Source organism: Aliiglaciecola litoralis (assembly GCF_039523355.1).
GTDB lineage: Bacteria > Pseudomonadota > Gammaproteobacteria > Enterobacterales > Alteromonadaceae > Aliiglaciecola > Aliiglaciecola litoralis.
Genome location: NZ_BAAAFD010000002.1, coordinates 57,672 through 288,357, shown reverse-complemented (window position 1 = coordinate 288,357; position 230,686 = coordinate 57,672). Strand labels below are relative to the sequence as shown.

Below are 230,686 nucleotides of genomic sequence, written 5' to 3'. Positions count from 1 at the left end.
ACCAGACATTTTTATGTCTCCTTTGTATCAGCAATTACAATCTCAATTGCATTTGGTAGACCTACCAAACTCAAATCGCAGAGAGTCCCTAGTTTGCATCGATTCGGCTAAAAACCGTAAGTTGATCCAACTATTCAATAAATATATCGATAAGTTACGATCTGCGGGAGAATTAGGAGACTACATTGACTATAAACCACACTTGTCATTATCAAATTAAGCCTTTGTCATACCAATTAACAAGACACTCATCCTCATGCGCGCCAATTTTCAAATTTTGAGTTTGAGAAATTAAATAAAAATAAACAAGACACCCATCAATAACATCAATCTTCAAATTTTGTGATAAGCATGGGTGTCCTGCTTATTTTCTCTGCTTATTATGAAAAATCGTCGGCAATTTTTGTCAGACTCAGGTATGAGCAATTTCGTTCAAACGTGCCTATTACAAATTACCAAATTTTGTGCATATACTAGTTTTTTGTGAGTTTCACTTAAGTTCGATGGAGAACATTATGTCTGTCAGTATGTTACAGCTTTGGCTGCCTATTTTATTGGGCGGTGTTTTTGCTTGGGTTGCCAGCAGTATTATTCATATGGTGCTTAAGTATCATAATCATGACTACAAACAATTGGAAAACGAAAGTGAGGTATCTGCCGCTTTAGGGAAAAGTCATCCTGCGCCGGGAATTTATACCTTGCCCCATTGTTCCGATATGAAGCAAATGGGGGATCCAAGCGTTCAGCAAAAATTTAATGATGGTCCAGTGGCTATGATCAGCGTTTTTCCAAATGGCTTACCGCCAATGGGGAAGTTGTTGATTTTGCAGTTTATTTACTTTGTGTTAGGTTGCGCTTTGGTTGGCTATATGGCGAGTTTAGTCATGCCAGAGGGGGCCCTGTACATGCAGGTATTTGAGTATGTCGCTAAAATCGGCTTTTTAGCTTTTGGTTTTGCTACTCTCCCTTACAGCATTTGGTATGGCCACCCTTGGGCGGTCACCGCGAGGTTTTTACTCGATGCCCTCATTTACGCCCTAGTGATTGCAGGTACCTTTGCCTGGTTATGGCCAACGGCCGCTTAAATTTAGGTGAATTAGGCTTCTTGTATCCGCGGGATTTTAGCTTACCTTACAGACACAGCATCTCAGCAGCACAAGCTAATTAATTAACCATTATAACAATAAAAAACGGCGCCCCGTGGCGCCGTTACTATTTTATAAACTCGTGAAGTCTTTTTAAACCTTGGTTTACACCCGTTCAAAAACGGTAGCAATACCTTGACCTAAACCAATACACATGGTCGCAAGTCCCACTGACTTATCATTGGCTTCCATCAAATTCAGTAGGGTGGTAGAGATCCGAGCACCTGAACAACCAAGTGGGTGTCCTAGGGCAATCGCGCCACCATTAAGATTGACTTTATCTTCAAAGGAATCAATCCAACCCAATTGCTTAATACAAGACAAGGCTTGTGCAGCAAAGGCTTCATTGAATTCAGCGAGTTCAATATCATCCATCGTCATGCCTGCGCGCTTCAAGGCTTTTTGCGTGGCAGGCACAGGTCCAAAGCCCATGATGGCAGCATCACAACCAGCCACCGCCATTGAGCGTATTTTCGCACGAGGTGTTAGACCTAAAGCCTTGGCGCGATCCGCTGACATTAACAACATAGCTGCAGCGCCATCGGATATTGCCGATGAAGTACCCGCGGTAACAGTACCATTGACCGGATCAAACACTGGGCGTAAAGCCGCCATGGTTTCAATAGTTGAATCAGGACGAATGACCTCATCTGAGGTAATGAGTTTTAATACACCGTCTGCATCATGACCTTCTACTGGCACTATCTCATTCCATCGACCTTCTACATGAGCCTTATGAGCGCGCTGATGCGAGCGGGCCGCAAACGCATCTTGCATTTCGCGAGTAATGCCGTTTTGACGACCAAGTAATTCGGCGGTTAATCCCATATTTCCTGACGCTTTAGCAGTGTACTTTGCCAAGCCAGGATGGAAATCCAGATTGAAGTTCATCGGCACGTGGCCCATGTGTTCAACACCACCAATCATGTATACATCGCCTTGTCCGGTCATTATCCCTTTCGCGGCGTCATGTAACGCCTGCATCGAGGAACCGCAAAGACGGTTAACAGTAACAGCTGCCGTAGAACGAGGGATATCAGTCAACAGCTGTGCGTTACGGGCAATGTTAAAACCTTGCTCTTTGGTTTGTTGCACACAGCCCCAGATAATGTCCTCAATTTCGGCAGGGTCGAGATTAGGGTTGCGCTCTAGCAACTTACTCATTAAATGCGCTGATAATGTTTCAGCGCGCACATTGCGGAATACACCGCCTTTTGATCGACCCATTGGGGTACGAATACAATCGATAACGACTACGTCTTTCATAATTAGTCTCCTTGGGTCTGATTAGGCTGAGTGTGAAAAATACGATTTACCTGAAGCGGCCATCTCGCGTACGCCATCAGAAAGCTCATAAATCGGACCTAAATGTGCGTATTTGTCTGCCAGCGCAACAAAATTACTCAGTCCCATGGTTTCAATGTATCTAAATATTCCGCCTCTAAAGGGAGGGAATCCTAAGCCGTATAACAACGCCATATCCGCTTCTGCGGCACTGCCAACAATGCCTTCTTCTAGACAACGAATGGCTTCATTAGCCATCGGTACCATCAAGCGAGCAATGATCTCGTCTTTGTCGAAGTCTTGTTGTTGGGCACAATGGGGTTTAAACAACTCATAGGCTTCAGATGCCGGTGTTTTGCTCGGACGACCGCGCTTATCTACCCCAAAGTTATAGAAACCTTTGCCGTTCTTCTGCCCAAGGCGTTCAGCTCGGTATAGACAGGTGACAGGATCGTTATCAATCTTTTGCATCCGTTGTGGAATGCCTTCTGCCATCACACCAGAAGCATGATCGGCGGTGTCCATGCCAACCACGTCAAGCAAATAAGCAGGACCCATTGGCCAACCAAAGACTTTTTCCATGACCTTATCAACGGCAACGAAGTCCGCCCCATCAAGCACTAACTTGCTGAAACCAGCAAAATAAGGAAAGAGTACGCGATTGACTAAAAAGCCAGGGCAGTCATTAACCACAATCGGTGTTTTACCCATTTTCAACGTGGCGGCCACTACCGCAGAGATAGTCGCATCAGAGGTTTTTTCACCGCGAATAATTTCAACCAACGGCATTTTGTGCACCGGGTTAAAGAAATGCATGCCGCAGAACCGCTCGGGCTTTTGCAAGCTCTTTGCCAGTTGATTGATCGAGATGGTTGAGGTGTTGGAGCAAATGATAGTGTCATCGGCGACCACTTCTTCGGTCTCTTTAAGCACGATCCCTTTTACGTTTGGATTTTCGACTACGGCTTCAATCACCAAGTCCGCGTCTTTCATCGCGGAATATTCAAGGGTAGGGACTATGTTGTTAAGGGTAGCCGCCATTTTAGCCGCGTCAACCTTGCCTCTTTGCATGCCTTTACCCAGTATCTTGGCTGCTTCTGCCAAGCCCAAATCCAGTGCAGGCTGCGCAATGTCTTTCATAATGACGGGGGTGCCTTTCACGGCTGACTGATAAGCTATGCCACCGCCCATAATACCAGCACCTAACACCGCCGTTTGCTTGATCTCTTTGCTGGCGGCTTTAGCTTGTTTTTTACCTTTACTTTTAACTAACTGATCTGCGAGGAAAATACCCACTTGGGCCTTGGCTGCATCCGATTTCGCCAAAGTAACAAAACCTTGGTTCTCTAATTTCAATGCTCCTTCACGGTCCATGCCTGCCGCTTTGGCAACGGTATCAACCATCATGTGTGGCGAGGGATAATGTTTTCCTGCTTGGGCTGCAACCATGGCTTTAGCGGTTGAGAAGCTCATAGTCGCTTCATTCTTGTTCAAGCTCAATGGGGCTTTTTTCTGCGCTCTGCGTGCTTGCCAGTCAAAATCGCCATTTATGGCGTCGGTCAGCATGCTAATCGCTGCATCTACTAATTTATCAGGGGCAACAACACTGTCTACTGCACCTTCAGCAAGCGCTTGAGCTGCTTTGCGATCTTTACCTGTGGTCATCCACTCTAACGCATTATCAGTACCGATTAGTCTGGGTAATCGTACTGTGCCACCAAAACCGGGCATTAATCCGAGTTTCACTTCGGGTAAACCAATGCTAGCGCTGGTGTCGGCAACGCGAAGATCGCAGGCCAGCGTCATTTCACAGCCGCCACCTAAGGCAAAACCGTTAACTGCCGCAATGGTTGGGAAAGGTAAGTCTTCAAAGCGATCAAAGACTTGCGAGGTTTTTGCTACCCAAGCTAATACTTCTTCATCCGCAAGGGCAAACAAACTGGTAAACTCGGTTATATCCGCTCCTACTATGAAGGTGGACTTAGCAGAGCGCACTACTACACCTTTAACATCGGCATTAGCAGCCAGTGCTTGTGTCGCTTGGTCGAGTTCACTGACCGTTTGTTGATCAAATTTGTTTACCGAACCTTGCGCATCGAATACCAGTTCGGCAATACCATTGTCGAGTAATTTTGCACAAAGGCTGTTGCCTTTAAATATCATTGTTAACTCCTTCATCTGAGTAAGGATATTGCAGTGCAGCACGATTAGGTGAGCACTTTTGTAGGGGATCTAAATATTGTTGAACAGATTTGAAAGTGCAACCTAATTTCAACCTTATCTGTAGATAAGGGCAAAAAGTAGGTATTCAAGCACATAGTCAATATTAGCTTACGGACTATTCAGTGCTATTTAGCGTAATTGGTTTCACGCTATTACTTGCATATTTGCACAGATATTTTAATGTTGATAGCAACAGAATGAGGATTTATTGCCAGTGATTAACCGCCGTCAGATTGTTTTTTTCGTGCTGCTGATTTTGCAATGCGTGCAAGTCACTTACGCACTGGCACCTGCTGGCAATACAGATACGCTTGAGCATCAACGAAATGTATTTAAAGCGTTGGAAAACATGGTTGTTAAGCCCAATTCCTCGGAATACCAGCGGTTGCGAGACCAGCTAGAAGGCTATCCACTGGAGCCTTACATCGAACAAATCACGCTCAAGGCCTATCCGTACTTAGCCAACAAAGACAAAATAGATCATTTCCTCAAGACCTATGAAGATACGCCATTGGATCGTCCGCTTCGGCATAAGTGGTTGTATTATCTAATGAAAAAAAATTATGCGGATTTATTCATTGAATATTATAAGCCCACATCGAATGTCGAGTTGACCTGTCAGTATCTGACCTACAAACTGGCAAAACAACACGATGTTGAGCAGATATTTGCGCAAACAAAGCAATTGTGGGTGGTAGGAAAGTCGCAACCCAATGAGTGTGATGCACTGTTCTCTGCGTGGGCGCGTGCTGGGCATCGAGATGAAGAGGCGATATTACAACGATTAGCATTAGCGGCCGATGGCGGCACTCACACGCTTATCCCCTACCTTAAATCGCTGCTACCAAAATCGAAACAATATCTTGCTGATCTATGGTTAAGTGTGAGGCGTTCACCAAGCAAAGTCAGTACCTTATCCCGCTTTCCTAAGCGTTTTCCCGAATTGGAGCTAGATATCATCCAGTATGGTGTTGGGCGACTAATTTGGCGCAATACCGATCTGGCGATAAAAACCTGGCAAGCAGCGTTAAACAAGTATTCCGTTTCCAATCAACGGCAACTAGCAACGGCCGGAAAATTTGCCGTTGCCCTGGCGTTAAGTGATCATGAAAAGGCCGGAGAGTGGTTAGAAAAAGCCAGTCATAAAAATGCTGATGAGCAGCTTTATCGTTGGCATTTAGCTCACCTACTGAAATCGGGCGACTGGCAGCAAGTGATTGAAGTCATCTCGCAAATGCCGTTGGATATCAGCGAAGGGCTCAGTGCTCAATATTGGTTGGCTCGTGCCTATGAGCAGGTGCAGGCATCGGATATTGCCAATCAATCTTATGAACTTATCTCTGGTCAACGGCATTACTATGGTTTTTTGGCAAGTGGCAAGCTCGCCAAAAAACCGACCATAGTTGATAAACCGTTGAGCTTTGATGAACAACTGTTGGCCCAAGTCGCTAATATGCCCGCAGCGAGAAGGGCCTACGAGCTGTTAAAGCTCGAAAAGTATACTGAAGCCAGAAGAGAGTGGTTTTATTTGCAATCTCAGCTCACTGAGCAACAAAAGCTCGTCAGCGCGGTTCTCGCCGACAGCTGGAGCTGGCACGATAGAGCCATTTATGGCTTCTCCACTACTGGTTATCTGGATGATATTAAAAGACGTTTTCCAATGGCTTACAGCGACGAAGTGTTAAGCAATTCCCAAGCAAATCAAGTTGATCCGGCGTGGACTTTTGCGATTGCACGACGTGAAAGCTCGTTCATGAGCGATGCCAACTCAAGTGCAGGCGCCAGAGGCCTAATGCAATTATTGCCGGGCACAGCGCGGTATTTGGCCAAGAAAAAAATTAATACCCGCGTGCTGTACGATCCCGATACCAATGCCGGATATGGTACCCAATACTTGCGTTATCTGTTGGACAAAATGGACAATAACCCGGTTTTGGCTACCGCGTCGTACAATGCCGGCTGGCGTCGAGTGCAACAGTGGATCCCAAAGGACAAACGCATTGCAATGGACGTATGGATTGAGACTATTCCTTATAAAGAAACCCGTAATTATGTGAAGGCAGTGCTGGCATATCGCCAAATTTATGCATCGCAACTGGGGCAGAACCCGCCGTTGTTTAGTGAGTTAGCCAATATGCAGTTAGGTGGCGATGTCTTGTAGCCTGAATACATATCGCGATGCTGTTTTTGGTTAAAAGCGACGAACCAGTCAAGGACTTCGCTGCCTTCTATTGACCTGTCCCCCTGCCTCTGTGTTAGCCTTGCGAGCAAGATTGATATTAAGGTTCTCCGACACTATGCAAACATTTTCAGCTCACTACGCTAGTCACATAGAAGAAATGCAAAAACGCACTAAAGAGGCGTTAGTTCGCGAAGGTATCGATGGTTTAGTTATTCATTCAGGGCAAAGTAAACGGATGTTTTTGGATGACAATAACTATCCATTTCATGTGAATCCACAATTCAAAGCGTGGTTGCCGGTCATTGACAACCCAAATTGTTGGTTGGTAGTGAATGGGGTCGATAAACCAAAATTAATTTTCTATCGCCCGAAAGACTTTTGGCACAAGGTGCCGCCAGAGCCAAATGATTATTGGGCGGCGTATTTTGACATCGTGTTGCTTACCCAAGCAGATGCTGTCGAAAAGCATCTTCCTTATGATAAAGCCCGTTATGCCTATATTGGTGAGTACCTAGAAGTTGCTCGCGCGTTAGGATTTGATTTAGTAAACCCAGATCGTGTGCTGCATTATTTGCATTATTATCGCGCCTATAAAACCGACTATGAAATGGCTTGTATGCGCCAATCAAGTGAAATTGCGGTGGCAGGACATCGTGCCGCAGAAGCGGCGTTTCGAGAGGGTTTGAGTGAATTTGATATTAATCAGGCTTATTTGCGTGCTACCCGTTTGGGTGACAACCAAGTACCGTACAACAACATAGTCGCGCTGAATGAAAATGCCGCTATTTTGCACAACATGGTCACCGACACCGATGCCCCTGAGCACGCGCGCTCCTTCTTAATTGACGCCGGAGCAACCTGTAACGGCTTTGCTTCTGACATAACGCGCACTTATAGTCGCGAGCAAGACCGTTTTGCTGAGCTAATTGCGGCTATGGATAAAGTCACTTTAGACTTGATAGAACAGCTAAAGCCTGGCGCCAAATACCTCGATATTCATTTGTCTGCTCATCAACACATTGGTCGATTACTGACAGAATTTGAGATCATCAACATGAGTCCACAAGATGCTGTAGAAAAAGAAATTACAAAAACCTTTTTCCCGCACGGCATTGGGCATTTTCTTGGCCTGCAAGTGCATGATGTGGGCGGGCACATTGCTGATGATCGCGGAACGCCCAACCCGCCGCCGCAAGAGCATCCTTTTTTACGAAACATGCGCACAGTTGAAGCCAGACAAGTGTTTACCATTGAGCCTGGACTGTACTTTATTGATAGCTTATTGGCAGATCTACGCAGCTCACCTGAGTCAAAATATGTGAATTGGAATATTGTTGACATGTTTAAACCATTTGGTGGAATTCGCATTGAGGACAATATCATTGTGCACCGTGATAGAAACGAAAATATGACTAGAGAGTTAGGTCTGCAATAGTAAATTAACTACGGCACTATTCGTATTACCAACTAAACTCAAAAATACTGACTTTATAAGTAATACGGATTGCGACCACGGTGCCCGAAAACAACCTAGCTCGAAATCTTTCTCACAAAGACAAGGATGTGGTGTTTTTAAATGTTTTGCGCATAGGCATTATCGTTATCCTTGTGCTGTGGATTGTAGAAAAACGCGCTGGGCTAACACATTATTTTGACGATATTGGCTATGGCCTCACCATAGTCATGACCACCTTTTTTTATATATTAAGTCGCTTTTTCAACCGCACAAGGTTGGCTAAAATCTTAGTCTTTATTTACGTTGCCTGCTATCTACTGATGTTGGCGATTGTTGGATTCATTCAAGCTGCGCAAAGTGGTGAGATTTATTCAATTGCTTCAACCCTGCAATGGGTGCCGATTATTTACATTCTGGCTTTTTTATTCCTGAATAAACGCTTAGCTATTGTTGGTGCACTTACCGTGTATTTGATTTTAGTGTGTATGCTGTTTATGACCTACACAGGGCTGTTTCCGGTGCACAACCCTGAATTGAGAGTACTCATGGTCAATATGGGCCTTGCGCATGGTCTTTATATTGTCTGTATGTATGCTGTAATGCGTTTACGCCAAGCCTCCGTGCGCCAGACTGTCAAAGCAATGGAAATGGAACAGGCAGCGAATCTGGACGCATTGTTAAACATCGCCAATCGTCGCTATTTGCAATCCTTGATGGACCGGCATGTAAAAGAAAGTAAAGCCGTGTCAATATTATTGCTTGATGTCGATCATTTTAAACAAATTAACGATACATATGGTCACACTGAAGGCGATGAAGTATTAAAAAAAGTCGTTTTATATATAAAACAATCGTTGCGTCCTGTAGATGTATTTGGGCGTTGGGGAGGGGAGGAGTTTTTGATCTTGGCTGATGTGCAAGAGGAAGAAAATGCGTTAAGTCTGGCTAACCGAATAAGGCACAATGTAGCGACGCAATTTGCAGCACATGAACCATCAGCTACTATCAGTATTGGCGTGGCGGAATATGATGGAAGCGGCGATATTGAAAACACCCTCAACTATGCTGATAAGGCGTTATATTTGGCGAAAGAGCGTGGACGAAATCAGGTAGTGATGCATCACAGTGGTGTGGGGCATTGACCTATAAATTTTGCTCATATCCTTTGCTTACTGGATCAGATACCGCTGTTGTTTTCGTAGCGGGTCAGTGCAAGCCCGCACTATGGATGGAAATTTGAATGACTATTTCACTGCATCAAACTGTTAGATTCGACTTTCATCAATTGGCGCATTTACGAACGTGGCTGAAAAATCTATGGGTTAATTGTTACGAGCTTTTTATCCCCTTGATCTTGGTTGCACTGTATTTTGGTTATTCCAATATTCAACATCAACACCGTATGAGCTTAATCGAACAGCCGCAAATCCATGATTTTTACTTTGTTGATTATCACCTTTTAGCGCCAACCACTGACGCGAAATTCCGATATTTACCGCTCAAGGTTAAGTCCATTGATGGCGACAATGTAGTCTTTAAAATTGGTAACATTGGTCATACTGAAAAGGTATCTGCTAATAATCACGTTAAATCAGACGCTGCAATGCACCGCAATTATTTTCGCAAAGAAGAATTAATCTTGCCTGTTTCTCAACTTCACTCACTAGCCGAACAAGGAGTGATTTACGATATTGCACGACCCAATAATATTTTTATCGAAGGTTGGATGGTGATGCATTTGAGTGAACTGAACACCGAAAATAGCGGCTCTTAAGCCGCTCTTTCAACCGAAATGTGCGCCAAGCTTATTAACGCTTGTTTAAATTCTGAATCAGGTAGAGGTGCTAACGCATCGATGGCCTGTTGCGCGGCGCCTAAGGCCTGTTTCTTGGTATAAACCAGCGAGCCAGTCTGCTCCATGGCCGCGAGTATATCCTCAAGGTGTTGCATACCCGAATTATGCTCGATGGCGTCACGGATCAATTGCTTCTGTGTCTCGTTGCCGTGCCACATCGCGTAAAGTAGTGGCAAGGTGGGCTTACCTTCAGCCAAATCATCACCGACGTTTTTCCCCATCTCATCACTATCGGCAGCATAGTCCATAATATCGTCAACCAATTGAAATGCGGTGCCCAGATAGCGACCATAGTCTTGCATAGCCTGTTCAATGTGTGCTGGTTGATCGGTCAATACGGCAGCAAGCAAGGTTGCCGCTTCGAACAAGCGCGCAGTTTTGCTATAAATAACTTCCATGTAACTTTCTTCACTGGTGTCAGGATCATTGCAATTCATCAACTGCAATACTTCACCTTCGGCAATCACATTGGTGGCATCCGATAAAATTTCCATCACGCGCATGCGCTTTAAACTGACCATCATTTGAAATGAACGGGTATATAAGAAATCGCCAACCAATACACTGGCCTGATTGCCGAACACCGCGTTCGCCGTTTCTCGTCCACGTCGCATGGTCGATTCGTCCACCACATCATCGTGTAACAGCGTTGCGGTGTGGATAAATTCAATAATGGCTGCCAAAGTGTGGTGCTGATCGTTGCTGATCCCCACGGCCCTTGCAGCGAGTACAGTGATTAACGGTCGGATGCGTTTACCACCGCTATTTACGATGTAAAAACCCAATTGGTTGATTAGGGCAACCTCAGAATTTACTTGGGATTGAATCAATGCGTTAACTGCTTGCATGTCTGGATCTGCAAGAACGCGGATCTGGTCTAATTCCATTGTGGGTAAATAGGCTCGTTGATAGTGTGATAAGATGCCGATAATTCTACATAAATTAGCCCATCTAGCCAATCAACGGGCAAATAAATATGTGCCAAATTAGGCCGATAATTATTAATATAAAAAAAACGCTTTTTGGGGTTGCTACGATAGGTCAGTTCACGTACAATTCGCGCCCTGTTTTTGAATTGTAGCGCCGTGGGCGCAGAGCGGAGTTTAATATGTACGCGGTTTTCCAAAGTGGTGGTAAACAACACCGTGTGGCCGAAGGCCAAACCGTTCGTCTTGAGAAAATCGAAATCGCACCGGGCGAAGCGGTAGAGTTCGATAATGTCTTGATGGTTAGTAATGGTGATGATGTAAAAATTGGTATGCCTTATGTTGATGGCGGCAAAGTAACTGCGGAAGTTGTTACTCATGGTCGTGGTGACAAGATTAAAATTGTCAAATTCCGTCGTCGTAAGCATTCTCGTAAGACCCAAGGTCACCGTCAGTGGTTCACGGAAGTGAAAATCACTGGCATTAGCGCTTAATAGGAGTACGAACTAATGGCACATAAAAAGGCGGGTGGTAGTACTCGTAACGGTCGTGACTCAGAAAGTAAACGTTTAGGTGTTAAACGTTTCGGTGGTGAGTCTGTCTTAGCAGGTAACATTATTGTTCGCCAACGTGGAACTCGCTTCCACCCTGGAGACAATATGGGTATTGGTAAAGACCACACTCTTTTTGCACTTTCCGATGGAAAAGTACAATTTGACGTGAAAGGCCCTAAAAACCGCAAATTTGTTAGTATCGTCGCTGAGTAAGACGATCTAGTAACGGATTCGAAAAGCCCCGCTCAAGCGGGGCTTTTTATTGCGACAAATAAATTTAGCTGGGTGTAAAACTAACCTTTATAAAGATTTAAACACTTTGCGAGTGATTAAATCTTTATGGGGATTGGTATAAACTGAATTAATTGGGGGCACAGCCAACTTTGGTCTAAAATGATGGATCACGGTGGGCTTCTGTCGAACCTTAGTTAGGTTAATTCTGATCTAAGTGTTCTCTCAACAACGTGTTTGCACAAGCATCCCCAAAATACAAGAGAGCTCAACGGTAGTTTACTATCTGTTATATTAATTTGAGGTAAGTGATGAAATTTGTAGATGAAGCTGAAATTCGCGTTGAAGCCGGTGATGGCGGCAACGGAGTAATTGGCTTTCGCCGAGAAAAATATGTGCCTAGGGGTGGACCCGACGGCGGAGATGGCGGCGATGGTGGCAGCGTTTATTTGGTAGCAGATGAAAACCTCAATACCCTAATTGATTTCCGCTTTGAGCGATTTCACCGTGCAGAGCGCGGTAAAAATGGTCAAGGCAGTGACTGTACTGGTCGAGCGGGCGCCGATTTAGAATTAAAAGTGCCCGTTGGTACACGTGCAACAGACAAAGACACTGGAGAAGTGTTGGGCGATCTGACTGAACATGGAATGAGAATGAAGGTCGCACAAGGCGGGTTTCACGGTCTTGGTAATGCTCGTTTTAAAAGCAGCACCAATCGCGCTCCACGACAAAAGTCGAATGGCACACCAGGCGAAATCCGCTGGTTGAGCTTAGAGCTAATGTTGCTTGCTGATGTGGGCCTACTCGGGCTACCTAATGCCGGCAAGTCAACGTTTATACGCTCAGTATCTTCGGCCAAACCCAAGGTGGCGGACTACCCATTCACTACCTTAGTGCCCAATCTGGGCGTAGTAAGACAAGATGCTCAACGTAGTTTCGTTATCGCTGATATTCCAGGGTTGATCGAAGGTGCGGCTGACGGTGCAGGTTTAGGGATTCAGTTCTTGAAGCACTTGGAACGCTGTCGCGTGCTATTGCATTTGGTCGATCTACTTCCAGCTGACCAATCTGATCCAGTGGAAAACGCCAAAGCAATTATTGCTGAGCTTGAAAAATATAACCCTAAACTGGCGGCTAAACCTCGTTGGTTGGTATTTAATAAAATCGACTTGCTTTTAGAAGAAGAAGCCGACGAGATTTGCCAAAAGATCATCGAAGCTCTTGATTGGCAAGATCGCAGCTTCCAGATTTCGGCTTTCCAAAAGAAAAATACAGACGACTTGTGTCGTGAAGTGATGAACTATTTAGATTCACTACCAGATGAATCTGAACAACAGAAAGACTTACAAGAAGAGGTCGCGTTCAAGTGGGACAGCTACGACAAAAAATCACTGCAAACTGACGATTTCGACGACGATGACTTCGATGATGACGATGACGACTACGATGTAGAGGTTATCTATACCAAAGAATGATTTTGGTTTGCAAATAGTGGTAGCAAAGGACCATTAGGTTAATGGCACTTCGCTGAGTGTGATTGGTGAGTCGCACGGATCTCATTTTGAGTATCTAGCAGAATTGACTCTTGTGGAAATCTTCTTAACGCCTTGGTTATTACAGCTAAGGCGTTTTGCTTACAGCCTATTAGGGCTAACGCATGGGCATAATTGTTCATATAAGCAAGCTCATACTGCCCCGTGTCATAGCCCTTAGCGAGCCATTCAACTGAAATTTCCGGCTGTGTTGGCAAATAATGATTGGCAATTAACAGATAAGGTAACCACTGCTTAGGCCATTGCTCGGTCGCGGCTTTGAGGTTTTTAATTGCTTCATGTTGTTTATTCACCTTCAGCATATCAAAGGCGGCGCTAATATATTTAAAAGGATCTAATAGGGCGTTAGTCTTGCCTGTTGGAAGTGGCGCCAGTAGCCAATAATTACCTCGTGACCACGTTCGTTCAAATAGCTCGAAGGACATTCTGTGGCGTTGTGTCACTCCCGTATGCAAGATCACTTCATCACTGCCAAGATCGTACCCAATCACTACGGCGTAGTGCCATTGAGGAAGTAGTGGTATCGACAGGTTTTGAAACACGATGACCGGAATATCTTGGTTAACTAAATATAATATTCGTTCCAGTGAACCTTTTTCTGAATAGGGTAAAAAGCCAAATTGGCGAGTGGCAGAAATCATTTCTAACTGCAAGGTCCCCTGCTTTTTCGGAATAAACATTGTTGGCGCGATCGCCTCTGCACTGGTATTTTCGCCGTAAAAATTAAACACTTCAGATAGCGTAGTGGGGCCACAGTAATACTGTTGTTGAGCGTAAAAAGGAACGTTTTCAATCACCTTTGTAAACGCGATATCTGTCGGCTTGTGTTTAGCCAGCGCATCCGCTTGCGGTGTTGATTGACAACCACTTAGCAAAAGTAAGCCTGCAATAATGCAGGCTATAGTAGTGTAGTGAAACTTCACTTTAGCTATTGATCGGACGAATAAACGGATACACGTCGGTCACACCGACTAAATCCAGTATCGCAATAATGGCTAAAACCGTTAATACGGCACCCACTACACCGCCGGCTGGCCCTTGTTCTAATTGCTGATTCAATTGCATTATCTCTGAATCTGTCATTGCGTTGATCCGTGCAATAGCATCTTGTTGATCCACACCTAAGCTCATCATGCGTGATTGAACATCCTCGCGATTGATCATACTGATAATCTGTTGTTTGTTATAAAACGAATGTTGCGCCTGCATAACGGAATTAGAACTGATGACCTCTGCATGTGTCATACCCGATAATGCGGTAAGTGCAAATATACCAGCGACTAAGATATTTTTAATTTTCATAGGTGTTTCCTTAGTTAAAAACTCACATAGACCAAGCAATTATCAAACCAGTTGTTTGAAAGTTCAGGTTAGCACCTACTGGCAACGGCTTTCATCATAAATGATGAAAATAAAAGTAAAAAATCATCGCGGAATCACTACATTTTTAAAGACTCTCCTGTAATATTTACATCGCATTATGGATCATCTACCTAACTTAACTATTTAGATTCTCTGGGGCTTTTCTAACGTATGAAAATTTCAATGATCGCTGCCATGGCTCACAATCGAGTCATCGGGGCAAACAATGGTATGCCGTGGCATTTACCCGCAGATTTAGCCCACTTCAAACGCATTACATTGGGTAAGCCGGTGGTAATGGGCAGAAAAACCTATCAATCAATTGGAAAAGCACTACCAGGTCGGCACAATATTGTCGTTACAACTGACCCTGATTATTCACTACCAGATGCTACTGTGGTCAATTCGTGTGAGCAAGCAGTAGAGGCAGTCGGCAAGGTGGATGAATTAATGGTGATTGGCGGTGGCACCATTTATCGTCATTTTTTACCATTATGTGACTGTTTGTATCTGACAGAGATTGATTTAACGGTTGAAGGTGACACTCACTTTCCTGACTATAACAGTGTGGCCAATTGGACACAGATCGCAACAGAAGCACATCAGCCTGATGAGAAAAATAAGCACGCCTATCGTTTTATTACGTTACACAAAGTAGGTTAGTTAGTGGTTTTATAAAACTCAGCTAGATTTTTGTGAATCTAAGGTTATTCTTAATTTGGTATTATAATAATAGACAAAAAGTACAAGTAACCTGTACTTCGTAAAACCGAGTTTACAAAATGTAAACTCGGACCTAAGGTCAAAGGGTGTTCAACCAATAAGGAACATCCATGAATAAATCCGTCCTCACCCTATTCATCTGCACTTTGTTCAGTGCCCATCATGTCAACGCCGGTAAAGCAATTGATCATTCATTGCAGGCAAGCAAACATTCCGTTCTTGCGGTGGCCGAGGGAGTGGGCTCTGCAGTGGTAGTCGCTAGTGCGGTAGTTGCTATACCTATTATTATCGTGGGAGGCACTGTGGCCCATAGCGCTCAGGCTATAGCTGAAACCATGCAGCACCAACATCACGCGCCCTTAACCGTGACTGACATTACGATTACAGTCGATCCAGCACCAAACAAAGCGATTAGATCTATTCACGTTAAACACTAATTGCGCAAAGGAGCCTATCTTATGAGAATCACATTTGCATTCATCGTCTGTATTACATACGCCAGTCAATTGTGGGCCGGTAGTCGCTCTAATGAACCCGCAAAGATTGAACCACAAAGAATCGTCACCTTTGCCAAACAAGTAGAGAAAATAGCTGCACAAAAAGGTGCTAGAGCGTTTATTTTGTCTCGTGTTGGTCGTCCAGAGGAAGATCTACCGAAAGGGATTTTTTATACTCATACCGCCATTGCGGTGTATTCCAGTATTGAGTTAGAAGATGGCTCTGTTGTTAATGGCTATGCTATCCACAATTTATATCAGGACGATAAGCGACCAAATCGAAGTATGTTGGTTACTGATTATCCGGTCGACTTTTTCTGGGGGGCGCAACGGCTGAAAACGGGGATTGTCATCCCTACGCCGGATCTGCAAAAACGTCTAATAGATATCATTGCGCAAGGTAAAAACAAGACCCTACACAACAGTCGTTATTCAGTGTTATCCAATCCATTTAACCAGCAATTCCAAAATTGCACCGAACATACCCTCGATGTCGTGAACGCCGCAGTCTATCAAACCACGGATTGGCAACGATTGAAGAATAATGCTCAAGCCTATTTTTCGCCACAAAGAGTCCACGTCAGCAAGTTTAAACTTGCACTAGGTTCAATGTTCAGTGACGACCTTACAACTGCTGATCATAAAGGCAAAGTGTATACCACTACATTTACCTCGATTATGCGTTATATGCGGGATTTCGAGTTATCCCAAGAGAGTTTTACGGTGTTTGAAGATGGTTCGATAGTCGCTATAAACTAGCAAGCTGAGTGTATCTGAAGGCTAAAGCATGCTTCTCCATAGCCAAAGTTCGTGTTAACTTAACGCAACTTTTATTGAGAGAATGAGTGATGCCAAAAGCAAGTGAAGTAAAGAAAAACGCCGCTATAGAACACAACGGTAAAGTGTATCTGGTTAAAGACATTAATAAACTCACTCCAAGTGGCAGGGCTGGGGCAAGTTTATATCGTATGCGCTTATACGAAGTTGCAACAGGCGCCAAAGCCGACGAAAGCTTTAAAGCAGATGAGATGATCAATACCGCCGAATTCTTCCGCAGAAAAGTCATGTTTTCTTACGTTGACGGCAATGAGTATGTGTTCATGGACAATGAAGATTACACGCCTTTTTCATTGGATAAAGAGACCATCGAAGATGAATTGTTGTTTATTAACGAAGAAACTGAAGGGTTGCAAATTCTTATCGTCGATGGAAAACCAGTTGGTATTGAACTGCCTCCTTCGGTGGATTTAGTCATCGCTGAAACTGACCCTTCTATTAAAGGTGCTTCTGCCAGTGCGCGCACCAAGCCTGCAACATTAACCACAGGCTTAGTCGTACAAGTACCTGAATATATATCAACCGGTGAAAAAATTCGGATAAACACTTCTGAACAAAAATTTACCAGTCGTGCCTAATACGACCGATTGAAAATTGAGTTTCAATACCTTGGTTTGAAATGCGCTGGATGCCCATGTTGGTTGTTTTTTAGCATGGGTGTCCACGTTATATCGAAGTAGGTTGCGATGCCTGTCCATGTAAATCCCGTCTAAACTTCTGTTCCGTTCTTGAAAACTTCGATGCCTGTCCACGTAAATTCGCGGTGCCGTTGCGCTTAAAAGTCTACTAGGTTGCTTAAAAAGAGCTGAAGTCTAACGGTGGGTGTCCCTATAGAAAAAGATGCCTGTCCACGTAAATAATTGATGCCTGTCCTTGTAACACTTGTCCTCGCTACAACGTGTTAATCCAAACAAGGTTACAGTGGGTGTCCATGTAAAATAGTGCACAATGGTTGGGACGTTGAATATAAAAAAAGGCCGTGGATATTGAGCCACGGCCCTTGGTGCATGGTGATTTTAACAGTCGCTTGGATTAATGAATATCGAAGCGATCCGCGTTCATTACTTTGGTCCACGCATTGACAAAATCTTTGACGAATTTAGGCTTGGCGTCGTCGCTAGCATACACTTCTGATAGCGCTCGTAACTGTGAGTTAGAGCCAAATACTAAGTCAACACGAGTGGCTGTCCACTTAGTCTTGCCAGTACGAGAGTCCTTTCCTATGAACTCATCCGCTTCATCTGTGTTAGCCGTCCAATTCGTTTGGTCGTCAAGAATATTGACGAAGAAGTCATTGCTTAATTTACCCGGTTGATTGGTTAATACACCATGTTTAGACCCTTGATGGTTGAGATCAAGCGAGCGCATGCCGCCAATCAAAACGGTCATTTCTGGTGCCGTTAACGTCAACAACTGTGCTTTATCTAACAAAAGCTCTTCGGCACTGACCGCATAAACTTGTTTAGCATAGTTTCTAAATCCGTCTGTTACTGGCTCTAGTACGTCGAATGAGTCGGCATCAGTTAACTCGTCGGTAGCGTCCACTCGGCCTGGTGTGAATGGCACCTCTACATCAATGCCTGTGTCATTAACTACTTGTTGTAATGCCGCGGTGCCGCCAAGCACAATTAGGTCTGCCATCGAAACTGCTTTGCCATTACTCTGCGCGCCATTGAACTTTGATTGAATTATTTCTAGCTCAGCAAGTACTTTGCTTAGCTGCTCAGGTTGATTCGCTTGCCAGTACAATTGTGGTGCAAGACGAATTCGCGCACCGTTTGCTCCTCCGCGCTTATCGGAGCCTCGATAAGTAGCCGCTGAGCTCCATGCTGTGTACATCAACTCTTGGATACTTAAACCTGATGCCATTATTAACTTGCTGAGCTTCTCGATATCGTCTTGCTCTAACGCTGGGGTATTAACCACAGGTAAAGGGTCTTGCCACAACAGATCTTCACTAGGCACTTCATCACCCAGATAGCGAGACTTGGGCCCCATGTCTCTATGGGTTAATTTAAACCACGTTCTTGAGAATGCATCTGCAAACTCTTCAGGGTTGTTGTGAAAGTGCTCCGCTATTTTGCGATACTCAGGGTCCACTTTCATGGCCATGTCAGCCGTGGTCATCAAAATTCCCACTTTGATGGATGGATCTTCAGCATCTGGCGCATGGTTTTTGTCAGCCAGATCTATCGCTCGCCACTGATGCGCACCGGCAGGACCTTTGTGTAATTCCCACTCATAGCCAAATAACATATCAAGATAGCTCATATCCCACTTCGTTGGAGTGGGTGTCCACGCTCCTTCGATACCACTGGTGATGGTGTCTTTGCCCTTTCCGCTACCGTAGTCACTTTTCCAACCTAATCCCATTTGTTCAATTGGAGCGGCTTCCGGCTCTGGACCTATGTGAGATTCAGGGGCTGCACCATGGCACTTACCAAAAGTGTGCCCTCCGGCAGTCAATGCAACGGTTTCATAGTCATTCATGGCCATTCGTGCAAAAGTTTCTCGAATGTCTTTGGCTGATGCCAAAGGATCTGGTTTGCCATCAGGTCCTTCTGGATTTACATAAATCAACCCCATCTGCACCGCTGCTAATGGCACTTCAAGCTCCCTATCGCCAGAATAACGTTTGTTGCCTAACCAAGTATCTTCAGTGCCCCAATAAATATCTTCCTCTGGTTCCCAAATATCCTCACGGCCGCCACCAAAACCAAAGGTATTTAAGCCCATCGATTCTAATGACACATTGCCGGTAAGGATAAATAAATCCGCCCAGGATATTTTGTTACCATACTTCTGTTTTATCGGCCACAACAAGCGTCTAGCTTTATCCAGATTTGCATTGTCAGGCCAACTATTTAGCGGCGCAAACCGCTGGTTACCGGTAGCTGAACCACCACGCCCATCACCTTCTCGATAGGTTCCAGCTGCATGCCAAGCCATTCGTATCATAAAAGGACCGTAGTGCCCGTAGTCTGCTGGCCACCACTCTTTAGAGTCGGTTAGTACATGCTCGATATCCTGTTTAACATGTTTGAGATCGAGTGAGTTGAATGCAGCTTTATAATCAAAGTCGTCCCCCATTGGATTCGATTTTTTGTCATTTTGGTGCAAAATTCGTAAATTTAATTGATTAGGCCACCAATCTATATTCTTTGTGCTATTTCCACCTAGACGTGTATTAGCGCCGTGCATGAACGGGCATTTGCCCGCCGCTTTATTATTCGAATTATCCATTGTTTCTCCTATCAAAGTTCGTTCTGAACTCGTTGTAATATCCATCATCTCCAGTAACTGTAGTCGTTAACTTTGATCTAAGTAATTGACTTTTTTAGACCAGGCTAATCGGGTAAATCTATTAAAACGTCAAAAAAGCATTGGCTAAATCAAGATTAACTCACTCAGGAGGTAGGCTAAATGGTGATACTCCACTGATTGGATTTGGTACGTTGGATGACGGTAGAAAGTGCAATCTAAGTGGTTTAAAGTACAAAAAAGATAGTAGTAAGCTGGTAAATAGTAGAATTAAGCCCGTTTATTCAGCAGGGTATAAGTGTAAATGTAGCCATATAGGCCGGTAAACAAAATGCTAGGCGCGACTGTAAGCCATAGGTTTGGCGTTTGATTAATCACGTTAACGCCAATGGCGATAGTGGCTTGCACCATTAAAGGTAACAAAGGTGCAAACAAGGTACCGGGTAAAACAGTGCCGCTGGCTTTTTTAGCGGACAAATCTAACGCAGCGTTAAACGTTTTATAGATGGCAATATTTTGCAAAGTCTTGGAATGCACTGAGCAAAGTATGGGAACAACAAATACCAATGATAGACTACGTTCGCCGAATCGTTCGACGGACTTTTCCAAGGCGAAGGTGAATAATAAGGTAATGGTTGCACTCAGTGTTCCTTGTACCACTGCCGAACGCAACACTAGGCCCATGTCATCTGAGACCATATTATTAGCCCAATACGTCCAACTAAAATAAAACACAAAAGAAACGGCTGCTGAGAGCAACAATCGGAGGTGAGATGACATAGCAATCCTCAAAATAAGCTTCCCTCATCATGACCTTATTAATGAGAATTTGCTTTCGATATAATTGATCTTTTCTGTTGGCTACTGACTATACTTAGGCTCTGGCGTAAACACTATCGGAACTCGATAATTAATTTAAAAGGAACAAAAAATGACAACAGTAACACTGCAAGGCAATGAAATCGAAACGGTCGGAACGCTACCTTCGGTGGGAACCAAAGCACCTGATTTTGAGTTAGTTAAAGTCGATCTTTCAACCACGAGTTTATCTGATTATGCTGGTAGTCGCGTGATCTTGAACATTTTCCCTTCCGTTGACACCGGAACCTGCGCCATGTCTGTTCGAACTTTCAATGAGAAGGCGACAGCCATGGAAAATACCAAAGTGGTCTGTGTTTCAGCTGATTTACCTTTTGCTCATAGCCGCTTTTGTGGCGCAGAAGGAATAGACAAAGTGACCACAGGTTCAAGCTTTCGTTCTTCCTTTGGAGATGATTACGGAGTGACTTTCAAAACCGGACCTCTCACCGGATTGTTGTCGCGAGCAGTCGTGGTTGTCGACACAGATGGCTCAGTAATTTATACACAACAAGTGGCAGAAACCGCTGATGAGCCAGATTATGATGCGGCATTAGCTGCACTATAAATAACCTGCTGGTCCTATTCGCTATTTCAGGGCTGTAACTCATTAGCAACAAAAAGCCTCTTTTGTCCAAGTGCGATCAATTTTGCGTCGACCGCACGTAACAATAAGAGGCTTTAGCTAATGTGATGTGTTAGAGCGCGTTGTTAAATAGCGCCTCTAAATTCAAGCCTTGATGACCTAACATATCTCTTAAACGACGCAGCGCTTCTACTTGGATCTGTCTAACGCGTTCACGAGTTAACCCGATTTCAGCGCCGACATCTTCTAATGTAGAGGGTTCGTAACCCATTAAACCGAATCGTCTTGCTAACACTTCTCGTTGCTTTGGATTCAACTCTTCCAGCCATCTGACAATACTGCATTTGATATCTTTATCCTGCAGGTCTTCTTCAGGGCCGCAGCCCTTTTCATCTGCGATGATATCAAGTAGAGCCTTGTCGTTCTCACTTCCAATAGGGGTGTCCACTGAGGTAATACGTTCATTCAAACGTAACATCTTAGTGACATCTTCAACGGGTTTGTCGAGTGATTTAGCGATCTCTTCCGCTGTGGGTTCATGGTCAAGTTTCTGTGCCAATTCGCGAGAAGCTCGTAAATAGACGTTTAATTCTTTTACCACGTGAATGGGCAGTCGGATCGTGCGAGTTTGATTCATAATTGCACGTTCTATGGTTTGTCTTATCCACCAAGTTGCATAGGTAGAAAAGCGAAAGCCTCGTTCGGGATCAAATTTCTCTACCGCACGGATAAGACCAAGGTTACCTTCTTCAATTAGATCAAGAAGTGCTAATCCACGGTTATTGTAGCGGCGGGCAATTTTAACAACTAGACGTAGGTTGCTAACAATCATTCGTTTTCTGGAGGCTTCGTCGCCTTTGAGGGCGCGACGGGCAAAATATACTTCTTCTTCTGCTGATAAAAGCGGTGAGAAACCTATTTCACCTAAATAGAGTTGTGTGGCATCAAGATTTTTTTGCAGTTCTTCCTGGCCGGCTAGAATTTCTTCCATGGGATCGATATCGACACTTTCAGTCTCATTGGTTTCAGCGTCGATAGCTTTGTCGTCAGTGGATTGCTTGTTTAGATCGACTACGACAGTATTTGTATCACCCATAATGCGTCTCCTGCATGGATCAGTTTTAGTTTTATCTCCTCGTTTTTTGTAATTATTATTTATTGTTATTATTTGCGTGGTAAATACTTCAACGGGTCAACAGACTTGCCCCTGTACCTAACTTCAAAACGAAGCTTTACTTGGTCGGTACCTGTACTTCCCATAGAGGCTATTTTTTGCCCCGCTTTAATCCACTGTTGCTCATTTACGAAAACAGCATTGTTATGCGCATAAGCACTTAAAAACGAATCTGAGTGCTTAATTATGATCAATTGACCATAACCTCTCAGTGCATTTCCGGTATAAACCACTTTGCCATCGGCGGCGGCTAGGACGTTATTTCCTAGGCTACCACTAATTTCAATGCCTTTATTGCCTTGCTCTGACAGTGAAAATGTAGAAATTAATTTACCCGTTGCAGGCCAAACCCATTTCGATATTCTTTTAGGGAATTCAATGGTTTCTGTCCGCTTGTTAGGTTTGTTAACAACTTTGTTACTTTCACCATACGCCTGCTTTGAAGGTCGGTCAACTGTCCTATTTGGTTTTGTTTTTGAGGTCCGACCAGGTGAGTCTTTTACTCTTGATTCCGCAGGTTGCTCCTGCCGTTGCAATTGCAACTCTTGTCCTGGGTAAATGGAGAAGGGCTCTTTTAGGTTATTAATTGAAGCGATGTCGCGGTAATCGTTACCCGAATACCAAGCAATAGAATATAAGGTATCGCCTTTTTGCACCGTATATCGGGTGCCTTGAAATCCTTCTTTTTCGAAGTCGCGATAGTCTTTGCCTTGGTAAAGTGAAACCACGGGAGCAGGTGTCGATCTGCTTGAACATGCCGACATAAAAATACAGCTAAAGCTACAAACGGCAATAATCCAACTTGTTCTGTAAGAGGCCGAAAACGCGATAATTTTTTCATTGCTCTTATCAGACATTGGATTAATTCCCTGTCTTATTGCCAAATTTTTCCAGCAAGTACACCATGAATACACCTAACAACATCAATGCTAGTGCTAACATTGCATAGGAGTGTTGCCCTGTGCTCGTCTCGAAGGTAGATGGTAATACATTGCTTTGAAGGAGTGGAATTTCCTTGCCATGCCTATTGATAATGGATTCGATAGTAACTTTCCACGGCCAAACCTTGTTTAGTGAGCCCAACATAAATCCCCCTAACAATGCTAGAGTCAGCGTTTTATGTTTTTCGAACATCCAGTTGAGCACGCGGGAGAAGGAGAGGAGGCCGATTACGCAGCCGCTGGCAAAGATCGCCAAGGTTGTAAATTGCAATGATTTAACGGCATTAAGCATGGGGGCATACATACCTAATAACAATAAAATAAAGCTGCCTGAAATTCCCGGCAAAATCATGGCACAAATCGCGATCATACCAGCAAGAAAGACCATTATTGGTGTTGCTTCGATAAAAGTGGGTGTCATGATAGTGACGTAAAAAGCCACTACTGTGCCTAATGCAAAGGACGCCATCACTGACACGCCCCATCGCTCTATGTGCCTGATGACAGACCACACGGCAGCGAGAATTAAACCAAAGAAAAACGACCACAGCAGCACCGGATATTGCTCTAGGGCAAACACCACCAAATGCGACAGAGTGATAAGACTGACAATTATGCCGCCAAAAACACTGAGTAAGAAGTTGCCATTAATGTGTCGCCATGCTGACGGAATTCCGTGCTTGAATAGAACTTTTACTGCTTCAGGTCCACATTGCTTGAGCGAGTATATTAATTCTGCATAAATACCCGTCATAAAAGCAATGGTGCCACCCGAAACGCCAGGAACAGCATCGGCAGCGCCCATTAGCATGCCTCTTAAACCTAATCCAACGTAGCCCTTTTTATCGCGTTTGACAGCTTTCATGTGTCTTCCCTGAGGTTAAATAATGTCACCGGGAACCAGTGGTACAAAGCGCACAGATTCTACTATAGTACTGGTAAATTCATCGCCATCTCGCACCACGCAATGTAGCTTTTGATCATCCGTACCCACAGGGATTACCAACAGACCACCTTGATTCAATTGTTGATATAAATCGGTTGGCATATGGCTGGCCGCAGCGGTCACAATGATACCGTCAAATGGACCTTTATTTGCCCAGCCTTGCCAACCATCACCGTGTTTCATTGAGACGTTGTGTAAGTCCAGTTGATTCATTCTGCGTTTCGCTTGAAATTGTAATGCTTTAATTCTCTCAACGCTAAACACCTTATCGAAAAGCTGTGCCAAGATCGCGGTTTGATATCCTGAGCCGGTACCAATTTCTAATACGGTTTTATTTGCTGCGCTAGATTCTAAAAGTAATTCTGTCATACGAGCGACAATATAGGGCTGGGAAATGGTTTGCCCTTGACCTATTGGCAGTGCGGTATTTTGGTATGCTTTATGGTGCAATGCATCAGGTAAAAATAGCTCGCGTGGTGTGGCCGCTACTGCCTGCAATACCTTTTGATTTCTAACTCCCTCGGTGTGAAGCAGTTGTGCAAGAGATTCCCCTTTTCGAGTCGCGCGTGTCATATGGTTCCTTGTACTCAATTTTACGTTGAGGATCGTTAGACCCTAACTATTATTATTCTTTTTATTCAGCCACTGCTTCATATTGTCTAAACTTTGATAGGCAGTCATGTCAACGCTCAACGGCGTCACTGAGCAGCGTTTTTTTGCAAGCGCATGAAAGTCGGTGCCTTCGCCAGCATCTTGCTCCTTGCCAACCGCTCCATACCAATAGAGATCTTTTCCAAACGGATCGACATCTTTTATCATGGTTTCCGCCCGATGGCGACGACCTTGTCGGGTTACTTCAATGCCTTGTAACTCGTCATAAGGTACATCAGGGACGTTTACATTTAAAATCTGATCTGCAGGAAGGGCATGATTTTGCAAATGTTGAACGATTTCAACAATGACGCGCGCAGCGGTTTCAAAATGATTTCCCTCGCCTAAATCGAGTGAAACCGCAATCGCTGGCAGCCCCATATATCGGCCTTCGGTGGCCGCTGCCACCGTGCCTGAATAGATCACATCATCACCCAGGTTGGGGCCGTGATTAATCCCTGAAATCACGAGGTCTGGATCTTCATCTAAAAACTGATTGATGCCCAAATGCACACAGTCTGAAGGCGTACCGTTGACCGCGTAAAAACCGTTATGCTGCTTCTCTACACGCAGAGGCTTGCGAATAGAAAGGGCATTGCTAGCAGCGCTGCAATTCGTATCAGGGGCAATCACAGTGACGTCGTAATATTGGCTCAGATGTTGGTACAAACAGCTTAAACCTTGGGCGAAAACGCCGTCGTCATTACTCAACAGTATGCGCATTAATGACCTCTCTTATCACTGATGTAGCAAAACAGCCGCTAGGCAATGAAAATGCGACCTCAAGCCTATTGCTTTGAATTTGCCAATGCAAGTTTTCTGGTACTATGCGTATCGCTCTGCGCTCTTGCTTTAAGCCTAACGAAGAGAGTAAATCGCATACCGCAGCTCTGCTAAGTGCACATTGCTGTTCAAATTCCTGTGCTGCACCTTGACTGTCTAAGTTTCCTTTGCCCCACATAGGCGCTGATAAGGATATATCATTTTTGTGTAAACGATCTTCGATTGCCACGTGATCATCATCTGCGATAAAAAAACTATTGCTACCTGTTAGGATCATCACATCGCCAGTGCAGACTTGCTGCCAGCGATTTTGCGCGATGCGTTCACTGACAAATTCGTTAAATAGCCATGAACGCAACGCGGAAATAGCCATTGAACGTTTATTACGGTTTTTAATGGGTTCATTCGCCAACATTTTTTGCGCTAAGGCCAAATTGCCGCCGTTGGCATGATAACGAGTTTCGCCAAAGCGCTGTGGTCCAAAATAATTGGGTACCCCTTGAGATGCAACTTGCATCAGACGTTGCTCTAATTCCTCGGTGGAGTCGATATCGCGTAGCGTAATCTCAAAGCGATTACCTTTGAGATTACCGACTCTAAGCTTCTTGTTGTGGCGTTTCACATCGAGTATCTGCAATCCTTCTAATTGCAGTTCATGCCAGTCAAATTGCTGCTTGCCTGGAACATGCACCCCAAACCATTGTTGAGTGAGAGCATGTTTATCTTTGCGTCCAGCGTAAGTTACCGCGCGCAATGGCAATTGGCAAAACTGCGCAATTTTCTCTGCAACGAAGGCGGTATTTAGCCCCACTTTTTGCACCCATAAATAAATATGCTCTCCCTCACCGCTAGGCTCGTAACCAAGCTCTTCACGAACGATGAAATCCTCAGGTTGCGCTTTAAGCACGCCCGTCGCTGTGGGTTTAGCAAACAGGTATTGCCATTTATTGGTGGCTAATTCAATCATGATTATGGTTGATAAGCAGTACAACCGCGTGGCAAGCGATGCCTTCCTTGCGGCCGGTGAATCCTAGTTTCTCGGTGGTCGTTGCTTTCACATTGACTTGATCGAGCTGCAAACAGAGGTCGTCACACAGATGGCGCCTCATGTTGACAATGTGAGGTGCCATTTTTGGGGCTTGGGCAATAATAGTTAGATCCAAGTTGCCTACATGGTAACCGCGCTGTGTGACTAACCGGTAAACATGTTTGAGCAGTTCACGGCTATCAGCTCCGCTATACGCTTGATCAGTATCAGGAAAGTGCTGACCAATATCACCTAAGGCGACAGCACCTAAAAGCGCATCGCAGAGCGCGTGTAACGCCACATCGCCATCAGAGTGAGCGATTAAGCCGTGTTCGTATTCAATCGATTCACCGCAAATCTTTATTGGGCCATCACCGCCAAATTTGTGTACGTCATAGCCATGACCAATTCGCATCATAGGTTTTCCAAAGAGAGGTAAAATGCCGCTAATGCTAAATCATCAGGGCGGGTTATTTTAATATTTTTGTCACTGCTTTCGACCAGCTGAACAGGGTGCCCCGCCCATTCCATCGCTGAGGCTTCGTCGGTAATTGCAATCTTGGCTTGCAGTGCGTTACTCAGTGCAGTTCGCAATGCGCTAAAGGGAAAAAATTGTGGGGTTAATGCATGCCATAGACCATCACGGTCCACGGTCTTGTCAATTAAACTTGGCTGGTCTTTGTTTGCTCGTTTCATCGTGTCCCGAACTGGGCAGGCAAGCAGACCGCCTTGTCCTTGGTGCTCGGCTAAGGCGAGCAACTGGCTAATTTCTGAATGTGAAACACATGGCCGTGCAGCATCATGCACCAGCACCCAATCGGGTTGTTGTTGTTGTGCCAGCATATTCAAACCCGCTAAAACCGAATCAGCCCTTTCATCACCGCCATCAACCCGGGTTAGCCAAGGTTGTTGCCGACAAGGCAGGCCGTCGAAATAAGGATCTTGGGGGTGCACAGCGACCACGATATGTTGAATATTAGGGTGGCTGATAAGCTTGTCCAAGGTGTGTTCTAATACAGTCTTGCCGTCGATAGTTAAGTATTGCTTTGGCCGGTCTGCAGCCATTCGCTTACCGACTCCGGCAGCAGGGACAACCACCGTAAATTGTAACTCTGTGGATAGCATCTTTTACTCTTGAGCTGGGAGAATTCGAAAAAATGTCTCGCCTTGCTTGATCAATCCAAGTTCGTTACGAGCTCTTTCTTCCATTGCTTGTACGCCTAATTTCAAATCTTTAATGTCAGCGATCAATAAACTGTTACGTTGTTTTAATCCGGAATTATGCTTTTTTTGTTCGGCAACTTGTTGTTGATAGGCGATGTAATCTGGAATGGAGTTTTTACCGAACCATAGTCGGTATTGGAGCAAAAATAGCAAGCTCACTAAAACTAAGGTGATCCACTTCATCTTGTTTTTGCCTCCGGTTATGATCTAAGGCGTTATTATGCAGAGAATCCCCCTTATGTGCCAGTAAATCCGAGCTTGATAGTCATCTCAATGGATTTCACTGGTTAAACAATTTGTCTTTTAGTTTGTCCTTGAGCTTGTTCTTGAGTTTGTCTTTTTGCTCATCCAAGGCATTGTTAAATTGCACGCTAAGCATTTCTTCGACACCCGTCAAATTTCCGTCCGCCAGTTTTTGCCAATCGAGCCATTGAGACAACTGGCCATTCTTCTCACCCAGAACGGCCTTAATTTTGTCATCGAGTTTGCCACGAAGTTCGACAAGTTTAGTTTGTTGATCGCCACTAAGATTAGCCACCAAGGCAGCCGCTAGTTGTTTGTCCAGATCTGAACGAAAAGACACTTTGGGCTTGGCGTAACTGCCACTAATGTCAGTCTTAATTTTCAGGCTATTTAATTGGCTGAGTGTCTCGGCAATCACTTTGGTCAAATTATTTTGGCCTGTGGCGGTCATTCTCAATTGACTAAAGTTCATATCACCAGAGCCATTCATGGTGCCGTTTTCGACGCTTAGTTTACCGATACTGCCAAATAGGGCTTGGTCTATTTTGGTGGTCAGTTTGTGATCTTTTAATAAGCTGATGTCAGACAATTTGATCCCTTCAAGATCCCATTGCTGATTGGCAGATAAACCCATTTGTGACAATCGGAAGTCACCGTTAACCAATAAAGATTGCCACAAAGCACTGGCCGATGAATTGATACTAAAAGTTGTTGGCTGTTTTATCCGCTCATGTTGATGGGTAATATTTTGCCAATGTGAGTGAATACGTTCTTGTTGCCAATGTAACGAAATATCGGCTTTCTTTATCCAGATATCGGGTAAGTTGGTGTCGTCTGCAAAGGTGATAAAGCGACCACTGTCTCGGCTTGTTTGTTGTTCAGTTGAGCCTTTTATTAGCGGTGCGACAATTTTATAAGCACTTAACAGGTAGTCGCTCCAAAGTGCGGCCTTGTCGCCTAAGATCATGCGGGTAACATCTTCAATTGCCCCTTGGTCGCCGGCAATTAGCAATTTTAGTTGATCATAATCTTGCCCCGGCGCCGCCTTTAAGTTAGCTAGTTTCGGCGCTAAATCGTTTTTTGCATCGCTGACTGACTGTTTAAAAGATTTGATTTTTTGTTGCTCTTGAATCAATTCCTCTCGCAATACCTCAAATTTCTTTTTGGCCGCGATGAGTTCGACAGGATCCTTGTAATCGGTTTTAGTAAGCGCACTAATTCGGTCTTTATACTCTTTGAGTTTGTCCTTGGCGGGTAAACTATCGTATTGAGTTTGGAGTTCGCTAGCGTGGCGCTGATAGGCTTGTTTGGCTTCATTGATGGCGTGGGTTGTTTTGAGATCTGCTCGTGCCAACAATTCATCTACTGATGGTAGTTTTTTCGGGTCAAGTAATTCGGGTTTGATCAACGGGCTGCCGGGTTGACGATAAACGCTACCTTTAGACGCTCTTGTTTGACTAAAGGCAACGCCAGAAACGGTCATCTCTTCAATGATCACTTTGTTGAGCAGTAAGGGACCAAGTTCAATTTGCGCGACAACTTTATCCGCTTGCACTTGGTTTTGAGTAGGATTGCTTGGATCAGTTAATTGGATATCTTCTAAGGTTACACCAAATGGGCTAAAGGTATGTGATACCGATTCAATATTTACCTCAGCACCGGTAGCGGTTTCTAAGGTTGATATCGCCGCAAGCCTGATCCAAGTGTCTAAAAATACAATTAAAATGGCACTGATAAAACCGACAAAAACAACAAATCCTACTAAGCCAGGCCAGCGAATGATGTTACTCATTTTAGCCTCCAAATCGTTGATAAGCTTGATAAATTCGACTGCCTTTGAGCACCTGCACAATATTCCATTGTTCAACCCAAGCCATGAAGTAGGAGCGATATTTAACCACCAGCACTTTGCTTAGAAACAGCACAAAAGGCGACAACAACAGAGTCACTGCTAGGCTGCCTATGATAAGCGTATTATAGAATTGACTAATACGTCCTATCGCGGTGTTGTAAAAGCTCGTCCACATTGCCTGTAACTGCTGATGGATAAGCAGTGCTTCGCCAACGTCGTTCATCAGTGGGTCGATTAACAAAGCGCATAATGAGAAAAGCCCCCAGGACAGCAGAAAGGTCGACAAGTTAACTCTAAAGAACAGGACGAAAAACAGCACAATAAGGTTGTGGAATGCAAGCACAGGGGTGAGTCCGAAAATCATTCCAAACATTATTCCAAACGCTAAAGACCAAGGACCCGCATCTGAATGCAGCGCTTTGAGTAGTTTGGCTAAAACGTACACGACTAACTCCTTATCGGCTTCCTATTTTGGCTATTAGGTTAGCTAGGATTGGGTTTATTGATGCAGCGAAACGCCGATGGAAGATCCAGTGAGATATCGAATTTCCAGTTTTGACATCCAACGGAATTGATGAAGTGCTCGGCCCTGGCTCTGCCATTCTCATTGCGAAGAATGATCACGACATGCAGGTTGTCTATGAAATTCGCTTCAATTTTCCCGATGGTGCCAAAGCTTTTCACTTCCTCTAGTGATAATTCAACTTCTTGCGCTGCAGAAAAGTCAAAGAGTGCAAAATTGACTTTGTGTAAATTCGGAAAAAATTGCTCATCACCGATAACCTTTACAACATGCAGGCCATTCACATGTCCGATAAACTGCAAATGTAAAATATCGTCTTTGATCGAGATCCTATAGCTCAAAATTTAAAGTCCATTGAGACGTGTTTGAGCACCGCAGTGTCGTAAATAACGTTAACACTTTGGTGCTGCAAACGGGTAATTGTTGTTACCTTTATATCCTAGCGCAAAATGATGAAATCGGTTTAGAATTTTTATCTACACACGCATTAATCATCAGATTCTTCCAAGGTCATCAATTTAGTATTGCCACCTGAAGCGGTTGTATCGATGCTGATGGTTTTTTCTGTCAGCAAGCGCTGGATCAGGTTGTCGGCATACTCCGCAGTAATTACCGGTAATATTGCTCCTTCTCGGGCGGCCAATTTTTTCGCCAAAAAGGACTGACTTTGACTTTGACTGTCAATAACAACGCCAGCCAGCGCAGGTGCATTTAATAGCGCAGGTAAATGGCTAAGTTTAGCCACCTGAAGTGCAGCATTGGGCGCGCCTAGCGCTCGCCATTTTTCGGCAAAGGCACAGGCCTCATCAAAAAATAGATCCGATACTACTGAGATAACCACGTTACCTGTCGCTAGTGCCGTGATCACCGATAATGTCCAATATTCAAAGGTGACCTGTTCATCGGCATAACACAACAAGATCCCTCGGGGCTCTAAATACAATGTATTAGACTCGCCTGTAGGTCCCGGCAACTGTTTGGGGTTTTTAAGTAACTTTTCGATTTTAGCTAACTGTATGCGACATACCGCCAAGGTTTGATCAAGGTCATCGGCGAGATCATCCAACATGTCAACGCGAGCAAGTTTTGCCAAAAGCTGTCTAACCCAAGAGATGCGACTTGTCAGATCTGACTCTCGCCACTGTTTCTCAATGCTCGAAGCCGCTTCAATCAGTTTAGCCGCGCCTGCATCGTCGTGTTGTTGATCTTCAAACACCTTATGGATTTGCAGGTTATCTTGAATCTCAATTTCAACTGGTGTGGCTTTTTCAATCATTAAGCGTGGCAAGTAATTGGGGCCGCCTGCTTTGGGGCCAGTTCCAGATAAACCGCGTCCACCGAAAGGTTGAACTCCGACAATGGCACCAATGATGTTGCGATTAATATAGACGTTGCCGGCGCGTGACAACTTGGCTAATTCGGTGGCTTTTTCATCAATCCGAGTATGGATACCCATGGTCAAACCATAACCGGTACTGTTGATCGCTTCTATGACATTAGACAAGTGTTTCTCTTTGTAGCGAACCACATGGATACAAGGCCCAAAGACTTCACGAGATAGCACACCGATATCATCAATTTCATACAATCTCGGCGCAAAATAAAAGCCATTTTCACAGCTGCCAGGCACTTCACAGGCGTGTAACAATGTGCCTTTATCTTGCATTTCTGCCACATGTTGATTGAGGCTATCTAAGGCTTTTTGATCGATAACAGGACCAACGTCCGTCGATAATAAAGCCGGATCGCCTATGCGCAGTTCTTTCATGGCACCAATCAACATGTCGATAATGCTATCGGCAATTTCCTCTTGTAAATACAACACGCGCAATGCTGAACAACGTTGTCCCGCACTTTGGAAGCCAGAAGCGATCACATCGTCAACCACTTGTTCAGGCAAGGCTGTGGAGTCGACAATCATACAGTTTTGGCCACCGGTTTCGGCGATTAGCGGGACTTGTTCTAAGTCACGTTTAGCTAATTCTCTGGCAATTAGGCTGCCGGTCTGTGTCGACCCAGTAAAAATGACGGCTTTGATGCGCGGATCAGGTAATAACGTATCTCCCACAACAGGTCCATGATTGACCACTGTGAGCAAGGTGTCTTTTGGCAAGCCTACGGTTTCCATCAGCTCAGTTGCGCGCAGTGCAATTAAACTGGTTTGTTCAGCTGGTTTAGCTAATACAGTGTTACCTGTGACCAAAGCCGCAACGACCTGACCAAGGAAAATCGCTAAGGGGAAATTCCAAGGGCTTATGCACAAGACAACGCCTCTTGGACTGAGTCTGTTGTCATCCGCAAGCTCTTCGGCTCGTGCGGCATAATAGCGACAAAAGTCGACCGCCTCACGGATCTCATCGATGGCATCTTGCGCAACTTTCCCGGCTTCTTTCATACACAGGGCGATCAATTCATCAGAATGACGCTCTAGAATATCCGCGGTCCGGCGCAGCACATCAGCGCGCTCGTTAACCGGTGTATTTGACCAACTTTGGAACGCTTTTTCAGAGCGAGCGAGCTTATCTTTTATTTGTTGTGGAGAGTCGTAATTGAGGACGCCCACAGACTCTTTTCGATTGGCAGGATTAAGCACATAATGTTGTCCTTCAGGCAGCTTATCTGCGTTTTCTAACGACATACATTGTTCTTGTTGCCAACGATCCAACGCCAGTTTGAGCGGAGAGATATGATTAACATCGGTCAAATCCAATCCCTTAGAATTGGCACGCTCTTGTGCGAACAAATCAATAGGCATTAATATTTGGTCGTTATATTTGAATTTGAGTCGTTGGGTTTTTTCGACTGGATCTTCGAGTAAGTCTTCCACTGGTTTGCTGTCATCGACGATGGCATTAACGAACGACGAGTTCGCGCCATTTTCGAGCAATCGCCTTACTAGGTAAGCCAGAAGGTCTTCATGTTCACCAACCGGGGCGTACACTCTGCACTGTACTTTTTCTTCAGTAACAATTTGATCATACAAACTGTCTCCCATGCCATGCAAACATTGGAATTCAAACCCTTCTTTGTCATCACCGGCTAATTCTAAAATGACCGACGCGGTGTATGCATTGTGGGTCGCGAATTGCGGATAAATACTATCGCGATAGGCCAGAAGTCGATTGGCACAAGCATGGTATGACACATCAGTTGAGGATTTGCGGGTAAAGACCGGGAAATGCTCCATTCCGTCGGTTTGAGCATTTTTAATTTCAGTATCCCAATAGGCTCCTTTAACCAGTCGCAACATCATCGGGCGGCTAACCTTTAAGGTAAGATCACGTACCCAGTCAATGACGTACAGGGCACGTTTTTGATATGCCTGTACAGCAATACCAAATCCCGTCCATTCACCTAAGTCCGGATCAGAAAAAACTTTCTCGATGATATCTAACGAAATATCCAGACGGTCGGCTTCTTCAGCATCTACGGTTAGACCAATGTCATAATCTTTACAAAGTAGACAAAGGTTTTTCAACATTGCCGGTATCTCTTCAAGCACTTCTTCGCGATTGGTAAATTCGTATCTCGGATGAATTGCCGATAACTTAACGGAAATGCCTGGGCTACGTTTAGGACCTTTTTTATTGGCGGCTTTACCTATGGAGTGGATCGCTGTTTCATAAGCGTCATAGTAGCGTTTGGCATCTTTTGCCGTTCTAGCGCCTTCGCCAAGCATGTCATAAGAATACACATAGCCTTGTTGTTCTTTTTCTTCGGCGCGAGCTAGAGCGTCGTCAATGTTTTCGCCCATCACGAATTGCTTGCCCATGACTTTCATAGCAATGTTCATGGCTTTACGAATCACCGGTTCGCCCATTTTGCCAAGGGTCTTTTTGAGTAAGCCAATGCTGTCGCGTTTACGATGGTCAGTGTAAGTAACCATGTTGCCAGTAAGTAATAAACCCCATGAAGAGGCGTTGACAAACATTGAGTCACTGGTGCCTAAATGTGAACTCCATACCCCTTTGGATAACTTGTCGCGGATCAAAGCGTCTTGGGATTTTTTGTCAGGCACACGCAACAATGCTTCAGCCAGACACATCAACACTACCCCTTCGGCGGAGGACAATGAATACTCACTTAACAGGGCATCGACACCACCATGACCTTCTTGTTCTCTGCGAATACGCAGGACCATTTTACGGGCTCTCTCCCAAGCGCGGCTGCGTGCACTGACTGACACTTCCGCATCAGGCAAAATATGATCAACAGCCAAATTTTCATCAATACGATAAAAATCTCTTATCTTTTGTCGAATGGGACAACTGGTGACCAGATTACCGTTAAAAAGCATGGAAAACCTCCTGAAACTAAGAGTAGTGTGTATGTTATTGCAAGGAGCGCTTGGTTAAAACTCAGGGCAATAGAATTTGCGCTATAGAGTAGCTAAAATATTTTGAAAAGCACGTAAAGATTGCCTGATCGGGTACGATTTTCGTTTGAGCATGGATCATGCGGGATGAATTCCATGAAATGCCATTGCCCAAGAGCGTAGATGAGTATCATCCCATCTACTTGCTAGGCAATAATCACTAGGGATAAAAGCCGCAATCACGGCTTACATCCATTGATCATTGCGTCGACGTTTCTTAGGTAAATAAGCAATAATAACACCCACAATGATACTGATTAAGGCGATGATACCACCGCGAGTAAACCACTTCATTTGGGTGCTTTGATCCTGTACATCTAATTCTCGCTGGATCCGTTGATTGTCTTTTTGGATATCTTCTAAATCCTTCACCAAGCGTGCATTACGAGAGGTGAGATCGGTTACTTGCTGATTCAATAGCTCAGTCGACTGAGTCATTTGCTCAAGTTGCGAGTTGGCTTGTTCAAGTTCGCTACGCAAATTCGGCACTACCACCCTAATGCTAGGTTGCGAGGTAATATATTGTGATTCAATCCAACCAGTTCGCTGGGTGTCATCTATCACTTCAACAAAGCCTTTTTCTTGATTCTCTTGAAGTACCGACACACGGGTCCCAGCAACAATGGAACCTAATATTCGATAATTTCTGCCCGGACCAGAATGCATAAAGGCCTGTAAATCATCGGTAACATAACGAATATCACCCGAGCCATCGTTTGGCTCTTGTTGCTGCTGCGCAGTAATTGACAGCGGAGTGAGGCTGACTAATGCAATCAGCAAAATTGAAAACTTTGTCATAGCGTACCGTTGTAGAGTAAACATTTGTACAAATGGTATGGCCTAGACACTGCAAAGGCAAGGTTTGATTCACACCAATCGAAGCGATGCGTCCTGTATCCAAATTGGTATAATTGCCTTGCAATACGCAACGGAGTATTGTTGCCCGACTGATTAATCTTCCTAGTTTGTAGAGTGTCTGAAGCTAATTATTATGGAAAAAGAAATAGAATTAAAAATATTATTACCTGAAGGCATCAATGAAGCGTCGTTGCTTTCGGTGCTGAAAGGGTTTGCAGCAAACATTGAAACGTCCGAGTTCACCCTTTTTAATCAGTATTTCGATACACCAGAATGGGCGCTCAGTGCACACAATATTGGTTTACGAGTAAGAAGCAGCGAAAAAGGCATTGAGCAAACAGTAAAGACTGCAGGCAGAACCGTTGGCGGTTTGCATCAACGCCCCGAATACAACGTCGCTATTGATTCGTTGGACCCTGATCTGGAATTGTTTCCTGCGGATATTTGGCCTGAATCATTGTCAGTGTCTGAACTACAAGAAAATATCGTACAAATTTTTCATACGGATTTTCGTCGTCTTGCGCATTTATTGCGGCTATCAGATGGCACTGATGTCGAATTAGTGTTTGATAAGGGCGATATCAGTACCGCTGATAACCAAACCGAAATTTGCGAATTAGAATTGGAGTTAAAGCGTGGTGATATTGCTGTGCTGTTTGAATTAGCGGAAAAGATAACGTCAATTGCGCCCACTCAATTATGCAATATCAGCAAAGCGGGACGCGGATTTTTATTAGCCAGAAAAGCACTGGCGCCCGCTTCCGAATCATTAGGTTATGTCTCGCTTGAGCGCGGTGACACATGCGAACAAGCCTTCGTGAAAGCGTTGGAGTATGGGTTGTCGTTTTGGCAAAAGGCCGAGTACCGCTACCGACATCGTCGAAAAATAGCTGATTTATTCGACATTCATATTGGCCTCAAGCTCACAGCCGCCTGCGTGAATCTTTACAGCGATGTGTTAAATGCCGAAGAATTACTCGATCTGCGCAACGCGCTCAAATTGAGGCTGCGAAAATGGGCATGGATAGAGCAACTTAGGAGCATTAAAAGCTTACGTTCTAAGCGCGGCATGTACAGCAAACGTTTGGTTCAGCACGCAGCTTTGATAAGTTACCTGCGCGGCTTACAAGATGGAACCTTAAATTTATCGCGCCCCGACTTTTTGATCACCCACAGTGACAATACCTTATTGCAGTTGCGATTATCTAAATTACTCATCACCAAGCCGTGGCGACAAAACAATCAGCGATCCAAACAAAATATTCGGGAACTCGCTAGCGACAAATTAGCCGAAATCTGGCAACGGGTGTTTGAATCAATAAACGGCGACAGCTTGACTTCACAATCTTATTTGCAATTCGAGCCGCTTCTCGATGAAGCCCTGTTAGTCGACCGATTAGTTGGCGATGCTTTTTCGAGCAGTAAACGAGAGGCTTTTTGTGCTCCTTGGCAAGATATTTACGAAGGCATGCAAGAGTTGCGCACCCTTAATGTCTTACAAAATAAGCTGCAAGATTCGGATATGGAGAACAAAACTGAACTTTTACAGTGGAGTGAGCTTAAGAAAAGTACACTTGTGTCCGTTATAAAACAAAGTACGTTGGTTGCGTGGGAAGTGGAGCCTTATTGGTGATGTACAATGGATGAAGCGAGTCTTTATCAAATTTCTATCAGCACTTTGCTGGTGGGATGGTTTATTGCCTTGATTTTGGTATGGGTGCGTTACGACAGGTTAAAGCACGGTAAACTACTGCTGACGGCTATCCTACTTTGGCCATTAATGCTAACGGATGAATGGCTAAAACTTTCGCAAATGCATGACGGCTTAAGTTTTTTAATTGGTACTACTCAATTTGTGCCTGTCATTATTGCTGCTACTTTATTGCTCAGTATTCGCCAACTCACTATTAAAAAATATGCCAATAATGGCATGTTGTTTTTCATTCCTGCACTGCTGCTGGCAGCTGGTCAGTGGCCTTTATTAATGCTGCCAGAAGAAACTAAAATCGCTTTTTTGTATAGCCCCCCTGCAGGTGATATTTTGACAAACTGGCCTTACATAGCGCCTTACTTGTTTGGGGCTTTTGTGATGTTAAGCTATGCCGTACATTCGGCTGAATACCTAAGTAGTTATCACTTTTATTTGTCCGACCAAGTAGTCGACATTGATATGTACCAGTTTCGAATTGCAAACAATGGCTGTTATGTCCTGATATTTGTCGCGATGTTAAACCTGTTGATACTCGGCTTAGTTATCTTTAATTGGCAACCTTTTAGTCAATGGCAGCAAGTACTTAATATTAGTAATGCCGGTGCTTTATTATTCTTGATGTTGATATTGTTGGAAAAACGACGGATTTCACCCACGCCTTTCACTGAAGCTGAATTTGACAAGAATGCCTTCACTGAAGAGCAGTTGCGGGCCACGCTTAAGCAAGCTGAACAGGCAATTATTAAATACAAAGCTTATAAACGAAAAGGATTGCGCATTGAGCAGGTGTGCCACGTGGCTGAGTTAAACCCAGCGGCACTGGCTCTTGCAACACGGTTTATTTTGAAACGCAACTTTCGTGCGTTTATTTATCATTACCGTCTGGAATATGCCAAAAAGGTGTTGATGCGCACTGATCAGAAAGTGACAAGTGTGGCTAAACGACTTGGCTTCAACTCAGAAAAATACCTAAGTAACATGTTCATTAAATATATCCATATGATGAGCAGAAAGGAGCAGCAAAAACCTAATCAGCCATAATGTTGATAGTTATAAACGATTCAACCAATCAGTTTTAATCATTTTAAATGCCCATCCTTAACCTTTAGCCTAGTTTCAGCTATCCGTCTTAATCGCTACAAATTATCTCAGGTAAGCTATCTTTATAGCTGCCAACTCGTTGAAAGTGATGGGTGTGAGAAATGAGTCTTGCGCTATGGCATAATCACTTTGTTATTGATTGATAACAATATTTAGGGGAAAACATGAAAGCATCCGATCTGTTTGTCAGTGCGTTAGAAGCTGAAGGCGTGGAATACATATTTGGCATTCCAGGAGAAGAAAATTTAGATCTGTTAGAGTCTCTGAGAAAATCTTCTATCAAGCTTATCTTAACTCGCCACGAACAGGGCGCCGGCTTTATGGCTGCTACTTATGGCAGGCTAACTGGCAAAGTTGGGGTGTGTTTATCCACATTAGGTCCAGGTGCGACTAACCTAGTTACCCCGGCAGCTTACGCGCAACTTGGTGCGATGCCGATGTTGATGATAACTGGCCAAAAACCCATCAAAACCAGCAAGCAAGGGCGTTTTCAGGTGATCGACGCAGTGGATATGATGAGGCCATTAACTAAGTATACCGCTCAGGTTGTGAGTGGTGATCGTATTCCCTCTATTGTTCGTGAAGCATTTCGTCTTGCCCACGAAGAGCGCCCAGGTGCGGTTCATATCGAATTGCCCGAAGATATTTCTGCGGAGCAAACGTCTGCTAAGTTACTCAACCCAAGTATAGTAAGACGGCCTATTGCAGAAGATAAGTCCATTGCGCGGGCGATTGAAATGATCGAGTCTGCCACCTCTCCGGTCCTAGTGATCGGAGCAGGAGCGAATCGCAAATTAACCGCCAAAATGCTTAAAGAATTTGTCGAGAAAACTGGCATTCCTTACATCACGACGCAAATGGGCAAGGGCGTGTTAGATGAAAGTGGCTCATTGTTTATGGGTAACACCGCCTTATCAGACGGTGACTTTGTCCATCGCGTTATCTCGCGGGCTGATTTGATTATCAATGTGGGTCATGACGTAGTAGAAAAACCGCCGTTCTTTATGAGCAATGATGGCAAAAAAGTGATTCATGTAAACTTTGATTCGGCCGCCGTTGACCCAGTGTATTTTCCGCAATTGGAAGTGGTCGGGGATATTGCCAATAGTATTTGGCAGTTTAAACAAAACATCACCCCGCAGAGCCATTGGAAACTGGACTTTTATTGTGACGTGCACGACGCCTACATTGCTCACCGAAAGGCCTCTGAAGATGACAGCCGGTTTCCCATTTTACCGGAGCGATTTGTTAGAGATATCCGTAAAGCCATGCCTAAAGACGGCATAGTGACGCTCGACAATGGTGTCTATAAGATTTGGTTTGCCCGCAATTATCCAGCATATCTGCCCAACACGTTGCTGCTTGATAATGCGCTAGCAACTATGGGAGCTGGATTGCCTTCGGCCATGGCTGCGAAAATTGTTTATCCAAACAAATCGGTCATCACCGTCTGTGGAGACGGTGGATTTATGATGAATAGTCAGGAAATGGAAACTGCCGTTCGCTTGAAATTGCATATCGTGGTGATCATTTTACGTGACGATGCCTATGGCATGATTAAATGGAAACAAGCTAATATGGAATTTGCAAATTTTGGCCTAGACTATGGCAATCCCGATTTCGTGAAATATGCCCAAAGCTATGGTGCCAAGGGGTGGCGCATTAGTTCAACAGAAGAATTGCTACCTCAAGTAGAAAAGTGTCTCAGCGAACCGGCGGTGCATTTGATTGATGTGCCAGTTGACTATTCACTCAACGACAAAACGCTTAACCATACTATTCGCGAACTCAGCGCAAAACTCTAGGAGCCCACATGTTGAACAAAGCGTATCCCTACTATTTAGCTAATAAAGCCGTGTATGCTAATCAAGATCTAGCGGTAACCAACAAATATACTGGTGAGACAGCAACAACAGTTGCTATGGCCAGTGCCGATGTGATTGACAAAGCCATAGCCGCAGCGGAAAAAAGCCAACCAGCCCTTACCGCAATGAAGCCTTATGAACGACAAAAGGTGTTAAATCATTGTGTAAAACGTTTTGAAGAACGCTTTGATGAGCTAGCGTATGCACTGTGCATTGAAGCGGGAAAACCGATTAAAGATGCCAGAGGCGAGGTCACTCGTCTAATTGATACCTTTAGGATTGCGGCTGAGGAATCCGTGCGTATCAAAGGTGAGGTGATGAATTTAGAAGTTACACCTCGCGCAAAAGGCTACCAAGGAATGTATAAAAAAGTGCCGATTGGCCCTTGTTCCTTCATATCGCCATTCAACTTCCCATTGAACCTAGCCGCGCACAAGGTAGCTCCAGCGTTAGCAGTAGGATGTGCGTTTGTACTCAAACCTGCTAGTCGTACACCACTAGGTGCTCTTATTATGGGGGAAGTGTTAGCAGAAACCGACTTGCCCGAAGGCGCATTTTCGATATTGCCTTGTAGTCGAGATGGTGCAGATTTGTTTACTACAGATGACAGATTCAAACTGTTAAGCTTTACCGGCTCACCAGATGTGGGTTGGGATCTCAAAGCTCGTGCTGGCAAGAAACCGGTAATTTTGGAGTTGGGTGGCAATGCGGGATGTATTGTTGACCATGATACTGATCTGGACGATGCCATCGAGCGCATCGTCTTTGGCGCATATTACCAGTCTGGGCAAAGCTGCATTAGTGTGCAGCGTATTTTGGTGCATGAGTCAATATATGCTGAATTCAAACAACGGTATATCGACAAGGTAGCGAATCTAGTACACGGCGACCCATTAGAGGAAAGTACCTTTATTGGCCCCATGATATCGGAGTCTGAAGCCAGCCGTTTGGAAAAATGGATAAATGAAGCTAAAGACAAGGGGGCTACAGTGTTATGTGGTGGCGAGCGTGATGGCGCTATGCTTCAAGCGACAATCTTAGAAAATGTGCCTCATGATGCCAAAATCAATGCAGACGAAGCATTTGGTCCAGTATCAGTGATCGCGCCTTTTAGCGATTTTGATGCGGCATTGGAAGAGGTGAATAATAGCCAATTTGGTTTGCAGGCTGGGGTGTTTACGCGAGATCTCTACAAAGCACACAAAGCCTGGGACGTGCTCGATGTAGGTGGCGTGGTGATCGGCGATGTGCCTAGTTGGCGAGTGGATAATATGCCTTATGGTGGTGTCAAAGAGTCCGGACTTGGGCGTGAAGGCATTCGATTTGCGATTGAAGATATGACTGAAATCCGTTTAATGGTGATCAGAACTCCCTAAGTCTTTACTTAATATGTCCCGCTGAACTAATAACGAATGGGTAGACGATTTGTTTACCCTTTTTTGTGGCTGACATTATTCTAATCTCAACAATAGCGGTTATGATTTCTCACAGGCTACTTCATTTCAGCATGGCAATATTGATCTTAAAAGTCACTTAATTAAGACTGGAGTCCTTCGTTGTGGGTTTTCAACCGGGGGGATTTTACGTTTGATATATGGATGCAGAAAATTCGATATCTGCGCTTCAGTATCATCGGGGAGGTGATGATTTTTCAAAACAAACACTTTGCGATTTTCTAAATTTAATTGATTGAGATGATCACCATAATATTGATCAAATAATTGCTGAAAACTGCCTTGGTTTGCTGCACAAGTCAGCCCCTCTAATATCCGTGTCGCAAGAATGTCATTGTCTTTGTTAACGTAAAAATAGACAGGCAGGGGGTAATAAATGACCGCGTATTGATCTACGATAAGATTAGAATGAACTTGTTGAAATCGCACCAGTTCAGGTAAAACTTCGTTTGCCCCTCGGGGAAAAGCAATAATGCGTTTGTTCGACAGCATAGCAAATAAACTATCATAGTTGACGGACGTATCGACACGAAGCTTCGCTTCTTGGAATATCAATGCGTCCACCCAACCCAAGCCAAAACCAAAGACAAGCTTTTGCATATCTTGAACCTTGCTAATCTGACTAAAGACGTGTTGATTGTCTTTATGCAACAGTGAAATTCTTACACCTTGGATCCCTCTTAATAACGGAAATGGAATGGCTCGCATAGAGTCATTGAGGTAGCCCGTGACCGGTGAACTCATAATGTTTATCAGTCGATTTTTCTTTATTAAAAGCGGGATGCGACTGGGGGGTAAATTCTCGTCGTATAGCTCTAGTTTATATTCTCCGTAGGATTCACGTGTGCACTCAAGTGCTAGATCTAACAAAGCGATAAAATAGGCTTGGCGCGGGTCTAGCTCACTCTGTGCTTTGGGGTATATGACGGTCAATTGACTAGCAGCAACAGGTGAAACAATGCCAAAGAGCACTATTATCGATAGCAAACTAACTATTCGAGATATAAGCTTTTTAAAGGACATTAACACTCTGGCAATCTTGAGTCTCAGAAACGCGTTAATTATTCTGATCTTACAAAGGCGGATGGCTTTAATATTGTAATACTGCAAAATAATTATCCACTAGTTTAGCAAATTAACCTGGCAGCAAAGAGTAGACGAATTATGGTTGTATTCTCCTTCGTTTCATCAAATTCATGTAGATGAATATTCACTATATTCCTAATTAGAATACATCAATTTAGTACTTTATATGCACAATTAATTTGCCCTGACCTAAAAAATGTTCAATTTTTTGTCGATTTGAGCCAATACCACTTTTTAACATGGACAGGCATCTTTGCTCACAATTTTTAAAATGGACAGGCACTCTTTCTAGACTTAAAACTGCACTAGGGCGGTCAGAATATTCAACTATGCTGTTTCAATATTACTTGTAAAAGGATTCATTAATGCCATTACCCAGGAACCGTCAAATAAGTTTGACAGATACACCTTATTATCATTGTGTATCTCGCTGTGTGCGTCGTGCATTTTTGTGTGGGGAAAACAAGGAGACAGGGCAAAATTACGAGCACAGGCGGCAATGGGTGGAAGACCGTTTATTATTTTTGGCTACCGTGTTTACCATAGATCTCTGTGCTTATGCTGTGATGAGTAATCATACACATGTGATACTGCATGTTGACCAAATCAAAGCGCAAAAACTAACCGACAAGGAGGTGGTACAACGATGGCAAAAAATGCACAAGCCGACCTTGCTGGTTCAAAGATTCATGGATTGCAGTTCGCCACAACTCACTGATGAAGAGTTCATTACCTTAAAATCAACTATATCGATATACCGTAAGCGATTGTTTGATATCAGCTGGTTTATGAAAGAGCTGAATGAATTTATTGCTAGGCAAGCCAACACTGAGGATGATTGTACCGGACATTTTTGGGAAGGTAGATTTAAGTCTCAGGCTTTATTGGATGAACACGCCCTCGCAGCATGTTTGGTGTATGTTGACTTAAATCCGATTCGCGCCCAAATGGCTGTATCACCCGAAACATCAAACCACACCAGTATTAAGCGACGGATAAATGATGCAAAGCGTGGTGCACAACCAAAAGAAATGATGCCATTTGTGGGTGATCCCAAGCTACACCAGCCCAAGGGACTGACATTCAATTTACAGGAATATATTCAATTAGTTGAATTAACTGCTCAGTCGATCCATCTAGGAAAACGAGCCAAAGCTAATATCATAGGTACCCCAATCCTTTCTAAACTTGGTTTTAATGAACATCAATGGAACGTCTTGAGCCAATGCTTCGAAATGACATTCAGCATATCAGCAGGAACAGTCGAATCATTGCGAAGATTCCAATCTCACACAAAACGCAAACGCATGACTGGAGCTTTAGTCAGGCTGTAACTAAACCAACGAAATTGAAATGCGTGTCATAGCTTAAGACTTTGCGTGTGCAAAAATCAGTGATGTTAGGGTTATGTGCGTCATTTATTACCCTTATTTGCCTGTTTTATCGAACAAAACCCATTCAAAGAACGAATCATTTTTTATTCTTAATATATTAATAATTTTCAAGCGTTGAATTTAGGAGTGCCTGTCCTTGCAAGTGTTTTTGCATGTGTATATATAAGTTGAAGCGTAAAGCGCCTATTTGAATTTTTACTCACTGCATCTCATCGAAGATGCGTAGTTTTTAGAAGGCCATTGTTGCCATTACTTTCATTTTCATTTTCATATTTATCGGTAGAGTAAAACCGTTAATCCAACGCAAGATATCCTCACTTAATCGTCAAAATCGAAGCGCTTCCTTGCCGAGGCTAGCTTTCTCTTCTAGTCTAAAGATCAATTGTGGAATTCAAAAGAGAGAACCTCATGACACCTTTCACTGTTAAGTTGATTGCTGCTGTTGCAGTCATAGTTTTGTCAAGCTGCTCAACGCAGTATCAGAATACATCGAAATCTTATGTCAATGAGATCAAAGCTGCGGTTGAAGCTAGGACACCGGAACAGCAGGCACGTGATAAGCATAGACATCCAATACAAACTTTGGCCTTATTTCAAGTCGAGCCAGGAATGACCGTCGCTGAAGCATTGCCCGGTGGAGGCTGGTACACTCAAATATTAGCTAACTATCTTGGACCTAAGGGGAAATTATACGGCATAAATTATGCCGATGATATGTGGCCTAGATTTGGATTTTTTGACCAAGCTACAATCGATAATTTTGTATCTAGAACGGCAGCTTTCAATACTATGGTGAATGGCTTTACTGATAATGGTATTGAAACTCAGGGGTTTACTTTTGCGACTCATCCCAAAGAGTTAGAAGGCACCGTTGACAGAGTGTTAGCAATTCGAGCTCTACACAACTTAAACCGTTTTGAATCTGAAGCCGGCACCATGACGCAGGCATTGAAAGTGATGTATGCTCTTCTCAAAAACGACGGTATGGTGGGCGTGGTGCAACATAGATTGCCTGAAAGTGCCTCAGATGAAGCTGCTGATGGAAGACGGGGGTATTTAAAAGAGTCTACCGTAATTCAAGCTTTTGAAAATGCGGGGTTTGTATTGGTAAGCAAGTCGGAAATAAATGCAAATCCCAATGACAATCCCGGACCAAGCGATATTGTCTGGCGATTACCACCTAGTCTCAATGGCGTTGGTGATGACGAAACCAAAAAATCTGCTATGCAGGCAATCGGCGAGTCAGACCGCATGACGTTGTTATTCAAGAAAAAATAAAATGGCGTTCGTTTTATCAGAGTAACTTTAATTATTCTGTTACATATTGACATTATTAAGCAAGCTTCTTAGGTAGCTTGTTTTGTTATTACTTGGTGAATCTAACAATAAGTCTTTCAATGTAACTCTGAATCTCGATTTAACCTTAGCCCTCAACTGTAACTATCTAGTGCATATGCAATTTAAGAAAATAAAACCCTCGTGGGCGAGTCTTGATCATTCCGCCATCTGCGCCGATGGCGTCGGTTAAGGCGCTTCCATCGGCTGCATTAAGACGAAACTGTAGTGCCTGTCCATGTTCTGCGCTTTAGGACTAAGTTTGGTGCCTGTCCATGAATTGATAGTAGTGCCTGTCCATGAATTGATAAGAAGGCAAAACTAGTCACTAAAAGCGTTTAAAAGAATTTGATGAGTAAACTGTTTGCGCAAATAGAACCCTCTTGGGCGAGTTTTGATCATTGAGCCATCTGCGCCGATGGCGTCGGTTAAGACGCTTCCATCGGCTGCTTTAGGACGAAGTTGTAGTGCCTGTCCATGTTTTGCAGTGATGTTTTCTATTTTACCCAATGCGATCATGTCCATGAGCTCTTCCCAATCGTTGCTCAGGGTGTTTAATTGAGTCTCGCTTGGATGCCACAGGCAGGCTGTAGCGACGCGTCTGTGTGCTGGTGCGATGGCTCGGTCTCCTTCGATAGGGACCCACAAAACACAGTTGAGCTTATTACGGACATTGCTGGCTTGCCAGGTGACTCCAGCAATATTGGTTAGCGGAGCGTAGCACACATAGGTGGTTTCCAGTGGCGCCCCAAAGCCGTCGATAGGTATGGTTTTTAATTCTACCCCTAAATGCGGAAAATCTTGCTGTGGTGACGATCCAGCGTCAGCCCCTAGGTACTTTTCTAGCAACTGACCAGTCCAGCCTTTTTCGCGCTTAAAGTTTATCGGCGTATGAATTCCTGCCGCTTCCGCTAACTCTCCCAACGTCAGCCCGGCCAGCGCCTGTGCGCGTTCGAGCAGTTGCGTAATACTTGTAGGGGGACTAGTCGCAGGTGAAATCAAGTGAATTCCTCTTGTTCCAAATTAAACCGACAATAACCAAGTGATTGTTAGGTCGATGATGATATTGCTTTGATTGGTTGTTAGTTTATGGAAGAATGGCAAAATATTAAAGAAATCAATCCCCCAGGAGTCAACGTGATTGATGCCGAAGGATTCCGCGCGAATGTCGGTATAGTGATTTGCAATAGGATGGGGCAAGTATTTTGGGCAAAGCGCTATGGGCAACATTCATGGCAGTTTCCACAAGGCGGAATAGATCAAGGTGAAACTGCTGAACAAGCAATGTATCGAGAGCTAAATGAGGAAGTTGGACTAAAACCAGAACACGTAAAGATATTAGGCGTAACTAAAAATTGGGTGCGGTATAAACTGCCCAAAAGGTTGATCCGTCAAGGCAGCAATCCAGTGTGTATTGGCCAAAAACAAAAGTGGTTTTTATTGCAGCTTGAATGCAATGAAGCCGACGTTGATGTATTGAGTTCAAGTCACCCTGAATTTGACGGCTGGCGTTGGGTGAGCTTTTGGTATCCGGTCCGTAACGTCGTGTCGTTCAAACGTGATGTATATCGCCGTGTGATGAAAGAATTTGTGCCTTTTGCTATGCCTACCTATGTCAAACAACACCAACCCCAACGGAGTCGTCGACGTAGAAGGCAATCTTAGGAAGCCATGCTTAGAACACTTAAACGTATTGTACAGGAAGTCAGTAAAATCCCTATTTTAGAGGATGCTCTGACGCACCTGACGCGTTGTATTACTGAGTCTATGAGCGTCGATTCCTGCACAATTTACTTAGCTGACCATGAACAACAACATTTTTTAATGATGGCTACAGACGGTCTTGATACGGCTGCGGTTGGCAAGGTTGCCGTCGGTTTCTCGGAAGGTTTGGTCGGTTTAATCGGTCAACGCGAAGAGCCGCTTAATATCGTAGATGCTCAGTCTCACCCGCGCTTTAAACATTACCCTGAAGTAAAAGAAGAAAAATACCACGCCTTCCTCGGTGCGCCTATTATTCATCAGCGTAAAGTGCTGGGCGTGCTTACTTTACAACAAAAGAAAAAGCGCAGATTCAGCGAAGATGAGGAGGCTTTCCTTGTTACCCTTGCCACTCAAATAGCACTAGAAATCGTACATGCTGAAACTCGCGGCTTTCTCTCTTTTGTCGACGAGAATAACCGTAATAAATGGCAACGAAAAATCTCTGGTGTACCCGGTTCATCGGGCTTGGCGATGGGTATCGGTTTTGTGCCCAACTTCAAGGTGACTCTTGACAGTCAGGTCGCCAAACGATCCAATCAACCTGATGCCGAAATTAGCAAATATCGTGACGCTGTGGGTATCACCAGAGGGCAAGTCGATGAGTTGTCTAAACGTGTTGAAGCCCAAGTGCCAAGTGACGTACAAGCGATATTTCAAATCTACAATCACTTGCTCGATGCAAATAGCTTAGGACACGAGGTTGAGGCTCGCATTAAAGACGGATGGGACGCCGCAAGTTCACTGAAATTTGTGGTGGAAAATTATATCCAACAATTTCGCAATATGAGCGATCCCTACATGCAAGAGCGTGCGGTGGATGTTGAAGATTTATCGAACCGGATTCTGGCCAATATTCTAGGCTCTGAAAGTCCATCACAGCGAAAAATAGGTTGTGATCAAGAAGCGATACTCGTTGCCGAAGAAGTTACAGCAACCATGCTTGCTGAGCATTCCACACTTAAACTTCGAGGCATAATTTCAGTGCGTGGCTCGAATAACTCGCACGCTGCAATTTTAGCCAGGGCCATGGGGCTACCTGCTGTTATGGGGCTTTCAAATGCGCCTTTGTCATTGCTTGATGGTAAAGAGCTGCTGGTGGATGGGTACTCAGGAGAAGTCATTGTTTCGCCTTCGACAAGCGTAAAGCGCGAGTTTGAGGCGCTGGTTAATGAAGAGCAAGAGCTATCCGACCGGATCTTAGAGCAAGCACATTTACCTTGTGTCACCAAAGACAACCACAGTATATCGCTGTTCATTAATGCTGGCTTGTCAGCGGAGATGGAAAATACCAATTTTACTTACGGTGAAGGCGTTGGTTTATATCGAACTGAAGTGCCCTTTATGCTCAGAGAGCGGTTTCCGTCTGAGCAAGAGCAGATGGTTCTTTATCGGCAAATGCTCGAATCAGCACCGGATAAACCGATAACAATGCGCACCTTGGATGTCGGTGGGGATAAACCCTTGCCGTATTTTCCTATTTCCGAAGAAAACCCGTTTTTGGGATGGCGCGGCATTCGTTTGACACTCGATCATCCCGAAATTTTTCTGGTGCAAATACGTGCCATGTTACGCGCTAATATTGGTTTGGGAAATTTGCAGATCATGTTACCTATGGTGACCTCAGTGTCGGAAGTGAGCGAGTCTAAAAGGCTCATTCGCCAAGCATTTCATGAGGTAAATGATGAAATTCGTGGCTCTGAATTACAACTGGTTATGCCTAAAATCGGCGTTATGTTGGAAGTTCCTGCTGTGCTTTATCAAATTCCACAATTAGCCAAGAAAGTCGATTTCTTTTCAGTTGGTAGCAATGACCTTACTCAGTATTTGCTCGCGGTAGATCGCAATAATTCGCGAGTTGCCGGATTATACGACAGTTATCATCCCGCAGTGCTAAGTGCGCTTAATAGTATTGTTGAGCAATCTCGGCGCTTCAATATTCCTATCACTGTCTGTGGTGAAATGGCGGGCGAGCCAGGTGGAGCAATCTTGTTAATGGCGATGGGGTACGACAAACTTAGCATGAATAGCCACAATTTATTAAAAGTGAAGTGGGTGATAAGAAGTGTCACTATGCAACATGCCACTCAGCTGTTGCACGACGTTTTAGAATGCGATAACCCCGAACAGGTCCGAGAGCAAGTTGATTTGTATTTAGAAATAATTGGTCTGGGTGGCCTTGTCAGAGCAGGTATTTAATTGTTAGATTTTCCCTTATTGTATCTCGTTTACTTGGCCCTTGGGGCCGTGGTCGGTGTTTTGGCAGGAATGTTAGGGATCGGTGGCGGCTTGATTATCGTGCCCGCGTTGCTTTATGTGTTTTTAAATGAGTTATCAATTCCACTGCAATTAGCGATGCCTATGGCTATCGCCACGTCATTATCGACCATTATCTTAACCAGTATGTCTTCCGCGTTAGCCCATTATAAACTGGGAAATATTCGCCGTTACTTGGTGGTGTGGTGCGCATTGGGTATTGGAGTCGGGGCGTTGCTCGGTCCTCAAATTGCAACAAGATTGGCGGCCGACGATTTGAAGAGCGTCTTCGCCGTGCTGGTTATCTTGATTGCGTTGCAAATGGTATTTATGAAACCCAAAAAATCTGACAAGCAGATTACCATCGCGACTTTGATAATTATTGGTATTGTCACAGGGATCATTTCAGCCTTTATGGGTATTGGTGGTGGTGCATTGATGGTGCCTGCCTTAATTTGGTTTAGAGTTGATATTCGACACGCCATTGGCTGTGCTGCTTTTTGTGGATTGATTATCGCTGTATTTGGTTCACTCAGCTTTATTCAGGCTGGCTGGTTTGTGGAAAATCTGCCAGCGGGGTCTTTTGGTTATATATATCTGCCGGCCGCATTAGGCATCGTTATCACGTCCATATTTACCGCACGACTGGGGGCTAAAATAAGTCACCACCTAGACACACAACGATTGAAACATATTTTTGCAGGCTTCTTAGTCATTGTAAGTCTGCGCATGCTATTAGGATAAACCCAACTATGTCACAAACTTATTACACCCTGCCACAAATTGACCCAGCGATATTCAATTGGGGAATACTCAGCCCTAAGTGGTACGGAATGATGTATTTAGTGGGGTTTGTGGCTGCTTGGTGGTTGGCAAATCGTCGACTCGAACGCACAGGTTGGAGTAAAGATCAGCTTAGTGATTTGCTTTTCTGGGGCTTCCTTGGCGTGATCATCGGTGGACGACTTGGCTACGTATTTTTTTATCAATTTGAACAATTTATCAATGATCCCATCTATTTGTTTAAGATCAACGAAGGTGGAATGTCGTTTCATGGCGGACTATTGGGCGTGATTGCTGCATTATGGTTATCAGCAAAACGATTAAAAGTGCCTTTCTTGGTGGTTGCCGATTTTGTCGCGCCTTTAGCGCCTATCGGATTGGGCGCTGGGAGGATTGGTAATTTTATTAACTCTGAACTTTGGGGGAGAACGACGGATGTACCTTGGGCGATAATCTTTCCTAATGCCGGTCCACAACCAAGACACCCATCACAATTATATGAGTTTGCGTTAGAAGGTGTGGTGCTATTTGCAATCTTATGGTTGTACTCTAAAAAGCCCCGACCGATAGGTGCGATCAGTGGCGTATTTTTGGTAGGATATGGGAGTTTTCGGTTCTTTATCGAATTCTTTAGACAGCCCGACGCGCATTTGATGGACTTGTACCTAGGCCTGTTCAGTCGCGGTCAAATGTTGTCGTTACCAATGATTATAGGTGGCATTGGGTTAATCATATGGGCATACAAATGCAATCAACCATTTGTGCCTGAACCAAAAAAATCTCCCAAGGGTAGGAAGGCTTAAATGCAACAATATCTCGATTTAATGCGCCACGTACTTGAGAATGGCACTAGAAAAGAAGACCGCACGGGCACGGGCACATTAAGTATTTTTGGTTATCAAATGCGCTTTGATTTGGCTGACGGCTTTCCGTTAATCACCACTAAAAAATGTCATTTACGTTCGATTATTCATGAATTGTTGTGGTTCATAAAAGGGCATACTAACATTGCCTATCTTAAAGAGAATGGTGTCAGTATTTGGGATGAATGGGCCACCCCAGAAGGTGAGTTAGGTCCTGTCTATGGTAAGCAATGGCGAAGTTGGGAAGGTGCCAATGGCGAGGTAGTCGATCAACTCAGTGATTTGTTGCAACAAATAAAAACCAATCCTGATTCTCGCAGACTGCTGCTCAGTGCCTGGAATCCGACCGTATTACCCGATACGTCAATGTCACCCAAAGAAAACGCCGCGGCAGGGAAACAAGCTTTGCCTCCGTGTCATACCATGTTTCAGTTCTATGTGATCGATAATAAATTGTCTTGCCAATTGTATCAGCGAAGTGGTGATATCTTTTTAGGTGTGCCCTTTAATATCGCAAGTTACGCGTTACTCACCATGATGATTGCACAAGTATGTGATCTTCAGCTTGGTGATTTCGTGCATACGTTTGGTGATGCTCATCTGTATACCAACCATCTAGAGCAAGCCAAGTTACAATTATCGCGACAGCCTTTTCCACTGCCAAAGATGCAGTTAAATCCGGACGTAAAAAGCTTGTTTGACTTCAGCATAGACGATTTCGAATTAGTCGGTTATCAAGCTCATCCGCATATCAAAGCAGCGGTCGCTATTTAAGCATGAAACTGTCAACGATCCCACTCTTTGACGTCAGATGAATTGTTAGCTGCTCATGTAAGTAAATATCAAAATGTGCCTCACAAAGATGACTTTTTGCTATTACAGTCTTACTATTACGTGAAGATTAAGTAAATTGATTGCAAGGTACTAATCAAATAACCGTTTTGTACCTGCAATGACGAGGTGCGTTGCTTTTTCGGCGATGTAAAAATACACACAAATGTCAGAGAAAATCTAATCATGACAACCAAAGTCCTTATTTGTGACGATTCAGGGTTTGCTAGAAAACAGATGGCTCGTTCGGTACCAGATGGCTGGGACGTTGAAATAAGTTTTGCCGAAAATGGTCAACAAGCTATCGAGCAAATAAAGCAGGGCAACGCAGATGTGATGTTCCTGGATCTAAACATGCCAGTAATGGACGGCTATCAAACCATGCAGGTCATCAAAGAACAAGACTTGCCGACTATGGTAGTCGTGGTGTCGGGAGATGTTCAGCCAGAAGCCCGCACGCGAATGATGAAAATGGGGGCGCTGGATTTCATCCGTAAGCCAGTGGACAATAAAAAGCTAACCACCATTTTAACGCAATATGGCATATATACTGGTGATGGCAAAGCGACCGAGCGTGCTAAAACAGCGCCACCTGCCGAGAAAACGACTGATCCACTGACTGAAAAGTTAGATGCTTATCGCGAAATGGCGAACGTGGCAATGGGGCAAGCAGGCGAAAAACTAGCGCAATTACTCAATCAATTTATCGACCTGCCTATTCCAAATGTCAATCTGATTGAAACCACTGAGTTGCACATGGCAATCGCCGAAATTAGCCGCAATGAAAGTGTATCAGCAATATCTCAGGGGTTTTTAAGTGCCGGGATCAGTGGCGAAGCACTATTAATTTTCAACGATTCTAATTTCGCTAACATGGTGAAACTGCTCAACTATAAGCACACTAAATTAAATAATCAGTTGGAGCTTGAAGCCTTAATGGATGTGACTAACATCATGGTCAGTGCTTGCTTAACGGCTCTGTCAGATCAATTAAATGTTAAATTCACCCACAACCATCCTATCGTACTAGGACAACACTGTGGCCTTGATGATTTGCTGAATACCAATGTGTCTCGTTGGAATAGAGTTCTGGCGATTGAGATTGGTTACGCCATTAAAAGTCAGTCAATCAACTTTGATTTGTTGTTGCTGTTCCCAGATAGGTCAATTGATTTAATGTTTGATAAACTTGTTAAGGTGGTTGAATAACGCATGGCGAATGATTTTAAAGATATTGATTCAATGCATTGGCAGTTTGATTTACTGGGTTCAATCGAAATCGGTTTAACTGTACTTGATCGAGACTTCAATGTGCTGGTTTGGAACCAGTTCATGGAGAACAATAGTGGGATTTTACCGAGCAAGATTAAAGGGAAATCGGTGTTTGATTTCTTTCCGGAAATCGATAAAGAATGGTTTACTATCAAGACAGAACCCGTGTTCAACCTCAAAAGCCCCGCGTTTATCATCTGGGAGCAGCGCTCCTTCTTATTTAAATTTGATACTAGTCGTCCGATCACATCTGCGTCAGATTTTATGTATCAAAACGTCACCGTATTTCCGTTAACGTCAGTAACTGGTGATGTGCAACAAATTTGTATTGTGGTTTACGACGTTACCGATGAAGCCCTCAATAAGAAGGGGATCCAGTCGCTCAACAAGCAACTTAAACAGATCAGTCGCGTAGACGGTCTTACTGGAGTTTTTAATCGACGCCACTGGGAAGAAACCTTTGCACTTGAACATAAACGGATAATGCGAAATAACTCGACAGGTTCAGTGATCATGCTCGACATTGATCACTTTAAAAAGGTCAATGATACTCACGGTCACCCCGCGGGCGATCACATTATCAAAACCTTGGCTCAGGTGATTAACAAGTCTGTGCGGGAAACTGACGTATGTGGACGCTATGGTGGTGAAGAGTTTGCAGTGCTATTAACCGAAACCAGTGCAGAAAATGCCTTGGTGGTCGCTGAGCGTATTCGTCGGTCATGCGAAAGCCTCACTCCCGAATACGAAGGTACTGTAATTCGATTTACCGTGAGTTTGGGGGTTGCTGAGGTGCATAAAACCTACAAAGATCACATGGTGTGGTTAGAAAAGGCTGATCAGGCACTATACAAGGCCAAAGAAGGCGGCAGAAATAAAGTCTGCTGTTTTTAAACGTTAAAGCTACAGGGTTTAGATCGTAATTCTGCCGAATTCTGCACCGACCGACTTCCTAAGCGTTTAGCTTGGGGGAGCGGGATGGTAGCGCTGCTCCAATTCAGCGATGTGGTCTTTAATGAAATACAACAAAACCAAACTGGGTATCACCATGACTGCGGTGAGAATGAAAAATGCAGCCCAATTGCCATTCATCCAATCAACAATAAACCCGCTGGCCGAGGCCATCATGGTTCGACTCAAGGTGCCCAACGAGGCCATCAAGGCGTATTGCGAAGCTGAAAATGCTTGATTGCACAATAGTGAAATAAAGGCTACAAGTGCCACTGAGCTCCATGCTGCAGTAAAACCATCGACAAAGATTGCGGCGGCAAATAACGCCTTGTTTGGTCCCACCACTGACATCAATGCAAACATAAGGTTACTTGCCGCCATCGCGATCCCGCCGGTCATCAGTCCACGATAGATTCCGTAGCGAATATTCACCATGCCACCAAGTACGGCAAACACTATAGTGACCCACCAATTCAACAGCTTGGAATAACTACCAATATCGCTGTTAGTAAAGCCTAATTCTTTGTAAAACACGATACTCATGCGGCCTAAAAATGCCTCGCCTATTTTGAATAGAAAAATAAATAACAAAATAGAAATGGCAATTTTAAAGGTATTACGGCTGAAAAAATCTCGGAACGGTTCAATCAAAGTTACCAGCAACCAATTAACCGCGCGCTCTAGGGAGTTCATGCTTTTATCACCTACCCATTGTTTCGCATACTTCACACTCGCGGCAGATTGTTGCGCTAGTCGGTCGGTAATGGGTTCATCACTGAAAAAAACCATGAGCATGAGCCCTGCCATCATGGCGGCCAAAACCAAATAAATCTCTGACCATTGCCAATTAGGCAGATCGGCAATAAAGAAAGGAATGGCGCCTAGCCCACCGAATCCGGTCCACCAACCTGCAGTGGCCATGGATGAGGCCGCAGCAAGTTTGTCTTTTTCATAGGGTTTAATGATATCAATGCGATAAGCATCGACGGCAATATCTTGAGTCGCTGAAAACACTGCGATAGAAAAGCCGACTAAGCCAATAATCAATAGATTATTTTCAACTGGGATCAGGGCCATGCCTAAACAGGCAAATACAATCATGAATTGTGAGGTGACTATCCAGCCGCGTCTTTGGCCCAACACGGGCGGTTTGATGCGATCTAGCAATGGCGACCAAAAGAAATTAATCGAGTAAGCAATGGTAATTGAGCCGAATAACCCAATAGAGGAACGGCTAAGTCCGGTTTCTTGTAACCACGCCGACAACGCCGAACCAATCATGACCCACGGGAATCCACTGGCGACGCCAAACAAAAAAACGAATAACAGGCGTTTGTCTTTGTAACATAACAACGTGGACTTCAGGGTTTCGCGCACAACAGCTCTACATCATGATGAAAACCGTATTGGATCATGTCTGCCCTTACAGTTCAATGTCTAATTTAAAGTCACAAGTGAAGTGCGCAAAAATAAGCTATTTATAATCGGGTGTGACTTGGAGGTTGAGTTGCAAAATAGTGGGATAGCGTTGATGGTGATTTTGATGATTGTGTTAGGGTCTAATACCAATGCAGTCGAGAGGGTACTGCCCGGCGCCCTCTAGGTAGCTAAGACAGGTTTCCATTTCTGAACGTAGATAGGGGTCTTGTAGCAATTTTTGTTCGGGCCAAAAATGTAGCTGATGAAGAAGGTGCCAAAACACTCTTTCTTTTTGGCTATAGGGCTCATTTTCACTTTTCTTAATATGCGCCCATTCCTCTAGGGTATCCCAGAAGTAAAGATCCACCTCTAAATAAGGTATTTTGTAAGACCAAAACCCTCTGACGAAATACGACAGCTGTTTGGCCTTTAAATCAATAAAATGTTGAATATTCACGAACCAATGGCTGAAAAAAGATTTATCGGATAGTGAAAGTATAGACGTCTATTACACCATTGCTGTGCCTTGGGCCTACAATTTTAATATCCATTTGAAATATGGGGAAATTTGGTGGCTTGAAATAGCCCAGTTACACACCCAGATGAGACCTTAACTGGCGCTACCAGCCCATATGCGTTAACCAACCGTATATCTCTTTTGCTAACCAAAGATACTGCTGTTGGTCCGGTTTCTGTCCCGTTAGCTCCCGTTGCCGATAGATCATTTTTAAAGCTTTATGTGCCGCGATTCTGCGGGCTTCAACGGTTTGCGTAGACCATGCTGGATCCCAAGGTGAATACACATCTAGTACTGGCATTTGAGTTGCCGCTAGCCACTGTGGGAACTGTTGATTGTAATGTCTATCTGGCCAGTAGGGACTGACTACAACCAATCCATCGGGGTTGCCTAACTTATTCTGGGCATATATTTTAGTTAACCAAGCGGCGCTGCTTCCTTGTGCAATGACAAGAAAAAAGCCAGGGTATTGTGCGGCTTTGGGTTCAATGGCGCGCATTTGTAAAATCAGCTGTTGCTCATGCTTTGCAAAGGCTTCGGAATCAATGTGACTATTGCCTTGATTCGGTAACTTTGGAATTGCAGCTTCTGAGCTATCAGTTTGCTCAGACTCTGTGAGAGATGTTTGCTCTTGCTGTGCCGTAGTTTGCTGTTGTTCTGCTTGATCTGCTTGAGCTTCTTGCTCGAGCGATGCCTCTGGCCAAAAGCCAACCAGTGGGGCGGGCATCACCATTGTCACCCAACCCACATCATTGAGTGTCTTGGTGAGCAGCTTGAGGCCATGTTGACTAAACGGGTTTCTGCCCGCTTCGCTTAGCAGTACCGCAACACCTCGAGTAATTGCAGTGTTGGACTCTTGAATGACTATCGCAATACTTTGTTCGCCAGCCAGTAGCATGTCATATTGATCAGCAAATTGGCCGTACTCTATGTCCTGTGCATCGACGTCGATGGATTGCTGCGCCAAAGCAGTCAAATTGACCGCTACGCTTAGCAGCAATGTACTCAGTTTAATCACAGTGCTCATAATCTAGGGAGTTTGCCATTTTTATATCGATATAAAAGGGTTATCGGTCTCAGCGCCGGCACACTTGAATGAAAACGGTGCGGGACAATCAAAATGCATGGGGGTTTGTGACTGAGGATGGGCAAATGCTAAGGATTTAGCATGTAATTGTAATCGTGATGCCGCCGCTAACGCAGCATCATTTGCGTACAATCGGTCACCTAAAATCGGATGACCTAAGCTTAGCATATGCACTCTTAATTGATGAGAGCGACCCGTAACAGGCGTGAGTTCGACTAAGGTTTCTGTGGTGTCGTACTCAAGCCGTTTAAAATGGGTTAATGCCGGTTTGCCCCGTTCATGATCGACCATTTGTTTAGGGCGGTTCGGCCAGTCACAAATTAAGGGTAATTCGACACTGCCTTGAGCGCTTTCAATTTGACCATACACCCTTGCTAGATACGACTTCTGCGTTTGTCTAAGTTCAAACGATTTAGACAATTTACGATGACTGTCCATGTTAAGCGCCATGACCATCAATCCGGATGTGGCCATGTCTAAACGATGGACAATGGTGGCCGTGGGGAATACCCGTTGAATGCGCAGTTGCAAGCTGTCTTTGTGCTCGGCGGCTTTACCTGGCACAGACAACAGCCCACTGGGTTTGTTTAATACCAAAATGTCATCATCTTGGTATTCGATCACAAAGCTCGGGCACTGCGAAGGAGCATAATGGATAATAGTCATATTTACCTAACCAAGCTCCTAATTAGTGATTGTTAACGATCAGTCGGACAGCTTCTAGATGCACTTCAGCATGACTTATCGCTTGGTGCAGTGCATCTTGCTGGATCCTTAGATAATCAATTTCTTCAGTTCGAATCGATGGGTTAATTTGACTTAACGCCAACATACGATTGAGCTCATCAGACAATTGCTCTTGCATGTCGTTAAGGCAATCCTGCTTGATCTGTTGCCCCTGTTTCGACGCGATATCACTAGCACGTTCAACGCTGGTGGTAATCTGTGTTTGCAGCGCATTGACCAGTTGGGTGGACATTTTAGGATTAACCGTTTCTAGTTGATAAAACACTTTGTCTGTTTGCAATCCTTTGGGGTCCACTATCACTTTAATCGGCGTTGGGGGCATAAAGCGGTCTATCTGCAGATGTTTTTCGGCTTTTGTTGATAATACAAATAAACACTCTAACCAGAAAAAGCCGGGTGGCAATGATTTATCGCGCTGCATGCCGATTGCGCTTTTACCATGTACATCTGTGGTAATGGTATCCATCGCATGCTGGACCATCGGGTGATCCCAGCTGAAAAAATGAACATGTTCCAGCGAGGTCGCGGTTTTTCTCTCATAGGTGATTGTCATGCCATCTTCTTCTAATCCCGGCAATTGGGTTAGCATCGATTCAGTTTGGCGCAGCAAATAGCAATCGTCGTCTTTTTCTTCTTGCAACACACCTATAGTATCGAGCAGTTGGGTCATGAACTTTTCTAAACGTGGCGAATCTTCCGCCTGTTGAATCGCTGCTAACAAGGGTTCAATTTTACCTTTACCTGATGAGTTTATTTCGAGTAGCTTGTCTCGCCCCTGCTCCAATTTACTGCGCAAGGCATGGTAGACAGTTTGGGTGTTCTCAATTAACTGCCGCTTGGCAATTTCATCATGGGGATTTTGCAAGGCTGTGAGTAATTGCTCTTCGAGCTCTTCATACACACTGGTGCCGACCGGGCAGGTTAGCTCAAGCGCATTGAGACCATCATGATACCAATCCAGCATGACATGCTGCGCCGAATTGATAAAAAACGGCACGTGGATTTTGACATCTTGGCGCTGACCGATGCGGTCTAAGCGTCCAATGCGTTGCTCCAATAGGTCAGGTACTTGCGGTAAATCAAATAGCACCAAATGATGGGCAAACTGGAAATTACGCCCTTCGCTACCAATCTCACTGCAAATGAGCACTTGTGCTCCTTCTTCTGATTGGGCGAAAAAGTTAGCAATGCGATCCCGCTCTACAATACTTTGGCCTTCGTGAAATAGGCCTGCGCGGATCCCCGTTTTACGTCTAATCGCCTCACTGAGCATTAGAGCGGTGGAAGCTTTTGCGCAGATAGTCAGTACTTTTTCGCCTTTTAGGCGCTGTAATTGGTCGATAAACCAATCAATCCGTGGGTCAAAATCAATCCAGGTATCTACAAACTCAGGGATCCGCTCTGGACTTAGCAATCGACTCGGATCTAACTCTAGATCCAGTGCTTGTTGATATTCTTCGGGCAAGGGTAACGGGTACGACAGTAGATGACGGCTCGGAAAACCCGCTACGCCAGCGCGGCTGTTTCGAAACAGTACGCGTCCGGTACCATGACGATCTAATAACTGTGAAATCAGTTTATCGCGCTGTTGCGAGGTCGCTTCATCGAGTTGCGCTAATAGCTCTTCTCCGGCGAATTGTGCAATCGCACGTTTTGCCTCGTCACTCAACTGCACCTTGTCTTTTGAGCTGGCCAACAAGGGTTCAATGGCTTGCGCAAGTTCAGCATAACGTTGCTCTTCAGCTACAAATTCGCTGTAACTGTGAAAGCGGTCCGGATCAAGCAGTCGAAGTCGAGCAAAGTGACTCTCATGACCTAATTGGTCGGGGGTGGCGGTAAGTAACAACACACCAGAGGTCACTTGAGCAAGCTGCTCTATCACTTGATATTCTTGTGATGGTTGACCAGCCGACCACGTCAGGTGGTGAGCTTCATCAACCACCATCAGGTCCCAATGAGCTTCGCATGCTTGTTGAAAGTAACGACTGTTGTGGGTCAGAAAATCAAGACTACAAAGCACCAACTGTTCTGCTTCAAAGGGATTGCCTTTATCTTCGGCCATGGCTTGGCAGCGCTCTTCGTCGAATATCGAAAAGGCCAGATTCACTCGCCGCAACATTTCTACTAACCATTGATGGACTAAGCTGTCTGGGACCACAATCAACACACGCTGGGCACGATTGGTCAGTAACTGCTGATGAATAATGAGCGCTGCCTCTATGGTTTTGCCCAAACCGACTTCATCGGCTAGCAGGACTCTAGGCGCATGACGTTGGCCTACTTCTGCAGCAATATGTAGCTGGTGCGGAATAATATCGACTCTAGCGCCAACAAAACCCAGTAGCTGTGACGTCGCGTGCTGAAATTGATGAGTGATACATTTCTCACGCAGATCAAACCATTTAGGATCATCAACCTGACCCGCTAACAATCTTTTTTGCGGTTGATTTAATTGGAAATGGTGGTCAATAAAGGTTTCTTTGAGTACCACGCTTTCTTGGTTGTCCAAACGCTTACCCGAATACGTCAACATGCCTTTGTCTTGAACAACTTTTTCAACCTGCATTTGCCATTGTTCATGGCTGGCAACCGTATCACCAATAGCAAAAGTAACCCGGGTCAATGGTGCACTGGCAGGCGCATAGGTACGGGTTTCACCTATGGCAGGAAATAATATTTCTACGGTGCGTTGATTGACGGCGACTATGGTGCCTAAACCCAGTTCGGATTCGGTATTGCTTAACCAACGTTGCCCTAAAGCAAAGTCGTTTGGATCTGACATAGTAACTATATCCAATAGGCTATTTAGCGTGATGTCACAAAAATAGTGAGTGCCGGTGCACGTACGACGCTAAAGTGATTTTAAACAGGAAGCAGATTATACCTGTTTCTGAATCAACATACAGTTGACTTGCTGCTCTTTGGTGGTTGCGATTGGTGCTTTTTACGTTATTTTCTATACACCGCGAGTTGGACCCACGCTTTTCAGTTTATCAATGTCGGATATTCAGACGCGGACGGCTCCAAAGTGGCAGTGCAGATAGCATTGCAAATCAGGCGGATTGGCAATGCGGCGGCTAACTCGACGGTTTTTATATGATGTGGAAGTGGTTTCACTTTAGGAATACCGCAATATTTATGCCGCACTAGCGAATTTTCGTACACTTTTTGCAGTTTGACAAAAGTAGGTGAAAGTCCCCAAAAAGTGGTTTATGGTTAATCTAACGGCTGCTATCTGGCTGTGAGCATATAAGTCCACTCGGACCGCACAATGGAGAACCGAATGCCGAAAAACCGTGATTCGCATACCAAGATCTATGTCCTAGACACCAATATTTTACTGCATGAACCGCTCGCCTTTTTATCGTTTAAAGAACACGATGTCATTGTTCCCATGACCGTTTTAGAAGAACTCGATTATATTAAAGACAGCAAAAAAGATGTCGCCCGTGACGCGAGAATGTCGATTCGAGCTATGGAAGACCTGCTCCATGACGCTACGCCAGAACAAATGATTGAAGGTGTTTCTATGCAAGGCTTGGGCTCGGGAGTTTCTGCGCCAACCGGTTACCTGTCAATTTTTGCCGATCACGGGCTAAATGTTGAGCATCAAGTTTTTACCAGCAACGAAAATGATAATCGCATTATCAATGCGGCATTGCACTTGCAGAAAATCCGCCATCCTCGGCAGGTCGTGTTAGTCACAAAAGATATCAATATGCGTCTTAAGGCCAAAGGTGCGGGTTTAGCGCAGGTACAAGACTATCGCACTGATCAATTGATCACCGATCTTAAATATTTATCCAAGGGCTATCATACCTTTGAGGGGAATTTTTGGGAGAGTGTGAAAACCGTGGACAGTCGTACAGAAGGCCGCGATACCATTCATACCATCGAGCGCAAGGTACTCCCAGAAGCCTACATCAACGAATTTCTAATCGATGAAGAGCAGCAATTTGCGGGGCTGGTAGAATCGATGACGAAGGACACGATTGAGGTATTAGATCTAGGTTACGATCGATTGATGGGACGCAATGCTTGGGGAATCTCACCTAAAAATATCGGTCAGGCAATGGCCTTACATGCATTGCTGGACCCGCACATTGATTTGGTCATACTTACCGGCCCGGCAGGCAGTGGTAAAACCCTTTTGGCTCTTGCCGCAGCGCTTGAAATGGTGGTCGAAAGAAACATGTATGACAAAATCATTGTCACTCGAAGTACTCCTGAAATTGCCGAGTCAATTGGGTTTTTACCGGGTACCGAAGAAGAGAAAATGGCCCCTTGGCTGGCGGCCATCACTGATTCATTGGAAGTGTTACATAAGCACGACGAAAATGTAAAAGGCTCTATGAGTTACATCATGGAAAAGGCCAATATACAGTTTAAATCGGTGAACTTCATGCGTGGCCGTAGTATTCAAAACGCCATTGTCATTTTAGATGAATCACAGAACCTGACGGCGTCGCAATTAAAAACCATTATTACCCGTTGTGGTGAAGGCACCAAATTAATCTGTGGCGGTAACTTAGCGCAAATTGATAGTAATTATTTGAGTGCAGTCACCTCTGGATTGACCTACTTGGTCGAAAAGTTCAAGAACTTCTCGGGCAGCGCAACCATGAATTTAGATGGAGTAGTAAGAAGCAGATTGGCGGAGTTTGCTGAAAAAGAGCTGTAATAGCGGACCGACTCTGCCTATTTAGTGGAACCGCGTCGAATAGGCCGAAGGTGTCGGCAAGTGCCCAATGGCGTTTAGCCGGTATAAGGGAATAACCACGGCCTCAAGGAATAACGACGCTCATGTAATTACCAATTGCAATTTGTCGTGCGGTTTCATCCGATACATCGCCAATACTCAGCAGCGCTGGACCAGTAGGCTCAATTAACACATGAGCGTTGCCGAGTATTTCAATGTCCCGTCCATCAGTGCGTTTGCCTAAATCAACCGCCAATAAAGCGTGGTTAGGGAGATACACAATTGCCATGCCTAGGTTGGGCAGCAATGAGCGGATCACTGCGGCAGTTAATACCGCTTTACTATCGCAATCCCCTCTATTGTTCACCAATACTTTAAGAGGTGAAAAAAATCCGGCGCCATTATTATCAATACGGCCCTCAAGCCGATCGTAGGGAATACTTTGAACCCAGCTGAGTAAGTGGTTGATAAACTCCTTGGTATTGCTGCCTTTCTCTAGTTGGCTATACAACGCCTGCGCAACAACCAGTACCTGCGCCTTGTTTTCCTCTATATAACGAAGATGATCAGGCAGTATACCGGTCTGCCCCATATGATCTGTAAATTCAATGTAATGATTGTCGCTGAGGTATTGCTGAAATGCAGTGCCTTGTGTTTCAGTCATGGTTTCAAGCCACTTTTGGCGCATTTGCGCAGAACGACTGGTTATCTTGAATTCAAGTCGATCTCCTCGTTGCACTATCTTTATCCGTGCTTCTTTAGGATTGATCTGCTGCGCTTGCTTCATTAATTCTACATAGATGTAGCGCTGCACAACTTGAGGCTTATATTCAGTTTGGGATTGTTGACTGGCATTAATCGCTTGTTTGTCGAGTGAAAATGTCAATTGTTGCGGTTGCTGTTGTTGATCAAGCCACTGATAGTTCATTGTCACTGTTGATGCATCGCTGGCTTTATTAAATTGGAGCTGTTGTGCGTTAGCCGTTAGGCTAAACATAGCGCTACAGAAGATAATGGCAATCCGATACAAAACGAATACTCAAGCAAACACACTCATTCAGTGCATGTTAGAGTCTACTTAGTTTTATCGCAAAAGTGTAATTAGGCTTTTAGACACGTTTTGGCCTTCTTACTGTGTATCGGATATTCGCGCATTGAGTGATACTTGTTGCTAGAGTTGATACCAGTTTAACGACTCTCTCAGCGACACCACAGTGCCCACAATAATCAGTGACGGTGGCTTTATTTGCGCCTGCTTTGCAATCGCTTGAATAGTACTGAGTGTGCCGGTCACAACACGCTGGTGGGGAAGGGTGGCAGATTCCACCATGGCAATCGGCATATCTGTCGACATACCGTGAGCAATCAGTTTTTCGCAAATAATCGGTAAACCCGTTAAGCCCATATAAAACACCACTGTTTGGTTCTTCTGTACCAGTGCAGGCCAGTCCAAATTAATACTGTCGTCTTTTAAATGGCCAGTCGCAAAAACTACAGATTGTGCGTGATCGCGATGGGTAAGGGGAATGCCTGCATAACTGGCGGCGCCGGTTGCAGCTGTGATACCAGGCACAACCTGAAAGCGAATATTGTGCTTCACTAAGGTTTCTAGCTCTTCTCCACCGCGACCGAAAATAAACGGATCGCCACCTTTAAGCCGGACTACTCTATTGCCTTTTAATGCCTCAGTGGCGAGCAATTGATTAATTTCCTGCTGTGGAACTGTGTGTTTGCTTTGCGCTTTTCCCACGTAGATTTTTTCGGCGTCACGGCGTACCAACTCCAAAATGTCTTTGGATACCAAACGGTCGTACACCACAACATCGGCTTTTTGCATTAAACGTAGGGCTTTAAACGTCAGTAAATCTGGATCGCCAGGACCGGCGCCAACTAAATAGACTTCTCCTTGTGCTTTTTGCTTATCGGGCGTGTTGAGTTTGTCAGCAAACATAGATTCGGCATCACTGAGATTGTCACTCAGAATTTGTTCCGCGATAGGACCATCCAACACCTCTTCCCAAAAATATCGACGGGCGGTAACCGATGAAAGTTTTTGTTTAACCGTGTCTCTAAAGCGTTCTGAGAACTCTCCCAGTTTGGCGATTTTTTGCGGGATCCAAGACTCCAATTTTTGACGCAAATAGCGCAGTAAAACAGGCGCGACCCCACCGCTACTAATGGCAATAATGATCGGTGAGCGGTCGATGATTGAAGGTGTGATGAATTTGCACAACGGCGTGTTGTCTACCACGTTGACGAGGATTCGATGGGCTGTTGCCAACGCATGAATATGGGCATTGGTGTCACTATTATCGGTTGCGACAAATATGAGATCACGCTGCGCAATGTCATCGTCTTCAAATGAGCGCTCTATTAAAGTTATACGACCTTCGCTTGCCATATTTTTGACCGTTTGACACACCCAGGGGGCAACGACCGTGATGGTGGCTTGGGTCTTGAGCAAGAGCTCAATTTTACGCGCTGCGACTTCTCCAGCACCGACAACCAGACAGTCTAGATGTTGAGAATCAATGAAAAGTGGAAAATAGCGCATTGCTAAACCCTATAAACGAAAATAACGAGTTACCTATACTTAGGATAACCAAATTTAATTATATACGCGGGAGTGTGGCTTACTTTGGTTATAATTTAAAAGCATTAAAACGTTGAATATATTTCCATCAGTTATATAAAACCTATTCCGCTTTTGTATTAGGCTTGTGCTATAAAAAAACCCGCAATCAATGCGGGTTTTGTTAGCGAGTACCAATACTATTTTTCAGACTTGCGTCCTTTGTGCTTAGGCGGAGTGTCACTCCACTCACGGATTGCCAAACGCTGTCCAGCAACACGGGTTTTTTGTAGAACACCGAAGGTATCAGCAGGCATGCCTTGCGGTAAGTCAACGGTACTGTAGGTATCATATATTTCAATGGCACCAATGTTCTTACTGCTAATGTTGGCTTCATTGGCAATTGCACCAACTATGTTACCTGGCTTAGCGCCATGGGTGTGCCCTACATCGATACGGTAACGTTGCTTACCTTCATCAGGTTTGCTGCTGCGGTTACGCGCTTTAGCAGGTCCTTTACGATCATCACGAGAACCACGATCTTTAAAGTCTCTGCCACCTTTGCTATCCCTTTCTTTGTAAGTCGGCTTAGCATTTAGATCCGGTCTGTCACCTTCGCGCAAAATCAGTGGTTCATCACCTTGGGCGATTTTCGCTAAGGCAGCCATTATCCGTTCAGGTGAAGCTTCAGTTTGCTTTTGAATATCTTCAACAATCGGCATAAAGCTCTCTATTGCTTCATCACTCATTGCCTCAACGACACTGGTTTTAAAGCGCGTCAAGCGGGTCTGATTAAGCTCAGAGATTGACGGAATTGGCATAGCTTCGATGGTCTGTTTAGTGGCCTTCTCAATCGCAAACAACATGCGTTTTTCACGATGAGAAATAAACAATATCGCGTCACCTTGGCGACCAGCACGACCAGTACGACCAATACGGTGAACATAAGATTCAGTATCGTATGGGACATCAAAATTGATGACATGACTAACACGCTCTACGTCCAACCCACGCGCCACAACATCGGTAGCTACTAGAATATCAATCTTACCTTGTTTAAGTTTATCAACCGTACGCTCACGGGCGTTTTGTGGAATATCACCGTTAAGCGGTTCCACATCGTAACCTCTGGCTGATAGTTTGTCTGCTAGCTCAACGGTTGCCGTTTTGGTGCGCACAAACACAATGACACCATCGAATTCTTCAACTTCTAGGATCCGTGTTAAGGCTTCCATTTTGTGGTGCCCAGCAACTTGGCAATAACGCTGACGTATGGTGCTTGCGGTGCTGACTTTGGAAGCGATTTTCACATGCTTAGGTGAATTCAGATAGCGCTCAGTGATCTTCTTAATCTGCGCAGGCATAGTCGCTGAAAATAACGCTGTTTGCCGGGTCTTAGGCGCGTGGCTTAGGATCCATTCAACATCGTCGATGAATCCCATGCGTAGCATCTCATCGGCTTCATCCAATACCAAGAAGCGTAATTGGTCTAGTTTTAAGGTGCCGCGTTTAATGTGATCTATCACGCGTCCTGGCGTACCCACAACCACTTGAACGCCGCGCTTTAATTGGCGAATTTGGTTGTCATAGGATTGACCGCCATAAATTGGCAGTACGCGAATTTTTTTAGAGAAGCTGGCGTATACTTGAAACGCTTCTGCAACCTGAATTGCCAATTCACGTGTTGGCGCTAGCACTAATAGCTGCGTAAAGTCTTTATCAATATCCAGATTTGCGAGCATTGGCAGCGCAAATGCGCCGGTTTTTCCGGTTCCCGTCTGTGCCTGACCGAGAATGTCGTGTCCAGCAAGAATAAGGGGAATACTTTCTGCTTGAATCGGGGAAGGTTTTTCATACCCGACTTTTTCTATGGCCTGAAGTAACGCGTCAGGCAAGTTAAGGTCTTTAAATGTTAAGTCTACGTTTGTGGTCATTCATGATCCCTGGTAACCGGAAGAAAAATGTACTGACATCAGTTATTTTTCAGTTCAGCAGGCAATCTTGAAAGTGCCCAGTAGCCGGTATAGTTTAAAGGACATATTATATTCGATAACCTACTTTTATACCAACCTTCGACCTCAAGTTGGTGAGATTTTTATCCTCTTTTTCACAATTATTGGCTTTTTAAGGCTAATAGTTGTCAATTGTGCCATTTTCTGAAATTTTGCGTCTCCAACTACTATTAAAAATTTGTTAAGCCTTGTAGCATAGTGTTAATTACTTAGAAGGAAGATTTAACACATGAGAACATTACTCTTAGTTTTAGGGTTGACCCTCATCATTGGATGTAGCCAAAAAACCAGCGAAGACCATCTAAAAGCCGCCCAAGATTACATCGCTGAAAAAAGGCTTGATTCTGCCGTCTTAGAATTAAAAAATGCGATAAAATTGGACCCCAGAGATCCAGTCGCACGTTTCGAACTAGGTAAAGTTTACTTAACTAAAAAACAATATGAGAGTGCCGAGAAAGAATTAAATCGTGCACTTGAATATGGTCAACCTGCATCCGACGTTATTCCATTGTTATCTCAAGCTTATCAAAATACCGGTGCGCTATCGGAATTGAGTGAAATTGATCATACCGAGGCGGGTATGTCTCCAGAGCAAGAAATTGAAGTCGGCTTCTTTAAACTGCAATCGTTTGCACAGTTAGGTAAAGAAAAAGAAGCAAAAGCCTTAGTTGAACAACTGAGCTCTATTAAAGTGGATACAGTGTATCGTGGCTTAGTCGATGTGTATGGCTCGGTAATGATGGGCGGAGATGTTCAACAAGCGGTAAGCGACGCCGAAGCCTTGGTTGCTAAGTTCCCAAATAATGCCGACTTGCTTAAATTTCAAGGTCAATTATATCTACGGATTTCTGAACCTGAAAAAGCAGCCGAGGTGTACAAATCTTATCTGCAAGTATTCCCCGAAGATACGCAAACTGTTTTTGTATTAGCTAAGTTATTAGTTGATAACGGTAAAATACTAGAAGCCGAGCCATACATCGACCAGCTTTTGGCCAAAAATGCTGAGAATCCTTTGCTCAATCAATTGAAGAGTGTTGTAAGCGCAGCGAAAAACGAACATGAAGATGCTCAGCGTTATGCTGAAAAAGCAATTCAAAATGGTCGCGGAGATCCTGTCTTACGCTTGATTGCCGGACACTCAGCATACATTCTTAAAGATTTTGAAGCTGCTAACCGCCATTTGTCCTATATCGCTAGCTCGTTACCACCGGAACACCCTGGGCTTAAAATGCTCGCGGCCAGCCAACTGGAGCTAGGAATGTCTGGCGAGGCCAGTGAAATGTTGAGTAAGTTCGATAATGTGTCTGAAGATGATGCCAAGCTGTTTTCTAAAACTGGATATGAATTGATTCGCTCGGGCAATATCAAAGAAGCCAAAGAAGTGGTTGAACGTTCTGCGGCCATCAGTCGCACTGCGGAAGATCTTACTCGTCTAGGTGTACTGAGACTGTCTTTGAATGATGTCAGTGGCATCATAGATTTAGAGACTGCCTTAGAAAAAAGTCCGGAAATGGAAGTGACCCGCGCAACGTTAGCAAACGCTTACTTAGCGACAAATCAACTGGATAAGGCAAAAGATTTAGCCACTGATTGGATTAAAAATGAACCCCAAGATTTTAAAGGGCACATGCTTCTTGGTGAGGTATATGTAAAACAAGGGGATTTTGCCAAAGCTCTGGACGAATTTAATAAAGCTGATGCCATTGAGCCGGAAAATGGTTTGGTTCTATTGGCCATTGCCAACTTAGATTTAGTACAACAAAAATTTGCCGAAGGAGCAAAAAAGCTCAAGGCCATACTCGACAAAAAAGCAGATTTTGTGCCTGCAATTGCGACTTACTATTTAGCGCTAAGAGCGCAGGAAAAGGGTAAGGAAGGCATGCAACCAGCACTAGATGCGCTCAAATCAAATCCAAATGATCCTCAGATCCGTTTGGTGGTTGCTCGCATGTATTTATCAGAACGTAATTGGCAAGATGCGCTAAATACGCTTGAAGAATTTGACGAGAATGATAAAACCGCGCCAGCATATTGGAATATCAAAGGTAAATCATTATTGGGATTGGGTGTTATTAGCGATGCCAATCAGCATTATGACAAGTGGATAGCTGCCTATCCAAACAGTAAAGATGCAAATTTAGGTAAATTGTTGTTGTTGGATGCCAAAGGTGATTTCAAAGAAGGCGCTGAGCGCAGTGCCGCTTTCTTAGAAGTCAGAGATGATCTGGCTGTTAGAATGCTCAACGTACACTTTTTAGTTATGTCGGGGCAAATAAACCAAGCTAAGGTTGCGTTTGCTGCTTTACCTGACAATGCCAAACAGCTACCTGTAGCGCAAGGGTTCCAAGCGCGCATACTGTTATCTGAGAATGACAATGAAGGCGCACTGGAGTATTCCAAAACGGTATACGAAAACATTCCTAATAGTCGCAATGCAGTATTACTCGCGGTTAACCTTGAACGCTTAAATCGTAAAAACGATGCTATGGCATTATTGCAAGCCCATGCCGAACAATTTCCGCAAGACGTAGCGGTGAAAATGATGTTAGCAGAACGACAAATTACCAGCGATGAAAGTAAAGCGATTGCTACATATGAGAAAACGCTTAAGTTGAACCCCAACAATTTTGTTGTGCTCAATAATCTGGCTTACCTCTACATTCAAGAAGGTCGACTCAAAGAAGCTGAAACTTACGCACGGCAGGCCGTCGATTTAAGGCCAGACAATGCAGATGCAGTCGATACCTTGGCTCAAGCATTAATGAAACAGCAAAAATATGATGAAGCCTTGAAGTTCTACGATCGGGTTGTTAACGACAAGATGAAGAACAACGAGATCTTTTTGAACTATGTTGAAGTGCTCTTTGCAAAAGGTAATAACAGCCTTGCAAGGCGTAAATTATCAGAGCGTAAGTTCGAAGGCGCAGCACTCACTCAAAGAGTAAATGAGTTGAAAGCGAAGTACGGCGTGTAACGCGCCGCTATTTTCTTTAGGATCGCCAGTGATGGATACTTTGTTAGAAATCGACTTTGTTGTTATTGTGCAACACCTATTGAAAATGGGTATTGCCTTCTTGTTGGCTTTGCCCCTTGCAATTAACCGGGAGCAACAAGCCCAAAGTGCAGGGCTCAGAACCTTTCCCTTAGTAACTATCGCTAGTTGTGCTTTTATGCTGGTCGGTATTGATGTGTTTAGAGACCCTGAATCTCAAGCTAGAGTGATGTACGGTATTGTGACTGGAATTGGCTTTATTGGTGGTGGCTCTATCATCAAAAGCTCGGAGAATGTGTACGGAACCGCTACGGCGGCGAGTATCTGGTTAACAGGAGCGATTGGGGTCTCGGTGGCATTTAATCGCTACGAAATTGCGATTGTATTGAGCGTCGTTGGCTATTTGGTGCTGAAATTTTTAGGTAAATATAAATCAACCTAGTGGTTGTACATTACTTGCGATGTGTTCCACTGGCTAACTCATTGATTTCCATTTCCATTTGCTTTTGCTGACGCTTTTGATCCAACGATATCACCGCGCCTGAGGGCTGAAATTCAGCAATTGCCTCACCAATGGAAATGCATTTGACCGTATTTGCAGCAATGTGTTTAAACGGCTCCGCTACTTTTCTAATCCGCATAGTTTATCCTGTTTTAAATCGCTTTTTGTTGACAATCAAAGTGCCCGCTTTCAATTCACTCATTTCAGGTACATTGTTCTTCATACATTCAATGCCGATACCAATGTCGTTCACATGGGCTATGTCTTGCGAATACAATGCCAACTTTTTGTGTTTACCTATAAGCCAATAAAATTGCGCTTGTCGTTAACCTGATAGCCGAACAGCGTGAATAGATTCGGTGCAAGTGTGTAATAAATGAACACAGCGTCAAAAATTTTACAGGTGCAATAGGTGGCTAACCCGACATTGAATTCATGCGCAAACATTAGCTATTTGAAGGGGGCTCAACAAGCTCGAGGTCAATACTAGGGTATGACGCGATATTCGTATCCACCTGAATCGATGCACACCATTAGCTTGGCGAAAACCTACGCTTTGTAACCGGTTTTGATACACATTCTGCCACTGGGAATAACGTAACTGATGATAACTAAGCAGTAGGCGTGAATGACCTGTGTAAATGCAGATAAGTAAGCTGAAGCTTTATTACCAAGGCTAGTTAACCTGATCTCAGGATAATAAGCGCCCCTCATTAACGTCCTTGTTATGCTTATTTGCGTTGAATTTTCTGGCAATAGGCCTGCTATTACGCACGAAAACTCGCCTTGCTAATCGAAAAAATGCGTCATTGATGTGTGTTTTAGAAGATTCGCTTTTACTGATCCTCACTAACACGTTGAAATCGAGGTGTGATATTGAATTGCTCGTCACATTTTATTTCGAGTCCAGGTTTTTTATCTTCGGAGTGACAATGATATTGTTTAAATACGAGCACCTGACCAAGCCGGAATTATGGTATTGGCACCGCTAGAGCTGGGTAAGGTAGGAGGTCAACCTTAAGTTGCTAGTAAGAATAAATTTGCTACTTAGCCAGTCAGCTCGCCATAGTGCATTTTAGCATCCAAGGTGATTCAATCTAAAACGTCTAATTTGCTATGTCGAATATAAAAAAGGACCTGCTTTGCAGATCCTTTTTTAGCGGGTTAATACTCGTGTTTCATTGGTTAGTGAGCCTTAGCAAGTAGCATAGACTTCTTAGCGTCGCCCGATTAACCGCCTATTTCCCCTGCCGATTAATATTGATAAGACTATCTAATCTAGTCGCTAAATCATTTATGCTCTGAGTTTCATCGGTGATTTGTTCAACTGAATGGGCATTTTGTTGAGCAATCAGTCGGATATCAACCATATTTTGCGTGATAGTTGCAATGTTCTGAGATTGTTGTTGCGTGGATGCGGCAACGGTTAGGTTAGCCTCTTCTATTTTCTCAAAGTGTTGATGGTTGCGCTGCAATACACTGTCAGCTTTTCCAATCGAATGTGACGTGACATTTGATTGCTCTATGATCAAGCCGATTTCCTGAGTTGCCGATGCTGAGGTGTGTTTAAGCTGTTCCATAATAGTTTGCACTTCTTTGGTGGAGTCGGCAGTGCGTTTGGCTAGATTTCTCACTTCTTCAGCAACCACCGCAAACCCACGTCCTTGTTCACCGGCTCGCGCGGCTTCGATAGCCGCATTGAGCGCCAACAAGTTGGTTTGGTCTGATATCGCCTGAATGGTTTCCAACACAGTGGCGATAGTATGGGTATTACTACTCAAAGATCTGATAACTTCAGCTACATCATTGATTTTAACAACCAGTTGCTTAATGTCAGACTGGGTACTGTTGATCACATCGGTGATTACTTTACCGTCTTCATTAATTCGCTGAGCGACTTGCGCCGCCTCCTCAGCATGGGATGCCGACAGGGTAACGCTGTCACTCACTTGAGCTAAAGTATCTGAGATACTTAACGTACTGTCTGCACTGACATTAACAGAGTGTTTGGTTTCTTTCACATGGGCTTCAAGTGAGGCTGCAACTGCATGCAAGTCTTTACTATTAAGCGCTATTTGATTGAACATTTCTTCTAGCTTTTGGATAAACTGATTGTAGCCTTTGGCCACATCCGCAAGCTCTTGTTGACCTTCTTCAGGCAATCGATAGGATAAATCAGCGTTGCCTTGGCCTAACCGAGTGAACAATTCAGATAGCTGACTTATTGGCTGTGTAATACTTCCCGCTACATACCAAGCCGCAATGCAAGCCATCACCGCAATCAATAGAGACCAAAATAACATTGTCCAAGTGGAGCTTTGCAAATCCGTATACATTTCCTGATAAGGAATTTGCGAGACCACAAACCAACCCATACTTGGAATATATTGCGTGGCAACTAGCACTTCTTGGCTTTGTGTTTCTGTTATGGCATAGCTAAATTGCTGCTCAGATAACAATCTATTCACTGCCTCAGCGCCATATAATGACGACAAGGTTTGGCCTACCATTGCGCGATCGTTATGCAATTGCACTTTGCCGGTGGCATCGACTAAATAAACAAAGCCTGTTTGCTCAAGTTTGAAGCTGGCTAATAAAGACACGACTGAATCAAACGAGTTTGCTATGCCGGATAATCCGCGTCCATTGGTCTGTTGGTAGTTAACAAATAAATCAGCTTTTCCAGTCTCTGGGTACTGGTACATACTCACCATGTAATCCTGATTGCTGGTGATATATTTGAAAAACCAGCCATCTGATTGGTCATCTTGTAACACTCGCAAAAAACCATCTTGATTCCAGTATTTAGCGGTTTTCTTATCCGCAAAGGACACGGCACTGTAGCCGCTCGCAGTGGCTATGTTTTTCAATTTTTGGATCAAGAGGGTCTCGCCTTGCGGACTTTGACCTGCTGCATTCCATTGCAAAATAAATTCATCGCTGGCGATAAGGCGCGCGGTGCGTCTCATCATGGCGATATCACTATCAATAGTGGCGGCAATATTCTTAATCTTGCTGGGGAGTTCTGAATTGAGTACCCGTGCTTCTATGGCTTTTTTTGAGGTTAATAGACTGGAAGTTCCTACCAAAACTGCGGTCGCGATTACAAAGGCCGTGAGGGTGAGAATGATTTTTTGCCGAATGGAAAGTTGCTTCATGAATTCATTACCGAAAAACAGTGCGGGATACTATGTGTGACACTCGAAGAGTGATCCTAAACACATTTATCTCGCCTACCAATGATGCCATTAGTCCATTAACTGGCTTGCGATGATGTAAAAAACGTCAATATTCGAGCATCTTAACAGCCTAACGCCGCTAAGCTAATTGTTTTTATCGGTATTCAACTCAGTTCGATGAGAACTAAATTTACTCATGCTGACGTTTTCTTAATCCGCATTCGGTCTACTTAGTCTTATTCTGTGCCTCAGTAAGTTCAGTCAATTGCAACTGAATGGATTTAAGTTGGTCCGACAAATCAATAATGGTGGGCTCACCACGTTCTTCACTCAGCTCTTTTCGCGCTTTTTCGTTTTCCTGTTCCATTACATTTACCACAATACCAATTACCATGTTGAGAAATGCAAAGGCACTGAGAAAAATAAAGGTCAGATAGAAAATCCAACTTAACGGATACACTTCCATGGTCTCGTACATAACATCAGTCCAATCCTCAAAGGTCATAACTCTGAAGAGGGTGAGCATAGAAACCGTAATATCGCCCCAAAGGACCGGGTTAATATTTTCAAAAAGGGTGCTTCCAATAGCCGCGTAGATATAAAAAATAATAAACATCAGCAGCATAACGTAACCGAGCTGTGGCAAGGCTTTGATCAAAGATGTGAGCAACATGCGTAATTCGGGAATGATGGATATCATCCTTAACACACGAAATACGCGGACTAACCTGGCGATAATGGCCATATCGGTGTCGTCGGCGGGTATCAGACTGACAAATACGATGACGGTATCGAACATATTCCAAAAGTTCTTGAAAAAGTCTATTTTGCGCGGCTCGGCAATAAATCGAATGGTTATCTCTGTGAGGAAAAAAATGGTGATAAACCAATCCAGAAAGGTCGCTACGCTGATCAGCGTGTCTGACATTTCATACGTTTTAGCGCCCACTAACAAAGCGGAAAAGATGATCACGGCAATGACCACCAGCTCAAACATTTTATTCGAACGTATTTTTATAAATTTACTTTGTAAGGTAGACGCTTGCATGTCACTGCACTTCCATTTTGGCTTAATGCCGTTGTAATAGATGAAAATTTAGCGGCAGAGTTTACCTGAAAAATTCACAAAAAAAATCTGCTACAAGGTAACCTGTAACAGATTTTTGATTCATCTAGATCTTTTTGCCACTAAGCCGCCGGTGGGCGCAGCCCGCGGTTGATGTCAACCAAGTCTTGTTCGGTCAAATTGCCCGCCGCACGTTTAAGTTCCATCACAGCGGTGATGAAATCATAGCGAGCACCCGCTAAGTTTCTGCGCGCATCAAATAAGTTCCGTGTGCTGTTAAGTACATCTACTATGGTCCGTGTACCCACATCAAACCCAGCTTCGGTTGCTTGCAAGGCACTTTGTGCCGACACTACAGCTTGCTCTAAAGCGCGTATTGTCGAGGTAGCTGCCACTACGTCATTGTACGAGCTGCGAACAGAGCGCACAGTTGAGCGGTGTGCAAGTTCAAGGTTTTCGCTTGCGGCTATGTAGCGATAACGAGCCTGTGCCGTTTGCGCACTGATTGCCCCGCCTTGATAAATAGGCACGTTTAACCGCAGTCCAATCGAGTCATTATCGCGATTTGGAAATCCACTGTTGCCGTTTATCTCAGTGTCATCGCTACCGATTGATGCTGACAGTGTTAACGTTGGGTAATGACCTGCCTTAGCATTAGAGATATCGTCTTTGGCAATTTCTTTTGCCAATTTTTGGACCATCAAATCTAAATTCTTTTCTTCGGCAATACTGAGCCAGCCGTCTACACGCTCTGGCACTGGACGAGATGCGGTGAAACTTTCAGTATTAAGTACCGATAAATTGTCATGATATTTGCCGGTGATCTCCCGTAACTCTTCAAGACGCAATTCAACCAGATTCTCAGCGACGATTTCTTGTGCCGTGGTATTGTCGAAATTGGCTTGGGCTTCGTGCACATCGGTGATGGCGGTTAAGCCCACTTCAAAGCGCTGTTTAGTTTGCTCTAATTGACGTTCAATGGCGCGTTTTTCGGCTTGCACAAATTCTAATCCGTCTTGAGCGCGCAGCACCGACAAATAAGCGCGAACTGTTCTGACGATTAAGTCTTGTTTGGCTAGCGCAAAGTGCGTGTCACCTTGTTGCGCGACTTTCTCGGCTCTATCCAAACCTACCCAGTTTTGGTGATCATATACTGAGAGCGATAAATTGATATCCCAGCCCAAATTGGTCGATTCGCTATTTATAACACTGATCGTTGGTGGGCCGTCTGGCTCCGCGCCTGGTTGAAAGTCAAACTGATCTTGAGAACTGTCGGTGTAGCTGATCACCCCTGAAATTTGCGGCAACAGGTTCGCCCGACTAATTGAAATACCTTCAAAGGCGGCGTCACGGTCGGCTTTGGCGCGATTAATGGTTGGATCTTTTTCCAGGGCTCGTTGATACACCTGATAGAGATCATCTGCGAAGGCTTGAGAGGCCACGCTAAAGCCAATAAGCAGTGACAGAATGGATTTTTTCATTTGCTTTCCTATGTGTGTTCCGTATTGTAACGCGTCTTTTTACACATCAACGCCTATTTCTTTTCAGTTCAAAGTCTAAGTAAATCAAACGCTAAGCGAAATCAAATAGTCGTAACATTAAGGCCTCAAGTGTAACAGAATATTTTTGCTATAGTGTTGTGTCTAATCGTTGAATGTAAAAATTTATTCTTCAAGGTGAATCAACTGATAAAATTGCCTTTTATCTCTGATCCCCCACTTACTACTGACTTTTATGGAGTATGGTTTGAAAGCGTATCCTGTTTTTTCTAATAAAGACGTGAAGGTAACAAAAACTCATTCACTCTATGACGGCTTTTTTAAGCTAGTGGGCTATGAATTTACCCATCGCTTATTTGAAGGTGGTTGGAGCGCACCGGTTAAACGGGAGATACTTGAGCGCGGTCACGCGGTAGCCGTGTTACTTTATGATCCAAAACTGCAGGAGTTTGTATTCATAGAGCAATGTCGAATTGGCGCTATGCCAACCAGTGAGTCACCCTGGTTAATTGAGGTGGTTGCTGGGATGATAGAAGAAGGCGAAGAAATCGAAGAGGTTTGTCGCCGCGAAGCTCAAGAAGAATCAGGCGTTGAAATTCAGCGTTTACATCGTGCTTTGAGTTATCTCTCAAGCCCTGGTGGTACAACCGAGCGAATACATATTTATATTGGTGAAATTGACGCAACTCAGGCACAAGGTGTGCACGGGCTAGATTACGAAAGTGAAGATATCTTAGTGCGCCGAGTGGCTAAATCTGAAGCGTTGGAATGGCTTAATAGTGGCAAAATTGATAACGCAGCAGCACTGATCGCGTTACAATGGTTCTTAATTAATGAAGCACAAGTAGTCGAAATGTGGAGTGATAGTGAGTAGTAAACAGCGTAAATATGTCCCCCATCTGCCAAGCTTGCTGACTGTGTGTGAGCAAAACTACGCTCGCCTGCTGCGAATATTGCCTGACTGCGATACGGTGACTTTAAGCTACACCTTTGAGATTAATGATGGACTTTATTATCGAGTGAAAATACTTGATAGCAGTCGTTATACCAGCACAGTGGAACTTGCCCAATTGGTTGATAACGTGCCTAGCTACTTGCGTCCCGTGATGCAGATTAGGTTGTATCATGACGCTAATGTGGCGGAAGTGCTCAGTGCTCAACACATGGGCAAGTTGCAGCCAAGTTATGCGTATCCTAATAACAAAATGCACCAACCCAATGAAAAAGAAATGACCAATCATTTTTTGGCTGAGTGGCTTTCTTTTTGCCTGCGTCACCTAGCTTCAATGCGCTCCTCTGTTGACTGATTATCAGCTTAGCCCTCGTAGTGAAAACTCTAGTACAAATTAGCGACTGTCATTTGTTTGCTGACAAACATAAAGTGGGTTACCAGCAGATAAAACCCTATTTCAGTTTGGCCGCGGTACTGGAAGAGGTCGTTTGTCATGACCCAGACATGATTCTGGTCACAGGTGATATCTCAGCCGATGGCAGCGAGCAAAGCTATTTAGACTTTCTCGCACTGATAACGCGTTTCGAGTTGTTAGATAAATTACAGGTTATTGCTGGAAACCACGATAACTCTCTTTGGTTTGACCGAGTGTTAGGCGAGTTTGATTTGGCCACCCAGTCTGCCAAGGAGCTGGAAAACTGGTCAGTTCATGGGGTTGATACGCGCCATAAGGGCACCTTAGGACAGCTAAGCAACAGCCAGTTAAATAAACTAAAACTGGGCCTGCAAGATTGCCAATCCGCGTTTCAGCTTGTTGCTTGTCATCATCATCCGTTTGCTTGTGGTGGCTGGATGGACAAACATGAGTGGCTCAATCGGCAAGAATTTACAGACATCATTACTCAATATACCAGTGTTAAAGCCGTCGTGTATGGACACATTCATAGTCAGCAGGTATTCCAAAAATCCGGACATATGTTTGCTTCATGTCCCTCGACTTGTTGGCAATGGTCTACCCAACCGGAATTTGCTACTGATCCTAGCAAGCCTGGGTACAATAAAATTTTACTCGATTCAACCGGTGATTTTGAGATAACGACCCATCGACTTAAATAGGAACAAAACTGCTGACATGAATGACAATAACCCACCTTCAAACTTGCCACCCGTTCTGATCTATATTCATGGCTTTCTAAGCTCACCGGAGTCGGTTAAGGCAACCTTGACATTGGACTACATTGCGCAACATCACCCCGAATTAACCGTTGTTGCACCTCAGGTTCCTCATTATCCTCAAGACGCGGTGGCATTATTGGAAGACATCGTTACCCAATACGCAAAACGACCGCTGCGTTTTATTGGCAGCTCGATGGGCGGCTATTTATCTACTTATTTAGTCGAGAAGTTTGGTGGTAAAGCGGTGTTAATTAATCCAGCAGTCAAGCCATTTGAATTGCTGACGGATTACTTAGGCGATCATATCCACCCTAATACCAAAGAACACTTTACTCTGACACAGCAACATATTGAGCACCTACAACAAATAGATACTCCGACGCTCAAGGTCGCCAATGCGTACTGGGCATTGCTACAAACCGGTGATGAGACCTTAGATTATCGACAGGCAGAACAAAAATACCAAAACAGCAAACTGACGATTGAGCAAGGCGGTGATCACAGCTTTCAAAATTATCAGCGACATTTACCTGAGATTATGCGCTTCTTACTGAACAGCTCTTCACTCTAGGAAATGATTACAAAGGCTCAGAAATAATTTCAGCCTATGCGGCCAGCGATTCAATATTAATGCTCTGCAATTCGTTTAATTATCAACTATAACAAAGGGATAGGCCTTCCCCTAAAGTTGGCATGGGCTCTGCTACCTTAATTACAATTACAGATTTAAGTGGTTTTAATGTAAGCCGTAATAGGAGGTATTTAATGGCAGACAATATTATTTTAGATATGTGGAAATCTTTGGCAGATAGCCCTTTCGTTATGGTCAACCTGCAGTCAGGTCAGCAACATGGAGAGCCAATGCATGCACAACTTGATCAAGACGCAGATGATTGTTTCTGGTTTTATACGACAAAAAGCAATCGGTTAGCCCCAGGCGGAAAAGCCATGGTGCAGTTTAGCAGCAAAGATCACAAACTCTTTGCTTGTTTACGTGGGACGCTAAGCGAAGTTAAAGACACTGATACCATTGACAAATATTGGTCAAATAAAGTGGAAGCTTGGTACCAAGACGGCAGAGATGATGAACAATTGCTTATGCTCAGATTCGACTTAGAGGATGCGGAGATATGGTCCGTAGATCCAGAAATTTCAGGCCTCATTAAATTGGCAACAGGGGCAACCATAAAGCGAACTGAAATGGGCGACCACAAGCTTGTCTCGTTTAACAAAAACTAAGCGCTCACTTATGGTTAAACCACTCTTTACCGAGTGGTTTTTCTCGTGAAATCATATCGATGTGCCCGGTTTTAGGGGGCATTCAAAAAAGTGAGGCCGTAAACGAAACAAACTAAACGAGTGTTCTTTGGCGAAATCAATATTGTTTCGTTCGGATTTGTCGATCTCTGATGAGCGGCTTTCGTTTAACATTCACCTGTTTACTGTTAACGACGATTTTCTATCATTTAAGATTGCATTTGCATTGACTCACCTTTGCAATATTAGTTAGTCTGCCAACATGAAAAATATATATAAAACAATTGTTAGCCTAACCTGTCTAAGTTGCGCTTGGAGCGCACATGGTGCGGAATTCAACTTCGGCTATGACACTAAGTATGTCTCAGAAGGGCGTAATAACCTTACCGATGGTGGCATTATTTGGGCGAACCTAAGTAGCGATATCGATGAGCAAATCTCTTGGACTGTGGCCTATGGGATTGCCACGGCAAGCACGGTCGATTATGACGAGCTAAATGTCACCATTAGCTATGCTAATTCGCACGGCACTATTGATTACTATGTGGATTACACCTATCTGGCATTTTTTGAAGATGATGCTGATGACAATGAAATTGGTTTGGGCGCCGCATGGCAAGGTTTGGGGGCGTTTACTCCTTTTGTTGATGTGGTGTACAGCACCGAGTCTGCAGGCTCTTTTGTGCAGGTTGGCATACAAAGCCAAGTGCAAACTACTCAAGCGTTGAGTATTACCCCGTATTTGATGTTGGCCTACGATTTTGGCTATGCAAGCGACGCTCATGATGGTTACAACCACACAGCTATTGGCGTAACATCCAATTATGTTATCAATTCAGAGTTTTCCGTCAGTTTATTTTTGGAGCAGACTTTCGGTGGTACTGATGTGCGTGTAGAGCGCGGGCAGAGCGATCAATTCTGGGCGGGAATGCGACTTCATTACGGGTTTTAAGATCATCATCTCGACAGAGGCACGTGAATTCTATGGTTACTTAACGATGTTCGTTGCCCAGTGCCCGATGAGTTGTTAACATCATTGTAAACCAAGTGATGATATTCACATTCCCGTGGCACTATAAATCGAACAATAATCATGTCAAATCAATATAATTCTGAAGCAATTGAAGTCTTAAACGGTCTGGAGCCAGTCAAGCGCCGTCCGGGTATGTATACCGACACAACCCGCCCAAACCACCTTAGCCAAGAAGTGATTGATAATAGTGTCGATGAAGCGCTGGCAGGCTTTGCTTCCAGTATCAAAGTGACGCTTTTTGAAGATCAGTCCATAGAAGTAATTGATGATGGACGCGGTATGCCAGTGGATATCCATCCCGAAGAAGGGATTTCTGGGGTTGAAGTCATCATGACCAAGCTGCATGCGGGCGGCAAATTTTCGAACAAAAACTATCAGTTCTCTGGCGGTCTTCATGGCGTCGGTATTTCAGTGGTCAATGCCCTGTCTAATCGTGTTGAAGTGCTTATTAGGCGCGATGGTAATGTGTACAGTATGGCCTTTGAAAACGGTGACAAAGTAGAAGACTTAACCATAATCGACACCTGTGGAAAACGTAATTCGGGCACCAGCGTTAAATTTTGGCCAAATCCAGTGTACTTTGACTCGGCCAAATTCTCAGTATCTAAACTTTTACATATTTTACGTGCCAAAGCGGTGTTATGCCCAGGTTTGCGGATTAAGTTCGATAACAAAATTAGCAAAGAAACCCAAGAGTGGTATTTCGAAGACGGTCTTAGAGATTATTTGTATCAAGCGGTAAGTGATTATGTCACCTTGCCCGAAGACGCACCTTTCGTGGGCAAGCTAGCCGGTAATCATGAAGCGGCCGACTGGGCCGTGATGTGGTTGCCCGAAGGCGGCGAAATGATCACCGAAAGTTACGTTAACCTGATCCCAACGGCACAAGGTGGCACGCACGTTAACGGTCTTCGCCAAGGCTTACTGGAGTCGATGCGAGAGTTTTGTGAATTCAGAAACTTACTGCCACGAGGCGTAAAGCTTTCACCTGAAGATATTTGGGATAGATGCGCCTACATTCTGTCGACTAAAATGGAAGATCCACAGTTCGCAGGACAAACGAAAGAACGGCTTTCTTCGCGTCAAGCGGCCGCTTTTGTGTCAGGCGTGGTGAAAGACGCCTTCAGCTTATGGCTGAATCAACATACCGATGTCGCCGAGTTGCTGGCAGACATGTGCATAAACAATGCCCAGCGCCGACTTCGTCAAAGTAAAAAGGTTGCTCGTAAAAAAATCACTCAGGGGCCTGCGTTGCCAGGCAAATTGACTGATTGTACTAATCAAGATATTGAACGTTCTGAACTGTTTTTGGTTGAAGGTGATTCTGCTGGTGGATCAGCGAAGCAGGCTCGGGATAGGGTTTTTCAGGCCATCATGCCGTTGCGTGGAAAAATATTAAATAGCTGGGAAGTCGACTCGTCTCAAGTGCTTGCCTCGCAAGAAATTCACGATATCTCTGTTGCCTTAGGCATTGATCCTGATTCCGACGATCTATCCGGACTACGTTACGGCAAAATATGTATTCTTGCCGACGCTGACTCCGATGGACTGCATATCGCCACCTTGCTATGTGCTTTATTTGTGAAACATTTCCGCACTTTGGTAAATCAAGGTCATGTGTATGTTGCTATGCCGCCGTTATTTCGCATCGATGTGGGCAAAGAAGTCTATTACGCGCTAGATGAAGGTGAGAAACAAGGGATTTTGGATCGCATTGAAGCAGAGAAAAAGCGCGGCAAAGTCAATGTTCAACGTTTCAAAGGCTTAGGCGAGATGAACCCAATGCAGTTGCGCGAGACCACCATGGATCCAAACACTCGCAGATTGGTTCAGCTCACTGTAGGTGACGCGGAACAAATGCTCGAATTGATGGACATGTTACTTTCCAAAAAACGCGCACCCGATCGCAAAGTCTGGTTAGAATCGAAAGGCAATATGGCAGAAGTGGAGCTGTAACTTGGTTAGACTATTCGGTGTTTGCTGCACATCTGTGGTATTTGTGGCCCAAGTCGCTGCTGTAGAGAATGGATCGATACACTAAAACGATGACGTTAAAAATACTTTTCGTTGGCCAACATGTCTTTGTATTGCCAATAAGTCCTTATGTCTGGCTTCATTAAACTCCTGTTTGGCAGCTTTATAGCCATTGTGCTTTTGACTTTGCTCTTGGCTATATTAGTGTTGGAGAGCGAGCCAAAGGCAGTTTCGTCGGCGCATCAGCAAGTTGATGATGCAGACTCTGTCAATGCATTACTCAAACAAGCACGACAAATTACTCGTAATCGATTCGTCCCGCAAAGCGTAGTTATGTCTTATCAACAGATAAATAGTTTACTGGGCTTTTCACAACGGGCTGTACCTGACTTTTCCGGTAAACTCGTTACCGAAGACAATAAATTAACATTGCTGGCCAGTTACCGTGTGCACTTTGCCGGTGTAGAGGGCTACCTCAACTTGCAAGGTCAGTTAGTTAGCGCTCCAGGTATCGAACTAAAGAACGTTAAAGTTGGTGATCTAGCTCTTTCTCCTGATTGGGTTTTGTCAGTCGTAACAGCAATTATCAACTGGCGAACCCAAAGTGATATTGGAGAGTTAGCACTCCAGCAAGTATCACAAGTACAAGTGGATAATAAAAGTGTGACCTTCACCCTTGTGCCTATCCATGATTTTTTAGCGCAACTAAATCAAATTAAGAATGGTCTGGGTGGAGCTGACAATGAAGCATTACGCAAGCGAGTAACGCATTATTTGACGTTTTTGTCGCAACTTGATATTCCCCAACATCGTCCTGGGCTTTCTCTTGCTGATTTTATGGTACCGTTGTTCAAACGTGCTCAGATGAACAGCACTGACACCTCTGCGGTGACCGAAAACGAAGCCGCTTTGCTGGCCCTGGCGATATACACTGGTCATCACCGGCTGGCCAATTTTGTCGGTGAGGTACAACCTTTTCCGGGCAAAGTGGTAATGCCAAGATATCGTCCCATGCTCGCTAACCGCTCTGATCTAACACAGCATTTTGTTATCTCAGCGGCGATTAAAATTCTTTCTGAACAAGGGATCAGCATGGCAATAGGTGAGTTTAAAGAGTTGATGGATAGAGCCGAAGGTGGCAGTGGATTCAGCTTTGCTGATCTAGCGGCAGATTTAGCCGGACTAAAACTGGCCGTTGCCGCTATGGATCCTGATACAGCCAAACAGGTTCAACGGGCATTAGCCAATATCAACAATGAATCGGACTTCTTTCCAACGATTGAATCCCTGCCAGAGGGGTTAAGTAAAAGCGAATTCTCTGACCAATACAACACCGTCAATAGCCCAGAATATAAACAACAAGTTGACAACATCAATCAACGTATCGCCGCACTCCCCCTATACGCCTCGATGCCTGAGAATTAACAGCAATTAACGGGACACCCATGTTAACGATCTAGGCTTATGAGGTGGGTGTCTTCATAAAAATGACGGGCATGCGATTCAAAATCTTAAGTAAAACACCTTTTACGCTGGTGTTTTTAAGCATTACTGGACATGGAAGGTTTGTAACTTTTCTCAGCCATTTAAACCGACTTTATTTCGCATTATGTTGTCATCATGAGACCAACCATACCAAGTACAAAACCTAATACTGCTCCCATTGGAGGCAACCAATGTTTTTCTAGTCTGACCTGCGGAGCTAAATCTTGGAATATGCAGTAGAGGATCCCTCCTGATGCAAAAACCATAATTACTGATACAGCTTCTGGATATTCTGATAGCCAAAGAAATCCAGACACACCAGAAATGGGCCCAAGAATCGCCATTAAAGAAAACAGCATAATAATTTTTTGAGGTTTGTAAGTAGAAGTCGCATTTAGCTCTCGATATGCGCTAAATCCTTCAGGTAGATTTTGCAGCCCTATTAAAGCGGCAAGTAAAATGGCATTACTATTTCCTGTTGCGAAAGCCGCACCTAGCGCGATGGATTCAGGTATGAAATCAGCAAGCATTGCAGCGAGTTGGCCTGCTGGAGTATTGATTTTTTTAAGAAAAATATCAAGGAACATGAAACTGAGCCCGCCTATTATAAACGAAATACTAGCCGTTAACGGGCTTAGGTGGGATATGCCTTCTGGGATGAGAACCAAGGCAACTGCTGATAAGAGTGCGCCACCCCCAAAGGCCATAACACCGTGTCTAATTTCTTCTTCAATCCACTTATTCTCTATCCTTTCAAGGTATGCAATTACCGCCCCTAGAGCCATTGTTAAACCAGCGATCAACGTTGATGATATGACTATTAGTAAAGGCGACATAATCTACTCCGAATTGATGTACCTTTGTTGGTACTGAAAATTAACTTCATAAAAAGTCTGAAATAAGTAGGGCATTACAATGAGACATCAAGCTTTATATACAAAAGTAGTAAGCGTTGATGGTCTATTGAAAGTAGTCGATCAGATAGAATCTCCAAAGTGTCGATTGCCCCACTCCAATCGTTCATGTCCAACTCCACCTTGAGTAAGGGCCCGCATTCTTAGTAGTTTACTCATCGCTTGTTGCTCGGATATTTTTAAATAGCGCAGGAAAGCGTATGAAATCATCCCGGTCCTGTGGATACCTGCAGAACAATGCAAATAGATCTTTGCATTGTCATTTAAATAGGACTTACATTCCGAAAAACTGTCGGTTATTTGTGGAAGCATTTTTTCCTCGGGAGGTTTTCCATTGGCTAAAGGAAGCCATATCCACTCCAATCCTGCTTTTCTAGAGGCTGATTTTATTTCTAACGCACCTTCTTTTTCAGACAGTAACGTCCAAACATGCGTCACACCGAGTTCTTTGTATACCGAGATATTCTTTAATCTTGGGCGATGGCCGATTGCCAATGCACCGTTTAAAACCGTTTCAAACTCAACACTAACTTCTTTCATGGGTCCCAATAATTCCTAATCGACTCCGATCATCATAGTTGTATAAATTTAACCGTCACACAAGCCAACTAATCGAAGAATCGAATTAACGAGACACCCATCTTTAACTACAAGTTAATATTTACAAGGACACCCATCTTTAACTACAAGTTCAAAATGGTGGGTGTCCTTGTAAATATGCATCAGTACATGTTTCGTACACCAAGGATAATAATCTAGCACCGAGGGTTTAAAACCGATCTTGGGCGACTGGCTTTCAATAACTCGGCTAACTTAGTTGATTATTGATGTGAGGGGGAGCGACTCTTAACGTGTATGGGACCGTTGATTCAAACCATGCAACCAACATTTTGCTTAATCAGTCAAATGTCGAGCGGTTAGTGAGCTTGGCTGAAAGGTCGTTCTATAATCTGCCAAATGTGATCATTGTATTAGATTAACGGCATTAGCCGGGATGGTTAATCAATAGATCTACAACAAGTCTTGGATTGAACGATAGACTTCGGTGGCTTTTTCGGTGCTTAGATTGTTTCGGGCCGCAGTGCCAACACTGCTGGATACTCTGACAAAATCGGTTCCGGTCAAACTTTCAGCTTCGGTGGCATCTTTGTTTTGGTCGAGGTTGCTAGCGCGCTCTTGTTGATCGCGCTCGTTCTGCTGCAAAATACGTGCTTGGGGGGAGAGTTCTACTTCCGGTTGATTCGCGGCACCTATTCCGAACGCATTTATGGTACGAGTTTGGCTATCAGCAGAAGATAGCTGATTCAAAGACAGATTATTTAGACGACTAACGACATCAATTTCCATCGATTGCCAACCTCATTTTATACCGCAATTACGCAAGCAAGTGAGCTTATAGAGCACACCTTAATTATGGTACAAAACGCTCAAAAAACAACCTTTGACGTTATACCGAGCTCTTAAATTGGTTAAGCGTACTCAGCAGTAGTTCCATCTTTTTAACGATTTCGGCAAGTTTAATTTGCAGCTCTTCGTCCTGCTCCTGCTCAAGTTCAACGACTTGGCCAGCTAACTCTTTCACATAGGGCATGAAACGCTTGCTCTGCACGGTAAATCCGGCGTCTTGTGTAAAGACATTTTGAAATTTTCCTTTGCCACTTTGTTGTAATTTGGCTAGTACGTCATCCGCATCAATGGCTTTGCGGTAAATTAATTGCATGTTTTCAGCGAGTTTCTCGAACAACGCGCGCTTAGCAGCATCGGAAATGGTAGACATGTTGGACATCTCAAAATGGTTAAAATAGAACTAAAGAATTTCAAAAAGAGGCCGATAACGACCGTGAGCGGGTAATTTTGCCTGTTTTTTTATATTGCTACAAGCAATGAGGTAATTGGTATGGAACTTCAAGGTGTAAATACATCTGGAACTACCGGTGCGTCGCTAGAAGTAAAAGCCTTGCAACTCGCGAAATCAGATCAAGAGATAAAAGGCCAAGCGACGCTTCAGTTGCTGGAATCAGCGGCTGACGTACCAAAAGTTTCGTCTAATCCTGCAATTGGGTCGAACGTTAACACAACGGCCTAATTAGGGATGAAGATGTAGATCAATAGGCGTTTTGCCGGGCTGTCCGCCAATCTCTCTGACGAGTTTGGGGACTAAAAAGCCCGGCAAATGCTTTATTACTTCAGCCATTATTCCTCGTGCCTCTTTCTCATCAACGTTAAAGTGTGCTGCGCCCTTTACCTTGTCTAACATGTGTAAATAGTATGGCAATATTCCCGCATCAAATAATCGATTACTTAAGTTAATTAATGACGCTGACGAATCGTTAATGTGGCGCAACAATACCGATTGATTTAGTAAGGTCACGCCAGCATCGCGCAGCATCTGCATTTTAGCCGTTAACACATCATCAATCTCATTGGCATGGTTAATGTGCAGTACCATCACTATTTGCAATCGACTATCTGATATCCAATCCAGCAATTGCGCATCAATGCGGCTTGGTATCACCACGGGAAGACGAGTGTGAATACGAAGCCGCTTAATGTGAGGAATGCGCGCTATTTCGGCAGTAAGCCATCGCAAAAAGTCATCTTTTGCCATTAATGGGTCGCCGCCGGAATATATGACTTCGTTGATCTTGGGATCCGCTTGAATGTATTTAAGTGCATCCAACCAGCCCTTTCGATTCAAGCTGTTTTGTTCATAGGGGAAGTGTCGTCTGAAACAATAACGACAATTTACCGCACAGCCGCCGCGTACCATTAACAATGCTCTGGATTGATATTTATGCAAAATTCCCTGCTGTTGATCCTGTTGTTCTAATAAGGGGTCTTCAACAAATTCCGGTGACTCTAGAAATTCGTCATACAACGGAAACACTTGCAATAACAAGGGGTCATGGGGGTTACCCTTCTGTATTTTTTGGGCAAACGGAACCGGCACTTGCATCGGGAAAAGTCGCCTTGCTTGCGCATGTTTTTGGTATTCGTCACCTGATAGCTCGACGAAATCCAATAGTTTTTGCGGATCTTTAAAGCACTGAGCGAGTTCTTTTTGCCAGTTACTCTCTACAGTGATCAATTTTTTAGGTATTATCAGCGCCAAACGTGTACTCAATAGTTAATTTCAGAGGATTTATGGCTAATTACAGCACAAATGAATTCAAAGCGGGCCTTAAGATAATGCTCGACGGCGAACCTTGCAACGTTCTTGAGAACGAATATGTTAAACCAGGTAAAGGACAAGCCTTCAATCGGGTGAAAATTCGCAAGCTAATTTCAGGTAAAGTACTTGAGAAAACCTTTAGATCAGGCGATTCAGTAGAAGGCGCTGATGTAATGGATACCGATTTGTCTTATTTGTACAATGACGGTGAATTCTATCACTTTATGAATAATGAAACCTTTGAGCAAATCGCTGCGGATGAAAAAGCCGTAGGAGAGAATGTGAAATGGTTAGTGGAAAATGATACTTGCACTATTACATTGTGGAATGGCAGTCCGATCGCGGTTACCCCACCTAACTTTGTCGAGTTAGAAATTACCGAAACGGATCCAGGCCTTAAAGGTGATACCGCTGGAACCGGTGGCAAGCCAGCAACCTTAGCGACGGGAGCGGTAGTGCGTGTGCCGCTTTTTGTGCAAACTGGAGAAGTGGTTAAGGTCGACACGCGCAGCGGTGAATACGTTTCTCGCGCGCAAAAATAAATACTTAACCTGTTCTAGAGAGCCGCTTAGCCGGCTCTTTTTTTATCTTAAATTTTTGACTTAGTAGATCCCCGATTATGGCTGATTTTGACGCTTGGCAACCTACTGCCAGTATGGATAGTCTTCGCACCCGAGCTCAGGTGATGGCTCAGGTACGAGGCTTTTTTGCCTTGCGTAATGTGTTGGAAGTGGAAACGCCAATGCTTAGTCAGGCTAGCGTCACCGATGTAAATTTACGCGCCTTCGAAACGCGCTTCAGTCACCCACAATCCAGTCAAGAGCAAGTGTTATATTTGCAAACCTCACCTGAGTTCGCGATGAAACGTTTGCTTTGTGCGGGTAGCGGCTCTATTTACCAATTGAGTAAGGCGTTTCGCAATGAAGAAGCCGGCCGATTCCATAATCCCGAATTCACTATGCTCGAATGGTATCGTGTAGGCTTTGATCATTGGCAATTGATTGACGAAGTGGACGCGTTGTTGCAAGAAGTACTCGATACGCCGCCCTTAGAAATAGTGACCTATCAGCAGGCATTTATTCGCTATTGTGATTTCGATCCGTTAGACATCAGCCTTGCGCATTTACAACAGCAAACAAGTCGGCTGGGATTTAACGATATTGCGCAATCTGAAACCAATAAAGATGTGTTATTACAATTGCTGTGTTGTGAATTAATCGAGCCTCAATTAAGTCAAGAGCGTCCAGTCGCGCTGGTCAATTTTCCAGCGTCTCAGGCCGCGTTGGCTAAACTGGAGCCTGAGGATCCGCGCATTGCTAGACGATTTGAGGTCTATTACAAAGGCATTGAATTGGCTAACGGATATCATGAATTGGGTGACCCCCAAGAACAACTGACTCGGTTTGAAAACGATAACCTGTTACGCCAATCCAAAGGACTGCCAACCATCACAATTGATAATTTGTTTATTCAGGCAATGCACCAAGGATTGCCTGACTGTGCTGGCGTAGCGCTAGGATTTGACCGATTAATGATGTTAAAGCGCCAATCAAGTCGAATAGAGCAGACTATGAGCTTTTTTATCGATAACGCGTGAATCTTAGCAAAGCCAAATATGATTAAAAAATATTCATTCTAAAGTGATTGTCCCACTTAGGTTTTTTGCTACACTCAGTTAACGTTATTCTGTTTTAGCAATAACCACATGGGCATCATGTCAGTATGGATACGACCAAAGTATATGGTTTGGCAATGTCTCGATTGTTTCCCAAACCCAAACCTGCCTTAAAGGCAGAGTATGAATTGCATTGCAATGCCAACAATTTAAAGTACGTCATGTACTTTTCGTTGCTTGCCTGTGTGTTGTTTGGTTTGCATTTGCTGCACCACTTTCGACTCGGTCTAGCAGTGTTTAATACTGAAATGATGCCGTACACTCTGTTGTACGGGTTTTCCATTATTTATCCTGCGTTTAATATTCTTTTCTTGTCCAAACTGAAGTATTTGCCGGCATTGACGCCCGTAGCGACATTTATTGAAGTGATGTTCCCGGTATTTATGACATGTGTGGCTATTTTTCTGTCTGTTTTAGGAGCTCAAGTTGGCTTAGGTTTGACTCCTTTTGCGGTCATCATGATCGTGATCTGCTTTACATTGCAAGGTCATCTTGTGTTGCTTTCCGTAATCATTACTTTGGCGTTTTGCGTTTTAGCAACGTTGTTATTCATCAACATTGATATTCAAATTGCTTCGCCATTGATAGCGACGGGATTGACCACCTCGATTATTTGTATTGTGTTAGCTAACATGACAGAAGCAATGCGAGTGAAACAGTTTGAAGCGCTCAGTGAGTTAAATAGCAATAATCGACAGTTAAAATTGCTGGCACAACAAGATCATTTAACCGGTCTGCTAAATAGGCGTGCGGTTGATCAAATATTGACTCGAGAATTAGCTCGCAGTGAGCGTTTCGACCATCCCCTTTGTTTACTGATGATTGATATCGATAATTTTAAACACATTAATGATGCTTACGGTCATGTGTTAGGTGACCGGGTTTTGGTTGATGTATCGGAAGCCATCAAGTTGCATGTGCGTGATATAGATTATGTGGGTCGCATGGGAGGAGATGAGTTTTTAGTTGTACTGGTGGAAACCGGTCACAATAACGGTATGCAAATAGCGGATCGCATGCGAGATGAAGTCAGTAAGTTAAATCGTGAACACCAAGATATTGCGGTCACCATTAGTATTGGGCTTGGAGTTAGCGAAAAAGAGAGTCATATCGCGCTTATCGAAAAAGCAGATAAAGCGTTGTATATGGCTAAAAAAGCAGGTAAAAATAAAGTACGTTCGGTTAAAGTAACCCCCGTTAAACCAGCAGATAACCCATGAAAGAGACTGATTGGCAGCATAAAACTGCTCGCTTACGACTGCGCAAGTTTAGCATGCAGGATCGGCAATTTGTCATCTCGTTAGTGAATGATCCGCAATGGATAGCGCACATTGGCGACCGCAATGTACATGATGAAACGCAGGCCGAAGCGTTTATTAAAGACGGTCCACTGAGCTGTTATCGAAATCATGGCTTTGGTATGTACATATTTGAAAGTTTGACCGATAACACACCCATGGGCGTGTGCGGTCTTTTGCAGCGCGACTATTTAGATAAACCAGACATTGGCTACGCGATATTACCTCAATTCAGAGGTCAAGGCCTGACGTTTGAGGCGTGTCAAGGCGTATTGCAACACGATGTGTCGCGCTATAGTTTAGATACTGTCTATGCCACTATATCGCCACTCAATAAAGCCTCGATTAAGTTAATTGAAAGGTTGGGGTTCGAATTTAGTAAGCTTATCGAACCCACTAACCAACAATCGTTATTGTATATTAAGCGAAATTTTGACGCGCGATAACTAGGTGATTTTTATCCCTCTTCTGGCGCTGTACTGGTTTGAGCAGGAACAGCTTCAAAGGGGGGAAGAATCGTGACCTTTTCTAAAATTATCGGCTGCTTGGGTACATCATGCCACCTGACGGTAACATTGTATTCGGTTTCTACCTCGGCCATAGCATCAATGATTTCGGTACCTTCTGTGACATAACCGAATACGGTATATCCCCAATTTTTACCAGGGTCCAAACTCTCATTGTCTCTTAGATTAAAGTAAAACTGGCTCATTGCTGAATGCGGGTCATTGTCTCGTGCCATGGCAATGGTGTAGGCCTCGTTTTTTAGTCCGTTACCCGATTCGTTGAATATTTTAGGGAACGTCTTAATACCTTTAAAATCGGTGTCATATCCGCCAGTTTGAACCACAAAATTAGGCACGATACGATGAAACAGCAATCCTTCATAACGCCCCCGTTCCACGTAGCGCAAGAAATTATTCACCGCAATGGGCGCTTTGGCGCGATATAACTCAACGGTGATGTTACCCATACTGGTATGAAGCATTACTTTGGGATAATAATTATCGGGTTGAATATGAGAGCCATCTTTTTTACTTTGGGCAATTGCCACAGTGGCGTTAAACAAAATAATAAGGGCGATAATAATATTTTTCATAAGCGATCTCTGGGTTAATTGTGACTATCTGTGAACCCGCATTCAGGTTATCTATTTGTGTGATGAAAGAATACTAAATTTAGGATCACTACCAACCACTTCATATCCGCCAAACAGGCGTTTGAGAGTTTGTGGATAATCCAAATGTCGGTTGCCAATTATTCTCAATTCTCCGCCTTTCACCAATTTGGTCTTGCTGTCGTCGAACATTTGATAGGCGATATGATCGGTTACTGTATTTTGCTGATGAAAAGGTGGATTACATAATACAATATCAAATTGAGTTTCTTTATCGAGTTGTTCAAGGCAATTGCTTACTACAAACTCACAATCAACCAGCCTCTCAGGAAAGTTCAATCTAACATTTTCCTTAGCTGATGCTACCGCCATATAAGACTCGTCAATAAAAGTCACTTTAGCGTGTTGAGTGCGTTGCAAAACGGTCAAACCAATAATGCCATTACCACAGCCTAAGTCTGCGATACGCTTGCCCTCACAATCAGGTAAACAAGCTGCAAGATGTCGGGCGCCAATATCCATCTGTTGTCGAGCGAAAACGTTAGCATGGTTAACGACATGCAATACGCCATCATCGCTTTTCCAACGCGTTGGCTCAGGAAGCGACAAGTCAGTCAACGGAAACTGCGGTTGGCTAAACACCAAACGAGATTTCTTTTTCGCCAGTGAGGTATGCGTATTACCGAGATATTTTTCAAATAGTGACAAGGTGGACTTTTGAATAGACTTCGCTTTGGCGCCCGCCATTATCCTTGTTGTAGGGCTGATCACTTTACGGATCTGAGCGAGTTGATACTCTAGCAGCGCGGTAGTTCTGGGTATTTTGAGCAAAACCCAATCAGGTGAATCAGGCAAAGACTCTAAACTATTTCGATACTCTACAAAAGTTGGGTTACTATGATTAAGCTGAATGTTTTTCTGGCAAGACTTTTGCGCGATTAATGAGTCAGACACGTGGGTAATGCGGGCGGGCGACAGCCAGCTGGTCAATGCCCCGAAATCGTCATTTAATATTAAAAAGTGCGCATTAGCGTAGTCAGGCTGTTGTTCCACAACGTAGTTGATGAGCAGTTCATCTGCTGAATCCCATGCCTGCCAACTGGGATGCATGAAACGTTTTGGATAACGGTATAACTCCAAGGTTTTATCAAGAAACTGAAAACACGTATTCATCTAAATTAGGACCACCTTCGTAATAACCGGTATGCAACAGGATTTATTTTCTTCATCTACCCGTACATTTGAATCGCTGCCGCTAGCGGATGCAGACGTTCGTTATATGTCGCACTTTATTGATAGTGACGCAGCCGCGCAATTGTATCAGAAATTAAGCACAGGTTTGGCATGGCGGCAAGATTCTATCAAACTCTTTGGTAGACAAGTGAAAATTCCGCGCTTACAGGCTTGGTACGGCGATGCAGATGCCCAGTATAGCTATTCAGGGTTACACATGACGCCGATGGCTTGGACCGATGACCTTTTGCGAGTCAAGCAAGACATCGAAGCGTTGACCCAATGTCAGTTCAATTCAGTTTTAGCCAATTGGTATCGCGACGGTCAAGATAGCATGGGCTGGCACAGTGACAATGAGCCTGAATTAGGCCCTTATCCAACTATCGCATCAGTTACCTTAGGCCAAGTAAGAGACTTTGACTTTAAGCGAAAAGACAATGCACAGACTTATCGAATCCCCCTTCAAAGTGGCAGCTTGTTAGTTATGGCCGGTGCAACTCAGCGATATTGGCAACACGGTATCACCAAACGTACAGCACCATTGATGGGTAGGATAAACTTGACTTTTAGGACTATTTTAGCTTCTGCAACCTAGTTATAATTAACGTGAGTTTCATGCTTAGAAATTATATCTAGTTGTCTCAGTCACTTACTACAATTGGGTAAAATTTAGTTTCAAACTACCGAGAAAAAAGGCTATTTTTAATAACAACACACTCAGAGAATGCCAATGAATATTCAAAATAATATCGAGAAAAAATTACTGTCTCATTTCGATCCGGCCCATCTGGAAGTTATTAACGAAAGCTTCATGCACAATGTGCCACGCGGATCTGAAACCCATTTTAAGGTGGTGTTGGTCACACCTAAATTCACCGGTGAGCGTTTAATTAACCGTCATCGTGCCGTCAATGCCGTATTGAAAGAAGAACTCGCAGAGCAAATTCACGCTTTAGCGTTGCACACTTACACCCATGATGAATGGCATAATTTATATGGCAATTCACCTGATTCTCCCAATTGTCTAGGAGGAATGAAACACGCCACCTCGTAAACATCTAAATCAGATGCTTAAAAGGAATGGGTTTTGTGGGGTGTGTGAGTGCCTACTTACTAGAGAGGTAGAACTGCCTAGCTTGATCGATACTTTGGCAAAGTGAATCAATCTCATCCAAAACTCTGCGAGTCATGCGATACATTTTATCGGCATTAGGGTGCAAGATAAAATGATGCTTTACAGCAGGAATAAAGGGGTAAGTGGTCCAATCAAAAATGGCACTTGCAGGGGCACGTTCAGAGCGCGGTTGTATAATCACTTGAGGTTGGTTAGTAAGTACTTGCTCAATGGATATTGACGGGTAATCCTCAGTACTGTTTTGAATGATATTGTCTGCGCCACAAGCCTGTAATTGCTGTTGTGGCCAAGAACCACCGCTTACAGTCTGCAGGGGACTTGGCCAAATCTCAAAAAAGACACTGACGGCTTGTCGTTTGCTGTAACGGCTAGTTATCTGTGTTAGGCGTTGTAAAAACTGGTTGGCTAAGATCTCTGCCAAGGGAGATTTTTCAACAAGCTCACCCAGTCGACGAATATCCGCTGCTACATCACTCAACACTTTTGGGTCAAAATATTCTACTCTGAGTCCATAGGATTCAAGCCGAGACAGATCATCCAGAGGGTTGCCACTTTTCCATGCGAGAATAATATCGGGCTGCAATTGAATGATCTTTTCTATCTGTAAGCGACTGTGATCACCCACCGTCAAAATGTGCCTAGCGTCGTCGGGATAGTCCGATGAGGTAGTCGTTGCGATGATATGCTCTTGAGCGCCTAGCTCATAAAGTAACTCTACCAAATGCGGAGAAAGGGCGATGAGCTTCAATTGCCCCGCTTGCTGCTTTGGAGTTTGGGCGAGAGCCCATGCGCTGCTAAAGAATACATAGAATATCAGTCCTATAATAAAACGGGTGTGGGTTTTGGTGCTCATTGGGTAACTGATTGTGCTACTCATCTTCTTACCTTGTTAAGCGCTAATAAGAAAAACACACTGCCGATTGCAGAGGTAATAATTCCGATTGGGATTTCTTGGTTTTCAACTAGCACTCGGGCGAGTACATCAATCCAGACTAAAAATACGCCGCCAACTAGAACACAGCCGAGGATTAGAATACGGGTGGTAACACCTAACCAATTTCGTACTATGTGCGGGATCATCAAACCAACAAAGCCAATCCCACCGCAATAAGCAACGATACAAGAAGTTAATGCTGCACAAATTATCAAAACGCCCATACGCATTAGATTCACTCTCACCCCTAACGCTTTAGCACTTTCATCACCCAATAACATGGCATCCATATGACGGCCAAATAGCCACAATACAACAACACTGATGCTGACTACGGGCAGCATGATCCACACGAACCACATTTCAGCTCGAGCTAAGCTGCCCAGTAGCCAGAAAATCACTTTGTTGGCAGCAAAAGGCTCGGCACTAAAAAGTATAAAGTGACTCAATGCACTGAGCATGAAGGATACGGCAACGCCCGCTAATAATAACTGTTCAGTGCGATTTCCAAACAGCTTGCTAGCCAGAATTTGCACTATTATGACTGCGAAAAACGCACCTAAAAATGCCGACAACGGCAAGGCGATGGAAAACGGAATACTGGCCAAGCCAGACAGTATTTCACTCTCTACAGTGGCTGAGCCGGTGAACAGTAGCGTGGCGATGCTGGCACCTAATCCTGCACCTGACACAACGCCGAACAAATAAGGGTCAGCTAATCCGTTATGATACACATTCTGTAAAGTGGCACCTGCTACCGCAAGCCCCGCGCCGACCAGAAAGCCAACGGCTACACGCGGCACGCGTACCTGCCAAAAAATAATTTCATTGACACTTTGCGAGCAGTGACGGGTAACACAATGATAGATTTCTTCGACCGACAACTCAGCCGCACCAAAAAATAGTCCGCCGAAAACGCTCAGTAACGCTAAAGCGATGAAAAACCAAACCATGGGTGTCTTCATATTAAATTGTCCTGACCAAATTGAGCGTCAATATGAGGCGCGCTATGTGGCAGAAATTCAACCCGTAATGCGTGCTGCTGGCTTGCTGGAAATACCTTACAAGGTGTTTTAAATGCACTTTGCAACAAGGTTTCCGTCAATACATCTTGAGGAGCACCTTGTGCTAACATTTGTCCTTCGTTAAGTAAACATAATGTGTCGCAGTAGTTTGCCGCCAAATTAACATCGTGCAAACTCATCACCACACATAAGCCTCTTGCTGTAGCAAGCTGTTTCAATAAATGCAGTATTTGATGCTGGTAAAACACGTCTAAGTGATTGATGGGTTCATCCAGTACAATTAAATGTGCCCTTTGAACCAGTGCTCTGGCAAGCAATCCTCTTTGCTGCTCTCCGCCCGATAAAGTATGAAATGCTTGTTTGCGCTGCGCTAGCAAACCTACCTTGGCAAGCGCATCTGCTATGGTATGTTTTTGTTGAGCGGATACTCGGCTAAAGAGGCGTTGGTGGGGCAGCAGTCCCATACTGATTATCTGCTCAAGATCTAGAGAAAAGACATTGTGATTAAATTGATTGACCACCGCGATTTGTTTGGCTTTTTCATTGTGCGATAAGGACTCTATGGGACGGCCATGCCAATAAATCATATCTTTGCTCGCACGCTGGCCCGCTATCATTTTCAACAGCGTTGTTTTGCCTGCACCATTAGCGCCAAGCACGCCCAAAATTTGGCCTGTCGGTAAGTTGAAGCTTACGTCTTTAAGAATATGCTTATTGTTAATTTGAAAAGCAGCGTGTTTGACATCAAGCATGATGAATAGGCAATTCCAATTTACGTCCCTTCAGTCATTCGCTAATTGAAGGCATTCAAAGCAATAAGTAAACGGGAAAATGACGCTTGAGTTACGGATTAAGGCGACATTTTGAAACGTGTATTCCCGCACGATCAATGCTCAGCGTTATGCACCCTTGGCTGCCAGCCAAAAACTGCAAAACTGAGTGGTTCAGGCTTGGCTGATATCTGACTTATGCCTACTTTTAATTGAGTGTAGGCAATTACAGTTGCGGGTACAGTTTTGGATTCTCACCAAATTCCCATTTAATTTTGCGCTATCCCTTACGAGACAACCGCTTAAACCAAGCTAGAAGTGAGCTAATATAACAGGCTTTAGAAGCACCATCGAGACTTATTTGTGCCCGTCATACTCAGCTTAAGATATTGACCTGATGACTTTTTTTACTGAAAATTCCAGCCAAATACTGTAGGCAACTATCACCTCAGTGTTATGATAGCCGTCCAACAAGAAAGATAAGAATAATATTATGGAAATGCGTCCAGTTGAGAGTGCTTTCCACTTTATAGATACGCTCAACGATGTCTTATGTAAGTGGATCAGTTGGTTTACCTTATTGATGGTGATCACCATGTTGTTGATTGTGGTGCTCAGATACGGTTTTGATATCGGCTGGATTGCCATGCAAGAGTCGGTGATGTATTTGCATGCCACTGTGTTTTTGCTTGGCAGTGCTCACACGCTGCGCGTCAATGAGCACGTGCGAGTTGACATCTTTTATCGACGTTTTAGTCCAGCGAAACAAGCCAAAGTAAATCTTTTTGGCAGTGTGGCGTTTTTGTTACCGGTCAATATCTTCATTTTCATCATTTCTTATGACTACGTGATGTTTTCATGGAGTATGTTGGAGGACTCCCGTGAAGCTGGCGGGATCCCTGCAGTATTTATACTCAAGTCATTGATCTTGGTCTTTGCCGCGATCATGGTGGCACAAGGTATTTCCGAGATACTCAAAAACGCCCTCGCATTGTGCAATTGCAAAGATTCAGATCAACCTCAGCAGGGAGAGCAGTAATGGAATATCTCTCATTGGTGATGTTTGCCTTGGTCTGCGTTACTTTGCTACTGGGGTATCCGGTTGCGTACACATTGGCCGGCACAGCGCTTATATTTGCTGGTATCGGGATGTTTTTCGGTGCATTCGATGCGTCCTATTTGCATGCAGTTCCCAGTCGCCTGTACGGCATTATTACTAATCAAACCCTAGTGGCGGTGCCTCTGTTTGTGTTCATGGGGGTGATGCTGGAAAAATCCGAGGTAGCGCAGAACCTGTTAATGGCGATGGGGCAGGTATTTGGGCGATTGAAGTCCGGTATGGCAATTTCAGTAGTACTAGTGGGCATGCTATTGGCGGCCAGCACTGGCATTGTTGGCGCAACTGTCGTGACCATGGGGCTGTTATCTTTACCCACAATGCTGAAACAAGGCTACGCGCCTTCCTTTGCCAGCGGCGCAATTTGCGCAACCGGGACCTTGGGACAAATCATTCCACCTTCGATTGCCTTAGTATTACTTGGTGATGTGCTGTCTAGTGCATTTCAACAGGCTCAATTAGACATGGGGATCTTTTCGCCAGAGTCGGTGTCAGTTGGGGATTTATTCGTCGGTGCGCTGGTGCCCGGCTTGCTGTTGGTGGGGATGTATCTTATCTATGTATTGGTGTTTGCAGCTAGGCATATAACTGCGCCTGCGGCGCTAGAGTCGGATCAAACAGACTCTCAGGTCAGTTTGTTTAGTGCACTATTTCCGCCACTATTCTTGATTGTGTTAGTTCTGGGTTCCATTTTGTTTGGTTACGCAACGCCCACCGAAGCTGCGGGAGTAGGGGCGGCCGGTGCTTTAATACTAGCACTTGCCCAGCGGCAATTGACCTTAAGCAAACTCAAAGACGTGATGATGGCCACCACCCGAGTGACCTCTATGGTGTTCTTGATCCTCATCGGCGCGGCCATTTTTTCATTGGTATTTCGCGGTTTTGGTGGTGAGGAACTGATTGAAGGTTTCTTTGCTGAATTACCGGGGGGCACCTTTAGTGCAGTGTTGGTCGTCATGGTCGTGATATTTTTACTGGGTTTCATCTTAGACTTTATCGAGATCACCTTTGTAGTAGTGCCGTTGGTCGCGCCTGTGTTGTTGGCCATGGGCGTTGATCCGATCTGGTTGGGTATTATGATTGCGGTGAATCTGCAAACCTCGTTTTTAACCCCTCCTTTTGGTTTCGCTTTATTCTATTTACGCGGCGTTGCGCCCCCAGAAGTAAAAACCAGTCACATCTACAAAGGGGTGCTTCCCTTTATTATAATTCAACTGATGTTATTACTAGCATTGGCTATTTGGCCAAATCTGGTAACGTGGTTGCCATCTTTACTTTAAACGCGTTTGGAACAACTGATATGAAATTACCTAACATAATGATTTTGCTAGCGACTTGTATGGCACTGATCTCCTGTGGTGGAGACAGCAAAGTGCAAGACACAAGTGCTCAATCACAGCAAACTTATGAGTGGAAATTGGTGACATCTTGGCCGAAAAATTTTCCAGGCTTAGGCAAAGCGCCAGAGACCTTTGCCACGTACGTGGATCGTATGTCTAACGGCCGATTAAAAATAAAGGTTTTTGGTGCCGGTCAATTGGTCGATGGCTTCGAAGTATTTGATACGGTTTCTAGTGGTACCGCTGAAATGGGCCATGCTGGCTCGTATTATTGGAAAGGCAAGGCGCCAGCTGCGCAGATATTTACCGCTATTCCATTTGGTATGAATGCCACTGAGTTTAACGGCTGGATGCACTATGGTGGCGGCATGGAATTGTGGCGAGAGCTCTATGCGCCCTTTAACTTGATCCCCTTTGTGGGCGGTAATACCGGTGTGCAAATGGCTGGTTGGTTCAAAAAGGAAATTAACAGTGTCGACGATCTAAAAGGATTGAAAATGCGCATTCCTGGCTTAGGTGCTGAGGTGTTGAAAAAGCTAGGTGGTATTCCAGTGGCTCTAACGGGAGGCGAGTTGTTTACATCACTGCAATCAGGTGCGATTGATGCAACTGAATGGGTAGGGCCTTACAATGATATGTCATTTGGTCTACATAAAGCGGCGAAATATTACTACTACTCGGGTTGGCACGAGCCGGGTGCAAGCTTGGAATTTATGGTTAATAAGCAGGCTTATGAAGCGTTGCCCAAAGACTTGCAAGCTATTATCGAAGTGGCTACGCGAGCCGTCAATCAAGATATGCTAGATGAGTACACTGCAGCCAATAATTCCGCAATGCAGGCATTGGTGGAAACTCACTCAGTGGACATGCGTCCGCTACCAAAAGATGTCATGAACGCACTTCGTCAAGCCAGCAGTGAAGTGATGCAAGAACAAGCAGCTGCCGATCCGATTTTCGCTAAGGTGTATGCGTCCTACAAGAAATTCCAAGATAGCGTGCAGAATTACCACCGTATTTCGGAAATGGAATACTATAAAAATCGTGATGGTGAATAGAATTTAGTGAGGCAAAAAGCCACATCATTTCGATTTTTGATCTGCTCAGATGTGTTGTTACGGCATTGCCCTTTAGAATAGCCAGCAAATTAATTGTGAGGATTACCCATTATGGTCATTAAGCCAAAAGTACGCGGCTTTATATGCACAAATGCGCATCCAGTTGGATGTGCAGCAAGTGTTAACGAACAAATCGAATACGTAAAAAGTTTAGGTGATTTGGGAGAAGGTCCCAAGAATGTGCTTATTCTTGGCTGTTCGACGGGTTATGGACTCGCTTCTCGCATCGTATCGACCTTTGGATATGGCGCTAAAACCTTAGGTGTGTGTTTTGAAAAACCGCCTACTGAGCGAAAAACAGGTACTGCGGGCTGGTACAATACAGCTGCCTTCCATCAATTTGCAGGTCAAGCTGGTATTTACGCTCACACCCTCAATGGTGATGCCTTTTCCAACGAATTGAAACAACAAGTGATTGAGCAACTTAAAGCCAATATGGGTAAAGTTGACTTGGTTATTTACAGTCTTGCGTCACCTCGACGTACTGATCCTGAAACCGGTGAAGTGTATAAATCAACCTTAAAGCCAGTAGGTCAAGATTATAAAACCAAAACTTATGACACCGATAAAGACTTAATTCATGAAGTCGAATTGGAAGCTGCCAATGAGCAAGAAATTGCCGACACTATTAAAGTCATGGGGGGTGAAGATTGGGAATTATGGTTAGCAGCTTTAGCCGATGCTGACTTATTAGCAGATAACTGTAAAACCACAGCTTATACCTACATAGGTAAAGAACTTACGTGGCCGATCTATGGTCAAGCAACTATTGGTAAAGCAAAAGAAGATTTGGATCGTGCTGCCAGTGCCATAACAAACTCATTGAAAGATAAGAATGTAAAAGCCTATGTTTCTTCTTTAAAGGCGTTAGTGACTCAAGCCAGCTCAGCTATTCCAGTCATGCCGTTGTATATCTCGTTGATATATAAAGTGATGAAGCAAGAAGGAACCCATGAAGGCTGTATTGAGCAGATTGCGGGCTTGTTTTCGGAAAAGCTATTGCAAGATGATCCACAAACCGATGATATGAATCGACTACGCATGGATGGCAAGGAAACTAATGATGCTACTCAAGCTAAAATCAAACAGTTATGGGATCAGGTGACTCAGGAAAATTTCCATGAGCTTAGTGACTATGCCGGTTATCACCATGAATTTCTGAAACTATTTGGATTTGACATCGACGGAGTGGATTACGAACAAGATCTTGACCCGTTAGTGGAATGGTAACCTGATCTTGTAGCCGCTTTTTCAACAAACCGCCTTTTTGGCGGTTTGTGTATTTTTAGCGTTAGGAAAACAATTGATTAAGCTTTTTTCCGTAGTAAAATTCATTTTCGGGCCAAAAATGCTTAATTCACAATAAATTGCATGGTGCAAAGTATGCAAATAATGCTAAAATTCCATAGTTAACAAGGCTGAGCATCTAAATTCGACATTCTGATCGCCAGCAACATTTTCATTTTCGAGCGAGGTGGGGGGCCAATGCAGCATGCGTCTGTGTTCACCGGGTTACGAATTCATGTACGGAAACTAAGTAGAGACTAAATCGAAAAGAGCGATCACCTTTGGGTTTTCATGTGAAAGTGCGGCTGATATTAACTTCAGCACAAAGCAAACACTAAGAGCCTAAAAATGATATTTCTTTCATTTTAATTTTATTTTACAAGACTGCGGTTGCATATGATAAAAATCAAGCAAGGGTTAGATCTTCCTATCAAGGGGGCTCCTAACCAAACGATCCAAGATGGACCCAGCGTGACCCGAGTGGCGGTGTTGGGGGAAGAATATGTCGGGATGCGTCCCACCATGTTCGTTCAAGTTGATGACGTAGTGAAAAAAGGTCAGGCTCTTTTTGAAGACAAAAAGAACCCTGGTGTATTGTTCACTGCTCCAGCAGCGGGAAAAGTGGTTGAGGTCAATCGTGGCGCTCGACGTGTCTTACAGTCAGTGGTTATCGAAGTATCTGGTAACGAACAAGAGACATTCGACAAATACGATGCATCACAGCTCGCTGCTGTTGCTCGTGAAAAAGTCGAAGAGAATCTGGTTAAATCTGGTCTGTGGGTGGCGTTGCGAACTCGTCCGTACAGTAAAGTGCCTGCACTGGGTTCCGAGCCGCGTTCTATCTTCGTTAATGCCATGGATACCAATCCATTAGCCGCTGACCCAGAAGTCATTATCGCGCAACGCAAAGCAGACTTCGAAAACGGTCTTGCAGTGCTAAGCAAATTGACTAGCGGCGATGTGTTTGTCTGTAAAGCCCCCGGTGCCGATATTCCTGTGGGCAACACGCAAGTGAAAGTTGAAGAGTTCGCTGGACCACATCCAGCTGGACTTGCTGGCACGCACATCCATTTTCTAGATGCAGTTGGTCAAGGTAAAATGGTGTGGACCATTGGCTACCAAGACGTAATGGCATTTGGTGCATTGTTTGCTACGGGCGAATTAAATAATGAGCGCGTTATTTCGATTGCCGGTCCTGCAGCTAAAAATCCTCGTTTAGTGAAAACGGTACTCGGTGCTGATACTGATCAATTGACGGCTGGCGAACTTGCTGGTGACGATGTTCGTGTCGTGTCGGGTTCGGTACTTATGGGAACGCATGCTCACGGTGTTCATGGCTTCTTAGGTCGTTATCACAATCAATTGTCTTTGCTGGCTGAAGATCGCGAGAAAAAATTGTTTGGTTGGCTAGCCCCTGGTAGCAAAATGCACTCGGTAACCCGTGCTTATCTTGGTCATTTGTCGCCGAGTAAGAAGTACGATATGACCACATCGACTAATGGTTCAGATCGCTCGATGGTGCCTATCGGCAATTACGAGCGCATTATGCCGTTAGATATTTTACCGACATTACTACTACGTGATTTGATTTCTGGTGACACAGACGCAGCGCAAACTTTAGGCTGCCTTGAGTTGGATGAAGAAGATCTCGCCCTGTGTACCTATGTATGCCCAGGCAAATATAACTACGGACCGATCTTACGAGAGTGTCTCACCACAATCGAGAAAGAGGGCTAAGACATGGGTTTAAAAGCTTTTTTAGAAAATATTGAACCTGATTTTGAACCAGGTGGTAAGTATGAGAAGTACTACGCGCTCTATGAAGCCGCTGCGACTATCTTTTACACACCGGGTAAAGTCAATAAATCGACTACCCACGTTCGTGACAGTATCGATTTGAAACGCATTATGATCATGGTTTGGGCCGCGACTTTCCCAGCGATGTTCTTTGGTATGTACAACATTGGTGCTCAGGCACATGAGGCTATTCTAGCCGGCGCTGGAACCTTGCCAGATATTTGGCAAGCGCAATTGTTCTCGGCCTTGGGCGGTGAATTAGGTATTGAAGGCATAGGTTGGATGGGCATGATGGCCTATGGTGCTTGTTTCTTCGTACCCATTTACGCCACTGTGTTTATTGTCGGTGGTTTCTGGGAAGTGATTTTCGCCTCAGTGCGCAAACACGAAGTTAACGAAGGATTCTTCGTTACCTCAGTACTATTTGCACTCACACTACCCGCCACTATTCCTTTATGGCAAGCAGCCTTAGGTATTACCTTTGGTGTGGTTATCGCTAAAGAAATCTTTGGTGGTACTGGAAGAAACTTCCTAAACCCAGCACTTTCGGGTCGCGCATTCTTGTATTTTGCGTACCCAGCACAAATCTCAGGTGATCAAATTTGGGTTGCTGCCGATGGCTACTCAGGCGCTACCTGGTTAGGTAAAGCGGCTGCAGGCCAAATGGATTACAACAACATGGACCTATGGTGGAACTCGTTCTTCGGTAACATCCCAGGTTCAATGGGTGAAGTCTCAAGTTTGGCAATTTTGCTAGGTGGTTTGTTTATTATTTATATGCGCATCGCGTCGTGGCGAATTGTCGCTGGTGTAGCATTAGGTGTGGCATTCTTTGCTTCTTTACTGAACTTCATTGGCAGTGACACTAACCCGATGTTTGCCATGCCTTGGTACTGGCACATGGTCATTGGTGGAATGGCGTTTGGTATGTTCTTTATGGCAACCGACCCCGTTTCCGCTTCGTTTACCGATAAAGGTAAATGGGCTTACGGATTTTTAATAGGATTTATGACTGTGATGATTCGGGTACTCAACCCGGCGTTCCCTGAGGGGATCATGCTAGCCATACTATTTGCAAACTTATGGGCGCCACTGTTCGATTATTTCGTGGCTCAAAGTAACATTAAGCGGAGGGTTGCTCGTGTCGGCTAAAAAGGAAACTCTAGGCAAAACAGTCGGTATCGTCGTTGCCGTATGTTTGGTGTGTTCAATTGTGGTTTCAGGTGCAGCCGTTGGTTTGCGTGAACTACAACAAATAAATGCAGCTAAAGATAAGCAATCTAACATTCTTGAAGCGGCTGGAATTGAAACAACCGCAGACTGCAATGTTATTTGTACGTTTGACAAGTTCGTTGAAGAGCGTCACGTGGATATCAGCACCGGCCAATACGTAGATGTACCGGAAGGCTTTGATATGTACAAAGCCGCTAATGACCCTAAATACACGGTTAAAGTTGAAAACAGTAATGTCGGTTTTCAACGCCGTTCTAGTGTTGCGTCTGTTTATCTTGTAAAAGATACCAGCGGCACCGTTCAGCGCATTGTTTTACCCGTGCATGGCAGTGGTCTTTGGGATTTGATGTTTGGATTCTTAGCATTAGATGCAGATGGCAATACAGTTCGAGAACTTGTTTATTATCAGCATAAAGAAACTCCAGGCTTAGGTGCCGAAATTCTTAATCCAGATTGGAAAGCGAAATGGGATGGCAAAAAACTGTACAAAGATGGCCAAGTGGCGATTGATGTTAAGAAAAATGCCAACCCTGATAACGAATATGCGGTGGACGCACTTTCCGGTGCCACCTTGACCAGCAATGGTGTTGAAAACACCTTGAAGTACTGGGCAGGTGAGAACGGATTTGGTCCGTATCTTAAAAACCAGACTTGGAAATCATAAGGGTTAGAGCAATGGCTGAAGTTAAAGAAATGAAACAGGTCTTGTTCGGACCGATACTAAGTAGTAACCCAATTGCATTGCACGTCTTAGGTGTTTGCTCTGCATTGGCGATTACCACAAAATTGGAAACTGCATTGGTAATGTCATTGGCATTGACCACAGTAGTGGCCTTTTCGAACTTATTTATCTCTATTATCCGTAACCATATTCCTTCGAGTGTGCGGATCATCATTCAGATGACCATAATCGCCTCTTTGGTAATCGTGGTTGATCAGGTGTTAAAAGCCTATTCCTATCAAATTGCCAAAGAGTTATCGGTATTCGTTGGTTTGATTATTACCAACTGTATTGTAATGGGGCGCGCTGAAGCCTATGCAATGAAGAGTCCGCCTCTGATGAGCTTTTTAGATGGTATTGGTAACGGCTTAGGTTATTCGTTTGTACTTATCGTTATTGGTGTGATCAAAGAGTTATTTGGGTTTGGTACCTTACTTGGCTTTGAAATCTTACCATTGGTACAAAACGGTGGTTGGTATCAAGGTAACGGTCTATTAATCCTACCTTTCAGTTCGTTCTTTTTGATTGGTGGTTTGATTTGGTTCATCCGAACTATTCGTCCAGAACAAGTTGAGCCCAAGGAGTAAGAAATGGAACATTATATTAGTCTTTTTGTGCGCTCAGTGTTTATCGAAAACATGGCGCTGTCGCTGTTCTTGGGAATGTGTACCTTCCTTGCAGTATCTAAGAAAGTAAAAACGGCCATGGGCTTGGGTGTTGCGGTAATCGTGGTACTGGGTATTTCTGTGCCGGTTAACCAAGTAATCTATGTAAACATACTTGCTCCTGGCGCATTGGCTTGGGCAGGATTTCCTGATGCAGATTTAAGCTTCTTGAACTTTTTGACCTTTATCGGCGTAATTGCTGCATTAGTTCAAATTCTGGAAATGAGTTTGGATAAGTTCTTTCCTGCTTTGTACAACGCCCTTGGTATTTTCTTACCATTGATCACGGTTAACTGTGCAATCTTTGGTGGTGTGGCATTTGCGGTTCAACGTGAATACAACTTTACCGAGAGCGTGGTTTACGGCATTGGTAGTGGACTAGGTTGGGCGATTGCGATCACCTTACTTGCCGCTGTTCGCGAAAAATTAAAATATGCTGATATGCCTGAAGGCATACGTGGATTGGGATCGGTATTTATGATCGCTGGATTAATGGCGCTTGGTTTCCAATCATTCACAGGCGTGGCGCTTTAAGCGGCAGCACTAAGGAGTATTAGTAAATGAATCAAAGTGAAATTTACCTTGGTGTAGGCATGTTTATCGCCATTGTATTGGCACTCGTGTTTATCATCATGTTTGCAAAATCTAAATTGGTGCCGTCGGGCGACGTGACCATCACTATTAACGGCGATCCTGATAAAGCGATTACGGCCTCTCCTGGCGGTAAATTGCTAGGTGCCTTAGCAGATTCAGGGATCTTCGTATCTTCTGCTTGTGGTGGCGGTGGTTCTTGTGGCCAGTGTCGCGTTGATATCAAATCAGGTGGCGGCGAAATTCTACCTACTGAGTTGGATCACGTGAGTAAGCGCGAAGCCAAAGAAGGTTGTCGTTTGTCTTGTCAGGTGGCTATTAAACAAGACATGGACATCGAACTTCCAGAAGAAGTGTTCGGCATCAAAAAATGGGACTGCGAAGTTATTTCTAATGATAACAAAGCGACTTTCATCAAAGAATTGGTGTTGCGCATTCCTAACGGTGAGAGCGTTCCTTTCCGTGCTGGTGGATATATTCAAATTGAAGCTCCACCTCACCATGTTAAGTACAAAGACTTCGATGTTCCTGATGAGTATCGCGGCGATTGGGAACGTTTCGGATTTTTCGACATTGAATCTAAAGTTGACGAAGAAACGATTCGAGCTTACTCAATGGCGAACTACCCAGAAGAAGAAGGCATTATTATGTTGAACGTGCGTATTGCTACGCCGCCACCTAATAATCTTAGCTTGCCGGCAGGTAAAATGTCGTCGTTCATTTGGAGCCTTAAAGAGGGTGATAAAGCCACAATTTCAGGCCCATTTGGTGAGTTCTTCGCAAAAGACACCCAAGCCGAAATGGTATTTGTTGGTGGTGGTGCGGGTATGGCGCCGATGCGTTCGCATATCTTTGACCAACTTCGTCGCTTAAAAACCGATCGTAAGATTACGTTCTGGTATGGCGCACGTTCGTTACGCGAAATGTTCTATGTTGAAGATTTCGACATGCTGCAAAAAGAAAACGAAAACTTTACTTGGCACGTGGCATTGTCTGATCCACAACCTGAAGATAATTGGGAAGGTGACACCGGATTTATTCATAACGTGTTGTTAGAGAATTATCTGAAAGACCATCCAGCGCCAGAAGACTGTGAATTCTACATGTGTGGTCCACCTATGATGAATGCTGCGGTAATCAACATGCTTAAAGAGCTAGGTGTTGAAGACGAGAACATCATGTTGGATGATTTCGGCGGTTAATTCTGTCGCGCTAATCGATACAAGGAGAGGGACGATATCGTCCCTCTTTTTTATGGTTTAAGGGTTTATGATAAAAGTAAAAGTTATCTCGCTACTAGGCAGTGTCATCGTTATATTGTTGCTGTTATTGAACGCCACGCAAGAGGTGACAGATGTGCACCTTACTGGGCCTACTATGGGCACAAGCTATAACGTAAAAATACGCAAAGACGAAGGGCTAGTCGTTTCCGCTGATGAACTAAAAGATAAGATCGATCAACGTTTGGCTAAGATAAACAAGCTAATGTCGACCTACGATCCTCATTCTGAATTATCGCGATTCAATCAGCATCACAGTACGTTGCCTTTTACCTTATCAGCAGAAACCATGCTGGTATTGCGTGAAGCAAAGCGCTTGGGTGAACTCAGCGATGGCGTTTTGGATGTAACCGTGGGTCCTTTGGTTAACTTATGGGGCTTTGGTCCAGATGCCAAACCCGAAGTCATTCCTTCAAAAGCGACTATTGAAGCACTCAAGCAAAAGATAGGTTTAGATAAACTCTATCTTGGGTCTAATACCGCTAGTAAACTGACTCCCGATCTCTATGTTGACCTTTCTACCATTGCTAAAGGTTACGGCGTTGACGAAATAGCCAACCTGTTAGAGTCGCTAGGGCATACCAACTATTTGGTTGAAATTGGCGGCGAGATGCGTGTTGCTGGACTTAAGGGAAACGGTATTGCTTGGCGTATCGCAGTTGAGCAGCCCGTTATCGACAAGCGTGATGTGCAAACTGTTCTCAGCATCGGTAACAATGCAATTGCCACCTCAGGTGACTATCGAAACTATTTTGAAGAAAATGGGGTCAGATACTCACACCTAATTGATCCGCGCACTGGTTATCCAATTCAACACAATTTAGTTTCGGTGACCGTAGTGCATCCGTCATCTATGACAGCAGATGGTCTTGCTACTGCATTGGGAGTGATGGGCAAAGATGCGGCATTACGCCTAGCTCAAGAGCAACAATTAGATGTGATGCTAATTACTCGAGAAAAAGATGGCTTTAAGACGTATACTAGTGGACGTTTTGACGAATATATTCAAGCGGCCAAGCAACAGAATTAAGCATTTTTTATACTAAGCGTAAATCAAAAGTAGGAAATATCGTGAGTACATTTATCTTAGCCTTCGGATTCTTTTTGATTGTGGTGTTAGCCATGGCTGTAGGGTTTATCGTGCAACAAAAATCCATATCGGGCAGCTGCGGTGGATTAGGCGCGTTAGGAATCGACAAAGCATGTGACTGCCCGGAACCCTGCGATCGTAAAAAAGCCCGCATGGAAAGAGAGCAGCAACGCGAGAAAAAACTCGCCGAATGGAAACAAAACCAAATCCTTTAGTGATATCGCTTATATAAGCCCCTGCGCGCTGTTTGTGAGATCCCCGATAACTGCATTCGGGGATGACACAGAACGTCACTGTCATCCCGGCGGGGCTCCCTTTCTGTCATCCCGGTGGGGCTCTTAAGGCCGGGATCTTCTCAACACCTGTTTGTAATTAACTACGAAGGACTGTTACGGAGATCCCCAACAAGAGCACTTGGGGATGACACAGAACGTCACTGTCATCCCGGTGGTGCTCTCCCTAACCGTCATCCCGGTGGGGCTCTTGAGGCCGGGATCTTCTCAACACCTGTTTGTAATTAACTACGAAGGACTGTTACGGAGATCCCCAACAAGAGCACTTGGGGATGACACAGAACGTCACTGTCATCCCGGTGGGGCTCTCTCTATCTGTCATCCCGGTGGGGCTCTCTCTATCTGTCATCCCGGTGGGGCTCTTGAGGCCGGGATCTTCTCAACACCTGTTTGTAATTAACTACGAAGGACTGTTACGGAGATCCCCAACAAGAGCACTTGGGGATGACACAGAACGTCACTGTCATCCCGGTGGGGCTCTCTCTATCTGTCATCCCGGTGGGGCTCTCTCTATCTGTCATCCCGGTGGGGCTCTTGAGGCCGGGATCTTCTCAACACCTGTTTGTAATTAACTACGAAGGACTGTTACTGAGATCCCCAACAAGAGCACTTGGGGATGACACAGAACGTCACTGTCATCCCGGTGGTGCTCTTAAGGCCGGGATCTTCTCAACACCTGTTTGTAATTAACTACGAAGGACTGTTACGGAGATCCCCAACAAGAGCACTTGGGGATGACACAGAACGTCACTGTCATCCCGGCGGGGCTCTTGAGGCCGGGATCTTCTCAACACCTGTGTGTAATTAACTACGAAGGACTGTTACGGAGATCCCCAACAAGAGCACTTGGGGATGACACAGAACGTCACTGTCATCCCGGTGGAGCTCTCACTATCTGTCATCCCGGCAGTGCTCTTAAAGCCGGGATCTCTTCAACTCTCGCTGGTAGTTAACTAATGCAATTATCAGGTAACTGTATATAATAACAGTTATTTGATTTGATCGGTTTTGGCTTTGCGCAAAATAATTCACATAGATATGGACTGCTTTTATGCCGCCGTGGAGATGCGTGACAAGCCCGAATTGCGTCACCTGCCCATTGCCATTGGTGGTAGTTCAGATCGGCGCGGAGTCATAGCCACGTGCAATTATCCCGCTCGAAAATTCGGTGTGCGTTCTGCAATGGCAACGGCGCATGCAGTAAAACTCTGTCCAAACCTAGTGTTAGTGCCAGGACGCATGGAGTTGTACGTGGAAATATCCAAGCAAATCCGCCAGATATTTCAGCGTTACACCGATAAAATTGAACCCCTTTCGCTAGATGAAGCCTACCTCGATGTATCCGACTGCACCCTTTTTTGCGGCAGCGCCACCTTAATCGCCGAAGATATACGCAAAGCAATTTTCGCTGAAACAGGTTTAACGGCCTCTGCTGGAGTCGCGCCTTGCAAGTTTGTAGCAAAGATCGCTAGCGATGAAAACAAGCCCGATGGCATTTGTGTGATCACGCCAGATAAATTAGATGACTTTGTCAAAGCTTTGCCCTTGGGTAAAATTCCAGGCGTGGGTAAAGTGACAGTGCAAAAACTACATAATCTAGGTTTATATACTTGTAATGATGTGCGCGCCTACTCATTAGAAAAACTGGTCAAAGGCTTTGGGAAGTTTGGACCAGTGATATGGAATCGTAGCCATGCAATTGATGACCGTGATCTCAGTTTATCCAGAGAGCGCAAATCAGTCGGAGTTGAGCGTACGTTATCTGAAGATTTGCTGACCAAAGAGCAGTGCTTAGAAGTAGTAGAAAAACTCTATCCTAAATTAGAAGAGCGACTCATATCGGCTCGCGCTAATACCAAAATTCAAAGCCAAGGCGTAAAGCTAAAATTCAGCGACTTCCAACAAACGACAGTCGAGCATCGCTGCGCGGAATTGAATAAAGACTACTTTATCGAGCTCATCGATGAAGCTTATAGTCGTAAAGCGGATAGGGGGATTAGATTGGTAGGGCTGCACGTAGGCCTTCCCTCAAAAGCCAAATTTCTACAGTTAAACTTGCCATTTGAGTCGTAGCATTTGACAGCAATTACAACTTGATGTTTTTGGCTAATGGAATGACTTTATTATTGCAATTTGAACTTGATCCTTTGGTAGTGTAATAGTCAGAAATTTCCGCCTTATTCCATCGGCACTCTTTATCTACTTAACATGAACTCAACGCAGATAAGCGTAAAATGGGTGTTATTGAGGGACGCTTATTATCCAGAGTTCAGGTTACTTAGGACTAAGCGTAAAATCGTAAGAATCTCTTAGTGGGTTTAAACACTTACTGTAGGTTCTAAAATCAGTATCACTCCAGTTTCTTTTATGGAGAAGGTATTTGACATCGTTGATGTTAGATCTATCCATTTTTTTCAGTTGCGAAAGGATCATGGTGCCCAGTTCAGTTGCAAAATCGCTTCCGCGCAGATAATCGTAAAGCAAAATAATTGCCCAGCCTGCTTCCGTAAAATGTCCACCATAGCTAAATGCAAGATCGCCTTGTTCAATCAATTGAATATTTGTGTCAGTCCAGTCGAACGAACCTATGACTGCACTTTTATTTAACTCAGCTAATACCCTACGTGCACCATCAGCTATTTCAGGAGCTGCAGTCCAGATCATATCCACATCTGGCGCGCGTCTTAAAATTGTGCGTGTGGCGAACATACTCCTTTGTACGCTCCAATCGGTATAGACAGGCGCTAGCACAGAAATCGATTCTGCTTTTGCTTGCTTTAATGCGCCTTCTATACGATGTTTGTTTACGACTGAGGTTGTTGAACCACCTAAAATAGCTAGCGTCGTTCCCCCTTTTTGTGCAACTAGATTTGCTACCACGTTTGCCCCCGCCGAAAATTCATCGGGGGACATATGCGCTTTCCAATGCTGGAATTGCTCACGCGGATTCTGAGTCACTCTTAACTCCAATGGTCCTAAGCTGCTATTGAAAGTGATAAAGGGAACTGACAATTTATTGAATAGCTCAAGTTGAGCATACTCACCTCCGCCGTACATGATTGATAATATAAAATCAGGTTTATGACGTTCTGTCAGCGTTTGAGTAATTAGTTGCAGAAACCCGAATCGGGTCCGTTTAAATCCCTCCAGCGAGATAATCTTTAAATTAATATTGAGATGTTTGGCCACAGATCGTGCAAAGTTATGCGACGCGCTCCAGAATTCACTGATTTTTGCGTCGGGCATAAATAAAGTGACATCGTATGAGTGCTCATCATTGTTGTCGGCACAGGTCTTAGCCTCAGTTGATTTTGCAGTAATGACGAGTACCAGCAAAAGCCACAAACAGCTATTTAAAATTGACGAACGTGGAGATTGAATTGTAGTTCACCCTTTGTAGCAGGATGCCAACCCGCCAGTATAAAAGCGTTAATATTGAATTAAGAGTTTAGCAATTCATTTACAGACATGCTCAAAAACATTAGGTTATGCGAATCTGCGGAATTTCCAATCAAGCTGAAGACGGTTAAATGATGAGATGGCGATAAATGCGATGCCCGTAACCTCAACGGCCAATCGAAATTCATAAGGGGGCATTCGAAGCCTGCAAGGATGAACTATTTTGCTGGCATTACGGCATGTGGGGCAATACAATCGTTATCGACCTGAAACAACATGTTGTCATTGAATGACACCAACCTTGCGTTAACTGTAAGGGCGAAAAAAGTTAACATCGGCAAACTACGCTAGCTGATCAGCTAAGCAACCGCCCCGTATCTAAAATGGATGAACAACCCAGAGATTAACCATAGCCAACGGACACACCAGTATCTGTTGTAAGCTAATCGCAGATAGTGAATAAAAAGTAGCGATAAGCAGGACGTTATTGAACAACGAATACTTAAAATTATTGAGAAACAAATGAGCCAACAAGCAATACCAAATAAACTTAGTGAGCAGTATATTGATTTAGCCAGTGAACGCCTAGGCGGTGAAACCCTGTCTTGTAGCGATGATTTTTTTGCTGAAATGGAAAACTTGCTGAAAGCCGGTAGAGGTATCTTTATCGATGATAAATATACTGAGCGCGGGAAATGGATGGATGGCTGGGAGTCGCGTCGCAGTTATGGACGTGATAATGGTCGGGATCATGATTGGTGCATTATCCGTCTTGGCGTGCCAGGGGTGATCAAAGGCTTCGACGTGGACACCAATTTCTTTCGCGGCAATGCGCCGCAAACGGTGTCTATTGAAGGCTGCCACTCGGCTCAACAACCCGGTGCTGATACCCAATGGTTTAGCTTGCTGGCCGATTCTCCAGTTGAGGCCCACAGCCAAAATCTGTTTGAGATAGACAATGTACAATGCTGTACTCACGTTAGGCTGAATATTTTTCCTGATGGAGGCGTGGCTCGGTTTCGCGTTTACGGTGAAGCCCAAGTGGATTGGCAGCAATTTCTACCTGGCGAATTGATTGATCTGGCGTATGTCAAAAATGGCGGGCGCTCACTGCTGGTGAGTGATATGTTTTTTAGCGATAAAAATAACCTTATCATGCCTGGCCGCGGCAAAGACATGGGCGACGGTTGGGAAACAAAGCGCCGTCGAGATCCCGGACCAGATTGGAATATTGTCAAACTTGGCCATATTGGCTCGATCAATAAAGTGATAGTCGATACCCATCACTTTAAAGGAAATTTCCCTGATACCTTTACTCTCGAAGGTACCATGAATGATAGTCAGGCTTGCATCGATGGCAGTGCCAAATGGCAAACCATTATTCCGCGTAACAAACTCTATGCCCATCGGGAACATGTGTTTATCGATGAAATTGCTGATCCTAAGGCGCATTTTACGCATATTAGATTGAATATCTTTCCAGACGGTGGTGTTTCTCGTCTGCGTACATTCGGCTACCGAAAAGAAGATTGATATGACGAAAAACACTGGGCAAGTATCATTGCCGATTAGGCCTCTTAGTTCAGAGGCCTTCGCGCCATACGGTGATGTGCTTGAAGCGAGCGCTGATAAACATCACTTCACCATAAATGACGGTTATACGGAGCGTTTTCATGATTTGGCACAGATAGATGTGGCCGACGAGAACGGCCGAGCTATTGTCAGTATCTTCCGTTCCACGCCGCTTACCTTGCCGATTAAAATCGAGATGATGGAGCGTCACCCACTGGGTAGCCAAGCCTTTATGCCGCTTAGTCAGCAGCCTTACCTAGTAGTGGTTGCGCCTAAAGGTGCGTTCGACAAGAACAACATAGAGGTCTTTCTCGCCCAGCCGACCCAAGGTGTTAACTACCACAAAGGCACCTGGCATCACTTCTGCCTAGCCCTGAATCATGAATGCGATTTTTTAGTGATTGATCGAAGCGGTGAAGGTAACAATTGTGATGTAGAGACCTTGGATGGCAGTTTGGTGATCAATCTCGAGGGTATTAATGACTCACGTACGTGAGTGCGTTTTTCGCATATGTGTTTGCAACCAAGAAGAAAGCGTCAAAGCAACCCCAGCCAATATCGGCTGGAAATAACGGTAATGACCCTACAGTTAAGATTAACTAGTCATAAGCTTCTTTTTGCTTCGAAGTAAATCGAGTAATTGCTGTTCGGTTAGCAATTCACTGATATGAAAACCTTGTCCCATTGAGTATTCTAGGTCTCTCATAAGCTCCAATTGCTCCTGGGTCTCTATACCTTCAGCGATAGTTTCGATGGCCAGTGATCTAGCCAGACTATTGATTGATTCTAAGATGATGCTTTGTTGTGAGCTTACAAGGTGGCCACTTACGAAACTGCGATCAATTTTAATATAGTTAAACTTAAACTGTCCTAAATAACTTAATGAGGAATAACCGGTTCCGAAATCGTCAAGTGCTAATTGAATCCCCATTTTGGAGAAGATATTCATTTGCGCCCGTGTCAATTCGACCCCTTTAATAATACTTTTTTCGGTCGTTTCTAACGTTAGATAACGGAATAGGTCAGGATCGTTTTCGTATTCGAGCTCAATTGCTTCGAGTAAAGAGATCGAGGTAAAGCCTAGACCTGAAATGTTGACCGACAAGCGAAAATCATAAGGAAGGAGGCTCTTCCATTTCTTTAAATGCCCTAACGCTCTTTTAACGTTGTATACATCAAGTTGCACAATACTGCCGTTTTCTTCCATTTCATTGAGGAAAGAATTTGGTGGGAGCGTGCCCATCTTAGAATATTTCCATCTTACCAAGGCCTCGGCGCCCAGCACTTCTCCGGTATCTAGATCTACAATAGGTTGGAACACAAAAAAGAACTGGTTTTCATTGATGCCTTTTAGTGAGTCCTTTTCAATAACATTGGTTGGCACCATGTCTGATTGCGCATCACCTTGATGTAAAACGACTCGGTTACGACCTTGCTGTTTAGCCTGATACATCGCTTTGTCGGCACAAATGACCAGAGACTCGGCATTACTATTGGATTTAGTATGAAATGCGATGCCAATACTGGTTGAGGTTTTTATTTGGATTTCGTTTAATTTAAACGGTGTCTCTAAGGCTTTGACAATTTTGTTGGCCACTTTTAATGCCGAATCTTTGGTATCAATATCCTCTAATAGAATTGCAAATTCATCCCCTCCCAATCGACTTAAAGTATCTGATTCTCGAATACTTTGTTGCAAAATTTCAGCGACTTTTATTAGCAGTAAATCGCCAATATGATGTCCGTAGGTGTCATTTACCTGTTTAAATTTGTCTAAGTCTAAAAATAACAGGGCGATATTTCGATCTTGTTCTCGTTTACATTTGTTTAGTGCGTGGTAAACCCTATCATTAAATAACGACCGGTTCGGGAGTTTTGTCAGTGGGTCATGTAACGCCAAAAATTGCAGATCAGACTTGGCCTGCATACGTTCTATCGCATTACGAATATGTCGAGCAACAAAGCACAGCAATTGTTCGTCTTTTTGGGTGTAACCAATGTCGTCATTATAACTTTGTACAACGACTACACCATGTAAAGGCGGTTTGCCAAAGGGAACTCCTAACCACGCATTGGGTAACGACCCTTTTATGTAAACTTGGTTAGAGTCGATCATGGCTTGAATTTTTTGCTTGCTAGCTAGCAACGGTTTATCGGTATTTAACACATAGCCTGTAATACTCGGTCTTTGGTTGTCTAGTGGGATCACTTCATTGGGAGGGACTTCGTCAACTTCATCTACCGCATAGGGCAAGGTAATTGCCTGGCCGTCGTCTATGACTAGACCAACAAAGAAATTCGACGCAAACATGAGTTTAGCGATGCAACTATGCAGTCTTTGATAGAATTCTTGCATACTAGATGTTTCAAAAATCAATTCTGCAATTTCGAACAGCGTATCTTGAATCTTCCCACTATATTCGAGTTTCTCAATAGAATGTTGAAGTTTGTCGATAGCCTGAATTTTATCAACTTTAATAGCAGTAACGGAGGCAATTGCGTAGATGGAATTTTGGATATGTTTGGGTAATTGCTCGGTATTATTGCTAGCACAATAAATGACACCAACCAATTTGCCATCGGTCACTACGGGTATTATGAGCCCTGTAACATACTTGCCGCCGTTTTGATTGAGCTCTGGGTACAAACTTACATCGTCGATGCTTTCTATCTGCAATGACTTGGCTGCTTGGCCAATTATTCCTTGGCCCAAAGGAATTTCATTAATAATGAAGAGATCTTGCAGTATCGAACGCTTTTCAGCATAGGCTTCGGAGAGGATCAGAGCTTTGCTTTTGCGTTTGAATGAATAGAGCTCTAGATAATCAATATCAAAATTACGGAGTAAGGTATCGAAAATAAGTTCAATAATTTCCGTTTGCGTTTTAGTCGGCAGAATGTCAATAATATACTGACTGACAACTTTCAGATGGTCGTTTTTATTGTCTGGTTGCCGATGCTCTACGCTCATTCCGAATTGCCCCTATTGTAATACCGTGGCCAATATTATTTCTACACTACAACAGTGACATATCCTTAATCATTCTGCGATTGAAATATACATGCTAGATTGAAATTTATACTCTAATCACGGTTAACTCAAGTATCGTCGATGAAAGTGTAATCTACTAGATAGTGCTGATTAATCTGAGGTAACCTGAATAGATAGGCCACAATCAACCACGCTCATAGATACGGTTCACAATTTGAGTATTCACCCACACGGTTAAAATCTAAAAAACTACGGCGTAGTTTACATAAAATATAATGTTCTATTTGTGCGATCTTAGTCCTTCAATCATCACTTGGGATAGTTCATCAAAATATTTCGACCAAGCCACTTCCAACGCATCATGAAACTGCCCTTTGAGGTTGTATTGGATGGATAGAATAAAAGCTGCTTTCACTACAGTAAAATGATGTTCACGCACGCCATAGGCTTTATGTTGGTACCCTAAGTCGAAAAGGTGGGGCCTTATTGCGGAAAAATTGTTGATATTGTCTACTGCTGAGTTAATCAATTCATAAAAGTGGTTTTCAATGGTTTCGCGTTCACTAGTAAACATTGGCTTCACTAACGGGGCCATTTCAAACAGATTATCGTAAAAGCTCTTAGCGATGTTGGTCTTTGCGTTTTTTAATAGACTAAACGATAGTGTGATCTGTTGTTTTTCTTCTAAAGTTAAAATGTTCAAAATTCCTATACTGTGGTTTGGCGAAACATAAACTGATGGTCATTACTATTATTAAAGAGCTTAGAAGAAAGCTTAAAAAAACAAAAGTACCTCAGATGATTATACTACCTGAGCTGGCTTAAGGTGGGAGCGTCTCAATTAAACAAAAAGTTTAGTCGTTTTCAATTCACCGTTTGAATCTTGTCGAACTCCATTTTTGAAAGTATCAGGTTGAAATAACAAAAAAATTGGCTGACTTTCAACAGTTTTATCGCAAAAATAAACGCAATCATATAAGCTGGTTTTTATGCAATATTTCACTCAATTATTCTTCTTTTTAGCCGAAGCCGCTATGGTCGGCCTGTTTATTATTTCGCTATTTCAATTGCGTAATAAATTCGGCATTGCCACCTTATATATTTCGCTGGGTGTGTTTCAGCACATGCAAACCTCCTTGGCGTCTTTTTTGTATTTCGAGCTGTTTCCTGGCGTTATGGTCAGTCCGGGGTCTGCCGTTCTATTCACCGCAGGCCTATTTGCGATTTTGCTGGTATACATTGAAGAGGGCATAGAAGAGTCACGAAACCTAGTGTACGGGCTGATTTTCGCCAACATCACATTAAGCCTGTTTACATTGCTAATTGGTATCCACCCTACCGGTTTACCTGCCGCTGAAATGGTTGAGATGTCAAATGCAATACTTGTTTATCAACCTCGTATTTTGTTCATCGGCACTTTGGTGCTGGCATTCGATGTCTTTCTGGTTATTTTAACCTATGAATATTTAGGCCGTTATGTGCAAAATTTGTTTATTCGAATTTATGCATCTATGGCATTTGTCTTGATTCTCGATTCAATCTTATTTATTAGTCTGGCATTTTATGACAATCCCCAATATTTAACCCTATTAAATTCGTCATTGGTCGGCAAACTATTGATGGCGGCTTTATATTCGCTAATGCTATATGGTTACCTATCGCATAAGATATCACTGTCTTTGAATCGCACCGACCCCGACCCCGAAGGCGAAAGCAATATCTCAGATACCCTTAGCTTTTTAACTTATCGTCAAAAATACGAGCAACTTCGCGAAACGTCGCTTCGGGACCCGTTAACTGGTTTGTATAACCGAGGGTATTTAAACGAGTGCTTGCCCAAAGAAATAGCAAAGGCTATTCGGACTCAGCGACCATTAGCAGTGTTAATGGTGGATATTGATCATTTCAAGCAAGTAAACGATCAATTTGGCCACCAAGAGGGTGATAGAATTTTGCAATTTGTGGCGCAAGTCATTGCTCAATCCGCTCGCGACATGGATATTGCCTGCCGCTTTGGTGGAGAAGAATTTACCATTATTTTACCCGACACGGACAAAATAAGTGCGAGTGTTTTTGCGCATCGTTTGCAATCAAATTTGTTCGACTCATATCAGGAAGTGATCGACAAACTTGCCTGTGAAGTCACTCTAACTATTGGTGTATGCCTTGTGCCTAGCGAGGCGATCAATATGAGTGAAGCGCTGAGATGTGCCGATAAACGCTTGTATATGGGCAAGGTCGCGGGCCGTAATCGAGTGGTTGTTGAGGACCTTGAAGATGGCTCGGAAACTGAATTAGATACGTAACCTGCACTCTCAATAGTAAGCGCTCCTCAATCACGCTCCTTTCACCTTTCTACTCAAACAGGGAAATGTCATTTTGAACTGCTTTCAAAGGGAGTTCATAAAATTGTCGAATCGGCCAAGTTGCCAATGTTGCAGACGAACGCTGCTGTTTTAAATCGTCGTTGTGCTACATTTGCATCCTTTAATCGATTGCTTATCACACGAGGCTTTATGTTCACCCTTCCACGCAATGTTTGGCTATTAACACTCATTCTGGCGCTAGCTATGAGTGCTGGCGCGATGATGGTGTTAATTGGTGGCGTGTTAGGTGCTCAACTTGCTTCGAATGCTAGTTTGTCAACCATGCCGGTTGCGTTGATGATCGTGGGCACGGCAGTGGGGGTGGTGCCGGTAACTCGTACTATGGGTAAAGTGGGGCGAAAACCGGTATTTGTTGGCGTGGCGTTACTTGCTTGTGCATCAGCATTGCTAGCTTCATTAAGTGTTTACTGGATGAACTTCCCGTTGTTTCTAGGTGCGTCTTTTATTCTCGGTATCGCCGTTTCAGGTTTTCAGCAGATCCGTTTTGCCGCTATGGAGTCGGTGGACTTTGAACGGGCACCTAAAGCTGCCTCTACGGTGTTACTCGGTGGATTGGCAGCTGCGGTGCTCGGCCCAGAGATGGTGACCCTAGGAAGTAATTTCACTAGCACACCTTTTGTTGGATCATTTCTGTTGATGGCCATGTTATGTGGTATGTGCGCCATTTTATTTTCGTTTATGCAAGAAACTCATATTCGGCCGACTATACCGATTAATCATAAAGTGGATATATCGTCGGTACTGAGCAACCCCATGTTTATCATCGCAGTCTCTGCGTCGGTCGTGGGCTATGCTTTAATGAGCTTTATTATGACCGCAACACCAGTGCACATGCATGTTAATGAATACCATAGCTTGGAGCAGGCCAAATGGGTGATCCAAAGTCATATACTGGCGATGTACTTACCGTCGTTATTCAGCGGTTGGTTGATATCCAAACTCGGGGTATTCAGAGTCATAGCCTTAGGATTAGTTATCTTTATGATTACTATCATGGTCGCGTCACAAGGAAATCATTTGGCGAACTACTGGGTTGCACTTATTCTACTCGGGATTGGCTGGAATTTTCTATTTTTAGGCGGCACTGTATTGTTGCCTCAAACCCATAATGAACAACAAAAATTTCGAGTGCAGAGCATTAATGAATTTGCCGTTTTCAGTGCGCAAGGCGTCGCTGCATTAGGAGCCGGTGCCATGTTGTTTCAATTTGGTTGGAAAGGCTTAATGCTAATTAGCGTAAGCATAATTGTTGCACATGCCGTGCTACTAATCTGGCAGACATACCGTAGAAAGCATGTTAATCATCAACATACCAAGGTAGAGAGTAATCAATGATCCCCACAGGCAAATATAGACACTATAAAGGCAATGACTATGAGGTTATTGGCGTGGCACAGCATTTTGAAGATGAAAGTTATTTAGTGGTTTATAGACCGCTTTATGGTGAGCAGGGGTTGTGGGTTAGACCCTTAGAAATGTTCACCGAGTCGGTGAACATTAATGGCCAGTCAATGCCTCGATTTGCTTATCAAGCGGAGTAGCTCAGACTCTTGGTCAACTGAGCGACTAGAATAGCAATTACACAATACAAAATGGTTAATAAGCGACTAAATTACGGATCAGCAAATCCGTCATGCCATTTGCGAGGCAAATCGCCCTCCTGCTTTGGTTACAAATTCGTTGGGCGTTTTATCTGTCAGGGAAGTTAACGTGAAAATAGTTACCGGTATTCTTCTATTTTTCTGTTTTGTATCAGATACCTTTGCATCTGAATCAATAGAGTTAGGGATCGCGTCCTCAGTGGAGTCGGCGATCCTAAACGAAAACCGACCTTATATGGTGTACTTGCCTCCTGCTTATCATGCCAGCGAGAACACTTTCCCAGTCATTTATTTATTGGACGGTGATGTACATAGATTCAAAGGCTTAGTGGGTGTTTTAGAGTCATTAAGTACCGAAACACTTGGTAGCCAAGTTCAACAAGCCATTGTTATTGCCATTCCAAATACCAACCGCTCAAGAGATTTGACGCCTTCCACGCTAACTCAGTGGACTTTTAACGGGCGCGTTCTCGATACTTTCGAGCAAACCGGCAAAGCGAACGTTTTTGCTTTATTCCTTGAGAAAGAACTGATCCCCAAAATTCAATCTACTTACAGAGTTTCAGATAAACGGGTTTTGGTAGGCGAATCTTTTGGTGGTCTTTTTGCAGCGTATGTTTTTCTGCATTCACAATCACTTTTTACCGACTACTTGGTCATTGATCCGACAGCATTGTGGGACGACAACTATTTGAACACAACCTATGAGGCTAATTTTAAGCAGCCAGAATTTCAATCCAATATTTACTTTGCGTTCGCCAATAACGCTCACCTCGGAGAGATAGGACGCACAAATTACAAATGGGGTAGTGATTTCGCCGCATCTATTATTACTAGCTCCAACGCAAATTCTCGGCAACAGTATTTCGAAAACGAAACACACGGGACTGTTGCGCTTTTGGCTTGGTATAGCGGATTAAAGTTTCTCTTACCTACCACCGAGAACTGAAATGTATAACAAGGTGTAATGGCTTTTTAACGCATATTGATGTTGTCATTGCACATAGGGTGGTAGGAAGGAAATGGCTAAGACTAAGACTGATTATTAACGCCCTTTGTAGCAGATGCTATCTATTATATTTTCAGCATCAAGCGAAATGCGGCTTTTAGGTAAATTCACTATACCAATAACAACACTCCTTAAGCAGATGTTTCGTCGACACTGATTTTATCGACATTGACCTCGCATATTCCCATCATTTAACTGTTAGTTACAGAACTTTAGGCGCTATTTACAGTCATAGCTTTTGATCAAATGTGTTACCTAAAAAGGAATTATTATGAATAAAAAAGCAGTTTATCTTGGTTCAGTCGCAGTACTTTCTTCATTGCTAGCGTTTCATTCTTTCAGCAAGCAAGAATCTCTTAATACCGTAGAAAAGTGTTCATCTTTGCTTCCAAGCGGTTATAACTTTTCAATGACCATTGAAGCAAATATAGACACTGCTAATGGTCAAGCATCTATGTCAGGTGATCTGCATTTAACAGATGGAACTCAAGATCGCAATCCTGAATTGAGTGCAAAAGTAGAACCTTTCAAACAATGTGTTATTAGGTTGATGAAATAAGCAACGTAGCTAACACGGGACTTAACTCGTTTCTTCAAATCATTAGGCAGTAACGCAGCGGCGCTTCGCGACTATGCCGCTTCGTCACTACCCATAGCATAGCGCTAACATCAATTGTGGCTTCGTTAGCCGCAATTTAAAAAAGCATCGGCTCTAATTCCGAAAGTTTAGCTGTGCCCCCGCAGGTTTACGTAACCGTAAAGATGATTAGATAAAAACACATCAAGATTACACTTGTAATTCAAAATGTATGAGGTAAGCTTAAATTTTTAAATTACAAGTGTAATCAAAGATGAAAACAGTAGCACTGATATTCTTTATAGTCCTTTCAATTGTTTTATCGTTGCCGTCTTCAGCGATTGTTATGCGTCATGATGTAGACCCTAAAAAATACGCCGCCTCATGGAGTGATTTTCCCCCTTTGGTGCAATTTTACAACGATGGCGCTCATGGTACTCTGGTAGCGCCCACTTGGGTCGTAACCGCTGCTCACACTACATTTTGTACCGATCCCGGTACGACGATTTTAGTGGGCGGGGAAAAGGCTATTGTGAAAAGGCGGTTTGTGCATCCTGATCACACTCCTGGTGTTAGTCACGATCTTGCATTGTTGGAACTATCAGCCCCAGTTACTCATGTCGCACCAGCTTCAATATATTTTGATGATGACGAGCAGGGCAAAATTATCACCTTTATTGGGGCTGGTGGAACTGGCTCGGGGATCGAGGGGCAAACGATTGATAATCTTGAAAATAACGGCGTGCTGCGACTAGCTAATAATGTTGTTGAAACCGCCGATGGCCCGTTACTCACTTTTGTTTTCAATCGTGGTAATAAAGCATTACCACTTGAAGGTATTAGCGGTGGTGGAGACAGTGGTGGTCCGGCGTTTATCAAGAATGGCAACGATTATGTCGTATTAGGAATAAGCTCTCGAGGTGAGTTTGGTATCAAGGTTGGTAAATATGGAATTCGAGAGTATTACACTAGAGTGTCCTTTTTTGAAGAATGGATAAGCGACATCATGCATGGTTCAGAAGCAAAAAGAGCTGCGGTATCGTTATCCAAGCTAACACATTTAATGGCTGGCCTTAGCGAAGAGAATTTACCTCAAATATGCTCTGATATTGGTATAGAACTATGATGCCAATTGTTGTATTTACATATATTACCTAGGTGTACTTGCCTGCTTGAGACATACACCTAATTTGCAAACAAGTTGTTTTAATATTTATTAAGCTAGCTGATGCCCTCCAATGACGAAGGCACTTTTATTAGATCTGAGCGTCGGATGCGAGCGTTCACAAGACTGTCAGGATTATTTACTCCACGATCTGTTTTCTGAGGTAGGACAAGGACATAGCATTGGTTGTTTGTTACAAACTTTTGCCAACTGCAGTTAGATTTTGATGCATATACCACTTGCTGAGCCTTGCAAGTTTGGTAATGAATATTTAGTAAATTGACTATTCATATCGAGCGAACTTTCTGACATTTAACCATCAACAGTTTCCGACTGATCATTGTCAACAATGAGTCAGCCGGAAAAGATAAATTTAACGAGAAAGAGGCTTATCTACTTTATCCAAGATAATATCCACAGTTCTGCTGGAATTAACGCTAATCTGCATAATTTGATTATTATCATTTCTGTCAAAGCGTAAATGCAGCCAACCATTACTAAAAAAGTCCTGAGTAACGGGCTTTAAAATCATTTCATCTGCCCATCTGTGATTTATTTTAAGCTTCTGGTCAACTACGCTAACTTCGTATGCTGCCTCTAATTCCTTGCTCCAATAATTGCCTGAATACTGCTTTAACTCTTCTGAAGTCGGTTCCCATGGTTCAACGCGGTTAAACTTCGTTTTCCACCTGTTTATAAGGATAAGGGTGTCATATTCTGCCGAATCGCCTGAAAACGTCAGGTTTGAATCGCCGGATTGTGTTTGAAAAGAAGTTGAGGTTGTTTGCAATAACTGATGCTTGCCGTCCCACATCAGGCTGTTATCTTTGACACCTAATTTCACTACCGAGTTATATGAATCTGACACAAACAGACCAGTAAAGGGGGTAAGCTCCGCTTCGGTTGATGTTATTAGACTTTTAGCCTGTATATCTTCAGACATAAAGTCGCCTAGCATAAAATCTGCGATATCAGTATCGGAAATGCTTTTGCGTCTACCAAAGTTAGACACGATAAAAATGCCTAAATCGTGCTCTGGGAAATAACTAAACTGGGTTAAAAACGCTTCATGAGCACCTCCATGGGTGTATCTTTTCAACCCTTTATATTGGTTGACGAAAATCCCTAGAGCATATTGCGAATCATATCCACTATTTAATTGAAAAGAGGTTAGAAATAGTTCTCTGGCCTGCTCACTGCCCACTTCTGCAGATTTGAAGTTAGCGAACCATTGGCCCATGTCTTTTATATTGGTGTAAATATCTGACGCACCGAATATAGCGCGGTTACTCTTGGCATTTATGAGTTTATCGTCAGGAGATAAATAATAGGATTCAGCACCGTCTTTAATCACTTGACCAACATTGGTTTCAATTTGAGTATCATTCATTTTCAACGGTTTAAGTATATTTTCTGTGACCCATACATCGGCTGCAGAGCCTGTCACTTTTTCCATTATTTCTGCCAGCACTACCCAAGCTGTACTGTTATAAACAAACTTAGAGCCAGGCGTGAATTCCAGCTTGGGTTGACGTCGAATGACCTCTAGACATTCCTCTCTGGAAAGCCGATCAACCCCAATATATCTCCCCACAATGTTGGATGTTGTGTAGGCCTCTCTATATCCACTGGTATGAGTCAAAAGGTGACGCACGGTTACTGTATGTTCAAACTGTGGCCAATCATCCAACAGTTCATGAACAGGCGTATCCAGATCGAGCTTTCCCTGTACATGGAGCATCGCAAACCCATAGCCAATAAACTGCTTTGTCGTGGAGCCAATGTTATAGACAAGGGATATGTCATTTGGGATCTTATAGCTTAGATTGGCTAGCCCAAAGCCTTTGCCATAAATAAGCTGTCCACCTCTGTACACCCCCACAACGAAACCGGGAGTAGAGTCTGTTACAACCTCTGGAACCAAACTTTTAATGTGTTGTTCAAGTTGCTGTGGGCTGGGTAAGTTCGTTGCCTGAGTGTTAGCAGAAGATAACGCGATAAATAAAGTAAAACTAAGCAGTACTTTCATCAGCTTTCCCTGTTTCAAAATAAATTCCTATGTAGGGACGTCAAATTTATTCCCTCATTTCGAAATATTGAAACACAATATTAGCACACTCATTTACGAGCACAATTTTTAAACAATTGCTGAAAGGTTTCCTGATAAAAACAACGTTTACTCGCTTGTTTTCAAAAATAAGTTTCATCATCGCAATTTAATAACGAAAGTGAATAATCTATTTTGCATAAATTGGGCTTAACAGATTGAATTGTAAAGTACTGCTTCTTGCTTTGTAATAAACTATTTGTCGCTCAAAGTTCTAACGTTAGACTTGCTCAACTTCCACTTTGTGCTAACAACACCAGCTCCGATTACTAATGCCAAATAGCAGCAAATGCCACTAAACCAACATTCAAGGAAGTTATATTAATTGGTTATCAGAATCGAATTAGGCATTTCATCGACTCGGACCCCACAGGTATCTATACCCCAGCCAGGGGCCATGGATTTGTCGGGATTCTTTACATTTTCGCTCTATGGGAAAACGGTATCTGATGTAACAAATTGAAAAATATAGAGTTATAAGATTGGCTAGGCTTTTGCTTATATTTTAGGAAGTGAAGTAAAACTTAATGAATTACTGCATGCGCGCGCCGGTACCGCCGGCTAAAAGAAAATTTTTATCACCCAAAAATTGAGAGATCAGATATGAAACAGATTAGATTGTTAAGACTTATTGTCGCCGGTGTTGCAATTATGCTCGCAGGACCGTTGCACGCTGGGCCAATTTTGCTCGGAGCATTTTCCGGAGGAGAAAGTATCGAAACTTTTACTAATCTGACCGCTCCCGCCCCTGGTGCTTTTACCCTTGGTAATAACACATTTTCTGAGAACAGTACGGGGTCTGGGGGCCCAGGTTGGCGTGTAATCTTTGCCTCCGATGTATTGACTGATAACGCAGGCATTACAGATATTACGATTGATTTGGCGACAGCTTTTAGTCGAGTAGGAATGGATGTCTGGATAGGGCCCGCTACCTACACGGTTAGCTTTTATGATACTGCTCTTAGCTTACTCGGCACCGTTAGTGGAACTGACTTAGGGACACAAGATTCGTTCTTTGCGGGCTGGGAACATGCGGGAGGCATTTCACGCATAAATATACTTGAGACGTCAGGGGAAAACGGCCTCGTCGGTGGTCTCGACAACTTGCGCTGGGAGAATGTGACTGTGCCCGAGCCCACCATCCTAGCCCTACTAGGCCTCGGCCTGGCAGTTATTGGCTTTGGCAGACGCAAGCAACAATCTGCGTAGAAAGGATTCAATAATATTCATTAGGCCCCAGCTTCGGTTGGGGCTTTTTGTTTGCTGCTCAGCAGGCAGCGATAAGTTCTAGATTCGTGAATTTCTCCGAGATAATTTGAGGGCTAAATAAATGCCTGTGTAAGGCCTCCCACACCCCTACTATCCCATGCTCTAACCCACATGATGACTTTGTGCTCAAGCTTGAATAAAAAAGGGGCCTGAAGGCCCCAACACACGGTATCGCACACACACTTTAGAATTTGAATTTCAAACCGACCTTATAGATGCGTCCAAGCACATCATAGTTACTTGGGAAGGTGTTACCTGAGTTTGAGCTGGTATCACCAATGTCGTTGCCAAGTACCGGAGGTTCTTTGTCGAATAGATTGTCGACACCGGCGGTAACAGTGGCGTATTCAGTAACGTTGTAGCTAGCAAACAGGTCGAAATAATCGTATGAATCTATGCTTCTGAACGCTTCGAACCTGAGGCTTCTTTCGCCTGGTTCAACATCAACCGAATTAATGTGTCTCCATAATAAAGAAACGGTAATGTCTTCGTATTGCCATGTGGTACGTTGGATCCAGCGCAGATCAGATAGGGGATCGCAGCTAGTGCCATAATAGCCCTTACAGTCAAGTACTGGCACGGTTTCAGAGCTTTGCGACTCCTGTGTCAGGTACTTGTTAATGTTACCGGAGAAAGACAGGTTCCCCATATCTTCTAAGTCTAGGTTGAAATTGAATCCAATCTCAATCCCCTCAGCACGTAAGTACTTCAAGTTAGTGGTAAACTGATTCACCCCAGCCGCGGAGCCCGTTAAATCGCCACCAACTCGATTGATTTTGGCACACTCAGCGGTATCGCCGTTGATGTAGCACGAGTCCAATATTTCCTGAGCTGAGAAGTTGCCGATAATCCCCGAAATATCGATATCGTAATAATCCACAGAGAAGGTAAAATCGTTGGCCCAATCAAAGTCAGGTGTCCAAACAAAGCCTGCGGTAAAGGTGTCCGCTTCTTCAGGACCCGGTGGATTGGTCGGTGAACTGCCGTTAAAGGTGTTAATTTGGCCCGAGATAATATCGGGGATCACACCGACTTGTGCCGCTGTCATACCGGTTGAAATACATAGCTGGGTTAGGGTTGCATCTATGTTTCCGGCGTTGGCGACCGAACAAGGGTCGATGACAGCGTTATCCAGTCCAGATGTCACTGGTGAGGCGATTTCACCCACATTGGGAGCGCGATTCGCGCGTTGAGTCATTACGCGTAATAGCAGTGAATCAACGGGACGCCAGTTAAAACCAAACTTCCATGAATCGGCAGTGCCAATGGTATCAAAGTCAGACGATCTGAAGCCAAACTCCAAGTCCATTGATTCAGCAAATGCCATTCCATCTAATAAAGGCAAGATACCTTCGAAGTAGAACTCATCTACTTTAAAGCCGCCTTTAATGGGGAGTAAGTTACCCCCTGCGCCACCTTGACAGGACGCGGGCGTTTCTTTCAAACATTCATCTGGCTCAAGAATACCGGTTTCAACTCTATGTTCATAACCGAAGCTCATGGCAAGCGGAGCGCCAGCAGTTGGCAGTTCAATAATGTCGACTGGACCTGTTAGCACCAGTGAAATGATTTCTTGCTCGTATTTTTGTTGTTGTAATGCGATGGCTTTTGAATAGGCCGCCGCCGCATCGGTGATGGTGCCGAAGCCACCAAATAAGTCGATAGGCACACAGGTTCCACCCACCGCACAGGTTACGCCATCACGAGTATCCAGCGCATTTTGAATATTACCGAGATTGGTATAGCCATCACGCACTGTGGTACGGTTTGCTTCGCCGTATTGATAGGAAAAATCGTAATCCCAATCACCGAAAAATAGTCCACGAACACCTGCATTGATTTGCCACAATTCTGAATCGTAACGCTCAGAGCGCTCACCCAACTCTAGTGTTCTGCGCCGTAATCTAACATTCAGCGAGTCTTCGGTATCCACCACGCCATTGTTGTTTGCGTCCGTCCAGCTACCGCCGTCGACCAAGGTGCCATCAGCTACCGCGCCATTCGCTCCATCAAGAATGAAAGCCAATGCTTGATCACCGATGAGTGGGTTGTATAACGGTAAGTCAAAACTTGATCCAAAGGTACCAGAAGGAGCAACTTGTTGAACCACGGTGGTATTGGTGAAGTTAAACGATGAGTAGAACTCTAAGTGCTCATTAACTTCATAGTTTGCCAGCGCGGTCGCGCCGTAGCGTTGCGCTGGCGTTTGGTAATAGTTAAAAGGGTTGAAGTTAAACAAGCTACAGTTAGGACCGATAGTTCCGTCTTCTCTAAATTGTCCGTTCACGCCAGTGCCAATTAGCTCAAATCGAGTAGGGATGGCGGTTGTCGAGCCGCTTCCGGTGATATCCACAACACTTGGACCACCACACCCTGCGGGTGGTGGCGTTGCAACATCGCCATTTAAAAACTCTTGATAACCAGAGCCTGAGTTCGAGTTGATCCCAAATAGGCCAAGGGAGCGATCGCCTAACAGCACAGAATCACGATCCATCCAGCTAATCGATAATACGGCGTTGCCTTTGTCTTCATCGAAATTCGCACCTATGGTCAGTGACATGTTGTCTTGATCACCATCACTGTCTCCACTTTGGGAATGGTTTAAATCTAATGCTATTCCTTGAAAATCATTCTTCAAAATAACGTTTACCGCACCTGAGATGGCATCCGACCCATACACAGCCGAAGCACCACCAGTGACAACATCTATTCGATCAATCAGCGCAGTGGGTATATTGGCGGTATCTACTTGGCCATTGAAATTAAATGGCACCATACGTTTACCGTTTAGCAGTACCAAGTTACGTTGCGCGCCTAGACCTCTGAGGTCAATGGTCGCAGCACCAGCAGTGCCATTATTAACGTTTCCGCCATCGGCTGGGATAGTGGCGGGCAACGAACGGATGATCCGTTCGAATTCAGGTTGTTGTAAATAGCCAATTTGTTCAGAGTCGAGTGAAAATATCGGACTGGATGACTCCACGCCCGGTGCCAAAATACGGCTACCGGTGATGGAGATTTTCTCAACATCCTCTTCGCCCGCAACGTCTTGAGCTATTGCACTGGTCGCATACGACGTCATAACAGTTGCGCATAAAGCAAACCTAACTGCATTTGCTAGTTTGGAGTTGGTAAACATTTTGTTCTCCCTAGCTCGATCTGATGAGTCCAAATCGTCGCTGTGATTATTTTTGTGGACGGCAAATTGACTTGCCTCATCCTTAAGTTATGCGCATTTGTCAGAGGGCTCTAGGCGCTATACACCAGCAGGGGACTCAGAGTGACCAATGGCATGAATCGCATGATTGGCGGGGGGAACTTTTGGTTAGATTGGACTCCAATTTAAGGATGATTCACGACCCAAGGAGTTACTATCCATCTAACTTTATGAATTTAAATGAAAAAATATATTTAAACGGCGCGGGTTTTGAAAAATACACTGCAGATTATTGTTTTTTCTTTGGTGTCAGCGGGGACGCGGTGTGGCGGCTAATTAGCCGCTTTCTGGCCATTTTAAAAAGTGGATTATTCGCGTAAACATCGATATGTTAAAAATACTTTATTACAGGTGAACTTATATTTTCCATGCCACAACATAGTCGTTTTCTTAATCGCTACTTTTGGCTTGCCAATATCTTCTTTTGGTTGGCGGTGCACGCGTTTTTCACCCATATACAATATGGCGCGTCCTTGGGCACTGACAAAGAGCTAAGTATGCTAACAATCTGGGTTCTGTTGAGTCCTTGGTTTTTAAACTGGATCATTGTCACCGCCGGTATCTTTATCGTAGTGAGAAACAACGATATTCCTGATAAACCCTTGTCAAACAAAGTGCTGAGTCATTTTTTCTGGATGTGGGTGCTGCTGTTTTGTTACTGGAGTGTTTCTACCTTTGAAAGAATGTTGTTAGCCGATCAAAATCTTGAACAATATGGTCAGACACTTTGGCGGACCTTAACCACTAGCGCTCAATTGGATTTTTTCATTTATTTTGCGGTACTTGCCTGTGGCCTTGGGATCCGCTTTTATCACAATGCGATTCAAGAAGGGATCGAGCTAAAACGTATGCATTATCAGCTAACCCAAGAGCAACTGAAAACATTACGCTCGCAATTGAACCCGCACTTTTTATTCAATGCCCTCAATACCATCGCTAGTTTAGTCAGGCTAAAACGTGAAAAGGACGCGGTTTATGCATTGTCTGAACTCAGCTTAATGTTGCGTAAAATTCTCGAAAATAAAAATCATAGCGACATCAAAATAAAAGATGAAATAGCCTTTATAAATAGTTATTTAGCAATACAAAAAATGCGCTTTGCGGATAAATTAGATACCCACATCTCGGTTCAACCCGATTGTCTTGAAATTGCTATTCCTAACATGCTGTTACATCCTTTAGTGGAAAATGCGGTGCAACATGGCTCACAATTGGAGTCGAGTAAAAATCTACTAAATTTGGTGATCAGTCGTGACGGCAGCGAGTTGAAAGTTGTGTTAACCAACAAAGTAGCAAAAAATGTTCAACACAACGGGTTTGGTATTGGCTTGAGCAATACCCGTGAGCGTTTATCCAAGCTGTACAATCATTTTCGGCTGGAATCCCAACCACTAGATAATGATTTGTTTGAGACATTATTAGCCATACCAATAGGAGAGCAGGATGCTTAATATATTAATCGCCGATGATGAGCATTTGGCCCGCGAAACCATTAAGTTGTTATTGCAAGACCAAGAAGATGTGGCCAATATTTATGAAGCTAAAGATGGTAATCAAGCATTGCAGTTGGCGAATGAATTTACCCCACAGGTCATCTTTCTCGACATCGAAATGCCAGGTATTTCCGGCATCCAACTCGCTAAGCATATTCCCAGTGAGTGCGTTATTATCTTTGCCACAGCATACAATGAGCATGCGGTAGAGGCGTTTGAGTTAAACGCCTTAGATTACATACTCAAGCCATTTGATGATGAAAGGTTTTATGTAGCACTGGATCGCGCCAGACAAAAAATTAAAGATGATCACCAACAAGACTATTCCAAACTGGGTGAGTTGATTAAACAGATGGTGTCAGAGCCACCTAAGCATTACAAAGAGCGCTTGGTCATTCGCGATCCTGGCCGCATTCGACTCGTTGAAGTTGCTCAAATAGATTATATCACTGGGGCGGGAAATTATGCCGAGCTGCACTTGAACGATGGTAAACATCTGTTGCACCGCGAAACGCTCTCAGCGCTAGAAGAACAACTCAATCCCGAGGCGTTTGTGCGCATTCACCGGTCCTCTATCGTGAGGCGCAGCGTGATTACCGAGTTGCGGCCAAATGACAAAGGCGACTACTCTGTTATTTTACGAAATGGTGAAGTACTGACCTTATCAAGGCGTAATCGAGCCAAACTTGAAGAGTTGACGCATTAAGCGCAACAGCCGTTGCGTTGTAAATCATTTTAACTTGGCATATTGCTGAGGTATTCACCAACACACAACTAAGGCAAAACTGCGGATTTCTCCCTTCCTCAAGTAAAGAGGCTTTGGTTGAGGCACTTCTTCTTAATCCTTTTTTGTATTAAAACCTGATCTGGATCAATATTACTCAAATGAATAGGCGTAACCTTAATCATTTAAAGTCAGCGGTTTATCGCCACACTTAAGGTGCCTTCCTCATGCAACTAGAAAAACATACGTTGATTAACGACTTTCCCGAGCATCATCACACCATTCGTCATCTCAAAATGAATGATATGCACTTCGCCAAGTTATTCGAAAATTATCATCAAATAGAAAGTGCCGTTCACCATATTGAAGAAGGTAATGAAGCGGTTTCTGACGAGCATTTGGAATCCCTTAAGAAAAGTCGCTTTGGACTAAAAGACCAGCTATATGCACTGATAGTGAAAGCTGAAAATGCACTTTAACCCATGCTTGGCTGACAAGTAGGAGTCGGTGGCAATGTCGAAAACGAGATTTTTAATCACAATTAACCTTGTATTGTTAATTCTTAGCATGATGTTTTTAAACAGTTGTAGCAATCCCATGGAGTCGCTACGCAAAGTGACTTACCCGCCTGATTTTAAGTATACAGAGCCATCAAAGCTGCGCTCAGAAATGGGACAATTGGCGCAGCAGATGCGGATGCTGGATGAGGCCCTCAACGAGAGACCTAATCATAACGATGTAGAGATAGAGGAACAACGGCAGCAAGTGCTCAGTGCATTGGCTCAAATAGAAAGGATCGCCTCGCGGTTACAATCCGGTAATTCAGGGGCTAATCATCCCTTTATGCAAGACTACATGGATACTTTTGTCAGCCAAGTGGGGGAAGCGCGTGTTGCGGCTTCTTTGCCCGAGCCACGCTACTATTTTGCCGGAAAGATTTCCGGTGGCTGTACCAGTTGTCATCGAATAAACCGATAACCCCTTGCTCCTGACAAACACAAAAAAAGCGCTGCGATGATGCAAAATCAGCGCAGCGCTTTATCGTTTTGCTCTTCGTTTAACGGTCCAAATTCATGACTTTAGTCCAAGCTTTGACGAAGTCATCTACAAACTTTTGTTTGGATGTATCAAAGGCGTAAACTTCTGCCACAGCGCGCAACTCTGAGTTAGAGCCAAAGATCAGATCCACAGAAGTGGCTGTCCACTTAGGCTCACCAGTAGCGCGATCTACGCCTTGATAGACGCCATCAATATTCGATTTTTGCCATCTGGTCGACATATCCAATAAGTTGACGAAAAAGTCATTGCTCAGAGTTCCAGGTTTATCAGTGAGCACCCCATGGGAAGACTGAGTATGGTTTGCATCGAGGGCACGCAATCCACCTACAAGGACAGTCATTTCAGGTACACTCAAATTTAGTTGATCGGCTTTATCCACTAGTGCTTCAGTGGGCGATTTATAGCTATTGGCTGCATCAAAGTAGTTTCTAAAACCATCGGCATTTAATTTGAGTAAATCAAATGAATCGACATCTGTTTGCTCTTGCGTGGCATCGCCGCGACCGGGCTTAAAGGGCACTGTGATTTGATAGCCTGCATCTTTTGCCGCTTTCTCTATCGCTGCCGCGCCACCCAAAACAATTAAATCTGCCATAGAGACTTTGTCGCTATTGAAGAAACCGCTGGTAGCGTCTTTCTGGATGTCTTTGAGTACTGCTACCACTTTGGCAACTTCCGCTGGATTGTTGACTTCCCAATCTTTTTGCGGTGCCAATGTTAAACGAGCACCATTTGCTCCACCGCGCATATCGGAATCCCGGTAACTCGCGGCTGAAGCCCAAGCAACTCGGATTAATTCAGATACACTCAAGCCGGAATCAAGTATTTTTGCTTTGAGCTTTTTAGCGTCCTTGGCGTCAATAGTCGATTGGCTATCTTCGACAATTGGATCTTGCCAGATAAGAATGTCGGCAGGGACTTCCTTCCCTAAATAATTGGATCTGGGGCCCATGTCTCTGTGGGTTAATTTATACCACGCTTTGGCAAAAGCTAATTGGTACTCCTTTGGATCCGCTAAAAATCGTTCGGCAATTTTACGGTACTCAGGATCAAACTTTAAGGCCAAGTCAGCTGTCGTCATCACTGGTGAGTTAAACTTGCCATCTACATGCGCATCAGGCACAGCTTTGTGTAACGATTCATCTGTGGGGATCCACTGAATCGCTCCGGCTGGACTGCGAGTTTGTTGCCATTCAAAATTCAGCAAATTACTCAAATACAAAGACGTCCACTTAGTTGGCGCTTGGGTCCATGCACCTTCAAGTCCGCTGGTGATCGTATCTTCTGAATGTCCCTTACCACATTTATTTTTCCAACCTAATCCTTGTTCCTCAATCTCTGCCGCAGCGGGCTCGGTGCCCATACAATCTTTTGGTTTGTGGGCACCATGCATCTTACCAAAGGTATGACCGCCCGCAATTAACGCTAAGGTTTCCTCGTCGGTCATTGCCATGCGGCTAAATGCAACGCGAATGTTTTTTGCTGAACCCAGCGGATCGGGTTTACCTTTAGGACCTTCAGGATTGACGTAAATTAAACCCATGTGGGTCGCGCCAAGCGGCCGTTGTAATTTACCGTCTTTGTCTTCTCGATCACTGGCAAGCATTTCTACTTCCGGGCCCCAGTAGACGATGTCTGGCTCCCAATCGTCAGCTCGTCCTCCCGCAAAACCGTAGGTTTCAAAGCCCATATTCTCCAGTGCAACGTTACCGGCCAATACCATTAAATCGGACCATGACAACGCCTCTCCATATTGTTGCTTTATTGGCCACAGTAAGCGTCGAGCTTTGTCAAGGTTGCCATTATCTGGCCAGCTATTGAGGGGGTCAAACCGTTGCTGTCCGCCGCCAGCGCCGCCGCGTCCATCTAAGGTGCGATAAGTTCCAGCACTATGCCAAGTCATACGAATGAAAAAAGGACCATAGTTGCCAAAGTCAGCGGGCCACCATGGTTGCGAGGTGGTGAGTAAGGTATCAATATCTTTTTTTACGGCGTCTAAATCAAGCTGAGAAAACGCTTTGCCGTAATCAAAATTAACACCGTAAGGATTAGAACGGCCATCGTGATCACGAAGAGCCGACAGATCAAGCTGATCAGGCCACCAAAATTGATTTGACCTCGCTTGACCGGGAGGGGCATGACCGGTTCCCATCGCTCCCGCTGGCTTTGTCATTTCTGCTGTTTCAGCTAATCCCGAACCAGAGAGCAATGCCACTGCCAAGAAAGTGGCAATGGTCGATCTTTTAAATAGAGTTTGCTTTTTCATTTTAACGTTCCCATTTGTGACGCTAACTTTAGAGTTTTTGTAAAAAATAAGGCCAATGCTAAGTAACAGGAAATGTTGCGTTGTTCTGCAATCTGACAACCTCCATACGAGATTCAATTCTTCCGCACACAGCATGAGTTCTAATGAAACTAACGATTAGATTGTTTAAGTGTAGGTAGGAAATTGCAGAAAGTGTTGTTATTAAAAGCGATTGGTTTAATCGGAAAAATAGAAACGAGTTATTCAGCGACACAAAATAGGACGCCACGCTCGTGTTTTAGCGTGGCGGTTAACCAAGGCTAGGAAAAGATGCTAGAAACTAATCCACATTAGGTCAATACCAAAGCACACAAAGTCCATAGCATCCCCGCCATTATCGCCGCATAGGAGGCTGGTACTATTTGGGTTTTCACATGGTCCATTAAGTCACACCCAGTGGTCATTGAGCTGAGTATTGTGGTGTCTGAGATCGGTGAACATTGATCGCCGTAAACACTGCCGTTAAGCACAGCGGCAAAGCAAATCATCATAAATATTTCTGGATTCGCTAACATCTCGTTTTGGGCAATAACCCACACTAAAGGCATCGCTAGAGGAAAGGCGATGGCGTAAGTCCCCCAACTGGTGCCGGTTGAAAATGCGATGATCATGGTGAGTATTTGCAACACCACGGGGACACACCAAAACGGCAGTTGTTCGCCTAATAGTTCCACCAGATAGATACCACCGCCAAGTTGTTTACTGATGGCACCAATGGTGATGGCCAGCATCAAGATAATGGACGCGACCACTACGCCTTTCCAACCGGTTCCTAAGCCTTCCAACATGTCGCGAACTTGCATGCCTTTGCCTAGTGCGATCACTATGGCCAATAACAATGCACCGCCAAAAGCCCAGTGTATTTGCGGCGAACCGCTGGCCACAAAGGTGAAAACCGCAATGGCGATCAGGCATATCAAGGGCAATATAAATTCCAACCAATGAGAGCGATAGTTTTCTGGAATATTCACCGCATGCAGTTCTTTAGCACTGATGGGAGCTGCATCTGGGGCGTCAAGTTGACCGGTAAGTCGCGCTCTGGCGATGGCCTTTCTCATTGGTTTGCCTGAGAACCTTGTCCACTCCAGACTGAGTAGTAAGGTTCCGAGCACCGCAAAAATGCCGTAAAAGCTAAATACGATACTGGAAAAGAAAAACGATAGTCGATCGGCTTCTGTGGCCAAAAATGCCACGCCGGGCACAAATAGAAATGCCTGCACATAAGCTGGCCACGCATTAAATGCGATCACTGAGGCAATAGGCGAGGCGGTGGAATCAACTACATAGCTAAGCTCTTCATGGCTAACGTTAGCTTTATCGGCCATGGGTTTTACCGTGGTGCCTACCAATACAGTGCTCATAGTACCACCTTGGAAAAACAACACGCCCAGCATCCAAGTAACTAACTTTGCAGAACGCGGGCCGCTAACAAACCGTTCACTCATCATTTGCGCAAACGCTTGGGCTGCGCCGGTTTTAGCCCAAATCCCCATCAGACCACCGAGCAACCAAAGATATAAAATTAGTATTGATGCCGCATCGGTTGTCGCCATATTGGGGATAAGCACATCGGAGCTAACATCAAACTTTCCGACCATAAAAGCCCCTACCACAATGCCACTAAACAGAGCCAGTAACGGCTCGCGGCTGATCAGGCACAATGCAATAGCGATAAACGCCGGAAGCAAAGACCAGACACCAAAGTGATAATCGGCTTTCAACAGGCTAGGGCCTTGGACACCTTCAATAAACACCCACTGTTGTTTGAGACTGGGTGCTTGTTGCAATTTATCCAAGTTTTGTTGGCGCAGCGGTGATTCCTGATAGGCCACAATGTCAGTCGCAACCTGCGTTTTGCCTCTGGCGACATACTGCCATTGAGCTTGATCATTTTGCGTCATCTGATACTGGATACGAGACTCGACCCAAGTCTCAGGTACACAATAGTTGACATACAAGGCACCAACGATGCCTAAAATAATGCATATCAAGGTCAATAAATTTTGCTTTTTACTCATATTAAGAACAGGCTATATTAGACTATTAACAAAGTATCATAGAATGACAGACTATGAACTATTCCTCAGCTTTATGACTATTTTATAAAACAATAACGAATCGAGATAAACAATAAAGGACAAATCATGAGGTTACCTACACTTTTTGCTGGCGTTGTTGCAGCCACAATATGCGCATTACCAGCCCAATCACAAGATAGATTTGCCAACGTAGAAATGAAAACCGAGCACTTAGGTGACTCGGCATACATGATGGTTGGCTCCGGCGGCAACATCGGTGTTTCTGCTGGCGAAGACGGGTTGTTGATCATTGATGATCAGTTTGAACCCCTAGCGGAACGGATCTCTGCTGCGCTTGACGATATTCTAAAAGGCAAACTGCGTTATGTGATCAACACGCATTATCACGGTGATCACACGGGCAGCAATGCGTATATGCGCGAAGTCAAAGATGCTACCGTTTTTGCACACGACAACGTAAGGGTAAGGTTGAGCAGTAAAGAAGATCACAAACACAGTGAATTACCGGTTGTAACTTATGCCCAAGGTGTGAAATTCCATTTTAACGGTGAAACCCTCAACGTGATTCATTTATCCAATGCGCATACCGATGGTGACAGCGTGGTGATGTTTGAAAAGGCCAATGTGCTGCATACCGGAGATTTGTTTTTTAAAGACCGTTTCCCTTATATCGATATTGATGCCGGAGGCTCGGTAGCGGGGTATATCGCCGGTGTTGAGCAACTGATTGGCATGATCGGCGATGACACCAAGGTGATCCCCGGCCATGGTCCTTTGGGCAACAAAGCGGATTTGCAAAAGTTTGTCGATATGATCAAGCAAACGTCCGCCACGGTAAAACAGTTAAAGATAGATGGCATGCCGGTTGAAGATATCATCGAAGCAGGCTTAGGTGAGCAGTGGCAAGACTGGTCTTGGGCTTTCATTAATGAAGAAAAATGGATCCGAACTCTATACCGATAACATTGACCAAGGCGGCTGCAGGTGACACACCGCAGTTGCACACTTGGTTTGATAATCTTCACGATATTCAATATTGGGGTGGTCCATCAATGGACTACCCGATATCGCTGTGCTCTTTTTCCGAAAAGCTCAAAATGGATTCCCTTGCCAGTTTTAAATTGGCTCAAGGTACGCAACCGTTATTGGCTTTTGGTCAAGCCTACCTCAGAGCTAAACGGATACACTTTTGTCGGTTGGCAGTCTCACCAAGCCACAGAGGAAAAGGCTTAGGGCGCACGTTAGTCAATTCACTAATGCAACACGCACCCAATCATGTTGATGGCAACGGTTATTCTTTGTTTGTGATGGCGGATAATGAAATTGCTATCAAGCTGTATCAATCCCTTGGCTTTCATCTTGCTCAATATCCTGAAACTTTGAGTGAAGGGTTAGCGCAATATTTGTATATGGTTCGCGATCCACTTTGATCACCAAAGCTGAATATCCTTCGGTTTAGGTAAATACAGTGACTATTTTCTTGGAATGTGACCTACGATTGTGCGAGTTGCACTACATTGATCATTTTGGTGCCAAGTAAACCCATCTGTAAATTGCTATCTTATTGAATAATAAAGATTAATAATCTTGGCATTGAAGCTGCTAAGTGAATTGCGTTAGAACGCTTGCACCTTAGTTGAAATCGCGATGACGGCAAAACAATAATAATACGCTTTATCCTGAATTCAGGATAAGGCAAGCCGGTTATCGAGCAAGTGACATCTGCCTATCTTGTTCTCACATGCAATTTAGGCATATCAACCGCTTAACCGCATAGACTTTCGTGTCCTGTAGTCTATGCGGTTTTTTTATCATTTACGGCGGGCAAACTAAGGTTGTTGGTATACCCGTTTGCCTGCAACCCAAGTTTCCAATACTTGCGTTTTCCACAGCTGAGATGGATCTTGGTCAAATATATCTTGATCCACCAGGATGAAATCAGCCCACTTACCTTCCGTTAGGCCACCAAGCACATCTTCTTGGTGGGCAGCGTAAGCGGCGTCAATGGTGAAGCCTTTAAATGCTTGCTCAAGTGTCAGAGCCTGACTCGCAATCCAGCCTTCAGTTGGCTGGTTGCGTCTGTCTTGACGAGTTACCGCGGCGTGTAGTCCAAAAAATGGATTGGCTAATTCCACTGGGAAGTCGGAACCCAGCGCAATGCGTGAACCTTGTTTGATAAATCGCTGCCAAGCATAGGCGCCGCGAAGTCGATCTTTGCCAACACGATCTTCGGCCATATTCATATCGCTGGTGGCATGAGTTGGCTGCATCGCTGGGATAATGTCTAACTGTTTAAATCGCGGGATATCTTGCAGGCTAATTACCTGCGCATGCTCAATGCGATTACGTAAATCACGGCCGCCTATCGTTTTGTAGGTTGCGGCAAACTGATCTAATGCTAAGCGATTGGCACGATCACCTATGGCGTGAAAGTTAAGTTGAAACTTGTTCCTTAAAACCGTTTCAAAAAGGGGTTTTAGCTGATTCTCTTGGGTCACCAGTAAACCGCGATTATGCGGTGCATCTGAATAGTCCTCAAGCAGTGCCGCCCCTCGACTTCCCAACGCACCATCACCGTATGCTTTAACACTACGAATGGATAAAAAATCCTTATCATCAGTGATATAACCTTTGCTTAACATAGCTTCCAAATTAGGATCTACGGCAGATAACATGGCATAAATGCGTACGCCCAATTGATTGCTTTTGGCCTTTTGCTGGTAAAAGTGATAGACCGCTTCGCTGATCCCAGCATCATGCATACTGGTTATCCCAAGCGATAACAGATGGTTTTGTGCGGCGTTAAAGCTGGCTTCGTAAAATGCCTTGTCTGCTTGGGGAATATGCTTTTCCAACAAATCTTGCGCGGTATCAATAAGCACGCCAGACGGATTACCCTGCTCATCGCGCAGGATCTTGCCGCCCGGTGGATCTAGCGTATCTTTGGTGATGCCTGCCAAAGCTAAAGCTTTGCTATTGGCCCAACCGGCATGCCCATCAACTCGACTGAGCCACACTGGGCGATCGGCAATATATTCATCAAGTTGTTTGGCTGTTGGGAAGGCTTTACCAGGCCATAACACCTGATTCCAGCCACGGCCTGTAATCCATTTCAGATCCGGGTTTTGTGCCGCATATTCACGTACATGTAATGCAGTGGCTTGTGCTGATTTATCCTCACGTACATCAATTTGTAAAAGCGTCACGCCCATTCCCATAAAGTGTCCGTGGGCATCAATAAGACCGGGCAATAGCGTGCGATTCTTACCATCGATAATCACTGCACCATTAAATTGATTGATCAGTGTGTGATCGCCCAAAGCCAGTACTTTGCCATTATCAAATGCTAGGTGGCTAAATTGCATTAACGCCCCAGAGTTTGACATGGTGTAGCCTTTGACATTGCTGATGATAGTAGGCTTCGCTAGACAGCTCAGACTAAATAATACGGTTACCCAAATCATTATTGTTTTCATGGTTTTTTCCACTTCCTTTTTTGAACAAATACGCTGCCGTAAAACGGTTACAATTGCAACTATATTGCGGGCAATTGCGCTAGATAATCGATGGACCAAATTTGGGCCATTTTTTGTTGATCAATATTGCCACCGGATAGCAGAACCACCACGGTTTGATTTTTTGGCACCGTGCGTAACCATTCCACTACCGCTTGCATGGTCATTGCGCAGGTAGGCTCCATATGTAGTTTCAACAGGTGTTGCAACCATTGAGTCCAATAGGCGATATGCTGCTCTGAAACTTCATATAGGGCATCGAGTTGCTGTAAAATTGGGAAGGTATGCTCGCCTACAGATGGAGTCGCAGCGCCATCGGCCAGTGTGTTGGCCGGCCCATCGAGACTGACTATTTTACCCAGACGCAATGACTGAGCGGCATCATTAGCATTTAAAGGTTCAGCACCGATCACTTTGGCATGCGGAAAGACTGCGCGAGTTGTGAGTAACGTGCCAGACAACAAACCACCGCCGCCACAAGGTGCAAACACCGCATCCACTTTGCCTGTCTGCTCAAAGGTATCTAGCGCAAGTGTTCCTTGACCCGCAATGATATCAGGGTGATTAAACGGCGGGATCCACAAGGTATCAGGTTCTTTGGCAGCCTCTTGAACCGCATTATCCGCTTCAATTCGAGTTTCGAATAGGGCTAGTTGGGCTCCATAAAACTGGGTTGCTGCCGCTTTCACCGCAGACACATTTTGGGTGCTAAATATCTTTGCCGGAATGCCATACAAATTTGCTGCATAGGCCACTGCTTGGGCGTGATTACCCGAACTATTGGCGACAATTTTGTTTGGTAGCTGATTGTTTTCTGCGAGTCTGGCTAACACATTTAGCGCCCCACGCACCTTAAATGCCCCTGTATGTTGCAGGCATTCTGCTTTAAATATAATCCGACTACCCAGCCACTGATTTAACAGGCTCGACTCGTAAATTGGGGTTTGATGGATCTTTTTATCGATGCGCTTGCGGGCATCGACAATGTCAGAAAATGAAATCATATCGTCCATTTGTTAGTTCACCTGAACTGAAGGATAATAAGTGCTCCGCAATAACGCCCTTTTAAGCTTATCTGCGTTGCGTTTTCTAGCAATAGGCCAGCTATTAAGTACGAAAACTCGCTTGCTAATCGCTAAAATTGAATCATCGTTGGGTGTTTGGAAGATTTTATTTTACTTATCCTCACTAACACTTTGAAATTGTAATGTAATATTTACTTGCTCGACACGTCTTATCTTTAAGTTCAGTTAGTTAAAGTGAACGCTTAGTGAAGCATATTTTTCGGTCTTTGGGTATCGCCGACGGTTGTGTTTTACAAGCAATACCTTATGCTTCATTTTAAGCTAACCACTGGAGACTAATGATGGGTTTACTGGATAAAATGCTCGGCAATGCCTCAGAGATCGATGTGGCGGAGGTCAGCGAAGAGCTCAGCCCAATCATCGGCGAAAATGAGTCGATTGAGCGGGTATTTAAAGAAATACGCGACATGTACGTGTTTACTACTAAACGCCTTATTTTGATTGATAAACAGGGAATTACCGGCAGAAAAGTGGATTACCACACCATTCCCTATCGCGCGATCACCCAATTCAAAATTGAGTCCGCAGGGCATTTTGATATGGATGCCGAGCTCAAAATTTGGATTTCAGGTCAAGATAACCCGATTGAAAAAGAGCTCAATAAAAATGTGGTAGTCGGTATTCAGAAGACCCTCGCCAATCATCTCGTCTAAGCAATATTAAAAAAAGGAGCGGGTTAACTAACGCGTTATTTAACCCGCCCTGTTTCCATTTACGATTAACGCCATTTATATTTGGGGTCGATAATTGGCTTTTGACTTTGTAGGCTATTTTGTTCCTGTAGCAACGCCATTTGGTGCTGATCATACAATCTGATGTTGTCTATTTTGTAGGGCGCTTTTAAGTTTGCTTTGGCAACCATACTGGGGTCAAAGTTAAGTGGCAATATTGCCATTCCTGCATTGAGCTCTAGTGCTACATGGCTCTCCGCTGCCGCTACAAACTTGCCTGTTGGATTGGTAGCATACAAGATAGCTCGCACTTCAAAACGACTAAATTCGTCTACTAAAACATGTACTTGAGCTGTTTCTATATCGTTAGGCTCCATCACTGTGTCAGCAATATTGGCGGTAGGTTGACTCAATGCTAAGGCTAATTTAGCTTTGCGATTAAAGACATTGCCGTTGTGATAACCATTTGCTTCAATTAACAATTCATACAAGCCATTAATGGGTGCAATAATATTGCTTAACTGCGGACGCAGAAAATAGAATTTCCCATCTTTATATTCTGATTTGAGCTTCACTTTAGATCCGTCAACTCCGACTAAAACGGCCTTGAAACTGACAGGTCTTAGCAGCCTCATTGAGGTTCTTAAGGTTCGAGGCAAAGACACAGACGCTGACGCCAAATATTTACGTTGATGATCAATATTTGGATTCTCAGTAGCAAGCTGCAAAACATAATCACTTTGCGGCTCTCTAATCATCACTAAAAATTTGTCAGTAGGGTTTAGTGGCTGTGTTGATTTTAACGTTAAAGGTCCGTTGTCTTGCGCAGCTTTATCAGTAAACAATGCAGTCGATTTTGAGAAAAAACCGGTCTGCGCTAGCTGCGACTCGGCAACCCCTTTGCTTTCAACTATCTTTCCATGTTCGGAAACAAGTTGCATTAAGCTAACGTCTAGTTTTCCGAAATCGGCGTGAGTTGAGTGGTTAGCTGATCCATCTCGAGCTTGTGATATCAGCATCAGTACCTGTGGACTTGTATTATTGATAGGTACGCCTTTATTCAAGGCTGCCCCTGTTATTTCAAACCAGTACTCTTTACTAGAAATCGCATAGCTGCGGTCGATATCGAATGAGCTTGCTGTATTTTCAATAGGCTTGGTGTAATGGCTAGCTTGTGCCGCATAAATTGCCATGCTAAACAAAGAGCTACCTAGGACGAATATAATCTTCATTAGTTGTTTCTTGTTCATGACAATCTCCCTATATATCGTTACGAAGTACTTGGTCTAAACCAAAGCAGGCGCGACGTGATTGCTGATGGCTAAGCGGCTCACCGCCATTCATTACTTGTTTGTCTCTAAACCAAACCGTCCCTGCCACTTCTTGAGAGCTGCATTCCAAAAAACCATCCGAACAAGAATTCAGCCAATTTTGGGTAAACTCAAGGGCAACTTGGTTACTGTAACCACCGCAATAGCTATCCGAGTCAAAAGGTGAAGATTCTACATCTGTGCCGGTGATAACTTTGAACGGAACAGGAAGCGCTCTGCCTTGTGTACCCAGCAGCCAAAACTCGTTCATGAACGCCATATATTCGACTTGCTGTAAGAATACCGCATCACTCGCGTATCCTAATAACCAGCCTAAAGACTGCTCAAAAATGTTGCCATTGATAACTGCGTTAGCTAGAGGAGTGCCGCCACTAGAAGGGGCGATCGCAGTGACATTCTTAGTAGCGGTAATAATTATCGGATATCGGAAGTCCCATGTCGGGTTAGACAAAATCCAACGGACAACATTTGCACCATTTGAGTGAGTGATGAAATGCAATTCAGTGACTTTGTTAGCAACTCCCCATCGATATATTTGATCAGCAAGGCAAACGGCGGCTCTATTCTTCCAAATATATTCTTCAAAATCACAGTTAATAACTAAATAGGGATTACTGTTTCCTGACATCACGGAGTTAATAAAATTAGGGGTCCAATAATCAACTTCGGCATTAGTTTGAAAGCCCGTTCCGTGTACAAATACGACGCCCCTTACTGCAAAGACTTGGCTTGAAAAACTTGCAAGCAATACGCTAAGCACAATCAACATCCGCCAAGATCTAATCCATTTAATGTATGAATAAATCATGATTTTATTCCTTTGAATAGTTATATAAATAGTCCAAGTATCCATGTGAATCTTGGGATTTACGGTTAAAAGCAGAACTTTGGATGCAGGCGAACGGCGGCCTAAAGCGCAGGAAAAAGCTGAGCTGATGAATAATAAGAATAGCAGGGAAACCGCAGAATAATAGGCCACACAAATTTAATTTAAACCTAATAGAGTTGATCAACGAATGTTTATAAACACTCTAAAAACCTATGCCGTATATTTTTATTGGCTATCTAGTAACTGAAAATTGGAGCGCTGAAATATCCGTGGTAAGCTGTACATTAAATAACCGTTCGCAACGTATGGATGCGACATTATGATGCAAAAAAGTACATCTTTAAGCGTGCCAGTGCTGATAGTCTCGTTGTTTTTGCTAACAATTAATCACTCGCCTGCACTCGCTCATGAAGTTGCAATACCTAGTCACCAGATTGATATTACCCCTAATATTGAATCCGCTTCGCCAAAGACCAAAGCGTTGTTAAAGACACTCGCTGAGACGATGTTTACGTCAAAAATTCTATCCGGTCAAAATGTCGGTAGCGCGAATTACCTTTTACAACAAAACTACGAAGCAAGCGTTATCGAGCTTCAACAAGAGACCGGTAAAATTCCCGCCATTTTCTCTGTTGATTATGCCTGGGAAGTCGCCCTCGATGATTACACTCAGACCAACACCATACTTGAACGTCATCTAAACGCTGGGGGCATAGTAACGGTGAGTATGCATCCGGGAAATCCTTTTCTTGGTGGTGGTTTATATACCAAAGGTACCGGAGATTACACCTTTGATGACTTATTCAAACCTGGTACAAAGCCGTACATCTTTTGGCAAACCGTACTTGTAAAGGTGGCTGATGGTCTGGAAAAGTTGCAGCAAAACCATACCGTGTTGTGGCGTCCGCTACATGAAATGAATGGCGCATGGTTCTGGTGGGGCGGAGGTGATGCCGATCAAATAACCCATGCAGAATTTAAAAAGTTATGGCTGTCAATTTATACCTATTTTGAATCCAGAAAGCTGGATAATTTATTGTGGGTGTATAGCCCAAATAGCCATCATGATGAAGGTTCAACCATAGACGTATTAACGCTTTATCCAGGAGACCAGTACGTAGATGTTGTGGCTCTAGATTACTACTCGGATACTTTTTCATTGCTGAATAAAAATGGTTCCGTTGATAAGCTACTATCACTCAACAAACCATTTGGGTTTGCCGAGTTTGGACAGCAAAGCAGAAGTCGAATGAACAACTATGACGCTTTAAACTTCCTTAAGAACAAGTTCCCGCAAACTGGGTTTGTCATCTACTGGCATACCAATACGGACAACTTTTGGCCTGTACCAAGATCAATTATTGATAATAAAAAGGCAAAAGAGTTCATGAATGATCCGCGCGTGATAACCCTTGCAGAGCTTCAATAATTTAGCGACAAAGGTTAACTATCCGCAACTTTTATTACGTTAATTATTAGCCAAAATAGTGGTAATTTTGTATCGTTTTGATACTGAATTTGGCGCTAATTACGGGTGAAACAAACGCTTTCTTCCGCACCTAAGCGCGTTTGGCGTATAGTAGATAGGCAATTTAAAGTTCACGAGGTCAAAGAGATGCAGTATAGAAGAATGGGGCAAACTGGCCTACAGCTAAGTGAGTTTGGATTAGGCTCATGGGTTAACTGGGGTACCTCTATTGGATTGGCCGAGGCTAAGGAAATATTGGCGCTGGCTTATGATGCTGGGATTAACTTTTTTGATAATGCCGAAGGGTATGAAGGTGGGTTGTCTGAGCAGATAATGGGCGATGCCATCAATGCTTTGGGTTGGTCACGAGATAGTTACGTGGTTACATCTAAAGTCTTTTGGGGGGGAGACAAACCTACGCAACGGGGGCTAAGTCGAAAGCATGTTTTTGATGCCTGTCATGCGGCGCTTAACAGGCTGAAGGTCGATTATTTAGATGTGTTTTATTGTCATCGTCCAGATATAGATACGCCAATAAGTGAAACCGTTGAAGCAATGTCAGATTTGGTTCGACAAGGAAAGGTCATGTATTGGGGCACCAGTGAATGGTCAGCGCAACAGATTACGCAGGCCAAAGCAGTGGCAAAGCAGCGAAACTTGGTAGAGCCAATGGTTGAACAACCCGAATATAATTTATTGAACCGAACCAAAGTGGAAGGTGAATTTAGACCCTTGTATTCTCAAGGACTGGGGCTAACGACATATTCGCCGCTCGCTTCTGGCTTGTTAACCGGTAAATATCTGGATGGCGTTCCTGCCGATAGTCGACTCGCTCGATCTGATTATCAATGGCTCAGAGAAATACATTTAGGTGAAGGGAATAATGCTAAACAGTCGAATATAAAACGCTTGAATGATATCGCGGGTGAACTCAATATGAGTCTATCGCATCTTGCTCTCGTCTGGATCTTAACCAATAAATGCGTCTCTTCAGTCATTCTTGGGGTGAATAATACCAAGCAGTTATCACAAAACTTAGGCGCGTTGGATAGTCGCGAAAAATTAGATGCTGAGCTGTTAACAACTATTGACGAGATACTCGGAAATAAACCCTCGGAGCCAGAGCGATTTTAAAATCACAAGGTGAAAAAGGGCGGGTTAAATAAGGTGTTATTTAACCCGCCCTTTTTGGTATTTTAATTGGTTAAGGACGACCTATGGTGCGGTCGAAGAATTGGGTGATGGTTTTGTATAAATGAATGCCGGTATTCTTGCCACGAATGCTGTGCTTTTTACCCGGGTAATCCATGGTTTCAAAGGTAATCGCCATATCCTGCAAATGCTTATACAACTTGGTACTGTGCTTAAACAATACGTTATCATCTGCCATTCCATGATAGATCAGCAGTGGATTTTTAAGATCTTTTGCATAAGGAAATACCGAAGCCGCCGTGTATGCCTCGGGCACTAGCGTAGGGTTACCCATATATCTTTCTGTGTAGTGAGTGTCATAGAGTTGCCAATCGGTAACCGGTGCACCTGATACCCCTGCGCTAAAAGTGTCACCGGCTTTAAACATGGCCATTAAGGTCATGTAGCCTCCGTAGCTATGGCCGTGAATACCAATACGCTTTTCGTCAACATAACCTAAGGATGCCAGAAACTTAGCGCCCGCAACTTGGTCGTCAACTTCTATGCTGCCCATTTTTTGATAGAGTGGCTCCTCAAAGGCTTTGCCGCGATAATTTGAACCGCGGTTATCTACCGAAAACACCACGTAACCTTTGTTAACCCAGTGCTGCATCAGTAAGCCTCGATTACCGTACCATTTATCTTGCACTACTTGTGCATGCGGGCCACCGTAAACAAACACAATGGCAGGGTGCTTACCGGTTATCTTTTTAGGCTTGAATAATCGATAGTGAAGTTGCGCACCATCAGGTGTGTCAAAGGTACCAAATTCTGGGTTCACCCATTGGGATTGATAGGTATTGAGTGGGTGGGAAGCATCAATTTGATTCTGTTCCAACCACGTTAATCGTTTGCCTTGTTGATCGTGCAAACTGACTTGCCATGGCGTGTTGAAAGTTGAAAAGCGATCGACATAGATAGTCGAATCGTCGCTAAAAGTAACTTCGTGGAAGCCTTTGCGCAGACTGACTTTATCGACTTTTCCGCCGTTTAAAGAGACTTTGTAAAGTTGTTTTTCAATTGGCGTGTCTTTGCGCCCGGTGAAAAATACCTGTTGGTTTAGCGTGTCAATCGCCTCGACATCGTCCACCACCCAGTCACCTTTGGTCAGTTGCTTAAGCATTTTGCCCTGCTTGTCGAAAAGATACAGGTGTTTAAATCCGTCGCGCTCACTGGCCCACAAAATTTGCTCGCCCTCGTTCAAAAAGTACAAGTCATCATGCAAGTTAACCCAAGTGTTACTTGATTCGGTGATAAGTACTTGTTGCTTGCCTGTTTGGGCATTGTAGGCACGCAATTCAAGCAGCTGTTGGTTGCGACTTTGCCACTGGTAAGTCAGGGTTAGACTGTCTGGCATCCATTTAGCGCGAGCTAGGTACATGTCCTTTTCTTCGCCTAAATCTATCCAGTCAATTTTTTGTGATTTGAAGTGGTAAACCCCTAAACCAATGTCAACGTTAGCGGTACCCGCTAGTGGATAACGCTGGGTCACCATTTTAATCGAGTCAGCATAAATCTCACTGCGTGTCACCATTTCAACTGGCGACATGTCGACGCGAGTGAGGGCAATGTGGGATTCATCGGGAGACCACCAATAGCCCGTCATTCTACTCATTTCTTCCTGAGCAACGAATTCTGCCATGGCATATTTTATGTTGCCGCCACCCTTAGTGGTTATCGCCTGCTCTTTGCCCGATGCGATGTGCATGATGTAGAGATTCTGCTCGCGCACATAAGAGATGTAGTTCCCCTGTGGCGAGAATTTAATATCAGTTTCAAAGGCGTCGGTGTTGAGTAACTGACGCGCTTTCTTGTCACCCAATTTCAAATAGTAAGCATCGCCGCCAAGAGGAAACAACAGTGCCGTGCCGTCATTTGACCAGAAGTAATCGATGATCCCTGTGCCACTTTCGCGCATACGCTCACGGCGTGCTTTTTCTTCATCAGAAAGTTGTTCATTGCCCGTCATGAGATCGTTTGAGTCGAACAACTTGCTGGTTTTACCGCTGGCAACATCATATTCCCACAAGTCATAGCGCTCGTAATCGCTTTCTTTACCTTTCAAAAAGGTGACGCGTTTACCGTCAGGGGAGACTTTGAGTTTTTTGGGAGCGGCTCCGTCTAGTGCGGGCGATTGAAATATACGCTCAATGGTGAGGGATTCTTGAGCTGATACTTGAAAATGTAACAACGCCGCGATGCAAGTAATCAGCGGTACAACAAACTTTTTCATGGAATACACTTTTCTGTGGTTTAAGATAGGTTATTGTAAACGTATTCAATGTTAAAAAGACAGGTTAGCCATGACAAAAAAGACAGCGTTGGTCTTAGGTGGGACAGGTTTAGTGGGGCACGAGCTGATAAAGCTGTTGTTAGCAGACAGCAGATATGACCGTATTATTTGCTTAGTGCGCAGGCCGATTGACGATGTTCCTATGGAAAATGAGCGAATTTTGCAGATCGTCACGGATTTTGATCATGAGTCGCAACCGTTTTTCGCACATGATCGTTACTTTTCCTATGATCACATTTATGTTTGCCTGGGAACCACTCTAAAGAAAGCGGGCTCCATCGATGGTTTCAGACGAGTCGATTTTGATTTAATTTATCGTGCTGCGTTGATGGCACAAACCAGTTATGCGCAAAGCTTTGTCTGGATCTCTTCAGTGGGAGCCGATATGAACAGCAAAAACCTATATCTCAGAGTGAAAGGGCAATTGGAAAAGTCTATTTTTGATCTTGAAAATTTCAATGCCTATACCGTCAGACCATCTTTATTACTCGGAGAGCGACAAGAAACCAGACGCGCAGAATCTTTGGCTATCAAGCTATGTACCTTTTTGTCGCCATTGATGGTTGGTCGTTTGCGAAAATATCGGCCAGTTGAGGCAACTGAAGTGGCGCGTCAAATGATCGCGCTGCAGCACTTCTAACGGTTTACACAGATTGAAGCAAACTTTGAATGGGTTTCAGTTTAAGCAATTTAGCATTGAACATGCCAACTGCGCCATGAAAGTCGGGACAGATAGCATCTTACTGGGCAGTTGGGTGAACACCAGACAGGCGAAACGTATTTTGGATATTGGCACAGGTAGCGGCCTTTTAGCCATTATGATGGCACAAAAAAGTACGGCAGACACACAGGTGCTAGGTATTGATATTGATGATGGTGCGGTAACACAGGCGAGCAAGAATATGCGTAATTGCCCTTGGAGTGAGAGGCTGAGTTGTCAAAAAGTAGATGTAGCCAACTTATCAGTAGATGCCCCTTATGATCTGATCATTAGTAATCCGCCTTATTTTACCCTGCCTCCTCGCTCATCGGGAAAACGCCGCTCAGACATAGAAGACACCGCCAGACGCAGTGCCAGACACCATAGCGATCTTGATCCTGCTACTTTGTTTCAACAAGTTGCGCGCCTATTAGATCCACAAGGACACTTTTACTGTGTTTTACCCAGCCACAGCCAAGACATTTTAAACTTGGCAAAACAACATGGCTTATATTGTCATCGACTTACCCATGTACACAGCGCCACACACAAACCCGCGATTAGACAATTACTGGAATTTTCCAATGTACCGAGTCAGTGTTTAGAACAGCAATTGGCTATCCACCAAAGCTCAGGTCAATACAGCGCTGAATATCGACAACTGTGCCAAGACTTCTATTTAAAGTTTTAAGATTGCGTCTAAAGGCACAGAATCACTAGAAGCGAGGATCGCTGCAAAGCGCAGGGAAATATGGATTTGGTAAATATTGTTGCTATAGTTAAAGTAACCTTATTAACTAAGTGGTGTGCTATGAGCCATATAGAGTTACCTGATTCGATTGCCAATTTAGTCGATGAATTACAGGTTGTACAATTAGTTTGGCAAGGGATCCCACTTCAACTCCCAAAATTTGCGGTCTACTGCATTATTGATAATCCGGTGTTTGATCGCTTCATCTATCGCAATAATAGGCGCATGGCATTAATTAAGTTAGGTCGTTACGAAGTCCCCGTGATCGATCCATTTCGCGGTAATATTGATCAAGCGCCTGAGCACGTTGTGATTATTTCCCATAGCAAAGATGATCGCTTTGGTTTGTACGCTTATCCAGCCGATCATGTCACCGACGATGTGCACATTCCGCTTTATCATCGTTCGGTAAAACGCATAGTGCGAGACTTTGTTTGAAGACTCGCTTGAATGCTAGATATAAAGAAACCCCAGAAACAAAAAAAGCCCATAAGGGCTTTTTTTAAACGTCTTTGCTAAACCAGAAAGCGTCAGCCTTCTTTCACCAAGATTGATACTTTATCAATACCGGCTTCTTTAGCTTGGTTCATTACTTCCACTACCACACCATGTTTGGTCTTAGGGTGGGCTTGGATAGCTGCTGAGTCGGTGTTGTTTTCAGCCAAAAAGCTTTGAATGTTGGCCACTACGCGGCGAATATCAACTTCACGATTGTCCATGACAATAGTGCCATTTTGATCAATACGGATTGCTAACGTTCTGGCATTGCTTGGTGGAGGCGGCGCATCCGGCGTTTTAGGGCGGTTAGCCATTAACCCCGTTTCTTTAACAAATGACGTTGTCACGATGAAGAAAATAAGCATGATGAACACAATGTCCAACATGGGAGTCATATCGATTTGCGCTTCGTCATCAGCCGAGCCGTGTTTTTTCTTTCTCATAAAATAAACCACAGTGATTAAACGTGAATACCCATAGTATAGAATTACTTTAGGGTGTGAGTAAATGCGTTATGTTGAATTGATTAACAAATTTCTTTATTTTTTGCTTAAAGCTGTTTACTTATCCAACGAATTGACAGCTTTTCCTAAAATTAAAAAATAATTCATCAAAAGTGCATAACTTTGCTGGCGATGTTGAGCCTGAGGATAGATGCCTACTTTTGCTTCTGCAGTTTGCTTGGTCCCTTGCACTAAAAATGCGTTTTTCAATGCATTATCCTGAATTGCGGCTTCAAATGCGCGTGCCGCCATTTCTTGAGGTTGAGCAAAGTAATAATGCTTTAAGGTTTTGTCAGCCAATGCGCAACGCTGAACATAGTCACTCGGCTCGCTTAATTGCTCAGACAAAAACAAGTGCTTAAACCAGTCTGCTAATCGTTGATTTAGTGGATGAGAGTGCATCTGGGCATCTTGTAACCATAGCGATGATGCGAACGTTAGCGATTGTGCTGTAGCAAACATTTTTGTGCTGATGTAATGATCAAAAGCGTGAAACCATTCGTGCGCCAGCGCACCACCACCGGCATTTTTAGCCAGTGCCAGTTGACGTTTTTGCACATCATAATGGGCGCAGCTGTGTTTTTGACCTCCCACCCCAAAGGCTAAAGACAAACTACCGTTGAGGGAGATGACGTGTTCGGGAACCTGCAGAATCTCCATTAAGTCGCACAGGGCATCAAAGAATAAATTTGCTGCCAATTGCTGTTCCACACCCTCGACCCATTTGCCAACGATGACCGTTTTAAAGCCAAATACTTTATTAATATCCGCAAAACTGACATCGGCACCGGCTCGGTGCTGCGGACCATTGCGATAATAAGGTTTTTGAATGCGCGGGACGGGGGTAGGCAAAATATGGGGATTAGTGTTAAGCCAATTCGCCGAGCAATTGCTCGCACCATTGGGCGATGCGTTGATCGGTTAAATCGTATTGGTTTTCATCATCTAACGACAATCCGACAAAATAACTCTTATCCTCGGTGAGCCCTTTAGATGCGATGAAATCGTATCCTTCATTTGGCCAATAACCGATAAAATCACACCCCAGAATCGCTAATTCGTCGTGCAGCATCCCTAGCGCGTCTTGGAACCAATCTGCATAGCCGAGTTGATCACCCAAACCAAACAACGCAACTGTCTTGCCTTGCAGATTCAGTGATTTAATGTCTTCCCAGCTTGATTCCCAATCTTCTTGTAACTCACCAAAGTCCCAGGTAGAGATCCCCAATATCAGTACATCAAATTGTTCGGCTTTTTTTAACGGCACATCTTTAATATTGAACAGGGTCACCACAGGACTATCAAACAGAGTGTTTAATTCAGTTTGGATCTTTTCTGCCGCCATCTCGGTATAGCAGGTGGTTGAGCCGTAAAACAACCCAATTGAAAGCGCATCTTCTGCCATAGTTCTCATTTACCTCTTAGTCAGGCCGGGTATTGTCCCTGTATGCGGTGAATTGATCCAACCCTTTTTTATTACTTCTGATAACAAAAAGGGATCAGCGCTTAATTTCTCAAAAAACCGAATCTTTTGGATGAAATGATTGTTGCGAGGTTATTAAATTCGTTATGGTAATCATTAAGTTTCATTTTGTTGGGCATCTTGGCCTCAATACAAAATACCAAAGGATGCATTATTTTGCCAAAACCACGCTATGCATTATCCCTATTGATCTTGACTTACCTGTTGAGCCCTCTCGCCATCGGTAGTGTTTCTATTCCAGTATTGGATTTTTACCCTCAGTGCGATTATCAAATATTAGATACCGTAACTGAGAGTCGTAAATTAACCCAACAGAATGGGCAATTAGCAGAGGCGTTTGTTGATCAAGCATTTAAGCTAATCGTCGAAAAGTTTACTCAGCGAGCAAATGAGCTTGATGCCCAAGGCATAATCATAATTGATAGAGATTTTGAAAAAAAACAGAAACAGAGTTGGACTAAAAATCAGCTCGAACATAATCTTGTGAGCTATACGGCGCAGTTGATAAAAACCTGCGATCCAGCTCTCGATGTCGAGAAAAAGAGCACGCCTTTCAATGCATCGGGAAAACCTCAGCAAAACTTGGTGTTAGCAAGCATTGGCGGATGGCAACAACAAATAGAGATTGTGCTGCCTAGTCAACACAAACGACATACACCGCCAATCAAAGAATCTGACATCGACCTTATGACTGGCTTATATGGCGTACCTTTAGGTACAGATTACCAAACCGTACAGCAGATGTTTGGCACACCTACTTTTGTCATGGGCATCGATCAACGCCATCGCTTAATTGCCTATGGACGCAAACATTGGCTGGTATTTCAGGACAATCAGCTGGTTCAAGCGAGCTCACATATTCCATGGTTCACCACGACCTTTACCAATTTACTGGCATTTGATGAGCGGTTTGAGCAACAAAATTGGACTTTGCAAGGCAAGATACGCTATCACGATAGTGTCTCTAACGTCCGCTCTAAACTCCCGAATAGTCGTGCATATGATAATAAATTAGTCATGCTGGGCAGTGACAACAAACTGACGATTTTATTGGATCAGTACCTTGATACAAATAGCACCGATCACACTTCAATCGTCGTTGGATTTGAATTGCGTGTTGCGGGCTTTGAATTACCGGAAATAGCTAACATAGATCATGGTCCGCAGGTACTGAAGCAAGTTAACGCTTATTTGGATAATCCCGATAGGGATGAACTAACACTGGCCATGCTTGGTGTGTCGCCTCTGGCCAGTGCGTATAAAGATTCAACATCTCAGTTACTGATATTTGGTCCGAATCTCATTATTGAGCAGTCTGGTTCAAGCCTAACTAAAATTATGTTGTTGGAGCAGTTTTTTGAATTGTCAGGAACAGTAACCACCGCTGGTTGGCGCTTTAACGGGGTAAACCAAGGACAGTCTTTAGACTCCGTTTTGCAGGTGCTGGGTGACAATGTATTTCATTTTGGCGATATTGTGGAATATAGCGAAGAGGCGTTTAGCCAGTATTTGTATTTTTACGAACAAGATGACGGCTTGATACTGTTTAGCAGTGAAATTTCCATATACTAACGTGGGACAATAAATTGTCCGGAGTTTAGGTTAAATTAAAAAGATAGCGCGCTTTGTGGCACAATTAAGTGAGCCATTTTATTATGGACTGCGCTTCAGATTTTATGGGTTTTAATCGTTTTCGTGCGAAGAGGTAAAACAATGAACAAGCTAGGTATGACTGTGGTTTTTATACTGTCAATGGCGGTGGCGTTTTGGGTTGGTACCCAATTCCCATCATCGAGTCCTGCGCAAAAGATAACCCGTGAAATATTTATCGAAGATTTTGACCAACCGGCAGTATTGAGTGTTAAAAAATCAGATCGTCGCATCAAACTTACTCATGATGGCGATGCGGATTCTGACATTCTTGACGAGACTGATCACAACGAGGATGATCACAACAGCGATGACACTGCCACAGCGAATGACGCAGATGTGATCGCTTTGCAACAACAAGTTCAAGAACTGAGTCAACAATTAGAACATCAGCAAGTTACCTTTCAACGACAAACTCAGCGCTATAACCAAGCTGTGGCTAGCTTGCGCGAAGCGGGTTTACCTGTGCCTGAAGGGATTTCACTAGAACAAGCGAGCAAACTACTTCCCGCACCCTTCAACAAGGTGATTGCCGATGCCAATCCGCAATTGGCAGACAAATTTAAAGAGTTACAGGCCCAAGAGCAAGATTTTGCGTGGGCCGTCAGAATGCAGCAACAAATCCAAGATTATTTTATCACTCACGAGAAGTCCCATTTAGTTCAATTGAACTCGATTATTTGTAAAACGGATATCTGTGAAGTCCGTGGCTTTGAAAGCCAACAGGGGGCTTACCAGATTATTATGGACGAATTAGCACAACAAGATTGGTGGTCGCCATATTCCACTCATAACGTTAGTGGAAATGATAGCGATCAAAGAGCCTACTTTTATTTGCTGGCGCGCTTTTCACGGAAATCTTAAAACCCATTGCAATCAGCTGCTTGGATTAAATAACCTGAACTCAGGTGATTTTCACTTTATAACACCTTGAATTTTAAAGGAGCCTTATGAACCGTTTTGTGACTATCTCGCTTGTTGTAGCGGTTGTGTTGTGTGGTTGTGCAGAAAAACAGCCAAAACCGACAGCACCACTGAGTCTACAGGGCCAGTGGCTGGTGGAAACTAATGGCGAAGTGATGTTAGATCCGCAAACCTCGGGTTTAAAGTTTTGGCGCGGGAAATTGCTTTCAGTCTCCGATGCCAGTGCAGATCAATCTCAACGCAAACAACTGCATATCATCGACCCGTTAACCGCGCAATTAGCTGCTGATTCACTGCCCATGATGCTTTCTGAACGGGTTCAACAAAGCTGCTTTGCCGGCTATTTAAGTGATTCACCTGATTTGGAAGCGCTGGCGATAGATCCGCGTAATGATAACGTTTTTGTGGTGGTTACCGAGGATGCAACGCGCAGTACCGGGATGTCAGAAGAATGCCATCAGCGTTACAAGATGACGGGCTCCACTGACTACCCAACGGTATTGATCCGTCTAGAATTACAAGACGACAATAGCCTGCTGATGACCCATGCACGACCCATTCAATATGATCCAGTGTTCAACCTTGGCGATTTCCCCAACGATGGCGTTGAAGGACTGGCGTTTGGCCAAGATAACATCTTGTATTTAGGGGTTGAAAAAGACGCCAAGGGCCACGCGCGTATTTTCTCACTGCAAATTAATGACGATTTTTGGCTAAGTGACGAATTTGCCGCTGTCAGCGACCCACAATTATTCATCCCTACCTATGATTCCGGCAATCACCCCGTCAATGCCATGGATTATTTGCCTGTCGCGGATCATAAAGGATTTATTGTGGCTGCCGCGCGTAATGACGATCAACTGTGGATTATCGACCTTGAAAAACAACAACCAACGCGCATTGTGTCGTTGCAATTTTTAGCCCCAACGTTAACTAGTTCAAGTGACTGTGAGCCGTGGGAATTAATGGACAATGCCTCAATTGAGGGCCTAGCTGTCGCAAATGGACGAATCTGGATGATCAACGATCCGTGGCGCAAAAACTATATGCTAAATGTGCAGTGCGAATCGAATCGCCCTAAATACCAAAAAATGGCACCCTTACTATTTTCACTGCCATTAGAACAAGTTGGCCTGCTGTCTAACCGTTAATCCCGTGACGCACAGCTAAATGGCACAAGCCTGTTAAGCTGTGCCTTTAGCGAGACTAACGCACAATTTAGCCTTTCAGGCGATTCGCAAAGTTCTTTTTAAATTTAGCCAGCTTAGGCGCCACCACCATATTGCAATACTGGTTTTGTGGGTTATTACTAAAATAATCCTGATGATAGTCTTCAGCTTGGTAGTAGTTATTAATTTCTATCACTTCAGTGACCACAGGATCTGGCCAAATTTGTTCAGCCTCGATCTCTGCAATAATATCTTCAGCGACTTTTTTCTGCGTGTCATCATGATAAAAGATAGCACTGCGATATTGGCTGCCAACATCGTTTCCTTGTCGATTTAATTGGGTCGGATTGTGCAGCGCAAAGAAAATCTCTAACACATCTCTGTAGCTCAGCACATCGGCGTCAAAATTAACCCGCACGACTTCGGCGTGTCCGGTTTGTCCTGAACAGACTTGCTCGTAGCTTGGCTCTGCCATCGATCCGCCAGCGTAGCCCGAAAATGCAGACTCGATACCTTCCACCGAATTAAACGCCGATTCGATACACCAGAAGCAACCGCCTGCTAATGTCGCTTGTTGAATATTCGCCATAAATGCCTCTTTATTTTCCCGATGTTATTCATGTGGTAGCAATTGCTTGGCATATCAAGTCATCCAAGCAATTAAGTTTTACGTATCAATCCTATTCGCTAACCAAATACGGGTAACACAGACGTGAAGTTCACCTTGTTTTACGATGGTCGATGTCCATTATGTATGATTGAGATGCGCAAGCTGCATTCTTTGGACAAACAGCAAAACTTAAATCTGGTTGATATTCATTCCAGCGAGTTTGACAGCCAATACCCTATGTTCGATAAGCAACAGCTGGACGCTCGCATTCACGGCTTATTGGAAGACGGTACTATAGTGACTGGACTGGATGCAACCTATCATGCTTGGCAACGTGTTGGTAAAGGTTGGGTATACGCACCTTTACGTTGGCCTGTTATTCGATGGTTTGCTGATTTAGGTTACCGATTGTTTGCTCGCTATCGACACTCATTGTCTTATTTACTGACCAAGCAAGCCCGTTGTCAAAGCTGTATCCCCTCGTCGTTAGCGTCCCAGCGGAGTAAACCCGCCAAGACAGAGCGGACCAAATCGTCTAAATGATCACATTATAAATGAGAACCAACTTATGACTTCACAAAACGTCCTTATTATAGGTGCATCAGGTGGCATTGGTGCAGAGCTGGTTAAACAACTGAGTCAACGACAAGACATTAGCGAAATACATGGCGTTACCCGTCAGTTATTCACTTCTAAGCTGGAAAATGTGTTTTATCATCAAGCTCAAAGTACCCAACCGCAGCAAATTATTGAAGTGTGTGACAAGCTTAAAACGCGCGGACCATTTGGATTGGTTATTTGCTGTATTGGTGCGTTACACGGTGAGCAAAACGGGGTCGAATTGCAGCCTGAAAAACGTCTTGAAGATATTTCCGTACAACAACTAGAGAGCTATTTTAAAACCAATAGCATAGCCCCAATGCTGTGGCTTCAGCATTTGATGCCGTTAGTAAAATCTCAACAAAAAGCGCAAATTGTATTGCTCAGTGCCAGAGTGGCGAGCATCACTGACAATCGACTCGGTGGATGGTATGGCTATCGCGCCAGTAAAGCGGCGCTAAATATGTTGATTAAAACAGCCCAAGTAGAATATCAGCGCAGAGCCAAAAATGTTGAACTGGTGAGTTATCATCCAGGAACGGTAGACACCCATTTGTCTAAACCATTTCAGGCCAATGTTGCCGATGACAAATTATTTACGCCTCAATACACGGTTAGCCAATTATTGTCGCACCTTAAAACGCTAGATATTGCTAACGCACCTCACTATATCGATTGGGATAATCAAACTATTCCTTGGTAACCCTGTCTTAAAAAGGCTTGTAGCAGGCGTGTTACTTGGCTTACACTTTTTGTTTGCGGTTTATGTTAGCAAGCGAAGACATTTTTATCACAGACTGCTAACATCTGGCGTCACAAAACATAATTAAAAAAATAACAAAAGGAAAAATTCATGGCAGCTCGCGAACAGTTTGGTTCTCGTCTCGGGTTTATTTTAGCCGCCGCTGGCTCGGCCGTCGGTATTGGCAACATGGTGGGCTTTCCAGTTGCCGCTACTAAAAACGGTGGTGGCGCATTCTTGTTGCTTTATGCCTTGTTTGTCGTGCTTATCTGCCTACCAGTGATGCTAGCTGAGATGTCTGTTGGGCGACACAGCCGCAAAGATCCGTTAAATGCATATACGCATTTAACCAATAATGAACCCCACTGGCGGGTTGCGGGTTGGCTGTCCATTATAACGCCCTTCATGATCGCAGTTTTTTATCTGGTTATTACCGTGTGGATCTTTGGTTACTTGTTTCAATCCATCATGGGTAATTTAGACCAGCTTGCAGACCCAGCGACCTTCGGTGCATTTATCCAATCTTCTGACTTATTTATTTACATGGTTGCAGTGCTTGCCGTGGTGTATTTGATTTTGCAAGGTGGCGTGAAGCAAGGTATTGAAAAAGCCGCTAAGGTGATGATGCCTGCGCTGTTTTTTATGCTCATCGGCTTGGTAATTTTCGTCCTTACGCTGGATAACGCCTTTGCTGGAGTGGAATACTATCTAGTACCTGATTTCAGTAAAATTACCGCCTCGGTAGTCAGCGCGGCCTTGTCTCAGGCATTCTTCTCGCTATCCTTAGGGATGGGGATTATGATCACTTACGGCTCTTATTTGGATAGCAAAAGTGATGTGCCGGGTTCGGCCAAGTTCGTGGCATTAGCTGATACTGGTGTCGCTTTCATTGCCGGTTTGTTGATTTTACCGGCAATATTCTCGTTTAATCCGGACACCAACACTGCCGAATTAAGTGATTCATCGGTGGGCATGATCTTTACGTTCTTACCGAAAATATTCCTCGCGCTACAAGCTTCTATTGGTTACCTCGGTGCCAGCATCGTAGCTTCACTGTTCTTCTTACTGGTGTTCTTCGCGGCAATTACCTCATTGGTGTCGATTTTTGAAGTGCCTGTTTCGGCCTTCATGGAGTCGAAAAAAGTATCGCGCAAGAAAGCCTTAGGATTAATGGGCGCATTGCTGGTGGTTACCTCAGTCATTGCTTCAATGTCGTTTGGTATCTGGGATCCAGTGACGAGCTTTGTTACTTATGCGGACCAAAGCAAATCGTTGTTTGATGTGATCGTTGATGTCTTTTATGACACCATCTTGCCGTTAAATGGGTTATTGATTTGTTTGTTCGTTATTTATCGTTGGAAGAAAGACAACTTTAATGCTGAGCTCGATGAAGGCGCGCCCAACTACAAAGGCAGCTTTTTTGAGAAATATGTCGATTTCTCAGTGGGAACCTTTATTCCAGTGATATTACTTTTGATCTTTATCAATACAGTGGCACTGAAGTATTTTGGTGAAGCGCTGGTGGGCTAGCACTAACGTGATATTGACAAAGCCGGTTACTTAACAGTATCCGGCTTTTTTATTGGTTTTCATTGCTTGGGGTTCTGGTTTGACAGCATGTCGTAAGGACTGGGGTAGGTCATGGTCATGCCCAAAGTATCCAGTGTCAGCTGACAATTGATTTGTTTTCCCAATTCGCTACTTGTAGTTGCGCAAAAGCTAGGAGTCGCTAAGCCAAGCGATTGTGCAGCCCAACAGTAATACGCTTCACGACTAGGATGGTCGCGGGCACTTAAGTGAAAAGTTTGGCCAAAGTGTTGGCCTTTAATAATGTATTTAATGGCTTGGATGACATCACCGCGATGGACAAGATTCACCACCTGTTGGCCTTGCTCAATGTCTTTCTTACCCGCTAAGAATCGAGCTGGATGACGATCTTCCGAAACTAAGCCCGCCAGCCTTAAAATACTGGCCTGGGGTCCAAAGGTGTGTCTAATCCACTGCTCAATCTCAACATGCACTTTAGCACTATCGGTGGTCGGGTTGGGTTCAGAATATTCGTATACGACACGACTAGCCTCACCGTATACCGCGGTGGTGGAGATAAATAATAGTGATTTAGTTCCGCTGGTTTTGGCTTGACTGATCAGGGCCTTCATCTGGCTCAAAAAAACGTCAGGTTGCAGCGTTTTGCGACCCGGAGGAATGTTGATAATCAGCATGTCGGTGTTGAGTAACGCTTGGACCGCCTCTGAACTGAGATCTTGGCCTAATTCAAACTGCTGAGCTTGAATATGTTGCTGTTGCAGGGATAAAACGCCTTTTTCAGAACGTTTTGTGGCCAAAATTTGATGGCCATTTTCGCCAAGCGCTTTGGCAAGAGGCAGGCCCAACCAGCCTGCACCAATAAGTGTGATTTTCACGTTGTCATTGCTCTGTTACATACGTTGATGTGATTTATTCACAGATATAAGATCCAAGCCAGATAATTCGCTAAGTGATGCTTGTAATTGGTTCTCAGCTTTATCGATATCGACCATTTGATAACACAGTGCGTCCGCTTTTTCTTCAATTACGGCAGCTTGAGCTTCTACTTTGCGCTCAATGTCCTCACCAAAGGTTTCCATACGTTGCTCAAAGCTTCCATCGCCATCACCGAAAATGAGCTGCTGTCCGATAGCAACCATTAAATGTCCAATGGATGAGCTGACCACTTCTTCAATCGCTTCTTCAAAGTCATCTTCCCACTGAGCGCCAAACAGTTCACCATCAGAAAAGTGGGTCGATTGCAGCTGGATACTGCCATCTTGCGCATAGAATTTAGTTTGAATCTTGTCACGGATCTCATCGAGTTTATATTGGATTTTATCGACCGCATTAGAATCTGTACCAAGCAAGCCACCAAATACTTCCGTTACCGCAGAGCTTGCAATGGCAACGCCATCTAAGGCGATTTCAGCCACCGCTGGGACGGCTTGATAAATACCGTTATAATAACTCGACATCCATTGTTGTTGTTCTGCATTAAGCACAACCGATTTGCCATTTACACGCAATGTTTCGCCAGCGGTAATCGCGATGACATCCTGCTCTTCAGTAGTAACTGTAAGTACGTTATTTACTAGAGATACATTACCTTCGATATTAACATCACATTGATGTGCCATCGCACCTGAAGTTGAAACGAGTAAGCTTGCCGCAATTAGTGTCTTTTTCATAGTGAGTTCCTATTTTTCAATTACCCTGTTGAACAACCATTTTGTTGTTATTGTCGAATAGTGAGCAACACTTGGGCCATATTTGAAAAATTGAATAAAAACAATGATATAGATTTTATGCAATGACATTAAGGATAGTGGACTAAAACAAAAATACTACATCAAACCAAATTGTGGTCATTTTCACTATGTGGCTAATCGTGAATTTTCTTATTGTTTTGAATTGGGAACTTCCCAAAATTGTCGATTTTGGTGCATAATAAGCACTGTCTTATTTGGTTGTTGGAGTTCTCATGATTGAAGCTATTTTTTTCGGGATCACTGTGCTGGCTTTCGTCATCGGCATTAGTTGCGTGATCATGGGGTTTTTACCCTCACCTGCGAGCGGAATGCGTGAGAAAGTGGAGTACAGTTTTTTTGGTATCACGGGGTTGGTGATTGGATTGTTATTTTTGGTCGCGCTCATTTGGTAGCACAAATATCCTGTCGATGTTAACAGTCTGCCGAGTTTATTGACTCGGCTAGCTGACAAAAATAGTCTATATCGATAAGTTAGTGCAATTGTTTTTAAGCTCGCGTACAGACCTCCTCCCATCACCTCGGGATGCTATTATTCCCCAACACTTACCAATCCATGTTATCCGACACAAATTTACTGTAATTTAGATATTGAATAAGCCATAGTGGTGTTATTACAGTTGGGTTTAGGTAAGCAATATGGACAAAGAGTTTTTCGTTAGTCACTTCAATGCTATTTGGGAGACAACCCAAACAGCGTTAAACAGTGAAGCCACTTATATTCAAGCCGGTATTATTATTGCCATCTATCTTGCGGCATATTGGATATCGTCAAAGATAATCAAATCTAATGCAGTGAGCGCAAGCTCAGCTCCCAGCGAAGAACACCCTGTCGGTCAATTGCTTTATCGATTGAGTCATATCGTATATCCAATAGTCGCCATAATCTTAGTGCGCTTAGCCTTGGAATTTGGCGAAAATGGTGGATATCCAGTATGGCTGATGAAAGTTGCTTTAACACTGGCTGTGTTGTTGTTTTTCTATTCCATCATTAAAGAATTTGTTTCTAGCCATGCTATGTCGATGATATTCACTTGGGTTGGATTGCCCATACTGTTACTGCACTTGCTGGGGGTATTACCAAGCATTATTACTGCCCTTGAAGAGATATCCTTAAGCATTGGTAATATTACGGTTACGCTTTATGGACTTGTGCGCGTGCTGTTTTTCGGCGTACTGCTGTTTTGGTTGGGCAGGGCGTCCAACTCAGTCGGCAAAGACATTATTCGTAATCAGCAGTCATTAGATATCAGCACCCGAGAAGTGTTTACCAAGCTATTTGAAGTTGGGCTGTTCTGTATAGTGTTTATCCTGCTGCTCAACATCATGGGGATTAACCTAACTGCCCTTGCCGTGTTTGGTGGTGCAGTGGGTGTTGGCTTGGGCTTGGGGTTGCAGTCGATTGCCTCTAACTTCATCTCCGGCATTATCATCTTGTTGGACAAGTCTTTAACTGTAGGGGATTTTGTTGAACTCGAAGATGGTCGAATGGGCTTTGTCAGACAGTTTAATATGCGCCACGCGGTGTTAGAAACCTACGATGGCAAAGATATTCTGGTGCCCAATGAAACCTTTATTTCCTCGCTACTGATTAACTGGACACATAAAGATCCGAAACAACGTTATCGCGTGGATTTTAGTGTGGCTTACTCAACTGATGTCAGAGCGATGGTAGAAATTATCAAAGAAGTTGTTGCCGAGCACCCTCAAGTCATAAGCGGTCCAGACGTACCTTTTGAAGAACGTCCCGATTGTGAAATTGATAGTTTTGGTGATAACGGTATTAATATGTTCGTGGAGTTCTGGATGGACGGTGTTGATGACGGTAGGAATCGAGTGGGGGGGGATTTGCTGTTAACTATTCTCGAAACTCTCAAAGAGCATGGTATTGCTATTCCATTCCCACAACGTGAGGTTACCGTATTAAACGAAGGCTTTGGCAAAGGGGGAGCAAAGGCCTAAACATTGATTCTAGGCGGAGTGAGGTATGGTTTATCTCACTCCGCCTGTCTTTGATGCGAGTTTATTAAAGGTTCGTTTTTATTTATCTTCACTAACAGTTTGTAATATTTAATTGCTCGACACATCTGATCCAAAGTTCAGGTTAATCAATTCCATATCGTGACAGATAAACGTCAATCTTGCCGGTTTCATATAGTTCTATGACGAACGGGTCGATTATGCTCATCAACATTTTTGCTATTTCAGGGTGTTTTGGGCTATACGCGACTACATGCTGCCCTTTAGATAAAGCACCAACACTGATAATCGGAGGCATACTACTGAGGCTATTTTCGGCATGTAACCGCTGCAATTCATATTGAATATATGCGCTATCGTCTAATATGGCATCTACTCTTCCGGAGATGAGTAATGTGAGTAGTCGACGGTAGTTGTTGCCACCGCTTATGAACACCACTTTACTGTTTAGGGCATTTTTTTGTTTTGCCAAATAGCGATCAAATTGTGGATGAGAAAATGTATATCCATCGACAACACCTATCGTAATATGTTGCCAACTGTCTATAGAGGTGTATTTCCACTCTGAGTCATGTCTAACAAAAAAGTGATTGTTACCAATGCCAATCACCGATTTTCCCACAGTCAGATCTGGTGCATCCTCGCTGTATATAGCTGGTAGAGCATGAGCTTCACCATTGCGAACCAAACTGAGCGCTCTTTTGTAAGGCACAATAGTAAAGTTAATTGTGTGATCCTCTGTTGCGAGCGCATCCCGCAAAATTTCAATAACGAATCCTTCTTTCCCTTCGGCATTAGGATCGCAAACAAAAGGACAAAAGGTTGAGTCGACAAATTGAAATTCGTCAGCGTAAACAAAACTGTTAAAGAGAAGTGAAAGCACGGCAATGAGCTTTGATATTTTGTCCATAAAAATCAATTCTTTCCAAATAGAAGATCCCTACTAATAATATACAGAGATTGTTTAGATAGAAAGCAATCGCATCATTTATTTGGCAGTTTTTCCTTCCATAAATACCTCAAAATGATGAATCCCATTTCATAATGAAAACTTTACAATGCAGTGAAAAAAGCACTGAATTTGGCTAGAAATTTATCATGATTTTTCATGCCGACAATTGTTTCTCCCAGAGATTTGAAGCCCTGCGAGCAAATCTCTAACTTGGTACAGGTGTTGCTTTGTTACTAACTCTAACGTCAAGGTAGCTTCAATTTATATATTTGCTGCTGCTTTGGAATTTTAAAAAAAGCAAGGGGAGAAGGCATGTCAAACGAAGCAAATTTAGCAAACAAAACCATCGCCATTATTGCCACTGACGGTTTTGAACAAAGCGAGTTGTTTCAGCCCAAAGAACAGTTAACGTCAATGGGAGCAGAAGTACACATTATTTCGATTGACGACAATGATAGCATCCGCGCATGGGACCAAAAAGATTGGGGTAAAACAGTTGATGTTGACAAGCAAATCGATGAGGTTAGCACGGCTGACTATGACGCAGTTGTGTTACCGGGAGGTCAAATAAATCCAGATGTCCTACGCATGAACGACAAAGTTGTAGACTTTATCAAATCTGCATATGAGCAAGACAACATTAAAGTTTTAGCCGCTATTTGTCACGGACCTTGGCTTATGGTGGAAGCTGCCATTGTGGATGGCAAACAAATCACCTCTTATCCAAGCATTCGTACTGATCTGCGCAATGCGGGAGCCAAGTGGCAGGATAAAACTGTTGTGGTCGATGGAAAACTGATCACTAGTCGCAATCCCGATGATTTACCTAACTTTATTGAGACAATTGCGCAAACGCTGACGCAATAAAAGTCAATTCAAGGATAATCCAATGAATAATGAAAAAGTAGTTATGATCACCGGCGCGTCTAGCGGGATTGGCGCGGCCACCGCTAACAAGGTGCTAGCGGCTGGGCACAAAGCGGTGATTACCGCCAGAAGTACAAATAAACTAAATGAAATAGTGCAGCGTTGGGGAGACAACAAAGTACTAGCCGTAACCGCAGACGTGTCGATTTTGGCTGAGGTAGAAAATGTGGTGAACGAGGCCAAGCAAAAGTTTGGTCGCATCGATGTGGTGTTCGCTAACGCCGGCACGGGAGTGGATACCGCAGGCATCGAAAAGGGCGACCCGAAAGAGTGGAAAACCATGCTGGATGTGAATATTAATGCCTTGCTATTCACTGCGAAAGCCTGTTTGCCGTCATTACGTGAGACAACGGGGCAGTTTATCATTACCAGCTCTATCGCCGGTAAAATCACCTTGGAGGGATCAGTTTATGGTGCCTCAAAATGGTTTGCTTACGGCTTAGGTAAAAATCTAGCCGCTGAAATGGCTGAGTGGAATGGTCGCTGCACTACTATTTGCCCGGGTATGGTCAATACACCGTTTTTCGACGAGGCTAAGCCTGATAAGTTAGATCCTGAGGATATCGCCGACGCCGTGATGTATGCCATTTCAGCTAATCCGCGTTGTGATGTTAGAGAGGTTTGTTTAATGCCTACGCACTGATCTTTGGCATAAATTCTCGGGCTAGTTTGTCGGGCGGATTAATCACCAGAGTTGCTTTGAGATTTGCTGGGCGGATTAGTTTGCGCTGAGTAAATCTCTTAGGTGGTACTATACTTAAAAGGCTAAACTGCACTTTTAACTAACACGAATTTAAGGCCAATTGAATTGACAGGTAATTGTGTTGAGTCACCTAAACCCATTGAATGGGCAATATTAAAAAAAATTAAAACTGCGTAGACACCAAATAAGCGTTATAGCCAATAAAGCACAGTAATAGGGCTAAACCTTCTAACCGATTTATTTTGCCTGGGCCCTTAATACCGAGGCAAAATATGAGTAGCGCAATTGTTACGCCAAGCATCAACAACCCGTCTCGATACAAAAAGGTGCTATCAATATCGACCGGCTGAATGACCCCAGCAATACCGACCACGGCAAGCGTGTTGAATAGGTTCGATCCAACAATGTTACCAATCGCTAATTCATGTTCATTCTTACGAACGGCAATAATTGACGATATAAGTTCTGGCAATGATGTGCCAATGCCAATAATGGTCAAACCTATAATGACATCACTTACCTGAAAATATTCTGCGACTTCCACAGCACCCCATACCAAGACTCTGGAGCTGATGATCAGCACCACTAAACCGCCTATTAACCACAGCATATGAGGCAGTAATTTAGCGTCGGCTTGCTCCACTTCATCAGCCACTTGCTCGCCAAGTTGGTCATTAGGTTGTTTGATGGATTGCCATACTGTCCACGAAAGTAAAATGACAAACAGGCCTAATAAAGCAAATGCATCATCATGGGAGAGTTTCAGATCGACGATTTGCCAAACGGCGAAAAACGTCACCGCTAATAAGATTGGCAGTTCTTTTCTGACAATATCGGATTTCACCACAATTGGGCTCAATAGCGCTGTGACACCCACTACTAATGTAATATTGGTAATATTTGAACCAAAGGCGTTGCCCAATGCCAATCCGCCGTTGCCTTGTAACGCCGCAAATACAGAAACAATTATTTCTGGGGCTGAGGTACCAAAACCAATAATAAACATACCGATAAACAATGGAGAAATACCAAAGTGCCCCGCCGTGTAAGATGCGCCATGGATAAAGCGCTCGGCACTCCATATTAAAATCGGTAATCCAAGTATTATTGCTAATGTCGACCAAAGCATAAATTGTCCTTGTTGCTAAGTATTGTGTAATAGTAGAGGAGAACTCGATGTTTAGCGTAACATTTAGCTAAGGAAATGAAGTAGAGGAAAGTCATGATTAAACTGAAAATTTCGATTGGATTGTGCGTTTTTGCCATGTTAATCGGCCAAGCATATGGACAATCAGCCCCACCTAGCGAACCCAAAAAAGTCGATTTCCCCCATACAGATATTTTTCTGTTTGACTTAGATTTGACCAATTCTCAGCAACCGCTGTCTCAAGGCAAAAATGCAACTCAGAGACAAGGTTATGACAATCAGCCGTATTTTACACCGGATAGCCAGTCCTTTTTATTCTCCAGAGGGGATGACTATCAAACTGATGTCTATGAATACGCGTTAGGAACCGGTGAAATCACACAAATTACTGACTCTCCTGCCACTGAGTTTTCTCCTACTCCCAGCAATAATAATCAAAAAATCGCCTTTGTAAGTGATCGTAATGGTGGCATTTGGCTTGCGGATCGTGCCGATGCAAATCATCCGAAATGGTTACTTGAAAGCATCGACAATCGGGAACCTGTCGGCTATTTCGCGCTCAATCATGACAGTAAGGACTTACTTTACTGGTCAAGATATGGTTATGCGATGATTTTAGCTAACGTACAAACGGGGTCTTATCATTATGTGTCTGGTAATACGCCGCCTGCCACTCCACATATTATTCCTAACACTAACCGATTTAGTTTTGTGCATCGCCAAGGTAATGGTCAGGTTTGGATAAAAGAGTTGGACCCTAACAGTAAAGCGATTCGACCATTGATCATGGTCAATGGTCCGAACCATAATTACGCTTGGGCGCCAGATGGCTCAATTCTCATGATCCAAAATGATGTGCTGTATCGCGCTTTGCCTGAGCAGGGTCAACAGTGGATCACGCTGGCGGATTTGAACGCGTTAAGAATTAAACAAGCAAACCGGATCGCGATTAGCCCAGATGGGAAAAAACTGGCGGTGGTGGGCCAATCTGCGAAGTAGCGGCTGATCAACTAAATGCAATAGCATCGTGCACAATGCTATTGCTCAGTGTTCAGGTTACTTAGTGACTAATCGCTCTATCGCTTACTCGTTGATAAGCACGCAAGTCAAAAATAGGCAGCATGGCCAAACAGTGATCGAATATATCGGATTGTACGCCTTCATAGTTGACCCAATTGGTATCAGCACTGAAGCAGTATATTTCAAGTGGTAAACCAGTTTCAGTAGGCGGCAGTTGGCGTACCATCATCGTCATGTCTTTGTGTAGCTGCGGGTGGTTTTTTAGATAGGCCAGCATGTACGCTCTAAAAGTACCGATGTTCGTTAATCTACGCGTATTAAGTAAATCTTGTTCGTCTATTTGCTGTTCACTATGGAACGCATTCAACATGTCTAACTTATGTTGTATGTAATCTTTAATGTGACGAATTTTTTTGTATTTTTCCAACATAACAGCATCACAAAACTGAATACTGTTAATGTCGATGATCACCGAGCGTTTAATACGTCTACCACCGGATTCTGACATGCCACGCCAATTCTTCACTGAGTCTGTGATCAGCGAATAGGTGGGCACAGTGGATATGGTTTTATCCCAATTTCTGACTTTGACCGTGGTCAAACCCACTTGCAATACTTCTCCGTCGGCACCGTATTTGGGTAATTCTATCCAGTCGCCGGTGTTGACCATGCGATTCGCGGCAATCTGAATTCCGGCGACAAAGCCTAATATCGTATCTCGAAATAACAGTAATAGGATCGCCGTGACGGCACCTAAACCGGAAAGCAGCAGCAATGGCGATTTGTCCAGCAGGTTAGATATCACCAGCAACATGGCCACTATCACCACCAGTAATTTAGCCACTTGAATAAACCCCGTAATAGGGGCTCGCTTGGCCAACTCTGATGCATTGTAAACATCTTCGACTGTATTAAACAGCGCGCTAAATGCCCACACCATAGAAATTACAACGTAAATCAACATGAGTTTGCGGATCACCAAGAACAACAGATCGGTCTCGGCTAGCAACAGTTGACTGACTAAAAATATCACTATAGCGGGAACGAGATGGCCAATACGCCTGAAAAAGCCATGCTTCTGGAGTTCATTGTCCCAATTGTTGTTGGTCAAGGACGTGAATTTAATTATTCTGTCGTGCAATAAACTGCGGCTGAGTTTAAAAGAAATAATTGCAATGCACACTAACAGTAACACGGTAACACTTTGATAGAGCCAACTCTGCGTATCTACCGCAGGGTCAAGAAAGGTTAGTTGTTTAATTAACCATTGTTGGACTTGTAGTCTTTCCGGCATTATTTGGAACTCATATGTTGAGAAATCATTTTATCTTTACGTGACCATGCTTCATTTAGCCACAACTGAAACTGATATTTAAAGTCTTCATCATTGAAATAGTCACCAATCACCAGTTTATCAACTGGTAAAATCTCTACCTTGATGACGACATGTTTTAGTCTTCCTGACAACATGTCCATCATCGGGTGTCCGCTATTCTCGGGATACAAAATGGTGACATTTAGAATGTTAGTAAATAAATCGCCCATCGCCGCCAATGTGAAAGCGACACCGCCGGCTTTAGGGGGTAACAGGTGACTATATGGACTTTTCTTCAATTGATGCTTTAGCGGTGTGAATCGACTGCCCTCTACAAAATTGATTACAGTGGTCGGTGTGGATTCAAATTTTTGGCAATATTTGCGGGTTGTTTCAATATCTTTACCCTTTAGGTGAGGGTTCTTTTCAATGTACTCGCGACTGTATCTGTGCATGAATGGCATGTCTAAGGCCCATGCTCCTAAGCCCACAAAAGGTAGCCAAATCAATTCTTTTTTCAAAAAAAACTTGGGCGCAGGAATACGAAAGGCGGAAAAATCAATCAGTAAAACAATGTCAAGGTAACTTATGTGATTTGGCATCATCAAATACCATTTGTCTTTACTAAGCTCCCCTGAAATTTCAACGTCCCATTGAACATTATTAAATAAGCGTATTAGTCGAACACTTACCACACCAAAAGCAAACTCGAAAAAGTGCATCATAGGGCTGACTAATTTGGTCACCCATTTAAGCGGCAGTATCAGTTTGAGCACGCCGAGTGAAATGATCAATGTTGCCCAAAATCCCAAATTGGTGACTTGCAGCAAAAAATGCAGGGGGAATAATATAACCCTAGGGAGTACGCTTAACATTTCTGCTGACTCTTCTCTGAAAAGGCTTCAATTTGTAGGTCTTTTTCGTTCCAAAGCTGATTCAACCAACGTTGAAATTTCACTCTTTGTTCTGCGTTATCAAAGTAATCCATGGCAAAGGCATCACTTTTGAGTAAATCTTCGATAGATAAAATTCGTACACTTACGTGTATGTTTTTCACTTTGCCGCAAACAAAATCCCAGTACGATGGGATGCCATCTGGGTAGTGGATTGTCACATCTAATAATTTGTGCAACTGATTGCCCATAGCGCTGAGTACAAAGGCCAACCCGCCCGCTTTGGGTTTGAGTAGATGTTTAAACATCTCCCCTTGGCGCGCATGTTTTTCTGGCGTAAAGCGCGTACCTTCAACAAAATTCATGATACTCACAGGTTTGTGTTGAAACTTTTCACACGCCTTGCGAGTGCTTTCCATATCTTTGCCTTTGAGGTGCGGATTCTTTGCTAAAAAGGACTTGCTGTAGCGGCGCATGAAAGGAAAATCCAGAGCCCACCAGGCGATCCCCAAAAACGGCACCCAAATAAGCTCCTTTTTCAAAAAGAATTTTAGGAAAGGAATTTTACGATTGAAAATACGTTGGAGTACTAAAATATCGACCCACGACTGATGATTGGCAATCACCAAATACCAATCTTTTAAGGTCAATGTATCTATGCCTTCCACTTTCCACTTAGTATTGGAGAACAGGCGTTGATTTAGATTATTGACCGAAATCCATGCGCTGGCGCAGCCATCTAGAGGATAGCTGACGAAGGTTTGCCAAATTTTAATCGGGAGAAGTTTTAAGAAGGATAAAATGACAATCGGGATAACCCAAAATACGGTATTAAAAAAATACACTGCCACAGAAATAATGCCGATCAAATTGCGAAATACCGCGCCCAACATAGCCACCCTTACTGAATCAAAACGGGGCGATAGTGTAAACTATTTCGGACAGGCTTTAGTAGTCCAATGTGCGTATCTTGTCAATCAAAGGCGCAATTAAGCCAATTTGACGGTTTTTTTATCCGAATGGCAAGTTTATGGCGAACCAAAATGCCTAAGGTGGATAGTCGCTGTGGTGAATTGCTTATCCCGCTAGAGATAACCAACTTTGATTACGCGAGAAATGGCTGCCTAAAAATGCCATTTGGTCTGCTAATATACGCCTGTTCATCAGATAAAAACGTTCATAAATATTGGGCGTAAATGGCACCGCAATGAGCGCCATATTGGCTTCTTCTGGTGTGCGTGCCGCTTTGTGGCAATTACATCGGTTACAGGCAGTTGCCACGTTGGTCCAACAGTCTCTACCGCCCCGAGAAGTCGGCATAATATGATCGCGGGTGAGCTTTGAGGGTTTAAATTTTTGTCCACAATACAAACATATATAATTATCCCTGCGAAATAAGTATCTGTTGCATAGAGATATTTTCCCTTGCGTATTAATCACTTTGCCATCGCAGGCGATAATTGACGACAATTCAAGGCGGCTTTGCAAACCCTGATGATTCCATCCACCTAGCATGACTTTTTTGGTTTCACCTAGCTCGAATAGTACCCGTTCTTGTGCATAGTGTTTGGCTGCCTCTTCTGGCGTTATCCACGCTTGCGGCATACCGGATTTATTAAGTCTTAGAATAAACATAATCTTTTCCCCACCAGATACTTATCCTCAAGTGGTTTCCCAAAACTGAGGCTAATTCCGTCAACATTCACCTGAACATTCAATTGAATCTTGGTAGCTGGTCAAATAACACTCAACCACTGTGACAGATTTTATGCACCTAGTACAGTCTGAAAAATGAGCAGATATTAATAAAACGTCAAGCTCATGAAACTTTTTCTGTTGTTATTGCATAATGGTGACTTAACGATTGCAATTTGGAGGAAAAGCTATTACTCATTCATTAAGGCCGACGGAGCAAGAACTTTGGTTTTTACCTTTAGGGGGGACCGGTGAGATTGGCATGAATATGAACCTTTTCGGTCATCATGGCCAATGGTTGATGGTAGATTGCGGCGTCACTTTTGATGAGCCATTGTCAGCTGATTCAGACGGTGCCATGGGGCAAAAACATGATGTGGTGTGCGCCGATCCGAGTTTCATTAGTCGTCAAAAAGAGCATTTGGCTGGCATTGTTATTACCCATGCCCATGAAGACCACATTGGCGCTTTACCTTATTTATGGCGTCGCTTTAAATGCCCTGTGTATACCACGGCTTATACGGCTGAGATTTTACGACGTAAGTTATCCTCTTCAAATCAAGGTGCGGCAATCCCTATCATAGAGGTGACAACCAATGAAACCATAGATATTGGCCCATTTAGCGTACAGTGGATGGCAGTCACCCATTCTATTCCTGAGCCCCATGCACTTTTTATACAAACCCCAGCAGGCAATGTGTTTCATACCGCTGACTGGAAAATAGATCCTAAACCGGTAACGGGAAAACCATTTAACCACAATCCGTTCAAATTATTACGTAAGCAAAATGTACAGGCGATGGTATGTGATTCGACTAATGCGCTGCGCAGCGGCAACTCAGTGTCTGAGGGAGAATGCTTTGTTGGACTATCAGAGCTGATAAGCCATGCCAGTGGGCGGGTAGTGGTAGGATGCTTTAGCAGTAATATCGCCAGATTGATCACCCTTGCGCAAATTGCCAAACAGACCGGACGCTACCTGTCGTTACTGGGGCGTTCTTTACAAAATACCGTGGGCGCGGCGAAAGCAACTGGACATTGGCCTGACGATCTGCCCATGGTAGATCCTTATCATACTGGGTATCTATTGCCCCATGAGGTACTTGCTGTCGCAACTGGGAGCCAAGGTGAGCCGCGTGCTGCGTTGAGTAATCTGGCCAATGATAGTTATCGACTGTTGTCGTTAGATAAAGGCGATCTGGTGATTTTCAGCTCTATTGTGATTCCCGGAAACGAACGGTCGATTGAAAAACTGATCTCTGCCTTTCGAGCCAGAAATATACGCACCATTAGTGCTGATGAAAGCGCGTTGCCAATTCATGCCTCGGGTCATCCGTGTCGTGACGAGTTGGCGTTGATGTATGATTGGGTGAGGCCACAAATTGCGGTACCCACACATGGAGAGCAGGAGCATATGCTTGCCAATGCGGATATAGCATTACAACGCCATGTGCCGAAGACCTTAGTGGGTAAAAACGGCGATGTGTTTGTGTTGTCGCCCAACCCTAAGTTGCTCAAAAACGCTGTTAAAACGGGCCGCATTCCGTTACAGCAATGATCGTGCACCGTAAAAAACGAACATACTGTCGTGAGTGATATTACGGGTTGATGCGGCTGTGATGCCAATGCCCATCTTGTAGTGTAAACACAGTGCGCTGGTGTGGACTCGGTGTTAATTGCAATTGGTCTACGTGGTCAATATGGAAAATCAACAATGCAAAATGCTCGCTGATGGTTTCGTTAGCCGCTTTGGTTTGCGTCTGGTTATCTGATTCGTTATTGGTTTGATAATGTGATCCTGGTGCTGCCCAAAAATAGCCTGCTTTTGCAGGGGCAGATAGTCTACGCCAATGGTCTTCACGTAGCTGCTGGCAATCATAATCGGTTGATATGTTCTTAGATGATGATTTGGAAATCAGCTCAATCGAGCCATCGAGACGAAATTGTTCACGGCTAAGGCTGAAATACCAGCATATTTGCCCCCTCGACTGATGGGCGATTTCCGACACTTTATGGCTACGCAAGTCCGTATGCATAATGATATCTGCTGAATTCTCTAAAAAGTCTCGAAACACTAAGGTACGCACCGCCGGTCGATTTTGGCTATCCACTGTTGCAAGTTGCAAATAACGTGATTCAGGGCTATTCGAGCTTCGTTGCAAGTTACTGAGGATACTGTCTTTCCACTTCGGTATAGCGAGCTGGTCATTCATATTATTTACTTCTTTTTAAACTACGTTGGGTAAAGACAGGTGAGTTGAATTGTACGGGAATCGATTCAAACTTTCCGTGACTCTTGGCTTTGTAGACAGCGAAATGCAAATGCGGCATGGAAGAGAATCCGGTATTCCCAGAATAACCAATAAGATCACCTACTAAAACCTTATCGCCCACCTTCACCGCAGCACCTTGATAACGCAAGTGATAATATTCACCCGTAGTGTCATCATCATGCAGCACAGTAACGAAATTAGCGTACTTAGCGAAACGTCGATGGGCTCCACCTTTACGGTGATGTTGGGTCAGGTCAATGACAGTTCCCTCCCTCGCCGCATGCACCGGTGTACCAATAGGCATATCAAAATCTAAGGCATATTTAGAAGCCCCATTATGGCTCCAGCCACCGCCATAACCTTGAACAATCGGATATTTTTGATTGGCCGCATAGGGGAGGGAATAGCGATATTGATCATTGTGCTGAGCGTACATATTCCCCGGTGACCAATTAAACACCGTAGCTCCAAAGTAAAACGCTCTTTGCTTATTTGCTGACTGCAAACTCAGTACTTTTAATTTTTCAAACCCCTTGATCACCCGCGTGACCTCGTAGCGATTTTTGAATTGTTGTTGATGTCGAAGATTGGAGGTTCGTGCTGACAGTGTTGAGGTGATCACGTATGCCTTGTTATTTTGCAGATAAACGTCGACACCTTGGGGGTGACGTTCAACAACAAAGCATGCCCAGTCATCGATACAATACGCGGATGCCGAGGGTATTCCGCAGATAAAAAGTGCAAGAGCAATCAGGGAGTTACCTAAAATTCTAATGTGACTGTCCTCATAAGCTAAAATTCAAACCCTATGCCTATTGATATAATAGACCGTTAAAGTCTTTATAAATTCGTTGGCGGGATTTTGATCAGTTAAATATTCATGCAACTTAGCGTTATCTTTCGTTAATCTCGCGATTACTTAATTGCTTCCTGCTCGCCATGCAAGCTATCTGAACGACGCAATTATGAACGTTATAATTGATAAGAATGATAGTCATATAACACTGCAGATGACTCGTAATCTGAGCCTTTGGATGATATTTTTCATCCATAAAGTGTTCGACTCTAACGAACGTTATCATCTAACTTAGGACGGTAAAAATGCAAACCTCGAAACAACTCTTTACCCACATTTCTTCTCAAGGAAAGTTAACTTTTTCTCTTGAGCAACGAGATGTGCCAACGCCAAAACCCCATGAAGTGATTGTGCGAATGGATGCTGCGCCGATTAACCCTTCTGATATGTGGCCAATGTTTGGACCGGCTGATTTGCGCGAGGCCAAGTTTGATGCTGATGCTAACGCACTCACTGCTCCGGTACATGAGTCTATGTTGATGCGGATAAAATCTCGCCTAGATCAAAAGTTGCCAGTGGGCAATGAGGGCGCCGGTACAGTCGTCGCGGCGGGTGATAGTCCAGCGGCTCAAGCGTTGATAGGCAAAACCGTGGGAGTATTATCAGGTGCGACCTACGCGCAGTTTTGCTGTGTGCCTGTGCAAGCGTGTCTTGTGCATAATGAAGGCACTACGGCGGCGCAAGCCGCGTCTTCCTTTGTTAATCCATTAACTGCGTTGGGCATGGTCGAAACGATGCGAATGGAAGGCCATACCGGTTTAGTCCACACGGCCGCTGCATCGAGTTTAGGTCAAATGCTGAATAAAATTTGTTTGGCTGAAGATGTACCCTTAGTCAATATTGTCAGAAAAGCTGAACAAGTGGATATCCTTAAAAAGATAGGCGCCAAATACATCGTTAATTCTTCAGCTGATAGCTTTAAACAAGATCTTTATAAGGCGCTGGAAGAAACCGGTGCCACTTTGGCGTTTGATGCCATCGGCGGTGGCACATTGGTCAGCGATATTCTGACTGCCATGGAAATGGTCGGCAGCAAAGATGCTAAAGGGTTTAACACCTATGGCTCAGAAAGCAATAAACAGGTTTATATTTACGGTGGTCTAGACTTCTCACCCACTACCCTAAACCGAGCGTATGGCATGACATGGGGAATTGGTGGTTGGTTGCTAATGCGTTTCTTAGGAAAGTTAGAGTTGCCTAAAGTGTTGGCGCTGCATAAGCGAGTGGCGAATGAAATAAACACTACCTTTGCCATCGACTTCAGTGCTGAATTGACGCTCGAAGAGGCGATGCAGCCGAAAAATATCGCGCAGTATTTCGCTAAGAAAACCGGTGAGAAGTATTTGATCAATCCATCGAAAAGCTAAGTTGCACCTTAGCAGTAAGTGAAAAATTAAAGGGCCAACATTTGTGTTGGCCTCTTTGTATTTAGGCGAGGCTATGAGTCATCCGTTTTTATCAAACACACCTTCCCAGCCGCAAGGATTGGGCGATCCAAACGCACAGTTCAATGTGTATATTGGCAATCGTCCAAATTGTGATTTAATTCATGCCAACAGGGCAGTGCAACCGCTAAATTCAAGTGACATTGGTACCATAGGCCAAGCTTGCGGCAACGGATGGCGCAAAGTATTTAACGTCTATGCTAAATTACTGTTTGCGCTGGGGCGCAATCATTTCTCATTCAATGCCAACTTTCCAAGTTGGCAAGCTTATCGAGATAACGAATTACTGCAAATGGGCAGTCGCACGGCGCTGTGGTTCAGCCCACCAGAGAATACAGCGAAACCTGGCATCGAGCTCATCATGGGTCGAACCTATGCTAAATCACTGCAGTTACCGGTAAGCTTAACGTGGTTAAACGAGGAGTTTGCGCTGGCTAATGAAAGAAATCTCATTGTTTGTCCGTATTTTGATTATCGACAGCTATCAAATCAAAAAATTCTGTATTTAGTCGACTTGCTGACAAATCTAAAGGCAACTAACTGACCGAGACTCGAGATTGGGCAACCCAAATAAAAGCCGTTGCGCTATCAAATAAAGTGCGTTTTAGCATGTTGTACGAGGCGTTGATACCTAGCTCATTGCCACCGGTATATTGGGCCGCTCAATCTAACTATCATACAACGTTATTCTAAGTCTATTTTCGGTCAGGCATAAAAAAAGGCAACTCAGAGGTTGCCTTTTTTGTATCTAATTAATTATGTTTGGGTGTTATCCCAACAAACTAATTAAACAGCTTGAATGTTTTCAGCTTGAGGACCTTTTTGGCCTTGGCCAATAGTAAACTCAACTTTTTGACCTTCTTTAAGTGTTTTGAATCCGTCACCAACAATTGAACGGAAATGTGCAAACACATCTGGACCGCTTTCTTGCTCGATGAAACCAAAACCTTTATCTTCGTTGAACCACTTTACGGTTCCTGTAGTTGTATTAGACATAATAATATCCTGAAATTTTATAAAATGGAGCCTTCAATAGGCTTGAATAGCTTAAAAATGTACACTGAAACTTAAAAACTGCAGGACGAGGCTTACGAATAAAACAGCGAAATGTAGGATGTAAATGTGAAACTTCTTTCTAGCTGGACCGGAATATACAGGCAATAGAGGCCCTTGTCTATTAATTTTTTGATAATTTCCTCGATGTCATGTTCCTCGGCGCCAATGCTGCATAGTCAGCGTTAGACGGCTGGAGTGATATCGAAGACGTTGGCCGAGATAAACTTGATTGGCTGACACAATTCTGCACTGCTAATCAATATGGGACGGCGTAATACAGCCTTGAGGCTCAGTTAGACCTCAACAAACCAGTGCTGTTTTTAATCAGGGATTTGATGGGGAGGGGCAATCATTTACGCTGCTCCAACAAGGTTTTTGTGGCGTTCAGCTCATTGTGGATCTGCCCCATCATGGGCGAAAGGTCTCCTTGCCAGCGCTCCCAGGTTACAAATGCTTTTATCAATGGATCATTGTTACACGCCACATCAATGGGAACCTTGAGCTCGAAGAGACGAATTTGCGGTAAATCCACGCCATAAAATATCCTCGATACCGATTGGCGCGGCCCGACACTAAGCAGCGGATTGTCTTCGAAACGTTGTTGATGGGGATGATATTCGACAAACTCGCTTTGGCGTTTAGTCAAATCAAAATAAAACAGCATGTCGGTAAAACGTTGGCGTTCCTGCGGCGATTGCTGAGCCAAAAGCCGTGCACTGCTGGTTAATTCCCTCAATGTCTGGGTGCGTAAATAAATACCATTAGTGGTTCTAAGTGCAGCGAGCCCCTTATTAACCATCTGTCGATTTGCTTCGCTGTGTGCACATGAAAGCAAAATATCTAAGGCTTCCCCAACCTGTTGCTGGGATTGTCGAACGTCTGCATCAACGGCAGCGATGCTAAGTCGGTTGGTATTGATTTCTGCTTCAAGTCGCTCAAGAGCGCGCTCGTATTCAGCCTTGTCGCTATATGCTTGATTCCAGTTCGAAACTTGCAGGCCAACAAACACCCCCACCACCACAATCGCAAAATCTACAAAGACCGCAAACCAGTTTTGCTCTTTAACATGCTTGGTAATTGAACGCAGCAGCATTACCTTGTCTCCAGTTCTTGGTTGATAAGGTCAATGGCTTTTTGCGCCGTCTTATTTTGATCGACTAAGGCGTTGGGCAAGGAAACAATGGCGCCTACCCATTCTGTTAAGTGAGGTTTAATATTAGCATTGTTACTGACTTCATTAACCAGCAACTTTGCTGCGTGATTGGATAAACCTTCAGGGCATTGCAGATTATATATTTCTACCCCATCTTTAAATGCCCAGCAATACTGCCAATAATATTCTTGCGCTTCTACATTGATCAATTGTCTGACCAAAGATCGATAAAGGGGTAATTCATTAAAAGACTGGGCATTATTTTTACTGTGCGCGACATACACTTCTACAGCATCGACGATCACTATGCTGGCAGGAAAACCTTGGTTGCGCATATTTTGGTAACTGGCATAACTCACATTTAAACTCTGCCATTGTGATGCATGCATAAAATCGACTAAGCGATCCCAGCAACGTTCGCCGCAGTCCTGCTGGCTATCAATAAAGGCTAATGAGCGCTTGCCTGCATCCGTGGCTTGTTTATAAGCCAGCGCCCTAGCTTGCGTTGATACAATCGACCCATGTAATTCTTTTCTTAACTCGATTAAGGCCTCGGTTTCTTGTTGAAATTCAACTTGCGCTTCATTCCAATTGGCGACTTGAATACCAATGAACACCCCAAACACCACTATGATGAAGTCGATAAACACCGCAAACCAGTTTTGTTCTTTTACATGTTTTGTCACGCGACTTAGGATCATGGTTGAGCCTCTTCGATGGCTTGGATTAGCGTCAGACTTTCTACGGCTAGCCTTTTTAAGTTATCTACTTGCGTATCATTCACCGCTATTTGGTATTGTAAATTGGACAACATCTCTGACTTAGCGCGAAGAAATAAGGCCGTTTTTTTAAACAATTCATCGGCCAGTGGCAGGTCACAATTTGCCGGTAATGTATTAGAGAACGTATGCGCCACTTCAATCTGCTGGTCACCACAGTCTTTTTTTATCGCATTTTGAATCGCGATAGGCATTTCCCCTCGGATAAACTCGCGGTACGGTGCAATAGTGGTATTTAATGGGTCTGTGGCGTAATCACCGGAGTAATACGCAAAAAGCGCATCTTTTAAGGGCTCATTTTTAATTAAATTTATCTGCCCGGTACTTAACATTTCATTGTAAGTAGCACGATTACTCCAGGCGGGATTGATTTGACTGGCTTGGTAAGTGGCGATAACAAAGTCTTCATCTTTGATGGCGTTTTCACCATTTAAAGCATCCACAGCACGCATGGCATATTGTTTTACTACGATATGATAATTCACCACTGACATCATTGCATCATGGTCATTTTTCAAATCCACAGACAATCGCTTAAGTAATACTTGAGCCTGCTGTTCGCCAACCTGTTCCGCATGCCAATTTGTCACCTGCAGGCCCATAAACACCCCCACTACCACAATCAAAAAGTCGATAAACACCGCAAACCAGTTTTGTTCTTTTACATGTTTTGTCACGCGACTTAGGATCATGGTTAGGCCTTTTGGTTGACTGGTTTTTGAGCATCCACAATCCATGTCCTTTTGCGGCTGGCGATGGTGAACACCACAGAGCGCGCCATTAACATCATTGTTATGACCTTATCGAGGGAGTCAAAACACTCGGCTGCCATTGCAATAACCTGCCCTAAAACCCTAGCCACTAGAGCGAAGGTTGCAGCTAAACGAAAAACCTTACTTGGCTTTAAAGCATTAAATAACGACATTTTAAGGTTGTTCGCCACAGACTCTTGCGAAGTGGGGATCATGCATTTTTACTTTTTTAACCAGCGCAATAAAACGTGGCTCACAACGCACCGGATCCAGCATTGGAAATACCGCCGCCCAACTTTGTTCAGTGCCTTCCTCGACACTCCATCTTTCGAGGTAGTCTAATGACAGCTGGAACTCTCCAAGCATGACCAAAATAGTGGGGATGAAATAACTTGTGATCGCATTGTCACTACTTGGATCGAAATGACTATCGAATGCAAGACTGGCATAACCTTTAGCCACTTGCTGTTTATCAGCTTTACCGGTCAATGCAGCAATCAGCTCACGGCCTTGTTTGCTGGCACTGGGTTTAATTACTTTTGCCATTTTGTCAAACATACGTTGTGCGGCGTCGAAATTGCCTAGTTGCAATTCGATAAGTGCGATGTCTTCCAGACAGCCCCAAAAATCGGGAAACAAGGCTAATACCTGCATGCAGCGGGCTTTGGCATCGGCATAACGGCCCATAGCGAGCAACACTATGCTGTGGTTTTCACCAACAATGCCAGAACGGGGATCAAGCTTTGAAGCATGTTCCATTGACGTAAGGGCCTCTTTGAGCTTACCTTGAATCATTAAAATGGTGCCTCTCCACTGATAAGCCGTGGCGAACGAGGGGCGCAGCGCAATGGCGCGATTGAGTAAGGCATTAGTGGTTACCCGCCGCCTTTGCCAATCGCTTACCTGTGACAATGCCGCATAAGCCTCGGGCTGTGTTGGATCCAGGGCGATGGCCAGTTGGGCAAAATTTTCTGCTCTATCCATCGTTTCCTGAAAGGGGATTTGTGTACTGAAATACCCAATAACTGCGTAGCTCAGCGCTAATCCTGAATAAGCCTGAACAAAATCTGGGTCCAGCACTGTAGCTTGTTCAAATAGTGCTATGGCTTGCCAAAGTTCTGTTTCGCCTCTTTGTTGCCACAGACCCATCCCCTGTAAATACAAATCGTAGGCTTGAATATTTCGCGTGCCTGCAACCGTATCCCCGGGCTCTGTCAGCCCCGTCATTTTGATTTTCAATTGCGCACCTATGGCCTTGGCAATGTCATCTTGAATGGCAAAAATATCGATCAGTTGACGGTCGTAGGTCTCTGACCACAGATGAAAGCCATTACTGGCATCAATTAATTGAGCGGTAATACGCACCTTATCACCTTGCTTGCGCACACTGCCTTCAAGGACCATACGCACATTGAGTGCCTGGGCAATATCGGTCACGTCTATGGCCTTGCCTTTAAACGAAAAAGACGAGGTACGGGCCGCCACTTGTAACTCAGGGGTGCGTGCCAACACATTGAGAATTTCTTCACTGATCCCATCTGAAAAATATTCGTTTGCTGCGTCATTCGACATATTGCTAAAGGGCAGCACGGCAATGGACAGTGGATTGCTTTTATCGTTTTGGCTGTTACTACTGGGTGTTGAATTAACTAGGCTTGGGGCTGTGTTAGCCGCAGGGTAAAGGTGCTGCCAAACAATTAAGGCCAGTACTGCAATCGCTGCCGCCAGGGTGATAACATCCAGTTTTTTCGCGGTGATATTGGTAATGGATTCATCATGTAGCACATCTTGTTCTTTTTTAATGCCTTCGGGCGTGAGCTCGTAGGCCCAGGAAATGATCACCGCCACAATAAAGCCTAAAGCTAAAAGCAACAACAAGGCCTGCATGACCCAATCGGGCGCCTTAATGCTGTCAAATACCAGACTGGCGACTTGGGCTACGACCCACGCGCTGATCAGATAAGCAAGACCTACTCTAAATACGTTTCTTCTTTTTAGTTCGTCAAAAAAACTCATGTTTTATCCATTCAAGTAGCATGCATGCCCAGCACGACAATGACCACCTTGTTGCTTAGAGCAAGGCACAGACATTCTATTTTCGATAGGCTTTTTTATTGGGCAAACGTTCATCGAGTTGGTTCTGCAAGTATGGCCAATGTGGCGTTTCCGGCATTGATGCCATTTTTTAAACTGGCAAGGGCCACGTCAATTTCTCCGAGGTGAAAGCGCAGGTCTTGGCGAACACGCTCATTGGCATGCAATCGTTGAATTTCAGTGCTCGCCAAGCCATCACTGACTTTAATCTCACACCTTTTTGGCAAATTGAGATAGGTCATATTGCTTTCGCTAAAGGTGTAATTGTCGCCACAGGCATTACGAACCTGCATTTGAATATCACTGTCCATGTAGCTGCGAATAGTCGTTCGATATGGAGTATACGAGCTTTTTTCAATGGTGTTTGCACTGCCCGCACGTCCTAAAAAATAGCCACTTAGGGCTTTACGTTTATTAAGGTCTGTAATCAGGCTAATTCGACCAGTTGCCAACAATTCATTATAGGTGCTTAGACTTGGTTGATAATTCCATGTTTGACTGGCTTGATACAGATTGATTAAAAATGCGCTATCGAGCGTTTCTACCGGTTGCTTGAATGCCGCAAGCGCTGCGAAGCCGTAGGTTCGCACTGTGCGCAAATAATCGAAAACATGTTGATGGGTTTGATTTTCTATACGAACTTCAGCTTGAAGGCGTTCTATATATTCCTCAGCAATGCGTTCATTTTCTCGTGACTCATTCCAGTTTGCTACCTGAATACCAATAAACACCCCAACGACTACGATGAGAAAATCAACAAACACCGCAAACCAGTTTTGTTGTTTAATATGCTTGGTGATTGAACGCAGCAACATTATGGGGTTTCTTCTTCGATCAGCGCTAGGACCTGTTCAAGAAAAAGGCGCAGTTCCTGTTGCTCGATGAGGATCAGGCGTTCATAGCCGATGCGGTTGATGATCTCATTTTGAAATGGCAAGCTTGCGGCAAGCACTTTAAATTCGCTAAGCGAAACCACCTCATACTCGGCAAAACCCTCTGTTGCGGCAAAGTAGGCTTCCCATTCTGTGTCTTTGTTGGCGTTTATCCACATTGGTCCGGCAGGCAGGTATTGACTAATATAGGGGTTCCAATGACCATCAACTCGCTGGATCACTGTGTGTTCGTCTTCACTGGCGTCAAGGTACTCAGCCGGCAAAGCAGACACGGCCGGGCGCAGTTCATTGCTTTGCAGACCCTGAAATGTCTGCTGGTTTAACACCGACATCAGCGCACTGGTTGAATAATTGGTGGTGTAGCCATCGAGGAAAACTTTTGCGATCAAAGCCATAGGTACATGCCCTAGCGCCGGATCGCGGACTAATTTAAGCAAGGCCTGCCCAGCGCTGGCAATATCCTCGTGACGCTGTGAATATTTATCGATGGCAAGGATGTTTCCCTGAATTTCATCTTCCAGTCGCTCTAGCGCCACATGCAAAGCGCGTTTATCCGCCTGTTGTTCACTCCATTCGGTGATCTGAAAGGCCAGAAGGATCCCCAGCACCACAATGAAAAAATCGATAAATACCGCGAACCAATTCTGCTCTTTAATGTGCTTGGCTAGCGAACGCAGCAGCATTAGGTTTGAGTTCTTAATGCAGAGATTGTAGTGCTCTGGTGGGTACTCGGAAAATGCGCTAGGCCATAACAAAAAGCACAATTACCAGATATTAAATAAGTCTTTCCTCGCTTACTTTTCATAATGCCAACTCCCTTTCCAGTATGATTTTTGTACTAAGTCAGCTTGCCTTGTTTTGAGTCGTATTACAAATTACTTAACAGTAAATGGTAGCAAAAGCCCTGAAATGGCTTTATTTAGGAGCAAAGTTACCTTGCTAAGCATACTAATAGTCGCCTTACACAGTTGACTTTTTAGCAAGCAACTTATCTAAATAAATACTTAGAACGTCTTTTAACACTCTTATTCTTTGGCGATGTTTCACGTCAGCATGGCGCAGAACCAAAACGGTAAATGGGGTCAAAAAACAAAGTAGAAAACAAAAAAAATCAAGACATATATTGGCGCTCCAAAGTCGCAACGGTGTCAAAACGCGCCAAACACAAATTGCGAACCACACGTTAATAATTAACCCCAGAACGACATAAGTAACCGTCATCGAGTTTCTTTCGACGTTAGTTAGGTTAACGGATGGCTTGTTTTCTATTAGGCAATAGGCACTTAACCAGCGATTAAATTGAAAGAAAATCCAGTAGCTGTTCTGTTTTTCGGTATAGTTAAATTTTGTTTAGCGCCTAAATATCAACGTACGAGGTCTGTTACTGCACCGTCGAGTCATCCCAAATCTATATCAATTCACTGACGCTCAACCTTGTGAGTCGTGATTTAACCGATGTGGCTTTCGCTGTCTTGTTATCCAATGTTTTTGATTTCGAAAAAATCACTGCTTCAGATTCTTTTATAGCGGACCTTCGCGCAATAACTTGTTTGATTTTTCCTAACCCTTTTTGAAATGCTATAATGCGCCATTATTAGTTTCCTTATCATTAAAAGCAGTCCCCCCGAAAGTGGCTTTTAGTTACCCCGAAAGAGTGAAAATAAGGAATGAAAGGGCAAAACCCCGCATTGCGAGTTTGCTGTTAAAGTTAGATTTTAAATATATATAACAAAGGTTTAAGTTGAATAATAAAGCGCAACCACTCAACCGCACTATTTCCGTCGCGCCAATGCTGGATTGGACCGATAAGCATTGTCGTTATTTTTTAAGACAGATTTCGCAGCATGCTCTTTTGTATACGGAAATGGTGACTACTGGGGCAATCATTTTCGGTAAAGGGGATTATCTTGCCTTTAATGAAGCAGAGCATCCTGTGGCTTTGCAGCTAGGGGGCTCTAATCCAAATGAGATGGCCCACTGTGCGGTACTTGCGCAACAGCGCGGATATGACGAAGTTAACATTAATGTGGGTTGTCCGTCAGATCGGGTACAAAACGGCCGTTTCGGTGCCTGTTTAATGGCCGAGCCAGATACAGTGGCACAGTGTGTGGCGGCGATGCAAAAGGAAGTCGATATTCCCGTTACCGTGAAGTCGCGTATTGGTATCGATGAGATGGATGAATATGAGGATTTAACTCGCTTTATCGATGTGGTTGCCAATGCTGGTTGTGACACCTTTATCGTGCATGCCAGAAAAGCGTGGTTGAAAGGACTTAGCCCAAAAGAAAATCGAGATGTGCCGCCGCTTATTTACGAGCGTGTCTATCATTTAAAAGAGCAATTTCCTGATTTGCATATCAGCATCAATGGTGGGGTGAAAACGCTGGACGATACCGATCTGCACTTAAAGTACATCGATGGTGTGATGATCGGCCGTGAAGTCTACAGCAATCCTTATATTCTCGCGCAAGTTGATGGTCGCTACTATGGTGATTCACACGCTATACCTAGCCGTCATCAAATAGTAGAAAACATGATCGAATACGCCAAAGTTCAATTGCAACAAGACGGCGCTCGCGTCTGGCATATTGCCCGGCATATGCTAGGACTTTTTCAAGGTCAACCTGGTGCTCGGATCTGGCGTCGTTATCTTAGCCAACATGGCACTCAAAAAGGGGTTGGTGTTGAGTTGCTCCATGATGCCCTAGCGACCTTGGATGAAGCGCAGCATCAAGCGGAATTGTTTCGCGCAAGTAAACCTAATGATGCGGTTGGTTAAAATAACCAATCGTTTTGGTTAAATTGGCTAAAATTTGCACTCCTGGTCTGTTTTTCAATTCCTGCGCATACTCAATGATTCTCTCGTTTCGGATAAAGTCGTTAAAAAACAAAGGTATGTGATGTTTTTTCGTAGTTGGCACAACTCTCGCAAATGAGACTGTGACCTAATGAGTAACGGTTTAAACGGTTACTAAAATCCAACTTCGAAAAAAGGAAAATATCATGTTTAAGAAAATTACTACGGCCACCCTTATTCTCTCTGGTTTAGTTTTATCTAGCTCAGCGCATGCTGTCGATGTATCACTTGAAAAGTTTGTCGGTATGCTTGTCACGCAAACTGCAGCCGCCACTAAACAAGAAATTAGCTATGGTGTGCAAGAGGCCGTGTTGTCTGTGAATAACGCCGTAAGCTTTGATTCTGATCAAGCGCTTTATGCCACTTCAGTTACTATTACGGATATACAAGACGACAACACAGACGTTAACCAAGAAAATGATAAAACGGAGTAATAGGAGGTGAAGTTATGCTTGATCATATTCATCTTTTAACTTTACTGTTTTCACCGGTTTTGGCTTATCTTTTTTGTGCGTTGTTATTCAGTTTGGCAATGCGTGCTAAGACCTGCCATGAAGTTCCGGTAAACGTCACTGATTTCACATAACGTGACGGTTGTTATGCTAATCATAGCCGTCATGTTCATTTGGTATTATTTACTTTTCAAGCAAAACAACGTGCAACGTTAGTAATAAATACAAACCTCATATACATCTTCAGCTAACCTAAAGCTCAACGTCATCTCCTGAGCATCGGGCAGTAAATTTCCAACCTATCAAGATTTATAATTTGGCTGAGTCGTGGCCGAGTGTTGGGTATTCGCGACTCTAATAATTAGCATTATCAGGATTGAGGTTCAGAGGTGTCCTCTTGTGTCATTGCCGCTTGGTTTAATTGCGCTTGCTGTTGTTCTTCTGCTTTTTTTGCATCATCAAGAAGACGTTGTAACGCTTCAGCTTCTTTTTGCTTTGCAAATTCGATCAACTCTTGTTCTTTTGTCAAAGTGTCTTGTTGCGCAAGTCGTGCGAGCGAGTCTTCGGTTTGGGTTAAGTGATTTTGCGCTTGCTCTAATAACGCTTCTTCTTCTGCCGCGATATTAGCGGCATCCCGTTGTTTTTGCTCTTCTGTCAGCGTTGCAGGAGGGGCTGGCTGGGTCGATGCCTGCTTGTCAGGACTGCAAGCGGTTAAAAAAAGCACTAAAAATATGATTAAAAACTGTTCACGCATGACAAGGCACAACCGTTATTATACTATGCTCGATAGCATAGCATGATAAAGTGTTATCTATTGATAGTGAAGCTAAGGTTGTAATGCGGATGAATAAATTGCGTTGTTGTACACTTTTGTTGTTTACTGTTACGTCTGCAAACAGCGTTTTCGCGAACGTATTGGAATCTTCAACGATTACGTTAGTGGACGCTGAATATAACACCACCACTTGGGCTGCTAGTAATTTATTAGACGGGGACCCCAGAACCCGTTGGTTGTCTACCAAACACATAAACGATATTAATTTTCAACTTAACGACAGCAACGAAGCAATTTGTGTCACTGAGTTTGAGTTGATCAATTATGGTGATAACGCCACTTCCCTCAATCAGTTTATGTTGTTTACTACCTCAAATAGCTCCCTTAGCACAGATTCCGGCACTGAAGGCTGGCGACCTGTGGTCGCGGAGCACGAGCCCATTGAAAAAATAGACTATTTAAGTTGGGCTCAAGGTGCTCGATTAGTGTCAGTGGACAGCGAATATAACTCGACAAGTTGGGGAGTCAAAAACCTCAATGACGGCAGCAAAAATACAAGATGGTTATCTAGAAAGTCTAACAACGTTATTGAATATAATTTCGACACCGACTGGAATGGTACCGCCGGCGATGGGATTCCAATTAGTGAGATTGAGATCGTAAACTATGGTGCCAACGATCGTTCAGTGAGAGAATTTCAGGTAGAAGTGACGACGGATAACGTGACTTGGAGCAAGCTTGAAGTGCCTGGTTCAACAGCTGGCGATGAAGAATACGTTTTTACCAGACGTCAAGATGGCGGCATTTTAGGCACTATTAATAGCCAACTCAATAGCACTTCTTGGGGAGCTGACAACTTACAAGATGGTGATAACAATACCCGATGGTTAAGTGCCAAAGGTAATAACACCATCGAGTTTACCTTTGATCCTGATAATAGTGGTACTAGCGGAGCGCAAGGCGATGTTGCTGATCTTTTCACTATTAAAAAGCTTAATATTGAAAATTATGGCACGGATGACCGCTCAGTTCAGCAATTCCAAGTAGCGGTTAAAACCTTAGCCAACCCCGAATGGCAAAAAATTCGTGTGCCAGGCGCCACACTAGGTGAAGCAGACTATAACTTTGCTATGTCACATCAAGGCGGCACACTGGTAGAGATTGACGGTCAGTACAATACTACCTCATGGTCTGGAGCTAATATTCATGACGGCGATGCAAACACTAGGTGGTTAAATACTAAGCAAAATAATACGCTCGCTTTTCAATTCGATGTGAACGAGGATCAGGTACTGAGTTCGCCAGCCGATCAATTCACCTTAGAACGCTTTTATTTGCGTAATTACGGCAACGATGATCGCTCAATTCGACAGTTTCAAGTTGCGGTGAAAACGGCATCAAATCCTAATTGGCAAAAGCTCCCAGCGCCCGGCTCAACAATTGGCGAACCTGGCTTTAATTTTCTGCTGTCGCACAATGGCGGCACGTTGTTAAGTGTTGATAGTGAGCACAACGCCACTACCTACGGTGCAAAAAATATCCATGATGGCGATGGCACTAATCGCTGGTTAAGTAGAAAAAGCAACAATATCCTCGAGTTTCAATTTGATGTCGATGGTGACGGTGTGCTCGGCGGTGCAACTGATTTATTTTCGTTTGAAAGCTTTTATCTCAAAAATTTGGGTGTTAACGACAGTTCAATAAAGCAATTTCAAATTGAAGTAAAAACGGCTGCCAATCCGAACTGGAAAAAGCTATATGTGCCGGGATCGGCGATTGGTGATCCTGATTATAATTTTGCTTTGATGCAACATGGTGGCACCTTGGTGAACATCGATAGTCAGGCTAACTCGACTAGCCGTGCAGCAAAAAACCTACAAGATGGCGATGGCAATTCTGTTTGGCTTAGTCTCAACTCCAGCAATGTGCTGGATTTTCAATTTGATCTAGACCAAGACGGTTCATTAGCAGGCCCAGGTGATAGGTTTAAACTTGAAAGCTTTCATTTAGTGAATTATGGCGCAAACGATCTCTCTATTAAGCATTTCCAAGTAGAAGTGAAAACCGCCGCAAATCCTGATTGGGCCAAAATTCCAGTATCCGGCTCGGCTGCCAATGACCCCGATTACCAATTTTCTCTGGCTATACACGGTGGCAGTCTAACCACCATTGATAGTGAATACAATTCAAGCAGCTATGCAGCTGCTAATCTTCATGATGGTGACACTGGCACGCGCTGGTTATCCAGAAAACCAGACAATACGCTCGCTTTTACCTTTGATACTGATGGCGATGGTAGCAGCGGAGATGAGATTAATCTGGATACGATCTCATTGGTTAATTATGGCAATAACGACATTTCAATTCAGACCTTTGAAATTGATATACAAATTTCAAACGGCGCTTGGCAAACCATCAATGCGCCCGATGGCGGGACTGTGTTTACCGCTAGCATGACCAGTAACCTTCAAACTTGGGATGTGGGCTTATTTAATAATGTGACCGCAACACGCATTCGAACCCTAACCAATCACGGTGACGCGAGGTATACTGGTGCTTATGAGTTAACCTTTTCAGGCCCATCGGTCGGCCCTTCTTATACCTATACTGCTGCCATGCATGATAATGGCGAAACCTTCTTTATTGATGAGGTAAACCAACCAGTCGATGTTACCGATGTTCGTTTGCGTACTATTACTAATCACGGCGACAGAACCTACATTGGCGCGAAAGAATTTAGATTACTTGGTGCAGCGGTTAGTCGAAGCCACACCTTTACCGCTGCTATGCATGGCAACGGTGAAACCTTCACCTTAGACAGCGACGATATTCCAATCGATGTGACCGATGTGAGACTGATAACCATCAGTAATCATGGCGATCGATCCTATACTGGTGCCAGTGAATTTGAACTACTTGGACCGTCGATCAACAAAAGTAGAACCTTTACCGCAGCCATGCACGGTAACGGTGAAACCTTCACCTTAGATCCGGTGGATGTGCCTACCAATGTCACTGATGTAAAACTATTTACCATTAATAATCACGGCGATCCATCTTATATTGGTGCAAGAGAATTCAAGATATTAGGCCCATCAGTGAGCGAATCTAAAACCTTCACCGCAGCCATGCATGGCAACGGCGAGGTTTTTCAACTAGACGACGATGACATAGCGGTTGATGTCACCGATGTTAAGTTAATTACGATTAATAATTACGGTGATCCAAGCTATACAGGGATGCAAGAATTCGAAGTGTTAGGAGATTCGGTTAATCCTTCAAATACCTTCACAGCGCCCATGTCAGCATTGCCGCACAGGATTGTATTAGACAGTGACGATGAGGTAACTGATATCATCGCAGCGCGCGTGGTCACAATCCAAAATCACGGTGACCGCAGTTATACCGGTATGGCGGAGTTTAAATTATTGGGCGCAGCCATCACACCCAGTTATATTTTCAGTGCTGAGCGAGACGCAACACTGCAAAAATTCCCGTTTGATCCCATTGGCGCTAATATTTTGCGTTTTCACAGCCTCAGCAACCATGGTAGTAACTCATATGTACGTGCGTCTGAATTTGGATTAAATGAAGGTGTGTGTAAAACCGCTCAGTGGCGTATGGATGAAAGTCGCTGGACTGGGGCCGCTAATGAAGTTATCGATAGTACCGGCGGTGGTTATGATGCGGTGTCTATGGGTTATGGTGTGGGAGAAGATCCCTATACCTCCAAAGACTTGCCTGCACTTGATGGTGATCCTGGCTCTTGCCGCTACGGTGAATTCGATGGCGTCGATGATTACATCGTCAGTGGGTTTGGCGATAATCTAGATGAATTGTCCGAAATGACCTTCACGGCATGGATTAAAGCCAGCAGCTTTAATCAAACCAATGGCACTGACTCTCGAGGGGTATTCTCGAAAGGACCAGTAGGCGTTGACGCGGTTTCTTATGGTGCCTTTTTCACTAATACCGGTGGCAATAGACTCAAAGTTGATATTGACGGATCGGATGACCGCTTTGTTTCTAACACCGTTTTTGACATCGAAACTTGGTACCACATCGCTATCGTTTTTGATGGTAATCAGGCTGAATCACAAAGGGTGAAGCTTTATGTCAATGGAGTGCTCGATGGAACTTTCGCTGAAACCAGTGAATTAATTCCCAATACCACTGGCGATTTTTACATTGGCAATTTGTATTCTGCGGTTAATGAGAAAAAAGTTTTTCATGGTGCTATTGATGAAGTCAACTTCAGGCCTACCGCCTTAAGTGCTTCTGAAATTGTTAACTTAATGAATACTCGACGCAGCTGTGCAGTGCCAATCCACCATATTCAAATTGAGCACGACGGTGAAGGCTTAACCTGTATGGCAGAACAGTTGACCTTAAAAGCCTGTGCTGATGCAGCATGTAGTGTTTTAACGCCAAAAGATGTAATCGTAACCTTGGAGGCAACTGGGGCGGCATCTACATGGAGTGAAAATCCGATCACTATACCAGCGGGTAACAGTGTTAACGTTGATTTGAGTCACACCACAGCTGAAGTTGTTACCTTGTCGGCAACGGCAAACCTGCCGACTATCGCAGCGGCGGATTGTACCCCCGATTGTGATATTGAATTTTCTAATGCTGGATTTTTGCTTAGCATGGATAACCATCAAGCTTGTAGTACCACAAATTTATCTATTCAAGCAGTGAAACTCAGTGATACCAGTACCAGTTGTACCGCCGCTGGCAGTGGCGACTTATCCCTTGATTTTGTGTTCAACTATGCCAATCCAACCTCGGGCACCAAAGTACCCAATTTAGATTCCACTCCAATGGAGGTTGCCACAGTCGCACAAAACAGAGTGGTGAATTTTGATGCATCAGGAACCGCTGTGTTGAGTTTTGAATATCATGACGCCGGTAAGGTGAGCATAGAAGTGAATGACGCGGGCGATAGAGGACTCGCTTCTTCAACCGTTAACACTGTGGTAAGCCCAGCAAAATTAATCGTCGCCAGTCCCGATGCCAATGCTCAATGTACTAGTAATGATGCCAGTTGCAGCGCCTTTAAAAAAGCCGGCGAAGCCTTTAATTTATCCGTTACGGCAGCCTGCGCTGATGGTACAGTGACGCCTAATTTTGAAATGGCAAATATCCCCTTAACAATAGACACAGTCGCGCCATTAGCGGGTAATCCGGTTGCGTTAGGGGTGACTAGTGTCAGCATTATTGATACTGACAATGGCATACATACACAAGCCAACCAAACGGTGTCTGAGGTTGGGGTGTTCACTGTCACCGCGACGCCTCCTGTGAGTGGCTATTTTGGTGAGACTATCGCGCCAGCCACTAGTGAAAGTATCGGACGCTTTACACCGGCTTACTTTGATCTTGAAACCCTGTATGACGGCTTTCTCAATGGAGGCGATCCCTTTGTTTATAGCGGTCAAATGAACGCCCTGACACCGACAAAAGGTCAGATATCCTATTCAACCCAACCTGAATTTTCGATTACGGCCAAATCGCTAGGTGGGCATACAACGTTGAACTACACGGGGGACTTCGTGAAATTGCAAGAGGCCAATATTATACGAGTTACACCCACTAAAGATGATCAAGCCATTGGCGCTGATGGGATTAATAAAGTCGCTTTAACGGCCAACTTAGACTCCCCAGAACTGACTGAAAGCAATGGGGTAATTAATTATCAATTCAATGCCGATGACAACTATGTGTACGTTCGAGATGCAAATGCGGTGGTTGCCCCGTTTACCGCCAATATTAATCTTGAAATTACCTCAGTGATAGACAGTGATGGGATCGTCGCTCAAGATTCCGATTCAAATGCCACTAACGGCGTCTTGCAATTACAACCATTCGGCGAAGAAATTCGCTTTGGCCGCTGGACACTGAAGAATAGTTTTGGCCCAGAAATCGATGAGCTGAATTTACCCATGGTCCTCGAATATTGGAATGGCGATGCGTTTGTGACCAATCCGTTGGACAACTTTACAACCTTTGATGCAGCAGCTGATGCCAGCGTTATCGATATGAGCCTAGCACCAGCAACGACCACACCTTCAGGCAGTGGGACATTTGTCTATGGACTAGCAGAGATGATGCTTTCTGCGCCGGGCGAGGGTAACCAAGGAGAGGTCAAGGTTGGCTTTGAAGTACCTGAGTGGCTGCAATACGATTGGAGCAATATCGATGGTAATTTAGATGGTCCTTACAATGAAAACCCATCAGGAATTGCGACTTTTGGTTTATTTCGAGGTAATGATCGCATGATCCATTGGCGAGAAGTTGCTAACTGATAACCTAAGATATTAGGTCACTAAACCGTAACTAATTGAATGCTAACGAATACGCTCAATTAAACTTATTGTAATTTGCCATTTGAGGCTTGAATCAACAACATTACCTATTATACTGTGCGCCACCTCGCGACTTTGCTAATTTAAAGAGAAAATTGTAGTGCAAAAGGGATTTACGCTGATCGAACTAATTATTGTGATTGTCATCTTGGGGATACTCAGTGCAGTCGCCTTACCACGAATGATAGATGTGTCGTCCGATGCCCACATCGCAACCTCTAAGTTTGAGGCTGGCACCTTTAAATCCGCAGTGGACCTAGTCCGAAATACCTATTTAGTGCGTAACCAAAACCCTTTAACGATTGGCGCAATCACCATCCCGATTGATACTGTTTCAAACTGGCCTACCGGAAGTGGCAGTGGCACGCAGTTTTGTGTGAATCTGTGGAATAATTTGCTGGCTAATGCCGAGCCTGTGACGGGGCAATCGAGTCCAACTGCAAGGCTTGCTCCAGGTTGGAATGCATTTGGGAACAGCTATTTTTGTGCTTATGGCAAGAAGTTTGAGTCACGTACTTTCGCGAGTGGCAACCTTCCTCACTTCGTATACTATGTAAGGGACGTGACAGGCATTAATTACAATGGGCAGCGTTATGAAGGTTCAGCTGGTGATGTTCAAACCGTGAACTTGTAACTTATCTAGAGCCCAACTTAACCTAAGCAATTGCTGCTTTTCATTTCAAAAAGACGCCAACAAACGGTTACCTTCTGTTAACCCAAACTTCAGCGCCTAATCTTTACTTTCCTAAGGGAACTTAAAACCGTCTTCTATTACCTTTTTAGCGCTAGCCGATGCTAATAGTAGTCTGTGTTAGTTCGTCCTTACACAGACGTATGATGTTTGAGTAACGCGGCCAATTATACATTTGGCGAAATTTACTAATTTGATTGGTCAAAAAAGCTAATTGTTGAGTTTCGCCCATTGGTTAAGATTGTAATAATCTTCTTTTAAATACCATAAACAATAAAATATTCTTTTAAATCAGTTGGATACGATTTTTTTGGTGAGTTGGCACAACTATCGCTATAAAGACTGCGACTTAACAAGTAACTGGCTAATCAGTGACTTCAAACAACAGCAGTATTAAGGAGAATATTATGTTTAACAAAATCAGTGCTACCGCCATCGTTCTTTCAGGCCTCGCTTTTTCGACGACTTCACAAGCAGCAGAAGTATCAGTAGAGCAGTTAGTTGGATCTTTGGTTTCTCATGCCGCTTACGCCACTAAGCAAGAAATCAGTAACGGGTTGCAAGAAGCAGTATTAACCGCTAATTACACATTGTCGTTGGATTCTGAAGCCGATTATTATGCGACCAATGTCACCATTACTGATCTAACTGATGAAGATACCGAGCTTAAGGAACACAATAGCAAAGCGGAATAATAGGAGAGATACTATGTTTAATCATTTTGATCTACTCATATTATTGCTATCACCGGTGATGGCGTATCTGGCGGCCGCAGTTATCTTTAGTTTAGTAGAGAGCCGAAAAGCCGGTGCTGCAGCTCCGGTTCAAACCGCAAGTTTCGAGTATCACGACGGTCAACGTTCAGTGCAGTAGTGACCGTCACACTCAACTATTTAATGCTATCTTAGTCCCCCTTTTGTCATGACGAATTCCAAGTGGCATGAGCACTTGTCAATATCTCCGTAATCTTAGTTCTTCCTCACTTTTAAAACGTAAATAATCCATTCATTATGATTGATTAATAATTGATGTGTACTTGATTACTCAATTAAGTGCTTTTGGCCAATTCACCATGACAACGAAATCCTTTACTGAATCAATGACCTTATTAGCCGAGCTAAGTTTGACCGCAGGGCGTGTCACAAAAAAGCTTGATCGCGGTCTTGCGGTGCATGGCGTTAGCTTCAATGAATTTCTAATACTTCACTTCTTAGCGCAATCTAACATAGGGACGAAAAGCCGTATCGAACTAGCCGAGTCGCTAGGTATTACTGCCTCTGGGATAACGTGAATACTGAATCCTATGGAGAAGAACCTTCTCATAGAAAAAAAGTCTCTTGCCAGAGATGCCCGGGTCAGTTTAGTGAAATTAACTAAACAAGGAACGCAGTTAAACAAGGATGTTTTTGTCAGTTTCAACATCAGTCTCAAGAACTGTTGCCAGATATTAGGCAGTATCAGGCTGAGACACTGTTAGATCTCTTAGCAAAATTATAGGGCCGCTTACGACCTTTGAGTTTGGTGTGATTGCTAGCCCGCGTTCATGTGAATACCATAGATTTCAAACTCCGTACCTCTAACAGCGATCGTCACCTTCAAGGTGCCGGTTTGCGAAAAGTCACTATTTTCATCCAGCTTCAACGCGTAATGTAAGACAAAGTGCTTAGTATCACCATTTGCACCAACAAACTCAGAGTGGGTAAACGCGCCATCTCGTACTGAGCGGAAATATGTGATGAGTTTCGTAAAGGTCTCATCTGATTTTTGTTTAGAAAATTGTGCTTTTGCCGCCGGACTAAACATGGCATAGAGTCCGTCTAAGTTTTGGCTATTAAAATGTTTGATATATTCGTCTACTAGCTGCTTCCGTACGCTAGCGTTTACCACACCTGGAAGATTGTGGGTGATCTTGTTTCTCACGGCTTCAATCGGCTGCACTTGGGGTTGATTGATGCCAAACCACACAGTGGCAACTAAATTTAAGATCAGCAATACAATGATCAAAAGGTTTAATGGATTCAAAACGCATTCCTTGGATATTTTGTTAAGCCACAAGGCGTGGCGGACACAATATTATTATTTTTTTACCATACCGCAGCGCCGCATAAGAGTGTAGCTTCGAAGCTGAAATAGTCGCTATTTTGTGCCGATAAAAATCTCCCCTTTAGCATTTACGTTTTGACCAATTAGTTAGTGAATTTGACCAAAAAACGTAATTCAACGATAGTCGAAGACATTTTTATATTTTCTGAAATTAAAAAATAACTAATAAAAACAACGGAGTAGAGTTTCCGGCAAGCTTGGCACGTACCTTGTAATAGTAACGGTAGCTAATTGAAGAATGACATTAATGTGATTCGGAATTTAACATTCATAGTTATCGTGGAGGATCGAAAAATGGGTATGTTTTCAAGAATATCAGACATAGTACAAGCTAATATCAATGCAATATTGGATAAAGCAGAAGACCCGCACAAGGTGATTCGTTTAATTATTCAGGAAATGGAAGAAACCTTAGTTGAAATCCGTTCAGTTGCAGCACGCAGTTTGGCCGATAGAAAGCACTTAGAGCGCAAGCAAAACAATTTGCAAGCGCAGGTGAAAGATTGGCAGAACAAAGCGGCTGTGGCATTAAAGAATGATCGTGAAGATCTTGCCAGAGCGGCTTTGATAGAGAAAAACAAAGCGCAAGAAAACTTGCAATCTCTCAATAAAGAGATGGACATGGTTAATGAAACGATTGAAAAGTTACAAGATGATACAGCGCGTTTACAAGACAAGTTAAAAGAAGCGAAAAGTCGTCAGAAAACGCTTTCAATCAGACAACAATCTGCAACAGTGCGCCTTAAAGTCAAAACTACCGAGCAAGTGGTCAAAATAGATGATGCGATCGCCAAGTTTGAGCATTACGAACGCAAAATTGATGACTTGGAATCTCAGGTTGAGGCCTATGACTTGGTCTCAAACGGCAACTCATTAACCGCTGAGATCCAGCAGCTTGAACTTGATGAAAATATTGAGAAAGAGTTAGCTGCCTTACGTAAAAAAGTAGCCTAGAAGTTAGATTAAAACCGCGTTTGGCTTGATATTTTCAAGCCAAACGTTGAGTTAAATTGATTATACCAATCGTAAATGTGATCTGAGTAGGAGTAGTTAGCATGAAAGATTATTTAAACCCAAACAAACTATATCGAGATACGCTTAATGGCAAAGTATCAGGTGTTTGTGCCGGACTGGCCCGCCATTTTAACGTAGAGTCTTGGATGGTCAGAGCTGCCGCGATTGTCGCCTTTATTTTTATGCCAATGGTTGTTGGTATCGCCTATTTACTTGCTGTGGTGTTGCTGCCAACTCGTTACTAGGAGAATCAAGATGAAAAACTTCATCTTAGCTGTCTTAATTGCCGTATTAATCACTTACAGTTGTGGGATCATTGCCAATGAATGGTTTGATTTCACGATACATTTTGATGATCACATGTTGGGTCCAATGGAATCCATTGCGGGTATCACTATTATTGGTGCGGTGATGGCAGTGATTGGCGCCATTGTCGCTGTCAGTGTGTTTGGTGCGCTCATTGTTGGGCTGTTTGCTGGAGCCTTAGCGCTGGTATTTGCTGGGGTTGCCATGTTCTGGCCAATGCTATTAGTGATCGCCTTTATTATTTGGTTAGTAAAAGATAAGCCTAAAGCTCAGTATTGAAATAAGTTTACTGGCAAAGGGATAGTTTTTAACGAATAATTGAGCAATCACTTTGAATTTTAAGAGAATCCTATTTTGGCGCTGAAAATATCAACGGTTAACACCATCATTATCAGCTTTGTGTTGGTTTTGGCTTTTTACTGCCAGGCGGCATCGGCTCAATTACAAGTCTCAAATGCAACCGTAAGATTGTTGCCACCCGGCGTGCCTAATACATCTGCCTATTTCACCATTGAGAATAGCGGAACCCAAGACCAGTCTATCGTTGCCGCAGAACTCAACTTTGCTCGAAAGGCTGAATTACACGCTCACATTATGGATGGTGATATGATGCGTATGGAGCAACAACAACAGGTTCGAATTGCCGCAGGCGAAAGTGTCACTTTTAAGCCAGGCGGTTTGCATGTCATGATTTTTGGCTTAGCCGAGCCATTACAAGAAAACCAACAGGTTAGTTTTACCCTTGTGACCGGTGACAATCAAAAAATTGATGTGACGGCTACTGTTGTCATGCCGGGCAATGAAAGCTCACATCATCACCAATAATACGCGTTCTGACCTAGACTAGAGTGTAATGAATTTTTTATTAAGGACGAGACTATGCAACGATTTTTAACTGCTCGATGGATTTTCGCCTTTGTGACCATCCTATTTTTTATATTTTGGCTGATATCGGTGTATTGGAGCTCAGAGCCCGATCTATTTAATGTGCGTGCCGAAGCGCAAAGCCATGCGCAACAAAATGGGGAGAAAGTAGTCACGGGTTACACTACTACGCACACTCTGATCAAAGTGATCGAGCAGCTAATGGATAAGCCCGGTGGTTATTTGTCTAATGATGTTATCCCGCCAAGCGTGATGATGGACAATATGCCCAGTTGGGAATTTGGGGTGCTAGAAATGTCCCGTGATTTAGCGCTTGCCATGCGCAAAGACTTTAGTCGCTCTCAATCGCAATCAAAAGAAAACCCACAATTGATTAAAGCGCAACCTGCGGTCAATATGAATCACCTACGTTGGTGGTTACCTTCGGCCGAGTCTATGTATACCGATGCGTTACAAGAGCTTTATTTGTATCGCACCGATCTGGCTGATCGCTCCCAAGGTGAAGCACAGTTTTATTCGCGCGCAGACAACTTGCGTGACTGGCTCAAGCAAGTTGAAAAACGACTTGGTAGTATGTCGCAAAAACTCAGTGCTAGTGTCGGTCAGGAAACCCTTAATACCGACTTGGCAGGTGATCCTGATGCACAGTCATCAACCCCTGTACCATCACAAAGCTATGAAAAAACCAGCTGGTGGAAAACCGATGACAACTTCTACGAAGCCAGAGGCGCGTCGTGGGCGTTGATTCACTTTTTAAAAGCGGTTGAAGTTGACTTTGCCGATGTGCTTGAAAAGAAAAACGCCACTGTCAGTCTCAGGCAAATTATTCGCGAATTGGAGTACACACAACAGACAATCTGGAGTCCAATGGTACTGAATGGAAGTGGTTTAGGTATGCTAGCTAATCACTCGTTAGTAATGGCAAACTATATTTCCAGAGCAAATGCTGCTTTAATTGAGTTAAGTGAATTACTAAATCAAGGATAACTGAGTGAAACGTGCAATTACCTCTTTATTGATAGCAACCGCAGTGGTTGCTGCTCCGGCGCAGGCCGACACACTATTGGGACTTTATGTTGGGGCCCAAGCGTGGAATATGGATGCCAAAGGCGGCTTCTCAAATGATGCCTCACTGACTGAATTTGACTTTGATACTGAGACCAAAGGCAGTTTTTATGCTGCATTGGAACACCCAATACCATTTATACCTAATGTAAAAATACGTCAAACGGCGTTGGACACTATGGGCGATGTGGTGTTAAACAGTAGCTTTAGGTTCAATGGTGAAATTTTCAATGTGAATACGCCGCTCACCACTGAAGTCGACATGAGCAATACCGACTTTATTTTGTATTATGAGTTGTTCGATAACGACTTGGTGAGCTTTGATTTTGGTATCAATGCCAAATACATTGATGGTGAAATCTTTGTTCAAGAAACTGGCGATACCAATAATTTCGCCCGCGAAGAATTCTCAGGTGTGGTGCCTATGGCGTATTCGCGTGTGTATTTTGGCTTACCTTTTACGGGGCTTGGCGTATACGCGGAAGGTAGTTATTTGGCTATTGATGATCACACCTTAAGTGATTACGAAATCGCTTTAGCTTATGAGTTTGTCGATAACCTTGCCGTGGATATGACCCTACAGATAGGCTATCGAGCGACCTCGCTTGAGCTTGAAGATCTCGACAATATCTACTCTGATCTGGAATTTAGTGGTGTGTTTGCAGGCTTAGAATTACACTTCTAAGTTAGCGCGAACGTTAGCTACTTACTTGATAAGAAATACCTTTTTTAAGTTTCATAATCAATAAGTAGCTTCTAAGTCCATTAAGTAATAAAAAATCTTATTTTAGTCTTTCCTGTTATTTAAAAAAGTCGTTAACCTCTATCCTATTGAAATAGAGGTTAGCGATTTATGTCATCTTCAACCAACCAAGCACAAGTGCCGCCAGCGATTCTTAATGAGAGTCAGTGGGCCGAAATAAACAGCGCAATTGCGCCGCTCAACAAAGACCAACTCACATGGATGAGTGGTTATTTAGCGGGTTTGGCAAATAGCCAAGTGGCTAATGCAGTCACAACGCCTGTGGAAGCGGTCGCGGCTGATAAAAAATTGACCATTTTGTATGGCTCGCAAACCGGCAATGCTAAAGGCATCGCCCAAGAGTACAAAACCAAAGCTGAATCAGCAGGTATTACGGTTAACTTAGCAAGTATGGCGGACTATAAAGCCAAGCAGCTGAAAAACGAAAGTCACCTAGTGATTGTGGTCAGTACTCATGGTGAAGGCGATGCGCCAGATGATGCTGTTGAGTTGCATGAATTCTTAGCCAGTAAAAAAGCGCCTAAATTACCGCAACTGAAATTTGCCGTTATTGGCTTAGGAGACAGTAGTTACGAATTCTTCTGTCAGACCGCCAAAGACTTTGATGCTCGCTTAGAAGCACTAGGTGCCGATCGATTAGCACCGCGGGTGGATTGTGATGTGGATTACGACATTGCTGCTAACGCCTTTATTGATCAGATCACCACGCAGCTTAAAGATGAATTAACCGCCAAGCAATCTCAGGTAGTTCAATTACCGCGCTCGGTTGCTCATGCGCCTGCAGCTGCGGCCTCTGAGTTTACTAAGAAAAATCCATTTCCTGCCACATTATCCCTTAGTCAGAAGATTACCGGTAGAGACTCCATTAAAGATATCCGTCACGTAGAGATCTCATTAGAGGAATCTGGCATTCAGTATCAGCCTGGAGATGCAATCGGAATTTGGTTTATCAATGACGAGGCGCTTGTTGACGAAGTACTAGCACTGACGACTATTGCTGCGGACGAGAGCATCACTTTAGGTGAAGACACGCTGAGCATCAAGCAAGCTCTGCTTGAAAAGTTTGAATTAACCTTAAGTTATCCCACCTTTGTAAAAAGCTATCTAGAGGTGGCTAAAAACGACAGGTTACAATCTCTGTTTGAAGATAAAGCTGCGCTTCGCGAATATCTCGCAGACAGACAAATTATTGATATTATAAAAGATTTTCCAATTGAATTAACGGCTGAGCAATTAGCCAGAGCACTGCGCCCAATCACACCTCGATTGTATTCGATTGCTTCAAGCCAAGCTGAGGTGGAAGATGAAGTACACCTTACCGTGGCACTAGTGGAATACGATGTTAACGGGCAGCCGCGAAAAGGTGGTGCATCAAGCTTTCTAGCCGAACGACTCGAAGAAGGTCAGGAAGTTAAAGTGTTCATTGAACACAATAACAACTTTAGATTGCCTGACGATCCCAATACCCCTGTCATCATGGTGGGACCTGGAACCGGTATTGCGCCCTTTAGAGCTTTCATGCAAGAGCGTGCAGAGCAAGAAGCAGAAGGTAAGAACTGGTTATTCTTTGGCAATCCGACATTCACGCAGGATTTTTTGTATCAAACTGAATGGCAGCGCTTTGTTAAAGATGGTGTCGTCGACAAAATCAGTTTGGCTTTTTCACGTGATCAAGAACATAAAATTTATGTGCAACATCGTTTGCTCGAACAAGGCGCTGAGGTTTACAAGTGGCTGCAAGACGGTGCACACTTTTACGTGTGTGGTGATGCCACTCATATGGCCAAAGATGTGCACGATGCACTACTTACTATTATTCAACAGCATGGTAGCAAAAATGCTGAACAAGCTGAGCAGTACTTAACTGAACTGCGCCGCGCAAAACGCTATCAGAAGGATGTCTATTAATGTCTGATAACAACAAATTTATCGTCGAAGGAAAACTCTCCGATAACGAACGTATCAAAGGAAACAGCAATTTTCTACGCGGTACTATTGCCAAAGATCTTACCGATGACTTAACTGGCGGATTTACTGGAGATAATTTTCAGCTAATTCGTTTTCATGGCATGTATCAACAAGATGATCGTGATTTACGTGCGGAAAGAGCCAAGCAAAAACTGGAGCCGTTACAAAATGTCATGCTCAGGGCGCGTTTGCCCGGCGGCATCATTCAACCACAACAATGGCTGGCCATCGATAAATTTGCCAAAGATCACAGTTTATATGGCAGCATCCGCTTAACTACCCGCCAGACATTTCAGTTTCACGGTGTATTAAAGCCGAAGATTAAAATGATGCATCAGATGTTAAACAAAGTGGGTATTGATTCAATTGCCACCGCGGGTGACGTAAATCGTAACGTATTGTGCACCTCTAACCCGGTTGAGTCAGAAGTGCATCAACAGGCGTATGAATGGGCAAAGAAAATCAGTGAACACTTGCTACCTAAAACACGCGCATACGCTGAAATATGGCTAGACGGTGAAAAGGTCGAAACCACCGAAGAAGAGCCTATTTTGGGCAATAATTATTTACCGAGAAAGTTCAAAACTACCGTGGTTATTCCACCGCACAACGACATAGATGTGCACGCTAACGATTTGAATTTCGTCGCCATTGCCAAGCAAGGCAAGCTCATTGGCTTTAACGTACTAGTGGGCGGTGGACTTGCGATGACCCACGGTGATCAAAGTACTTACCCCAGAAAAGCCGATGATTTTGGTTTTATTAGCGTCGATCACACCTTGGATGTGGCCGCTGCTGTCGTCAGTGTCCAGCGGGATTGGGGCAATCGGGTTAACCGTAAAAATGCCAAAACCAAATATACCTTAGAGCGGGTTGGCGTAGAGAACTTTAAAGCGGAAGTAGAAAAGCGTGCCGGTATCACCTTTGGTCCTAGTGAAGCTTATGAGTTTACCAGCCGTGGAGACCGCTTTGGATGGGTTGAAGGTATTGATGGTAAGTATCATTTGACCTTATTCATTGAAAATGGCCGGATTTTGGATTATCCCGGAAAGACGCTGAAAACCGGTTGTGCCGAGATTGCCAAAATACATAAAGGGGACTTTAGGTTAACTGCCAATCAGAATTTAGTCATTGCTGGCGTTGCCGCCGAAGACAAACAAGCAATTGAAGCCCTTGCCCGCGAGCATGGTTTAATCACTGATGGTGTAAGCAATCAGCGCTTAGACTCTATGGCCTGTGTGTCATTACCCACCTGTCCATTAGCGATGGCGGAAGCGGAGCGTTATTTGCCCGGTGCAGTGACCGATATCGAGGCATTACTGGAGAAACACGGTATTCCCGAAAAAAGCATTATCTTCCGTGTCACTGGTTGTCCTAACGGCTGTGGGCGGGCAATGCTTGCTGAAGTGGGATTGGTAGGAAAAGGTCCGGGTAAATATAACCTGCATTTAGGTGGCGATCGCGAAGGGACACGCATCCCGAAAATGTATAAAGAAAACATCAGTGAGCAGGAAATCCTCACTCATCTTGATGAACTCATAGGACTGTGGGCAACTAAGGGTAACGACAATGAAGGGTTTGGAGATTTTCTGATCCGAGAACAGGTTGTTGCTCCTGTGATTAATTCAGCTAAGGATTTTTATGCCTAACCTCGCATTGCAATCATCACCACAAAATTCACAAGACACTTGGGTGAATAAACTCGAGAAAACTGAATTTGACGCCCTAAACGTTAAGCTTGAAGCGATGTCGCCAAAGCAACGGGTAAACTGGGCGCTTGCTAACCTGCCTGGCGAACACATAGTGTCCTCCAGTTTCGGTGCGCAATCTGCTGTGATGTTGCATTTGTTGAGCGAGCAGTATGCAAATATTCCGGTCGTGCTTACCGATACGGGCTACCTTTTTCCCGAAACCTATCAATTTATTGATCAACTGACTGAGCGTCTTGGTTTAAACCTCAAAGTGTACCGAGCACCCATTTCAGCGGCCTGGCAAGAGGCTCGTCACGGTAGAATGTGGGAGCAGGGTGTCGAGGGAATTGAAAAGTACAATAAGCTAAATAAAGTCTTGCCTATGCAGGTCGCGTTAGAAGAGCTAAATGCGGGGACTTGGTTTGCAGGATTAAGACGCTCACAGTCAGATTCGCGCGAGAATTTAAAAGTATTGCAGCGCGTATCAGGACAAATCAAGGTTTACCCTATTATTGACCAGTCGAATAAAGCCTTACATGAATACTTGAAAAAGCATGAACTGCCTTATCATCCACTTTGGGAAAAAGGCTATGTGTCTATCGGCGATTGGCATACGACTCGCGCCATTGAAGCTGGCATGAGTGAGCAAGACACGCGCTTCTTCGGAATGAAACGCGAATGTGGCCTGCACGAATTTGGTGATGGGATTTAAGAGCTAAAAAGTCTGGCATCCCCAAAACCAAAATATTCTGGCATCCCCAAAACCAAAATATTCTGTCATCCCCGAAACCAAAATATTCTGTCATCCCCAAGTGCTCTTGTTGGGGATCTCTCAAACAGTTTAACTCAGCCAAATACAAACAGGTGTCCAGAAGTTCCCGTACTGCGTGCGCGCATTTAAGAGCTAAAAAGTCTGTCATCCCCAAGTGCTCTTGTTGGGGATCTCTCAAACAGTTTAACTCAGCCAAATACAAACAGGAGTCCAGAAGTTCCCGCACTGCGTGCGCGCATTTAAGTGCTAAAAAGTCTGTCATCCCCAAGTGCTCTTGTTGGGGATCTCTCAAACAGTTTAACTCAGCCAAGTACAAACAGGAGTCCAGAAGTTCCCGCACTGCGTGCGCGCATTTAAGAGCTCTGCCGGGATGAAATTTTGTTTCGTATTTCGTGCGGTGTTAAGGAGAAACGTGTAGAGCAAGCTCGCGACACTCAAGAAGGAGATGTCGCTGCGCTCCGTCGTTTTTGTTTCGTATCGCGAGCTATTTCTTATCTTCTGTGTTTAGTTCGAAATCGCTGGCATCGTGACGTTCGTGTAGTTGCGTTTCTGGTTCACCCCAAGTTCGATTTACCATTCGGCCGCGCTTCACGGGTTCTCGTTGAGCTATTTCATCGGTCCAACGGATAACGTTCGTGTAGGTGTGTGCTTCAAGAAACTCAGCGGCTTCATACACCTTATTCTTCACCAACGCGCCATACCATGGCCAGACAGCCATATCGGCGATGGTATATTGGTCACCGCTGAGGAACTGATTGTCAGCCAAGCGGCGATCTAAGACATCTAATTGGCGCTTTACTTCCATGGTGTAACGATTTATTGGGTATTCATACTTCTCTGGCGCATAGGCATAAAAATGGCCAAAGCCACCACCTAGCATTGGCGCGCTGCCCATTTGCCAGAATAACCAAGACAGACACTCCGCTTTCTTGGCTGGTTCTGTGGGTAGGAACTCACCAAACTTCTCCGCTAAATATAACAAGATGGAACCCGACTCAAACACTCTTATCGGCTCTTTTACACTGCGATCCACAAGCGCCGGAATTTTCGAATTAGGGTTGATTTCAACGAAACCACTGGTGAACTGATCGCCTTCCATGATATCGATCAAAAACGCATCGTATTCAGCCCCCGCGTGTCCTTTCGCTAATAATTCTTCTAACATGACGGTGACTTTAACGCCATTGGGCGTTGCCAAAGAATAAAGCTGCAATGGGTGCTTTCCTACCGGCAGCTCTTTTTCCGATGTCGCGCCCGCTACAGGGCGATTAATGTTGGCAAACTTACCGCCACTTTCTGCGTCCCAGGTCCATACTTTTGGTGGCGTAAAGGTATCAGTCGTCATAGCGTGTCCTTGTGTTAGTCGGGAGATAACATGTAAACCCCCGAATGTTGGATAAAGAATGTTTAAACTAACGTTGTGCTAATAGAGATCAAAATCAACAGCCAAGACTTGGAATAACTCTTCCAGATAACGACTTTTTGCTTTGCCGTGTATTAACCGAGCTAACTCTACGCCTGTGGATGTAAGTTTGTAATACGTCAGGCTTAACCCCCTTTTTTTAGGGGATAAATAGTAGGTTTCTGGTCCGCAGCGATACTGACTGCGGCTATCAATGTTAAGTTCACCGGTTTCAATTTCGCTACTATATATAAGTCCTAGATCCATGAGTGATAATAGATCAGGGTAGGCCAACCCATGAGCTGCAATATTTACTTGATGATGTTTTGCTAATCTGAGCATAGATAGCAGACTAGGTTTTTGATGATAACCGACGATAATCTTTAAGCCATGCTCGCCTTTTTTCCGACTCGATAGGCTCACCGCTATCTTAAATAGTTTCGCGTCTTTGTGGGTCAAACTTTTTAAAATATGCAGCGTTTTCATGGAAAAACTGCCCGGGTGACTAATTTCAACTGCGTATATCTTGCCCCACAATTCTTGCATCGCGGGGGCATTAATATCTTCGGCCAATTCGATGAAACTGAAAAACCAATCGGGGTCGATCTCTTCGGAAGTACTTTGTTCAAAACTATAATTGCTTGCTAATTCCAAAATCCGCTCAAGGTTTTTTAACTTCCGTTGTGCTTTGACAAACTGGTGTCGTGTCACACGTTTACCGATATCCTGCTCAATAGCAGAATAATTGCTTGGTACAATGCCCGCGCGCGCAAACCATTGCAGCATTTTGTCTTTGACTGGAGCGGGTTGTTTGCCATCTGAGCGAGCCGCTTTTGTCGTGTCTTTTGGGGCCGAACTCGCTACTTTGACCTCAGCTGCATCCGTTTTTATTAAAGCGCTAGGCGGCACATTGGTTTCGATTTTCATAACCTTACTGTATGACTTTCCTGTAATTGATATTTGATTGGGCTGACCAAGTCGATTTTTGCTACAATTATTATTCCTCTTTTTAACATATTACGATATGTTTACCATGTGGATAATTCTTTCTCACCTTTTTTGGTGTTTACATAGCGGAAAACTAAATGTCTTCAACGGGTTATGATAATGACGAACTGATATTTCTTGATGAAGAAGAATCAGATGAATCCGAGACGGTGTATGGTCGTTGGAATATTTTGGTAGTTGATGACGATGAAGAGATTCATTCGGTCACGCGACTTGCCTTGTCTGATCTTATGCTCAATGACAAAAAACTTCATTTTCATCATGCCTATTCCGGCGAACAAGCACTTAAAATCATGGAACAAATGGGCGATCGTTTGGCCATAGTGTTACTTGATGTGGTGATGGAAACGGATGACGCGGGACTCGTTGTTGCACGTAAAATGCGAGAAGAGCTTGGCTTAATGGAGCCGCGTATCATTCTTCGCACCGGCCAACCTGGTTATGCCCCAGAAGAGAGTGTCATTAAAGAATATGACATCAATGATTATAAAACCAAGACAGAGTTAACGCGCAGCAAATTAGTGACGACCATTATCGCGTCACTGCGTTCATATCAGCAAATCCTTACCATCAATCAAAGTCGTGATGGTCTAGAAAAAATCATAATGTCTGCGGCCAATTTGCTTGAAGAACATTCCGTCAAAGGATTCTGTGAAGGTATTGTCACTCAGATCAGTTCGCTTATCGGCCTGGACGCTGGTGGAGTGGTGTGTGCCAGAGCCGGAGCTGTTTTAGATCGCGAAGACAACAGTGTATACGTGTTGGGTGCTGCTGGGGAGTTCGCCAAGTATATTAATGAAAACCTAGACAATTTGCATGACAAGAGAATTGTTGAAGCAGTTAATAAATGTTTGAAATCTAAAAAACACGTTTTTGAAAGCGATTTTTCAGTACTTTTTTTGAATAGTTCCGGCTACGAAGCCGCCGTTTTTTTGAAAATTAAAGATGAAATTAGCCCGATTCATCAAAAACTGCTAGAAGTGTTCTTGTCCAGCATTTCAGTTGGCTATGAAAACGTAAACCTGTTTCATCAGCTACGCAACGCAGCCTTTCGTGATTGGTTAACAAAACTGCCAAATCGAAACGAATTTATTAATATGCTCGACGACATTCGAATGGCTACAGATGAAGGGGCCAATGTGGTCGCCTTAATTGATATTAAACACTTTTCTGATGTTAATGACGGTCTTGGTCAAGACGCCGGTAATCATCTACTTCAGGCTGTCGCAGAAAGAGTTCAAGACAGCTTTGGTGATACCGTCAAAATGGGCCGCATTGGTGCAGATGTGTTTGGCCTTATTGGTTGTGAATCCGTTGTCAATCCGCAACGGATTAATGAATTGTTTTCTTTTCCCTTCAAGGCGGGCGATCACACCTTACCAATAAATATTACGATGGGATTGTGCAAGCTGGTAGATGAAGAAACTAGCGGCATCGATTTATTAAAACAGACTAATATTGCGCTAAATAGAGCCAAAAAAGATTTAAACACCAACTTTGGGTTTTACGAACTTGAGATGGAAGAAAAGACCACTTGGCGATTGGGTCTGATTAGACAGCTCAGAACGGACTTTTCAGCTCGAAAGCTTGAGCTTTGGTATCAACCTCAGGTCGATCTTGTGACGGAGCGAGTGGTCGGAATGGAAGCCTTGTTACGCTGGCCCACTAGTGAAGGATTTATTTCACCCTCCGTGTTTGTCCCTCTTGCCGAATACTCAGGGTTGATTATCGATATTGGTGCTTGGGTTATTGAGGAGTCTTGCCGTAGGTTAAATAAACTGACTCAGGCAGGCTATGATAACGTCCGGATGGCAGTGAATATTTCGATGCCCCAATTTCGTGATCCCGATTTCGTTAATATGGTCATTCGCATTGTGACAGAATACCAGATTGAACCGGCTCGACTTGAGCTGGAAATTACCGAGAGTGTGGTTATGGATGAGCCGCAAATTGTTATCGAGTCTTTGCGAGAGCTTAAAGCATTTGGTATCAAAATCGCCATAGATGACTTTGGTACGGGGTTCTCTTCGATGAGTTATTTGCAGCAGTTACCGCTGGACCGTTTGAAAGTTGATCGTTCATTCATTAATGAGATTAAACCCAATCAATCTGCTTTCATCGCAGAGACTATTGTGACTTTGGGCAATCGTTTAGGTTTGCAAACCATAGCGGAAGGAATAGAGAAGCGTGAGCAAGCAAGCTACATGCTCAAACTCGGCTGTGATGAAGCACAAGGATTTCTCTACGCCAAACCCATGCCATACGATAATCTCATTGAATTCTTGGATGAGCAGAAATCGAAAGGTTAAAGTGTAAGTAACCTGAACTCGTTAATGGATTGACGTTAAACCTTAAAAAGTTGTTGTACACAAAAAAGCCTGACATTTTGTCAGGCTTTTAATTATCTACGCGGTTGTCTAATGAACTTTATCCCGAGTGGAGTTTAGTTCATTGCGAAACGCAACTGGTTCAGCTCTAACCATTTACGTTTTTGCAATATCATTCGTTGTTTCATTTCACGATATTTATACGCCAATTCGAGATTTTCGTACGACTTTTTAAGACTCGCTTGCTTATTTTCCAACAAACTTTTCTTAATCTCATAGTAGTCACTCATTCTGGTCATCAGAACATCGTATTCTCGTTGCAGTTTGTTCATTAACTCTTCTGCGCCGTGCATCGTTGAAATCCGTTGTTGTGTGCGCTGCATCATCATCGCCATACGCGCTTTCTCAATTCGCTCTTCAGGAACACGACGTAAATTTTTCGCTAACCCAACAAAAGCCAAGGAACCAATTAACCACTTAGTTGGATCAAATTGCCACCATTCAATGCCATTACGGTAGTCATACTCAAAAATATGGTGATAATTATGATATCCCTCACCAAATGTGAAGAAAGCAATGAAGCCATTGTCTCTGGCGGTATTTTTGTCAGTATAAGGCTGCTTACCCCAAATGTGGGCCAATGAGTTGATGAAAAAAGTCACATGGTGAACGGCGACCAATCTGAACACACCGGCCAATAACAACATACCCAAAACATCGCCATTTAACAGGCCAAGCAACGCCGGGATCCCGAAGTTCGTAGCCAGCACCAAAGGTAAATAATATTTGTGTTGCCACATGACAATGGCATCTTTTTGCAAGTCTTTGCAGTTGCTGTAATTGCTATAACGCTGCGATTGATAATCTCTTAGCATCCAACCAATATGAGAAAAGAAAAATCCTTGTTTGGCTGAGTAGGGGTCTTTGCCATTTTGGTCCACAAAGCGGTGGTGTACGCGATGATCAGAGCACCAGTGTAAAATGCTGTTTTGCAGTGCCATCGCACCACCAATAGCGAGAACGAATCGCACAACAGGATGAGCATCATAGGATTTGTGTGACCACAATCTGTGGTAGCCTGCAGTTATCGACATGCCTGAAAAATAAATCAAGAAAATACAGGCGCCAATTTCTATCCCATCAAATCCATTGAAATAGGCTTCTAGAGGTACGCCCACTAAGGCGATGAGGCCGGTAATTGAGAATACAAGGATGTTAGTTAATATAATGGGAGCTTTTTTCATCTAATAATTTTAACGCTTTTTGAGCTTACAACTGTACGCTAATTTAGCTTGACCTAGCGAGGATATCAAGTAAATTCGTTGAAAAATAACTCTGACTGCGATGTAATCGACGTTGCTTTAACAATTTACTTTAAACTTTATTAGGAACCTTGTGACCTTAAATCGACAGCAACAAAAACTCAAAACTCGCCGAGCTATTATTGATGCAGCTTTTGGATTACTCGACGAGCAACACAGTTTTTCCAGCATGAGTTTACGTGAAGTGGCTCGTGCCGCCGGGATTGCACCGACTTCTTTTTATCGCCATTTTAAAGATCTGGATGAATTAGGACTGACGCTGGTCGATGAAGCTGGATTGACTCTGCGTCAACTGATGCGCCAAGCCCGCGTCAGGATTGCTTCTGGCGGTGGCGTTATTAGCACGTCGATTGATACCTTTATGGAATTTGTCACTGCGAATAGCAACGTATTCAGACTACTTTTACGTGAGCACACAGGCACGTCAAATGCGTTTAGAGCGGCAGTTGTTAGGGAAATCCAGCACTTCACGCAAGAGTTAACAGATTACACAGTTGCAACCACTAAGCTGCCCAAAGAACTGGCAAATTTGCAAGCGGAAGCCATGGTGAAGTTGGTATTTAGTACTGGCGCAGAAGCCTTAGACTTGGACAATGCCCAAACTGCCAATTTGGCCCAACGCTTAAAAGTACAGTTGCGCTTTATTTCAAACGGAGCACGCGAGTACAGTAAGCATAAAGAATGATCGGGTAGCAATGCACAAGATCATCGTTTTACCAAATATACGCCAGCCTCTACATGGTGGGTGTAAGGGAATTGATCAAACAGAGCAAACCGTTGGACGTCGTGGGTTTTGCTCAGTACTGCTAGGTTTTCCTGCAAAGTTGTTGGATTACACGAAATATACACTATGTTTTGGTAATTACTTACCATCTCAACGGTAGTCTCATCTAAACCTGCTCTTGGTGGATCAACTAACACGGTTTGGCAATTATAGCTTTGCAGATCGACACCACTGAGCCGATTGAACTGACGTTTTCCTAGCTGCGCCTCGACAAACTCTTCACTCGACATACGGATAATAGTGACATTGTCTAACCCGTTATCCGCAATATTCTGTTGCGCGGCTTGCACTGAGGTCTTAGAAATTTCGGTCGCCAAAACGCGCTCAAAATTCTGCGCCATGGGTATGCTAAAATTGCCTAAACCACAATAAAGCTCCAGCAGATCACCTTGGCTTTGCTGAGTTACATCCAATGCCCATTCAATCATTTTGATGTTTACGCCAGCATTGGGCTGGGTGAAACTGTTTTCAATTTGTTGAAATTGATAGTTGCGATCAGCGATCGGTAATACTTCTGTGACGTAGTCTTTATCTTTAACCCATTTTTGCTTGCGAGCACGGCCGACAATATCGATTTTGTAGCTTAGGCGTAACGTCTTTAAAATCCCCTCAATTTCTCGTTCCCAGTGTTCATCCAAGGGTTTGTGATACAGCATAGAAACTACAATTTCATCACTGAGGGTACTCAAATAGTCAATCTGAAAAAGCTTTCTGCGTGCGAGTTCGTTGTGCCTGATTAAATCAAGTAAATCGGTCATCACCTGATTGATTAACAGACTTGCCGGTGGGAAATGTTCGACCTTGTATTTTTGCTTAGTCTGATTGTCGAACATGATGTGAAACAAGTCATCACCTTGATGCCAGACTCGAAATTCAGCTCTCATTCTATAGTGCAACGGCTCAGAACCAAACACCTCAAGAGAGGGCATAGTGAAGCTGTTAAACTGCTGTTCCAGGTGCGCCTCTTTGTGCTTTAATTGAGCGGCGTATTGGCTTGGGTCGATTTCGGTAGGTCGCATGATAAGTCGGCGTCTTTGTTGCTAGAAAACAGCACGAATTGTAAAGACTTCATCTTAGCTTGCAACGGGTATTTGCGGCTTTAATTTGACTCTGCTGCCAAGGTTTGCTGATTTTTTGAACATGTTTACAAATAAAAACTCATTAAACTGTAATTATCGCCGATACTATTTAACGAGGATAGTGAGGTATTTGATATGAACTTTAGTGAAATTAAAGCGTTTTTAGGGAATAAACCCCTAATTAACCCAAATGAGAATGCTCAAAGCCAATTGCGAGAAGCTGGCCTGAAACAGGCTGCTGAAGGGATCCGCGCAAACTCTGAGAGTTCAGTGAGTAAACTAAGTTCGCAAACCACTGTGGGCTTGAGAATTTACAACAATTCGTTAAATCAATCTTTGCGACTCGACGACAAACAAGCAAATTTACCTGCACCCAAAGAAGCGCAAAAGGGGTTATTCGACTTTGAAGAAATCGCTAAGAATGTGCTGCGATTTGTCAGTGGCGTAATTTCAGGTGCAGCCAAAAGTGGTGCTGATGAGGCTACATTGACGGATCTTTTTGACCAAGCTCGCTCTGGGGTGGCTAAAGGGATTAAAATGGCAGAGAAAGAACTTGAAGGCTTCATGAGCGAAGAAATTTCAGGTGGTATTTCGGCCAGCGCGGAATTAATTGAGCGCGGAATTCAACGTTTGCAAGATGAAATCTTCGGCAATCCTGTACAACAAGATACAGCGTACCCATCAAGTGCTGCTGTTACTAAGACGTCAGAAAGTGTGTCTTATGCTAAGCAAGAAAGTGGAGAGCTAAACATTCGCACCCGTGACGGTGACCAAGTCTATATTCAGTTTACCGGTGTACAAGCATTTGAATTTAACCGTCAAATCGTGAGTGAGCAAGCATCAGGCCCTGCTAAATCAAAAGACATGGAAAGCAACGATGTCATGCCTCGTGAACCACTGCAAACGGATGAGGTGCCGTTGAACGAGTCAACCGATTCTACCGACGTTACAGCAGCCGATCCGCAAGTTGCGGCACAATCTAACGCTGAATCGGCAGGCCGCACCACTAGTGTCAGCCAGCAAAGCATGTCATTCAGTCAGAGCAATCTGAGCTTTACCGTCAATGGCGAATTAGATGAAGCCGAATTAGCTTCCATTGGTCAATTAGTCAGTGACGCGAATGATTTAGCCAAGGACTTTTTTGATGGCGATATTGAAACTGCCTTTAATCAAGCCTTAGAGCTTGGCTTTGATAAACAAGAGCTTGCAGGTTACGCCTTGCAATTAACGCGACAAGAGCAGGTTGAGGTGGTGAAAGCGTATGAGTCGGTGTCGCAATACGACGGTAATGAGTCGGCCACGAACGCGTCGTCCAAACCTGTTGAGCGTGTTAGTGACTACTTGGCTAAAATGCTCAATGTACTGGACCAATCTCAGCAAAAGCTGGAAGACAGCGAACAGTATGAAAAGCTGATTAACTCACTGGTAAATCGTGTGCAGGACGTTGATACCAATGAACTGGTTTCTGCGATAAATGATTTCCACGTATTTAATAAGCAGTTGTTAAACAGTTTGCCAAACCAAAAACAAGACGCTTAGTCGCCTTTTATGTCCCCTCAAAACCTGACTTTTCAAGGCCATTATCCGTTGGATAATGGCCTTTTTTATTAGCCTAAATATTGGTGTCGGATTAAGGTAAATGTATTAGTAGTTAGTGTTTAATCGGTACCACTGATAATCTGGATTTGCGCCAGATCGGTATCTCCCTTGATGGCTTTAAGAATGCCATCTTGAGTCAGGGTTCGCATTCCGTCTTTCATAGACTGCTGCTTCATCTCAGTCACCGATGACTCTTTATACACGAGTGACCGTAAATCGGGAGTCATTGCCAGTAATTCATGCACACCAGTTCGACCTTTATAGCCGGTGTCACCGCATTCTTCGCATCCGGCTCCCCTATGTAGAATCAGGGGTTCTTGGATATTCAATTCCGCAAGATATTCTTCACCATACTGACGACGGATAAACGACATATCGACGTCGGAGGCCTCGTACTCTTCTTTACAGTTGCTACATAAAGTGCGTATTAAACGTTGTGCCATGATCCCCACACAAGCATCAGAGAAGTTGACCGGATCGAGTCCGAGATCGAGCAAACGGGTAATGGTTTCGGGAGCTGAGTTGGTGTGCAACGTGGATAGTACCAAGTGACCTGTGAGGGATGCCTCGATACCAGCATGGGCGGTTTCTTTATCCCGCATCTCACCGATCAGAATAATATCTGGGTCAGCACGCAAAAACGCTCTGAGAGCATTGGCGAAGGTGAAGCCAATTTTGGGGCTTACCTGAACCTGCTGCAAACCAGGCTGAGTAATCTCTACTGGATCCTCTGCGGTCCAGATTTTTTTATCCGGGGTGTTCAGATACCCTAGGATGGCATGTAAGGTGGTGGTTTTACCCGAGCCTGTTGGTCCCACCACCAATAAAATACCATGTGGCTTCTTGATCATATCTTTGAGCATTGTCATATTGCGCGGCGATATATTCATTTTCTCAATAGGTAAAGCGCCACCTGCTGCTAATATCCGCATGACAACACCTTCACCAGCCACTGTGGGAATAGTGGCAACCCGGACTTCAACTAGTTGGCCTGACATTTTAAACGCCAATTTGCCATCTTGCGGAACCCGTTTTTCGGCGATATTCAAGTTCGCCATAATTTTGATGCGCGCGATAACAGCACTGTGGTGTGAGGCCGGTACTTGAGTGACATCACGGCATACGCCGTCAATTCTCAGCCTGACGCGCGTTGGACCATTTTTTTCAGGATCCACGTGTATATCGGAGGCATTTAAACGTTTAGCATCATGCAACACTCGGCTTACTAATCGAACAACCGCAGGGGCGTCGTCCGACATTTCCTCGCCTGAGTCATCCATTTCTTCAGCGCTAGTGCCTATTTCATCGAGGATTTCATCCATCTCGCCAGGTGCAGCACCGCCACCGCTGGCGCCTAGATACTGTAATACCTGATTCGGTAAGCCGACGCTGATTTCGTAACTGTCTATGCCAAGCGCACTTTCAATTTCCATCAACAATGCGGCGTTGTTCGGTTCAGCCATCAACACAATGGGATTTTCAGAGGCATCCGCCAATACGACTACGTAATTTCGTTTGAGATAAGAAAGGTTTAATTTATTACCGCTTTGCAACACATGGTATTTTTCAGGCTGATAGTTCAAATAGGGAACTTGATAGTGTACCGACAGAGCGTTACCCAATTCGTCTTCAGGTATACGCGCTTCTGACACTAAACGCTGAATTAATTGACGGATGTCTTTGCTTGATTCAGTAAACTGTTTAAGGTCTTTTTCAGACATCAGCTTGCGATGCACTAAGTAATCGAATGGATTGCTAGTTCCGCCCAACTCATAACGAAACTTATTGCCCAAGATTTCCGATAGCGAATTGGCCATGGTTAAATCAGCGTCGCCAAATGCCCCCACGTTTTTGTTGATTATCTGCATGACACCCATCAACACACCGGCATTGAGAATAGGCACACAAATAATGTTCTCGGTCTTAAATGACGTGTTCTTATCAAACTTGTCGGCAAATTTTAAACGAGGATGGATATCTGCCAGCTCTTGACTGTTATAAGGATCACTAATCAGTAGTGGTTTTTGACTCAGGGCCACGTATCCCGCGATTGATTGCGGACTGATAGGCACTTTAATTTGACGCGTTTCTTTGCCTGTTTTAAAGCGGGCGACCAGATCTTGATGCTGACGACGACGTTGAAAAATACTCATACGCTGAGCACCAAACAAGCTCAGTATCATTGGCTCCAATTGCTGATACGCATCCATTAACGATGGGTGAGCCTCGAGTAACCTATCGATTTTCTGCAGTGCCTGCTCTATTTCAAGTTCTGTTGCCATTTACTACGTCAAAGTTGTTGCAATTAGCTTAACTATAACCGAGTGTAATCATTAACAAAACCTAAGTTTTAGGTGTATTCAGTGCTTTTTTGTTAGTTAGATTAAAAAGCAAACCTGCAATCATAAAAAGCAGTGATGTTTGAAATACTGGATTAGCATGTATGTCTACGTCATTTACTATCCATTGATAAGCACTAGAGTAAAGAGTAGTAAAAATATTTATGAAAATAAGTATATAGGTAAACTTTTCAAGTTTAGGATCCATTAGCTTCACTCCTTCTTTTTACTATGCCGTCACTCATTACAATATTGTTTACTAAAAGAGAGATAAAAGAGTAGCCCTGCAATCACGAAAAGTAACGCTGTTTGAAAAGTTGGATTAGTGTTTAATGCAATATCATCTATAAACCAGGATATGGTTGCTGAAATTAAGTTAAAGGCAATGTTTAAGTAAAGCATTATATAAGTAAACGTTATTATCTTTGGGTTCATGCTCAATTCCTTTATTAAATGAATGCGAGGGATGGCCCCCGCTAATTATCAGTTGCTTTTATGAATGGCATCATATGCTGCCAGACCAAGCTTGTATCCGCCCCTGCCACCGAAAGTATACGCTGCAGCCCTAACTAAAAAGCCAACTGCATAGCCAATTACGTAGCCCGTCTGTTGTTCCTCGGTAGCGCCACACCCTGAGATGGCATGGACGTCTTTGTTTGTTAGTTCATACATAATTTATCTCCTAGTTTGACTTATGTATCGCGTCGTAGAAGCCCATACCCAAACCTCGACCAAAACTCTGCGCGGTTCCTGTTGCGTTAACGTAAGTTAGAAATGTTATCGCTCCTCCCAGCACTAGCGCCGGACCAAAAGCCCCATTAACCTCTACTACTTGATTTTCATTCAATTCTCGCATTTGCGAATTCCTTTTGATTGATAAATGTAGAGTACGTAACCACGTACCCAGAAAGTGTCTGTATTAACCAAAATCGCTTGTGAAGAACGCAGCGAACCGCGTACGCAATAGACTTTGAATACAGACACTAAAAGGTTAGAATAAGGATAGCTAAAGCGCACCTGTCCCTAGGTACAGTTTCTAATAGCTTTTTGTGATATTAAATCAGCCCTTATGGCAATTTGCGCTATCAGTGGCTTTTATTACATTTAGGCGTTGCATATTTTTACAGCGCATGTATAATTCGCGCCCACTTGCCCTTATGGGTAGTGATTTTTGGCAGGACCAATGAGTACAGGCTAACGCTCAAACTTGTTGCAGCGCTGAGAATATACAAACAAGACCCCAATTGGGGGTTATCGGTTTACATGCATCCTCCCACCTAATAGAAAGGTTGGTGTGGATGGTTTTTTTTGTTCTTTCGGTTGGAGCTTAATCGATGCCAAATCAAAGAATTCGTATTCGTTTGAAAGCGTTTGATCACAAGTTGATCGATCAGTCTACGGCTGAAATCGTTGAAACTGCGAAACGTACTGGTGCTCAGGTTAGCGGTCCTATCCCACTGCCTACTCGCAAAGAACGCTATACCGTATTGGTTTCTCCTCACGTAAATAAAGATGCACGTGATCAGTATGAAATCCGTACGCATAAGCGTTTAGTAGATATCATTGAACCAACTGATAAAACAGTTGATGCATTGATGAGATTGGACTTGGCTGCCGGTGTTGATGTTCAAATCAGCCTGGGCTAACAAGAGAGGGTTTTAACAATGGCGATTGGTCTTATCGGTCGTAAAGTAGGTATGACTCGCATCTTCACTGAAGATGGTGTGTCAATTCCTGTGACTGTTATTGAAGCGACCCCAAATCGTGTGACTCAGTTACGCACTGAAGAAACAGATGGGTATCGCGCGCTACAAGTAACCGCTGGCGATAAAAAAGCGAACCGCGTTAATAAAGCTGCAGCAGGTCATTTTGCTAAAGCTGGCGTGGAAGCTGGTCGCGGTTTATGGGAGTTCCGTTTAGACGGCAACGAAGGCGAAGGCATTGAAGTAGGCAGTGAAATTACTGTTGAGATTTTTGCTGAAGCTAAACTTGTTGACGTAGCAGGAACTTCAAAAGGTAAAGGTTTTCAGGGCGGCATTAAGCGCTGGAACTTCAGCCATCAACGTATGACACACGGTAACTCGTTGTCACACCGTGCTCCTGGTTCTATTGGTCAAAACCAATCACCAGGTAAAGTTTTCAAAGGTAAGAAAATGGCTGGCCAAATGGGCAACAAAGCTGTGACTACTCAATCTTTGGAAGTGGTACGTGTTGACGCTGAGAATAACCTTCTTTTAGTCAAAGGTGCAGTACCTGGCGCTCCAGGCGGCGATGTAATCGTCAAGCCTGCAGTTAAAGCGTAACGTCTGAGGAGTGAAGTGATGGAATTAGTATTGAAAGACGCGAACAGCGCTCTTGAAGTCTCCGAAGCGACCTTTGGACGTGATTTTAACGAAGCCCTAGTACACCAAGTAGTAGTGGCGTTCGGTGCTGGAGCCCGTCAAGGTTCTAAAGCACAAAAAACACGCTCTGAAGTTCGAGGCGGTGGCAAGAAGCCATGGCGTCAAAAGGGTACTGGTCGTGCTCGTGCTGGTACAATCCGCAGCCCAATTTGGGTTGGTGGTGGCCGTGCGTTTGCAGCCAAGCCTCAAGATCACAGCCAAAAAGTAAACAAAAAGATGTACCGTGGAGCTATTCGTAGCATCCTATCTGAATTGGTACGTCAAGAACGTTTGGTTGTTGTAGAAAAATTTGGTGTTGATGAACCTAAAACGAAAGCACTTGTTGCTAAGCTTAATGAACTTGAGCTTAATGATGTGCTAATCGTAACGTCTGAAGTAGAAGAGAACTTGTTCTTAGCTGCTCGTAACTTGTATAAAGTTGACGTTCGTGACGTTCAGGGTATTGACCCAGTAAGCTTAATTGCATTCGAAAAAGTGTTGATCACTGCCGATGCGGTTAAACAGCTAGAGGAGGCATTAGCATGATCTCTGAAGAGCGTTTGCTTAAGGTGCTTTTAGCACCACACGTTTCTGAAAAATCAACCATGGCTGCTGAAAGCAACAACGCTGTTGTCTTCAAAGTCGTAAAAGACGCGACCAAAGCTGAAATTAAAGCTGCTGTTGAAAAGCTTTTCGAAGTTGAAGTAAATAGTGTTCGCACCTTGAACGTAAAGGGTAAAACCAAGCGTCACGGTCAGTCTTTTGGTAAGCGTAACGACTGGAAAAAAGCATATGTAGTGCTTAAAGAAGGTCAAGACATCGACTTCGTCGGTGGCGAAGCTTAAGAAGGGGATTAGAGATGCCATTATTAAAAGCTAAGCCGACTTCTGCAGGTCGTCGTCACGTAGTTCAGGTTATTAACCCTGATCTACATAAAGGCGCGCCTTACGCACCATTGCTTGAGAAAAACAGCAAGTCTGGTGGTCGTAACAACAATGGTCGCATTACCGTGCGTCACATTGGTGGTGGTCACAAGCAACATTATCGTTTAATCGACTTCAAGCGTAACAAAGACGGCATTCCAGCCAAAATTGAACGTTTGGAATACGATCCTAACCGTTCTGCTAATATTGCACTTGTGCTTTATGCAGATGGTGAGCGTCGTTATATTCTTGCACCGAAAGGCGCTCAAGCTGGACAAGCTATACAGTCTGGCGCTGATGCTCCGATCAAAGCGGGTAATGCAATGCCTATGCGCAACATCCCAGTGGGTACAACTGTACACGCCATTGAGATGAAGCCTGGTAAAGGCGCGCAAATTGCTCGTTCTGCAGGACAATATGCACAAATCTTAGCGCGTGCCGAAGGTTATGTAACACTTCGTCTGCGTTCTGGTGAAGTTCGTAAAGTATTGGCTGATTGCCGCGCCACCATTGGTGAAGTCGGTAACGCTGAGCACATGCTTCGTTCACTAGGTAAAGCTGGTGCAACACGTTGGCGCGGTGTGCGTCCAACAGTTCGTGGTGTAGCCATGAACCCAGTAGATCACCCACATGGTGGTGGTGAAGGTCGTACCTCTGGTGGCCGTCATCCAGTAACACCTTGGGGTGTCCCGACTAAGGGTAAGAAAACCCGTAGTAACAAGCGTACCGATAAACTTATCGTACGTCGTCGTAACAAGTAACAGCGAGGATTCACCATGCCACGTTCTCTCAAGAAAGGTCCATTTATTGACCTGCACTTGCTGAAGAAGGTAGAGGCTGCAGTGGAAAAGGGCGAAAAGAAACCAATTAAGACTTGGTCTCGTCGCTCCATGATCATCCCAGATATGATTGGGTTGACCATTGCGGTCCATAACGGTCGCCAGCACGTACCTGTTTTCGTCTCTGACGAAATGGTTGGCCATAAGTTGGGCGAATTTGCGCCAACGCGTACTTACCGCGGCCATGTCGCGGATAAGAAAGCGAAGAGATAAGAGGAAAAATTATGGAAGCTTTAGCTAAACATCGTTTTGCCCGTTCTTCGGCTCAGAAAGCACGCTTGGTTGCAGATCAAATTCGCGGTTTACACGTTGAAAAGGCGCTTGAAGTTCTGACTTATAGTCCGAAGAAAAGCGCTGCTCTAGTCAAAAAAGTACTAGAGTCTGCGATTGCGAACGCTGAACACAATGAAGGCGCAGACATCGATGAGTTGACTGTCGCAAAAATCTTCGTTGATGAAGGCCCAACTATGAAGCGTATCAAGACCCGAGCCAAAGGCCGAGCTGATCGTATCTTTAAACGCAGCAGTCATATCACTGTTGTAGTAGCGGACTAGGAGATTGTAATGGGACAGAAGGTACATCCTACAGGTATACGCCTGGGTATCAGCAAACCATGGACGTCTACTTGGTACGCTAACACAGCGGAATATGCAGACAACCTGTTTAATGATCACCAGGTACGTCAATACCTGACAAAAGAATTGAAAAACGCGTCTCTTTCTAAAATCATTATCGAGCGCCCAGCGAAAAGCATTCGTGTGACTATTCACACTGCTCGCCCTGGTGTTGTTATCGGTAAGAAAGGTGAAGATGTAGAGAAGCTTCGCAAACATGTATCTAAGCTAGCCGGTGTGCCAGCTCAGATCAATATTGCTGAAGTGCGTAAACCTGAACTAGATGGCCAACTTGTTGCTGACAGCATCGCAAGCCAATTAGAACGACGCGTTATGTTCCGTCGTGCTATGAAGCGTGCAGTGCAAAACGCAATGCGTCTGGGTGCCAAAGGTATCAAGGTTCAAGTAAGCGGTCGTTTGGGCGGAGCAGAAATTGCACGCGCAGAATGGTATCGTGAAGGTCGTGTACCACTACACACTTTCCGTGCTGATATCGACTATGCAACTTCTGAAGCTTTGACTACGTACGGTATCATCGGCGTTAAAGTTTGGATCTTCAAAGGTGAAGTATTAGGCGGACTGCCTCTTACCCAAGAGCAACCTGCTCCAGCACCTAAGAAGAAAGGCCGTTCTGCTAAGCGTGAGGGCTAATTATGTTACAACCTAAACGTATGAAATTCCGCAAAATGCACAAGGGCCGCAACCGTGGTCTAGCTGTAGCGGGGAGTAAAGTTAGCTTCGGTACTTACGGTCTTAAATCGGTTGGCCGCGGTCGTATGACTGCACGTCAAATCGAAGCAGCACGTCGTGCTATGACTCGTCACGTTAAACGTCAAGGTAAAATTTGGATTCGAGTTTTCCCTGACAAGCCAATTACTGAGAAGCCTCTAGAAGTGCGTCAAGGTAAAGGTAAAGGTAACGTTGAGTACTGGGTATGCCAAATTCAACCAGGCCGTGTGTTATATGAGATGGAAGGTGTTCCTGAATCATTAGCGCGCGAAGCGTTTGAATTGGCAGCGGCTAAACTGCCATTTAAAACAACCTTTGTAACTCGGACGGTGATGTAATGAAAGCGGCTGAACTGAAAGACAAAAACGTAGAAGAATTGAACACGGAATTGTTAAACCTACTTCGTGAGCAATTCAACCTACGCATGCAGCACAGCACTGGCCAGTTGGAAAAAACCGACCAGCTACGTAAAGTGCGTCGCAACATCGCGCGTGTTAAAACCATGTTGACTGAAAAGGCTGATGCGCCTTCTGTAGGAGCATAATTATGACTGAACAATCGGTTCGTACAGTACAGGGTCGTGTGGTTAGTAATAAAATGGACAAGTCCATTACTATTATTGTAGAACGTAAAGTGAAGCACCCAATCTACGGGAAATTCATCAAGCGTACTACTAAACTACACGCTCATGATGAGACTAACCAATGTAACGAAGGTGACGTAGTAACAGTACGTGAATGTCGTCCTTTGTCTAAGTCTAAAAACTGGACTTTGGTTGAGATCGTCACTAAAGCGCAAGCATAAGCTTTAGTTTTAGTATTAAAAAAGGCGCTAATCGCAAGATTAGCGCCTTTTTTGTTTTAAGATATGCTGCTAGCAGAGTAATTCAAAAGCCTATCTTTGTCGCTTCTAGCTTGCTCTGCCCTAGTAACGCTTAATGATTAGAAAATGTAACTAAAACCGATGCTTGCCTGTTTTAGATCGGTGCTGAAGTTAGCATCTTCAAAATCTTCAAACGCTTCTTCGGTATCTAAGTCTGCGTCGTATAAGGTGTAATCAAAGCTTACTGACAGGCTTGGCGTGAGAGCATAGGCTACTCCAAGTCCAGTAAACAGACCTTCATCTTCATTATTGTCGCTAAAATTGAAGGTGTTTAAGGTAGATTCATACCAAAGTTGTCCCAATTTTGCGTGCACTGAAAATCTATCAGAGATCGGTAGGATACCTTTTAGCCCTAGGGTATAGCCATCGGTATCAACTGAAGCTACATCACTACCGTATTCGCCAAAATCGACGTATGATCCTTCGATCGCAAAATAAGAGTTGAACTGATATCCGCCAAGAAATTGATATGCATCTTTGTCATCATCAAATTCATCATCGCCATCCACTCTCAGATGGCCATAATTTCCTCCAAGATAAAATCCGTTGTCTATCCGTAGATCGTCATTCGCTTGTGCATAACTTGTCGCAGTTAGTGCTGATACGGCCAATAAAGGTATTAGTTTTTTCATGTGTATTCTCCTTTGTCACGAAGTTTACTTATTGAATAAATTGGAATGCAGATTTCAGTCAATATCCGCAATTTTCAAATTGATAACTTCAAATACTATGCCAAAAAATATCGTCTGAAAAACACGCTAAAAATGCTGTTTCTGGGCGTTAGGTGGCCAATATTGAGATAAGAAGAAGAAAAACTTACAAGAGTTGAATAAGATTTACATAAACGCTTTTTGATGAAAATTAGCATATTAAGGACCAATTTAATTGCATCAAATCAATATGCGTCAGATACCATCTACATAAGCTAGTACAATAGTCACTAGCTCAAGTGTAATAGCTCAGACTTGCTGGCTATAATTGCGAGGAACAAGCCCCAGCCAACGAGTTGGGGGCCGGTTGAATGGATTGTTAGCTTTACATGGCATAAATAACAACCTGAAACATAATATAAAGTAGTAGTAGCCAACCGATAATAAATGCTACATCTTCATGCAAGTTTACGGCGCGAAAGCTTATGTAATTCTCTAAACTTTCACTCATGGGCTTACTGTAAATGATTAAGGATAGTGCTATACCAAATTCAAAAAAGAAAAATACCCAATCGAAAATATCGAAAACAATGGCAGCACTCCCAACCGATAGAATAAAGCAGTAATATGATAATCCGATAACGACGGCTACAATCTTAGCTGTGCGCCATTTCTCAAAGTTTTCCCGAAATGACATGCCATATTCGTAACGTGAATATAGTTCGCCTCCGATTAAGGGCAAGGTTGTTAAAAAAACTGCTAACAAAGAATCCATTTGCGATTCGAACTCCGTAAAGCTAACGCTTCAATAATGTGTTCGATAGTTTGGCAGTTTTTTTGCGTTGTGAGCAATAAAAATCGACAAATGTATTCGAATCACAATTAATTGACTTGTCAGTCGCCCTTGGATAGTCTGTGAGCGCAGATGTCATTACAAGGTGGATTTATGGATACACGAATTCAATTCAGAATAGATGAGCAAGTCAAAAAGCTAGCTCAACAAATGGCTGAAAGTCAGGGCCGTACGATAAGTGATGCGTGTAGAGAGCTGACAGAACAATTGGCCGAGCAACAACGCCTTAAATCATCTCACGATTCTTGGTTAACGGAGCAGGTTAATCAGGCGTTTGAAAAGATGGAAGCTGGGAAATCTAAGTTTGTACCTCATGAAACAGCAAAGACATCAATGGAACAAAGAAAAGCAAAAATTAGACTACGGGATTAAAAGTGATTTATTGGGAAGAGCAATCTCTAATTGACCGAGAAAAGATATTTGAATTTCTATATGAATTTAATCCCATGGCGGCAGAAGCAACGGACGAAACAATTGAAGAAAAAGTGCAAAGCTTATTGTTTCAACCAGAAATGGGAGTCGAGCGAGATGGCATAAACGGGCGCTTATTACTAATTCCAGATATATCAATGATTGTGTCATATTACTTTGATGGAAAAAATATTAGGGTAATGAGGGTACTTCACACAAAGCAGAAGTTTCCAGGGTGAGACTTGGGCGACTAACGCCTCAATGAGAAGCTAAAAAATAGTTGCTTATACTTTAGCGACGTAGGAGCAGGAGGCAACTGTTTTTTGTCTTTCTTAATTGCCTTGTTATGTTTGTGGTACTATAATCAGACCTGTTAAAAGACCAGTAAATCGCACTGAGAAAAATATGACCAACAGAATATTGACCGAAACAGCTGCAAGTATAAGTGAGCTAAAAGCCAACCCAATGAAAGTTGCGTTAAGTGCCGACGGAGAAGCAATTGCTGTACTGAATAGAAATGAGCCTGCATTTTATTGTATTCCAGCAGAAACTTATGAGCAAATGATTGATCATTTAGAAGACTTAGAGCTGATGAGAATCGCAGAACAAAGAAAAGGAGAAGAGTCTATCAAGGTTAGCCTAAATGACCTTTGAGTTAGAATTTAAAAAGACAGCATTAAAAGAGTGGAAAAAGCTAGGCTCAACAGTTCGTGAACAATTTAAAAAGAAACTAACTGAAGTTTTGGAAGGCCCCCATATCCCTAGTGCTAAATTGTCCGGCTCAAATAACCTTTACAAGATTAAATTAAGGCAAGCAGGTTATAGACTAGTTTACGAAGTTCAAGATGAGAAAGTGACGATTACGGTGATTTCAGTCGGCAAAAGAGATAAAGGCCAAATTTATAAAATTGCACAGCACCGAATTAGCTAGCAAACATAACGCCTCATTAAGAGGCAAAAAATTGTTGGCCAAAATCAGCGAGGCACGAGCATGGCCAACTGTTTTTTGTCCTTTTAAATGACTTGTTATACGGCATTACCACTAATTATCGTAATACTCATCAACTTGAGTTGCTAACTCTCTAATTGGTTTAGCACCATCAAAATGCTCTGAACTTTTATTATGGAACTCAATAAAACCCAATTTGGTTTCAACGTCATATTCACCAAGAGCTTCATCTAAAAAGAGATAACCAAGGTTGCCATAAGTTGTGTGTTCTTTATCGCTGTAATTATCAAAAAACAAAACGACGCCCAATTTATCTTCGTCTTTATATATATTGTAATAAACATCATCAGCTTTAATTGATACACCGCCAAAAGTAAGATCGTTCAGTGGTGTTCTTCTAGGACGAAATTTTACTATTGTCCATTGTTTTAATTCAGGTGCTGAGTTAAATAGTAATTCAACCGAAGGAAAGGATTTTTTTATACCACCTGCGCTTAAAACAAACTCTCTTTTACCATTTTCGCGAATAGGGCTAAACTCAAAAGTAAGCTCTGGATCTACTTTAGAAAGTGCTAAAGATAATTTATCAAAAGTATTTTCAGTATCTTTTTCAAAATTGAAGATCATATCTTCATTCTTTTGAAACCATTTCCAAAAATCAGCTTCAACTGATGCATTTGCTTTTGAACCAAATATTGAAAATATTCCCATAATTACTAATATAACTCCGTGCTTCATAGAATCCTTGCCGTATAACGCCTTGCTAAGCGGTTGTGGTGAAATGGCGGCTTGTTTGCGTCTTTTTGCAAACAAGGTGACAGTTTACCACAATCCGACTTGAGCAACTTGTTATACGATTTTACCATGCTAGAACTTCGTCACCGGCATCTGTAGTAATAAGAGCTGCAAAATAACCTGCAACACCTACGATGGCTTTACGAACTGAATTATCAGAGTTTTCGAAA

General features: G+C 43.9%; 221 protein-coding genes and 1 riboswitch (2 of these 222 only partly in view). Of the genes, 127 read left to right on the top strand and 94 right to left on the bottom strand.

Translation table 11 applies throughout. The annotated features are described in order from the left end of the window. Both ABD036_RS04945 and ABD036_RS04940 read left to right on the top strand, forming a co-directional pair. Positions 1-220: the 3' end of a hypothetical protein gene (locus ABD036_RS04945; protein WP_343857095.1), read on the top strand. Its footprint begins 566 nt before the window's first position; 220 of the gene's 786 nt are visible here — the last part of the coding sequence; the start codon falls outside the window, past its left edge; the stop codon is at positions 218-220. A 295-nt stretch (positions 221-515) separates the two neighbouring features. Further along, on the top strand, positions 516-1,085 hold the full coding sequence (locus ABD036_RS04940) for a hypothetical protein (RefSeq protein ID WP_343857093.1): 570 nt from the start codon (positions 516-518) through the stop codon (positions 1,083-1,085). A 165-nt stretch (positions 1,086-1,250) separates the two neighbouring features. Here the strand turns inward: ABD036_RS04940 and fadA are convergent, their stop codons facing one another. Both fadA and fadB read right to left on the bottom strand, forming a co-directional pair. Then, entirely contained in the window at positions 1,251-2,411 is a 1,161-nt protein-coding gene (gene fadA, locus ABD036_RS04935; protein ID WP_343857091.1) for an acetyl-CoA C-acyltransferase FadA, read from the bottom strand. Between the two features lie 21 nt (positions 2,412-2,432). Continuing rightward, a complete protein-coding gene (fadB, locus tag ABD036_RS04930) occupies positions 2,433-4,592 on the bottom strand; it encodes a fatty acid oxidation complex subunit alpha FadB (RefSeq protein WP_343857089.1) in 2,160 nt (719 codons plus the stop codon). A 274-nt stretch (positions 4,593-4,866) separates the two neighbouring features. Between fadB and ABD036_RS04925 the strand changes: the two genes are divergently transcribed. The 4 genes from ABD036_RS04925 to ABD036_RS04910 all read left to right on the top strand — a co-directional run bounded on the left by ABD036_RS04925 (position 4,867) and on the right by ABD036_RS04910 (position 10,064). Continuing rightward, on the top strand, positions 4,867-6,813 hold the full coding sequence (locus ABD036_RS04925; protein ID WP_343857999.1) for a lytic transglycosylase domain-containing protein: 1,947 nt from the start codon (positions 4,867-4,869) through the stop codon (positions 6,811-6,813). A 136-nt stretch (positions 6,814-6,949) separates the two neighbouring features. Next, complete coding sequence (gene pepQ, locus ABD036_RS04920) at positions 6,950-8,269, top strand: Xaa-Pro dipeptidase (protein ID WP_343857088.1); 1,320 nt, start codon at positions 6,950-6,952, stop codon at positions 8,267-8,269. An 80-nt stretch (positions 8,270-8,349) separates the two neighbouring features. Further along, positions 8,350-9,432 (top strand): GGDEF domain-containing protein, encoded by a 1,083-nt coding sequence (locus ABD036_RS04915; RefSeq protein ID WP_343857085.1) that lies wholly within the window; start codon positions 8,350-8,352, stop codon positions 9,430-9,432. 98 nt (positions 9,433-9,530) lie between these two features. After that, positions 9,531-10,064 (top strand): hypothetical protein, encoded by a 534-nt coding sequence (locus ABD036_RS04910; protein WP_343857082.1) that lies wholly within the window; start codon positions 9,531-9,533, stop codon positions 10,062-10,064. Here the strand turns inward: ABD036_RS04910 and ispB are convergent. Next, entirely contained in the window at positions 10,061-11,032 is a 972-nt protein-coding gene (ispB, locus tag ABD036_RS04905) for an octaprenyl diphosphate synthase (protein WP_343857080.1), read from the bottom strand. The two genes, ABD036_RS04910 and ispB, sit on opposite strands and share 4 nt — an antisense overlap. 221 nt (positions 11,033-11,253) lie before the next feature. Between ispB and rplU the strand changes: the two genes are divergently transcribed. The 3 genes from rplU to cgtA all read left to right on the top strand — a co-directional run bounded on the left by rplU (position 11,254) and on the right by cgtA (position 13,331). Beyond that, complete coding sequence (rplU, locus tag ABD036_RS04900) at positions 11,254-11,565, top strand: 50S ribosomal protein L21 (protein WP_343857078.1); 312 nt, start codon at positions 11,254-11,256, stop codon at positions 11,563-11,565. A 15-nt stretch (positions 11,566-11,580) separates the two neighbouring features. Then, positions 11,581-11,838, top strand: a complete 258-nt coding sequence (gene rpmA / locus ABD036_RS04895) for a 50S ribosomal protein L27 (protein ID WP_286284203.1) — start codon at positions 11,581-11,583, stop codon at positions 11,836-11,838. Positions 11,839-12,167: 329 nt separating this feature from the next. Then, complete coding sequence (gene cgtA, locus ABD036_RS04890; RefSeq protein ID WP_343857075.1) at positions 12,168-13,331, top strand: Obg family GTPase CgtA; 1,164 nt, start codon at positions 12,168-12,170, stop codon at positions 13,329-13,331. Between the two features lie 38 nt (positions 13,332-13,369). On the opposite strand, the gene ABD036_RS04885 is transcribed toward cgtA, so the two are convergent. Together ABD036_RS04885 and ABD036_RS04880 are read right to left on the bottom strand one after the other, a co-directional pair. Beyond that, complete coding sequence (locus ABD036_RS04885; protein ID WP_343857073.1) at positions 13,370-14,332, bottom strand: PA2778 family cysteine peptidase; 963 nt, start codon at positions 14,330-14,332, stop codon at positions 13,370-13,372. A gap of 1 nt (position 14,333) precedes the next feature. Next, positions 14,334-14,711 carry a PA2779 family protein gene (locus tag ABD036_RS04880; RefSeq protein ID WP_343857070.1) on the bottom strand — a complete coding sequence of 126 codons (378 nt, stop codon included), beginning with the start codon at positions 14,709-14,711 and terminating at the stop codon, positions 14,334-14,336. A 243-nt stretch (positions 14,712-14,954) separates the two neighbouring features. On the opposite strand from ABD036_RS04880, the gene folA reads away from it, so the two are divergent. From folA to efpL, 4 genes are all read left to right on the top strand, one after another. Then, positions 14,955-15,434, top strand: a complete 480-nt coding sequence (gene folA / locus ABD036_RS04875) for a type 3 dihydrofolate reductase (RefSeq protein WP_343857997.1) — start codon at positions 14,955-14,957, stop codon at positions 15,432-15,434. A 170-nt stretch (positions 15,435-15,604) separates the two neighbouring features. Then, positions 15,605-15,931: a hypothetical protein gene (locus ABD036_RS04870; protein ID WP_343857068.1), complete on the top strand. Its 327-nt coding sequence runs from the start codon at positions 15,605-15,607 to the stop codon at positions 15,929-15,931. Between the two features lie 21 nt (positions 15,932-15,952). After that, positions 15,953-16,750, top strand: coding sequence for a DUF2145 domain-containing protein (locus tag ABD036_RS04865; protein WP_343857067.1), 798 nt, complete (start codon positions 15,953-15,955; stop codon positions 16,748-16,750). A gap of 89 nt (positions 16,751-16,839) precedes the next feature. Continuing rightward, complete coding sequence (gene efpL / locus ABD036_RS04860) at positions 16,840-17,406, top strand: elongation factor P-like protein EfpL (RefSeq protein WP_343857065.1); 567 nt, start codon at positions 16,840-16,842, stop codon at positions 17,404-17,406. A 454-nt stretch (positions 17,407-17,860) separates the two neighbouring features. Here the strand turns inward: efpL and katG (ABD036_RS04855) are convergent, their stop codons facing one another. Further along, positions 17,861-20,071, bottom strand: a complete 2,211-nt coding sequence (gene katG, locus ABD036_RS04855) for a catalase/peroxidase HPI (protein ID WP_343857063.1) — start codon at positions 20,069-20,071, stop codon at positions 17,861-17,863. A 288-nt stretch (positions 20,072-20,359) separates the two neighbouring features. Next, a complete protein-coding gene (locus ABD036_RS04850) occupies positions 20,360-20,869 on the bottom strand; it encodes a hypothetical protein (protein WP_343857060.1) in 510 nt (169 codons plus the stop codon). Positions 20,870-21,020: 151 nt separating this feature from the next. Here ABD036_RS04850 and tpx point away from each other — a divergent pair, with 151 nt between their 5' ends. Then, positions 21,021-21,515 (top strand): thiol peroxidase, encoded by a 495-nt coding sequence (gene tpx / locus ABD036_RS04845; RefSeq protein WP_343857058.1) that lies wholly within the window; start codon positions 21,021-21,023, stop codon positions 21,513-21,515. 130 nt (positions 21,516-21,645) lie between these two features. On the opposite strand, the gene rpoS is transcribed toward tpx, so the two are convergent. From rpoS to ABD036_RS04775, 14 genes are all read right to left on the bottom strand, one after another. Beyond that, complete coding sequence (gene rpoS, locus ABD036_RS04840; RefSeq protein ID WP_343857056.1) at positions 21,646-22,629, bottom strand: RNA polymerase sigma factor RpoS; 984 nt, start codon at positions 22,627-22,629, stop codon at positions 21,646-21,648. A gap of 68 nt (positions 22,630-22,697) precedes the next feature. Beyond that, positions 22,698-23,564, bottom strand: coding sequence for a peptidoglycan DD-metalloendopeptidase family protein (locus ABD036_RS04835; RefSeq protein WP_343857053.1), 867 nt, complete (start codon positions 23,562-23,564; stop codon positions 22,698-22,700). 4 nt (positions 23,565-23,568) lie between these two features. Continuing rightward, a complete protein-coding gene (locus tag ABD036_RS04830; protein WP_343857052.1) occupies positions 23,569-24,513 on the bottom strand; it encodes a polyprenyl-phosphate transporter in 945 nt (314 codons plus the stop codon). Positions 24,514-24,528: 15 nt separating this feature from the next. Continuing rightward, complete coding sequence (locus ABD036_RS04825) at positions 24,529-25,167, bottom strand: protein-L-isoaspartate(D-aspartate) O-methyltransferase (RefSeq protein WP_343857051.1); 639 nt, start codon at positions 25,165-25,167, stop codon at positions 24,529-24,531. Positions 25,168-25,209: 42 nt separating this feature from the next. Further along, a complete protein-coding gene (gene surE / locus ABD036_RS04820; RefSeq protein ID WP_343857049.1) occupies positions 25,210-25,968 on the bottom strand; it encodes a 5'/3'-nucleotidase SurE in 759 nt (252 codons plus the stop codon). Further along, a complete protein-coding gene (gene truD / locus ABD036_RS04815; protein WP_343857048.1) occupies positions 25,949-26,995 on the bottom strand; it encodes a tRNA pseudouridine(13) synthase TruD in 1,047 nt (348 codons plus the stop codon). The genes surE and truD overlap by 20 nt, the downstream gene beginning before the upstream one ends. Further along, complete coding sequence (gene ispF, locus ABD036_RS04810; RefSeq protein WP_343857995.1) at positions 26,988-27,470, bottom strand: 2-C-methyl-D-erythritol 2,4-cyclodiphosphate synthase; 483 nt, start codon at positions 27,468-27,470, stop codon at positions 26,988-26,990. The genes truD and ispF overlap by 8 nt, the downstream gene beginning before the upstream one ends. Continuing rightward, positions 27,470-28,180, bottom strand: a complete 711-nt coding sequence (gene ispD, locus ABD036_RS04805; RefSeq protein WP_343857047.1) for a 2-C-methyl-D-erythritol 4-phosphate cytidylyltransferase — start codon at positions 28,178-28,180, stop codon at positions 27,470-27,472. The genes ispF and ispD overlap by 1 nt, the downstream gene beginning before the upstream one ends. Positions 28,181-28,183: 3 nt before the next feature. Continuing rightward, on the bottom strand, positions 28,184-28,462 hold the full coding sequence (ftsB, locus tag ABD036_RS04800) for a cell division protein FtsB (RefSeq protein WP_343857045.1): 279 nt from the start codon (positions 28,460-28,462) through the stop codon (positions 28,184-28,186). A 97-nt stretch (positions 28,463-28,559) separates the two neighbouring features. Continuing rightward, the gene (locus tag ABD036_RS04795; RefSeq protein ID WP_343857042.1) at positions 28,560-30,314 is read right to left on the bottom strand and encodes a TIGR03545 family protein; all 1,755 of its coding nucleotides are present in this window, start codon (positions 30,312-30,314) and stop codon (positions 28,560-28,562) included. A gap of 1 nt (position 30,315) precedes the next feature. Next, positions 30,316-30,819, bottom strand: a complete 504-nt coding sequence (locus tag ABD036_RS04790) for a TIGR03546 family protein (protein ID WP_343857039.1) — start codon at positions 30,817-30,819, stop codon at positions 30,316-30,318. Positions 30,820-30,857: 38 nt separating this feature from the next. After that, a complete protein-coding gene (locus ABD036_RS04785) occupies positions 30,858-31,238 on the bottom strand; it encodes a hypothetical protein (protein ID WP_343857037.1) in 381 nt (126 codons plus the stop codon). Between the two features lie 146 nt (positions 31,239-31,384). Beyond that, complete coding sequence (gene putA, locus ABD036_RS04780; protein ID WP_343857034.1) at positions 31,385-35,194, bottom strand: bifunctional proline dehydrogenase/L-glutamate gamma-semialdehyde dehydrogenase PutA; 3,810 nt, start codon at positions 35,192-35,194, stop codon at positions 31,385-31,387. Positions 35,195-35,458: 264 nt separating this feature from the next. Beyond that, positions 35,459-36,070, bottom strand: a complete 612-nt coding sequence (locus ABD036_RS04775; protein WP_343857031.1) for a TIGR04211 family SH3 domain-containing protein — start codon at positions 36,068-36,070, stop codon at positions 35,459-35,461. Between the two features lie 193 nt (positions 36,071-36,263). Here ABD036_RS04775 and ABD036_RS04770 point away from each other — a divergent pair, with 193 nt between their 5' ends. From ABD036_RS04770 to ABD036_RS04755, 4 genes are all read left to right on the top strand, one after another. Further along, on the top strand, positions 36,264-37,763 hold the full coding sequence (locus tag ABD036_RS04770; RefSeq protein WP_343857029.1) for a CYTH domain-containing protein: 1,500 nt from the start codon (positions 36,264-36,266) through the stop codon (positions 37,761-37,763). 6 nt (positions 37,764-37,769) lie between these two features. Further along, on the top strand, positions 37,770-38,882 hold the full coding sequence (locus ABD036_RS04765) for a helix-turn-helix transcriptional regulator (protein ID WP_343857028.1): 1,113 nt from the start codon (positions 37,770-37,772) through the stop codon (positions 38,880-38,882). Between the two features lie 224 nt (positions 38,883-39,106). Next, a complete protein-coding gene (locus tag ABD036_RS04760) occupies positions 39,107-40,747 on the top strand; it encodes an acetolactate synthase large subunit (RefSeq protein ID WP_343857027.1) in 1,641 nt (546 codons plus the stop codon). 8 nt (positions 40,748-40,755) lie between these two features. Beyond that, positions 40,756-42,183, top strand: coding sequence for an aldehyde dehydrogenase family protein (locus ABD036_RS04755; RefSeq protein WP_343857026.1), 1,428 nt, complete (start codon positions 40,756-40,758; stop codon positions 42,181-42,183). Between the two features lie 153 nt (positions 42,184-42,336). On the opposite strand, the gene ABD036_RS04750 is transcribed toward ABD036_RS04755, so the two are convergent. Further along, positions 42,337-43,284 (bottom strand): hypothetical protein, encoded by a 948-nt coding sequence (locus ABD036_RS04750; RefSeq protein ID WP_343857025.1) that lies wholly within the window; start codon positions 43,282-43,284, stop codon positions 42,337-42,339. Between the two features lie 428 nt (positions 43,285-43,712). Between ABD036_RS04750 and ABD036_RS04745 the strand changes: the two genes are divergently transcribed. Then, entirely contained in the window at positions 43,713-44,681 is a 969-nt protein-coding gene (locus ABD036_RS04745; RefSeq protein ID WP_343857023.1) for a transposase, read from the top strand. Between the two features lie 468 nt (positions 44,682-45,149). Beyond that, on the top strand, positions 45,150-46,019 hold the full coding sequence (locus ABD036_RS04740) for a class I SAM-dependent methyltransferase (RefSeq protein ID WP_343857022.1): 870 nt from the start codon (positions 45,150-45,152) through the stop codon (positions 46,017-46,019). A gap of 378 nt (positions 46,020-46,397) precedes the next feature. Here ABD036_RS04740 and mutH read toward each other — a convergent pair whose 3' ends face one another. After that, entirely contained in the window at positions 46,398-47,075 is a 678-nt protein-coding gene (gene mutH / locus ABD036_RS04730) for a DNA mismatch repair endonuclease MutH (RefSeq protein WP_343857993.1), read from the bottom strand. A gap of 138 nt (positions 47,076-47,213) precedes the next feature. On the opposite strand from mutH, the gene rppH reads away from it, so the two are divergent. From rppH to ABD036_RS04695, 7 genes are all read left to right on the top strand, one after another. Next, a complete protein-coding gene (gene rppH, locus ABD036_RS04725) occupies positions 47,214-47,741 on the top strand; it encodes an RNA pyrophosphohydrolase (protein ID WP_343857990.1) in 528 nt (175 codons plus the stop codon). Between the two features lie 6 nt (positions 47,742-47,747). Beyond that, positions 47,748-50,036 (top strand): phosphoenolpyruvate--protein phosphotransferase, encoded by a 2,289-nt coding sequence (ptsP, locus tag ABD036_RS04720; RefSeq protein ID WP_343857020.1) that lies wholly within the window; start codon positions 47,748-47,750, stop codon positions 50,034-50,036. Beyond that, on the top strand, positions 50,037-50,837 hold the full coding sequence (locus ABD036_RS04715) for a sulfite exporter TauE/SafE family protein (RefSeq protein ID WP_343857018.1): 801 nt from the start codon (positions 50,037-50,039) through the stop codon (positions 50,835-50,837). Between the two features lie 8 nt (positions 50,838-50,845). Further along, entirely contained in the window at positions 50,846-51,679 is an 834-nt protein-coding gene (gene lgt / locus ABD036_RS04710) for a prolipoprotein diacylglyceryl transferase (protein ID WP_343857016.1), read from the top strand. Beyond that, a complete protein-coding gene (locus ABD036_RS04705; RefSeq protein ID WP_343857014.1) occupies positions 51,680-52,513 on the top strand; it encodes a thymidylate synthase in 834 nt (277 codons plus the stop codon). A 243-nt stretch (positions 52,514-52,756) separates the two neighbouring features. Beyond that, on the top strand, positions 52,757-53,779 hold the full coding sequence (locus ABD036_RS04700) for a response regulator (RefSeq protein ID WP_343857013.1): 1,023 nt from the start codon (positions 52,757-52,759) through the stop codon (positions 53,777-53,779). 3 nt (positions 53,780-53,782) lie between these two features. Beyond that, entirely contained in the window at positions 53,783-54,736 is a 954-nt protein-coding gene (locus ABD036_RS04695) for a GGDEF domain-containing protein (RefSeq protein WP_343857012.1), read from the top strand. A 66-nt stretch (positions 54,737-54,802) separates the two neighbouring features. Here ABD036_RS04695 and ABD036_RS04690 read toward each other — a convergent pair whose 3' ends face one another. From ABD036_RS04690 to rapA, 5 genes are all read right to left on the bottom strand, one after another. Beyond that, positions 54,803-56,170, bottom strand: a complete 1,368-nt coding sequence (locus ABD036_RS04690) for an AmpG family muropeptide MFS transporter (protein WP_343857010.1) — start codon at positions 56,168-56,170, stop codon at positions 54,803-54,805. 175 nt (positions 56,171-56,345) lie between these two features. Further along, complete coding sequence (locus tag ABD036_RS04685; RefSeq protein WP_343857008.1) at positions 56,346-56,669, bottom strand: hypothetical protein; 324 nt, start codon at positions 56,667-56,669, stop codon at positions 56,346-56,348. 163 nt (positions 56,670-56,832) lie between these two features. Next, positions 56,833-57,756: a DUF3530 family protein gene (locus ABD036_RS04680; protein ID WP_343857006.1), complete on the bottom strand. Its 924-nt coding sequence runs from the start codon at positions 57,754-57,756 to the stop codon at positions 56,833-56,835. 21 nt (positions 57,757-57,777) lie between these two features. After that, positions 57,778-58,482, bottom strand: a complete 705-nt coding sequence (locus ABD036_RS04675) for an RluA family pseudouridine synthase (RefSeq protein ID WP_343857004.1) — start codon at positions 58,480-58,482, stop codon at positions 57,778-57,780. A 22-nt stretch (positions 58,483-58,504) separates the two neighbouring features. After that, positions 58,505-61,345 (bottom strand): RNA polymerase-associated protein RapA, encoded by a 2,841-nt coding sequence (gene rapA, locus ABD036_RS04670; protein WP_343857002.1) that lies wholly within the window; start codon positions 61,343-61,345, stop codon positions 58,505-58,507. Between the two features lie 501 nt (positions 61,346-61,846). Between rapA and ABD036_RS04665 the strand changes: the two genes are divergently transcribed. Continuing rightward, complete coding sequence (locus ABD036_RS04665; protein ID WP_343856999.1) at positions 61,847-63,244, top strand: PhoH family protein; 1,398 nt, start codon at positions 61,847-61,849, stop codon at positions 63,242-63,244. 103 nt (positions 63,245-63,347) lie between these two features. On the opposite strand, the gene ABD036_RS04660 is transcribed toward ABD036_RS04665, so the two are convergent. The 3 genes from ABD036_RS04660 to ABD036_RS04650 form a co-directional block, all read right to left on the bottom strand. After that, positions 63,348-64,259 (bottom strand): transglutaminase-like domain-containing protein, encoded by a 912-nt coding sequence (locus tag ABD036_RS04660; protein ID WP_343856997.1) that lies wholly within the window; start codon positions 64,257-64,259, stop codon positions 63,348-63,350. Between the two features lie 174 nt (positions 64,260-64,433). After that, a complete protein-coding gene (gene cysG, locus ABD036_RS04655; RefSeq protein WP_343856996.1) occupies positions 64,434-65,816 on the bottom strand; it encodes a siroheme synthase CysG in 1,383 nt (460 codons plus the stop codon). Between the two features lie 218 nt (positions 65,817-66,034). Then, positions 66,035-67,768, bottom strand: a complete 1,734-nt coding sequence (locus ABD036_RS04650) for a DEAD/DEAH box helicase (RefSeq protein WP_343856994.1) — start codon at positions 67,766-67,768, stop codon at positions 66,035-66,037. 307 nt (positions 67,769-68,075) lie between these two features. Here ABD036_RS04650 and prsT point away from each other — a divergent pair, with 307 nt between their 5' ends. Beyond that, complete coding sequence (gene prsT, locus ABD036_RS04645) at positions 68,076-70,820, top strand: XrtA/PEP-CTERM system TPR-repeat protein PrsT (protein WP_343856992.1); 2,745 nt, start codon at positions 68,076-68,078, stop codon at positions 70,818-70,820. 31 nt (positions 70,821-70,851) lie between these two features. Then, a complete protein-coding gene (locus tag ABD036_RS04640) occupies positions 70,852-71,280 on the top strand; it encodes an MgtC/SapB family protein (protein WP_343856990.1) in 429 nt (142 codons plus the stop codon). Positions 71,281-71,290: 10 nt separating this feature from the next. Here the strand turns inward: ABD036_RS04640 and ABD036_RS04635 are convergent, their stop codons facing one another. The 5 genes from ABD036_RS04635 to tolC form a co-directional block, all read right to left on the bottom strand. Then, positions 71,291-71,479 (bottom strand): hypothetical protein, encoded by a 189-nt coding sequence (locus ABD036_RS04635; protein WP_343856988.1) that lies wholly within the window; start codon positions 71,477-71,479, stop codon positions 71,291-71,293. 3 nt (positions 71,480-71,482) lie between these two features. Next, positions 71,483-71,623, bottom strand: coding sequence for a hypothetical protein (locus ABD036_RS04630; protein ID WP_343856986.1), 141 nt, complete (start codon positions 71,621-71,623; stop codon positions 71,483-71,485). A 955-nt stretch (positions 71,624-72,578) separates the two neighbouring features. After that, entirely contained in the window at positions 72,579-74,498 is a 1,920-nt protein-coding gene (locus ABD036_RS04625) for a methyl-accepting chemotaxis protein (RefSeq protein ID WP_343856983.1), read from the bottom strand. 247 nt (positions 74,499-74,745) lie between these two features. After that, positions 74,746-75,567, bottom strand: a complete 822-nt coding sequence (locus ABD036_RS04620) for an ion transporter (protein WP_343856981.1) — start codon at positions 75,565-75,567, stop codon at positions 74,746-74,748. A gap of 140 nt (positions 75,568-75,707) precedes the next feature. Next, positions 75,708-77,066, bottom strand: coding sequence for an outer membrane channel protein TolC (tolC, locus tag ABD036_RS04615; RefSeq protein ID WP_343856979.1), 1,359 nt, complete (start codon positions 77,064-77,066; stop codon positions 75,708-75,710). Between the two features lie 265 nt (positions 77,067-77,331). Here tolC and nudF point away from each other — a divergent pair, with 265 nt between their 5' ends. The 8 genes from nudF to ABD036_RS04575 all read left to right on the top strand — a co-directional run bounded on the left by nudF (position 77,332) and on the right by ABD036_RS04575 (position 84,901). Further along, entirely contained in the window at positions 77,332-77,958 is a 627-nt protein-coding gene (nudF, locus tag ABD036_RS04610; RefSeq protein WP_425542544.1) for an ADP-ribose diphosphatase, read from the top strand. Further along, positions 77,948-78,391 carry a DUF1249 domain-containing protein gene (locus ABD036_RS04605; protein WP_425542554.1) on the top strand — a complete coding sequence of 148 codons (444 nt, stop codon included), beginning with the start codon at positions 77,948-77,950 and terminating at the stop codon, positions 78,389-78,391. Before nudF ends, ABD036_RS04605 begins: the two co-directional genes overlap by 11 nt. Positions 78,392-78,411: 20 nt before the next feature. Then, positions 78,412-79,152 carry a metallophosphoesterase family protein gene (locus ABD036_RS04600; protein ID WP_343856973.1) on the top strand — a complete coding sequence of 247 codons (741 nt, stop codon included), beginning with the start codon at positions 78,412-78,414 and terminating at the stop codon, positions 79,150-79,152. 16 nt (positions 79,153-79,168) lie between these two features. Then, positions 79,169-79,783 (top strand): YqiA/YcfP family alpha/beta fold hydrolase, encoded by a 615-nt coding sequence (locus tag ABD036_RS04595; RefSeq protein WP_343856971.1) that lies wholly within the window; start codon positions 79,169-79,171, stop codon positions 79,781-79,783. A gap of 194 nt (positions 79,784-79,977) precedes the next feature. Next, positions 79,978-80,451: a pyridoxamine 5'-phosphate oxidase family protein gene (locus ABD036_RS04590; protein ID WP_343856968.1), complete on the top strand. Its 474-nt coding sequence runs from the start codon at positions 79,978-79,980 to the stop codon at positions 80,449-80,451. A gap of 280 nt (positions 80,452-80,731) precedes the next feature. Then, positions 80,732-81,421 (top strand): hypothetical protein, encoded by a 690-nt coding sequence (locus tag ABD036_RS04585; RefSeq protein ID WP_343856966.1) that lies wholly within the window; start codon positions 80,732-80,734, stop codon positions 81,419-81,421. 141 nt (positions 81,422-81,562) lie between these two features. Beyond that, a complete protein-coding gene (parE, locus tag ABD036_RS04580) occupies positions 81,563-83,458 on the top strand; it encodes a DNA topoisomerase IV subunit B (protein ID WP_343856965.1) in 1,896 nt (631 codons plus the stop codon). Between the two features lie 147 nt (positions 83,459-83,605). Beyond that, positions 83,606-84,901 (top strand): YfiM family lipoprotein, encoded by a 1,296-nt coding sequence (locus tag ABD036_RS04575; protein ID WP_343856963.1) that lies wholly within the window; start codon positions 83,606-83,608, stop codon positions 84,899-84,901. A 182-nt stretch (positions 84,902-85,083) separates the two neighbouring features. On the opposite strand, the gene ABD036_RS04570 is transcribed toward ABD036_RS04575, so the two are convergent. From ABD036_RS04570 to ABD036_RS04555, 4 genes are all read right to left on the bottom strand, one after another. Beyond that, the gene (locus ABD036_RS04570) at positions 85,084-85,797 is read right to left on the bottom strand and encodes a ZIP family metal transporter (RefSeq protein WP_343856962.1); all 714 of its coding nucleotides are present in this window, start codon (positions 85,795-85,797) and stop codon (positions 85,084-85,086) included. 141 nt (positions 85,798-85,938) lie between these two features. Beyond that, positions 85,939-86,415: a protein-tyrosine phosphatase family protein gene (locus tag ABD036_RS04565; protein WP_343856960.1), complete on the bottom strand. Its 477-nt coding sequence runs from the start codon at positions 86,413-86,415 to the stop codon at positions 85,939-85,941. Positions 86,416-86,886: 471 nt separating this feature from the next. After that, entirely contained in the window at positions 86,887-87,222 is a 336-nt protein-coding gene (locus ABD036_RS04560) for a hypothetical protein (protein WP_343856958.1), read from the bottom strand. A gap of 100 nt (positions 87,223-87,322) precedes the next feature. After that, on the bottom strand, positions 87,323-87,652 hold the full coding sequence (locus ABD036_RS04555; RefSeq protein ID WP_343856956.1) for a hypothetical protein: 330 nt from the start codon (positions 87,650-87,652) through the stop codon (positions 87,323-87,325). Positions 87,653-87,772: 120 nt separating this feature from the next. On the opposite strand from ABD036_RS04555, the gene ABD036_RS04550 reads away from it, so the two are divergent. Further along, complete coding sequence (locus ABD036_RS04550) at positions 87,773-87,961, top strand: hypothetical protein (protein ID WP_343856954.1); 189 nt, start codon at positions 87,773-87,775, stop codon at positions 87,959-87,961. Here the strand turns inward: ABD036_RS04550 and epmB are convergent, their stop codons facing one another. Beyond that, positions 87,962-88,987, bottom strand: coding sequence for an EF-P beta-lysylation protein EpmB (epmB, locus tag ABD036_RS04545; protein ID WP_343857987.1), 1,026 nt, complete (start codon positions 88,985-88,987; stop codon positions 87,962-87,964). It lies immediately after the preceding gene. A 32-nt stretch (positions 88,988-89,019) separates the two neighbouring features. Here epmB and efp point away from each other — a divergent pair, with 32 nt between their 5' ends. The 4 genes from efp (at position 89,020) to ABD036_RS04525 (ending at position 92,466) form a co-directional block, all read left to right on the top strand. Next, positions 89,020-89,589: an elongation factor P gene (gene efp / locus ABD036_RS04540; RefSeq protein WP_343856952.1), complete on the top strand. Its 570-nt coding sequence runs from the start codon at positions 89,020-89,022 to the stop codon at positions 89,587-89,589. Positions 89,590-89,666: 77 nt separating this feature from the next. Further along, positions 89,667-90,644: an elongation factor P--(R)-beta-lysine ligase gene (gene epmA / locus ABD036_RS04535; protein ID WP_343856950.1), complete on the top strand. Its 978-nt coding sequence runs from the start codon at positions 89,667-89,669 to the stop codon at positions 90,642-90,644. A 125-nt stretch (positions 90,645-90,769) separates the two neighbouring features. Further along, the gene (locus ABD036_RS04530; protein WP_343856948.1) at positions 90,770-91,942 is read left to right on the top strand and encodes a GGDEF domain-containing protein; all 1,173 of its coding nucleotides are present in this window, start codon (positions 90,770-90,772) and stop codon (positions 91,940-91,942) included. Next, on the top strand, positions 91,939-92,466 hold the full coding sequence (locus ABD036_RS04525; RefSeq protein WP_343856945.1) for a GNAT family N-acetyltransferase: 528 nt from the start codon (positions 91,939-91,941) through the stop codon (positions 92,464-92,466). The genes ABD036_RS04530 and ABD036_RS04525 overlap by 4 nt, the downstream gene beginning before the upstream one ends. Positions 92,467-92,477: 11 nt before the next feature. Here the strand turns inward: ABD036_RS04525 and ABD036_RS04520 are convergent, their stop codons facing one another. Both ABD036_RS04520 and ABD036_RS04515 read right to left on the bottom strand, forming a co-directional pair. Further along, entirely contained in the window at positions 92,478-93,119 is a 642-nt protein-coding gene (locus ABD036_RS04520; protein WP_343856943.1) for a peptidylprolyl isomerase, read from the bottom strand. Positions 93,120-93,170: 51 nt separating this feature from the next. Further along, positions 93,171-94,310, bottom strand: a complete 1,140-nt coding sequence (locus ABD036_RS04515; protein WP_343856942.1) for a methyltransferase — start codon at positions 94,308-94,310, stop codon at positions 93,171-93,173. Between the two features lie 31 nt (positions 94,311-94,341). Between ABD036_RS04515 and ABD036_RS04510 the strand changes: the two genes are divergently transcribed. Beyond that, entirely contained in the window at positions 94,342-94,965 is a 624-nt protein-coding gene (locus tag ABD036_RS04510; RefSeq protein WP_343856939.1) for an alpha-ketoglutarate-dependent dioxygenase AlkB family protein, read from the top strand. 135 nt (positions 94,966-95,100) lie between these two features. Then, complete coding sequence (bolA, locus tag ABD036_RS04505) at positions 95,101-95,424, top strand: transcriptional regulator BolA (protein WP_343856937.1); 324 nt, start codon at positions 95,101-95,103, stop codon at positions 95,422-95,424. A gap of 52 nt (positions 95,425-95,476) precedes the next feature. On the opposite strand, the gene ABD036_RS04500 is transcribed toward bolA, so the two are convergent. From ABD036_RS04500 to ABD036_RS04490, 3 genes are read right to left on the bottom strand one after another with little or no spacing between them, the layout of a single operon-like run. Continuing rightward, positions 95,477-96,382 (bottom strand): helical backbone metal receptor, encoded by a 906-nt coding sequence (locus ABD036_RS04500; protein ID WP_343856935.1) that lies wholly within the window; start codon positions 96,380-96,382, stop codon positions 95,477-95,479. Continuing rightward, positions 96,379-97,404: a FecCD family ABC transporter permease gene (locus ABD036_RS04495; RefSeq protein ID WP_343856933.1), complete on the bottom strand. Its 1,026-nt coding sequence runs from the start codon at positions 97,402-97,404 to the stop codon at positions 96,379-96,381. Before ABD036_RS04495 ends, ABD036_RS04500 begins: the two co-directional genes overlap by 4 nt. Beyond that, positions 97,401-98,216 carry an ABC transporter ATP-binding protein gene (locus tag ABD036_RS04490; RefSeq protein ID WP_343856930.1) on the bottom strand — a complete coding sequence of 272 codons (816 nt, stop codon included), beginning with the start codon at positions 98,214-98,216 and terminating at the stop codon, positions 97,401-97,403. Before ABD036_RS04490 ends, ABD036_RS04495 begins: the two co-directional genes overlap by 4 nt. Before the next feature lie 183 nt (positions 98,217-98,399). After that, positions 98,400-98,561, bottom strand: a riboswitch (cobalamin riboswitch). 166 nt (positions 98,562-98,727) lie between these two features. Here ABD036_RS04490 and ABD036_RS04485 point away from each other — a divergent pair. From ABD036_RS04485 to dinB, 13 genes are all read left to right on the top strand, one after another. Next, on the top strand, positions 98,728-99,273 hold the full coding sequence (locus tag ABD036_RS04485; RefSeq protein ID WP_343856928.1) for a TRAP transporter small permease subunit: 546 nt from the start codon (positions 98,728-98,730) through the stop codon (positions 99,271-99,273). Beyond that, positions 99,273-100,631, top strand: coding sequence for a TRAP transporter large permease (locus ABD036_RS04480; RefSeq protein WP_343856926.1), 1,359 nt, complete (start codon positions 99,273-99,275; stop codon positions 100,629-100,631). The genes ABD036_RS04485 and ABD036_RS04480 overlap by 1 nt, the downstream gene beginning before the upstream one ends. A 20-nt stretch (positions 100,632-100,651) precedes the next feature. Next, positions 100,652-101,746, top strand: a complete 1,095-nt coding sequence (locus ABD036_RS04475) for a TRAP transporter substrate-binding protein (RefSeq protein ID WP_425542543.1) — start codon at positions 100,652-100,654, stop codon at positions 101,744-101,746. Between the two features lie 111 nt (positions 101,747-101,857). Continuing rightward, positions 101,858-103,036, top strand: a complete 1,179-nt coding sequence (gene fabV, locus ABD036_RS04470) for an enoyl-ACP reductase FabV (protein WP_343856924.1) — start codon at positions 101,858-101,860, stop codon at positions 103,034-103,036. Positions 103,037-103,489: 453 nt separating this feature from the next. After that, positions 103,490-104,830, top strand: coding sequence for a Na(+)-translocating NADH-quinone reductase subunit A (locus ABD036_RS04465; protein WP_343856922.1), 1,341 nt, complete (start codon positions 103,490-103,492; stop codon positions 104,828-104,830). Between the two features lie 3 nt (positions 104,831-104,833). After that, positions 104,834-106,042, top strand: coding sequence for an NADH:ubiquinone reductase (Na(+)-transporting) subunit B (locus ABD036_RS04460; protein ID WP_343856920.1), 1,209 nt, complete (start codon positions 104,834-104,836; stop codon positions 106,040-106,042). Continuing rightward, entirely contained in the window at positions 106,032-106,787 is a 756-nt protein-coding gene (locus tag ABD036_RS04455; protein WP_343856917.1) for a Na(+)-translocating NADH-quinone reductase subunit C, read from the top strand. Before ABD036_RS04460 ends, ABD036_RS04455 begins: the two co-directional genes overlap by 11 nt. A gap of 11 nt (positions 106,788-106,798) precedes the next feature. Beyond that, entirely contained in the window at positions 106,799-107,431 is a 633-nt protein-coding gene (locus tag ABD036_RS04450) for an NADH:ubiquinone reductase (Na(+)-transporting) subunit D (protein ID WP_343856915.1), read from the top strand. A 3-nt stretch (positions 107,432-107,434) separates the two neighbouring features. Beyond that, positions 107,435-108,043 (top strand): NADH:ubiquinone reductase (Na(+)-transporting) subunit E, encoded by a 609-nt coding sequence (gene nqrE, locus ABD036_RS04445; protein ID WP_343856913.1) that lies wholly within the window; start codon positions 107,435-107,437, stop codon positions 108,041-108,043. 26 nt (positions 108,044-108,069) lie between these two features. Further along, positions 108,070-109,302, top strand: a complete 1,233-nt coding sequence (gene nqrF, locus ABD036_RS04440; protein WP_343856912.1) for an NADH:ubiquinone reductase (Na(+)-transporting) subunit F — start codon at positions 108,070-108,072, stop codon at positions 109,300-109,302. Positions 109,303-109,369: 67 nt separating this feature from the next. After that, the gene (locus ABD036_RS04435) at positions 109,370-110,410 is read left to right on the top strand and encodes an FAD:protein FMN transferase (RefSeq protein ID WP_343856911.1); all 1,041 of its coding nucleotides are present in this window, start codon (positions 109,370-109,372) and stop codon (positions 110,408-110,410) included. Between the two features lie 41 nt (positions 110,411-110,451). Further along, the gene (nqrM, locus tag ABD036_RS04430; protein WP_343856910.1) at positions 110,452-110,685 is read left to right on the top strand and encodes a (Na+)-NQR maturation NqrM; all 234 of its coding nucleotides are present in this window, start codon (positions 110,452-110,454) and stop codon (positions 110,683-110,685) included. Positions 110,686-111,777: 1,092 nt separating this feature from the next. Then, positions 111,778-112,836 carry a DNA polymerase IV gene (gene dinB / locus ABD036_RS04425; RefSeq protein ID WP_343856908.1) on the top strand — a complete coding sequence of 353 codons (1,059 nt, stop codon included), beginning with the start codon at positions 111,778-111,780 and terminating at the stop codon, positions 112,834-112,836. 201 nt (positions 112,837-113,037) lie between these two features. On the opposite strand, the gene ABD036_RS04420 is transcribed toward dinB, so the two are convergent. After that, the gene (locus ABD036_RS04420; RefSeq protein WP_343856906.1) at positions 113,038-114,099 is read right to left on the bottom strand and encodes a substrate-binding domain-containing protein; all 1,062 of its coding nucleotides are present in this window, start codon (positions 114,097-114,099) and stop codon (positions 113,038-113,040) included. Between the two features lie 585 nt (positions 114,100-114,684). Between ABD036_RS04420 and alc the strand changes: the two genes are divergently transcribed. Together alc and ABD036_RS04410 are read left to right on the top strand one after the other, a co-directional pair. Next, on the top strand, positions 114,685-115,695 hold the full coding sequence (gene alc, locus ABD036_RS04415; protein ID WP_343856904.1) for an allantoicase: 1,011 nt from the start codon (positions 114,685-114,687) through the stop codon (positions 115,693-115,695). A gap of 1 nt (position 115,696) precedes the next feature. Continuing rightward, positions 115,697-116,230, top strand: coding sequence for an ureidoglycolate lyase (locus ABD036_RS04410; RefSeq protein WP_343856902.1), 534 nt, complete (start codon positions 115,697-115,699; stop codon positions 116,228-116,230). 99 nt (positions 116,231-116,329) lie between these two features. Here the strand turns inward: ABD036_RS04410 and ABD036_RS04405 are convergent, their stop codons facing one another. Beyond that, positions 116,330-118,705 carry a bifunctional diguanylate cyclase/phosphodiesterase gene (locus tag ABD036_RS04405; protein WP_343856900.1) on the bottom strand — a complete coding sequence of 792 codons (2,376 nt, stop codon included), beginning with the start codon at positions 118,703-118,705 and terminating at the stop codon, positions 116,330-116,332. Between the two features lie 301 nt (positions 118,706-119,006). After that, a complete protein-coding gene (locus ABD036_RS04400) occupies positions 119,007-119,429 on the bottom strand; it encodes a globin domain-containing protein (protein WP_343856898.1) in 423 nt (140 codons plus the stop codon). 286 nt (positions 119,430-119,715) lie between these two features. Here ABD036_RS04400 and ABD036_RS04395 point away from each other — a divergent pair, with 286 nt between their 5' ends. The 6 genes from ABD036_RS04395 (at position 119,716) to ABD036_RS04370 (ending at position 125,426) form a co-directional block, all read left to right on the top strand. Beyond that, complete coding sequence (locus tag ABD036_RS04395) at positions 119,716-121,032, top strand: GGDEF domain-containing protein (RefSeq protein WP_343856895.1); 1,317 nt, start codon at positions 119,716-119,718, stop codon at positions 121,030-121,032. A 210-nt stretch (positions 121,033-121,242) separates the two neighbouring features. After that, positions 121,243-122,448, top strand: coding sequence for an MFS transporter (locus ABD036_RS04390; RefSeq protein ID WP_343856893.1), 1,206 nt, complete (start codon positions 121,243-121,245; stop codon positions 122,446-122,448). Further along, complete coding sequence (locus tag ABD036_RS04385) at positions 122,445-122,654, top strand: DUF1653 domain-containing protein (RefSeq protein WP_343856891.1); 210 nt, start codon at positions 122,445-122,447, stop codon at positions 122,652-122,654. Before ABD036_RS04390 ends, ABD036_RS04385 begins: the two co-directional genes overlap by 4 nt. Before the next feature lie 169 nt (positions 122,655-122,823). Continuing rightward, positions 122,824-123,663, top strand: coding sequence for an alpha/beta hydrolase (locus ABD036_RS04380; RefSeq protein ID WP_343856889.1), 840 nt, complete (start codon positions 122,824-122,826; stop codon positions 123,661-123,663). A gap of 331 nt (positions 123,664-123,994) precedes the next feature. Continuing rightward, positions 123,995-124,282 carry a hypothetical protein gene (locus ABD036_RS04375; protein ID WP_343856887.1) on the top strand — a complete coding sequence of 96 codons (288 nt, stop codon included), beginning with the start codon at positions 123,995-123,997 and terminating at the stop codon, positions 124,280-124,282. 292 nt (positions 124,283-124,574) lie between these two features. Beyond that, complete coding sequence (locus ABD036_RS04370; protein WP_343856885.1) at positions 124,575-125,426, top strand: S1 family peptidase; 852 nt, start codon at positions 124,575-124,577, stop codon at positions 125,424-125,426. Between the two features lie 412 nt (positions 125,427-125,838). Here the strand turns inward: ABD036_RS04370 and ABD036_RS04365 are convergent, their stop codons facing one another. Beyond that, entirely contained in the window at positions 125,839-127,494 is a 1,656-nt protein-coding gene (locus ABD036_RS04365) for a serine hydrolase domain-containing protein (RefSeq protein ID WP_343856883.1), read from the bottom strand. Between the two features lie 681 nt (positions 127,495-128,175). Here ABD036_RS04365 and ABD036_RS04360 point away from each other — a divergent pair. Further along, positions 128,176-128,781 (top strand): PEP-CTERM sorting domain-containing protein, encoded by a 606-nt coding sequence (locus ABD036_RS04360; RefSeq protein ID WP_343856881.1) that lies wholly within the window; start codon positions 128,176-128,178, stop codon positions 128,779-128,781. 244 nt (positions 128,782-129,025) lie between these two features. Here the strand turns inward: ABD036_RS04360 and ABD036_RS04355 are convergent, their stop codons facing one another. Next, a complete protein-coding gene (locus ABD036_RS04355; RefSeq protein WP_343856879.1) occupies positions 129,026-131,923 on the bottom strand; it encodes a TonB-dependent receptor domain-containing protein in 2,898 nt (965 codons plus the stop codon). Positions 131,924-132,426: 503 nt separating this feature from the next. Between ABD036_RS04355 and ABD036_RS04350 the strand changes: the two genes are divergently transcribed. The 4 genes from ABD036_RS04350 (at position 132,427) to ABD036_RS04335 (ending at position 135,253) form a co-directional block, all read left to right on the top strand. Next, on the top strand, positions 132,427-133,509 hold the full coding sequence (locus tag ABD036_RS04350; protein ID WP_343856877.1) for a sensor histidine kinase: 1,083 nt from the start codon (positions 132,427-132,429) through the stop codon (positions 133,507-133,509). Then, the gene (locus ABD036_RS04345; protein WP_343856875.1) at positions 133,502-134,257 is read left to right on the top strand and encodes a LytR/AlgR family response regulator transcription factor; all 756 of its coding nucleotides are present in this window, start codon (positions 133,502-133,504) and stop codon (positions 134,255-134,257) included. Before ABD036_RS04350 ends, ABD036_RS04345 begins: the two co-directional genes overlap by 8 nt. 245 nt (positions 134,258-134,502) lie before the next feature. Continuing rightward, positions 134,503-134,754 (top strand): HP1242/YdcH family protein, encoded by a 252-nt coding sequence (locus ABD036_RS04340; protein WP_343856873.1) that lies wholly within the window; start codon positions 134,503-134,505, stop codon positions 134,752-134,754. Positions 134,755-134,872: 118 nt separating this feature from the next. Next, the gene (locus tag ABD036_RS04335; RefSeq protein WP_343856872.1) at positions 134,873-135,253 is read left to right on the top strand and encodes a hypothetical protein; all 381 of its coding nucleotides are present in this window, start codon (positions 134,873-134,875) and stop codon (positions 135,251-135,253) included. Between the two features lie 79 nt (positions 135,254-135,332). On the opposite strand, the gene katG (ABD036_RS04330) is transcribed toward ABD036_RS04335, so the two are convergent. Together katG (ABD036_RS04330) and ABD036_RS04325 are read right to left on the bottom strand one after the other, a co-directional pair. Then, positions 135,333-137,600: a catalase/peroxidase HPI gene (katG, locus tag ABD036_RS04330; RefSeq protein WP_343856870.1), complete on the bottom strand. Its 2,268-nt coding sequence runs from the start codon at positions 137,598-137,600 to the stop codon at positions 135,333-135,335. Between the two features lie 329 nt (positions 137,601-137,929). Further along, positions 137,930-139,657 carry a Na+/H+ antiporter NhaC family protein gene (locus ABD036_RS04325; RefSeq protein ID WP_343856868.1) on the bottom strand — a complete coding sequence of 576 codons (1,728 nt, stop codon included), beginning with the start codon at positions 139,655-139,657 and terminating at the stop codon, positions 137,930-137,932. A gap of 126 nt (positions 139,658-139,783) precedes the next feature. Between ABD036_RS04325 and ABD036_RS04320 the strand changes: the two genes are divergently transcribed. Together ABD036_RS04320 and ABD036_RS04315 are read left to right on the top strand one after the other, a co-directional pair. After that, a complete protein-coding gene (locus ABD036_RS04320; protein ID WP_343856866.1) occupies positions 139,784-140,641 on the top strand; it encodes an MBL fold metallo-hydrolase in 858 nt (285 codons plus the stop codon). Then, a complete protein-coding gene (locus ABD036_RS04315) occupies positions 140,617-141,108 on the top strand; it encodes a GNAT family N-acetyltransferase (protein ID WP_343856863.1) in 492 nt (163 codons plus the stop codon). The genes ABD036_RS04320 and ABD036_RS04315 overlap by 25 nt, the downstream gene beginning before the upstream one ends. Before the next feature lie 399 nt (positions 141,109-141,507). On the opposite strand, the gene ABD036_RS04310 is transcribed toward ABD036_RS04315, so the two are convergent. Together ABD036_RS04310 and ABD036_RS04305 are read right to left on the bottom strand one after the other, a co-directional pair. Continuing rightward, on the bottom strand, positions 141,508-143,154 hold the full coding sequence (locus ABD036_RS04310) for an amidohydrolase (RefSeq protein WP_343856862.1): 1,647 nt from the start codon (positions 143,152-143,154) through the stop codon (positions 141,508-141,510). Between the two features lie 59 nt (positions 143,155-143,213). Beyond that, positions 143,214-144,197, bottom strand: a complete 984-nt coding sequence (locus ABD036_RS04305) for a serine/threonine dehydratase (protein WP_343857982.1) — start codon at positions 144,195-144,197, stop codon at positions 143,214-143,216. 362 nt (positions 144,198-144,559) lie between these two features. Between ABD036_RS04305 and ABD036_RS04300 the strand changes: the two genes are divergently transcribed. Further along, complete coding sequence (locus ABD036_RS04300) at positions 144,560-144,931, top strand: PH domain-containing protein (RefSeq protein ID WP_343857980.1); 372 nt, start codon at positions 144,560-144,562, stop codon at positions 144,929-144,931. A 65-nt stretch (positions 144,932-144,996) separates the two neighbouring features. Here ABD036_RS04300 and ABD036_RS04295 read toward each other — a convergent pair whose 3' ends face one another. Together ABD036_RS04295 and ABD036_RS04290 are read right to left on the bottom strand one after the other, a co-directional pair. Next, positions 144,997-146,199, bottom strand: coding sequence for a DUF4785 domain-containing protein (locus ABD036_RS04295; protein ID WP_343856860.1), 1,203 nt, complete (start codon positions 146,197-146,199; stop codon positions 144,997-144,999). 10 nt (positions 146,200-146,209) lie between these two features. Then, a complete protein-coding gene (locus ABD036_RS04290; RefSeq protein WP_425542553.1) occupies positions 146,210-147,064 on the bottom strand; it encodes a hypothetical protein in 855 nt (284 codons plus the stop codon). A gap of 364 nt (positions 147,065-147,428) precedes the next feature. Between ABD036_RS04290 and ABD036_RS04285 the strand changes: the two genes are divergently transcribed. Continuing rightward, positions 147,429-148,538 carry a glycosyl hydrolase gene (locus ABD036_RS04285; RefSeq protein ID WP_343856858.1) on the top strand — a complete coding sequence of 370 codons (1,110 nt, stop codon included), beginning with the start codon at positions 147,429-147,431 and terminating at the stop codon, positions 148,536-148,538. 186 nt (positions 148,539-148,724) lie between these two features. Then, positions 148,725-149,711 (top strand): aldo/keto reductase, encoded by a 987-nt coding sequence (locus ABD036_RS04280; protein ID WP_343856856.1) that lies wholly within the window; start codon positions 148,725-148,727, stop codon positions 149,709-149,711. A 70-nt stretch (positions 149,712-149,781) separates the two neighbouring features. Here the strand turns inward: ABD036_RS04280 and ABD036_RS04275 are convergent, their stop codons facing one another. Beyond that, the gene (locus tag ABD036_RS04275) at positions 149,782-152,001 is read right to left on the bottom strand and encodes a S9 family peptidase (protein WP_343856854.1); all 2,220 of its coding nucleotides are present in this window, start codon (positions 151,999-152,001) and stop codon (positions 149,782-149,784) included. Between the two features lie 70 nt (positions 152,002-152,071). On the opposite strand from ABD036_RS04275, the gene ABD036_RS04270 reads away from it, so the two are divergent. The 3 genes from ABD036_RS04270 (at position 152,072) to ABD036_RS04260 (ending at position 153,950) form a co-directional block, all read left to right on the top strand. Continuing rightward, positions 152,072-152,701 carry an NAD-dependent epimerase/dehydratase family protein gene (locus tag ABD036_RS04270; RefSeq protein ID WP_343856851.1) on the top strand — a complete coding sequence of 210 codons (630 nt, stop codon included), beginning with the start codon at positions 152,072-152,074 and terminating at the stop codon, positions 152,699-152,701. A 13-nt stretch (positions 152,702-152,714) separates the two neighbouring features. Further along, on the top strand, positions 152,715-153,452 hold the full coding sequence (locus ABD036_RS04265) for a tRNA1(Val) (adenine(37)-N6)-methyltransferase (protein WP_343856849.1): 738 nt from the start codon (positions 152,715-152,717) through the stop codon (positions 153,450-153,452). A 120-nt stretch (positions 153,453-153,572) separates the two neighbouring features. Continuing rightward, entirely contained in the window at positions 153,573-153,950 is a 378-nt protein-coding gene (locus ABD036_RS04260; protein ID WP_343856846.1) for a hypothetical protein, read from the top strand. A 92-nt stretch (positions 153,951-154,042) separates the two neighbouring features. On the opposite strand, the gene ABD036_RS04255 is transcribed toward ABD036_RS04260, so the two are convergent. From ABD036_RS04255 to fldB, 3 genes are all read right to left on the bottom strand, one after another. Beyond that, positions 154,043-154,453, bottom strand: a complete 411-nt coding sequence (locus ABD036_RS04255) for an ExbD/TolR family protein (RefSeq protein WP_343856844.1) — start codon at positions 154,451-154,453, stop codon at positions 154,043-154,045. A gap of 117 nt (positions 154,454-154,570) precedes the next feature. Beyond that, positions 154,571-155,365, bottom strand: a complete 795-nt coding sequence (locus ABD036_RS04250; protein ID WP_425542542.1) for a CLCA_X family protein — start codon at positions 155,363-155,365, stop codon at positions 154,571-154,573. A 16-nt stretch (positions 155,366-155,381) separates the two neighbouring features. Beyond that, positions 155,382-155,918, bottom strand: coding sequence for a flavodoxin FldB (gene fldB, locus ABD036_RS04245; protein WP_343857973.1), 537 nt, complete (start codon positions 155,916-155,918; stop codon positions 155,382-155,384). A gap of 234 nt (positions 155,919-156,152) precedes the next feature. Here fldB and ABD036_RS04240 point away from each other — a divergent pair, with 234 nt between their 5' ends. From ABD036_RS04240 to ABD036_RS04230, 3 genes are all read left to right on the top strand, one after another. Then, a complete protein-coding gene (locus ABD036_RS04240) occupies positions 156,153-157,568 on the top strand; it encodes a hypothetical protein (RefSeq protein WP_343856842.1) in 1,416 nt (471 codons plus the stop codon). A 141-nt stretch (positions 157,569-157,709) separates the two neighbouring features. Then, on the top strand, positions 157,710-158,510 hold the full coding sequence (locus tag ABD036_RS04235) for a hypothetical protein (RefSeq protein WP_343856841.1): 801 nt from the start codon (positions 157,710-157,712) through the stop codon (positions 158,508-158,510). 86 nt (positions 158,511-158,596) lie between these two features. Continuing rightward, complete coding sequence (locus tag ABD036_RS04230) at positions 158,597-159,721, top strand: hypothetical protein (protein WP_343856839.1); 1,125 nt, start codon at positions 158,597-158,599, stop codon at positions 159,719-159,721. Between the two features lie 67 nt (positions 159,722-159,788). On the opposite strand, the gene msrA is transcribed toward ABD036_RS04230, so the two are convergent. Continuing rightward, a complete protein-coding gene (gene msrA, locus ABD036_RS04225; protein WP_343856837.1) occupies positions 159,789-160,328 on the bottom strand; it encodes a peptide-methionine (S)-S-oxide reductase MsrA in 540 nt (179 codons plus the stop codon). Between the two features lie 123 nt (positions 160,329-160,451). Here msrA and ABD036_RS04220 point away from each other — a divergent pair, with 123 nt between their 5' ends. The 3 genes from ABD036_RS04220 (at position 160,452) to ABD036_RS04210 (ending at position 163,221) form a co-directional block, all read left to right on the top strand. Then, on the top strand, positions 160,452-160,892 hold the full coding sequence (locus tag ABD036_RS04220) for a thiol-disulfide oxidoreductase DCC family protein (RefSeq protein WP_343856835.1): 441 nt from the start codon (positions 160,452-160,454) through the stop codon (positions 160,890-160,892). A gap of 25 nt (positions 160,893-160,917) precedes the next feature. Beyond that, positions 160,918-161,652, top strand: a complete 735-nt coding sequence (locus ABD036_RS04215) for an SDR family NAD(P)-dependent oxidoreductase (RefSeq protein WP_343856833.1) — start codon at positions 160,918-160,920, stop codon at positions 161,650-161,652. A gap of 150 nt (positions 161,653-161,802) precedes the next feature. Continuing rightward, positions 161,803-163,221, top strand: coding sequence for a sodium-dependent transporter (locus ABD036_RS04210; RefSeq protein ID WP_343856831.1), 1,419 nt, complete (start codon positions 161,803-161,805; stop codon positions 163,219-163,221). A 59-nt stretch (positions 163,222-163,280) separates the two neighbouring features. Here the strand turns inward: ABD036_RS04210 and ABD036_RS04205 are convergent, their stop codons facing one another. Both ABD036_RS04205 and ABD036_RS04200 read right to left on the bottom strand, forming a co-directional pair. Next, on the bottom strand, positions 163,281-164,114 hold the full coding sequence (locus ABD036_RS04205; protein ID WP_343856830.1) for an NAD(P)H-binding protein: 834 nt from the start codon (positions 164,112-164,114) through the stop codon (positions 163,281-163,283). 15 nt (positions 164,115-164,129) lie between these two features. Continuing rightward, positions 164,130-164,909 carry a YggN family protein gene (locus tag ABD036_RS04200; protein ID WP_343856829.1) on the bottom strand — a complete coding sequence of 260 codons (780 nt, stop codon included), beginning with the start codon at positions 164,907-164,909 and terminating at the stop codon, positions 164,130-164,132. 293 nt (positions 164,910-165,202) lie between these two features. Here ABD036_RS04200 and ABD036_RS04195 point away from each other — a divergent pair, with 293 nt between their 5' ends. Next, positions 165,203-165,382 (top strand): hypothetical protein, encoded by a 180-nt coding sequence (locus ABD036_RS04195; RefSeq protein ID WP_343856827.1) that lies wholly within the window; start codon positions 165,203-165,205, stop codon positions 165,380-165,382. Positions 165,383-165,626: 244 nt separating this feature from the next. Beyond that, positions 165,627-166,949: a mechanosensitive ion channel family protein gene (locus ABD036_RS04190; protein ID WP_343856825.1), complete on the top strand. Its 1,323-nt coding sequence runs from the start codon at positions 165,627-165,629 to the stop codon at positions 166,947-166,949. Between the two features lie 142 nt (positions 166,950-167,091). Here ABD036_RS04190 and ABD036_RS04185 read toward each other — a convergent pair whose 3' ends face one another. Further along, the gene (locus ABD036_RS04185) at positions 167,092-167,877 is read right to left on the bottom strand and encodes a substrate-binding periplasmic protein (protein ID WP_343856823.1); all 786 of its coding nucleotides are present in this window, start codon (positions 167,875-167,877) and stop codon (positions 167,092-167,094) included. Between the two features lie 354 nt (positions 167,878-168,231). Here ABD036_RS04185 and ABD036_RS04180 point away from each other — a divergent pair, with 354 nt between their 5' ends. Together ABD036_RS04180 and ABD036_RS04175 are read left to right on the top strand one after the other, a co-directional pair. Next, positions 168,232-168,786, top strand: coding sequence for a DJ-1/PfpI/YhbO family deglycase/protease (locus ABD036_RS04180; protein WP_343856821.1), 555 nt, complete (start codon positions 168,232-168,234; stop codon positions 168,784-168,786). Positions 168,787-168,808: 22 nt separating this feature from the next. After that, complete coding sequence (locus ABD036_RS04175) at positions 168,809-169,489, top strand: SDR family oxidoreductase (protein WP_343856819.1); 681 nt, start codon at positions 168,809-168,811, stop codon at positions 169,487-169,489. Between the two features lie 223 nt (positions 169,490-169,712). Here ABD036_RS04175 and ABD036_RS04170 read toward each other — a convergent pair whose 3' ends face one another. Then, the gene (locus ABD036_RS04170) at positions 169,713-170,678 is read right to left on the bottom strand and encodes a calcium/sodium antiporter (RefSeq protein ID WP_343856818.1); all 966 of its coding nucleotides are present in this window, start codon (positions 170,676-170,678) and stop codon (positions 169,713-169,715) included. A 93-nt stretch (positions 170,679-170,771) separates the two neighbouring features. On the opposite strand from ABD036_RS04170, the gene ABD036_RS04165 reads away from it, so the two are divergent. Further along, the gene (locus ABD036_RS04165) at positions 170,772-171,695 is read left to right on the top strand and encodes a TolB family protein (protein ID WP_343856816.1); all 924 of its coding nucleotides are present in this window, start codon (positions 170,772-170,774) and stop codon (positions 171,693-171,695) included. Positions 171,696-171,756: 61 nt separating this feature from the next. On the opposite strand, the gene ABD036_RS04160 is transcribed toward ABD036_RS04165, so the two are convergent. From ABD036_RS04160 to ABD036_RS04145, 4 genes are all read right to left on the bottom strand, one after another. Further along, positions 171,757-173,010, bottom strand: a complete 1,254-nt coding sequence (locus ABD036_RS04160) for a mechanosensitive ion channel family protein (RefSeq protein WP_343856814.1) — start codon at positions 173,008-173,010, stop codon at positions 171,757-171,759. After that, a complete protein-coding gene (locus ABD036_RS04155; protein WP_343856812.1) occupies positions 173,010-173,906 on the bottom strand; it encodes a 1-acylglycerol-3-phosphate O-acyltransferase, YihG family in 897 nt (298 codons plus the stop codon). Before ABD036_RS04155 ends, ABD036_RS04160 begins: the two co-directional genes overlap by 1 nt. Further along, positions 173,900-174,817 (bottom strand): 1-acylglycerol-3-phosphate O-acyltransferase, YihG family, encoded by a 918-nt coding sequence (locus ABD036_RS04150; RefSeq protein WP_343856811.1) that lies wholly within the window; start codon positions 174,815-174,817, stop codon positions 173,900-173,902. The genes ABD036_RS04155 and ABD036_RS04150 overlap by 7 nt, the downstream gene beginning before the upstream one ends. A gap of 184 nt (positions 174,818-175,001) precedes the next feature. Beyond that, on the bottom strand, positions 175,002-175,559 hold the full coding sequence (locus ABD036_RS04145; protein WP_343856809.1) for an HNH endonuclease: 558 nt from the start codon (positions 175,557-175,559) through the stop codon (positions 175,002-175,004). Between the two features lie 322 nt (positions 175,560-175,881). Between ABD036_RS04145 and ABD036_RS04140 the strand changes: the two genes are divergently transcribed. Next, positions 175,882-177,177: a ribonuclease J gene (locus ABD036_RS04140; RefSeq protein ID WP_343856807.1), complete on the top strand. Its 1,296-nt coding sequence runs from the start codon at positions 175,882-175,884 to the stop codon at positions 177,175-177,177. A 40-nt stretch (positions 177,178-177,217) separates the two neighbouring features. Here ABD036_RS04140 and ABD036_RS04135 read toward each other — a convergent pair whose 3' ends face one another. Further along, complete coding sequence (locus tag ABD036_RS04135; RefSeq protein WP_343856805.1) at positions 177,218-177,832, bottom strand: pyridoxamine 5'-phosphate oxidase family protein; 615 nt, start codon at positions 177,830-177,832, stop codon at positions 177,218-177,220. A gap of 1 nt (position 177,833) precedes the next feature. Further along, on the bottom strand, positions 177,834-178,433 hold the full coding sequence (locus ABD036_RS04130; RefSeq protein WP_343856803.1) for a M23 family metallopeptidase: 600 nt from the start codon (positions 178,431-178,433) through the stop codon (positions 177,834-177,836). Positions 178,434-178,993: 560 nt separating this feature from the next. On the opposite strand from ABD036_RS04130, the gene ABD036_RS04125 reads away from it, so the two are divergent. Together ABD036_RS04125 and ABD036_RS04120 are read left to right on the top strand one after the other, a co-directional pair. Further along, entirely contained in the window at positions 178,994-180,115 is a 1,122-nt protein-coding gene (locus ABD036_RS04125) for a zinc-binding dehydrogenase (protein WP_343856801.1), read from the top strand. A 73-nt stretch (positions 180,116-180,188) separates the two neighbouring features. Then, on the top strand, positions 180,189-180,737 hold the full coding sequence (locus ABD036_RS04120) for a DUF6942 family protein (RefSeq protein WP_343856799.1): 549 nt from the start codon (positions 180,189-180,191) through the stop codon (positions 180,735-180,737). A 242-nt stretch (positions 180,738-180,979) separates the two neighbouring features. On the opposite strand, the gene ABD036_RS04115 is transcribed toward ABD036_RS04120, so the two are convergent. The 8 genes from ABD036_RS04115 to ABD036_RS04080 all read right to left on the bottom strand — a co-directional run bounded on the left by ABD036_RS04115 (position 180,980) and on the right by ABD036_RS04080 (position 187,603). Next, complete coding sequence (locus ABD036_RS04115; RefSeq protein ID WP_343856797.1) at positions 180,980-181,189, bottom strand: cold-shock protein; 210 nt, start codon at positions 181,187-181,189, stop codon at positions 180,980-180,982. Positions 181,190-181,598: 409 nt separating this feature from the next. Continuing rightward, positions 181,599-182,342: a hypothetical protein gene (locus ABD036_RS04110; protein WP_343856795.1), complete on the bottom strand. Its 744-nt coding sequence runs from the start codon at positions 182,340-182,342 to the stop codon at positions 181,599-181,601. Next, positions 182,342-183,103 carry a hypothetical protein gene (locus tag ABD036_RS04105; RefSeq protein ID WP_343856793.1) on the bottom strand — a complete coding sequence of 254 codons (762 nt, stop codon included), beginning with the start codon at positions 183,101-183,103 and terminating at the stop codon, positions 182,342-182,344. Before ABD036_RS04105 ends, ABD036_RS04110 begins: the two co-directional genes overlap by 1 nt. Continuing rightward, the gene (locus ABD036_RS04100) at positions 183,100-183,873 is read right to left on the bottom strand and encodes a hypothetical protein (protein WP_343856791.1); all 774 of its coding nucleotides are present in this window, start codon (positions 183,871-183,873) and stop codon (positions 183,100-183,102) included. The genes ABD036_RS04105 and ABD036_RS04100 overlap by 4 nt, the downstream gene beginning before the upstream one ends. Before the next feature lie 2 nt (positions 183,874-183,875). Continuing rightward, complete coding sequence (locus ABD036_RS04095) at positions 183,876-184,124, bottom strand: hypothetical protein (protein WP_343856789.1); 249 nt, start codon at positions 184,122-184,124, stop codon at positions 183,876-183,878. After that, complete coding sequence (locus tag ABD036_RS04090) at positions 184,108-185,949, bottom strand: tetratricopeptide repeat protein (RefSeq protein ID WP_343856787.1); 1,842 nt, start codon at positions 185,947-185,949, stop codon at positions 184,108-184,110. The genes ABD036_RS04095 and ABD036_RS04090 overlap by 17 nt, the downstream gene beginning before the upstream one ends. A 110-nt stretch (positions 185,950-186,059) precedes the next feature. Further along, positions 186,060-186,842, bottom strand: a complete 783-nt coding sequence (locus tag ABD036_RS04085) for a hypothetical protein (RefSeq protein ID WP_343856785.1) — start codon at positions 186,840-186,842, stop codon at positions 186,060-186,062. Then, positions 186,842-187,603, bottom strand: a complete 762-nt coding sequence (locus ABD036_RS04080) for a hypothetical protein (protein WP_343856783.1) — start codon at positions 187,601-187,603, stop codon at positions 186,842-186,844. Before ABD036_RS04080 ends, ABD036_RS04085 begins: the two co-directional genes overlap by 1 nt. 1,106 nt (positions 187,604-188,709) lie before the next feature. Here ABD036_RS04080 and dusA point away from each other — a divergent pair. Next, the gene (gene dusA / locus ABD036_RS04075; RefSeq protein ID WP_425542552.1) at positions 188,710-189,699 is read left to right on the top strand and encodes a tRNA dihydrouridine(20/20a) synthase DusA; all 990 of its coding nucleotides are present in this window, start codon (positions 188,710-188,712) and stop codon (positions 189,697-189,699) included. A gap of 224 nt (positions 189,700-189,923) precedes the next feature. Further along, positions 189,924-190,211: a hypothetical protein gene (locus ABD036_RS04070; protein ID WP_343856779.1), complete on the top strand. Its 288-nt coding sequence runs from the start codon at positions 189,924-189,926 to the stop codon at positions 190,209-190,211. A 388-nt stretch (positions 190,212-190,599) separates the two neighbouring features. Here the strand turns inward: ABD036_RS04070 and ABD036_RS04065 are convergent, their stop codons facing one another. After that, positions 190,600-190,983 carry a hypothetical protein gene (locus ABD036_RS04065; RefSeq protein WP_343856777.1) on the bottom strand — a complete coding sequence of 128 codons (384 nt, stop codon included), beginning with the start codon at positions 190,981-190,983 and terminating at the stop codon, positions 190,600-190,602. 89 nt (positions 190,984-191,072) lie between these two features. Between ABD036_RS04065 and ABD036_RS04060 the strand changes: the two genes are divergently transcribed. From ABD036_RS04060 to ABD036_RS04040, 5 genes are all read left to right on the top strand, one after another. After that, positions 191,073-197,312 carry a DUF6701 domain-containing protein gene (locus ABD036_RS04060; RefSeq protein WP_343856775.1) on the top strand — a complete coding sequence of 2,080 codons (6,240 nt, stop codon included), beginning with the start codon at positions 191,073-191,075 and terminating at the stop codon, positions 197,310-197,312. 160 nt (positions 197,313-197,472) lie between these two features. After that, positions 197,473-198,006 carry a prepilin-type N-terminal cleavage/methylation domain-containing protein gene (locus ABD036_RS04055; protein WP_343856772.1) on the top strand — a complete coding sequence of 178 codons (534 nt, stop codon included), beginning with the start codon at positions 197,473-197,475 and terminating at the stop codon, positions 198,004-198,006. Between the two features lie 464 nt (positions 198,007-198,470). After that, complete coding sequence (locus ABD036_RS04050) at positions 198,471-198,758, top strand: hypothetical protein (protein WP_343856770.1); 288 nt, start codon at positions 198,471-198,473, stop codon at positions 198,756-198,758. A gap of 13 nt (positions 198,759-198,771) precedes the next feature. Beyond that, complete coding sequence (locus ABD036_RS04045; protein WP_343856767.1) at positions 198,772-198,936, top strand: hypothetical protein; 165 nt, start codon at positions 198,772-198,774, stop codon at positions 198,934-198,936. Between the two features lie 199 nt (positions 198,937-199,135). Continuing rightward, complete coding sequence (locus ABD036_RS04040) at positions 199,136-199,354, top strand: hypothetical protein (protein ID WP_343856765.1); 219 nt, start codon at positions 199,136-199,138, stop codon at positions 199,352-199,354. A 239-nt stretch (positions 199,355-199,593) separates the two neighbouring features. On the opposite strand, the gene ABD036_RS04035 is transcribed toward ABD036_RS04040, so the two are convergent. After that, positions 199,594-200,085: a hypothetical protein gene (locus ABD036_RS04035; RefSeq protein ID WP_343856762.1), complete on the bottom strand. Its 492-nt coding sequence runs from the start codon at positions 200,083-200,085 to the stop codon at positions 199,594-199,596. Between the two features lie 375 nt (positions 200,086-200,460). On the opposite strand from ABD036_RS04035, the gene pspA reads away from it, so the two are divergent. The 9 genes from pspA to ABD036_RS03990 all read left to right on the top strand — a co-directional run bounded on the left by pspA (position 200,461) and on the right by ABD036_RS03990 (position 208,570). Beyond that, a complete protein-coding gene (gene pspA / locus ABD036_RS04030; RefSeq protein ID WP_343856760.1) occupies positions 200,461-201,120 on the top strand; it encodes a phage shock protein PspA in 660 nt (219 codons plus the stop codon). Between the two features lie 101 nt (positions 201,121-201,221). Next, on the top strand, positions 201,222-201,425 hold the full coding sequence (locus ABD036_RS04025; RefSeq protein WP_343856757.1) for a PspC domain-containing protein: 204 nt from the start codon (positions 201,222-201,224) through the stop codon (positions 201,423-201,425). Between the two features lie 10 nt (positions 201,426-201,435). Continuing rightward, a complete protein-coding gene (locus ABD036_RS04020; protein WP_343856755.1) occupies positions 201,436-201,765 on the top strand; it encodes a hypothetical protein in 330 nt (109 codons plus the stop codon). 75 nt (positions 201,766-201,840) lie between these two features. Further along, positions 201,841-202,311 carry a copper chaperone PCu(A)C gene (locus ABD036_RS04015; RefSeq protein WP_343856753.1) on the top strand — a complete coding sequence of 157 codons (471 nt, stop codon included), beginning with the start codon at positions 201,841-201,843 and terminating at the stop codon, positions 202,309-202,311. 54 nt (positions 202,312-202,365) lie between these two features. Next, the gene (locus tag ABD036_RS04010) at positions 202,366-203,358 is read left to right on the top strand and encodes a DUF2333 family protein (protein ID WP_343856751.1); all 993 of its coding nucleotides are present in this window, start codon (positions 202,366-202,368) and stop codon (positions 203,356-203,358) included. A 4-nt stretch (positions 203,359-203,362) separates the two neighbouring features. Then, entirely contained in the window at positions 203,363-204,121 is a 759-nt protein-coding gene (locus tag ABD036_RS04005; protein WP_343856749.1) for a TIGR04219 family outer membrane beta-barrel protein, read from the top strand. Positions 204,122-204,289: 168 nt separating this feature from the next. Beyond that, positions 204,290-206,107 carry an assimilatory sulfite reductase (NADPH) flavoprotein subunit gene (locus ABD036_RS04000; protein WP_343856747.1) on the top strand — a complete coding sequence of 606 codons (1,818 nt, stop codon included), beginning with the start codon at positions 204,290-204,292 and terminating at the stop codon, positions 206,105-206,107. After that, positions 206,107-207,816, top strand: a complete 1,710-nt coding sequence (gene cysI / locus ABD036_RS03995) for an assimilatory sulfite reductase (NADPH) hemoprotein subunit (protein ID WP_343856744.1) — start codon at positions 206,107-206,109, stop codon at positions 207,814-207,816. Before ABD036_RS04000 ends, cysI begins: the two co-directional genes overlap by 1 nt. Beyond that, positions 207,809-208,570 (top strand): phosphoadenylyl-sulfate reductase, encoded by a 762-nt coding sequence (locus tag ABD036_RS03990; RefSeq protein WP_343856742.1) that lies wholly within the window; start codon positions 207,809-207,811, stop codon positions 208,568-208,570. The genes cysI and ABD036_RS03990 overlap by 8 nt, the downstream gene beginning before the upstream one ends. Positions 208,571-209,114: 544 nt before the next feature. Here the strand turns inward: ABD036_RS03990 and yghU are convergent. Together yghU and ABD036_RS03980 are read right to left on the bottom strand one after the other, a co-directional pair. Beyond that, positions 209,115-209,975, bottom strand: coding sequence for a glutathione-dependent disulfide-bond oxidoreductase (gene yghU, locus ABD036_RS03985; RefSeq protein ID WP_343856740.1), 861 nt, complete (start codon positions 209,973-209,975; stop codon positions 209,115-209,117). Between the two features lie 78 nt (positions 209,976-210,053). Further along, on the bottom strand, positions 210,054-210,959 hold the full coding sequence (locus ABD036_RS03980; protein WP_343856738.1) for a TIGR03899 family protein: 906 nt from the start codon (positions 210,957-210,959) through the stop codon (positions 210,054-210,056). Positions 210,960-211,117: 158 nt separating this feature from the next. Between ABD036_RS03980 and ABD036_RS03975 the strand changes: the two genes are divergently transcribed. Continuing rightward, on the top strand, positions 211,118-213,349 hold the full coding sequence (locus tag ABD036_RS03975; RefSeq protein WP_343856737.1) for a bifunctional diguanylate cyclase/phosphodiesterase: 2,232 nt from the start codon (positions 211,118-211,120) through the stop codon (positions 213,347-213,349). A gap of 134 nt (positions 213,350-213,483) precedes the next feature. On the opposite strand, the gene ABD036_RS03970 is transcribed toward ABD036_RS03975, so the two are convergent. Next, positions 213,484-214,611, bottom strand: coding sequence for an acyl-CoA desaturase (locus tag ABD036_RS03970; RefSeq protein WP_343856735.1), 1,128 nt, complete (start codon positions 214,609-214,611; stop codon positions 213,484-213,486). A gap of 151 nt (positions 214,612-214,762) precedes the next feature. Between ABD036_RS03970 and fabR the strand changes: the two genes are divergently transcribed. Next, the gene (fabR, locus tag ABD036_RS03965) at positions 214,763-215,374 is read left to right on the top strand and encodes an HTH-type transcriptional repressor FabR (protein ID WP_343856733.1); all 612 of its coding nucleotides are present in this window, start codon (positions 214,763-214,765) and stop codon (positions 215,372-215,374) included. Positions 215,375-215,394: 20 nt separating this feature from the next. On the opposite strand, the gene trmA is transcribed toward fabR, so the two are convergent. Beyond that, on the bottom strand, positions 215,395-216,492 hold the full coding sequence (gene trmA / locus ABD036_RS03960) for a tRNA (uridine(54)-C5)-methyltransferase TrmA (protein ID WP_343856730.1): 1,098 nt from the start codon (positions 216,490-216,492) through the stop codon (positions 215,395-215,397). A 195-nt stretch (positions 216,493-216,687) separates the two neighbouring features. On the opposite strand from trmA, the gene ABD036_RS03955 reads away from it, so the two are divergent. After that, a complete protein-coding gene (locus ABD036_RS03955) occupies positions 216,688-218,091 on the top strand; it encodes a DUF5610 domain-containing protein (protein WP_343856728.1) in 1,404 nt (467 codons plus the stop codon). A gap of 119 nt (positions 218,092-218,210) precedes the next feature. Here the strand turns inward: ABD036_RS03955 and ABD036_RS03950 are convergent, their stop codons facing one another. The 4 genes from ABD036_RS03950 to ABD036_RS03935 form a co-directional block, all read right to left on the bottom strand. Then, complete coding sequence (locus tag ABD036_RS03950; protein ID WP_425542551.1) at positions 218,211-220,361, bottom strand: GspE/PulE family protein; 2,151 nt, start codon at positions 220,359-220,361, stop codon at positions 218,211-218,213. Between the two features lie 133 nt (positions 220,362-220,494). Then, complete coding sequence (locus tag ABD036_RS03945; RefSeq protein WP_343856724.1) at positions 220,495-220,698, bottom strand: hypothetical protein; 204 nt, start codon at positions 220,696-220,698, stop codon at positions 220,495-220,497. 275 nt (positions 220,699-220,973) lie between these two features. Further along, positions 220,974-221,162, bottom strand: coding sequence for a hypothetical protein (locus tag ABD036_RS03940; protein WP_343856722.1), 189 nt, complete (start codon positions 221,160-221,162; stop codon positions 220,974-220,976). Positions 221,163-221,172: 10 nt separating this feature from the next. Beyond that, positions 221,173-221,346: a hypothetical protein gene (locus ABD036_RS03935; protein ID WP_343856720.1), complete on the bottom strand. Its 174-nt coding sequence runs from the start codon at positions 221,344-221,346 to the stop codon at positions 221,173-221,175. Between the two features lie 478 nt (positions 221,347-221,824). Here ABD036_RS03935 and rpsJ point away from each other — a divergent pair, with 478 nt between their 5' ends. Genes rpsJ through rpsQ form a run of 11 tightly spaced genes read left to right on the top strand, consistent with a single transcriptional unit; the run spans position 221,825 to position 226,780 of the window. Next, positions 221,825-222,136, top strand: a complete 312-nt coding sequence (rpsJ, locus tag ABD036_RS03930) for a 30S ribosomal protein S10 (protein WP_008845776.1) — start codon at positions 221,825-221,827, stop codon at positions 222,134-222,136. An 18-nt stretch (positions 222,137-222,154) separates the two neighbouring features. Continuing rightward, a complete protein-coding gene (gene rplC / locus ABD036_RS03925) occupies positions 222,155-222,793 on the top strand; it encodes a 50S ribosomal protein L3 (protein ID WP_343856714.1) in 639 nt (212 codons plus the stop codon). Positions 222,794-222,811: 18 nt separating this feature from the next. After that, positions 222,812-223,417, top strand: coding sequence for a 50S ribosomal protein L4 (gene rplD, locus ABD036_RS03920; protein ID WP_343856711.1), 606 nt, complete (start codon positions 222,812-222,814; stop codon positions 223,415-223,417). Then, a complete protein-coding gene (gene rplW, locus ABD036_RS03915; RefSeq protein ID WP_343856709.1) occupies positions 223,414-223,716 on the top strand; it encodes a 50S ribosomal protein L23 in 303 nt (100 codons plus the stop codon). The genes rplD and rplW overlap by 4 nt, the downstream gene beginning before the upstream one ends. A gap of 14 nt (positions 223,717-223,730) precedes the next feature. Beyond that, a complete protein-coding gene (gene rplB / locus ABD036_RS03910) occupies positions 223,731-224,555 on the top strand; it encodes a 50S ribosomal protein L2 (protein WP_343856707.1) in 825 nt (274 codons plus the stop codon). Between the two features lie 15 nt (positions 224,556-224,570). Beyond that, positions 224,571-224,846, top strand: coding sequence for a 30S ribosomal protein S19 (gene rpsS, locus ABD036_RS03905; protein ID WP_014107406.1), 276 nt, complete (start codon positions 224,571-224,573; stop codon positions 224,844-224,846). A gap of 11 nt (positions 224,847-224,857) precedes the next feature. After that, complete coding sequence (gene rplV / locus ABD036_RS03900; protein WP_343856699.1) at positions 224,858-225,187, top strand: 50S ribosomal protein L22; 330 nt, start codon at positions 224,858-224,860, stop codon at positions 225,185-225,187. A gap of 9 nt (positions 225,188-225,196) precedes the next feature. Further along, complete coding sequence (gene rpsC, locus ABD036_RS03895) at positions 225,197-225,898, top strand: 30S ribosomal protein S3 (RefSeq protein ID WP_343856696.1); 702 nt, start codon at positions 225,197-225,199, stop codon at positions 225,896-225,898. A 2-nt stretch (positions 225,899-225,900) separates the two neighbouring features. Further along, the gene (gene rplP / locus ABD036_RS03890) at positions 225,901-226,314 is read left to right on the top strand and encodes a 50S ribosomal protein L16 (RefSeq protein WP_286285197.1); all 414 of its coding nucleotides are present in this window, start codon (positions 225,901-225,903) and stop codon (positions 226,312-226,314) included. Further along, the gene (gene rpmC / locus ABD036_RS03885) at positions 226,314-226,520 is read left to right on the top strand and encodes a 50S ribosomal protein L29 (RefSeq protein ID WP_343856693.1); all 207 of its coding nucleotides are present in this window, start codon (positions 226,314-226,316) and stop codon (positions 226,518-226,520) included. Before rplP ends, rpmC begins: the two co-directional genes overlap by 1 nt. A 2-nt stretch (positions 226,521-226,522) precedes the next feature. After that, positions 226,523-226,780, top strand: coding sequence for a 30S ribosomal protein S17 (gene rpsQ / locus ABD036_RS03880; RefSeq protein WP_343856691.1), 258 nt, complete (start codon positions 226,523-226,525; stop codon positions 226,778-226,780). Between the two features lie 137 nt (positions 226,781-226,917). Here rpsQ and ABD036_RS03875 read toward each other — a convergent pair whose 3' ends face one another. Next, the gene (locus ABD036_RS03875; protein WP_343856689.1) at positions 226,918-227,490 is read right to left on the bottom strand and encodes a porin family protein; all 573 of its coding nucleotides are present in this window, start codon (positions 227,488-227,490) and stop codon (positions 226,918-226,920) included. 403 nt (positions 227,491-227,893) lie between these two features. Then, positions 227,894-228,283 (bottom strand): hypothetical protein, encoded by a 390-nt coding sequence (locus ABD036_RS03870; RefSeq protein WP_343856686.1) that lies wholly within the window; start codon positions 228,281-228,283, stop codon positions 227,894-227,896. Between the two features lie 171 nt (positions 228,284-228,454). Between ABD036_RS03870 and ABD036_RS03865 the strand changes: the two genes are divergently transcribed. From ABD036_RS03865 to ABD036_RS03850, 4 genes are all read left to right on the top strand, one after another. Further along, positions 228,455-228,733, top strand: coding sequence for a type II toxin-antitoxin system RelB/DinJ family antitoxin (locus ABD036_RS03865; protein ID WP_343856683.1), 279 nt, complete (start codon positions 228,455-228,457; stop codon positions 228,731-228,733). A 2-nt stretch (positions 228,734-228,735) separates the two neighbouring features. Beyond that, the gene (locus ABD036_RS03860) at positions 228,736-229,011 is read left to right on the top strand and encodes a type II toxin-antitoxin system RelE/ParE family toxin (RefSeq protein WP_343856680.1); all 276 of its coding nucleotides are present in this window, start codon (positions 228,736-228,738) and stop codon (positions 229,009-229,011) included. A 166-nt stretch (positions 229,012-229,177) separates the two neighbouring features. Further along, complete coding sequence (locus ABD036_RS03855) at positions 229,178-229,426, top strand: type II toxin-antitoxin system Phd/YefM family antitoxin (protein ID WP_343856678.1); 249 nt, start codon at positions 229,178-229,180, stop codon at positions 229,424-229,426. Further along, positions 229,416-229,703 (top strand): type II toxin-antitoxin system RelE family toxin, encoded by a 288-nt coding sequence (locus ABD036_RS03850; protein ID WP_343856676.1) that lies wholly within the window; start codon positions 229,416-229,418, stop codon positions 229,701-229,703. Before ABD036_RS03855 ends, ABD036_RS03850 begins: the two co-directional genes overlap by 11 nt. Positions 229,704-229,814: 111 nt before the next feature. Here the strand turns inward: ABD036_RS03850 and ABD036_RS03845 are convergent, their stop codons facing one another. Together ABD036_RS03845 and ABD036_RS03840 are read right to left on the bottom strand one after the other, a co-directional pair. Then, on the bottom strand, positions 229,815-230,534 hold the full coding sequence (locus ABD036_RS03845; protein ID WP_343856674.1) for a hypothetical protein: 720 nt from the start codon (positions 230,532-230,534) through the stop codon (positions 229,815-229,817). A 46-nt stretch (positions 230,535-230,580) separates the two neighbouring features. After that, positions 230,581-230,686, bottom strand: partial view of a hypothetical protein gene (locus ABD036_RS03840; protein ID WP_343856671.1) — the final stretch only. It continues 269 nt past the right edge of the window; 106 of the gene's 375 nt are visible here — the last part of the coding sequence; the start codon falls outside the window, past its right edge; it ends in the stop codon at positions 230,581-230,583.

Bases quoted from the DNA above. Each gene is read 5' to 3' on its own strand.
- ABD036_RS04940 (WP_343857093.1), top strand. From the start codon at position 516: ATGTCTGTCAGTATGTTACAGCTTTGGCTGCCTATTTTATTGGGCGGT.
- fadA (WP_343857091.1), bottom strand. From the start codon at position 2,411: ATGAAAGACGTAGTCGTTATCGATTGTATTCGTACCCCAATGGGTCGA.
- fadB (WP_343857089.1), bottom strand. From the start codon at position 4,592: ATGATATTTAAAGGCAACAGCCTTTGTGCAAAATTACTCGACAATGGT.
- pepQ (WP_343857088.1), top strand. From the start codon at position 6,950: ATGCAAACATTTTCAGCTCACTACGCTAGTCACATAGAAGAAATGCAA.
- ABD036_RS04910 (WP_343857082.1), top strand. From the start codon at position 9,531: ATGACTATTTCACTGCATCAAACTGTTAGATTCGACTTTCATCAATTG.
- ispB (WP_343857080.1), bottom strand. From the start codon at position 11,032: ATGGAATTAGACCAGATCCGCGTTCTTGCAGATCCAGACATGCAAGCA.
- rplU (WP_343857078.1), top strand. From the start codon at position 11,254: ATGTACGCGGTTTTCCAAAGTGGTGGTAAACAACACCGTGTGGCCGAA.
- rpmA (WP_286284203.1), top strand. From the start codon at position 11,581: ATGGCACATAAAAAGGCGGGTGGTAGTACTCGTAACGGTCGTGACTCA.
- cgtA (WP_343857075.1), top strand. From the start codon at position 12,168: ATGAAATTTGTAGATGAAGCTGAAATTCGCGTTGAAGCCGGTGATGGC.
- ABD036_RS04880 (WP_343857070.1), bottom strand. From the start codon at position 14,711: ATGAAAATTAAAAATATCTTAGTCGCTGGTATATTTGCACTTACCGCA.
- folA (WP_343857997.1), top strand. From the start codon at position 14,955: ATGATCGCTGCCATGGCTCACAATCGAGTCATCGGGGCAAACAATGGT.
- ABD036_RS04870 (WP_343857068.1), top strand. From the start codon at position 15,605: ATGAATAAATCCGTCCTCACCCTATTCATCTGCACTTTGTTCAGTGCC.
- ABD036_RS04865 (WP_343857067.1), top strand. From the start codon at position 15,953: ATGAGAATCACATTTGCATTCATCGTCTGTATTACATACGCCAGTCAA.
- efpL (WP_343857065.1), top strand. From the start codon at position 16,840: ATGCCAAAAGCAAGTGAAGTAAAGAAAAACGCCGCTATAGAACACAAC.
- katG (WP_343857063.1), bottom strand. From the start codon at position 20,071: ATGGATAATTCGAATAATAAAGCGGCGGGCAAATGCCCGTTCATGCAC.
- ABD036_RS04850 (WP_343857060.1), bottom strand. From the start codon at position 20,869: ATGTCATCTCACCTCCGATTGTTGCTCTCAGCAGCCGTTTCTTTTGTG.
- tpx (WP_343857058.1), top strand. From the start codon at position 21,021: ATGACAACAGTAACACTGCAAGGCAATGAAATCGAAACGGTCGGAACG.
- rpoS (WP_343857056.1), bottom strand. From the start codon at position 22,629: ATGGGTGATACAAATACTGTCGTAGTCGATCTAAACAAGCAATCCACT.
- ABD036_RS04835 (WP_343857053.1), bottom strand. From the start codon at position 23,564: ATGTCTGATAAGAGCAATGAAAAAATTATCGCGTTTTCGGCCTCTTAC.
- ABD036_RS04830 (WP_343857052.1), bottom strand. From the start codon at position 24,513: ATGAAAGCTGTCAAACGCGATAAAAAGGGCTACGTTGGATTAGGTTTA.
- ABD036_RS04825 (WP_343857051.1), bottom strand. From the start codon at position 25,167: ATGACACGCGCGACTCGAAAAGGGGAATCTCTTGCACAACTGCTTCAC.
- surE (WP_343857049.1), bottom strand. From the start codon at position 25,968: ATGCGCATACTGTTGAGTAATGACGACGGCGTTTTCGCCCAAGGTTTA.
- truD (WP_343857048.1), bottom strand. From the start codon at position 26,995: ATGATTGAATTAGCCACCAATAAATGGCAATACCTGTTTGCTAAACCC.
- ispF (WP_343857995.1), bottom strand. From the start codon at position 27,470: ATGCGAATTGGTCATGGCTATGACGTACACAAATTTGGCGGTGATGGC.
- ispD (WP_343857047.1), bottom strand. From the start codon at position 28,180: ATGCTATCCACAGAGTTACAATTTACGGTGGTTGTCCCTGCTGCCGGA.
- ftsB (WP_343857045.1), bottom strand. From the start codon at position 28,462: ATGAAGTGGATCACCTTAGTTTTAGTGAGCTTGCTATTTTTGCTCCAA.
- ABD036_RS04795 (WP_343857042.1), bottom strand. From the start codon at position 30,314: ATGAGTAACATCATTCGCTGGCCTGGCTTAGTAGGATTTGTTGTTTTT.
- putA (WP_343857034.1), bottom strand. From the start codon at position 35,194: ATGCTTTTTAACGGTAATCTGGTCACCAGTTGTCCCATTCGACAAAAG.
- ABD036_RS04775 (WP_343857031.1), bottom strand. From the start codon at position 36,070: ATGACAAAGTTTTCAATTTTGCTGATTGCATTAGTCAGCCTCACTCCG.
- ABD036_RS04770 (WP_343857029.1), top strand. From the start codon at position 36,264: ATGGAAAAAGAAATAGAATTAAAAATATTATTACCTGAAGGCATCAAT.
- ABD036_RS04765 (WP_343857028.1), top strand. From the start codon at position 37,770: ATGGATGAAGCGAGTCTTTATCAAATTTCTATCAGCACTTTGCTGGTG.
- ABD036_RS04760 (WP_343857027.1), top strand. From the start codon at position 39,107: ATGAAAGCATCCGATCTGTTTGTCAGTGCGTTAGAAGCTGAAGGCGTG.
- ABD036_RS04755 (WP_343857026.1), top strand. From the start codon at position 40,756: ATGTTGAACAAAGCGTATCCCTACTATTTAGCTAATAAAGCCGTGTAT.
- ABD036_RS04750 (WP_343857025.1), bottom strand. From the start codon at position 43,284: ATGTCCTTTAAAAAGCTTATATCTCGAATAGTTAGTTTGCTATCGATA.
- ABD036_RS04745 (WP_343857023.1), top strand. From the start codon at position 43,713: ATGCCATTACCCAGGAACCGTCAAATAAGTTTGACAGATACACCTTAT.
- ABD036_RS04740 (WP_343857022.1), top strand. From the start codon at position 45,150: ATGACACCTTTCACTGTTAAGTTGATTGCTGCTGTTGCAGTCATAGTT.
- ptsP (WP_343857020.1), top strand. From the start codon at position 47,748: ATGCTTAGAACACTTAAACGTATTGTACAGGAAGTCAGTAAAATCCCT.
- lgt (WP_343857016.1), top strand. From the start codon at position 50,846: ATGTCACAAACTTATTACACCCTGCCACAAATTGACCCAGCGATATTC.
- ABD036_RS04705 (WP_343857014.1), top strand. From the start codon at position 51,680: ATGCAACAATATCTCGATTTAATGCGCCACGTACTTGAGAATGGCACT.
- ABD036_RS04700 (WP_343857013.1), top strand. From the start codon at position 52,757: ATGACAACCAAAGTCCTTATTTGTGACGATTCAGGGTTTGCTAGAAAA.
- ABD036_RS04695 (WP_343857012.1), top strand. From the start codon at position 53,783: ATGGCGAATGATTTTAAAGATATTGATTCAATGCATTGGCAGTTTGAT.
- ABD036_RS04680 (WP_343857006.1), bottom strand. From the start codon at position 57,756: ATGAGCACTGTGATTAAACTGAGTACATTGCTGCTAAGCGTAGCGGTC.
- ABD036_RS04675 (WP_343857004.1), bottom strand. From the start codon at position 58,482: ATGACTATTATCCATTATGCTCCTTCGCAGTGCCCGAGCTTTGTGATC.
- rapA (WP_343857002.1), bottom strand. From the start codon at position 61,345: ATGTCAGATCCAAACGACTTTGCTTTAGGGCAACGTTGGTTAAGCAAT.
- ABD036_RS04665 (WP_343856999.1), top strand. From the start codon at position 61,847: ATGCCGAAAAACCGTGATTCGCATACCAAGATCTATGTCCTAGACACC.
- ABD036_RS04660 (WP_343856997.1), bottom strand. From the start codon at position 64,259: ATGTTTAGCCTAACGGCTAACGCACAACAGCTCCAATTTAATAAAGCC.
- cysG (WP_343856996.1), bottom strand. From the start codon at position 65,816: ATGCGCTATTTTCCACTTTTCATTGATTCTCAACATCTAGACTGTCTG.
- ABD036_RS04650 (WP_343856994.1), bottom strand. From the start codon at position 67,768: ATGACCACAAACGTAGACTTAACATTTAAAGACCTTAACTTGCCTGAC.
- prsT (WP_343856992.1), top strand. From the start codon at position 68,076: ATGAGAACATTACTCTTAGTTTTAGGGTTGACCCTCATCATTGGATGT.
- ABD036_RS04640 (WP_343856990.1), top strand. From the start codon at position 70,852: ATGGATACTTTGTTAGAAATCGACTTTGTTGTTATTGTGCAACACCTA.
- ABD036_RS04635 (WP_343856988.1), bottom strand. From the start codon at position 71,479: ATGCGGATTAGAAAAGTAGCGGAGCCGTTTAAACACATTGCTGCAAAT.
- ABD036_RS04625 (WP_343856983.1), bottom strand. From the start codon at position 74,498: ATGAAGCAACTTTCCATTCGGCAAAAAATCATTCTCACCCTCACGGCC.
- ABD036_RS04620 (WP_343856981.1), bottom strand. From the start codon at position 75,567: ATGCAAGCGTCTACCTTACAAAGTAAATTTATAAAAATACGTTCGAAT.
- tolC (WP_343856979.1), bottom strand. From the start codon at position 77,066: ATGAAAAAATCCATTCTGTCACTGCTTATTGGCTTTAGCGTGGCCTCT.
- ABD036_RS04595 (WP_343856971.1), top strand. From the start codon at position 79,169: ATGAATGACAATAACCCACCTTCAAACTTGCCACCCGTTCTGATCTAT.
- ABD036_RS04590 (WP_343856968.1), top strand. From the start codon at position 79,978: ATGGCAGACAATATTATTTTAGATATGTGGAAATCTTTGGCAGATAGC.
- ABD036_RS04585 (WP_343856966.1), top strand. From the start codon at position 80,732: ATGAAAAATATATATAAAACAATTGTTAGCCTAACCTGTCTAAGTTGC.
- parE (WP_343856965.1), top strand. From the start codon at position 81,563: ATGTCAAATCAATATAATTCTGAAGCAATTGAAGTCTTAAACGGTCTG.
- ABD036_RS04575 (WP_343856963.1), top strand. From the start codon at position 83,606: ATGTCTGGCTTCATTAAACTCCTGTTTGGCAGCTTTATAGCCATTGTG.
- ABD036_RS04570 (WP_343856962.1), bottom strand. From the start codon at position 85,797: ATGTCGCCTTTACTAATAGTCATATCATCAACGTTGATCGCTGGTTTA.
- ABD036_RS04565 (WP_343856960.1), bottom strand. From the start codon at position 86,415: ATGAAAGAAGTTAGTGTTGAGTTTGAAACGGTTTTAAACGGTGCATTG.
- ABD036_RS04560 (WP_343856958.1), bottom strand. From the start codon at position 87,222: ATGGAAATTGATGTCGTTAGTCGTCTAAATAATCTGTCTTTGAATCAG.
- ABD036_RS04555 (WP_343856956.1), bottom strand. From the start codon at position 87,652: ATGTCTACCATTTCCGATGCTGCTAAGCGCGCGTTGTTCGAGAAACTC.
- ABD036_RS04550 (WP_343856954.1), top strand. From the start codon at position 87,773: ATGGAACTTCAAGGTGTAAATACATCTGGAACTACCGGTGCGTCGCTA.
- efp (WP_343856952.1), top strand. From the start codon at position 89,020: ATGGCTAATTACAGCACAAATGAATTCAAAGCGGGCCTTAAGATAATG.
- epmA (WP_343856950.1), top strand. From the start codon at position 89,667: ATGGCTGATTTTGACGCTTGGCAACCTACTGCCAGTATGGATAGTCTT.
- ABD036_RS04530 (WP_343856948.1), top strand. From the start codon at position 90,770: ATGGATACGACCAAAGTATATGGTTTGGCAATGTCTCGATTGTTTCCC.
- ABD036_RS04525 (WP_343856945.1), top strand. From the start codon at position 91,939: ATGAAAGAGACTGATTGGCAGCATAAAACTGCTCGCTTACGACTGCGC.
- ABD036_RS04520 (WP_343856943.1), bottom strand. From the start codon at position 93,119: ATGAAAAATATTATTATCGCCCTTATTATTTTGTTTAACGCCACTGTG.
- ABD036_RS04515 (WP_343856942.1), bottom strand. From the start codon at position 94,310: ATGAATACGTGTTTTCAGTTTCTTGATAAAACCTTGGAGTTATACCGT.
- ABD036_RS04510 (WP_343856939.1), top strand. From the start codon at position 94,342: ATGCAACAGGATTTATTTTCTTCATCTACCCGTACATTTGAATCGCTG.
- bolA (WP_343856937.1), top strand. From the start codon at position 95,101: ATGAATATTCAAAATAATATCGAGAAAAAATTACTGTCTCATTTCGAT.
- ABD036_RS04500 (WP_343856935.1), bottom strand. From the start codon at position 96,382: ATGAGTAGCACAATCAGTTACCCAATGAGCACCAAAACCCACACCCGT.
- ABD036_RS04495 (WP_343856933.1), bottom strand. From the start codon at position 97,404: ATGAAGACACCCATGGTTTGGTTTTTCATCGCTTTAGCGTTACTGAGC.
- ABD036_RS04490 (WP_343856930.1), bottom strand. From the start codon at position 98,216: ATGCTTGATGTCAAACACGCTGCTTTTCAAATTAACAATAAGCATATT.
- ABD036_RS04485 (WP_343856928.1), top strand. From the start codon at position 98,728: ATGGAAATGCGTCCAGTTGAGAGTGCTTTCCACTTTATAGATACGCTC.
- ABD036_RS04480 (WP_343856926.1), top strand. From the start codon at position 99,273: ATGGAATATCTCTCATTGGTGATGTTTGCCTTGGTCTGCGTTACTTTG.
- ABD036_RS04475 (WP_425542543.1), top strand. From the start codon at position 100,652: ATGAAATTACCTAACATAATGATTTTGCTAGCGACTTGTATGGCACTG.
- fabV (WP_343856924.1), top strand. From the start codon at position 101,858: ATGGTCATTAAGCCAAAAGTACGCGGCTTTATATGCACAAATGCGCAT.
- ABD036_RS04465 (WP_343856922.1), top strand. From the start codon at position 103,490: ATGATAAAAATCAAGCAAGGGTTAGATCTTCCTATCAAGGGGGCTCCT.
- ABD036_RS04460 (WP_343856920.1), top strand. From the start codon at position 104,834: ATGGGTTTAAAAGCTTTTTTAGAAAATATTGAACCTGATTTTGAACCA.
- ABD036_RS04450 (WP_343856915.1), top strand. From the start codon at position 106,799: ATGGCTGAAGTTAAAGAAATGAAACAGGTCTTGTTCGGACCGATACTA.
- nqrE (WP_343856913.1), top strand. From the start codon at position 107,435: ATGGAACATTATATTAGTCTTTTTGTGCGCTCAGTGTTTATCGAAAAC.
- nqrF (WP_343856912.1), top strand. From the start codon at position 108,070: ATGAATCAAAGTGAAATTTACCTTGGTGTAGGCATGTTTATCGCCATT.
- ABD036_RS04435 (WP_343856911.1), top strand. From the start codon at position 109,370: ATGATAAAAGTAAAAGTTATCTCGCTACTAGGCAGTGTCATCGTTATA.
- alc (WP_343856904.1), top strand. From the start codon at position 114,685: ATGAGCCAACAAGCAATACCAAATAAACTTAGTGAGCAGTATATTGAT.
- ABD036_RS04410 (WP_343856902.1), top strand. From the start codon at position 115,697: ATGACGAAAAACACTGGGCAAGTATCATTGCCGATTAGGCCTCTTAGT.
- ABD036_RS04405 (WP_343856900.1), bottom strand. From the start codon at position 118,705: ATGAGCGTAGAGCATCGGCAACCAGACAATAAAAACGACCATCTGAAA.
- ABD036_RS04395 (WP_343856895.1), top strand. From the start codon at position 119,716: ATGCAATATTTCACTCAATTATTCTTCTTTTTAGCCGAAGCCGCTATG.
- ABD036_RS04390 (WP_343856893.1), top strand. From the start codon at position 121,243: ATGTTCACCCTTCCACGCAATGTTTGGCTATTAACACTCATTCTGGCG.
- ABD036_RS04385 (WP_343856891.1), top strand. From the start codon at position 122,445: ATGATCCCCACAGGCAAATATAGACACTATAAAGGCAATGACTATGAG.
- ABD036_RS04375 (WP_343856887.1), top strand. From the start codon at position 123,995: ATGAATAAAAAAGCAGTTTATCTTGGTTCAGTCGCAGTACTTTCTTCA.
- ABD036_RS04370 (WP_343856885.1), top strand. From the start codon at position 124,575: ATGAAAACAGTAGCACTGATATTCTTTATAGTCCTTTCAATTGTTTTA.
- ABD036_RS04365 (WP_343856883.1), bottom strand. From the start codon at position 127,494: ATGAAAGTACTGCTTAGTTTTACTTTATTTATCGCGTTATCTTCTGCT.
- ABD036_RS04360 (WP_343856881.1), top strand. From the start codon at position 128,176: ATGAAACAGATTAGATTGTTAAGACTTATTGTCGCCGGTGTTGCAATT.
- ABD036_RS04355 (WP_343856879.1), bottom strand. From the start codon at position 131,923: ATGACGTCGTATGCGACCAGTGCAATAGCTCAAGACGTTGCGGGCGAA.
- ABD036_RS04350 (WP_343856877.1), top strand. From the start codon at position 132,427: ATGCCACAACATAGTCGTTTTCTTAATCGCTACTTTTGGCTTGCCAAT.
- ABD036_RS04345 (WP_343856875.1), top strand. From the start codon at position 133,502: ATGCTTAATATATTAATCGCCGATGATGAGCATTTGGCCCGCGAAACC.
- ABD036_RS04340 (WP_343856873.1), top strand. From the start codon at position 134,503: ATGCAACTAGAAAAACATACGTTGATTAACGACTTTCCCGAGCATCAT.
- ABD036_RS04335 (WP_343856872.1), top strand. From the start codon at position 134,873: ATGGAGTCGCTACGCAAAGTGACTTACCCGCCTGATTTTAAGTATACA.
- katG (WP_343856870.1), bottom strand. From the start codon at position 137,600: ATGAAAAAGCAAACTCTATTTAAAAGATCGACCATTGCCACTTTCTTG.
- ABD036_RS04325 (WP_343856868.1), bottom strand. From the start codon at position 139,657: ATGAGTAAAAAGCAAAATTTATTGACCTTGATATGCATTATTTTAGGC.
- ABD036_RS04320 (WP_343856866.1), top strand. From the start codon at position 139,784: ATGAGGTTACCTACACTTTTTGCTGGCGTTGTTGCAGCCACAATATGC.
- ABD036_RS04315 (WP_343856863.1), top strand. From the start codon at position 140,617: ATGGATCCGAACTCTATACCGATAACATTGACCAAGGCGGCTGCAGGT.
- ABD036_RS04310 (WP_343856862.1), bottom strand. From the start codon at position 143,154: ATGAAAACAATAATGATTTGGGTAACCGTATTATTTAGTCTGAGCTGT.
- ABD036_RS04305 (WP_343857982.1), bottom strand. From the start codon at position 144,197: ATGATTTCATTTTCTGACATTGTCGATGCCCGCAAGCGCATCGATAAA.
- ABD036_RS04300 (WP_343857980.1), top strand. From the start codon at position 144,560: ATGGGTTTACTGGATAAAATGCTCGGCAATGCCTCAGAGATCGATGTG.
- ABD036_RS04295 (WP_343856860.1), bottom strand. From the start codon at position 146,199: ATGAACAAGAAACAACTAATGAAGATTATATTCGTCCTAGGTAGCTCT.
- ABD036_RS04285 (WP_343856858.1), top strand. From the start codon at position 147,429: ATGATGCAAAAAAGTACATCTTTAAGCGTGCCAGTGCTGATAGTCTCG.
- ABD036_RS04280 (WP_343856856.1), top strand. From the start codon at position 148,725: ATGCAGTATAGAAGAATGGGGCAAACTGGCCTACAGCTAAGTGAGTTT.
- ABD036_RS04275 (WP_343856854.1), bottom strand. From the start codon at position 152,001: ATGAAAAAGTTTGTTGTACCGCTGATTACTTGCATCGCGGCGTTGTTA.
- ABD036_RS04270 (WP_343856851.1), top strand. From the start codon at position 152,072: ATGACAAAAAAGACAGCGTTGGTCTTAGGTGGGACAGGTTTAGTGGGG.
- ABD036_RS04260 (WP_343856846.1), top strand. From the start codon at position 153,573: ATGAGCCATATAGAGTTACCTGATTCGATTGCCAATTTAGTCGATGAA.
- ABD036_RS04255 (WP_343856844.1), bottom strand. From the start codon at position 154,453: ATGAGAAAGAAAAAACACGGCTCGGCTGATGACGAAGCGCAAATCGAT.
- fldB (WP_343857973.1), bottom strand. From the start codon at position 155,918: ATGGCAGAAGATGCGCTTTCAATTGGGTTGTTTTACGGCTCAACCACC.
- ABD036_RS04235 (WP_343856841.1), top strand. From the start codon at position 157,710: ATGAACAAGCTAGGTATGACTGTGGTTTTTATACTGTCAATGGCGGTG.
- ABD036_RS04230 (WP_343856839.1), top strand. From the start codon at position 158,597: ATGAACCGTTTTGTGACTATCTCGCTTGTTGTAGCGGTTGTGTTGTGT.
- msrA (WP_343856837.1), bottom strand. From the start codon at position 160,328: ATGGCGAATATTCAACAAGCGACATTAGCAGGCGGTTGCTTCTGGTGT.
- ABD036_RS04215 (WP_343856833.1), top strand. From the start codon at position 160,918: ATGACTTCACAAAACGTCCTTATTATAGGTGCATCAGGTGGCATTGGT.
- ABD036_RS04210 (WP_343856831.1), top strand. From the start codon at position 161,803: ATGGCAGCTCGCGAACAGTTTGGTTCTCGTCTCGGGTTTATTTTAGCC.
- ABD036_RS04200 (WP_343856829.1), bottom strand. From the start codon at position 164,909: ATGAAAAAGACACTAATTGCGGCAAGCTTACTCGTTTCAACTTCAGGT.
- ABD036_RS04195 (WP_343856827.1), top strand. From the start codon at position 165,203: ATGATTGAAGCTATTTTTTTCGGGATCACTGTGCTGGCTTTCGTCATC.
- ABD036_RS04190 (WP_343856825.1), top strand. From the start codon at position 165,627: ATGGACAAAGAGTTTTTCGTTAGTCACTTCAATGCTATTTGGGAGACA.
- ABD036_RS04185 (WP_343856823.1), bottom strand. From the start codon at position 167,877: ATGGACAAAATATCAAAGCTCATTGCCGTGCTTTCACTTCTCTTTAAC.
- ABD036_RS04180 (WP_343856821.1), top strand. From the start codon at position 168,232: ATGTCAAACGAAGCAAATTTAGCAAACAAAACCATCGCCATTATTGCC.
- ABD036_RS04175 (WP_343856819.1), top strand. From the start codon at position 168,809: ATGAATAATGAAAAAGTAGTTATGATCACCGGCGCGTCTAGCGGGATT.
- ABD036_RS04170 (WP_343856818.1), bottom strand. From the start codon at position 170,678: ATGCTTTGGTCGACATTAGCAATAATACTTGGATTACCGATTTTAATA.
- ABD036_RS04165 (WP_343856816.1), top strand. From the start codon at position 170,772: ATGATTAAACTGAAAATTTCGATTGGATTGTGCGTTTTTGCCATGTTA.
- ABD036_RS04160 (WP_343856814.1), bottom strand. From the start codon at position 173,010: ATGCCGGAAAGACTACAAGTCCAACAATGGTTAATTAAACAACTAACC.
- ABD036_RS04155 (WP_343856812.1), bottom strand. From the start codon at position 173,906: ATGTTAAGCGTACTCCCTAGGGTTATATTATTCCCCCTGCATTTTTTG.
- ABD036_RS04150 (WP_343856811.1), bottom strand. From the start codon at position 174,817: ATGTTGGGCGCGGTATTTCGCAATTTGATCGGCATTATTTCTGTGGCA.
- ABD036_RS04145 (WP_343856809.1), bottom strand. From the start codon at position 175,559: ATGTTTATTCTAAGACTTAATAAATCCGGTATGCCGCAAGCGTGGATA.
- ABD036_RS04140 (WP_343856807.1), top strand. From the start codon at position 175,882: ATGAATATGAACCTTTTCGGTCATCATGGCCAATGGTTGATGGTAGAT.
- ABD036_RS04135 (WP_343856805.1), bottom strand. From the start codon at position 177,832: ATGAATGACCAGCTCGCTATACCGAAGTGGAAAGACAGTATCCTCAGT.
- ABD036_RS04125 (WP_343856801.1), top strand. From the start codon at position 178,994: ATGCAAACCTCGAAACAACTCTTTACCCACATTTCTTCTCAAGGAAAG.
- ABD036_RS04120 (WP_343856799.1), top strand. From the start codon at position 180,189: ATGAGTCATCCGTTTTTATCAAACACACCTTCCCAGCCGCAAGGATTG.
- ABD036_RS04115 (WP_343856797.1), bottom strand. From the start codon at position 181,189: ATGTCTAATACAACTACAGGAACCGTAAAGTGGTTCAACGAAGATAAA.
- ABD036_RS04110 (WP_343856795.1), bottom strand. From the start codon at position 182,342: ATGCTGCTGCGTTCAATTACCAAGCATGTTAAAGAGCAAAACTGGTTT.
- ABD036_RS04105 (WP_343856793.1), bottom strand. From the start codon at position 183,103: ATGATCCTAAGTCGCGTGACAAAACATGTAAAAGAACAAAACTGGTTT.
- ABD036_RS04100 (WP_343856791.1), bottom strand. From the start codon at position 183,873: ATGATCCTAAGTCGCGTGACAAAACATGTAAAAGAACAAAACTGGTTT.
- ABD036_RS04090 (WP_343856787.1), bottom strand. From the start codon at position 185,949: ATGAGTTTTTTTGACGAACTAAAAAGAAGAAACGTATTTAGAGTAGGT.
- ABD036_RS04085 (WP_343856785.1), bottom strand. From the start codon at position 186,842: ATGTTGCTGCGTTCAATCACCAAGCATATTAAACAACAAAACTGGTTT.
- ABD036_RS04080 (WP_343856783.1), bottom strand. From the start codon at position 187,603: ATGCTGCTGCGTTCGCTAGCCAAGCACATTAAAGAGCAGAATTGGTTC.
- dusA (WP_425542552.1), top strand. From the start codon at position 188,710: ATGCTGGATTGGACCGATAAGCATTGTCGTTATTTTTTAAGACAGATT.
- ABD036_RS04070 (WP_343856779.1), top strand. From the start codon at position 189,924: ATGTTTAAGAAAATTACTACGGCCACCCTTATTCTCTCTGGTTTAGTT.
- ABD036_RS04065 (WP_343856777.1), bottom strand. From the start codon at position 190,983: ATGCGTGAACAGTTTTTAATCATATTTTTAGTGCTTTTTTTAACCGCT.
- ABD036_RS04060 (WP_343856775.1), top strand. From the start codon at position 191,073: ATGAATAAATTGCGTTGTTGTACACTTTTGTTGTTTACTGTTACGTCT.
- ABD036_RS04050 (WP_343856770.1), top strand. From the start codon at position 198,471: ATGTTTAACAAAATCAGTGCTACCGCCATCGTTCTTTCAGGCCTCGCT.
- ABD036_RS04045 (WP_343856767.1), top strand. From the start codon at position 198,772: ATGTTTAATCATTTTGATCTACTCATATTATTGCTATCACCGGTGATG.
- ABD036_RS04040 (WP_343856765.1), top strand. From the start codon at position 199,136: ATGACAACGAAATCCTTTACTGAATCAATGACCTTATTAGCCGAGCTA.
- pspA (WP_343856760.1), top strand. From the start codon at position 200,461: ATGGGTATGTTTTCAAGAATATCAGACATAGTACAAGCTAATATCAAT.
- ABD036_RS04025 (WP_343856757.1), top strand. From the start codon at position 201,222: ATGAAAGATTATTTAAACCCAAACAAACTATATCGAGATACGCTTAAT.
- ABD036_RS04020 (WP_343856755.1), top strand. From the start codon at position 201,436: ATGAAAAACTTCATCTTAGCTGTCTTAATTGCCGTATTAATCACTTAC.
- ABD036_RS04010 (WP_343856751.1), top strand. From the start codon at position 202,366: ATGCAACGATTTTTAACTGCTCGATGGATTTTCGCCTTTGTGACCATC.
- ABD036_RS04000 (WP_343856747.1), top strand. From the start codon at position 204,290: ATGTCATCTTCAACCAACCAAGCACAAGTGCCGCCAGCGATTCTTAAT.
- cysI (WP_343856744.1), top strand. From the start codon at position 206,107: ATGTCTGATAACAACAAATTTATCGTCGAAGGAAAACTCTCCGATAAC.
- ABD036_RS03990 (WP_343856742.1), top strand. From the start codon at position 207,809: ATGCCTAACCTCGCATTGCAATCATCACCACAAAATTCACAAGACACT.
- yghU (WP_343856740.1), bottom strand. From the start codon at position 209,975: ATGACGACTGATACCTTTACGCCACCAAAAGTATGGACCTGGGACGCA.
- ABD036_RS03980 (WP_343856738.1), bottom strand. From the start codon at position 210,959: ATGAAAATCGAAACCAATGTGCCGCCTAGCGCTTTAATAAAAACGGAT.
- ABD036_RS03975 (WP_343856737.1), top strand. From the start codon at position 211,118: ATGTCTTCAACGGGTTATGATAATGACGAACTGATATTTCTTGATGAA.
- ABD036_RS03970 (WP_343856735.1), bottom strand. From the start codon at position 214,611: ATGAAAAAAGCTCCCATTATATTAACTAACATCCTTGTATTCTCAATT.
- trmA (WP_343856730.1), bottom strand. From the start codon at position 216,492: ATGCGACCTACCGAAATCGACCCAAGCCAATACGCCGCTCAATTAAAG.
- ABD036_RS03955 (WP_343856728.1), top strand. From the start codon at position 216,688: ATGAACTTTAGTGAAATTAAAGCGTTTTTAGGGAATAAACCCCTAATT.
- ABD036_RS03950 (WP_425542551.1), bottom strand. From the start codon at position 220,361: ATGGATGCGTATCAGCAATTGGAGCCAATGATACTGAGCTTGTTTGGT.
- ABD036_RS03945 (WP_343856724.1), bottom strand. From the start codon at position 220,698: ATGGATCCTAAACTTGAAAAGTTTACCTATATACTTATTTTCATAAAT.
- ABD036_RS03940 (WP_343856722.1), bottom strand. From the start codon at position 221,162: ATGTATGAACTAACAAACAAAGACGTCCATGCCATCTCAGGGTGTGGC.
- ABD036_RS03935 (WP_343856720.1), bottom strand. From the start codon at position 221,346: ATGCGAGAATTGAATGAAAATCAAGTAGTAGAGGTTAATGGGGCTTTT.
- rpsJ (WP_008845776.1), top strand. From the start codon at position 221,825: ATGCCAAATCAAAGAATTCGTATTCGTTTGAAAGCGTTTGATCACAAG.
- rplC (WP_343856714.1), top strand. From the start codon at position 222,155: ATGGCGATTGGTCTTATCGGTCGTAAAGTAGGTATGACTCGCATCTTC.
- rplD (WP_343856711.1), top strand. From the start codon at position 222,812: ATGGAATTAGTATTGAAAGACGCGAACAGCGCTCTTGAAGTCTCCGAA.
- rplW (WP_343856709.1), top strand. From the start codon at position 223,414: ATGATCTCTGAAGAGCGTTTGCTTAAGGTGCTTTTAGCACCACACGTT.
- rplB (WP_343856707.1), top strand. From the start codon at position 223,731: ATGCCATTATTAAAAGCTAAGCCGACTTCTGCAGGTCGTCGTCACGTA.
- rpsS (WP_014107406.1), top strand. From the start codon at position 224,571: ATGCCACGTTCTCTCAAGAAAGGTCCATTTATTGACCTGCACTTGCTG.
- rplV (WP_343856699.1), top strand. From the start codon at position 224,858: ATGGAAGCTTTAGCTAAACATCGTTTTGCCCGTTCTTCGGCTCAGAAA.
- rpsC (WP_343856696.1), top strand. From the start codon at position 225,197: ATGGGACAGAAGGTACATCCTACAGGTATACGCCTGGGTATCAGCAAA.
- rplP (WP_286285197.1), top strand. From the start codon at position 225,901: ATGTTACAACCTAAACGTATGAAATTCCGCAAAATGCACAAGGGCCGC.
- rpmC (WP_343856693.1), top strand. From the start codon at position 226,314: ATGAAAGCGGCTGAACTGAAAGACAAAAACGTAGAAGAATTGAACACG.
- rpsQ (WP_343856691.1), top strand. From the start codon at position 226,523: ATGACTGAACAATCGGTTCGTACAGTACAGGGTCGTGTGGTTAGTAAT.
- ABD036_RS03875 (WP_343856689.1), bottom strand. From the start codon at position 227,490: ATGAAAAAACTAATACCTTTATTGGCCGTATCAGCACTAACTGCGACA.
- ABD036_RS03870 (WP_343856686.1), bottom strand. From the start codon at position 228,283: ATGGATTCTTTGTTAGCAGTTTTTTTAACAACCTTGCCCTTAATCGGA.
- ABD036_RS03865 (WP_343856683.1), top strand. From the start codon at position 228,455: ATGGATACACGAATTCAATTCAGAATAGATGAGCAAGTCAAAAAGCTA.
- ABD036_RS03855 (WP_343856678.1), top strand. From the start codon at position 229,178: ATGACCAACAGAATATTGACCGAAACAGCTGCAAGTATAAGTGAGCTA.
- ABD036_RS03850 (WP_343856676.1), top strand. From the start codon at position 229,416: ATGACCTTTGAGTTAGAATTTAAAAAGACAGCATTAAAAGAGTGGAAA.